The organism is Pseudomonas sp. TREG-RG-20F-10-E-6-01, from assembly GCF_022662455.1.
GTDB lineage: Bacteria > Pseudomonadota > Gammaproteobacteria > Pseudomonadales > Pseudomonadaceae > Aquipseudomonas.
In genome coordinates, this window is record NZ_JAKNQP010000001.1 from 56,200 (window position 1) to 284,373 (window position 228,174).

General features: G+C 60.6%; 209 protein-coding genes, 8 tRNA genes and 5 pseudogenes (1 of these 222 only partly in view). 92 read left to right on the forward strand and 130 right to left on the reverse strand.

What is annotated here, in order from left to right; translation table 11 throughout:
- The 3 genes in view from L8K08_RS00290 to L8K08_RS00300 are tightly spaced (each overlapping or abutting the next) and all read left to right on the forward strand, a layout consistent with a single transcriptional unit that may run on beyond the window.
- Positions 1–401, forward strand: partial view of an oligopeptide/dipeptide ABC transporter ATP-binding protein gene (locus L8K08_RS00290; RefSeq protein ID WP_242193624.1) — the 3' end only. 589 nt of this gene lie to the left of the window's left edge; 401 of the gene's 990 nt are visible here — the last part of the coding sequence; its start codon lies off the left edge, out of view; it ends in the stop codon at positions 399–401.
- Positions 398–1,822: a M20 family metallopeptidase gene (locus L8K08_RS00295; RefSeq protein WP_242193625.1), complete on the forward strand. Its 1,425-nt coding sequence runs from the start codon at positions 398–400 to the stop codon at positions 1,820–1,822. Before L8K08_RS00290 ends, L8K08_RS00295 begins: the two co-directional genes overlap by 4 nt.
- Positions 1,819–2,973, forward strand: a complete 1,155-nt coding sequence (locus tag L8K08_RS00300) for a M20 family metallopeptidase (RefSeq protein WP_242193626.1) — start codon at positions 1,819–1,821, stop codon at positions 2,971–2,973. Before L8K08_RS00295 ends, L8K08_RS00300 begins: the two co-directional genes overlap by 4 nt.
- A gap of 28 nt (positions 2,974–3,001) precedes the next feature.
- On the opposite strand, the gene L8K08_RS00305 is transcribed toward L8K08_RS00300, so the two are convergent.
- The 3 genes from L8K08_RS00305 to L8K08_RS00315 all read right to left on the reverse strand — a co-directional run bounded on the left by L8K08_RS00305 (position 3,002) and on the right by L8K08_RS00315 (position 5,108).
- Positions 3,002–3,442 (reverse strand): hypothetical protein, encoded by a 441-nt coding sequence (locus tag L8K08_RS00305; protein ID WP_242193627.1) that lies wholly within the window; start codon positions 3,440–3,442, stop codon positions 3,002–3,004.
- Between the two features lie 47 nt (positions 3,443–3,489).
- On the reverse strand, positions 3,490–3,954 hold the full coding sequence (locus L8K08_RS00310; protein WP_242193628.1) for a transketolase: 465 nt from the start codon (positions 3,952–3,954) through the stop codon (positions 3,490–3,492).
- A gap of 137 nt (positions 3,955–4,091) precedes the next feature.
- Positions 4,092–5,108: a 1-aminocyclopropane-1-carboxylate deaminase gene (locus L8K08_RS00315; protein ID WP_145166150.1), complete on the reverse strand. Its 1,017-nt coding sequence runs from the start codon at positions 5,106–5,108 to the stop codon at positions 4,092–4,094.
- A 201-nt stretch (positions 5,109–5,309) separates the two neighbouring features.
- On the opposite strand from L8K08_RS00315, the gene L8K08_RS00320 reads away from it, so the two are divergent.
- On the forward strand, positions 5,310–5,819 hold the full coding sequence (locus tag L8K08_RS00320; protein ID WP_242193629.1) for an Lrp/AsnC family transcriptional regulator: 510 nt from the start codon (positions 5,310–5,312) through the stop codon (positions 5,817–5,819).
- Between the two features lie 195 nt (positions 5,820–6,014).
- On the opposite strand, the gene L8K08_RS00325 is transcribed toward L8K08_RS00320, so the two are convergent.
- From L8K08_RS00325 to L8K08_RS00335, 3 genes are all read right to left on the reverse strand, one after another.
- On the reverse strand, positions 6,015–6,305 hold the full coding sequence (locus L8K08_RS00325; protein ID WP_242193631.1) for an Arm DNA-binding domain-containing protein: 291 nt from the start codon (positions 6,303–6,305) through the stop codon (positions 6,015–6,017).
- A gap of 246 nt (positions 6,306–6,551) precedes the next feature.
- Positions 6,552–6,628, reverse strand: a tRNA-Asp gene (locus L8K08_RS00330).
- 20 nt (positions 6,629–6,648) lie between these two features.
- A tRNA-Val gene (locus L8K08_RS00335) sits at positions 6,649–6,724 on the reverse strand.
- A gap of 139 nt (positions 6,725–6,863) precedes the next feature.
- Between L8K08_RS00335 and L8K08_RS00340 the strand changes: the two are divergent.
- Positions 6,864–7,182 (forward strand): annotated as a pseudogene (locus L8K08_RS00340) (TonB-dependent receptor); the annotation flags it as partial.
- Positions 7,183–7,334: 152 nt separating this feature from the next.
- On the opposite strand, the gene L8K08_RS00345 reads toward L8K08_RS00340, so the two are convergent.
- Both L8K08_RS00345 and L8K08_RS00350 read right to left on the reverse strand, forming a co-directional pair.
- Positions 7,335–7,411 (reverse strand) — tRNA-Asp (locus tag L8K08_RS00345).
- Between the two features lie 19 nt (positions 7,412–7,430).
- Positions 7,431–7,506: transfer RNA gene (locus L8K08_RS00350), tRNA-Val, on the reverse strand.
- A gap of 159 nt (positions 7,507–7,665) precedes the next feature.
- Between L8K08_RS00350 and rdgC the strand changes: the two genes are divergently transcribed.
- From rdgC to sugE, 3 genes are all read left to right on the forward strand, one after another.
- Complete coding sequence (gene rdgC, locus L8K08_RS00355) at positions 7,666–8,586, forward strand: recombination-associated protein RdgC (protein WP_119735561.1); 921 nt, start codon at positions 7,666–7,668, stop codon at positions 8,584–8,586.
- Positions 8,587–8,752: 166 nt separating this feature from the next.
- Positions 8,753–9,718, forward strand: a complete 966-nt coding sequence (locus L8K08_RS00360) for a bile acid:sodium symporter family protein (RefSeq protein ID WP_242193635.1) — start codon at positions 8,753–8,755, stop codon at positions 9,716–9,718.
- A gap of 106 nt (positions 9,719–9,824) precedes the next feature.
- Complete coding sequence (gene sugE / locus L8K08_RS00365) at positions 9,825–10,139, forward strand: quaternary ammonium compound efflux SMR transporter SugE (RefSeq protein ID WP_010166396.1); 315 nt, start codon at positions 9,825–9,827, stop codon at positions 10,137–10,139.
- Between the two features lie 117 nt (positions 10,140–10,256).
- Here sugE and L8K08_RS00370 read toward each other — a convergent pair whose 3' ends face one another.
- From L8K08_RS00370 to L8K08_RS00380, 3 genes are all read right to left on the reverse strand, one after another.
- Positions 10,257–12,131, reverse strand: a complete 1,875-nt coding sequence (locus L8K08_RS00370; protein ID WP_242193637.1) for an MFS transporter — start codon at positions 12,129–12,131, stop codon at positions 10,257–10,259.
- An 81-nt stretch (positions 12,132–12,212) separates the two neighbouring features.
- Positions 12,213–13,361 (reverse strand): TDT family transporter, encoded by a 1,149-nt coding sequence (locus tag L8K08_RS00375; RefSeq protein ID WP_242193639.1) that lies wholly within the window; start codon positions 13,359–13,361, stop codon positions 12,213–12,215.
- Positions 13,362–13,475: 114 nt separating this feature from the next.
- Positions 13,476–14,663: an MFS transporter gene (locus L8K08_RS00380; RefSeq protein WP_242193640.1), complete on the reverse strand. Its 1,188-nt coding sequence runs from the start codon at positions 14,661–14,663 to the stop codon at positions 13,476–13,478.
- Positions 14,664–14,754: 91 nt separating this feature from the next.
- On the opposite strand from L8K08_RS00380, the gene L8K08_RS00385 reads away from it, so the two are divergent.
- Entirely contained in the window at positions 14,755–15,300 is a 546-nt protein-coding gene (locus tag L8K08_RS00385; protein WP_242193642.1) for a TetR/AcrR family transcriptional regulator, read from the forward strand.
- Between the two features lie 393 nt (positions 15,301–15,693).
- Here L8K08_RS00385 and L8K08_RS00390 read toward each other — a convergent pair whose 3' ends face one another.
- The 4 genes from L8K08_RS00390 to L8K08_RS00405 all read right to left on the reverse strand — a co-directional run bounded on the left by L8K08_RS00390 (position 15,694) and on the right by L8K08_RS00405 (position 18,870).
- Positions 15,694–16,473, reverse strand: a complete 780-nt coding sequence (locus tag L8K08_RS00390) for an ABC transporter permease (protein WP_058420148.1) — start codon at positions 16,471–16,473, stop codon at positions 15,694–15,696.
- A complete protein-coding gene (locus tag L8K08_RS00395) occupies positions 16,470–17,402 on the reverse strand; it encodes an ABC transporter ATP-binding protein (RefSeq protein ID WP_145166060.1) in 933 nt (310 codons plus the stop codon). The genes L8K08_RS00390 and L8K08_RS00395 overlap by 4 nt, the downstream gene beginning before the upstream one ends.
- A 134-nt stretch (positions 17,403–17,536) precedes the next feature.
- Positions 17,537–18,154, reverse strand: a complete 618-nt coding sequence (locus L8K08_RS00400) for a glutathione S-transferase (RefSeq protein WP_145166061.1) — start codon at positions 18,152–18,154, stop codon at positions 17,537–17,539.
- 56 nt (positions 18,155–18,210) lie between these two features.
- Entirely contained in the window at positions 18,211–18,870 is a 660-nt protein-coding gene (locus L8K08_RS00405; RefSeq protein ID WP_119735554.1) for a transglutaminase family protein, read from the reverse strand.
- A gap of 191 nt (positions 18,871–19,061) precedes the next feature.
- On the opposite strand from L8K08_RS00405, the gene L8K08_RS00410 reads away from it, so the two are divergent.
- On the forward strand, positions 19,062–21,509 hold the full coding sequence (locus L8K08_RS00410) for an acyl-CoA dehydrogenase (RefSeq protein ID WP_145166062.1): 2,448 nt from the start codon (positions 19,062–19,064) through the stop codon (positions 21,507–21,509).
- Between the two features lie 75 nt (positions 21,510–21,584).
- A complete protein-coding gene (locus L8K08_RS00415; RefSeq protein ID WP_145166063.1) occupies positions 21,585–21,992 on the forward strand; it encodes a PA2817 family protein in 408 nt (135 codons plus the stop codon).
- Between the two features lie 129 nt (positions 21,993–22,121).
- Here the strand turns inward: L8K08_RS00415 and L8K08_RS00420 are convergent, their stop codons facing one another.
- The gene (locus L8K08_RS00420) at positions 22,122–23,054 is read right to left on the reverse strand and encodes a LysR family transcriptional regulator (RefSeq protein WP_242193644.1); all 933 of its coding nucleotides are present in this window, start codon (positions 23,052–23,054) and stop codon (positions 22,122–22,124) included.
- Between the two features lie 89 nt (positions 23,055–23,143).
- On the opposite strand from L8K08_RS00420, the gene L8K08_RS00425 reads away from it, so the two are divergent.
- Positions 23,144–23,770, forward strand: coding sequence for an alanyl-tRNA editing protein (locus tag L8K08_RS00425; protein WP_242193646.1), 627 nt, complete (start codon positions 23,144–23,146; stop codon positions 23,768–23,770).
- A gap of 201 nt (positions 23,771–23,971) precedes the next feature.
- On the opposite strand, the gene L8K08_RS00430 is transcribed toward L8K08_RS00425, so the two are convergent.
- Positions 23,972–25,546 carry an alkaline phosphatase D family protein gene (locus L8K08_RS00430; protein WP_242193648.1) on the reverse strand — a complete coding sequence of 525 codons (1,575 nt, stop codon included), beginning with the start codon at positions 25,544–25,546 and terminating at the stop codon, positions 23,972–23,974.
- On the reverse strand, positions 25,543–26,097 hold the full coding sequence (locus L8K08_RS00435) for a GNAT family protein (protein WP_242193650.1): 555 nt from the start codon (positions 26,095–26,097) through the stop codon (positions 25,543–25,545). The genes L8K08_RS00430 and L8K08_RS00435 overlap by 4 nt, the downstream gene beginning before the upstream one ends.
- Before the next feature lie 190 nt (positions 26,098–26,287).
- Between L8K08_RS00435 and L8K08_RS00440 the strand changes: the two genes are divergently transcribed.
- The 6 genes from L8K08_RS00440 to L8K08_RS00465 all read left to right on the forward strand — a co-directional run bounded on the left by L8K08_RS00440 (position 26,288) and on the right by L8K08_RS00465 (position 34,180).
- A complete protein-coding gene (locus L8K08_RS00440) occupies positions 26,288–26,695 on the forward strand; it encodes a biopolymer transporter ExbD (RefSeq protein WP_145166068.1) in 408 nt (135 codons plus the stop codon).
- Positions 26,696–26,697: 2 nt separating this feature from the next.
- On the forward strand, positions 26,698–27,432 hold the full coding sequence (locus L8K08_RS00445) for an energy transducer TonB (protein WP_119735549.1): 735 nt from the start codon (positions 26,698–26,700) through the stop codon (positions 27,430–27,432).
- A 24-nt stretch (positions 27,433–27,456) separates the two neighbouring features.
- Positions 27,457–29,742 (forward strand): TonB-dependent receptor, encoded by a 2,286-nt coding sequence (locus L8K08_RS00450; RefSeq protein WP_242193652.1) that lies wholly within the window; start codon positions 27,457–27,459, stop codon positions 29,740–29,742.
- 17 nt (positions 29,743–29,759) lie between these two features.
- Positions 29,760–30,407 (forward strand): MotA/TolQ/ExbB proton channel family protein, encoded by a 648-nt coding sequence (locus L8K08_RS00455; protein WP_145166071.1) that lies wholly within the window; start codon positions 29,760–29,762, stop codon positions 30,405–30,407.
- 54 nt (positions 30,408–30,461) lie between these two features.
- The gene (locus L8K08_RS00460; RefSeq protein ID WP_242193654.1) at positions 30,462–31,679 is read left to right on the forward strand and encodes a phospholipase D-like domain-containing protein; all 1,218 of its coding nucleotides are present in this window, start codon (positions 30,462–30,464) and stop codon (positions 31,677–31,679) included.
- 761 nt (positions 31,680–32,440) lie between these two features.
- Positions 32,441–34,180: a dipeptidase gene (locus L8K08_RS00465; RefSeq protein WP_242193656.1), complete on the forward strand. Its 1,740-nt coding sequence runs from the start codon at positions 32,441–32,443 to the stop codon at positions 34,178–34,180.
- Positions 34,181–34,252: 72 nt separating this feature from the next.
- On the opposite strand, the gene L8K08_RS00470 is transcribed toward L8K08_RS00465, so the two are convergent.
- The 3 genes from L8K08_RS00470 to L8K08_RS00480 all read right to left on the reverse strand — a co-directional run bounded on the left by L8K08_RS00470 (position 34,253) and on the right by L8K08_RS00480 (position 36,998).
- A complete protein-coding gene (locus tag L8K08_RS00470; protein WP_145166074.1) occupies positions 34,253–34,801 on the reverse strand; it encodes a hypothetical protein in 549 nt (182 codons plus the stop codon).
- Positions 34,802–34,821: 20 nt separating this feature from the next.
- Positions 34,822–35,076 (reverse strand): hypothetical protein, encoded by a 255-nt coding sequence (locus L8K08_RS00475; RefSeq protein ID WP_242193659.1) that lies wholly within the window; start codon positions 35,074–35,076, stop codon positions 34,822–34,824.
- A 260-nt stretch (positions 35,077–35,336) separates the two neighbouring features.
- The gene (locus L8K08_RS00480; protein ID WP_242193661.1) at positions 35,337–36,998 is read right to left on the reverse strand and encodes an NAD(P)H dependent flavin oxidoreductase family protein; all 1,662 of its coding nucleotides are present in this window, start codon (positions 36,996–36,998) and stop codon (positions 35,337–35,339) included.
- Positions 36,999–37,075: 77 nt separating this feature from the next.
- Between L8K08_RS00480 and L8K08_RS00485 the strand changes: the two genes are divergently transcribed.
- Positions 37,076–38,557, forward strand: a complete 1,482-nt coding sequence (locus L8K08_RS00485; RefSeq protein ID WP_242193663.1) for a PLP-dependent aminotransferase family protein — start codon at positions 37,076–37,078, stop codon at positions 38,555–38,557.
- 23 nt (positions 38,558–38,580) lie between these two features.
- Here the strand turns inward: L8K08_RS00485 and L8K08_RS00490 are convergent, their stop codons facing one another.
- The 3 genes from L8K08_RS00490 to L8K08_RS00500 form a co-directional block, all read right to left on the reverse strand.
- Positions 38,581–38,826: a hypothetical protein gene (locus tag L8K08_RS00490; RefSeq protein ID WP_145166078.1), complete on the reverse strand. Its 246-nt coding sequence runs from the start codon at positions 38,824–38,826 to the stop codon at positions 38,581–38,583.
- A gap of 65 nt (positions 38,827–38,891) precedes the next feature.
- Positions 38,892–39,104, reverse strand: a complete 213-nt coding sequence (locus L8K08_RS00495) for a hypothetical protein (protein WP_242193666.1) — start codon at positions 39,102–39,104, stop codon at positions 38,892–38,894.
- A 38-nt stretch (positions 39,105–39,142) separates the two neighbouring features.
- Positions 39,143–40,246: a polyamine ABC transporter substrate-binding protein gene (locus L8K08_RS00500; protein ID WP_242193668.1), complete on the reverse strand. Its 1,104-nt coding sequence runs from the start codon at positions 40,244–40,246 to the stop codon at positions 39,143–39,145.
- Positions 40,247–40,385: 139 nt separating this feature from the next.
- Here L8K08_RS00500 and L8K08_RS00505 point away from each other — a divergent pair, with 139 nt between their 5' ends.
- A complete protein-coding gene (locus tag L8K08_RS00505) occupies positions 40,386–41,177 on the forward strand; it encodes a helix-turn-helix transcriptional regulator (protein WP_242193670.1) in 792 nt (263 codons plus the stop codon).
- An 11-nt stretch (positions 41,178–41,188) separates the two neighbouring features.
- Here the strand turns inward: L8K08_RS00505 and gltS are convergent, their stop codons facing one another.
- The 5 genes from gltS to L8K08_RS00530 form a co-directional block, all read right to left on the reverse strand.
- The gene (gene gltS / locus L8K08_RS00510; protein ID WP_145166081.1) at positions 41,189–42,400 is read right to left on the reverse strand and encodes a sodium/glutamate symporter; all 1,212 of its coding nucleotides are present in this window, start codon (positions 42,398–42,400) and stop codon (positions 41,189–41,191) included.
- Positions 42,401–42,601: 201 nt separating this feature from the next.
- Positions 42,602–42,677: transfer RNA gene (locus L8K08_RS00515), tRNA-Gly, on the reverse strand.
- A 3-nt stretch (positions 42,678–42,680) separates the two neighbouring features.
- Positions 42,681–42,756, reverse strand: a tRNA-Glu gene (locus L8K08_RS00520).
- Between the two features lie 104 nt (positions 42,757–42,860).
- Positions 42,861–42,936 (reverse strand) — tRNA-Gly (locus L8K08_RS00525).
- A gap of 3 nt (positions 42,937–42,939) precedes the next feature.
- Positions 42,940–43,015, reverse strand: a tRNA-Glu gene (locus L8K08_RS00530).
- Positions 43,016–43,384: 369 nt separating this feature from the next.
- On the opposite strand from L8K08_RS00530, the gene L8K08_RS00535 reads away from it, so the two are divergent.
- Together L8K08_RS00535 and L8K08_RS00540 are read left to right on the forward strand one after the other, a co-directional pair.
- Positions 43,385–44,143, forward strand: coding sequence for a hypothetical protein (locus L8K08_RS00535; RefSeq protein WP_242193671.1), 759 nt, complete (start codon positions 43,385–43,387; stop codon positions 44,141–44,143).
- 114 nt (positions 44,144–44,257) lie between these two features.
- Positions 44,258–45,070: an alpha/beta fold hydrolase gene (locus L8K08_RS00540; RefSeq protein ID WP_242193673.1), complete on the forward strand. Its 813-nt coding sequence runs from the start codon at positions 44,258–44,260 to the stop codon at positions 45,068–45,070.
- A 39-nt stretch (positions 45,071–45,109) separates the two neighbouring features.
- On the opposite strand, the gene L8K08_RS00545 is transcribed toward L8K08_RS00540, so the two are convergent.
- The 3 genes from L8K08_RS00545 to L8K08_RS00555 form a co-directional block, all read right to left on the reverse strand.
- A complete protein-coding gene (locus tag L8K08_RS00545; RefSeq protein WP_242193675.1) occupies positions 45,110–47,077 on the reverse strand; it encodes a methyl-accepting chemotaxis protein in 1,968 nt (655 codons plus the stop codon).
- A gap of 114 nt (positions 47,078–47,191) precedes the next feature.
- A complete protein-coding gene (locus L8K08_RS00550) occupies positions 47,192–48,604 on the reverse strand; it encodes a PLP-dependent aminotransferase family protein (protein WP_242193677.1) in 1,413 nt (470 codons plus the stop codon).
- A 203-nt stretch (positions 48,605–48,807) separates the two neighbouring features.
- Positions 48,808–49,569 (reverse strand): SDR family oxidoreductase, encoded by a 762-nt coding sequence (locus L8K08_RS00555; protein WP_145164936.1) that lies wholly within the window; start codon positions 49,567–49,569, stop codon positions 48,808–48,810.
- Between the two features lie 228 nt (positions 49,570–49,797).
- Here L8K08_RS00555 and L8K08_RS00560 point away from each other — a divergent pair, with 228 nt between their 5' ends.
- On the forward strand, positions 49,798–50,805 hold the full coding sequence (locus tag L8K08_RS00560) for an NADP-dependent oxidoreductase (protein ID WP_242193679.1): 1,008 nt from the start codon (positions 49,798–49,800) through the stop codon (positions 50,803–50,805).
- 122 nt (positions 50,806–50,927) lie between these two features.
- On the opposite strand, the gene pyrF is transcribed toward L8K08_RS00560, so the two are convergent.
- Positions 50,928–51,626, reverse strand: coding sequence for an orotidine-5'-phosphate decarboxylase (pyrF, locus tag L8K08_RS00565; RefSeq protein ID WP_017734306.1), 699 nt, complete (start codon positions 51,624–51,626; stop codon positions 50,928–50,930).
- Positions 51,627–51,887: 261 nt separating this feature from the next.
- Between pyrF and L8K08_RS00570 the strand changes: the two genes are divergently transcribed.
- Both L8K08_RS00570 and L8K08_RS00575 read left to right on the forward strand, forming a co-directional pair.
- Positions 51,888–52,652, forward strand: a complete 765-nt coding sequence (locus L8K08_RS00570; RefSeq protein ID WP_242195020.1) for a response regulator — start codon at positions 51,888–51,890, stop codon at positions 52,650–52,652.
- Positions 52,652–53,686 (forward strand): HAMP domain-containing sensor histidine kinase, encoded by a 1,035-nt coding sequence (locus L8K08_RS00575; RefSeq protein ID WP_145164942.1) that lies wholly within the window; start codon positions 52,652–52,654, stop codon positions 53,684–53,686. The genes L8K08_RS00570 and L8K08_RS00575 overlap by 1 nt, the downstream gene beginning before the upstream one ends.
- Here L8K08_RS00575 and L8K08_RS00580 read toward each other — a convergent pair.
- The 9 genes from L8K08_RS00580 to L8K08_RS00620 form a co-directional block, all read right to left on the reverse strand.
- Complete coding sequence (locus L8K08_RS00580; RefSeq protein WP_145164944.1) at positions 53,683–54,744, reverse strand: AI-2E family transporter; 1,062 nt, start codon at positions 54,742–54,744, stop codon at positions 53,683–53,685. The two genes, L8K08_RS00575 and L8K08_RS00580, sit on opposite strands and share 4 nt — an antisense overlap.
- Before the next feature lie 73 nt (positions 54,745–54,817).
- Entirely contained in the window at positions 54,818–55,636 is an 819-nt protein-coding gene (locus L8K08_RS00585; RefSeq protein ID WP_242193681.1) for a DUF4892 domain-containing protein, read from the reverse strand.
- Positions 55,637–55,738: 102 nt separating this feature from the next.
- A complete protein-coding gene (locus L8K08_RS00590; RefSeq protein WP_242193682.1) occupies positions 55,739–56,593 on the reverse strand; it encodes an alpha/beta fold hydrolase in 855 nt (284 codons plus the stop codon).
- Positions 56,590–57,393, reverse strand: a complete 804-nt coding sequence (locus L8K08_RS00595; RefSeq protein ID WP_145164950.1) for an alpha/beta hydrolase — start codon at positions 57,391–57,393, stop codon at positions 56,590–56,592. Before L8K08_RS00595 ends, L8K08_RS00590 begins: the two co-directional genes overlap by 4 nt.
- A gap of 97 nt (positions 57,394–57,490) precedes the next feature.
- A complete protein-coding gene (locus L8K08_RS00600; protein WP_145164952.1) occupies positions 57,491–57,934 on the reverse strand; it encodes a hotdog fold thioesterase in 444 nt (147 codons plus the stop codon).
- 30 nt (positions 57,935–57,964) lie between these two features.
- Positions 57,965–59,614, reverse strand: coding sequence for an AMP-binding protein (locus tag L8K08_RS00605; protein ID WP_242193684.1), 1,650 nt, complete (start codon positions 59,612–59,614; stop codon positions 57,965–57,967).
- 828 nt (positions 59,615–60,442) lie between these two features.
- The gene (gene sixA / locus L8K08_RS00610) at positions 60,443–60,892 is read right to left on the reverse strand and encodes a phosphohistidine phosphatase SixA (RefSeq protein ID WP_242193686.1); all 450 of its coding nucleotides are present in this window, start codon (positions 60,890–60,892) and stop codon (positions 60,443–60,445) included.
- On the reverse strand, positions 60,889–61,236 hold the full coding sequence (locus tag L8K08_RS00615; RefSeq protein WP_119739584.1) for a DUF4389 domain-containing protein: 348 nt from the start codon (positions 61,234–61,236) through the stop codon (positions 60,889–60,891). Before L8K08_RS00615 ends, sixA begins: the two co-directional genes overlap by 4 nt.
- A 10-nt stretch (positions 61,237–61,246) precedes the next feature.
- Entirely contained in the window at positions 61,247–62,272 is a 1,026-nt protein-coding gene (locus tag L8K08_RS00620) for an NAD(P)H-dependent glycerol-3-phosphate dehydrogenase (RefSeq protein WP_145164958.1), read from the reverse strand.
- 195 nt (positions 62,273–62,467) lie between these two features.
- On the opposite strand from L8K08_RS00620, the gene L8K08_RS00625 reads away from it, so the two are divergent.
- The 5 genes from L8K08_RS00625 (at position 62,468) to fabB (ending at position 69,414) form a co-directional block, all read left to right on the forward strand.
- Positions 62,468–64,588 (forward strand): TonB-dependent receptor, encoded by a 2,121-nt coding sequence (locus tag L8K08_RS00625; protein WP_347340984.1) that lies wholly within the window; start codon positions 62,468–62,470, stop codon positions 64,586–64,588.
- A 1-nt stretch (position 64,589) separates the two neighbouring features.
- Positions 64,590–65,519: an ABC transporter substrate binding protein gene (locus tag L8K08_RS00630; RefSeq protein ID WP_242193688.1), complete on the forward strand. Its 930-nt coding sequence runs from the start codon at positions 64,590–64,592 to the stop codon at positions 65,517–65,519.
- On the forward strand, positions 65,516–67,417 hold the full coding sequence (locus L8K08_RS00635; protein WP_145164964.1) for an ATP-binding protein: 1,902 nt from the start codon (positions 65,516–65,518) through the stop codon (positions 67,415–67,417). The genes L8K08_RS00630 and L8K08_RS00635 overlap by 4 nt, the downstream gene beginning before the upstream one ends.
- 249 nt (positions 67,418–67,666) lie before the next feature.
- A complete protein-coding gene (fabA, locus tag L8K08_RS00640; protein WP_003210552.1) occupies positions 67,667–68,182 on the forward strand; it encodes a 3-hydroxyacyl-[acyl-carrier-protein] dehydratase FabA in 516 nt (171 codons plus the stop codon).
- 11 nt (positions 68,183–68,193) lie between these two features.
- A complete protein-coding gene (gene fabB / locus L8K08_RS00645; protein ID WP_106576728.1) occupies positions 68,194–69,414 on the forward strand; it encodes a beta-ketoacyl-ACP synthase I in 1,221 nt (406 codons plus the stop codon).
- A 177-nt stretch (positions 69,415–69,591) separates the two neighbouring features.
- Here the strand turns inward: fabB and L8K08_RS00650 are convergent, their stop codons facing one another.
- Both L8K08_RS00650 and L8K08_RS00655 read right to left on the reverse strand, forming a co-directional pair.
- Positions 69,592–71,217 (reverse strand): methyl-accepting chemotaxis protein, encoded by a 1,626-nt coding sequence (locus L8K08_RS00650; RefSeq protein WP_242193690.1) that lies wholly within the window; start codon positions 71,215–71,217, stop codon positions 69,592–69,594.
- A gap of 97 nt (positions 71,218–71,314) precedes the next feature.
- Positions 71,315–72,337 carry an amidohydrolase family protein gene (locus tag L8K08_RS00655; protein ID WP_242193693.1) on the reverse strand — a complete coding sequence of 341 codons (1,023 nt, stop codon included), beginning with the start codon at positions 72,335–72,337 and terminating at the stop codon, positions 71,315–71,317.
- A gap of 140 nt (positions 72,338–72,477) precedes the next feature.
- Between L8K08_RS00655 and L8K08_RS00660 the strand changes: the two genes are divergently transcribed.
- The gene (locus L8K08_RS00660; protein WP_145164970.1) at positions 72,478–72,894 is read left to right on the forward strand and encodes an OsmC family protein; all 417 of its coding nucleotides are present in this window, start codon (positions 72,478–72,480) and stop codon (positions 72,892–72,894) included.
- Positions 72,895–72,958: 64 nt separating this feature from the next.
- Entirely contained in the window at positions 72,959–73,825 is an 867-nt protein-coding gene (locus L8K08_RS00665) for a pirin family protein (protein WP_242193695.1), read from the forward strand.
- Positions 73,826–73,923: 98 nt separating this feature from the next.
- Here L8K08_RS00665 and L8K08_RS00670 read toward each other — a convergent pair whose 3' ends face one another.
- The 4 genes from L8K08_RS00670 to L8K08_RS00685 all read right to left on the reverse strand — a co-directional run bounded on the left by L8K08_RS00670 (position 73,924) and on the right by L8K08_RS00685 (position 77,637).
- Entirely contained in the window at positions 73,924–74,652 is a 729-nt protein-coding gene (locus L8K08_RS00670) for a dienelactone hydrolase family protein (protein WP_145164974.1), read from the reverse strand.
- 65 nt (positions 74,653–74,717) lie between these two features.
- Positions 74,718–76,622: a molecular chaperone HtpG gene (gene htpG / locus L8K08_RS00675; protein WP_242193697.1), complete on the reverse strand. Its 1,905-nt coding sequence runs from the start codon at positions 76,620–76,622 to the stop codon at positions 74,718–74,720.
- An 89-nt stretch (positions 76,623–76,711) separates the two neighbouring features.
- Positions 76,712–77,164, reverse strand: coding sequence for a PaaI family thioesterase (locus tag L8K08_RS00680; protein WP_106576734.1), 453 nt, complete (start codon positions 77,162–77,164; stop codon positions 76,712–76,714).
- Positions 77,161–77,637, reverse strand: coding sequence for a PaaI family thioesterase (locus tag L8K08_RS00685; protein ID WP_242193699.1), 477 nt, complete (start codon positions 77,635–77,637; stop codon positions 77,161–77,163). The genes L8K08_RS00680 and L8K08_RS00685 overlap by 4 nt, the downstream gene beginning before the upstream one ends.
- 158 nt (positions 77,638–77,795) lie before the next feature.
- Here L8K08_RS00685 and L8K08_RS00690 point away from each other — a divergent pair, with 158 nt between their 5' ends.
- On the forward strand, positions 77,796–78,053 hold the full coding sequence (locus tag L8K08_RS00690; protein ID WP_106576736.1) for a hypothetical protein: 258 nt from the start codon (positions 77,796–77,798) through the stop codon (positions 78,051–78,053).
- Positions 78,054–78,155: 102 nt separating this feature from the next.
- Here the strand turns inward: L8K08_RS00690 and L8K08_RS00695 are convergent, their stop codons facing one another.
- The 11 genes from L8K08_RS00695 to sdhC form a co-directional block, all read right to left on the reverse strand.
- A complete protein-coding gene (locus tag L8K08_RS00695; RefSeq protein WP_145164982.1) occupies positions 78,156–78,896 on the reverse strand; it encodes a DUF599 family protein in 741 nt (246 codons plus the stop codon).
- 215 nt (positions 78,897–79,111) lie between these two features.
- Positions 79,112–80,425, reverse strand: a complete 1,314-nt coding sequence (brnQ, locus tag L8K08_RS00700; RefSeq protein ID WP_106576738.1) for a branched-chain amino acid transport system II carrier protein — start codon at positions 80,423–80,425, stop codon at positions 79,112–79,114.
- Between the two features lie 418 nt (positions 80,426–80,843).
- Positions 80,844–81,725, reverse strand: a complete 882-nt coding sequence (gene sucD / locus L8K08_RS00705) for a succinate--CoA ligase subunit alpha (RefSeq protein WP_003172813.1) — start codon at positions 81,723–81,725, stop codon at positions 80,844–80,846.
- Positions 81,725–82,891: an ADP-forming succinate--CoA ligase subunit beta gene (gene sucC, locus L8K08_RS00710; RefSeq protein ID WP_003233235.1), complete on the reverse strand. Its 1,167-nt coding sequence runs from the start codon at positions 82,889–82,891 to the stop codon at positions 81,725–81,727. Before sucC ends, sucD begins: the two co-directional genes overlap by 1 nt.
- A 202-nt stretch (positions 82,892–83,093) precedes the next feature.
- Entirely contained in the window at positions 83,094–84,530 is a 1,437-nt protein-coding gene (gene lpdA, locus L8K08_RS00715; RefSeq protein WP_106576739.1) for a dihydrolipoyl dehydrogenase, read from the reverse strand.
- A gap of 99 nt (positions 84,531–84,629) precedes the next feature.
- Positions 84,630–85,862 (reverse strand): 2-oxoglutarate dehydrogenase complex dihydrolipoyllysine-residue succinyltransferase, encoded by a 1,233-nt coding sequence (gene odhB, locus L8K08_RS00720; RefSeq protein ID WP_106576740.1) that lies wholly within the window; start codon positions 85,860–85,862, stop codon positions 84,630–84,632.
- Between the two features lie 44 nt (positions 85,863–85,906).
- Positions 85,907–88,738: a 2-oxoglutarate dehydrogenase E1 component gene (locus tag L8K08_RS00725; RefSeq protein ID WP_145164989.1), complete on the reverse strand. Its 2,832-nt coding sequence runs from the start codon at positions 88,736–88,738 to the stop codon at positions 85,907–85,909.
- Positions 88,739–88,999: 261 nt separating this feature from the next.
- Positions 89,000–89,704 carry a succinate dehydrogenase iron-sulfur subunit gene (locus L8K08_RS00730; RefSeq protein ID WP_003172807.1) on the reverse strand — a complete coding sequence of 235 codons (705 nt, stop codon included), beginning with the start codon at positions 89,702–89,704 and terminating at the stop codon, positions 89,000–89,002.
- 11 nt (positions 89,705–89,715) lie between these two features.
- The gene (sdhA, locus tag L8K08_RS00735) at positions 89,716–91,488 is read right to left on the reverse strand and encodes a succinate dehydrogenase flavoprotein subunit (protein ID WP_145164991.1); all 1,773 of its coding nucleotides are present in this window, start codon (positions 91,486–91,488) and stop codon (positions 89,716–89,718) included.
- A gap of 3 nt (positions 91,489–91,491) precedes the next feature.
- Positions 91,492–91,860 (reverse strand): succinate dehydrogenase, hydrophobic membrane anchor protein, encoded by a 369-nt coding sequence (gene sdhD, locus L8K08_RS00740; RefSeq protein ID WP_003172805.1) that lies wholly within the window; start codon positions 91,858–91,860, stop codon positions 91,492–91,494.
- Positions 91,854–92,228, reverse strand: a complete 375-nt coding sequence (gene sdhC / locus L8K08_RS00745) for a succinate dehydrogenase, cytochrome b556 subunit (protein WP_106576743.1) — start codon at positions 92,226–92,228, stop codon at positions 91,854–91,856. The genes sdhD and sdhC overlap by 7 nt, the downstream gene beginning before the upstream one ends.
- A 365-nt stretch (positions 92,229–92,593) precedes the next feature.
- Here sdhC and gltA point away from each other — a divergent pair, with 365 nt between their 5' ends.
- Positions 92,594–93,883, forward strand: coding sequence for a citrate synthase (gene gltA, locus L8K08_RS00750; protein ID WP_078047629.1), 1,290 nt, complete (start codon positions 92,594–92,596; stop codon positions 93,881–93,883).
- A 219-nt stretch (positions 93,884–94,102) separates the two neighbouring features.
- Here gltA and L8K08_RS00755 read toward each other — a convergent pair whose 3' ends face one another.
- The 3 genes from L8K08_RS00755 to L8K08_RS00765 all read right to left on the reverse strand — a co-directional run bounded on the left by L8K08_RS00755 (position 94,103) and on the right by L8K08_RS00765 (position 97,207).
- Positions 94,103–95,761 carry a cation acetate symporter gene (locus L8K08_RS00755; protein WP_145164993.1) on the reverse strand — a complete coding sequence of 553 codons (1,659 nt, stop codon included), beginning with the start codon at positions 95,759–95,761 and terminating at the stop codon, positions 94,103–94,105.
- Complete coding sequence (locus L8K08_RS00760; RefSeq protein ID WP_242193701.1) at positions 95,758–96,069, reverse strand: DUF485 domain-containing protein; 312 nt, start codon at positions 96,067–96,069, stop codon at positions 95,758–95,760. Before L8K08_RS00760 ends, L8K08_RS00755 begins: the two co-directional genes overlap by 4 nt.
- Positions 96,070–96,355: 286 nt before the next feature.
- On the reverse strand, positions 96,356–97,207 hold the full coding sequence (locus L8K08_RS00765; RefSeq protein WP_145164995.1) for a glycine betaine ABC transporter substrate-binding protein: 852 nt from the start codon (positions 97,205–97,207) through the stop codon (positions 96,356–96,358).
- A gap of 331 nt (positions 97,208–97,538) precedes the next feature.
- Here L8K08_RS00765 and L8K08_RS00770 point away from each other — a divergent pair, with 331 nt between their 5' ends.
- Entirely contained in the window at positions 97,539–99,092 is a 1,554-nt protein-coding gene (locus tag L8K08_RS00770; RefSeq protein ID WP_242193703.1) for a glycosyl hydrolase family 17 protein, read from the forward strand.
- Between the two features lie 90 nt (positions 99,093–99,182).
- Here L8K08_RS00770 and L8K08_RS00775 read toward each other — a convergent pair whose 3' ends face one another.
- Positions 99,183–99,551 (reverse strand): hypothetical protein, encoded by a 369-nt coding sequence (locus tag L8K08_RS00775; RefSeq protein WP_106576748.1) that lies wholly within the window; start codon positions 99,549–99,551, stop codon positions 99,183–99,185.
- A gap of 235 nt (positions 99,552–99,786) precedes the next feature.
- Between L8K08_RS00775 and L8K08_RS00780 the strand changes: the two genes are divergently transcribed.
- Together L8K08_RS00780 and L8K08_RS00785 are read left to right on the forward strand one after the other, a co-directional pair.
- On the forward strand, positions 99,787–101,085 hold the full coding sequence (locus L8K08_RS00780; RefSeq protein WP_106576749.1) for a serine/threonine protein kinase: 1,299 nt from the start codon (positions 99,787–99,789) through the stop codon (positions 101,083–101,085).
- Positions 101,078–101,866, forward strand: coding sequence for a VacJ family lipoprotein (locus L8K08_RS00785; RefSeq protein WP_145164999.1), 789 nt, complete (start codon positions 101,078–101,080; stop codon positions 101,864–101,866). The genes L8K08_RS00780 and L8K08_RS00785 overlap by 8 nt, the downstream gene beginning before the upstream one ends.
- 64 nt (positions 101,867–101,930) lie before the next feature.
- Here the strand turns inward: L8K08_RS00785 and L8K08_RS00790 are convergent, their stop codons facing one another.
- The 6 genes from L8K08_RS00790 to L8K08_RS00815 all read right to left on the reverse strand — a co-directional run bounded on the left by L8K08_RS00790 (position 101,931) and on the right by L8K08_RS00815 (position 112,678).
- A complete protein-coding gene (locus L8K08_RS00790) occupies positions 101,931–102,302 on the reverse strand; it encodes a DUF805 domain-containing protein (protein WP_242193706.1) in 372 nt (123 codons plus the stop codon).
- A gap of 147 nt (positions 102,303–102,449) precedes the next feature.
- Positions 102,450–103,355 carry a DUF808 domain-containing protein gene (locus L8K08_RS00795; RefSeq protein ID WP_242193708.1) on the reverse strand — a complete coding sequence of 302 codons (906 nt, stop codon included), beginning with the start codon at positions 103,353–103,355 and terminating at the stop codon, positions 102,450–102,452.
- A gap of 580 nt (positions 103,356–103,935) precedes the next feature.
- Entirely contained in the window at positions 103,936–105,348 is a 1,413-nt protein-coding gene (locus tag L8K08_RS00800; RefSeq protein WP_242193710.1) for an efflux transporter outer membrane subunit, read from the reverse strand.
- Positions 105,345–108,470 carry an efflux RND transporter permease subunit gene (locus L8K08_RS00805; protein ID WP_242193712.1) on the reverse strand — a complete coding sequence of 1,042 codons (3,126 nt, stop codon included), beginning with the start codon at positions 108,468–108,470 and terminating at the stop codon, positions 105,345–105,347. The genes L8K08_RS00800 and L8K08_RS00805 overlap by 4 nt, the downstream gene beginning before the upstream one ends.
- 4 nt (positions 108,471–108,474) lie before the next feature.
- Complete coding sequence (locus L8K08_RS00810; RefSeq protein ID WP_145165011.1) at positions 108,475–111,537, reverse strand: efflux RND transporter permease subunit; 3,063 nt, start codon at positions 111,535–111,537, stop codon at positions 108,475–108,477.
- A gap of 13 nt (positions 111,538–111,550) precedes the next feature.
- On the reverse strand, positions 111,551–112,678 hold the full coding sequence (locus L8K08_RS00815; RefSeq protein ID WP_145165013.1) for an efflux RND transporter periplasmic adaptor subunit: 1,128 nt from the start codon (positions 112,676–112,678) through the stop codon (positions 111,551–111,553).
- A gap of 241 nt (positions 112,679–112,919) precedes the next feature.
- Here L8K08_RS00815 and L8K08_RS00820 point away from each other — a divergent pair, with 241 nt between their 5' ends.
- Both L8K08_RS00820 and L8K08_RS00825 read left to right on the forward strand, forming a co-directional pair.
- A complete protein-coding gene (locus L8K08_RS00820) occupies positions 112,920–113,525 on the forward strand; it encodes a TetR/AcrR family transcriptional regulator (protein ID WP_145165015.1) in 606 nt (201 codons plus the stop codon).
- A 210-nt stretch (positions 113,526–113,735) separates the two neighbouring features.
- Complete coding sequence (locus L8K08_RS00825; RefSeq protein WP_242193714.1) at positions 113,736–114,194, forward strand: transposase; 459 nt, start codon at positions 113,736–113,738, stop codon at positions 114,192–114,194.
- Between the two features lie 117 nt (positions 114,195–114,311).
- Here L8K08_RS00825 and L8K08_RS00830 read toward each other — a convergent pair whose 3' ends face one another.
- On the reverse strand, positions 114,312–114,752 hold the full coding sequence (locus L8K08_RS00830; RefSeq protein ID WP_106576758.1) for a heme-binding protein: 441 nt from the start codon (positions 114,750–114,752) through the stop codon (positions 114,312–114,314).
- A 256-nt stretch (positions 114,753–115,008) separates the two neighbouring features.
- Here L8K08_RS00830 and gcl point away from each other — a divergent pair, with 256 nt between their 5' ends.
- The 8 genes from gcl (at position 115,009) to L8K08_RS00870 (ending at position 124,476) form a co-directional block, all read left to right on the forward strand.
- Positions 115,009–116,784 (forward strand): glyoxylate carboligase, encoded by a 1,776-nt coding sequence (gene gcl, locus L8K08_RS00835; RefSeq protein ID WP_145165019.1) that lies wholly within the window; start codon positions 115,009–115,011, stop codon positions 116,782–116,784.
- Positions 116,785–116,794: 10 nt separating this feature from the next.
- Positions 116,795–117,577, forward strand: coding sequence for a hydroxypyruvate isomerase (gene hyi / locus L8K08_RS00840; RefSeq protein ID WP_242193717.1), 783 nt, complete (start codon positions 116,795–116,797; stop codon positions 117,575–117,577).
- Positions 117,578–117,751: 174 nt separating this feature from the next.
- Entirely contained in the window at positions 117,752–118,642 is an 891-nt protein-coding gene (locus L8K08_RS00845; protein ID WP_145165023.1) for a 2-hydroxy-3-oxopropionate reductase, read from the forward strand.
- 189 nt (positions 118,643–118,831) lie between these two features.
- Positions 118,832–120,112: a glycerate kinase gene (locus L8K08_RS00850; RefSeq protein WP_242193719.1), complete on the forward strand. Its 1,281-nt coding sequence runs from the start codon at positions 118,832–118,834 to the stop codon at positions 120,110–120,112.
- Positions 120,102–121,517: a pyruvate kinase gene (gene pyk / locus L8K08_RS00855; RefSeq protein ID WP_078741563.1), complete on the forward strand. Its 1,416-nt coding sequence runs from the start codon at positions 120,102–120,104 to the stop codon at positions 121,515–121,517. The genes L8K08_RS00850 and pyk overlap by 11 nt, the downstream gene beginning before the upstream one ends.
- A 120-nt stretch (positions 121,518–121,637) precedes the next feature.
- A complete protein-coding gene (locus L8K08_RS00860) occupies positions 121,638–122,510 on the forward strand; it encodes an urea transporter (RefSeq protein ID WP_242193721.1) in 873 nt (290 codons plus the stop codon).
- A gap of 31 nt (positions 122,511–122,541) precedes the next feature.
- The gene (locus tag L8K08_RS00865) at positions 122,542–123,366 is read left to right on the forward strand and encodes an ion transporter (protein ID WP_145165028.1); all 825 of its coding nucleotides are present in this window, start codon (positions 122,542–122,544) and stop codon (positions 123,364–123,366) included.
- Between the two features lie 105 nt (positions 123,367–123,471).
- Positions 123,472–124,476 (forward strand): sulfate ABC transporter substrate-binding protein, encoded by a 1,005-nt coding sequence (locus L8K08_RS00870; RefSeq protein ID WP_242193724.1) that lies wholly within the window; start codon positions 123,472–123,474, stop codon positions 124,474–124,476.
- A gap of 136 nt (positions 124,477–124,612) precedes the next feature.
- On the opposite strand, the gene L8K08_RS00875 is transcribed toward L8K08_RS00870, so the two are convergent.
- A complete protein-coding gene (locus L8K08_RS00875) occupies positions 124,613–125,227 on the reverse strand; it encodes a DUF5666 domain-containing protein (RefSeq protein WP_242193726.1) in 615 nt (204 codons plus the stop codon).
- Positions 125,228–125,405: 178 nt separating this feature from the next.
- Here L8K08_RS00875 and L8K08_RS00880 point away from each other — a divergent pair, with 178 nt between their 5' ends.
- Positions 125,406–126,602 (forward strand): MFS transporter, encoded by a 1,197-nt coding sequence (locus L8K08_RS00880; protein WP_242193729.1) that lies wholly within the window; start codon positions 125,406–125,408, stop codon positions 126,600–126,602.
- 6 nt (positions 126,603–126,608) lie between these two features.
- Here L8K08_RS00880 and L8K08_RS00885 read toward each other — a convergent pair whose 3' ends face one another.
- Both L8K08_RS00885 and L8K08_RS00890 read right to left on the reverse strand, forming a co-directional pair.
- Positions 126,609–127,013, reverse strand: a complete 405-nt coding sequence (locus L8K08_RS00885) for a type II toxin-antitoxin system HicB family antitoxin (RefSeq protein ID WP_159955072.1) — start codon at positions 127,011–127,013, stop codon at positions 126,609–126,611.
- 11 nt (positions 127,014–127,024) lie between these two features.
- Entirely contained in the window at positions 127,025–127,213 is a 189-nt protein-coding gene (locus L8K08_RS00890) for a type II toxin-antitoxin system HicA family toxin (protein WP_065901605.1), read from the reverse strand.
- 225 nt (positions 127,214–127,438) lie between these two features.
- On the opposite strand from L8K08_RS00890, the gene L8K08_RS00895 reads away from it, so the two are divergent.
- Together L8K08_RS00895 and L8K08_RS00900 are read left to right on the forward strand one after the other, a co-directional pair.
- Complete coding sequence (locus tag L8K08_RS00895) at positions 127,439–128,095, forward strand: peroxiredoxin-like family protein (RefSeq protein ID WP_145165039.1); 657 nt, start codon at positions 127,439–127,441, stop codon at positions 128,093–128,095.
- A gap of 14 nt (positions 128,096–128,109) precedes the next feature.
- Positions 128,110–129,024, forward strand: a complete 915-nt coding sequence (locus tag L8K08_RS00900) for a LysR family transcriptional regulator (RefSeq protein WP_242193730.1) — start codon at positions 128,110–128,112, stop codon at positions 129,022–129,024.
- Here L8K08_RS00900 and L8K08_RS00905 read toward each other — a convergent pair.
- Positions 128,981–131,020, reverse strand: a complete 2,040-nt coding sequence (locus L8K08_RS00905; protein ID WP_242193732.1) for a M10 family metallopeptidase C-terminal domain-containing protein — start codon at positions 131,018–131,020, stop codon at positions 128,981–128,983. The genes L8K08_RS00900 and L8K08_RS00905 overlap by 44 nt on opposite strands.
- A 327-nt stretch (positions 131,021–131,347) precedes the next feature.
- On the reverse strand, positions 131,348–132,463 hold the full coding sequence (locus L8K08_RS00910) for a cytochrome P450 (RefSeq protein ID WP_242193734.1): 1,116 nt from the start codon (positions 132,461–132,463) through the stop codon (positions 131,348–131,350).
- A gap of 75 nt (positions 132,464–132,538) precedes the next feature.
- Here L8K08_RS00910 and L8K08_RS00915 point away from each other — a divergent pair, with 75 nt between their 5' ends.
- Positions 132,539–133,234 (forward strand): winged helix-turn-helix domain-containing protein, encoded by a 696-nt coding sequence (locus tag L8K08_RS00915; RefSeq protein WP_242193736.1) that lies wholly within the window; start codon positions 132,539–132,541, stop codon positions 133,232–133,234.
- Positions 133,235–133,347: 113 nt separating this feature from the next.
- On the opposite strand, the gene phnP is transcribed toward L8K08_RS00915, so the two are convergent.
- The 3 genes and pseudogenes from phnP to L8K08_RS00930 all read right to left on the reverse strand — a co-directional run.
- Positions 133,348–134,097 carry a phosphonate metabolism protein PhnP gene (phnP, locus tag L8K08_RS00920; protein ID WP_242193738.1) on the reverse strand — a complete coding sequence of 250 codons (750 nt, stop codon included), beginning with the start codon at positions 134,095–134,097 and terminating at the stop codon, positions 133,348–133,350.
- A complete protein-coding gene (phnN, locus tag L8K08_RS00925) occupies positions 134,088–134,660 on the reverse strand; it encodes a phosphonate metabolism protein/1,5-bisphosphokinase (PRPP-forming) PhnN (RefSeq protein WP_242193740.1) in 573 nt (190 codons plus the stop codon). Before phnN ends, phnP begins: the two co-directional genes overlap by 10 nt.
- A pseudogene (locus L8K08_RS00930) lies at positions 134,660–135,026 on the reverse strand (alpha-D-ribose 1-methylphosphonate 5-triphosphate diphosphatase); the annotation flags it as partial. The gene phnN and the pseudogene L8K08_RS00930, both read right to left, overlap by 1 nt.
- Positions 135,027–135,410: 384 nt before the next feature.
- On the opposite strand from L8K08_RS00930, the gene L8K08_RS00935 reads away from it, so the two are divergent.
- Complete coding sequence (locus L8K08_RS00935) at positions 135,411–135,686, forward strand: DUF6124 family protein (RefSeq protein ID WP_242193742.1); 276 nt, start codon at positions 135,411–135,413, stop codon at positions 135,684–135,686.
- 341 nt (positions 135,687–136,027) lie between these two features.
- Here the strand turns inward: L8K08_RS00935 and L8K08_RS00940 are convergent, their stop codons facing one another.
- The 10 genes from L8K08_RS00940 to ccmA all read right to left on the reverse strand — a co-directional run bounded on the left by L8K08_RS00940 (position 136,028) and on the right by ccmA (position 143,381).
- A complete protein-coding gene (locus L8K08_RS00940) occupies positions 136,028–136,423 on the reverse strand; it encodes a hypothetical protein (protein WP_145165056.1) in 396 nt (131 codons plus the stop codon).
- 16 nt (positions 136,424–136,439) lie between these two features.
- Positions 136,440–137,630 carry a c-type cytochrome biogenesis protein CcmI gene (gene ccmI / locus L8K08_RS00945; protein WP_242193745.1) on the reverse strand — a complete coding sequence of 397 codons (1,191 nt, stop codon included), beginning with the start codon at positions 137,628–137,630 and terminating at the stop codon, positions 136,440–136,442.
- Positions 137,623–138,096, reverse strand: coding sequence for a cytochrome c-type biogenesis protein (locus L8K08_RS00950; protein ID WP_242193748.1), 474 nt, complete (start codon positions 138,094–138,096; stop codon positions 137,623–137,625). Before L8K08_RS00950 ends, ccmI begins: the two co-directional genes overlap by 8 nt.
- Positions 138,093–138,629: a DsbE family thiol:disulfide interchange protein gene (locus tag L8K08_RS00955; protein ID WP_242193749.1), complete on the reverse strand. Its 537-nt coding sequence runs from the start codon at positions 138,627–138,629 to the stop codon at positions 138,093–138,095. Before L8K08_RS00955 ends, L8K08_RS00950 begins: the two co-directional genes overlap by 4 nt.
- Positions 138,626–140,614, reverse strand: a complete 1,989-nt coding sequence (locus L8K08_RS00960) for a heme lyase CcmF/NrfE family subunit (RefSeq protein ID WP_145165063.1) — start codon at positions 140,612–140,614, stop codon at positions 138,626–138,628. Before L8K08_RS00960 ends, L8K08_RS00955 begins: the two co-directional genes overlap by 4 nt.
- A gap of 4 nt (positions 140,615–140,618) precedes the next feature.
- On the reverse strand, positions 140,619–141,074 hold the full coding sequence (ccmE, locus tag L8K08_RS00965) for a cytochrome c maturation protein CcmE (protein WP_106576791.1): 456 nt from the start codon (positions 141,072–141,074) through the stop codon (positions 140,619–140,621).
- Positions 141,071–141,247, reverse strand: a complete 177-nt coding sequence (gene ccmD, locus L8K08_RS00970; protein ID WP_106576792.1) for a heme exporter protein CcmD — start codon at positions 141,245–141,247, stop codon at positions 141,071–141,073. Before ccmD ends, ccmE begins: the two co-directional genes overlap by 4 nt.
- A complete protein-coding gene (locus tag L8K08_RS00975) occupies positions 141,244–141,999 on the reverse strand; it encodes a heme ABC transporter permease (protein ID WP_145165067.1) in 756 nt (251 codons plus the stop codon). Before L8K08_RS00975 ends, ccmD begins: the two co-directional genes overlap by 4 nt.
- An 81-nt stretch (positions 142,000–142,080) precedes the next feature.
- Positions 142,081–142,749: a heme exporter protein CcmB gene (gene ccmB / locus L8K08_RS00980; RefSeq protein ID WP_003189951.1), complete on the reverse strand. Its 669-nt coding sequence runs from the start codon at positions 142,747–142,749 to the stop codon at positions 142,081–142,083.
- Positions 142,746–143,381, reverse strand: a complete 636-nt coding sequence (gene ccmA, locus L8K08_RS00985; RefSeq protein WP_277933487.1) for a cytochrome c biogenesis heme-transporting ATPase CcmA — start codon at positions 143,379–143,381, stop codon at positions 142,746–142,748. The genes ccmB and ccmA overlap by 4 nt, the downstream gene beginning before the upstream one ends.
- A 200-nt stretch (positions 143,382–143,581) precedes the next feature.
- Here ccmA and L8K08_RS00990 point away from each other — a divergent pair, with 200 nt between their 5' ends.
- Positions 143,582–145,159 carry a flagellar hook-length control protein FliK gene (locus L8K08_RS00990; RefSeq protein ID WP_242193753.1) on the forward strand — a complete coding sequence of 526 codons (1,578 nt, stop codon included), beginning with the start codon at positions 143,582–143,584 and terminating at the stop codon, positions 145,157–145,159.
- Positions 145,156–145,485, forward strand: a complete 330-nt coding sequence (locus L8K08_RS00995; protein WP_242193754.1) for an EscU/YscU/HrcU family type III secretion system export apparatus switch protein — start codon at positions 145,156–145,158, stop codon at positions 145,483–145,485. Before L8K08_RS00990 ends, L8K08_RS00995 begins: the two co-directional genes overlap by 4 nt.
- Before the next feature lie 237 nt (positions 145,486–145,722).
- Here L8K08_RS00995 and glp read toward each other — a convergent pair whose 3' ends face one another.
- Positions 145,723–146,910 carry a gephyrin-like molybdotransferase Glp gene (glp, locus tag L8K08_RS01000; protein WP_242193757.1) on the reverse strand — a complete coding sequence of 396 codons (1,188 nt, stop codon included), beginning with the start codon at positions 146,908–146,910 and terminating at the stop codon, positions 145,723–145,725.
- A gap of 22 nt (positions 146,911–146,932) precedes the next feature.
- Positions 146,933–147,472: a molybdenum cofactor biosynthesis protein B gene (gene moaB, locus L8K08_RS01005; RefSeq protein ID WP_242193761.1), complete on the reverse strand. Its 540-nt coding sequence runs from the start codon at positions 147,470–147,472 to the stop codon at positions 146,933–146,935.
- A gap of 76 nt (positions 147,473–147,548) precedes the next feature.
- On the opposite strand from moaB, the gene mobA reads away from it, so the two are divergent.
- Together mobA and L8K08_RS01015 are read left to right on the forward strand one after the other, a co-directional pair.
- Positions 147,549–148,151 carry a molybdenum cofactor guanylyltransferase MobA gene (gene mobA / locus L8K08_RS01010; RefSeq protein WP_242193763.1) on the forward strand — a complete coding sequence of 201 codons (603 nt, stop codon included), beginning with the start codon at positions 147,549–147,551 and terminating at the stop codon, positions 148,149–148,151.
- A gap of 79 nt (positions 148,152–148,230) precedes the next feature.
- Positions 148,231–148,452: a YgdI/YgdR family lipoprotein gene (locus L8K08_RS01015; protein ID WP_065901933.1), complete on the forward strand. Its 222-nt coding sequence runs from the start codon at positions 148,231–148,233 to the stop codon at positions 148,450–148,452.
- A gap of 56 nt (positions 148,453–148,508) precedes the next feature.
- On the opposite strand, the gene L8K08_RS01020 is transcribed toward L8K08_RS01015, so the two are convergent.
- The 3 genes from L8K08_RS01020 to L8K08_RS01030 all read right to left on the reverse strand — a co-directional run bounded on the left by L8K08_RS01020 (position 148,509) and on the right by L8K08_RS01030 (position 150,118).
- Positions 148,509–149,399, reverse strand: a complete 891-nt coding sequence (locus L8K08_RS01020) for a pseudouridine synthase (RefSeq protein WP_242193766.1) — start codon at positions 149,397–149,399, stop codon at positions 148,509–148,511.
- Positions 149,400–149,471: 72 nt separating this feature from the next.
- Positions 149,472–149,807, reverse strand: coding sequence for a hypothetical protein (locus L8K08_RS01025; protein WP_017529348.1), 336 nt, complete (start codon positions 149,805–149,807; stop codon positions 149,472–149,474).
- Positions 149,808–149,881: 74 nt separating this feature from the next.
- A complete protein-coding gene (locus L8K08_RS01030) occupies positions 149,882–150,118 on the reverse strand; it encodes a glutaredoxin family protein (protein ID WP_145165084.1) in 237 nt (78 codons plus the stop codon).
- A gap of 343 nt (positions 150,119–150,461) precedes the next feature.
- On the opposite strand from L8K08_RS01030, the gene L8K08_RS01035 reads away from it, so the two are divergent.
- Entirely contained in the window at positions 150,462–152,180 is a 1,719-nt protein-coding gene (locus L8K08_RS01035; protein ID WP_242193769.1) for a monovalent cation:proton antiporter-2 (CPA2) family protein, read from the forward strand.
- Here the strand turns inward: L8K08_RS01035 and L8K08_RS01040 are convergent.
- A complete protein-coding gene (locus L8K08_RS01040; RefSeq protein WP_242193771.1) occupies positions 152,167–153,375 on the reverse strand; it encodes an ammonium transporter in 1,209 nt (402 codons plus the stop codon). The genes L8K08_RS01035 and L8K08_RS01040 overlap by 14 nt on opposite strands.
- A 361-nt stretch (positions 153,376–153,736) precedes the next feature.
- Here L8K08_RS01040 and L8K08_RS01045 point away from each other — a divergent pair, with 361 nt between their 5' ends.
- The 8 genes and pseudogenes from L8K08_RS01045 to L8K08_RS01080 all read left to right on the forward strand — a co-directional run bounded on the left by L8K08_RS01045 (position 153,737) and on the right by L8K08_RS01080 (position 162,526).
- The gene (locus L8K08_RS01045) at positions 153,737–154,051 is read left to right on the forward strand and encodes a YqjD family protein (protein WP_106576799.1); all 315 of its coding nucleotides are present in this window, start codon (positions 153,737–153,739) and stop codon (positions 154,049–154,051) included.
- A gap of 4 nt (positions 154,052–154,055) precedes the next feature.
- Positions 154,056–154,442 (forward strand): phage holin family protein, encoded by a 387-nt coding sequence (locus L8K08_RS01050; RefSeq protein WP_064451560.1) that lies wholly within the window; start codon positions 154,056–154,058, stop codon positions 154,440–154,442.
- Positions 154,439–154,774, forward strand: a complete 336-nt coding sequence (locus tag L8K08_RS01055; protein ID WP_145165090.1) for a hypothetical protein — start codon at positions 154,439–154,441, stop codon at positions 154,772–154,774. Before L8K08_RS01050 ends, L8K08_RS01055 begins: the two co-directional genes overlap by 4 nt.
- A 92-nt stretch (positions 154,775–154,866) precedes the next feature.
- Entirely contained in the window at positions 154,867–156,030 is a 1,164-nt protein-coding gene (locus L8K08_RS01060) for an EAL domain-containing protein (protein WP_242193774.1), read from the forward strand.
- Positions 156,031–156,101: 71 nt separating this feature from the next.
- Positions 156,102–157,433: a deoxyguanosinetriphosphate triphosphohydrolase gene (locus L8K08_RS01065; protein WP_106576802.1), complete on the forward strand. Its 1,332-nt coding sequence runs from the start codon at positions 156,102–156,104 to the stop codon at positions 157,431–157,433.
- Positions 157,434–157,605: 172 nt separating this feature from the next.
- Positions 157,606–158,001: a response regulator gene (locus L8K08_RS01070; RefSeq protein ID WP_242193776.1), complete on the forward strand. Its 396-nt coding sequence runs from the start codon at positions 157,606–157,608 to the stop codon at positions 157,999–158,001.
- 255 nt (positions 158,002–158,256) lie between these two features.
- Positions 158,257–158,879, forward strand: a pseudogene (locus tag L8K08_RS01075) (response regulator transcription factor).
- 8 nt (positions 158,880–158,887) lie between these two features.
- Entirely contained in the window at positions 158,888–162,526 is a 3,639-nt protein-coding gene (locus L8K08_RS01080; protein WP_242193778.1) for a transporter substrate-binding domain-containing protein, read from the forward strand.
- A 37-nt stretch (positions 162,527–162,563) separates the two neighbouring features.
- Here the strand turns inward: L8K08_RS01080 and L8K08_RS01085 are convergent, their stop codons facing one another.
- The gene (locus tag L8K08_RS01085) at positions 162,564–163,046 is read right to left on the reverse strand and encodes a GAF domain-containing protein (RefSeq protein ID WP_145165098.1); all 483 of its coding nucleotides are present in this window, start codon (positions 163,044–163,046) and stop codon (positions 162,564–162,566) included.
- A complete protein-coding gene (locus L8K08_RS01090) occupies positions 163,043–163,933 on the reverse strand; it encodes an ATP-binding protein (RefSeq protein WP_242193780.1) in 891 nt (296 codons plus the stop codon). The genes L8K08_RS01085 and L8K08_RS01090 overlap by 4 nt, the downstream gene beginning before the upstream one ends.
- Positions 163,934–164,105: 172 nt before the next feature.
- On the opposite strand from L8K08_RS01090, the gene L8K08_RS01095 reads away from it, so the two are divergent.
- Positions 164,106–166,415, forward strand: a complete 2,310-nt coding sequence (locus L8K08_RS01095) for a response regulator (protein WP_145165102.1) — start codon at positions 164,106–164,108, stop codon at positions 166,413–166,415.
- Here the strand turns inward: L8K08_RS01095 and L8K08_RS01100 are convergent.
- The 3 genes from L8K08_RS01100 to msrB all read right to left on the reverse strand — a co-directional run bounded on the left by L8K08_RS01100 (position 166,369) and on the right by msrB (position 167,971).
- The gene (locus L8K08_RS01100) at positions 166,369–166,860 is read right to left on the reverse strand and encodes a MarR family transcriptional regulator (RefSeq protein WP_242193782.1); all 492 of its coding nucleotides are present in this window, start codon (positions 166,858–166,860) and stop codon (positions 166,369–166,371) included. The genes L8K08_RS01095 and L8K08_RS01100 overlap by 47 nt on opposite strands.
- Entirely contained in the window at positions 166,857–167,342 is a 486-nt protein-coding gene (locus L8K08_RS01105) for a glutathione peroxidase (protein ID WP_176998239.1), read from the reverse strand. The genes L8K08_RS01100 and L8K08_RS01105 overlap by 4 nt, the downstream gene beginning before the upstream one ends.
- Positions 167,343–167,578: 236 nt before the next feature.
- Positions 167,579–167,971 carry a peptide-methionine (R)-S-oxide reductase MsrB gene (gene msrB, locus L8K08_RS01110; RefSeq protein WP_242193784.1) on the reverse strand — a complete coding sequence of 131 codons (393 nt, stop codon included), beginning with the start codon at positions 167,969–167,971 and terminating at the stop codon, positions 167,579–167,581.
- A 202-nt stretch (positions 167,972–168,173) separates the two neighbouring features.
- On the opposite strand from msrB, the gene L8K08_RS01115 reads away from it, so the two are divergent.
- Both L8K08_RS01115 and htpX read left to right on the forward strand, forming a co-directional pair.
- Complete coding sequence (locus L8K08_RS01115; protein WP_027607001.1) at positions 168,174–169,385, forward strand: pyridoxal phosphate-dependent aminotransferase; 1,212 nt, start codon at positions 168,174–168,176, stop codon at positions 169,383–169,385.
- A gap of 304 nt (positions 169,386–169,689) precedes the next feature.
- Positions 169,690–170,577 (forward strand): protease HtpX, encoded by an 888-nt coding sequence (gene htpX / locus L8K08_RS01120; RefSeq protein WP_106576811.1) that lies wholly within the window; start codon positions 169,690–169,692, stop codon positions 170,575–170,577.
- 171 nt (positions 170,578–170,748) lie between these two features.
- Here the strand turns inward: htpX and L8K08_RS01125 are convergent, their stop codons facing one another.
- Positions 170,749–171,405, reverse strand: coding sequence for a thiopurine S-methyltransferase (locus L8K08_RS01125; protein WP_242193786.1), 657 nt, complete (start codon positions 171,403–171,405; stop codon positions 170,749–170,751).
- Between the two features lie 104 nt (positions 171,406–171,509).
- On the opposite strand from L8K08_RS01125, the gene L8K08_RS01130 reads away from it, so the two are divergent.
- Complete coding sequence (locus tag L8K08_RS01130) at positions 171,510–172,277, forward strand: class III extradiol ring-cleavage dioxygenase (protein ID WP_145165115.1); 768 nt, start codon at positions 171,510–171,512, stop codon at positions 172,275–172,277.
- A 111-nt stretch (positions 172,278–172,388) separates the two neighbouring features.
- On the opposite strand, the gene L8K08_RS01135 is transcribed toward L8K08_RS01130, so the two are convergent.
- Positions 172,389–174,062 (reverse strand): DEAD/DEAH box helicase, encoded by a 1,674-nt coding sequence (locus tag L8K08_RS01135; RefSeq protein WP_065872724.1) that lies wholly within the window; start codon positions 174,060–174,062, stop codon positions 172,389–172,391.
- A 421-nt stretch (positions 174,063–174,483) separates the two neighbouring features.
- Here L8K08_RS01135 and L8K08_RS01140 point away from each other — a divergent pair, with 421 nt between their 5' ends.
- Positions 174,484–175,275: a crotonase/enoyl-CoA hydratase family protein gene (locus L8K08_RS01140; RefSeq protein ID WP_145165117.1), complete on the forward strand. Its 792-nt coding sequence runs from the start codon at positions 174,484–174,486 to the stop codon at positions 175,273–175,275.
- Between the two features lie 102 nt (positions 175,276–175,377).
- On the opposite strand, the gene L8K08_RS01145 is transcribed toward L8K08_RS01140, so the two are convergent.
- Entirely contained in the window at positions 175,378–176,133 is a 756-nt protein-coding gene (locus tag L8K08_RS01145; RefSeq protein ID WP_242193787.1) for a spermidine synthase, read from the reverse strand.
- A gap of 124 nt (positions 176,134–176,257) precedes the next feature.
- Here L8K08_RS01145 and L8K08_RS01150 point away from each other — a divergent pair, with 124 nt between their 5' ends.
- Positions 176,258–177,604 carry a 3-deoxy-7-phosphoheptulonate synthase class II gene (locus tag L8K08_RS01150; RefSeq protein ID WP_242193789.1) on the forward strand — a complete coding sequence of 449 codons (1,347 nt, stop codon included), beginning with the start codon at positions 176,258–176,260 and terminating at the stop codon, positions 177,602–177,604.
- A gap of 169 nt (positions 177,605–177,773) precedes the next feature.
- Here the strand turns inward: L8K08_RS01150 and L8K08_RS01155 are convergent, their stop codons facing one another.
- Both L8K08_RS01155 and L8K08_RS01160 read right to left on the reverse strand, forming a co-directional pair.
- Positions 177,774–178,991 (reverse strand): winged helix-turn-helix domain-containing protein, encoded by a 1,218-nt coding sequence (locus tag L8K08_RS01155; RefSeq protein WP_242193791.1) that lies wholly within the window; start codon positions 178,989–178,991, stop codon positions 177,774–177,776.
- A 45-nt stretch (positions 178,992–179,036) separates the two neighbouring features.
- Complete coding sequence (locus tag L8K08_RS01160) at positions 179,037–179,243, reverse strand: DUF1127 domain-containing protein (RefSeq protein ID WP_234452476.1); 207 nt, start codon at positions 179,241–179,243, stop codon at positions 179,037–179,039.
- 97 nt (positions 179,244–179,340) lie between these two features.
- Between L8K08_RS01160 and L8K08_RS01165 the strand changes: the two genes are divergently transcribed.
- Positions 179,341–180,195 carry a LysR family transcriptional regulator gene (locus tag L8K08_RS01165; RefSeq protein ID WP_242193793.1) on the forward strand — a complete coding sequence of 285 codons (855 nt, stop codon included), beginning with the start codon at positions 179,341–179,343 and terminating at the stop codon, positions 180,193–180,195.
- Here the strand turns inward: L8K08_RS01165 and L8K08_RS01170 are convergent.
- Positions 180,185–180,934, reverse strand: a complete 750-nt coding sequence (locus L8K08_RS01170; protein ID WP_106576820.1) for a sulfite exporter TauE/SafE family protein — start codon at positions 180,932–180,934, stop codon at positions 180,185–180,187. The genes L8K08_RS01165 and L8K08_RS01170 overlap by 11 nt on opposite strands.
- 108 nt (positions 180,935–181,042) lie before the next feature.
- Here L8K08_RS01170 and L8K08_RS01175 point away from each other — a divergent pair, with 108 nt between their 5' ends.
- The 3 genes from L8K08_RS01175 (at position 181,043) to L8K08_RS01185 (ending at position 183,201) form a co-directional block, all read left to right on the forward strand.
- Positions 181,043–181,993, forward strand: coding sequence for a LysR family transcriptional regulator (locus tag L8K08_RS01175; RefSeq protein WP_145165132.1), 951 nt, complete (start codon positions 181,043–181,045; stop codon positions 181,991–181,993).
- Positions 181,994–182,073: 80 nt separating this feature from the next.
- Positions 182,074–182,526, forward strand: a complete 453-nt coding sequence (locus L8K08_RS01180) for a MarR family transcriptional regulator (RefSeq protein ID WP_179606946.1) — start codon at positions 182,074–182,076, stop codon at positions 182,524–182,526.
- Between the two features lie 255 nt (positions 182,527–182,781).
- Positions 182,782–183,201: an organic hydroperoxide resistance protein gene (locus tag L8K08_RS01185; RefSeq protein ID WP_034126737.1), complete on the forward strand. Its 420-nt coding sequence runs from the start codon at positions 182,782–182,784 to the stop codon at positions 183,199–183,201.
- 266 nt (positions 183,202–183,467) lie between these two features.
- On the opposite strand, the gene L8K08_RS01190 is transcribed toward L8K08_RS01185, so the two are convergent.
- Positions 183,468–184,040: an elongation factor P gene (locus L8K08_RS01190; protein WP_003218698.1), complete on the reverse strand. Its 573-nt coding sequence runs from the start codon at positions 184,038–184,040 to the stop codon at positions 183,468–183,470.
- Positions 184,041–184,089: 49 nt separating this feature from the next.
- Positions 184,090–185,223 carry an elongation factor P maturation arginine rhamnosyltransferase EarP gene (gene earP / locus L8K08_RS01195; RefSeq protein WP_242193795.1) on the reverse strand — a complete coding sequence of 378 codons (1,134 nt, stop codon included), beginning with the start codon at positions 185,221–185,223 and terminating at the stop codon, positions 184,090–184,092.
- Positions 185,224–185,355: 132 nt separating this feature from the next.
- On the opposite strand from earP, the gene L8K08_RS01200 reads away from it, so the two are divergent.
- Together L8K08_RS01200 and L8K08_RS01205 are read left to right on the forward strand one after the other, a co-directional pair.
- Positions 185,356–185,727 carry a hypothetical protein gene (locus L8K08_RS01200; RefSeq protein ID WP_145163230.1) on the forward strand — a complete coding sequence of 124 codons (372 nt, stop codon included), beginning with the start codon at positions 185,356–185,358 and terminating at the stop codon, positions 185,725–185,727.
- Positions 185,728–185,732: 5 nt separating this feature from the next.
- Positions 185,733–186,215, forward strand: a complete 483-nt coding sequence (locus L8K08_RS01205) for a transcription elongation factor GreAB (protein ID WP_242193797.1) — start codon at positions 185,733–185,735, stop codon at positions 186,213–186,215.
- Positions 186,216–186,220: 5 nt separating this feature from the next.
- Here L8K08_RS01205 and cysB read toward each other — a convergent pair whose 3' ends face one another.
- The 5 genes from cysB to L8K08_RS01230 all read right to left on the reverse strand — a co-directional run bounded on the left by cysB (position 186,221) and on the right by L8K08_RS01230 (position 190,144).
- The gene (gene cysB / locus L8K08_RS01210; RefSeq protein WP_003189876.1) at positions 186,221–187,195 is read right to left on the reverse strand and encodes an HTH-type transcriptional regulator CysB; all 975 of its coding nucleotides are present in this window, start codon (positions 187,193–187,195) and stop codon (positions 186,221–186,223) included.
- Between the two features lie 103 nt (positions 187,196–187,298).
- Complete coding sequence (locus L8K08_RS01215; RefSeq protein ID WP_242193799.1) at positions 187,299–187,799, reverse strand: universal stress protein; 501 nt, start codon at positions 187,797–187,799, stop codon at positions 187,299–187,301.
- 66 nt (positions 187,800–187,865) lie between these two features.
- Entirely contained in the window at positions 187,866–188,783 is a 918-nt protein-coding gene (locus L8K08_RS01220; protein WP_145163225.1) for a 5'-nucleotidase, read from the reverse strand.
- A gap of 15 nt (positions 188,784–188,798) precedes the next feature.
- The gene (locus L8K08_RS01225) at positions 188,799–189,761 is read right to left on the reverse strand and encodes a putative 2-dehydropantoate 2-reductase (RefSeq protein ID WP_242193801.1); all 963 of its coding nucleotides are present in this window, start codon (positions 189,759–189,761) and stop codon (positions 188,799–188,801) included.
- Positions 189,758–190,144 carry a thioredoxin gene (locus L8K08_RS01230; protein ID WP_119739477.1) on the reverse strand — a complete coding sequence of 129 codons (387 nt, stop codon included), beginning with the start codon at positions 190,142–190,144 and terminating at the stop codon, positions 189,758–189,760. The genes L8K08_RS01225 and L8K08_RS01230 overlap by 4 nt, the downstream gene beginning before the upstream one ends.
- Between L8K08_RS01230 and L8K08_RS01235 the strand changes: the two genes are divergently transcribed.
- Together L8K08_RS01235 and L8K08_RS01240 are read left to right on the forward strand one after the other, a co-directional pair.
- A complete protein-coding gene (locus L8K08_RS01235; RefSeq protein WP_106576830.1) occupies positions 190,143–190,577 on the forward strand; it encodes a PilZ domain-containing protein in 435 nt (144 codons plus the stop codon). The genes L8K08_RS01230 and L8K08_RS01235 overlap by 2 nt on opposite strands.
- A 131-nt stretch (positions 190,578–190,708) precedes the next feature.
- Positions 190,709–191,785, forward strand: a complete 1,077-nt coding sequence (locus tag L8K08_RS01240) for a 3-deoxy-7-phosphoheptulonate synthase (RefSeq protein ID WP_145163221.1) — start codon at positions 190,709–190,711, stop codon at positions 191,783–191,785.
- Positions 191,786–191,851: 66 nt separating this feature from the next.
- On the opposite strand, the gene L8K08_RS01245 is transcribed toward L8K08_RS01240, so the two are convergent.
- Positions 191,852–192,133, reverse strand: coding sequence for a GNAT family N-acetyltransferase (locus L8K08_RS01245; RefSeq protein ID WP_003189869.1), 282 nt, complete (start codon positions 192,131–192,133; stop codon positions 191,852–191,854).
- Positions 192,134–192,745: 612 nt separating this feature from the next.
- Here L8K08_RS01245 and oprI point away from each other — a divergent pair.
- Positions 192,746–192,997, forward strand: coding sequence for an outer membrane lipoprotei OprI (oprI, locus tag L8K08_RS01250; protein ID WP_003172710.1), 252 nt, complete (start codon positions 192,746–192,748; stop codon positions 192,995–192,997).
- A 134-nt stretch (positions 192,998–193,131) separates the two neighbouring features.
- On the opposite strand, the gene L8K08_RS01255 is transcribed toward oprI, so the two are convergent.
- The 3 genes from L8K08_RS01255 to L8K08_RS01265 all read right to left on the reverse strand — a co-directional run bounded on the left by L8K08_RS01255 (position 193,132) and on the right by L8K08_RS01265 (position 195,156).
- Positions 193,132–194,103: a L,D-transpeptidase family protein gene (locus L8K08_RS01255; protein WP_145163219.1), complete on the reverse strand. Its 972-nt coding sequence runs from the start codon at positions 194,101–194,103 to the stop codon at positions 193,132–193,134.
- A 95-nt stretch (positions 194,104–194,198) separates the two neighbouring features.
- Positions 194,199–194,492, reverse strand: a complete 294-nt coding sequence (locus L8K08_RS01260) for a hypothetical protein (protein ID WP_016972348.1) — start codon at positions 194,490–194,492, stop codon at positions 194,199–194,201.
- Positions 194,493–194,550: 58 nt separating this feature from the next.
- Complete coding sequence (locus L8K08_RS01265; protein ID WP_178119709.1) at positions 194,551–195,156, reverse strand: arylesterase; 606 nt, start codon at positions 195,154–195,156, stop codon at positions 194,551–194,553.
- 10 nt (positions 195,157–195,166) lie between these two features.
- On the opposite strand from L8K08_RS01265, the gene L8K08_RS01270 reads away from it, so the two are divergent.
- Both L8K08_RS01270 and L8K08_RS01275 read left to right on the forward strand, forming a co-directional pair.
- The gene (locus L8K08_RS01270) at positions 195,167–195,850 is read left to right on the forward strand and encodes an ABC transporter ATP-binding protein (RefSeq protein ID WP_016972350.1); all 684 of its coding nucleotides are present in this window, start codon (positions 195,167–195,169) and stop codon (positions 195,848–195,850) included.
- Positions 195,850–198,360 (forward strand): ABC transporter permease, encoded by a 2,511-nt coding sequence (locus L8K08_RS01275; protein ID WP_242193803.1) that lies wholly within the window; start codon positions 195,850–195,852, stop codon positions 198,358–198,360. The genes L8K08_RS01270 and L8K08_RS01275 overlap by 1 nt, the downstream gene beginning before the upstream one ends.
- 45 nt (positions 198,361–198,405) lie before the next feature.
- Here the strand turns inward: L8K08_RS01275 and greB are convergent, their stop codons facing one another.
- Positions 198,406–198,879 carry a transcription elongation factor GreB gene (gene greB / locus L8K08_RS01280; protein WP_083360479.1) on the reverse strand — a complete coding sequence of 158 codons (474 nt, stop codon included), beginning with the start codon at positions 198,877–198,879 and terminating at the stop codon, positions 198,406–198,408.
- Between the two features lie 129 nt (positions 198,880–199,008).
- Positions 199,009–200,007 carry a hypothetical protein gene (locus tag L8K08_RS01285; RefSeq protein ID WP_242193805.1) on the reverse strand — a complete coding sequence of 333 codons (999 nt, stop codon included), beginning with the start codon at positions 200,005–200,007 and terminating at the stop codon, positions 199,009–199,011.
- 241 nt (positions 200,008–200,248) lie between these two features.
- On the opposite strand from L8K08_RS01285, the gene L8K08_RS01290 reads away from it, so the two are divergent.
- From L8K08_RS01290 to L8K08_RS01300, 3 genes are read left to right on the forward strand one after another with little or no spacing between them, the layout of a single operon-like run.
- Positions 200,249–201,175, forward strand: a complete 927-nt coding sequence (locus L8K08_RS01290; RefSeq protein ID WP_242193807.1) for an ABC transporter ATP-binding protein — start codon at positions 200,249–200,251, stop codon at positions 201,173–201,175.
- Positions 201,172–201,897 carry an ABC transporter permease gene (locus L8K08_RS01295; RefSeq protein WP_242193808.1) on the forward strand — a complete coding sequence of 242 codons (726 nt, stop codon included), beginning with the start codon at positions 201,172–201,174 and terminating at the stop codon, positions 201,895–201,897. The genes L8K08_RS01290 and L8K08_RS01295 overlap by 4 nt, the downstream gene beginning before the upstream one ends.
- 15 nt (positions 201,898–201,912) lie before the next feature.
- Positions 201,913–203,658, forward strand: coding sequence for a Gldg family protein (locus tag L8K08_RS01300; protein ID WP_242193810.1), 1,746 nt, complete (start codon positions 201,913–201,915; stop codon positions 203,656–203,658).
- 4 nt (positions 203,659–203,662) lie between these two features.
- Here L8K08_RS01300 and L8K08_RS01305 read toward each other — a convergent pair whose 3' ends face one another.
- The 3 genes from L8K08_RS01305 to L8K08_RS01315 all read right to left on the reverse strand — a co-directional run bounded on the left by L8K08_RS01305 (position 203,663) and on the right by L8K08_RS01315 (position 206,190).
- On the reverse strand, positions 203,663–203,971 hold the full coding sequence (locus L8K08_RS01305; protein WP_242193812.1) for a class I SAM-dependent methyltransferase: 309 nt from the start codon (positions 203,969–203,971) through the stop codon (positions 203,663–203,665).
- Between the two features lie 258 nt (positions 203,972–204,229).
- Positions 204,230–204,664, reverse strand: a complete 435-nt coding sequence (locus tag L8K08_RS01310; RefSeq protein WP_145163204.1) for a DoxX family protein — start codon at positions 204,662–204,664, stop codon at positions 204,230–204,232.
- Positions 204,665–204,768: 104 nt separating this feature from the next.
- Positions 204,769–206,190 (reverse strand): transglycosylase SLT domain-containing protein, encoded by a 1,422-nt coding sequence (locus tag L8K08_RS01315; RefSeq protein WP_242193814.1) that lies wholly within the window; start codon positions 206,188–206,190, stop codon positions 204,769–204,771.
- 235 nt (positions 206,191–206,425) lie between these two features.
- Here L8K08_RS01315 and L8K08_RS01320 point away from each other — a divergent pair, with 235 nt between their 5' ends.
- The 5 genes and pseudogenes from L8K08_RS01320 to L8K08_RS01340 all read left to right on the forward strand — a co-directional run.
- Entirely contained in the window at positions 206,426–207,232 is an 807-nt protein-coding gene (locus L8K08_RS01320) for a TatD family hydrolase (protein ID WP_242193816.1), read from the forward strand.
- 96 nt (positions 207,233–207,328) lie between these two features.
- Positions 207,329–208,810 (forward strand): methyl-accepting chemotaxis protein, encoded by a 1,482-nt coding sequence (locus tag L8K08_RS01325; protein ID WP_242193818.1) that lies wholly within the window; start codon positions 207,329–207,331, stop codon positions 208,808–208,810.
- Between the two features lie 234 nt (positions 208,811–209,044).
- Positions 209,045–213,726, forward strand: a pseudogene (locus L8K08_RS01330) (RHS repeat-associated core domain-containing protein).
- Complete coding sequence (locus L8K08_RS01335) at positions 213,723–214,130, forward strand: Imm50 family immunity protein (protein ID WP_242193820.1); 408 nt, start codon at positions 213,723–213,725, stop codon at positions 214,128–214,130. Before L8K08_RS01330 ends, L8K08_RS01335 begins: the two are co-directional and overlap by 4 nt.
- A gap of 664 nt (positions 214,131–214,794) precedes the next feature.
- A pseudogene (locus tag L8K08_RS01340) lies at positions 214,795–215,043 on the forward strand (terminase); the annotation flags it as partial.
- Positions 215,044–215,049: 6 nt separating this feature from the next.
- Here the strand turns inward: L8K08_RS01340 and L8K08_RS01345 are convergent.
- From L8K08_RS01345 to L8K08_RS01355, 3 genes are all read right to left on the reverse strand, one after another.
- A complete protein-coding gene (locus tag L8K08_RS01345; protein WP_145163196.1) occupies positions 215,050–215,847 on the reverse strand; it encodes an acyl-CoA thioesterase domain-containing protein in 798 nt (265 codons plus the stop codon).
- 89 nt (positions 215,848–215,936) lie between these two features.
- Positions 215,937–216,698, reverse strand: coding sequence for a CHAD domain-containing protein (locus L8K08_RS01350; RefSeq protein ID WP_242193821.1), 762 nt, complete (start codon positions 216,696–216,698; stop codon positions 215,937–215,939).
- Positions 216,699–216,741: 43 nt separating this feature from the next.
- A complete protein-coding gene (locus L8K08_RS01355; RefSeq protein WP_010176194.1) occupies positions 216,742–217,020 on the reverse strand; it encodes a hypothetical protein in 279 nt (92 codons plus the stop codon).
- Between the two features lie 215 nt (positions 217,021–217,235).
- Here L8K08_RS01355 and L8K08_RS01360 point away from each other — a divergent pair, with 215 nt between their 5' ends.
- Complete coding sequence (locus L8K08_RS01360) at positions 217,236–218,273, forward strand: patatin-like phospholipase family protein (protein WP_242193823.1); 1,038 nt, start codon at positions 217,236–217,238, stop codon at positions 218,271–218,273.
- Positions 218,274–218,395: 122 nt separating this feature from the next.
- Here the strand turns inward: L8K08_RS01360 and L8K08_RS01365 are convergent, their stop codons facing one another.
- The 6 genes from L8K08_RS01365 to kdpF form a co-directional block, all read right to left on the reverse strand.
- Positions 218,396–219,085 (reverse strand): response regulator, encoded by a 690-nt coding sequence (locus L8K08_RS01365; protein WP_242193825.1) that lies wholly within the window; start codon positions 219,083–219,085, stop codon positions 218,396–218,398.
- A gap of 37 nt (positions 219,086–219,122) precedes the next feature.
- Positions 219,123–221,774: a sensor histidine kinase KdpD gene (locus L8K08_RS01370; RefSeq protein ID WP_242193828.1), complete on the reverse strand. Its 2,652-nt coding sequence runs from the start codon at positions 221,772–221,774 to the stop codon at positions 219,123–219,125.
- 126 nt (positions 221,775–221,900) lie between these two features.
- Positions 221,901–222,446: a potassium-transporting ATPase subunit KdpC gene (gene kdpC, locus L8K08_RS01375; protein WP_242193831.1), complete on the reverse strand. Its 546-nt coding sequence runs from the start codon at positions 222,444–222,446 to the stop codon at positions 221,901–221,903.
- A gap of 64 nt (positions 222,447–222,510) precedes the next feature.
- On the reverse strand, positions 222,511–224,574 hold the full coding sequence (kdpB, locus tag L8K08_RS01380; RefSeq protein WP_242193833.1) for a potassium-transporting ATPase subunit KdpB: 2,064 nt from the start codon (positions 224,572–224,574) through the stop codon (positions 222,511–222,513).
- A gap of 8 nt (positions 224,575–224,582) precedes the next feature.
- Entirely contained in the window at positions 224,583–226,277 is a 1,695-nt protein-coding gene (gene kdpA, locus L8K08_RS01385; protein ID WP_145163185.1) for a potassium-transporting ATPase subunit KdpA, read from the reverse strand.
- A gap of 9 nt (positions 226,278–226,286) precedes the next feature.
- Positions 226,287–226,376 (reverse strand): K(+)-transporting ATPase subunit F, encoded by a 90-nt coding sequence (gene kdpF, locus L8K08_RS01390; protein WP_003218754.1) that lies wholly within the window; start codon positions 226,374–226,376, stop codon positions 226,287–226,289.
- 394 nt (positions 226,377–226,770) lie between these two features.
- On the opposite strand from kdpF, the gene eat reads away from it, so the two are divergent.
- A complete protein-coding gene (eat, locus tag L8K08_RS01395) occupies positions 226,771–228,135 on the forward strand; it encodes an ethanolamine permease (protein WP_145163183.1) in 1,365 nt (454 codons plus the stop codon).
- Positions 228,136–228,174 lie beyond the last annotated feature (39 nt).

Here is a 228,174-nt window from a genome sequence, read left to right on the forward strand (position 1 = left end):
ACCTCAAGCGCGAATTCGGCCTGACCTATCTGCTGATCAGCCATAACCTGGCGGTCATCGAACACCTCGCAGACCGGGTCGCAGTGATGTATCTGGGGCGCATCGTCGAAGAACGCACTCGCGAATCGTTGTTCGCCAACCCCGGCCACCCTTATACCCGCGCCTTGCTGGATTCGGTGCTCACGCCCGATCCGCGCCTGGGCATTCCTGAAATCGGCCTGCACGGCACCTTCCCCAACCCCATGTCACCGCCGTCCGGTTGCGCCTTTCATCCGCGCTGCCCGAGCTGCTTCACCCCCTGCACAACGGCCTATCCGGCCAATGGTCCGCTTATCGGCGGCAACGTGCGTTGCCACCTTCACGACAATTCTGCCCAAACACTGGAGCTTATCCACTCATGAGTCGTTCACTGGCCATCAGCAACACCACAGAGCAATTCGACAACGGCGATTTTTTTAAGCTGCTCGAACGTAGCGTCGCCTTGCACACCGAAAGCCAGGCAGCGGACAGCCAGCCCGAGCTGTATCGCTACCTCAATGATTTCATCACCCCGCATGTCGAGGCGATGGGCTTCAGCGTCATGGTCTATAACAACCCGGTGGCAGAACGCGGCCCCTTCCTGATCGCCACACGCATTGAACATCCAGAACTGCCGACCGTGCTCAGCTACGGCCACGGTGATGTGGTGCGCGGCTATGAAGCGCAATGGCGTGAAGGCTTGTCGCCGTGGCAAGTCACGGTCGAAGGCGATCGCTGGTACGGCCGCGGCACGGCGGATAACAAAGGCCAGCACCTGATCAACCTGACCGCGCTGGAGCAAACGCTCAAGGCTCGCGACGGCAAGCTGGGTTTCAATGTCAAGCTGCTGTTGGAAATGGGCGAAGAAGAAGGCTCGCCGGGCTTGAATGCGTTCTGTGCCGCACACAGTAAAGAGCTCGCGGCGGATGTTTTCATCGCCTCGGACGGCCCGCGCCTGGCGGCATCACGCCCGACGATTTTTCTCGGCTCACGCGGTGTATTCAACTTCGAGCTGGTGGTCAATTTGCGCGAAGGCGCTCATCACTCCGGCAACTGGGGCGGGTTGCTGGCCAACCCCGGCATTATTCTGGCCAATGCCATCGCGAGCATGGTCGATGAACACGGTCGGGTGAAAGTTGCGGGCCTGATGCCCGAGACACTGCCGGAGCCGGTGCGGCAGGCACTGGCCGATATTGACGTCGGTGGCGGACCGGGCGATCCGGAAATCGACGCCAACTGGGGTAACCCGCAGCTCTCGCTGAGCGAAAAGGTGTTCGGCTGGAACACCCTCGACGTCATCGCCTTCAAGACCGGCAACCCGGACGCCCCTGTGCATGCGATCCCTGGCAAGGCCAACGCCCACTGCCATATCCGCTTCGTGGTAAACAGCGACTACACGACCTTTATCCCGGCTGTACGTGCCCACCTGGATGCTCATGGTTTCAGCAATGTCGAGGTCAAGCAAAGCCGCATCGATGTGATGCATGCCACTCGGCTGGATCCGCAAAGCCCGTGGGTCAGTTGGGCGCTCAGCTCCCTGGCACAGACCACCGGCAAAAAGCCTGCGCTGCTGCCAAACCTCGGCGGCTCGCTGCCCAACGACGTGTTCGCGGACGTGCTCGGCCTGCCAACATTGTGGGTGCCGCACTCGTACCCTGCATGCTCGCAACATGCGCCGAACGAGCACTTGCTGGCACCGGTGGTCAAGGAAAGCCTGCAAATCATGGCCGGGCTGTTCTGGGACCTGGGCAACGACGCCGCACGCCTGACCCAGGAACATCAGTTACGGGAGCGGGCGCAATGAGCGCCTCTGCGCAACAGGCGCTGGACTGGCTGGCTGACCAGCGCCAAGCCATGGAAACGCTGCTGCAGCGCATCGTCGACACCGACTCCAACAGCTATGACAAGGCGGGCGTCGACGCTGTGGGCGCGCTGCTCGCGGCTGAACTGGAAGCCGACGGCATCCTGCTCAAGCGTATACCGGTCGATGGTTTTGGCGACGTGATGCTCGCCGAAGTGCCAGGCGAATCTGGAAAGCCGGTGTTGCTGCTGGGCCATCGCGACACGGTTTTCCCCAAAGGTACCACCACGACTCGCGGCTACAGCCGCGACACCCATTTCGCCTATGGCCCTGGTGTCGCCGATATGAAAGGTGGCCTGGTGCTCAATTGCTTCGCTCTCAAGGCACTCAAGCGCGCCGGTCGGTTGCCCTATCCGGTGCAGGTTCTGTACACCGGTGACGAAGAAATCGGCTCCGGCAGCGCCAGAACCCATATCGAAAAGGCCGCCCGAGCCGCCCGCGCCGTGCTCAATACCGAGCCCGGCCGGGCCAGCGGTAACGTGGTCAGCGCACGCAAGGGCGGTGCCACGCTGATCATCGAAGTCAGCGGCCGCGCGGCACATTCGGGGGTCAACCATGCCGACGGAGCCAGCGCGATCGAGGCCCTGGCGCGCAAGATCGTCAAGCTCCATGCCTTGACCGATTACCCGGCAGGCATCACCACGAACGTAGGCCTGATATCCGGTGGCACCTCCAGCAACACCGTCGCGCCTAGCGCCTGCGTCCGGCTGGACGTGCGCTTTATCGAACTCAAGCACTGGGACCAGATCTTCACCGCAATCCAGGCCATCGTCGCAGAAGAAGAACTGATCGGCACCAGCGCCATCCTCAAGGAAGCGACAACCTTTCTACCGATGGAAGCACATCACAGCGAACGCCTGCTGCACATCTACCAGCAAAAAGCGCTGGCGCTGGGTTTCAGCGTCGAAGGCGAGTTCACCGGCGGTTGCGCCGACTCCGGATTCACCGCCAGCCTGGGCATTCCAACCCTGTGTGGCCTGGGCCCAGTGGGTGGCAAGGTCCACACTGATCGTGAATACCTGGAACTGGACACGCTGGTGCCTCGCGCCCTGGCGTTGGTGGCGACCATTCTGGCTGTCGGCGACAGCGTTTGAGGTAATGGGTCTCTACGAATCGCCGGGGTCAGGGTATCAGACAGGCCCGTAGGCAACTTCTGCTGGTGTCGGGTATCACTTCAAGGAGGCGCGAATGGCTCACTCGGGCGAGGCTTTTAACCTGTTCTACTGCCGCAATGACGGAACGATCAGCCGCCTCGTCGGGTGCTATCGGGTAGATGCATGACTGACCAATGGAAAGGTCGTGCAATAAACCCTCATCAAGTTCACCGAGCACCACAAAACAGTAGTCACTCTTGGCCACTCGCACTTCGACGCGTTTGCCAGGCGCGGTGTTCACCGTATCGACATGGATCAGCGCAACATTGTCAAAACAGCTGAAACCCTGATGGATCAAATCAATATGGTCGCTATCAAGTCCGCACACGATGACCACGATACGCGTGCAACTTGAAGGCTCGCGCACCCACTTCATTGCGTGGCTACGACAATCGGCAGTTTGGCTCATATGCGTTGCCTTTCTTGTTGCAACAGGCGGGTTGACGAGGGCATTGGTTAAATCACGCCCCGCGCCTGCAGCAGGCTTTTCGCCAGGCTGCGGGCCGCCGATAACACCTCTTCAACCTGTTGATCCATCGCCGCCGTGGATGAGGCTATTTTTCCAAGTTCGACGACGCGCAGCGGGTGGCCGCAGACGGATCCCAGCCAGGTCAGGCCAGACACCATGCCAACTTCGACATCCAGTAAAAAGCTTCCGTGGGAGACGGAGCACAACAGTTGGCTGACGAAACACGCATCGCCCCCGGCAGAGTTCTCCGGGCTAGACCCGGCCCGTAACCAGTCGACCCTCAACGCCTCGGATTGCTTGATGGCTAGATAAGCCACCTGGTCCCAGTCATCTATCGCTACGTGCAGCTTGTCGATCATGTATTGGGGCAACGCGGCGCTGGTAACGATGACCACTCCGGCATCCGCCGAAGGTTGCTTGATCCAGACTGCAGATTGCGATATCGCATGCATGGCGGTACTCCCGGCGGTTTGGTAGGAGCCACTTGCTCCGGACGGCGATCTGACGATGAGGTCGTGACATTCAATATTGATGCCGACTGACCCACCGCTCCGTGAACAAGCTCGCTCCTACAGGTGATTGGCGTTAATCAGCCGTTGCGGAACAGGAAGCTATAGGCATTCAGCGCAGGCGCCCCACCCAGGTGCGCGTAAAGCACTTTCGAACCTTCGGGGAACTCGCCACGGCGGACCATTTCAATCATCCCGTGCATGGATTTGCCCTCGTACACCGGATCGGTCAGCACACCTTCCAGGCTCCCGCACAGGCGAATGGCTTCCAGCGTACCGTCGTTAGGCAAACCGTATTCCGGATAGGCGAAGCGTGTGTCGAGCACCACATCCTCTTCGGTGATCTCGCGGCCCAATTCCACCAGTTCTGCGGTGTGCCGGGCGATACGCAGGATCTGTGCCTTGGTTTTCTCTGGCTTGGCCGAGGCATCAATGCCGATAACGTTCTTCGAACGGCCGTCCGCGGCGAAACCGACGACCATACCGGCCTGGGTACTGCCGGTCACGGAGCAGACCACGATGTAGTCGAACTTGAACCCCAGTTGTTTTTCCTGCTCCCGTACCTCCTCGGCAAAGCCGACAAACCCAAGGCCGCCGTAGGGATGTTCGGAACACCCCGCAGGGATCGGAAAGGGTTTGCCGCCCCGCTCCACCACATCGTTCATGGCCTTCTCCCAGCTGGGCCGGATGCCAATGTCGAACCCGGCGGCGTCCAGTCGTACATCCGCACCCATGATGCGCGACATCTCGATATTGCCGACGCGGTCATACACCGCATCGGAGTAGTTCACCCAGTTTTCCTGGACCAGCACACACTTCATGCCCAGATGGGCAGCGACGGCGGCGACCTGACGGGTCTGGTTCGACTGTATCCCGCCGATGGACACCAGGGTGTCGCAGCCCTGTTCGAGTGCTTCGGGAATCAGGTATTCGAGCTTGCGCGTCTTGTTGCCGCCAAAGGCCAGGCCACTGTTGCAGTCTTCGCGTTTGGCATACAACTCGACCTTGCCGCCCAGGTGTTCGCTGAGGCGTTTCAAGGGCGTGATGGGAGAAGGACCGAAGGTCAGCGGATAACGTTTAAAACGATTCAGGTTCATGACTCTGCTCCTTGTTTATTGAGTATCCAAGCGCCAGACCGAAAGGCAAAAGAGGCTGCGTTCCAGGCTCTTTCAGAGGGGCTTCGATGAGTTCAATATTAAGAAGAGTTCGAAAAATATGTGTTGCAAATTTCTATTAGATAAAGAAACATAATTTTTCATAAGAAACACTAAACATACTTTAATTGCGTATAAATCCATATGAACGCAACAAATACTCAAGTGAAGCAGGGCAAAACAGTCCCGTTGCCGCAGCCGCTGGATCGAACCGACCGCGCCATTCTCAAGACCCTGCAGCGAGATGCTTCCATCTCCAACGTGGCGCTTGCAGAGAAGGTGAAATTGAGTGCACCGGCCTGCCTCAGGCGCGTCGAACGGCTCAAACAGGCCGGCCTGATCAAGGGCATCGTCGCCCTGCTGGACAATGATGCGCTGGATGCGGGGATGGTGGTCTTGATCGGCGTGGTACTGGACCGCTCCACACCGGAATCCTTCGCTGCATTCGAGGCGGCGGCACAAAAAGTGTCCGGCTGCATGGAGTGCCATGTGGTGACAGGGGAGTTCGACTACTTCATGTTGCTGCGCACCAAGGACAGCAACAGTTTCAACCGGCTCCATGCGGAGCAATTGCTTTACCTGCCCGGGGTTCGCCAGATTCGCTCGTTCATGGGGTTGCGCCAGGTCTTGTCGACAACCCATATCCCCCTTTGAGGTTCAAATTAGCCCGAGCACCCGTCGGTCAGCAATCCGGTGTCCCAGAAATATCAGCGCCCATCAAAGAGCGACGTGATGTCCGCATCCAATAGCAGGTCAGCTGTCGACCCTCGGCCAAAGAAGACACATAAAGAAGCCTTACTTTTCGTCAACTTTTTACTTCGGAACTCATGCCAGCGATAGGCAACCGCTTCAAACGTGTTGTTGGCGGCGTGAGGGGCTTTCTGCCGCTCGGCGCCGGGGATCGATATTGTTGGCCACCAGCGCATGTGCCGCCTCTCTCCGCTGACGAGCCTCCTTGAGACTGACGCCTGGATAGATGCCGAGGGAAATACGCAATTGCTTGTCATGCCAATAGAAACGGAAATGCCAGCGCTTCGAACCTGTCGGTGGCACTTGCATAGATAAGCCATCCCCATCGGTTAACGTATAAGGCTTGCTGGCGGGCTTGGCTTGCTTGATCGCTGTATCTGTCAGCGCCATCAGACACCTCCTTTTGCATCAAGGAGGGGAATACAACTCAGCGGTAGACGGACCAATACGAAAATTGATGCGCAAGGAATCTTAAAAGGCTGTGCCAGCGGTGTACTTAAATGTGTACTTAAATGTGTACTTAAAAACCGTGGCTGGAGATGGAATTCCAGCGGAATTCAGAAAACGAAAAAAGCGGCTCAAGGCCGCTATTTCCGTGGCTTCCAGGCGCTCAATGGGCCTTAGTGGAAGCAAATATGGCGCAGCGGACGGGACTCGAACCCGCGACCCCCGGCGTGACAGGCCGGTATTCTAACCGACTGAACTACCGCTGCGCGTAACACTTTGAAGCGAATGGTGGGTGATGACGGGATCGAACCGCCGACCCTCTGCTTGTAAGGCAGATGCTCTCCCAGCTGAGCTAATCACCCTTCACTTTCGGTGTGGGCGGCATCATACACCAAAAATTCGCAATGTCTTGATTTAAATGCACTTTATTTGAAATATTTTCTCAAGCGCAGCGCACGCCCCCGGAAAACCGGGCTTCTGGCCCGCAAACGCGAGCCTTGCGAGTTGGGCCCCAAGGCAGATTTCTTCGATGAGCGCCTGAACGCCAGCGCAGCCTATTTCGAAATCCACGAAAACAATCGCTCGGTGTCCGACGACGATTACAACAACCAGGCGCCGACCCCGACCCACTATGCCTTCAAAGGCACCAAGGCGGTGACCAAGGTTATGAACTGGAAATGGCCGGCGCGCTGGCGCCGGCTGGCAGCTGCAGGCCGGCTATACCCACAAGATCGTGCGTGATGACCAGGACGCAAAAATCCCCACCTACAAACTCAAGGCCAACCTGGACAAGTTGACCGTCAGCGGTGGCGTGCGCTGGGATTTCTAACCGGCCAATAAAAAACGCCGCCGATCATCGGAAATGATCGGCGGCGTTTTTTGAGGTTTCGCACACCCCAGACAGCAAAAAGCCCGCTCAATGAGCGGGCTTTCCGTGGTGACCTGGCGTTCAGCGTTCCAGGTTACCGAATATGGCGCAGCGGACGGGACTCGAACCCGCGACCCCCGGCGTGACAGGCCGGTATTCTAACCGACTGAACTACCGCTGCGCGTAACACTTGAAGCGAATGGTGGGTGATGACGGGATCGAACCGCCGACCCTCTGCTTGTAAGGCAGATGCTCTCCCAGCTGAGCTAATCACCCTTCGTTTCGGTGTGGCGCGCATTCTACGGAGCGACCCTAGGTCTGGCAAGCACTTTCTTAAATCTTTTTTTTCAGCCCTTCCAATGGCTTAGGCAGGGTTGGCCTCGAGCGCTATCAAGAGAATAATGCCCCCCTTTGTATAAAGGAGAGACTCACCCCATGTGGTTCAAGAACCTGCTTATCTATCGCCTGACCCAAGATCTGCCTGTTGATGCCGAGGCGTTGGAAGCGGCCATGGCCACCAAACTGGCGCGCCCTTGTGCAAGCCAGGAGTTGACCACTTACGGTTTCGTCGCCCCTTTTGGTAAAGGTGAAGACGCTCCCCTGGTTCACGTCAGCGGTGACTTCCTGCTGATCGCCGCGCGCAAGGAAGAACGCATCCTGCCGGGTAGCGTGGTGCGCGACGCAGTCAAAGAGAAAGTCGAAGAGATCGAAGCCGAGCAAATGCGCAAGGTCTACAAAAAGGAGCGCGACCAGATCAAGGATGAAATCATCCAGGCCTTCCTGCCGCGCGCCTTTATCCGTCGCTCGTCGACCTTCGCCGCCATCGCGCCGAAGCAAGGCCTGATCCTGGTCAACTCGGCGAGCCCCAAGCGCGCCGAAGACCTGCTGTCGACCCTGCGTGAAGTGATTGGCACCCTGCCCGTTCGCCCGCTCACGGTAAAAACCGCGCCAACCGCGATCATGACCGACTGGGTCACCACGCAGAAACCGGCCGATGACTTCTTCGTCCTCGACGAATGCGAACTGCGCGACACCCATGAAGACGGCGGCATTGTGCGCTGCAAGCGCCAGGACCTGACCGGTGAAGAAATCCAGCTGCACCTGACCACCGGCAAAGTCGTGACCCAACTGTCACTGGCCTGGCAGGACAAGTTGTCCTTCATGCTCGACGACAAGATGACCGTCAAGCGCCTGAAGTTCGAAGACCTGCTGCAAGACCAGGCCGAACAGGACGGCGGTGACGAAGCCCTGGGCCAATTGGACGCCAGCTTTACCCTGATGATGCTGACGTTCGGCGAATTTCTGCCGGCGCTGGTTGAGGCACTGGGCGGCGAAGAAACCCCACAAGGCATCTAAACGCAACACAGGCCTTATACGGGCACGGTCAATGTGGGAGCTGGCTCGCCTGCGATAGCATCACCTGGGTGTTACTGACAAACCGAGGTGCCTGCATCGCAGGCAAGCCAGCTCCCACATTTGATCGCGCTGCTCTCCCGAACACTCTAATAACAAGGACATCCCCATGCGCGCACTCGCCGCCTTGAGCCGCTTCGTCGGCAATACCTTCGCCTACTGGGTGTTGATTTTCGCGGTGCTCGCCTTCCTCGAGCCCGGCTGGTTCATTGGCCTGAAAGGCGCCATTGTGCCGCTGCTGGGCCTGGTGATGTTTGGCATGGGGCTGACCTTGAAACTTGAAGATTTCGCCGAGGTTGCCCGCCACCCGTGGCGTGTGGCCCTGGGCGTGGTCGCGCACTTTGTGATCATGCCGGGCGTGGCGTGGTTGCTGTGCCAGGCCTTTCACCTGCCGGCGGAAATTGCCGTCGGCGTGATCCTCGTCGGGTGCTGCCCAAGCGGCACCTCGTCCAACGTGATGACCTGGCTGGTCCGTGGTGACCTGGCGTTGTCGGTGGCGATTGCCGCCGTTACCACCCTTCTCGCCCCACTGCTCACGCCGGCGCTGATCTGGCTGCTGGCGTCGGCCTGGCTGCCGGTGTCGTTCATGGAGTTGTTCTGGTCGATCCTGCAGGTGGTGCTGCTGCCGATCGTGCTCGGCGTGGTCGCACAGCGTGTGCTCGGCGAGCGCGTGCGTCATGCGGTGGACGTGCTGCCATTGGTGTCGGTGGTGAGCATCGTGATCATCGTTGCGGCCGTGGTGGCGGCGAGTCAGGCCAAGATCGCTGAATCAGGCCTGTTGATCATGGCCGTGGTGATGCTGCACAACAGCTTCGGCTACTTGCTGGGTTACTTCACCGGCCGGTTGTTCAAACTGCCACTGGCCCAGCGCAAGTCGCTGGCACTGGAAGTCGGCATGCAGAACTCCGGGCTGGGCGCCGCGTTGGCCAGTGCGCATTTTTCGCCATTGGCGGCGGTACCCAGTGCGCTGTTCAGCGTCTGGCACAATATTTCCGGGGCGTTGCTGTCGACCTACTTCCGCCGCATGAGCGAAAAGGAAGACCGCCGCGTACTGGAAAACACGCCGCAAACTTGATCACCAGATCGATATTCGGCACTCTACCGAGCTTCGCGGGGACGACCCCGCGACGCTGTCGAGCGCTATTCCAGGGGACGACCCCACTTTTAGAAGAGAGGTCATCATGTCCTGGATCATCCTGTTTTTTGCCGGGCTGTTTGAAGTGGGCTGGGCGGTCGGTTTGAAGTACACCGATGGTTTCAGCAAGCCATTGCCCACCGCCCTGACGATTGCCGCCATGGCCATCAGCCTCGGCCTGCTGGGCCTTGCCATGAAAGAACTGCCGCTGGGCACCGCCTATGCCATCTGGACCGGTGTCGGCGCGGTGGGCACGGTGATCGCCGGGATCATCCTGTTTGGCGAGTCCATGGCGTTGTTCCGGTTGGCCAGTGTGGCGTTGATTATCTGCGGGCTGATTGGCCTTAAGATTAGCGCCTAATTCACTGTCGCTATCGCAGGCAAGCCAGCCCCCACATTAAACCGCGTTCGCTTGAACAACTCGGTCAACTGTGGGAGCGGGCTTGCTCGCGAAGAGGCCCGAACAGTCAGTAAAAAACTACCTGACAGTCCCGCGCAACACCCCCACCCGCTCCTGCAACTGCGCAGGCGTCGCGGCCTCGACCGTCACCGGCTCACCCGCCACCAGCACCACCCGCGACCAGATCCGGTGAAAGAACCCCTTGTTCGGATCGCGACTGAAAAAACTCCCCCACAAGCCCTGCAACGCCATGGGAATCACCGGCACCGGCGTCTCTTCCAGAATGCGCGTCACGCCCCCGCGGAACTCATTCATCTCACCGTCCCCGGTGAGCTTGCCTTCCGGAAAAATGCACACCAACTCGCCTTCCTTCAGGTAGTGGGCAATCCGCGCGAAGGCCTTTTCGTAGATATGGATATCCTCGTGACGCCCGGCAATCGGAATCGCCCCCGCAGTGCGAAAGATAAAATTGAGCACCGGCAAACGGTAGATCTTGTAGTACATGACAAAGCGAATCGGCCGACGCACTGCACCGCCGATCAACAGCGCATCGACAAACGACACGTGGTTGCACACCAGCAACGCCGCGCCCTCATCCGGAATCAGCTCGAGGTTGCGGTGCTCCACGCGGTACATGGAATGGCTGAGCAGCCAGATCATGAAACGCATGGTGAACTCGGGGACGATTCTGAAGATGTAGGTGTTGACCGCGATATTGAGCAGCGACACCACCAGGAACAACTCGGGGATCGACAGCTTGGCCACGCTCAACAGCAGGATCGACACGATGGCCGACACCACCATGAACAGCGCATTGAGAATGTTGTTGGCCGCGATCACCCGCGCACGCTCGTTTTCGGCGGTGCGCGACTGGATCAGCGCATACAGCGGCACGATATAAAAGCCGCCGAACACGCCCAGCCCGAGGATATCGAACAACACCCACCAGGCCTGGCCGTAGCCGAGTACGCCGAGCCAGTCATGTTCCTGAGCACTCTGCGGGAAGCCGCCGGAGTGCCACCACAGCAGCAGCCCGAACACTGTCAGGCCAAATGAGCCAAAGGGCACCAGGCCGATTTCCACCTTACGCCCGGAGAGCTTTTCACAGAGCATCGAGCCCAGAGCGATACCGACCGAGAACACCGTGAGGATCAAGGTCACCACAGTTTCGTCGCCGTACAACCACTCCTTGGCGTAGGCCGGGATTTGCGTCAGGTAGATCGCGCCGACAAACCAGAACCACGAGTTGCCGACAATCGAACGTGACACCGCCGGGGTCTGCCCCAGGCCCAGGCGCAAGGTGGCCCACGATTCGCTGAATATGTTCCAGTTCAGGCGCAGCCCTGGGGTAGACGCCGCCGCGCGCGGAATGCTGCGGCTGGCCAAGTAACCCAGCACTGCCACACCGACAATTGCCACGGCCACGACCGGTGCGTAATGGGTCGAAGACATCATGATCCCGGCGCCAATGGTGCCGGCCAGGATCGCCAGAAACGTGCCCATTTCCACCAGACCGTTACCGCCCACCAATTCATCGTCGTGCAGGGCCTGGGGCATGATCGAATACTTCACCGGCCCGAACAGCGCCGAGTGCGTGCCCATGGCAAACAGCGCCAGCAGCATCAGCTCCAGGTGATTGAACAGGAAACCGGTGGCGCCGACGCTCATGATCACGATCTCACCGATCTTGATCGCGCGGATCAATGCGTCCTTGTTGAATTTCTCGCCGAATTGCCCGGCCAGCGCCGAGAACAGGAAGAACGGCAGGATAAACAACAACGCGCACAGGTTGACCCAGATCGAGCGGTCACCGTCGATGGTGAGCTTGTAGAGAATGGCCAGGATCAGTGATTGCTTGAAGATGTTGTCGTTGAAGGCGCCCAGCAACTGGGTGATGAAAAACGGCAGGAAACGCCGTGTGCGCAGCAAGGTAAATTGTGAGGGGTGGCTCATCGTCCGTGTTCCTGCGTGGCCTGGTAGGCTTGATTGCCGATTTTTTATAAAAAGACAGGCCACGACTTTACCTAATCCCGCTTACTTATTCCCTAGTCCTGCAATGCATGGCGATACAAAAAGCTCACCTTTGTAGGCGCCCTGCACGGTGCGCGTGGCAACGATCAGCCACATCAGCGCCAACGCCACCACCAGCACGCACCCGAACACACTGAAGAACCCTAGGTGCAGCAGGCTCGCAAGCTTCAGTGTGGCCAAGGCATAAACCCCCAGCGGGAAGGTAAAACCCCACCAGCCCAAGTTGAACGGAATGCCGGCGCGCAGGTAACGCAGGGTGATCAACACGGCGATCAGCATCCACCACAGGCCAAAGCCCCACAGGGTAATGCCGGCCACCAGGCCGAGGCCGTTGGCCATCTCCCCGGCGCCTGGCAAACCGTTGGCCGCGAAGATCGCCGGTGCGTCGCCGCCCAGCAGCAACATGCCCAATGCACCGGTGCCGATAGGGCCGAGGGCCAGCCAGCTGGACGCGGCCATGTTGGCGTGAGGCAGTTTGTGCAAGGCCATGCGCAGCATCAGGATGGTCAGGATGCTGAAGGCTACCGGCAGGGAAAACGCCCACAGCACATAGCTGGTCACCAGCATCACCAGTTGCGAGTGAGCGTCGGCCAGGTGCGGCGCCAGCAGGCCACCGCTGGCGGCAGCGACTTCAGCGGCGACCACCGGCAACAGCCACACGGCGGTCATCTGATCGATGCTGTGCTGCTGACGCGTGAACATCATGAATGGGATCAGCACGCCGCAGGCCAGGGCCATCGCCACGTCCAGCCACCATAAGGCTTCGGCCAACGGCACCACATCGGCGCCCCAGCGCGGCAGCCCAAACAGCAGCAAGCCATTGATAATCGTCGCCAGGCCCATGGGGATGGTGCCAAAGAACATCGAGACGGTGGAGTGCCCGAAAATCCGCCGCGCCTCGTGGAAAAACATCAGCCAGCGGGCCGCGTACAACACGCTGAACAGCACGAACAGGCCGACGGTGAACATCCACAGCCCTTCGGCAATGGTGTGCAAGCCGGGCAAGTGGGTCGGCACTTGAGCCAGCGCAAGGGCCAGCACACCGGTGCCCATGGTGGCGGCAAACCAGTTGGGCGTGAACTGACGAATCACTTCCCGTGGACGGGCCAGGTGACTGAAGGGTTTGTAGGTGATGGCAGTTGAGCAGGTCATGTTGGCAATCCTCTTCCTCGCATGAGGTTGAGATCATCATAGAACCGGATTGAATATCTATATAACGGGTAATATCTCTATCTGTTATCTACTTTGCCAATATAGACACTCGAGCTAAACCGTTGCCTTGGCTCGCGCCGCCCCCTGGATCAGCAAGCCTGCCAGCGCGCCGAGCGCCAATACGATGAGCACTGCGCCATAACCATCGGTGGTGGCGATCAGGCCAAACACGCGGCTCAGGTTGCCCGCCAGCAGGGCCGGCACGCAGAACGCCAGGTAGCTCAGCACATAAAAAGCCGACATCAACCCGGCCCGCTCATGGGGCAACGCCAGGCTGACGATACTGCGCACACTGCCCATGAACCCGCCGCCGAAACCGAAGCCTGCAATCACACTGGCAACAAAGAACAGCCACAGGCTGGCGCTCTGCACCGCAACCAGCAACAACGCCACGCCCACCGCCAGCAGGACCGCGGAGAGACGCATGACCTTGTCTGCCGGGTGATCGCGCAGGCTGTAAATCATCACCGCACCGCTTAAGGTCACGACTGCAACTAGGCCGCCGCCGATCAAGTGCGAGGTCGAACCGGTCGCCGCCCGCACCAGCGAAGGCGCCAGGGATGAAAAGAACCCGCCCAGCGCCCACACCGCCACATTCAGCGGCATCGCCAGCCACAAGGCCCGACGCGCTTGCGCGGGGACATGCAGAGTGGGCGCCAGCGACCTCAAGGCACCCGGCAGGCGGCTGACGGTTTCCGGCAAGCGCCACACATAAAGCGCCTGCAGCACCATCAGGCCCAGCAGCGTGAAGTAGATCAATTGGGTCGGGCGTGGCGCGTATTCCACCAGCAAGCCACTGCCCAAGGCACCGCAGGCCATGCCCAACAGCGGCGCGAGGCTATTGAGCATCGGCCCGCGCAGGCGGTCGGTGTCCAACAGCGTCGCCGCCAGCACCGCGGTAGCCGTGCCCGTGGCGAAACCTTGCAGCGCCCGGGCGGCAATCAGGTAGGCGGTGCTGTCAGCATTGATAAACAGCAGCATCGCCACAATATTCAGCAACAGCGCGGCGAAAATCACCGGCTTGCGCCCCACGTGGTCCGACAGCGAACCGACGGTCAACAGCGCCGCCAGCAAGCTCACGGCGTATACCCCGAAGATCACCGTCAGCATTGCTGCGGAGAAATGCAGGTTGTCCTGATACACCTGATACAACGGCGTCGGCGCGCTGGACGCAGCCAGGAAGGTCAACATCGTGATGACCAGGAACGCCAGGCTGGAACGTTGAGAAATGACGCTAGACATGTGCACACTCCGCTAAAGCTAATATTTTGCTTTTGCAGAGTGTGCTACTCGCAAGCGCTTAAAGCAAATTCTTTGTGTTAAGGTTTTACGCATGGCGATTAAAGAAGGCCTTCGCCCGGGGGGCCGCAGTGCCCGGGTTCAAGAATCAGTGCATAACGCCGCGCGCGAATTGCTGGAAGCCCATGAGCGTTCCAGCGTTACCGTGCCGATGATCGCTGCGCGTGCGGGCGTCACGCCGTCGACCATCTACCGCCGCTGGGGCGACTTGTCTGCGCTGCTCGCCGACGTGGCGCTGGAACGCCTGCGCCCAGACAGTGAACCCGCCAACACCGGCAGCCTGCGCGGCGATTTGCGTGCGTGGGGCGAGCAATACCTGGACGAAATGAGTTCCGAGCTTGGGCGCAACATGATGCGCGACGTGCAGTGCAGCCATCCCCGGGACTACTGCAGCAACATCCTGATGGGCCAGATGCAGGTCATTCTCGACCGCTACCAGAGCACCCACGACGTACTGCCGAGCCTGGACCGGTTGCTCAACCTGATCGCCGCGCCCACGGTGTATCGCAGCCTGTTTGCCAGTGCGCCGCTGCCGGTTGAAGAACTGCATGAACTGATCGACCTGGCACTGAAAGGCTAAGGGCCCAGCGCCTGCAGAAAAGCAGCGCTTGGCAGTCTGACAGACCACCCGATCTTGAGAGCTAAACTCGATCAACTTGTGGGAGCGGGCTTGCTCGCGAAGGCGGTGGATCAGTCAACTCATGTGTAGCTGACACACCGCCTTCGCGGGCAAGCCCGCTCCCACATTTGGAGCTCTGTGCTTCAGATAGAAATGTGTTGCTGTGCTTTTGCCCTGCTTTTGCTTCTACCACTCAGGTCGGCTTTCAGGCCGCCGTGCTCTGCTTTTGATCTTGATCTGACAGGCCCCGTCAACCACGCTGGCCGAACGCAGGCAAGCCAGCCCCCACACGGTTTTCGTGCACTCCATAAAAAAGGCCTCATAAAGAGGCCTTTTTTTATTCCAACTGACTGCTTACGTTCGCATCCCGCGCCCGCTCACCAGCAACCGCGCGCAGCCGACATACAGCACCACGGTGGCCACCAGCATGAAGGTGATTGCCACGCTGATCTTGATATCCGACACGCCCAGGATGCCGTAGCGGAAGGCGTTGACCATGTGCAGCACCGGGTTGGCCAGCGACACAGTCTGCCAAAACGGCGGCAGCAAGGTGATGGAGTAGAACACCCCGCCCAGGTAGGTCAGTGGTGTCAGCACGAAGGTCGGGATGATCGAAATATCATCGAAGTTGCGCGCGAACACCGCGTTGATAAAGCCCAGCAGCGAAAAGATCGTCGCCGTCAGCACCACCACCAAAATGGTGACGCCCAGATGATGCACTTGCAGGTGAGTGAAGAACAGCGACAGCAAGGTCACGATCACGCCCACCATCAAGCCACGCAGCACACCGCCCAGGGTGTAGCCGATCAGGATGGTGTGTGGCGACACCGGCGACACCATCAATTCTTCGATGGAACGCTGGAACTTGCTGCCGAAAAAGCTGGAGACCACGTTGCCGTAGGAGTTGGTGATCACCGACATCATGATCAGGCCCGGCACGATGTATTCCATGTAAGTGAAGCCACCCATGTCGCCGATCTGGCGGCCGATCAGGTTACCGAAGATCACGAAGTACAGGACCATGGTGATCGCCGGCGGCAGCAGCGTTTGCGGCCAGATCCGGGTAAAGCGCTTCACTTCGCGGTAGACGATGGTCTGCAGCGCGACAAGGTTGGGTTGCAGTTCGGAACTCATACCGCCACCTTCGCCAGATTTTTCTCCACCAGGGACACGAACAACTCCTCAAGGCGATTGGTTTTATTACGCAGGCTCAGCACTTCGATATTCTGCGCGGCCAATTGGGTGAACAACGCCGTGATGCCCATGGCCTTGTCCACCTGGACTTCCAGGGTATGACCATCGACCAGTCGGCTTGGGTAGCCAAGCAGCTGCGGCGCCACCGACAGGTTGTTTTTCAGGTCGAGCAGGAAGGTTTCCACATGCAGCTGGCCCAGCAGGTTACGCATGCTGGTGTTCTCGACAATGGTGCCGTGGTCGATGATGCCGATGTTGCGGCACAGCTGCTCAGCCTCTTCCAGGTAATGGGTGGTGAGGATGATGGTGATGCCCTTCTCGTTCAGCTCGGTGAGGAAGGTCCACATCGAGCGACGCAACTCAATGTCCACACCTGCGGTGGGCTCGTCGAGGATCAGCAGGCGCGGTTCGTGCACCAGCGCACGGGCGATCATCAGGCGGCGCTTCATGCCGCCGGACAGCGAACGCGAAGGCACGTCGCGCTTGTCCCACAGGCCCAGCTGGGTCAGGTACTGCTCGGCGCGCTCCTTGGCGACTTTCGCCGGGATGCCGTAGTAGCCAGCCTGTGTCACGACGATGTCGAACGTCTTTTCGAACTGGTTGAAGTTGAATTCCTGGGGCACTACGCCGATGGAACGCTTGAGCGCCGCCGGGGATTTGTCCAGGTCATGACCAAAGATATTCACCGTGCCGCTGGTCTTGTTGACCAAGGTGGAGAGGATACCGATGGTGGTGGATTTGCCGGCGCCGTTAGGGCCGAGCAAAGCGAAGAAGTCACCTTCAGCAACATCCAGATCGATACCACTCAGGGCCTGGAAACCGTTGCCGTAGGTTTTGGTTAGCTGCCGGATGGACAGAGCGGAACTCATATCGGAATACGCACCAAAGAAGGGAATAGAAACAGTAGATGAGGGCGCAGCCCAGGTAGTTCAACGGCGGCGCATGACAGGCATGGTGCTTGCCCGCGCCGCACAAGTACAGTCACCCGTATTAATAGTGGGTATTAAGTCAACGCGGTCATCACCGCTTTACGGTACGCCGGCCGTTGCTGCAGACGGTGATACCAGGCCTCTAGATGGGGCATCGAAGGCCGTTCGATGGGCATTTCGAACCAGGCATAAATAAAGCTGCCGAGCGGGATATCGCCCATGCCAATGTCGTTGCCCGACAGGTAAGGCTGCTCTGCCAGGGCTTTATCCACGGTGCTCAATGCGTCGATACAGGCCTGGCGCCCGGCATTGATGCTGTCCCAGTTCTGTTTTTCCGGCGGGGTGCGCAGGATGCCCCAGAACACCGCCTTGAACGGTTCGGCGAGGGTCGAGGTGGTCCAGTCCATCCACTTCTCGGCATTGGCCCGGGCTTGCAGGTCGCTTGGGTACCAGCTCGACGCCTGCCTGGCGCAGAGATAACGCACGATGGTGTTGGACTCCCACAGCACAAAGTCGCCATCTTCGATCATCGGCACCCGGCCATTGGGGTTCAGCGCGCGGTATTGCGGTGTATCGACCACACCAAATGCCCCGCCCGCATCAATTGCTTCATAGTCCAGGCCGAGTTCCTCGGCGCACCACAGTGCTTTCCTGACGTTTGATGAATTTTTACGACCCCAGATTTTCAGCATGACCGCGCCTTATCGTTGATGAACATGGCTTGATGAACGCAGCAGCATACGCCGGTTCAGGCGCGGCTTAAATCGCTCTGCATGTCCCCCAGCAGGGTCGGCATGTCCTCGGCAAACAGGTGCGGGTAACACTGCTGAATATGCGCGAAGAAAAACCCCTCCGGCACGTCGGAAAACTGCCCGTGGTCCCGCACGTACTCCATCGAGCGCCGGCCCTGGCGGTTGAAGGCGTGAAACACGCTGTCGTTGATCCCATCGAATTCCAGCGGCGGTACATCAAACACCTCGCACAGCTGCTGGTTGAACGCCGGCGTGGCCTTGACCCAACGGCCACGCAGGTACAACTCGGTGTAGCCGTGCATGGCGAACACATCGCTTTTGAGCAGGGCGATCAGGCGCGGTGTCGAGAGGTGATTGCGCACGTCCGCCAGGCCGATGCGTGCCGGGATGCCGCAGTGGCGGGCACAGGCGGCCAGCAGGGTGGCCTTGGGCACGCAATAGCTCTCACCGGCGGCGAGGGCAAAGCTGGCGCTCAAGGTGCCTGGGTCGCGGCTGAAGGTGTAAGGGTTGTAGCGAATCGCCTCACGCACGGCGTAATAAAGACTGACTGCCTGGTCACGTAAATCCGCGCTCGGGCCGCGATGTTTTTCGGCGAACTCCACCACCGCAGGGTGGTCACTATCGATGAAGCGGCTGGGACTCAGGTACGTATCCATGCGCGTTATCTCCGAAGGAAGCCTTGAGTCTAACGACTGGTCTGGCGCAGAGATAACGACGATTCGGCCAAATGTCGGCGCCTGGCGGTCGGTGCTTCGCGTACAACTCGTTACACCCTGATCACCGCGCTTTTTCGGATGCCGACTAAGCTCCATGGTGGTTTCGCCCCTGGTTTCACGGAGGATTGAATATGCTGTTGTTGTGGATACTGGTTCTGGTGGTCGGCATTGCCTACTTGGCACACCGCCGCACCGCGCCCCTGCCCGCCCTGGGCGTGGTCGCCGTTTACCTGCTGGCGATGGGCGCCTGGAGCCACGCACCGGGTTGGCTGCTGCTGATCTTCTGGGTATTGATCGCCGCCGTGGCCCTGCCCTTGCTGCTGCCCGACCTGCGTCGTCAATACTTCACCAAGCCGCTGTTCAGCTGGTTCCAGAAAGTCCTGCCGCCGATGTCCGAGACTGAGCGCGACGCGATTGATGCCGGCACCGTGTGGTGGGATGGCGAACTGTTCAGCGGCCGCCCCGATTGGGACAAGTTGCTGGCCTACCCCAAGGCGCAACTGACCGAAGAAGAACAGGCCTTCATCGACGGCCCCACCGAAGAACTCTGCGCGATGGTCAGCGACTGGGAAATCGGCCAGGCCATGGACCTGCCGCCCGCCGCCTGGGAGCACATCAAGACCCACGGCTTCTTCGCCCTGATCATTCCCAAGGAATACGGCGGCAAGGGCTTCTCGGCCTATGCCCACTCGCAGGTCGCGATGAAACTCGCCACCCGCAGCGGCGACCTGGCATCCACCGTGATGGTGCCCAACTCCCTTGGCCCGGCCGAGCTGCTGCTGCATTACGGCACCGACGAGCAACGCAACCACTACCTGCCGCGCCTGGCGCGTGGCGATGACATCCCATGCTTTGCGCTGACGGGCCCACTGGCCGGCTCCGACGCCGGCGCCATGCCCGACACCGGCGTGATCTGCAAAGGTGAATGGGAAGGCAAGGAAACCCTTGGCCTGCGCCTGAACTGGGAAAAACGCTACATCACTCTCGGCCCGGTCGCGACCCTGCTGGGGCTGGCGTTCAAGGCGCATGACCCGGACCACCTGCTGGGCGATAAAGAAGACTTGGGCATCAGCCTGGCGCTGATCCCGACCGACACCCCCGGCGTCGAAATCGGCCGTCGTCACTTGCCGCTGGGCGCTGCGTTCATGAACGGCCCCAACTCCGGCAAAGACGTGTTCATCCCCCTGGAATTCCTCATCGGCGGCCAGGAAATGCTCGGCAAGGGCTGGATGATGCTGATGAACTGCCTGTCGGTGGGCCGTTCGATCTCCCTGCCTGCGGTCGGTACCGGTGCAGCCAAGTTCACCAGCCTGGTAACGGGCCAATACGCCCAAGTGCGTGAGCAGTTCAACGTGCCGCTGTCGGCGTTCGAAGGTATCCAGGAAGCCCTGGCGCGCATCGGCGGCAACGCCTGGCTGATGGACAGCGCACGCATGCTTACCGCCAATGCAGTCGACCTGGGGGAGAAACCCTCGGTGCTGTCGGCCATTCTCAAGTACCACCTCACCGAGCGCGGCCGCGAATGCATCAGCCACGCCATGGACGTGCACGGCGGCAAGGGCATCATCATGGGCCCGAACAACTACCTGGGCCGTAACTGGCAAGGCGCACCGATCTTCATCACCGTGGAAGGCGCGAATATTCTTTCGCGCAACCTGATGATCTTTGGCCAGGGCGCGATTCGCTGCCATCCGTTCGTGCTCAAGGAAATGGCCCTGGCCGGCCGCGAAGACCGCGATCAGGCATTGAAGGAATTCGACGGCCTGCTGATGCAACACATCGGCTTTGCCGTGAGCAATGCCGCCAGTACGCTGGTGCTGAACCTGGGCGTAGGTCACTTCGAGAAAGCGCCGGGCAACCGCCTGAGCCAGGGTTACTTCCGCGCACTGAACCGTCAGGCTGCTGCGTTCGCCCTGCTCGCTGACTTGAGCATGATGCTGCTGGGCGGCGAGTTGAAACGTCGCGAACGCCTGTCGGCACGCCTGGGCGATGTGCTGAGCCACATGTACCTGGCGTCGGCGGCGCTCAAGCGTTACCACGACCTGGATTCGCCGGACCATCTGGAACCGCTGTTCGCCTGGGCCATGGAAGAAAGCCTTGGCGAGTCGGAGCGTGCGCTGGATGAGCTGCTGAGCAACTTCCCTAACAGGGTGCTCGGTTGCCTGCTGCGGGTCATCGTGTTCCCGTTCGGGCGCCGCCACACCGGACCGTCCGATGCACTGGACGCCGAGGTGGCCGCGGTGATTGGGCGTGCCAAAGGCGACCCGACCCTCGAAGAGTTGCTGGCGGGCTGCTACCGCCCGCAATCGGCAGAAGACCCGGTCGGCGCCCTGCAACACGCCTACGACCTGCTCGGTGCCAGCCACCCGCTGCAGAAAAAACTCCACGCGGCGCTCAAAAGTGGTCAGGTCAAACCCACCGCTGGCGAACACGTCATCGACGCCGCCCTGCACGCCGGCGTGCTGCAACCGGGCGAAGCGCAAACCCTGCGCGACGCCGAAGCTGCACGGCGCAAGGTGATCGACGTGGATGATTTCAGCAAGGAAGAGCTGACCCAGGCTGAGGGTAAAGTCCGCTGATACCAGCGGTCATATAAAAACGGGCGCTTGAGCTATATACTCTCGCGCCCGTTTTTGCTTTAGAGGACTTATCTCGTGTCCAACGTCGTTGCCGATCATCTCGTCTTGCTCGACCACTTGCGCAGCATCCTGGTTGCCGTCGGCGAAGCCGAACAGGTGCCCGAGGAAAGCCACACCCTGTTTCTGGAGCGCTTCGACGAATTGCGCGCCCTGCTGCCGATCGACCCGATCGAGAGCCAGTACCTGGGCCAGGACCTGATGAGCCAAGTCATCCTGCGCTACCCGCAAATCGCCCACCTGGTGCCACGCGACCTGCTGTGGTTTTTTGGCGGTGATTGCCTGCACTTCATGCCGGATGAAGAACTGGACCTGTACCAGGCCCTGGAAGAGCGTCGCTTCGAGGCCGAACAGAACGACGAACCGTTCGACTGGAACCAGGAAAAGCAGCTGCTGGCCATGCCGCACGACCAGAGCAAGCACTGATCTGCAGGCCACAACCGAACTAAATGTGGGAGCGGGCTTGCTCGCGAATACGGCGGATCAATCAACATTTTTGGCGACTGACACACCGCATTCGCGAGCAAGCCCGCTCCCACCTTTTAACCGCGTTCCCTACCTTCGACGCAGTGTCGGTTCGCGTGCCATACACTCGACCAGATAATCGATAAACACCCGCAACTTCGGCGGCAGATACCGCGTCGGCGAATGCAGCAACCACGCCTCGCCATGATAAGAGGCAATAAAATCCCACGCCGGCAACACCTGCACCAAACGCCCCTCCTCCAACGCATGCCGCGCAGTGAAGTACGGCAAGCTGCCAATGCCCACATGCTGCAACACCGCATCCAGCCGGACCCCGGTGTGATTCGCCGCATACCGTCCGCGCACGCCGACCGTCACCGCTTTGCCGCCCTGGCGGAATTTCCAGCGCGAATCGCCCGGGGTTTCGCCCAGGTAAATGCAACTGTGTTCGAGCAAATCATGCGGATGGCCCGGCGTGCCGTGCTCGGCCAGGTACTCCGGCGTCGCGCACAGCAAATGTTCGATGGGCAACAATTGTCGGCCGACCAACCCGGGCGGTGGGCTGTCGGTGATGCGGATACTCAGGTCGACGTTGTCATCGATCAGGTCCACATGCCGGTCCTCAAGAATCAGCTGCACATCCACTTTGGGATAGCGGCGCAAGAACTCCGGCATATGCGGATGCACCGCGAACCGCCCGACCGCCTTGGGTACGCTGACCCGCACCAGCCCTTCGGCTTCATGGGTAAACTGGCCGCTGATTTCCATCACCGAACGCGCTGCGTTGACCATTTCCTGGCAACGCTTGAACACCTCTTCGCCCCCCTCGCTCAGGCGCAATTTGCGTGTAGTGCGTTGCAGCAACCGCGTGGCCAGGGCCTGTTCGAGGCGCGAAATACTGCGGCTCACCGCCGAGGGTGAAACGCTCAGTTGCCGCGCGGCTTCAGAGAAGCTGCCGGTTTCCACGACTTTGACGAAAATCGCCATTTCACCCAGCAGAGGCAGAGGAGGATTGATGCTCATGACGCACAGGTCCATTGATAATTGAGCGGATTATCACCCATCTACGCACTATTTATACTGCCCGTAGAACCCTGATGCGGATGTAGATGATGACCGAGCGCCTGTTTTTTACCCATGACCACCTGACCGCCGAGCTTGAAGTGCTGGCCTGTACGCCGCACGAGGACCAGTTTGCCGTCACGCTGCAGTCAACCCTCTTCCACCCGCAGGGCGGCGGGCAACCGTTCGACACCGGTTGGCTCGGCGACAGCCAGGTGGTGCGCGTCACCCAGGAAGCCGATCGCGTCGTGCACTATGTTGACCGCCCTGTGGCGCCCGGCCCGATCACCGCACGGGTCGATGAACAGCGCCGCGCCCTGTACACGCGCCTGCATTCGGCCGGGCATCTGATCGGCAATGCCGGGGAAAGCTTGGGCTGGATGCCGATCAAAGCCCATCACTGGCCGGGCGAATGCAAAATCACCTTTATCCGCGGGCAAGCGGCGCAAGCCATCGATGCCGAGGCGATTCAAACGCAGATCAACCAATGGATCGCCGAGGACCACGCGCGCCAGATGACGCTGGAAGATGGCACCCGCAAAGTCGGCTTCGGCAAATTGCCCGCTTATGCGTGTGGCGGCACCCATGTGCAAGCCTTGAGCGAACTGGGCCACGTCACGATCCTGGCCCTGTCGGAGAAAAAGGGCGCGCTGTCGGTGCGTTACAGCCTCGACTAAGATTCCAGCGACAAGGCCTCCTGTGGCGAGCGGGCTTGCCCCGCGTTGGGGCGCGAAGCGGCCCCAATACAGTCACCGCATTTTTTCAGAAAGAGGTAATTGTCAGGTTTTGGGGGCTGCTTCGCAGCCCAACGCGGGGCAAGCCCGCTCGCCACAGCAAGCCCGCTCGCCACACCCAACCTGCACACACCCCACTGTGCATCAAACCGCAATCGCCCCCGCCCTCCCCGGCTCCACCACAAATGACTTGAGCGTCGACACCGTCGCCGCCGGGTCACGTGGGTCAGTGATCACCCGGAAGTTCGTCAGCATCTTCGACGCCTCAAGCTTCACCGACACGTACCCACGCTGGCGACTGTCGAAAAACTTCACGTGCGGATTGAGCGGCAAGATCTGGCTGAAGGCGTCAAAGGGCGGGCCATCGGAGGTGACCGAGCTGCCAACGAACTCGGTGGCAACGATAGGCGAGTCCGGATTGTTACCATCGGCATGCAGGTCAGTGGTCCAGAACGAATGGATATCACCGCCCCAGAACACCGGGTTCTTGACCTGATTGCGCGTGATGGACGCCAGCATGCGTGAGCGGTTGGCCATGTAGCCGTCCCAGCCATCGGTCCAATGCCCGACCTGATGGCTGGTCAGGTCACGCTGGATCAGCGGCGCCACCAGCAAGTCCTGGGCGATGACATTCCACTGCGCTTTCGACTGGGCAAACCCCTGGTCGAGCCAGGCTTCCTGTTGCCAGCCAAGCATCGTGCGGCCGGGGTCGCGCAGGTCCTTGCAGGTGTTGGCGGCGATATGCCCCTGGTGACTGCCGTTAGCCTGAATACACGGCTGCTCGGAGCGGTATTGGCGGCCATCAAGCACATGAAAACGCGCCAGCCGACCATAATCGAGGCGCCGGTAAATGCGCATGTCCGGCCCTTTCGGCACACTGCTGACACGCAGTGGCATATGTTCGTAAAACGCCTGGTACGCCACCGCCCGTTGCCTTAAAAACTGCTCAACCGGAATCTTCGGGTCCTGGGACCAGCGGTTGGCGTAGTCATTCTGCACCTCATGGTCGTCCCACGTGGCCACGCTGGGTGCTGCCGCGTGCAAAGCCTGCAGGTCCGGGTCGGTTTTATACAGCGCGTAGCGGTTGCGGTAGTCACACAGGCTCACGGCATTGCCGCTGCCGTGCGGGCGGATGATCTTGCCTGAGTCCGCTGCGTACGAGCTGTCGTAGATGTAATCGCCGAGAAAAAACACCAGATCGGGTTGCTCCGCCGCCAGGTGACGGTAGGCACTGAAGTAGCCACGCTCCCAGTGCGAGCAGGAGACAAACCCCACGCTCGCCGCCGCCATGGCGTGCAGCGGCGGCGCGGTACGTGCCTGGCCCACCGGGCTCTGTGCGCCGAGGCCGTCGAACTGATACCAATACGGCCTGCCCGCTTCCAACCCGGCAACCTCGACATGCACCGAATGGGCAAACCGCTCAGTCGCCATGACATCGCCTTGCTTGACGATACGCGTCATCGCCGCATCACTGGCCACGCGCCAACGCACCGGCACGGCGCGGCTCAACCCGCCGCGCCCGTCCGCAGCATTGAACAACGGCGCCAGGCGCGTCCAGATCACAAAGCCATCCGGCAACGGGTCGCCGGAGGCCACGCCGAGGGTGAACGGGTAATCAACCCCGGCGCTGCGCGCAAACGGGCTTAAGATCGAAAACGCGGTGGCAACCGCCAGCCCGGCGAGTAGCCGGCGCCGATCATGATCCACTGCGCCACTCACAACGCTCGCTCCCAGTCGCCGCGCACGCTGGCGAATGTCAGCAAATCCTCGTACACACCGTTCTTGAAAAACGCTTCGCGCAGACAGCCTTCATAGTGCAGGCCAATTTTCTGCATGACCCGCGCCGATTCCTGGTTGCGACCAAAACACCGGCTGCCGACGCGCTGCAACCCCAGTTCGGTGAAGCCGAAGTCCATCACTGCACGCGCCGCTTCTGCGGCGTAGCCCGCGTTGCGACGATGGGCCGCCACCCAGTAGCCAAGGTGACCATAGTGATGACGGGCGTTGATCCGCAGGCTGACCATGCCGATCAATTCACCGGTTTCGCGCAGGTGCATGCCCAGGCCCAGCAGTCCGCCCGCACGGTATTTTTCCTGCATCTGCGCGATAAACGTCTGCGCGACTTCCAAGGTGTAGGGCGACGGAATGTTCGCGGTGTTGTCGGCAATGGTGGGCTCGTTGACGAGGCTGAAAAGTATCTCGGCCTGGCTCATTTCCAGCGCCTGCAATAGAAGTCGTGGTGTGGATATTTGAGGCAGTGCAGTCGGCATACGGGGCAGCCCTCGAGGTAAATTCTTTCAGAATGTACGCCCTTCGTGTCAGTTTCATTACGTCATGAAACCGCAAGGCAAAACGCCTGAAAGACTCGTCCTAGAGCCTTCAAAACGTCAATTAAAGTTAACCATTCGGTCATTTTTGGTTGTTAGCGTGTCGCCCCTAATTCAATGACGGGGCAACAGAATGAGAACCTGGGATGAACCCAAGAAACGCAAGGCGCACATCGAGCTGATCCCGATGATCGACGTGATGATGTTCCTCCTGGTGTTTTTCGTACTGGTGAGTTTGAACGTGATTCCGGCACTCGGCATGAAGACTCAATTGCCCAGCGCCAGCAGCTCGCAGCAACTCAAGCCGCAGAACAAATTCATCCTCACCCTGGGCCTGCAAGGCCAGCTGCAACTCGATGGCAAGGACCTCACGGTCGACGCCCTGGTCCCTGCGCTGAAAGCCGCTGAAAAGCCGGATACCAAGTCGACCATCATCGTCAACAGCGACAAAGGCGTGGAAGTTGCGCGCCTGGTGGAAGTCATGGACACCCTGCGCCTGGGTGGCTTTACCTCCGTGTCCATCGCCACGCGTAAGTCCTGATCATGTATGCCCTGTTTCGTGCGCGTCGGCTGCTGGGCAGTGTCCCGGCCCTGATCGCCCTGGTGCTGATTGCACTGGGTATCCAGTCCCAACCCCTGAAAATCCAGCCGCAGTATGACGAGTCGGCGGTTGAACTTGCCCTGGTCGAGCCCGAGCCCGAAGTGGTGCCCGAGCCCGTGGTGGAGCAGGAGCCACCGCCGCCGGTGATTGAGGATGAAGAGGCCGAACCGGCCCCGCCGCCACCACCGCCCAAACCCTTGCCAAAACCTGAACCCAAACCCAAGCCGGTGCCCAAACCCAAGCCGGTGGTCGCCGCCAAACCGACGCCAACGCCAGCGCCAGTGGCGCCGGTTGCTGCCAAGCCGGTACAGGCCGCCGTTGCGCCGACACCTGCGCCACCTGCCCCGCCGGCGCCACCCAAAGTAGATGGCCAGGCACTGGAAGGCGGCTACCTCAAAGGCCTGCGCAACGAGTTGGACACGTACAAGCAATACCCCACCGGGCGCCAGGCGTCTCTCGAACGCCCCAGTGGCGAGGTGGTGGTCTGGTTGATGGTGGACCGACAAGGCCGCGTGCTCGATGCCGGAATCCAGACCCCGGCGCCGAGCATGCTGCTCAACCGAGCCGCTACCAATAGCCTGCGTCGCATCAAGCAGGTCAAGCCGTTCCCCGAACAAGCCTTCGGTGGACGTAACGAGCAACGCTTCACCGCCACCTTCAACTACAGCGTGCAATAAGCACCCGACACCAGGACGACAGTGATGAGGTTCACCCGTATTCATCTGGCACTCGTTGCCGCGACTAGCATGAGCCACGCAGTGGTCATGGCCGATACCAATGACAGTGACGTCGGCACGATTGGAATACAGGGGGGCAAGGCAACCGCGGGGGGCGGTTACATGGTCCAGGAAGAGAGCGCCAAGGGCCGCTCGACCATCACCAAGGAAGCGCTGGACAAGCAAACCGCCACCGGCAACGCCATCGACAAGCTCAAGTACACGCCGGGCCTGAACATTTCCAGCGAGGACAACACCGGTCTGTCGGGCTTTCGCTTCACCATGCGCGGCATGAACTCCGACCAGGTCGGTATGTCGGTCGATGGCATGCCGATCAACGACTCCGGCAACTACGCGCTGTATTCCAACCTGCTGGGCGATCCGGAAAACATCGACCAGATCTTCGTCACCCAGGGCTCGTCGGAAGCGGATGGCCCGCATATCGGTTCCAGCGGCGGCAACATCGGCATTGTGACCATCCGCCCGACCAAGGAAACCGGGGCCTTCGTCAAACAAGTGGTGGGCAGCAATGCCACGCGCAAGACCTTTGCGCGCCTCAACACCGGTGAGGTCAACGGCCTGAGTAACTGGCTGTCGGCCTCGCACACCGAAGGCCAGATGTGGCGTGGCTCGGGCGCGGTGCGTGCGGACAAGGTGGAGTGGAACAGCTTTTTCGACGCCGGCAACGGCAACACCGCCAACCTGATCCTCAAGTACCACGAGCAGGACAACAACAGTTACAGCCAGCTGACCAAGGCGCAGTTCCAGCAGTTCGGCCGCAAATATGACCCGTACCCGGCCAAGCCGGCGCTGGGCGCCAACGGCAAGATCAGCAGCTACTACGACCTGGCGCAGAACCCGTTCCAGACCTTTACCGCCGTGCTCAACACCCAGTACAAGCTGAGCGACAACCTGGCGCTGTCGGTGATCCCGTATTACTACTACGGCAACGGCAGCGGCGTGGGCTCCCCCGCTTATGCGCTCAACAGCGGCTCGAACAAGGGCGGCGTTTTCGACCTCGGCAACCTGCCAACGCAGGCCCAGTACAACGCCGACGGTTCGTCCACCACGGGCGTTTACTACCGCCCTTCGCGCACACAGACCTGGCGCCCTGGCATCACCACCAAACTCAACTGGGACCTGGGTGATCACAGCCTGCAATTCGGCTACTGGTACGAACGCGCGCGCCAAAGCCAGACCCAGCCGTTCATTGCCCTCAAAAACAGCGGCAAGCCCAGCGACACCTGGCCGGATGGCGACTCGGTGGTCGATGCCAACGGCAATACCGTACAGGGCCGCGATCGCTACACCGTGACGCCGGCGCAAAAAGTCTGGGCCCAGGACACCTGGTACATCAATTCGGACTGGACCCTGATCGCCGGCCTTGCCTACATGAACGTCGAGCGCGAAGGCACCAACCACGGCAGCCTCACCGAGCAACCGGGCAAAGCTGACCAGACCTACAACAAATTGCTGCCCAATGCCGGCCTGAAATACCAGCTCGACGAGCGTGATCAGTTGTTCTACAGCCTGTCACGCAACATGCGCATTCCGCAGAACTACGTGCTGTACGACAAAGGCGTCGGCTCGCTGGACTCCAAGCCGGAACTGAGCTGGAACCAGGAACTGGGCTGGCGCTACACCGGCGAAGACATGACCCTCGCTGCCACCTTGTTCTACATGCAGTTCAAGAACCGCCAGCTCACGTCCCTGGACAGCAATGGGGACTCGGCCGACATCAACGCCGGCACCGTGATCAACAAAGGCCTGGAACTGGAGTGGAGCGGCAAGCTGGCGCACAACTTCAATTACTACACCTCCTACACCTACACCAGCTCCAAGCAGCAGGACGACCTGACCGTCTTCAGCGCCGGCAAACCGATTGTGCTGCCCACCAGCGGCAAGCAGTTCGCCAACGTGCCGACCAATATGCTGGCGGCCAACGTCGGCTATGACGACGGGCGCTTCTACGGCACCTTCGGCGGCAAGTTCACCAGCAAACTTTATGGCGACCTGACCAACGACGAAGCCATCTCTGCGCGCACCATTTTCAACCTCGGCGCCGGTATCTACCTGCCCGTGGACAAGAAAGTCGTCAAGGACGCGACCCTGCGCCTGAACGTCGACAACCTGTTCGACAAGAAGTACCTGGACGGCGTGTACACCACCAAAACCAACGCGGCGAGCTACAGCGGTTTCCGCGATGGCGACCCGGCCTACATCGTTGGCCTGGACCGTACCGTCACTGTTTCCCTGGAAGCGAATTTCTAACTGCGAGGCTATAGATCATGGACATGAACCTGCTTCACGACATCACCTTTTATGTGATGTACGCCGCCATGGCGATTGCGATTTTCATCACCATCGAACGCGGCATTTACTTCGCCTACGTGCGCCGCCAGGCGCGGGCCTTGACCGAGGTGCTGGGCGCCAATGTGCACAGCGAGCGCGACTTGCCGCAAAGCCTGACCCGTCGCGACAGCCTGCCACTGAACATGGTGCTGCCGGTGCTGGCGCAAAAGGCTTCTCAGGGTTCGCGCAAGGATCTGGACGACGAAATCGAAACCCAGTACCTGAAGACCCGCGCGCCGCTGTCGCGCAGCCTGTGGATCATCGAGACCATCACCACCGCCGCGCCGCTGCTCGGCCTGTTGGGCACCATCCTGGGCATCATCGACACCTTCAAGGCGCTGGCCAGTGCCGGCGTATCCGACCCAGGCCAGATCTCCGGTGGCATCGGGACGGCGTTGTTCGCCACCGGCTTGGGTATCGCCATCGCGCTGTTCTGCGTGGTGTTCCACAACTTCTTCCAGGACAGCCTGGAGCGCATCAACGACCAGCTGAAAATCCTGCTGATCCGCGCCGCCACCGGTGCCCGCGTACACAATGAAGTGCCGCACCTGGTGCCCACGCCACTGCACAGCCGCACGGCGTGACCATTGGGCGGGCGCGCAATGCGCCCGCCATTCTTTTTGTCCGGTGAGACGTGTATGTCCCTATCGATAAAGTTGCGTATCGCAGGCCTCGCTGGCTTGCTCCTCAGTCCGCTGGCCCAGGCGGACTTTTCAATTCCGGGCTTTGAGCTGGTGCACACCGTGCCGGTGGATACCACGCTGGGCACGGCCGATTTGCGCCAGCCGGGGCCGGTGTGGATCGCGTTGTTTGATGGCGCAAAAAACAGCATTGATATCGGCCAGTTCTACTTCGCCGACCATCCCGGCTCGGTGATGGACAAGGTCATTGAACACCTGGAAGCTGCCGGCAAACGTGGTGTGAAGATTCGCTTTTTGCTTGAGGAAAAAGGCATTCGGCTGTCGGAGGCTTCTACCCTGGAGCGCTTGCGCGCGATTCCCAACCTGACCTTTCGCGTGCTCTCGTACGGGCAACTGAGCGGCGGGATTATCCACGCCAAGTACATGGTGGTGGACGGCAAGCAGGCGTTTATCGGCAGCCAGAATTTCGACTGGCGTTCGCTGGAACATATCCATGAAACCGGCTTGCGCATCAGTGATGCCACCGTGGTCAGCCAGGTGCAGGCGATCTTCAATCAGGACTGGCAGGCCCAGGCCGCGCTTGCAGATAAGCAAGCCGTGCCGCTGCCGGCTGCGGGCCAGGAGCCGGCACGCACCGGCAACTATCTGGTGGCCAGCCCGCAACGCTACAACCCGCCCGGCGTAGGCGATTCACAGCTGGAACTGCCGCGCCTGTTGAGCGAGGCCAAGAAAGAAGTGCGCGTGCAACTGCTCGACTACGCGCCGCTGTCCTACGGGCCGGACCGAACCCGCCCCTACTACGCGGTGATCGACAACGCCGTGCGCGCCGCCGCCGCGCGTGGGGTGTCGATCAAGCTGATGGTGTCCAACTGGAACACCGACTCGCTGGAACTGCCCTACCTCAAAAGCCTGGCCGTGCTGCCCAACGTAGAGGTCAAAATCGTCACCCTGCCGCAGGCCAAGCAAGGGTTTATCCCTTACGCGCGAGTGATCCACAGCAAGACCATGGAAATTGACGGGCAAGTAGCATGGATCGGCACCAGCAACTGGCTGGGCGGGTATCTGGATAACTCGCGCAACCTGGAAGTGGTGATGCATGACGCGTCGATGGCCAAGCGGGTGGGCGAGCTGCATGCGCAATTGTGGGATGGGCCGTATGCCAAGGCACTGGACGTAGCGGCGCAGTACCCGGACCCGCATCCTGGCAAGCCTTGAGCTGAACTCGGTTTTTCCTACGCAAAAAAACAATGTGGGAGCGGGCTTGCCCGCGATAGCGGAGTGTCAGTTAACGCAGGCGCTGGCAGACACACCGCCTTCGCGGGCAAGCCCGCTCCCACATTTGAATTTTGGTGGTTCAAATTGGAAGTGTTGATGCATGGGCAATTGTGGGATGGCCCGTATGCCAAGCCACTGGACGTAGCGGCGCAGTACCCGAACCCGCATCCTGGCAAGCCTTGAGCTGAACTCGGTTTTTCCTACGCAAAAAAACAATGTGGGAGCGGGCTTGCCCGCGATAGCGGCGTGTCAGTCAACGTCGGCGCTGGCTGACACACCGCCTTCGCGGGCAAGCCCGCTCCCACATTTGAATTTTGGTGGATCAAATTGGAAGTGTTGATGCATGCGCAATTGTGGGATGGCCCGTATGCCAAGCCACTGGCTGTAGCGGCGCAGTATCCGGACCCGCATCCTGGCAAGCCGTGAGCTGAACTCGATTCTTCGTACGAAAAAAAACAATGTGGGAGCTGGCTTGCCCGCGATAGCGGCGTGTCAGTTAACGCAGGCGCTGGCTGACACACCGCCTTCGCGGGCAAGCCCGCTCCCACATTTGATGCTTGGTGGCTCAACTACCGAGGTAGGACATTTCCCTGATCCGGGTCTCCCCTACCACTCCTTGGTGATGGTAGTGTGTGAAATTGTTTCTGACATTTCGATCAGAAATTTCCCCACTCCTCTTTTGCAAAGGAATGCCTCTAGTCATGCACTTCCCACTGAAAAAACTGGTGGCTGCCACCCTGTTCGCGGCCAGCTTCTCGGCCATTGCCACACCCGCATTCGCCAACATCAGCGCTGAACAAAGCGCGACCATTATCAAACATTTCAGCGAAACCCCAGCCACCGATTTCCGTGGTTTCCTCGGCACCCTGGCCAAGAGCGACCTGGCGAAAACCGATGATGTCGGCCCGGCCATCGACGCCTTCCTGGCCAACAAAACCCTGACCGCCGACCAGCAGAACGAAATCAACCGCCTGCTGGGTATTTACACCCGCGTTAAATACGGCAAAGCCGCGCTCGAAACCCTGCGCGAGTTGGTCGAAATTCCGACCTTCAACGTCGACGGCCTGCCGCAGTACAAGAACCCGGAATTCCTCAAGATCGCCGACAAGATCCAGAGCCTGGCCAAAGCCTTCAACCTGAACTTCCGCAACATCGACAACCGCGTGTACGAAATTTCGCTGGAAGGCAGCGGCGATGAAGTCGTCGGCATTCACGCCCACGCCGACGTGGTGCCGGTGACCCCGGAAAACTGGGTGCTCAAGGACGGTACCAAGCTCGACCCGTTCAAGGTCACGCTGATTGGCGATCGCATGTATGGTCGCGGCACCGAGGATGACAAAAACGGCATCGTGGTCGCCCTGTACGCCATGAAGGTGATCAAGGAAGAGAAGCTGCCGCTGGCACGCAACTTCAAGCTGTTGGTGGACACCACTGAAGAAACCATGGGCGACGCCATCCCCTATTACTTCGAACATAACCCGGTGCCGCAATACAACCTGGCGCTGGATGGCGGCTACCCGGTCGTGATTGCCGAGAAAGGCTACGGCACCGTCATGGCGAGCTTCCCGGTGCGCAAAGGCACTGGCAAAGGCGCGGAAATTATCTCAATGACCGGCGGCATGGCCACCAACCAGATTCCGTCGGCCTCGGTCGCCACCCTGCTCAGCGATAAGCCTGCTGAACTGGCCGCCAGCCTGCAGAAAGCCGGTGCTGACTACGTCAAGCAAAATGGCGGCAATTTCGACGTAACGGCCAAGGTGGTCGGCAAAGAGGTCAAGTTGACGCTCACCGGTGTGTCGGCGCACTCCTCCGAGCCGGAAGCGGGCGTCAACCCGGTCGCACGCATGCTGGAGCTGATCCACAGCATTGACGGCAAGATCGCGCTGAAGCACAACCACATCACCGATGCTGCACACTATGCGGCTGACAACTGGGGCCTGGATTACCTGGGCGGCAAGTTGGGTGTGGGCTTCTCCGATGCGTTCATGGGGCCACTGACCACCTCGCTGACGTTTGTCGGCCAGGATGACAAAGCCTTCAAGCTGGCGGTGAACCTGCGCATCCCCAAAGGCAAATCGCCGGAGGTGCTCAAAACTGAAATCGAAGAGAAAATCAGCGCCTGGGACAAGCACACCAACGTGGCGATGAACGTCACTTACTCGGTGGCCGAGCCGATGTACCGCAACCCTGAAGGTGAGTGGGTCAAAGCCCTGCTGGCCGTGGCCAGCGAAAACCTCGGCATGGAGCACACGTTCGGCACGTCGGCCGGTGCGACCTCCGTGCATGAGCTACCCAATGGCGTGCAATTCGGCCTGGCGAAGCCGGACGTGAAGTACACCGGGCACACCGACGGTGAGTTCAAGACCGTCGAGCAGTTCTTGCTGGACCTGCAGATCGTCACGGAAATGATGGGCCGTGTGGGGCAACTGCCGAAGCTCTGATAAGCCAAGGTAAACACCACAACGCCGATCAAGATTGATCGGCGTTGTGGTTAAACAGGCCTGGCTTGCGGCCTAAAACATATCCATCGCATTGCACAGCTTGGCCTTCTCTACCGGCACGTTCTCCGGTTTCCCCGTCGGGTTCAGGCGCTGCAACGCAATCAGGCACTGGCCACCGTCCAGCAGGATCAGTTCGTAATCTTGCCCGGCCTTGGGGGTGAAGTGAAAGCTCTGCCTGCAGCTATAGGCATTGCCGCCAGACACATAGCCCTCACTCTGGAAGTTCATGGCAAAAGGCTTGTTCGCCGGCACCTTCAGTTCGCTACGCGCCGAGCCTTGCGCCTCCACCCGGCGGTTGCTCTCGGGCATGCCCAGGCTGTGGCCATTATTCTGACCCGCAAAGCCGGATTCGGACACGGCCATCACCCCGGCGCCAGGCACACGCCAGTCGATGCAATCACGGCCCGGCACACCACGCGCCATGCCATTGGTGATCACGCGCAAGCGTGCGGTATCCCCTGCTGTGGGTTCAACATAGGGCGTGTTGTAAGCACGGATATTGGAAATATTGCCGCAGCCACTCACGGCCACGGCCAGGCCGGCTATCAGAAACGCTCTCATGGAAATCCTTTTTTTGAGGCCTAACGGCAGTGATAAGGGCTTTCGCTGCGCAGTTCTTCGCCGGTCCGGGCATCGCGAATGATCACCGTCGCCCCCGGCGCATTAAGGCAGAACGCATTGCGTATGGGGTAAATGTTATGGCCCTCGGCGGTGAACGTGCCGAGCTTGGTTAACGGGGCGCCGGAGGCGTCCTGAGCCGTCACGGTGTATTCACCCGACATGGTCAGACAGCCGGTCAGTAACAGCAGCAAGGTGGCGCAGATTGCATATTTCACAGGTGATGTCCCTATCGTGTTGAGTACAACGTGCCAAAACGGGCCAGAGACTCCCTTGGCCGGAAAAACACTTCCATTTCGCGTCTTTGTGAAATTTTCCTGCCGGCGCATCAAGCACCAGAACGGCACTTGAGCAGCAAGAATCGCCTTGATGGCCAATGGCTGTATGAGCGGACAACGCTCACAAAGTTCATGCAAAACAGGGAAATGGCCTACCAGGCTTCGCAACCCGCGGCCATGGCGGGCTGCGCTGTAGCCCTTCAAGCCTCAAGCATAAGGATATCTTCAAAGAACCCGCCGACCGGCTCGGTGGGGTGGCAGAGCTGGATCTCCAGCACCCACACCATTTCACTCGGCGTGATCTCAAGCGCGGCCAATTCCTGGTTGCCGAACAAGGCGTGGGGGAAATCCGCAATACGGTGGCCGGCCAGGTTGCGCGACAACCGCCAGCCCTTGAAAACGGCCCGCTCCTCGGCAAAGTCATAGAGTTCACAGCCGGTCAGGCCGCGTATCCAGGCCTCGCGGGTTTCATCGAACACTTCATGCAAGACCTTGAAGCAATCGCGGTGCAGCGCTGACTCGCCGAAGACGAAGGTGTCGCCATAGTCGCCCTCATAGCCGTCCCACACCGGGCCGAGGTCGACCACCACGATATCGGTGGCACGCAGCGTGCGCAGTGGGTCAATGCCTTCCCTGGGCGGGCGAACCGTGTCGTCGCCAAAACGGATGTACGTCGGGTGCCAGGTGTGGGAGGCGCCCATGGCCTGCAATTGCTCGGCGGCCATGTCGAGGGCCTCCCCGGTGGTCATGCCGACTTTGAGCTGGCTGGCAATCGCTGCCAGGGCGCGGATGGTTTTTTCACGGGCGGCGAGCATGCCGTCCAGCGAGTACCGAGGGCCGACTTTTTCCCAGGTTTCATTCAGTCCATTGAGCAGCGTGTCGGCGCTCGACTGGCCACTGGGCACAAACGCTTCGGCGACAAAACGATGGCTCGGCAAACCCGCTTCCAGGCAATCGGCACGCGCCTGGCTGATCATGCCGCCGTTGCCACAGGCATACACCTGAGCCGCCTCCCAACGATGCCCATGGCTGAGCGCCACTTCCTGCACTCTGCCCTGCGCTGCCAATACCGGGTGCCAGTGAAAACGCGGATGGTCGATGACCGCCTGATCCAGAAATGCGCGGTCGTAAAAGTCTGTCGCCTGCGCGCCGCCCCAGTAAAACGTCACCTCCACATCCTGCTTCAACGCGCTCAGCAGGATCGGCTTGATACCCGCGTAGCCGGTGCCTGTGGCGAACAGCACCACAGGCGAATCGTCATCGTCCTGCCAGGTGCAGGCGCCAAAAGGCCCCTCCAGCGCCAACAGATCGCCAGCCTCAAGGCTGTCCAGAAGGGTCTCGGAAAAAAGCCCGCCGCGCACCCGGCGAATCTGAAACACCAGGCGCCCATCGCCGTCGGCCGGCAGGTTGGCGATCGAGAAACAGCGCGAGTCGCCATCGACCAGGCGGAACTTGAGGTACTGGCCCGGCCGCACGGCCAACGGCCTGTCCGGCATCACCACCAACTCAATGATGTCGGGGCTCAGGGCACGCTTGCTCAGCACCGTCGCCTCGACCACCAGCGCAGGTGTGTCCAGCGACCAACCGGGAATCTCCAGGCGCATGTCGGCGCAGGCGTGGCTTTGGCACAAGAGCATTTCATTCGCTGCCAGCGGGTAGCACGGCGCGGGTGCGCCCGGCGCCAGCTGCTTGGCGCGGTAGTGGCCTTGCGTGACCACCACCTTGCACGAACCACAGGCGCCGCGCCGACACGAGAACGGCACAGACAAGCCGCTGGCGAGCATCGCGTCGAGCAACAGTTCGTCACCGGCTTCAAAGGTTTTCCCCGAGGGGGCGAGTTCGATGACATGGCGTGTGTTCATAAGCACCTCGGGGTCAGTGAGGCTTGATTGTTGCGCTAGACTAGGCCCATTAAAACCTCCAGTTTTGGATACTTCACATGGTCCAGATGCGTAAATGGCGCCCGCTGCTCAAGCTCGACGAGCGCACGCCCCAGGCGTCCTATCGCAAGATTGCCGAAGGCCTGGTGCAGGCCATCCTCGAAGGACGGCTGCCGCCTGGCACGCTGCTGCCGGGCACACGGGAAATGGCGCAGATACTCGACGTCAACCGCAAGACGGTGATCCTGGCTTACGAGGAAGCGTCAACCAAAGGCTGGCTGATCAGCGAGCCGCGCCGGGGCACGTTCGTCAATGCGCAATTGGCGCCAACGCCCGCGTCCAGCCGCGCGCAGCACTCCTTTGCGCCACCACTGCTGGCGCAGCCAGTGGTGCCGTATTTCGAGCAGAATGCCCAAGTCATCGCGCTGCAGCATCGGCATGACGCACTGTTTTTCGATAACGGTGCCTGCGACCACCGCTTGCTGCCCCAGGCCGTTTTACACCGCTATTACCGCAATGCCCTGCGCAGCAGTTTTGCGTCCAACTCGGTGCGCTACGGCAGCGAGGGCACCGGCTATGAATTGCGTTGCGCGCTGGCAGAGATGCTGCGCAACAATCGCGGGCTAACAGTCAGCGCCGAGAATATCTGCCTCACGCCCGGCACACAGGTGTCGCTGTACCTGACGGCCAGCCTGCTGATCAAACCCGGTGATGTGGTGCTGGTGGAACGCCTGAGTTACCCGCCAGCGTGGGAAATTTTCCGCAAGCTCGGCGCGCACTTGATCACCGTCGATATGGACGATGAAGGCTGTCGCACGGACCACATCGAGCGGTTATGCCACGCACATGATGTAAGGATGATTTACCTCACGCCGCACCACCAGTTTCCCACCACGGTGAGCCTGCATGCGGCCCGTCGGCAACACCTGCTGGCGTTGGCGGCGCAGCACAATTTCTGCGTGATCGAAGAAGACTACGACCACGAATATCACTTCAACGGGCGGCCCTATTTGCCGCTGGCCAGTGATGGCGCGCAACGCCATGTGATCTACATCGGCTCGTTATCCAAGGCGTTGGGGTCGACGTTTCGCTGCAGTTATGTGGTGGCTCCGGCCAGCGTGATTGAGGTGCTGCAGAACAGCGCAGCACTGGTGGTAGGCGACACCGACGCAGTTGCACAAAAAATGCTCGCGGACCTGATCAATCAGGGGGAATTGAAGAAGCACCTGCGCCGTGTTTCGAAAGAATACGTGGCGCGTCGAGAGGTGCTGCACAGCTGTTTGCACAGCGCATTCGGCGATCGAATCCAGGTGCGAGAGCCAGAAGGCGGCCTGGCCCTCTGGGTTCGCTTCCAGGATGAAACCGACGTCGATCAGTTGCTCGCCGCAGCCCGGGGCCAGGGCGTGGTGGTGCGCAGTGCGCGTCAGTTTTCACCGCTGAATGTGCCGGAAAATGCCCTGCGCCTGGGGTTCGCCTCGCTTGATCGGGATGAGATCCGGGAAGCCACGCTGCGGTTGGCGCGGGTGATGAGCAGGCGTTGATCACACGCATGCATCAACACCACCTAGAGCGCGCCATGGCCGCTGTTTTGAAGCCGGGCAAGGTCGGGAAACTCGAGCAACAGCGCCCGATTGCCGCGACCGATATGCTCCATCACCGCCAGCGTGATGAACTCGCGCACCATCCCGCTCGAGACGTAATACATCGCCCAGGCTTGCTCGGGCGTGCAATGGCCGATCTGTTCTTCGATGTCTTTGTAGGCCTGGTATTCGTCCGGCTTCAAAACGTATGGGTCAGCCGCTTGGCGCATGATTTTTCTCCTCCCTGAAAACGCTGCGACAGCCCCTTGGTCTGCCGACGGATAACGCTGGGACGTTATGGCCCCATGCATACGCCGGCGCTGATCGACTTTCGTCGAGCGACTCCCCCATCATGTTTATGGAGCAATGCCTCGATGCGGTTCAGCAGTTGTTCTTGATTACCCAGTGACGTAAGGCCGTGGGTGCTTTGCGCCTCATAGGCCTCAACCATCTTTATCAGCGTCACTAATTGATAAGTGTCGGCTTTGGTTTTTTTGCAAATAGCCATGTAAGCCCTCCGCCAATAAAGATGAATACCCAGCGGGTTTACGTACCGCTCTTGACCTTGGTCCATACGCGCGTGCGGATTCGTTCCAACTTCAACGGTAGTGGTTCAAGCGGAACAAGGGTGGCAACCGTATGCTTGTCAGGATAAATCCACGGGTTGTCGCGCAGCTTCTGCTCGACGAACTCAGTGGCGTCCTTGTTAGCGTTCGGGTAAAGCGTGTGGTTCGAGCTCTTGGCAATCACTTGCGGTTCAAGCATGTAATTGATGAACGCCAGACCTTCCTTGGCATGGGGCGCATCTTTGAGCAGCACAAAGTTTTCCGACCACACCAACCCACCCTCACGCGGCAGGCTGTAGGCAATTTTGCGCCCGGTGTTGTTTTTCTCATTGATGGCCTGCGCCGTCAGCGCCCCGCTCGCCCAGCTCACGACCACACAAATATTGCCATCGGCAAAGTCGGCGTCGGTTCTGGATGAGTCGAAGTAGAGGATATAGGGACGGATTTTCAACAGTAGCGCCTGGGCTTTCTGGTAATCCTCAGGGTTCTGGCTGTTGCTCGGCAGGCCGAGGTAATTCAACGCGATCGAAATGACCTCGCTGGGCGAGTCGAGCATCGCCACGCCGCAGGACTTGAGCTTGCTGATGTTTTCTTCTTTAAAGATCAAGTCCCAGCTGTCCACCGGGGCGTTATCACCCAACGCGGCTTTGACTTTATCAACGTCATAGCCAATCCCGGTGGTGCCCCACAGGTAAGGCACGGCGTAGCGGTTGCCCGGATCATTCACCGAAAGCAGCGCCAACATCTCTGGGTCGATGTGGGAGAAGTTGCTCAGTTGGTTGCGGTCCAGCGGTGCAAGCACGCCCGCCTTGATCAGGCCGGGCAGGACATTGGAAGTGGCGACAACCACGTCATAGCCCGTGCGGCCGGCCATGACTTTGCTCTGCATGATCTCGGCGCTGTCGAAGGCATCCACGTGCATGCGCGCGCCGGTTTTTTGCTCGAATTCCTTGGGCGTCTCTGGCGCGATCAACCCGAACCAGTTGTACAGATTCACCTGAGGTTGCGCCGCCGCTGCGGGCGCGCTGATACCCACACAGACAAGCGAGGCCAAAAAAATGGCTCGCAAATGTGATTGACTCATATAACTATCCTTGTCAAAAACGACAGGCCTTCATGGCCTGCATCCGCTGGGAGGTGAATATACTCGGCGTCGTTGAATAGTAAATACCTACAAGTACTTAGCTCGCGCCTATGAACGCCTAACCCTAAAGGGGTAGAACATGTCACTCGACCTTCATAACCTGGCCTGGCACCGATCGGCCGGCAAGCTGATCATGGAGCTCAATCGCCCGGCTTTCTGGAGCTCGCTGGTTCGCGTGTTGAATGAATATGTGCAGATCGACAACTGGGTTGTCCTGGTTTTCAGCGACCAACAAGTCAACGTCATCAGCTTTACTGAAGTGGCCGATGCCGAGGAGGTGGATGCCCTGACTCAGCGCTACCTCAAAGGGCTGTACCTGTTGGACCCGTTCTACATTGCCAACCGGGAAAACCCGCAGAGTGGCTTTTTTCACCTGTCAGACATAGCGCCGGAGCACTTTCTAACCACTGAGTATTACCATCAGTATTTCGCCCAGTACGTCTCGGTGGATGAGGTGCAGTACAACGTTCAGCTCGATGAGGACAGGACGCTGTGTATTTCATTTGGCAGTAACGTGCGCTACAGCCCGGAACAGATCACCACACTGGATATCATCAAGCCTTGGGTTTTGGCATTGATGCACCAGCGTATGTGCTTTGAGATCGACGTTGAAAAAAACCTCAATGAGACACCGCCCTGGTCGCAGGCAATTGTTCAACTGGGCAGCCAGATCACAACGCGTGAAAAGGACGTGCTCAAGTTGCTGTTGAGCGGGTTCTCCAACAAAGAAATCGCCGGCAAACTGTTCCTGTCGACAGAAACGGTGAAAGTGCACCGGCGCAACATTTACACCAAGCTGAACATCAAGTCCCAGTCCGAACTCTTTGCGCGTTTCTTCATGCCAAAACAGGACGTCTACGCGGTGAACTGAAGGCGCGGCCCTCAGCCCGCCGTGCCGAGAAACGGCAGCGCGAGGAACAGCTTGATCACCACCGCATTGGTGATGTCGATGAAAAACGCCCCCACCATCGGCACCACCAGAAAGGCAATCTGCGAGGGGCCGAAGCGTTGTGTCACCGCCTGCATATTGGCAATGGCGGTGGGTGTCGCGCCCAATCCGAAACCGCAATGCCCGGCCGCCAGCACCGCCGCATCGTAGTTGCTGCCCATCACCCGAAACGTTACGAAAATCGCGAACAGGGCCATCAACAGCGCCTGTGCCGCCAGCAGGATGACGATCGGCAACGCCAGCGCCGCCAGGTCCCAGAGCTTGAGCGACATCAAGGCAATCGCGAGAAACAACGACAGGCTGACATTACCCAGCAGCGACACTTCGCGCTCAAACACCTGATGCCAACCCAGCGCCGACAAGCCATTGCGCAGCACCACGCCGACAAACAGCACGCAGACAAAGGTGGGCAACTCGAAGGCGGTGCCTTGGATGACACCACTCAGGCACGTGCCAACCTGCAGGCTGATCGCCAACAGGGCCAGGGTTTCGATAAAGGAAAACGAGGTGATCATGCGTTCCTGATCGGGGCGCTCAAAGCCTTTGGGCCGCCGCGGCTGCGAGTGTTCAACGCCAGGCACCTGGACGCGCTTGATCAACAGACGCGCGACCGGGCCACCAATCAAGCCCCCGAGCACCAAACCAAAGGTCGCCGAAGCAATCGCCAGTTCAGACGCGGAGGCCACACCGTACTTCTCACTGAACACCGCGCCCCATGCGGCGCCCGTGCCGTGCCCACCCGACAGGGTGATGGAGCCCGCCAGCAAGCCCATCAATGGATCAAGCCCCAGCGCCTTGGCCAACGCGATGCCCATGGCGTTTTGCACCACCAACAGGGCCGTCACGACCAGCAGGAAAATACCCAGCACGCGCCCGCCTCGCTTCAGGCTGGCGAAATCTGCGTTCAGGCCAATCGTGGCGAAAAACGCCAGCATCAATGGAGTTTGTAAGGATGTGTCGAAGCGAACTTCGACATCCGCCAGCGCACGCAACGCCAGCAGCAGAGCGGCAACCAACAGGCCGCCGGCTACCGGCTCCGGAATGCTGTAGGCGCGTAGAAAGCCGATCCGGGCCACCAGCCAACGGCCCAATAAAAGCACCAGGGAGGCAGCGACCAGGGTTGAATAGAAATCGAGCTGAAGCATCTGGACAGTCCTTTGAAGTAAACAAGGAAAATGGGCTGGCCAGAGTAGAGACAGCGGAACAGGTACACAGCTACCCGACATTGATTACAGACTATTCCTACGCACATCAGCACATGGCCTACACGCGTGGTGTGTTTTGCAGGCAAAAAAGCGACACGAACAAAAACGCCGATCATCACTGATCGGCGTTTTCGTTAAATATGGAGCGGGAAACGAGACTCGAACTCGCGACCCCGACCTTGGCAAGGTCGTGCTCTACCAACTGAGCTATTCCCGCAAATGGCGTCCCCTAGGGGACTCGAACCCCTGTTACCGCCGTGAAAGGGCGGTGTCCTAGGCCACTAGACGAAGGGGACACGCTACTGAAACACATGGTGTGTATTTCAGTGCCCAGAGATTAAATCCGAAGATTATGCCCTGGTTTCACTCAGTGTCGCCCGAAGGCCACACTGCTTAAATTTGGAGCGGGAAACGAGACTCGAACTCGCGACCCCGACCTTGGCAAGGTCGTGCTCTACCAACTGAGCTATTCCCGCATATGGCGTCCCCTAGGGGACTCGAACCCCTGTTACCGCCGTGAAAGGGCGGTGTCCTAGGCCACTAGACGAAGGGGACACACGTACAACATTCACTCCCTACCGCGTTTCGCTGTGTGCTTTACGCTGTAAGTGGCGCGCATTCTATGGATGGATTGAAAGGTCGTCAACCCCCAAGGATAAATTTATTTAAATCAATGACTTCGCCCTGCTTTCCAGGCCTTTGCGGGCATTGTGCCCGTCCGGGCTTTGACGCCTATATTCTGGCGCCCGACAAGGCGCTATAGTTCGCCCAGGCAAATGATGGCAATGTGCATCCACGCAGGGAACGCTACCTATATAGAAGAAACTACCTGGGCAACTGGTCGAACAATCCTATCCGTCGGATGGTCCAGTCACTACACTCCACAGCAAACCCTATAAAGAGGTCACACCGGTGACACCACTCATGATCACCCTGCTGGTAATAGCCGGGATCGTAATACTGATCGCCATTGGCTACATGAACCACGTGGTGGAAAACAACAAACTGGAAAAGCAGCGCACCGAAATCGAGCTTAACGATCGGCTGCGTCGTTGCGGTGAGATCACCGAGACGTTCCCCGGCCAGTTGATGACCCCGAAACTCAAACTGTTGCTGACTCGCCTGGAACTCAACGTCACCCAGCGCCTGTTGAACCTCAGAAAGTCCAGCGCGCCGCTCAAGGCGCGGATCGCTGAGCTGAACGCGCTGATCGGCCAAGGCGAATCGATCCCGGTGGCCAACCCGCCCGCGCCGATCCAGACCGAAGCCAAGGCCAAGGACGTGCGTTTCCTGCTCGAGGCGCTGCACGGTCAAGTGACCCGTGCCGCCCAGGACGGTTTTCTGCCGACCAACGAAGCCAAGCACTGGATCAAGGAAATTCGCCATATCCTGGTGTTGCTGCACATTGAGTTCTTCAACAACCTGGGCCAGCACGCCCTGCAGCAAGGCCAGCCTGGCCAGGCACGCCTGGCGTTCGAGCGTGGCGTGCAGTACTTGCGCAAACAGCCGGAGCCGGTGCTCTACAGTGCACAACTGCAATTGCTGGAATCGCAACTGGCCCGCGCCAACTCCACGGTGCTGACCAACAGCAAGCCGGCCGAAGACGAAGTCAACGAACTGACCGAAGGCCTGAAAGTCGTCGACGCCGACGCCGAATGGAAGAAGAAAGTCATCTACGACTGATCGCCTGCCCATGTGGCGACCTCGGGTCGCCACATGCCATCACTTTGCATCTATCCGCCCGCCCCCGACTAGCGTAAAAAAGTGCCCCTCACTCCGTGAAGTTAGAGGCCCGCTATGCCTGTTGCCGTGATTGATGGACAACCGCTGCACTATGTCGACCAGGGCACCGGCCCGGTCGTCCTGCTGGGTTCAAGTTACCTGTGGGACCGCGACATGTGGGCCCCGCAAATTGAAGCCTTGTCGCAACAGTATCGCGTGATCGTGCCGGAACTGTGGGGCCACGGTGAGTCCGGCCCGCTGCCGACGCAAACCCGCTCCCTCGACGACCTCGCGCGCCAGGCCCTGGCGCTGCTGGATCAGCTGGATATCGCGCAAATCAATCTGGTCGGCCTGTCGGTCGGCGGCATGTGGGGCGCGCGCCTGGCGTTGCTGGCACCGGCGCGCTTCAACAGCGTGGTGCTGATGGACACCTACCTGGGCGCCGAGCCCGACGCCACGCGCCAGTATTACTTCTCGCTGTTCAAGATGATCGAAGACGCCGGCGCCATCCCCGAGCCGTTGCTGGATGTGGTTGCACCGATTTTCTTCCGCCCTGGCATCGACCGCGAGTCGGCCCTGTACCAGGATTTTCGCAAGGCGTTGCAGGCCTTACCCAAAGAGCGCCTGCTGAACAGCATCGTGCCACTGGGCCGCCTGATCTTCAGCCGCGAGAACATTCTGGACCAGTTGCCCCGCCTGGACTCGGACACCACGCTGGTGATGTGCGGCGAGCAGGACAAACCGCGGCCGCCCACCGAATCACAGGAAATGGCTGAACTGATTGGCTGCAGCCTCACGCTGATTCCCGACGCGGGGCATATCTCGGCCCGGGAAAACCCGGACTTCGTCAATGAAGCGCTGCTGACCTTCCTCGCCAACCACGCCTGATCGGCGCCCTCCCCTTTGATCGCGGCTCACCCGCTGCGATCAAAGGCGGAAGTGCCCCACCATGCCCTTGAGCTCCGCCCCCAACTGCGCCAGCTGGATACTCGACGCGGCATTGCCCTGCATGCTCAACGCCGACTGATCGGCGCTCGCACGAATGCTGGTCACGCTGCGATTGATCTCTTCGGCCACCGAGCTCTGCTCCTCGGCCGCCGCGGCAATCTGCTGATTCATTTGCTGGATCAATGACACCGCCGCAGCAATGCTGCCCAGCGCGCTCTCCGTTTCCAGCGCATCGCTGACCGCCAACTTCACCAGCTCGCCGCTCTGCTGGATCTGCTGCACCGACGACTGCGCCGCGCTGCGCAACGTACTGACCAGACGCTCGATTTCCTCGGTCGATTGCTGCGTACGCTTGGCCAACGCCCGCACTTCATCGGCCACCACTGCAAACCCTCGGCCCTGCTCGCCGGCGCGGGCGGCTTCGATGGCGGCGTTAAGGGCCAGCAGATTGGTTTGCTCGGCCACACTTTTGATCACGCCCAGTACCGTGCCGATATTCTGGATTTCCGCGCTCAGGCTTTCGATACTCGCGCTGGCACTGGTGCTGGAGGACGCGAGCAATTCAATCCGTTGCAGGCTCTGGCGCAACACTTGCTGACCGCTGTCGACCTTGTCATCGGCGGTCTGCGCGGCTTGCGCGGCCTCTTCGGCGTTACGCGCCACGTCGTGCACCGTGGCGGTCATCTGGTTCATTGCCGTGGCAACCTGTTCGGTCTCTTCCTTCTGGCTGCTGACCTCAACATTGGTCTGCTCAGTGACGCTGGACAGTGAATGCGCCGAACTGGCCAATTGTTCGATGCCCGCTTGCAGCCCGCTGACCATCTGGCTCAGGCCGCTGCCCATCTGCTGCATCGCCTGCATCAACTGGCCGATTTCATCGCGGCGGCTGACTTCCATCCGCCCGCTCAGGTCGCCGGACGCAATCTGCTGGGCCACGGCGATCACCGTGCGCAGCGGCGCCACGATCAACCGGGTAATCACCCACGCCGCGATCAAGCCCACCAGCAGCGCCAGGGCTGAGGAGCCGATGATCAACAACGCGCTTTTCTTCAATTGCGCCTGCATGGACTGGTCTTCGGCGTCGTACGCCTGGTTGACCCGGCTGACCACTTGGTCGGCGCGGTCATGCAACTGCTTGTAGACGACTTTTTCCTGGGCCAGCAGCCCGGTGTACTCGCCGAGTTTTTCGCTGAATGCCGAGATATGCCCGGAGACTTCATTGAGCACGGTCTGGTAACCCGCATCCTTGACCGAGGTTTTCAACTGCTCGACTTGCGCCAAAGCCTGGTCAGCCTGTTCGATCTTGCCTTGCTCGGCGTTGTCGGCATCGGCCTTGCGGCTCTGATCCAGGCGCACGCGCGCTTCATTCATGGCTTGCAACATCAGCCGCGAGACCTGGCTAACCTGACCGGCCTGCTCGATAAACTCGGCGCCGTCCTTGCCCTGGCTTTCCTTGAGGCCATAGGCGCCATCGTCGGCCAGGCCGGCCTGCAGCACATCGAGGTTATTGGCCACACTGGACACCGACCAACTGGCCATTTCCAGCGCCAGGTCCTTGGTCTGGGTCAGTTCGACAAACTCGTCGAATGCCTTGCGATACGCCGCCAACGCCTGCTCGACATCGCCCATCACTGGCACATTCGTGGCTGACCGAGCCTTGAGGCTGGCGGCCATCGCCGCCAGTGCATCGACACTTTCATGCAGGGCATCGACAGACTTGGGGTCGGCGTGCAGCGCATAGTCCTGCTCGATCAGGCGCACTTTGAGCAAGCCGCTGTTGAGCGATGACATGGCCTTGAGGCCTTCAAAACGCTGGCCAACGGTTTGCAGGGACCACACGCCAATGGCCGCCACCAGCGCCGTCAACAGCAGCACCAAAGCGAAACCCAAGCCCAGTTTCTTCGCCATACCGAGGTTGGCGAAACGTCGTTGCACGCCTGAAATCATTGCACTTGAATCCTCTTGCAATGGCAGATGCCATCGAGCCCGGTTTCCATGCAGCGAGATTCGCAACGACGAGCCAGCGGCACAAGACGTTGGCGCCACAATAATGGCAAAAAGCTACATGCCCGTCGTTTTCAGAATGGTCGAGGTCGATCTGGCAGGCCCCATGGCACGGAACAACGCCAGCGCCCGCTGGTCAGCAGCATAGGCCACGTTGATGCGCAGCCAGTCGCTGTGTTCGCCTTTGGGATTGAACAGCGCCCCTGGCGACAACAACACACCGAGCCGTCGGGCGCAGGCCAGCAAGCGTGAATGATCGCCCCTGCCGGGCCGGGCCCACACAAACAGGCCCCCGGCGGGCACGGCGAACACCTCCCACTCCTCGTCCTCCAGCACCTGCAGGGTCGCGGCCATTTGTGTGTTCAAGCGCTTGCGCAGGCGCTGCACCCACTTCCGGTAGGTGCCATTGGCCAGCAGCGTGGCCAGCACCGCCTCGGCAAACCGCGACGTGCCGATGCCTGTCAGCGTTTTGAGCGTCACCATTGGCGCAATAATCGCTGCGCTGGCGCTCAGATACCCCACGCGCAGGGCACTGCTGAGGGTCTTGGAGAAACTCGAGATATAAATCACCCGACCGTCATGGGGCAGCGCCGACAGCCGTGTGCAACTGGCGTGCTGCAAGTCGCCGTAGACGTCCTCTTCGACAATCAGGAAGTCTTCGCTGCTCGCCAATTGCAGCAGGCGCTCGGCCACGACGCGGCACAGGCTGGTACCGGTCGGGTTGTGATACAGGCAGTTGATGAACAGGCACTTGGGGCGATGGCTTTTCAGCAACGTCTCCAACACCGGGATATCCGGGCCGCCCAGCGTGCGCGGGACGTGCAGCAGCGTGACGCCGTGGCGCTCCAACTGACGGTAGAGGTTGGCATACCCGGGCGTCTCGACCACCACCGTATCGCCGGCCTTGAGCAACGTCCGTATGAGCAGGTCCTGTGCATGGCTGGCGCCATGGGTGGTGAGTATACAGTCGAGACTGCTGGGCACTTTCATCTGCGTCAGGCGCTTGAGCAGTTGCTCACGCAGTGCCGGCAACCCCAGCGGCGTGCTGTAGTTGAACAGCCCGGCGGTGTCGGTGCGGCTGACCTCGCGTATGGCGTAACAAATGTCATCGCTTTCGCGCCAGGCGTCCGGCAGCCAGCCGCAACCCAGTTTCAACTCGCCCAACGGGCCATCGACATAGGCGCCCCAGCCCAGCTCGGCGCCTTCATACCAGTGGCTTTCAAGGGAAACCGGCGGCTGGGCCACTACAAACCCCGAGCCCTGTTTTGCCACCAACACCCCCTGCGCCACCATTCGCTCAAAGGCTTCGATGACGCTGGATTGACTGAGCAGGTTGTCGAGGGCCAATTGCCGGATGGATGGCAAGCGGGTGCCGGGGCTTGCCCCGCTCGTGCGAATCCATTGCGCCACCGCGCTGACGATTTGCTGCACCACCGGTACAAGGGCCTGTCGATCGATGCCTAAATCCATGAGCCACTCACTTCAACTGTCTGTTATTCAACCCCAAACAGTTAAGCACAGAAGCCGGGTTCGACCTGTCGCCGAAATTTATTAAAGTATTGATTTTATTGGATTATTTACCTACTGATACACATTCTGACGAGGCCTTGTGCCAGCCCTGGAAACGCCCCACAGCGCCCCTGGCCTTTTCGAATAGGCAGTGGCGCCGAGTCCTAGATGGCCGTCGCGCCACCGTCCACCGCCAACGCCTGGCCCGTGGTGAACGCGGCACCGTCGCTGCACAGGTACAGCACCGCACTGGCGATTTCCTCGACTTTGCCGATGCGCCCGACCGGGTGCATGGCGGCGGCAAACTCAGCCTTGCGCGGGTCGGCTTCATAGGCACGCCGGAACATGTCGGTGTCGATCACCGCAGGGCACACCGCATTCACGCGGATTTTCTTTTTCGCGTATTCGATGGCCGCCGATTTGGTCAGGCCGATCACGGCATGTTTGGACGCCGCATAAATGCTCATCTTCGGCGCTGCCCCCAACCCCGCCACCGAAGCGGTGTTGACGATCGCTCCGCCGCCTTGGGCCAGCAGCAGCGGCAATTGGTGTTTCATGCACAGCCACACGCCCTTGACGTTAACGCCCATGATCGCGTCGAACTCATCCAGGCTGCCGTCGGCCAGCTTGCCCTTCTCGATCTCGATCCCGGCATTGTTGAAGGCGTAGTCCAGCCGACCATAGGCGGCGACAGTCTGCGCCATCAACTGCTGCACATCGGCTTCCAGCGTGACGTTGCAGCGCACAAACAACGCCTCGCCGCCCGCCTGTTGAATCAGCGCAACGGTGCTCTCGCCGCCCGCCACGTCCAGGTCGGCAACCACCACTTTCAAGCCTTCGGCGGCAAATGCCAGCGCGGTGGCGCGGCCAATACCGGCGGCGGCGCCGGTGACCAGGGCGACCTGGCCGGAAAACGTCATGCTCATGGGGATGTCCTGTGGGGAAAATAGCCGTGGGCCGAGTCTAGCCAACCGCAGGACGGGCGCGTCAGCACTATCAGAAGGCCGGTTGGCTGTGTATGAATCGCAGTGATAAGGCCACCAGCCTCACTATCAACCAGGCCTATCGGCGGGCATTCGCGCCTCTCGCGCAACCTTGCTCTCAGGCCGTTAGAGGTCTATCACTTGGGGTTCATTTCTAAAGAGTCCTTTGCCATGACTGCCCAGACCAACCGCCAGTTCCTGCTCGCCAAACGCCCGGTCGGCGCGGCGACACGGGAGACCTTCACCTATCAGGAAGTGCCGGTGGGCACGCCAGGGGATGGGCAAGTGCTGGTGCACAACGAATACCTGTCCCTGGACCCGGCCATGCGTGGCTGGATGAACGAGGGCAAGTCCTACATTCCGCCCGTCGGCATTGGTGAAGTGATGCGCGCGCTGGGCGTGGGCAAGGTGATTGCGTCGAACAACCCGAAATTTGCAGTCGGTGACTACGTCAATGGCGCGCTGGGCGTGCAGGATTACTTCCTCGGCGAACCGCGCGGCTTCTACAAGGTGGACCCCAAACTCGCGCCGCTGCCGCGCTACCTGTCCGCCCTCGGCATGACGGGCATGACCGCCTACTTCGCCCTGCTCGATACGGGCGCGCCCAAGGCCGGCGAAACCGTGGTGATCTCCGGCGCCGCCGGGGCGGTGGGCAGCATTGCCGGGCAAATCGCCAAGATCAAAGGCTGCCGCGTGGTCGGCATCGCCGGCGGCGCCGACAAGTGCAAATTCCTCATGGATGAATTGGGCTTCGACGCAGCCATCGACTACAAAAGCGAAGACGTGCCAGCCGCCCTCAAGCGCGAATGCCCTAAAGGCGTGGACGTGTATTTCGATAACGTCGGCGGCGACATCCTCGACGCCGTACTCAGCCGCCTCGCGTTAAAGGCGCGGGTGGTGATTTGCGGTGCCATCAGCCAGTACAACAATAAAGAAGCCGTGAAAGGCCCGGCCAACTACTTATCGTTGCTGGTCAACCGTGCGCGGATGGAAGGCTTTGTGGTGATGGACCATGCGGCAAACTTTGCCGCAGCCGGGCAGGAGATGGCCGGCTGGATGGCGCAGGGCAAGCTCAAGAGCAAGGAGGATATTGTCGAGGGGCTGGAGACGTTCCCAGAAACACTGATGAAGCTGTTCAACGGCGAGAACTTCGGGAAGTTGGTGCTGAAAGTCAGCTGACCACTGTGGATCGAAATGTGGGAGCGGGCTTGCTCGCGAATACGGTGTATCAGACACACATCCGGTGACTGACACTCCGCTTTCGCGAGCAAGCCCGCTCCTACATTTTAGCTCAGCGATATTCAGGCGATTTCGGCGACAACTGCCGCCAAGGCTTTCGCCGGGTCCGCCGCCTGGCTGATCGGGCGACCGATTACCAGGTAGTCCGAACCCGCATCCAGTGCCTGGCGCGGCGTCAGAATGCGCCGCTGGTCATCCTGGGCACTGCCCGCCGGGCGAATGCCTGGAGTGACCAGTTGCAGCGACGGGTGAGCGGTCTTCAGGGCCTGGGCTTCCAGCGCCGAGCACACCAGACCATCAAGACCTGCCTTCTGCGCCAGCGCCGCCAAGCGCAATACCTGCTCCTGAGGCTCGATATCCAGGCCGATGCCGGCCAGGTCCTCGCGCTCCATGCTGGTCAGCACGGTCACACCAATGAGCAGCGGTTTCGGGCCGCTGCGCTGTTCCAGCACTTCACGGCAGGCCGTCATCATGCGCAGGCCGCCGGAGCAGTGCACATTGACCATCCACACGCCCATTTCAGCCGCGGCCTTGACTGCCATGGCGGTGGTGTTGGGGATGTCATGGAATTTCAGGTCGAGGAACACTTCGAAGCCTTTGTCACGCAGGGTGCCGACAATTTCGGCGGCGCAACTGGTGAACAATTCCTTGCCGACCTTGACCCGGCAAAGCTTGGGGTCCAACTGGTCAGCCAGCTTCAGTGCGGCGTCACGAGTGGGGTAATCCAGGGCGACGATGATAGGAGTCTGGCAGACGGACATTGGAATGGGCTCTCAGGCAAGTCGAAATCGGCGCGGATTGTAGCGCAAGCGGCGCCGTTGCGGGATCCGATGATCGGTAAAATACTGATCGAGCGCCCATAACTCGGCATTTAGCGCAATTGTGTCAAGACTGATACATTCACGACATGCCCTCAACACGCACCACGTCTAGCCTCGCGCACATGACCGCCCGTCCAGCACTTCCAGCCATGGAGCTGGGCGCCTATGCTGACAGCAACAACCCAGGCAGATGATCGCACTATGCATATCCCTACCGTCTCTGTAAACGAAGAGCAAAAAGGCGCGGTGATCGCCGAAGACAAGCGCTGGAACACCCGTGCGCTGATCGTCGATGACGATCTACCGATTCGTGAACTGCTGATCGACTACCTGGCGCGCTTCAATATTCTCGCCGTCGGCGTCACCGACGGCACCGCCATGCGCACGGCCATGCAAGCTGAAACCTTTGATGTGGTGGTGCTCGACCTGATGCTGCCGGGCGAAGACGGCCTGTCACTGTGCCGTTGGCTGCGCACCGAATCGGACATCCCGATCCTGATGCTCACCGCGCGCTGCGAACCCACCGACCGCATTATCGGCCTGGAACTGGGCGCCGATGACTACATGTCCAAGCCCTTCGAACCGCGCGAGCTGGTGGCACGCATCCAGACCATCCTGCGCCGAGTACGCGATGACCGTACCGAGCAGCGCGCCAATATCCGTTTCGACAACTGGCGCCTCAACAGCGTACTGCGCCAGCTGGTGGCCGACGACGGCCTTGTGGTGCCGCTGTCCAACGCCGAGTTTCGTCTGCTGTGGGTGTTTATCGAACGCCCGCGCCGCGTGCTGAGCCGTGAACAATTGCTCGATGCCGCGCGCGGCCGTTCCATCGAGGCGTTTGATCGCAGCATCGACTTGCTGGTCTCGCGCCTGCGCCAGAAGCTGGGCGATGACCCCAAGGCACCGCAGTTGATCAAGACTGTCCGCGGCGAAGGCTACCTGTTTGACGCGCGGGATATCGGCTGATGCGCGCCACCTTCAATACGCTGTTCGGCAGGCTGTTCGGCGTATTGCTGGTGGCCATTGTGCTGGCCCACGTGCTGGCGTTCTTTTGGTTTCACCACTATGGCTCGCCACCGCCGCCGCCTCAGGAAACCTTTGTCGAGCAGCCGGATGGAACGATGAAGCCGCTGCCCAAGCACCATCGCCCCTGGTTCGGTGGCCCGATGGTGCCACTGACGTTTCAGTTTATCTCGCTGATCATTGCCGCCTGGTATGGCGCCAAACTGCTGAGCCGGCCGATCCAGCGCTTGAGCGCAGCCGCCGAACGCTTGAGCCTCGACCTCGACAGCCCACCCCTCAATGAGTCCGGGCCTCGCGAGGCGCGCCAGGCTGCATCGACCTTCAACCTGATGCAAAAACGCATTCGCGAGCAAGTCAGCCAACGTGCACGTATGCTCGGCGCCGTTTCTCACGACCTGCGCACCCCGCTGTCACGCCTCAAGCTGCGTCTGGAGCAGATCGAAGACACCAAGCTGCAAGGTCAGATGCGCCAGGACCTGGACGACATGATCGACATGCTCGACTCCACCCTGAGCTACTTGCACGAACAGCGCACCAGCGAAACCCGGCACTGGCTCGACGTGCAGGCGCTGGTCGAATCCCTCAGCGAAAACGCCCAGGACCAGGGCTCTGATGTGCAGTTCGCGGGCAATTGCGCGCCCTTGCAGGTGCAGCCGATGGCACTGCGCTCGTGCCTCAACAACCTGATCGACAATGCACTGCGTTATGCCGGTACGGCGCGGGTGGAACTGAGCGACAGCCGCGAAGCCTTGGTCATCCGTGTGATCGACCACGGGCCGGGGATTGCGGCGGATAAACGTGAGGCCGTATTCGAACCGTTCTTTCGCCTGGAAGGCTCACGCAACCGCAACTCCGGCGGCGTCGGCCTGGGCATGACGATTTCCAAGGAAGCGGTGGAACGCCTCGGCGGCAGCCTGAGCCTGGAGGAAACCCCAGGCGGCGGCCTGACCGCCGTGATGCGGTTGCCGAGGGCTTAAAGGGGTTTGTCTTCGCGACGCACTTGCGCCTGGGTCGCGCTCCAATCCGTCAGCAGGCTGTAGGCCACCGCCAGCAAGGTCGGGCCGATAAACAGACCGATAAAGCCAAAGGCGATCAACCCGCCAAACACGCCCAGCAGCACAATCACCAGCGGCAGGTTGCCGCCGCGGCTGATCAGGTACGGCTTGAGCACGTTGTCGACGCCGCTGATGATGAACGTGCCCCACACACCGAGAAACACCGCATAGGTGTAATCGCCCTTCCAGGCCAGCCAGGCCGTGGCCGGGATCCACACCAGCGGCGGCCCCATGGGGATCAGGCTGAGCAGGAAGGTGACGATGCCCAGCACCAACGCGCCCGGCACGCCCGCGATCAGGAAGCCGATCAGCGCCAGCAACGCCTGAGCGGCGGCGGTACCAATCACGCCGTTGACCACGCGTTGCACAGTGCCGGCCACCAACTCGATGTAGTAACCGGCACGGTCGCCGATCAAGCGTTCCAGCAGGCGATGCACGAACGTCGCCAGGCGCGGCCCGTCGCGGTAGAAGAAAAACACGAACACCAGGCTCAGGGTCAGTTCGAGGATACCGCCGCCGATCTGCGCGCTACGCGCCAGCAACCAGTTGCCGACCTGGCCCAGGTACGGCTTGATGCTGACCATCAACGCCGCGCCCTGCTGGTCGATGCTGTCCCAGGTGGCCACCAGGCGCTCACCGACCAATGGAATCGAACCCAGCCACGTCGGCGCGGCCGGCAGACCGTCAACCTGGATATCCTTGATCAGGCCCACGGCGTCGCGTACATGGTCGGCCAGGTTGAACCCCAGCCACACCAGTGGCACCGCCACCAGCAGCATCCAGCCCAGGGTCAGAATGCCCGCCGCCAGGGATTCCCGGCCGCCCAGCCAGCGGGTCAGCAAACGCATCAGCGGCCAGCTGGCAAACGCCAGCACCGCGCCCCAGAACAGCGCCGACCAGAACGGCGCCATCACCCAGAAGCTGGCACCAAACAACACCAGCAGCAGGATTTGCACCAGTAGGCGATCGTTATTGAGCATCGGGTATCTCGAGAATAAGGCTGTAGGAAGAGAGCTTAGGCGAACGGCGCGGGTCCGTTCGCCCTGTTGCGGGTCAGCGTATCAGATGCAGGTGCAAACCCTTAGCGTCACCGCTGCCGGTTTCCATGCGCGCGGCGCGCACGCCGCTGTCGATCAGGCCCTGGCGCCAGGCTTCGGCGGTCGGCCCGGTCAAGCTGACGCGCAAGGTGGCGTCGAGGTTCAAGCCACGGGAAATCAGGGTCAGCCAGGTGGCGTCGGGTTCGGCGCCCAACGCCGGGAAGTCCAGTTCGCCGGTGCTTTTCAACTCACGCAGCAAGGTGGCCGAGGTGGGCAGCAAGTCCCCCAGCGGCGCGCTGGCGTCGAGCTGTTCAACATGCAGATAGGCGCGACGGTTGCCGCGCGTGATGCCGTACAGCGCTACCAGGGAATTGTCCTGCGGCGCCGCCAGACGCAGCAGCAGGTATTCCTGCTGCCCATCGGCGCCGACCAGTTTGGCGTTGCCGAACACTTCGTTGGCCCACAGGCTGCTTTCGCCGCAATCGCGAGCCTGGCACCAGAACAACAGCTGCGCGCCCTTGGCCTGCAACGCTTCGCGCGTCGCGGTAAACGCGGCACTGGAAGTGTGCTCGGCGGGCAGCTCATAGGTGATGGCGGTGGTCTGGCCACGCGCAGTGGCTTGGCCTTCGTAACGCAGTTGGCCGCTGATCTTGCGGATCGCGCCCATCGGGTAGATGCGTTCCTTTTCTTCAGCGGGGCGGTAATCGACGATTTGCGCATCGGTCTGACGGGCCACGGCAGGTAAATCCTGGCTTCCCGGCAGGTCGGCGGCGAACACCAAGGGGCTGAAACAGCACAGCCCGAGGGCACGGATACATCCTTTGCGCAGGCTCATCGGATCGGTGAGCCCTGGCCATTAGAGGTCGCAGCAGTGTTCATAGCGTTCATGGTTGACTCCCTTTCAATCCGCCCAGCCTCGGCAGTTGCCCGCGTCAAGTCAAGGCGCGTGGAAGAACCGATTGAAACAGTCTGCAACAAGCAACGCGCCGGGCTCATCATTAAGGTGTAAATGATGGCCGCCGGGCAGCGTGTTCACCGTAAAAGGTAGCTGAGAAAGCAATTCTGGATGTTTCGCCAGCATGCCGTCAGCCGCGACCACCAGCTGTGTAGGGCAACCCACGCGCCGCACGAAAGCCATCGCCTGCTCATCGGTCAGGCGCATCGGCGAGGCGAGCGTCAGGCGGCTGTCCGTACGCCAGGTGTAACCGCCCGGCACCGGCATCAAACCGCGCTGGGCCAACAGCTCGGCGGCTTCGCGACTGACCGCCACCACGCCTTTCATGCGTGCTTCCACGGCGCGATCCAGCGAGGTGTAGACCGGTTTGCGCTTGTCCTGCAGGTTCAGTTGCGCCTGCAGCGCCATGCCCAGCCGCTCGGCGGCGCTCTCGCCCGCGGCGGTGGGCGGGACCACGCCGTCGATCAAGCCCAGGTGCGTGACTCGCTCCGGCAAGGCGCCGGCCAACACCAGTGAGACGATGGCGCCGAGGGAGTGGCCAAGTAATGCAAAACGTTTCCAGCCCAGCTGGTCGGCAACTTGCAACACATCAAAGACGTAATCCCACAGGGCATAACCGGCGCCAGCAGGACGGTGCGCCGAATGCCCATGACCGGCCATGTCCAACGCGACGATACGCAAACCGTGCAGCTTCGGCGCCAGCCGCGCAAAGCTGTTGGCGTTGTCGAGCCAGCCATGCAGGGCGATCACCGGCAAACCGTCTTCGGGACCAAACAGATGCGCCGCCAACTCGATATGCGGCAGGCTCAGGCGGACTTCTTCGACGGGCGTGCTCATGCGCAACTGCGCTCGCGGGCTGCCCAGCGGGAAAACAGGTTCTTGATCAAGGTCGCGGTGTCCTGCGGGCGTTCGAGGGGAAACATATGGCCGCCGGGCATGGTGAGCATTTCGCCCATCGGCAGGCGGTCGACGCCGCTGGCATGGTGACGCATCACCACGCGGCTTTGACGGCCGCGCACCACCGCCAACGGCACCTTCAACTGACGAACCTGGCCAGGGCTGGTGTGAGGCACGCCGCGGTAGATGCTGATTTCAGTGGCCGGATCAAAGCGCAGACGCAGGCGATCGCCCACCTGTTGCAAGCCGTGTTGCAGGTACGCGTCAAAGCATTCCGGATCGAACCCGCGAAACAGCGTCTTGCCGGCAAAGTAGCTGCGCGCGGCCTCCAGATCGGCAAATTCTTCACGGCGGCCCAGCGTACGCCCGGCCGGGGTCAGACGGTCGATAAAGCCGAAACGCTTGGCGGCACGGATCACCCAGCGGTCAGCGCGGGTCAGCACCGGCGAATCGAGCATCACCACGCCGCGGTACAGCTGCGGACAGCGCATGGCCGCGTGCAAATGCAACACACCGCCCAGGGAATGGCCCACACCCCACACCGGTTCCGGCTGCAACTGCAGATGGTGGATCAATTCGTCCACCAGGTTCTGCCAGTTGTCGTCCACCGGAAACCTGGGGTCGTGACCGTGCTGTGGCAGGTGAGCCACGGCATATTCCGGGGCCAGGGCGGCAAACAACTTGCCGTAAGTGGCCGAAGGGAAGCCATTGGCGTGGGCAAAAAACACGTGCTGCGACATACCGGATCCATCTGCAAAAACAGAAGTTGATTGTCACCATGCCCGGCCGTTACAGCAATGACTGTAACCGCCAGGAATGATGACACTCACGCCACGCCTATCGCGCCGGCGGGTTCTCGCCCAGCGGTACCACGGCCATGGTCAGGCGCGACACGCAGCTGGATTTGCCCTCATCGCTGGTCAAGCGAATGTCCCACACTTGAGTGGTACGGCCGATATGGATCGCCCGCGCCACCGCCGTGACCCGCCCGCTGCGCACACCGCGCAGGTGGTTGGCATTGACCTCCAGGCCCACGCAATAAAACTTGCTGGCATCGATGCACAGGTAAGCCGCCATGGAACCGACGCTTTCAGCCAGCACCACCGACGCACCGCCGTGCAGCAGGCCGTAGGGTTGATGGGTGCGATGGTCGACCACCATGCTGGCGGTCAGGGACTCGTCGTCGAAGCTTTCGAAGCGGATGTCCAGCAGCTCACCAATGGTGTTTTTCTGGCTCGCGTTGAGTTGCTCGATATTCGGTTGGGTGCGCCACAAACTCATGAAGGTGTCCTTATTGGTTTTATTACGACCCTAATCCTGCCACACAATGGCTTCGTTGCGCGCGCTCCAAACTGCAAGCTCGGCACCGTAGGTCGACTCGATCACCGTGCGTTTGATTTTCAGGGTCGGCGTGAGAAAGCCGTTTTCCACCGCCCAACTGTCTTTCACCACCACCAGCTGGCGCAAGCGTTCGTGTTTATCCAGTGCCTGGTTGACCTGTTCCAGCCAGCGTTCGAGGCTGCTGCCCAAGGCGTTTCGGTCCTGAGGCCCGGCGGACAACACGCACAGGCCGATCGGCGCAGTCAGGCCATCGCCCACCACGCACACTTGCTCAATGCGTGCATGTTCGGCCAGGCGGTTTTCAATCGGTGCCGGGGCCACGTGTTTGCCCTTGCTGGTCTTGAAGATTTCCTTGAGCCGCCCGGTCAGGCGCAGGCGGCCGTCGGCGTCCTGTTCGCCTTTGTCGCCGGTACGCAGAAAGCCATCATCGGTCAGGGTGTCGGCGGTTTTCTGCGGGTCCTTGAAGTAGCCGAGCATGGTCGCGCCGCTGCGCACCTGCACTTCGCCCGACGTGTCGATGCGCACTTCCACGCCAGGGCACGGTAGGCCGATCCAGCCGAGCGTCTGCTGGCCGGGGCGACACACATGGGAATAGCCGCAGCTTTCGGTCATGCCATACACCTCCAGCACATCCAGCCCCAGGCGCTGATACCAACGCAGCAACGCTTCGGGCACGGGCGCCGCCCCGGACAACGCAATGCGCAGGGCATCCAGGCCCAACCCCACAAGGACCTTATGGCCGACGCGCTTGCCGATAAATGGCAGGCGCAGCAGGCGGTCGAGGCGCTTTTGCGGGATCTTGCTGTAGACGCCCATCTGGAACTTGGTCCAGATCCTCGGCACGCCGAACAGCGCCGTTGGCCGGGCCCGACGCAGATCCGCCAGAAAGGTATCGAGGCTCTCGGCGAAATACACGGTTTGCCCGGTGTAGATCGAGGCCAATTCCACGAACATGCGCTCGGCCACATGGCACAGCGGCAGGTAGGACAGCAACCGGTCGCCCTCCCCCAGGCCGAACAACTCGGTGCCACGGGTGGCGGCAAAACCCAAGGCGCCAAAGGTTTGCATCACGCCCTTGGGCAAGCCAGTAGTGCCGGAGGTGTAGACGATGGTGGCCAGGCTTGAGGTGCCAGGTTCAGGGTTGTCCTGGATCGGCGAGCAGGCTTGCAGGTCGGCCCAGCGGTAATCGAAGTCGCCGGCCGGGCACAGGGGCAGGCTGATGGTCGGCAGCCCGGCGGAGATACCCGGCGCCATCGCAGGCCAGTCATCCAGCTTGCCGATCAATACCAGCGCCGCCTCGGAATGGGTCAGCACATGGGCGACGGAGTCGGCGGTGAGGTTGGGGTACAGCGGCACCGAGACGTGCCCGGCCATCCAGATCGCGAGGTCGGCGATGATCCAGTGTGCGCAGTTTTTTGAGATCAGCGCGATGTGCGAGCCTTGCGGCAGCTCGCGGGCACGCAGCCAATGCGCGGCGCAACGGGCCTGGTGACCGACCTCGCCCCAGGTGAGGGTCTGCACCTCGCCAGCGCCGATGGGTTGCACCAGAAAGGTTTTGCGCGGGTGTCGCGCTTCACGTTCGAAGAAGACCTGCAACGGCAAACGAAAAGCGACGGGCATGGGACGCGCTCCTTTGTGATCCGGCCATAGCCAACCAAGCACTTGCTTGGTTGACTGTATAGCACACACTGGGGGGTGATTTATCCTTGGAGCCTTTGGGGGTTACGCATGTTTTTTTTGGGGTTGTTACGGGTTGCTGGGGGTATATCCGTTATTTAGGTGATGGCGGATATGGGTTCCGCCCTTACGGCGGGTCACTTTTGAAAAGAGCCCAAAAGTAACCAAAAGGCTCTTGCCCCACCACTCGGCACCTCGCTTAGGCTCGGTGTGCCCTCACGCAGGCTTTGGAGCGTGGTTTAACGGGGCGCCTAAGATCAAAATCAAAAGCAAAAGCACGGCGGCCTGGTAGCCGACCTGAGTGGTTAGATCAAAAGCGGAGGCGAGGCGGTCTGACAGCCGACCTGATCTTGGAAGCTGAACTCAATCAAATGTGGGAGCTGGCTTGCCTGCGATGGCATCTACTGGGTGTCACTGATACACCGATGTGCCTGCATCGCAGGCAAGCCAGCTCCTACAGAAAGGCAAAGCCGTGCGGTACCGGCAGATGCACTCGGTCAACTTGTGGGAGCGGGCTTGCTCGCGAAGGCGGTGGATCAGTCAGCTTATGTGTCACTGACACGCCGCCTTCGCGAGCAAGCCCGCTCCCACATTTGGATCTCAGCATCAGATACACGCTGGCCGAGCCCAGGCGAGGTGCCCAGGGGAGGGGCACAGACCTTTTGGTTACTTTTGGCTGGGCCGGCATTCCGGGCGTTTGCCAAAAGTGACCCGCAGTAAGAGCGGAACCCTACGAAGCCGTTACCGCAGCAACGGACATGCACCTCGACCCTACGGGTTCTTCACACCAACCAGACTCATCAACCCCGCCAACGGAAAATCCCCCTCAAGCTCCGCAAGGCTGGCAGTGTGCATCGGTTGCGGCTGACGCAGATGACCATGCTGCAAAAAGCTGATCAAGCTGCCCACCAACGGCTGATGGCTGACCAGCAGCACGTTGTCATCGGTGTCGAGCTTTTCCAAGACCTGCAACGGACTGCTGTCAGGCGTCAACCACGGCACGGTACGAATCTGCGGCTCAAACCCCAAGGCGTCACGCACCAAGTGGGCAGTTTGCTGCGCACGCACATACGGACTCGCGAGGATGGCGCTGATCGGCTGGCCGATCAGGTGCGCGGCACTGCGCAACACTTCGCCGCGGCCATGCTCAGTGAGGTTGCGCTCGGCGTCGGTGCGCGCATGCCCCTGGGCTTCACCGTGACGCAAAATCCACAGCTTCACAGTTTTGGCTCTTCATCACGCACCGGGTGCGGCGCCGGCGGCACGCTGTGGGCGGCTTCACCCTCGGGTGCTCGCGGGGTTGGCCAATCGGCGAAGGGCCAGGGTTTCTGCTCGGTGTGGAAGCTGCCGAAACGGCCGATCTGCGCGAGGAACTGGCTGAGGCTGTCGCCAAAATTCATCAGGCCCAGGTTCGGCGCGCCGTAGACCAGGCGATACACCAACTGCACCACCACCAGCGCGCCCAGCAGGAACTGCGCGACTTGCCACACCAGGGCAAACACCAGCATCCACAGGATACGCAGGAGAATGGACTCGTATTTCGGGGCCGCTTTGGGATCGTTCATGGCGCGTTCCTCAGTTGAAACCACTGGTGGAAATAAAGTCGACATCGGTCTTGGGCTCGGCGCGCATCAGCAACTCGATGACTTGGTTCAAGGTGCGCCCTTCAAACAGGATCGCGTGCAGCCCGGCGACCAGCGGCATGTACACGCCGACCTCCTGAGCCTTGGCCTTCAGCACTTTAAGCGTGTTGACGCCTTCGGCCACTTCGCCCAGGCGCGTGACTGCGTCTTCCAGGCTCAAGCCCTGGCCCAAGGCGAAACCGACCTGGTAGTTGCGGCTTTTCGGCGACGAGCAGGTCACGATCAAATCACCCACGCCCGCCAGGCCCAGGAAAGTCATCGGGTTGGCGCCCTGGTTCACCGCAAAGCGGGTCATCTCTGCCAGTGCGCGAGTGATCAGCATGCTCTTGGTGTTCTCGCCCATGCCCAGGGCCACGGCCATGCCGGCGATGATCGCGTAAACGTTTTTCAGCGCCCCGCCCAGTTCGACACCAAAGCGGTCGCCGCTGGCATAGACGCGGAAGGTGCGGCCATGCAACACCGCCTGGACGCGTTCACATAACGCTTCATCTTCACTGGCGACCACGGTGGCCGTCAGCGCGTGCTCGGCGACTTCCCGCGCCAGGTTCGGCCCGGACAGCACGCCAATGCGCGCCTGAGGGGCGATCTCTTCGAGGATTTCGCTCATCAGCTTGAAGGTGTGCGCCTCGATGCCCTTGGTCAGGCTGACCAGCAGCTTGCCCGCCAGGCGTTCGGCGTGAGGCGCCAGCACTGAGCGCAAGGCGCTCGAAGGCAGTGCGACAAAGCACAGGTCACATTCAGCCAGCGTGGCCAGCAGATCGGTCACCGGTTCGACCGCCGCATGAATCTTGATGCCTTTAAGGTAACGGGGGTTTTCCCGATGAACGCGGATGGCCTCGGCCTGCTCGGGATCGCGCATCCATTGGCGCACCGCGTGGCCGTTCTCGGCCAGCAGGTTTGCCACGGCGGTACCAAAACTTCCGCCTCCCAGGACCGCAATAGGGCGCTGTTCAGTCATATGCAATCCGTTAATCCATACCAGTGGCGATGGCGGCATTATACGGGGCGACCCGCTTGCGGCCAGCCCCCGTATCAATTCCCGCGCTTGTCGGAAAATGCCACCGTTGGGTGAAGTAATTGCGCGGCCCACGACTGGCAAATGGCCCCACCTCAGTTAACATGGGCGGCTATCCGTAATTATCAAGGCCGTGCTGTGTATCTGGGCCCTCCTCCTCGCTCATCTCTATGGTTGATGCTGTTGTGCAGTGTGCCTGCCGTGGCGGATGACCTGTTTCTGGACAGTCAGCCGCTGCCACAGGTGCTGACGGCCACGCGTCTCAAGCAATCGGCCGCCGCCGTGCCCGGCAGCATGACCGTGATCGACAGCGAGCTGATCAAGGCCAGCGGCGCGCGGGACATCGCCGAGTTGCTGCGGCTGGTGCCGGGGATGATGGTCGGCTACACCACCGGCAACCAGGCGGCGGTGAACTACCACGGCACCAGCGCCAGCGATGCGCGGCGCATGCAGGTGTTGATCGATGGGCGCTCGGTGTACCGCGCGGGCCTGGCCACGGTGGACTGGAGCGATATTCCGGTGGCGATGGAAGACATCGAGCGTATCGAGGTGTTTCGCGGCCCCAACACAGTCAGCTATGGCGCCAATGCGCTGATGGCGGTGGTCAATATCCTCACGCGCTCGCCGTCCAACAGCCACGGTTCGCGGGTCAAAGTGATCCGTGGCGAACGTGGGATCAACGACTTCTATGCCAGCCAGGGTATGGGCTGGGAAACCGGTGACTTGCGCCTGTCGATGTCCGGGCAACAGGACGATGGTTTTGACAGCGACGCCGTCGGCGCCGACCGCCGTGACAGCCGCCGCCTCAGCCGTTTCAGCCTGGCGGTGAGCCAGACCCTGAACGCGCAGCAGAGCCTCGATTTGCAACTCGACGCCAAGGAAGGCAGCAACCAGCGCCCTTACACCTACACCCCGGTATTCGCCGGGATTACCGAAGGTGGCACCAATTCCGACGTGACGGCCAAGGACTATGCCGGCTCCGTGCGCTGGAACGTCGAGTTCAACCCCGAACACAGCCTGTATATCCAGGGCTCAGCCCAGCAATGGGACCGCCAGCAGGTCTGGAAAGCCTGTGACGCCAAGGTGTCGTTCAGCCCGGAACTGACCCAACTGTGGCAGCTCAACCCCAACTACGCCGAGCAGTTGGCCCGCCACATGGACATCTACAGCAAGGGCACGGCCCCGTCCGGCACCGCCGCCGAACAAGCACTCGGCAACCAGGTGCTGGACCAGTGGCGCCAGGGTGCCAGCCAGAGCGTGTGCGGCAATATCGACCAAAGCACCCGCGAAAGCCGCTATGACATTGAGCTTCAGGACACCCTGAGCCTGTCCGACAGCCTGCGCCTGGTCAGCGGCATGAACTACCGCTACGACCGCGCCGATTCCGACACTTACTTCAACGGCACCCTCGACGACACCACCTGGCGCCTGTTCGGCCACCTGGAATGGCGCGCCAGCGAACACTGGCTGCTGCAAGGTGGCGCGATGTACGAAGACACCCACTTGAGCGGCAACTCGCTGACGCCGCGGGTGGCGGTCAATTACCTGATCAACCCGCGCCACGGCCTGCGCGCGGTGTATTCCGAGGCGATTCGCTCGCCGGACATGTTCGAGAACAACGTCAACTGGAGCTATCGCGTCACCAATCTCAGCTCCCCGGCCTATGGGCAAAACTCCGGGCAATATTTTGTGGTAACTCGCGGCCCCGGCAACCTCGATAAAGAGTTGATGCGCTCGCGCGAGCTGGGCTACAACGGCTTCTTTGCCGACCTTGGGCTGAATGTCGACGTGAAACTGTTCTACGACGAAATCACCGACATGATCAGCTCGCCACTGCGCAACAACCAATACATTGCCAGCAACGCCAACAGCGCACGGTTTACCGGCGCCGAGTCGCAGTTCGACTGGCGCATGAGCAACGCCGACCGCCTGCGGCTGACCTATGCTTACGTCGACGCCGCTTCAAGCAACCCGCTGGACAAGGCACAAACCGCACGCAACAGCGGCTCGGCCGGCTGGCTGCGTGAATGGGGCCAGGGCTGGTCCAGTGCGTTGTTCTACTATGGCGACGACGCGCTCAACAGGTATCGCTTCGAACGGGTCGACCTGCGGGTGGCCAAGCGCATTGCCTTGGGCAACGCCAATGTGGAGCTGGCCGGCATGTTGCAACAACGCCTCGATAACCAACCCACCACCTGGGCCGACAACAATTACGACAGTCGCCACGTGCTCTACTTCAGCGCGGAGTTAGAGTTCTGACATGGGTGATCAGTCACGGATGATCCTGCGGTTTTTACCCCGGCTCTGGCGGCGAGGCGTGCTGTTGGCGTGCCTGCTGCTGAGTGCGCCGGTGTGGAGCGCCGACATCCTGCTGACCGCCGCCGAAGACGGTGCCGGCGTCCAGGCCTTCGCCCAGGCCCTTGCCCAGCGCCGCCCCGACGACCATGTGACCTTCACCCCGCTCAAAGACTTGCCGGCGCCGAGCCAGTTGCCGGCCAGCACCCGCCTGATCCTGTTGGACCTGCCCGGTCTTGACTGGCGCCTGCAGGATGCCCAGGGCCCGCCGACCCTGGTGCTGCGCATCAGCCGCCTGCAAGCTCGCCAGCGGCTGGGCAGCACACATCCGGCCAGAATCAGCCTGTTGTGGAGCGACCCGCCGCTGGAACGCCAGTTGAGGCTGATCGCCAGCATCCTGCCCCAATACCGACGCATCGGCGTGCTTTACGGCATCGACAGTGAATTCCTGCTGCAGGAGCTGCGTCAGTATGCGGCGCCCATGGGGCTGGAAATTGTGCCGCAGCGCTGGGACAACATTAATGACAGTCGCCCCTTGCTGAACCTGTTCAAGAACAGTGATGTGTTGCTCGGCCTTGACGACCCGCAGTTGTACAACCCCAAGACCGTGAAGAACCTGTTGCTCAGCAGCTATGCCCAGCAACTGCCGTTGGTGGGCCCCAATGCCGGGTTCGTCAAGGCCGGCAGCCTGGCCAGCACCTACAGCGACCAGGCTGACTGGCTCGACGTGCTCGACCGACTGCTGAACCACCCGCCGGCCAGTTGGCCACGCACGTTGTACCCGGAACACTTCAAAGTCGTGGGCAACCCGCAAGTCGCGCGCTCACTGGGCATCGAACAGGTTGACGAAGTCGCCGTCGCCGCCGGACTGGCCGAAGGAGAAAAACGCCCATGACCTTGCGTCGTCGTTGGGACATCAATACCCGCACCCAGCTCATCACCTTGGGCCCGGCACTGTTGCTGACCCTGCTGCTGATCAGCTTCTTTACCTTCGTGCGTATTCAGGATTTGCGCCAGGAGCTGGACCACACCGGCCAGCTGATCGCCAACCAACTGGCCCCCGCCACCGAATACGGCGTGATTTCCGGCAACATCGATGTGCTCGACAGCTTGCTGCGCGCGACACTGGCCACGCCGCACGTGCGCTTCCTGGAGATTCAGGACAGCACCGAGAAAATCCTCTTGTACGTCGAACAGCCGTCGGAGAAGCACGACCATTCGCTGTCGGTGAAAGTGTTCCAGGCACCGATCCGTCTGCAACATATCCAGCTGGGTAATGACTTTTTCCAGGACAACCTCAACGAACCCAAGGCGCCGCGGGCGGATTACCTGGGCCGGGTGATCGTCGGCATGTCCAACGACGCGTTCAGCCAGCGCCAACAGGAGATTCTGTTCAAGGCCGGGATTCTCGCCCTGTTCGCCCTGCTGTTTACCTTCCTGCTCGCACGGCGCCTGGCCGCCAGCCTGTCGCAGCCGATCAGCGCCATGGGCCACGCGGTCAAAGCGATCCAGCAAGGCGACTACAAGACGCCGCTGCCGATCGTCGACGACTCGGAACTCGGAGACCTGTCGCGCCATATCAACAACCTCGCCGAGGGCCTCAACCAGGCCAGCCGCGAGCAGCACCAGGCCATGGCCCAGTTGATCCAGACCCGCGAAGAAGCCGAGCGCGCGAACAATGCCAAGTCGGACTTCCTGGCGATGATGAGCCACGAGTTGCGCACGCCCATGAACGGCGTGCTGGGCATGTTGCAATTGCTGGAAACCACCGAGATGACCGAGGAGCAGACCGAGTACGCGGCGCTGGCCTCCGAGTCCACCGAACACTTGCTCAAGGTGATCAACGACATCCTCGACTTCTCGCGCATCGAGCGCGCCGCGCTGGAGCTGGAGCATATCCCGTTCAATCTGGCGGACCTGATCAGCAGCTGCGCCCAGGCCTTCCAGCACAGCGCCCAGCAACGCGGCCTGGCGCTGGCGTTGCCGATTCCGGCGGGCATGGAGTCCTTGCGAGTGCAGGGCGATCCGACGCGGATCCGGCAGATCCTGGTGAACCTGATCGGTAACGCGCTGAAGTTCACCGAGCATGGCACGGTCACCGTCGAGCCTCACTGGCAAACCCTCGACCATGAATTGGTGTGGTTCACCTGCACCGTGCGCGACAGCGGCATCGGCATTTCCGCCGAGCGTCTTGAACTGATGTTCGATGCGTTCCAGCAGGCCGACAGTTCCATTTCAAGACGTTACGGCGGCACCGGGCTGGGCCTGCCGATCGCCCGCACCCTCGCCGAACGCATGGGCGGCACGCTGCGCGCCCAGAGCGAAGAAGGCCGCGGCTCGGTGTTTACCCTGGAAATTCCGCTGGCCATCGACCAGCAAAGCCTGCCGACCATTGACCTGCACGCCGAAGGCAAAACCAGCGCCGGTAACGGCCGCCACGTGTTGCTGGTGGAAGACAACCCGGTCAACCGCACCGTGGTTGAAGCCATGTTGCGCAGCCTGGGCTTTGAAGTGAGCCTGGCCACCGACGGCGCCGAGGCGATCCGCAGTGCCGAAAGCCTGATATTCACCGCCATTCTGATGGATTGCCGCTTGCCGCTGATCGACGGCTATGAAGCCACCCGCCAGATCCGCCAACTGCCCGGCTGCGCCAATCTGCCGATTATCGCGCTCACCGCCAACGCGTTGCAGGGCGATCGCGAGGCCTGTTTGGCAGCCGGAATGAACGATTACCTGGCCAAGCCGTTCAAACGCACGGATTTGCAGCAAATACTGCAACGTTGGGTGCAATAGCGCTGCGCCATCAGCCAACTGCGACTGGCGTGAAACACGAAAGTGCGGCAGTCTTAGGCACCCGAACGGGCCTATAAACAGGCTCGGTTTAAAATTTCAGTGAACAAGTGTACATTCAGTGCCTTGACGCTGTGACTTTCACTACAACGCAATAGTCTATGTGTAGGCTGCCGACATGAGGCATGAACGCTTCATTCGGTTCGGGAAGATTTGCCCTACCCTGCCGCATGGGATTATTGAGGAGCTCGCATGACCAAACAAAACGCCTTTACTCGGGAAGACCTGCTGCGCTGCAGTCGCGGTGAGCTGTTCGGCCCAGGTAACGCGCAACTGCCCGCCCCGAACATGCTGATGGTGGATCGCATCACCCATATCAGCGAAGAGGGTGGCAAGTACGGCAAAGGTGAATTGGTCGCCGAGCTGGATATCACCCCTGACCTGTGGTTCTTTGCCTGCCATTTCGAAGGCGACCCTGTCATGCCAGGTTGCCTGGGCCTCGACGCCATGTGGCAACTGGTCGGCTTCTACCTGGGCTGGCAAGGCCTGCCGGGCCGCGGCCGGGCACTGGGTTCGGGCGAAGTGAAGTTCTTCGGCCAGGTCCTGCCGACCGCCAAGAAAGTCACCTACAACATTCAAATCAAGCGCGTCCTCAAGGGCAAGCTGAACCTCGCAATCGCCGATGGTTCGGTCACTGTCGACGGTCGCGAGATCTATACTGCCGAAGGCCTTCGGGTCGGCGTATTCACTTCCACTGACAACTTTTAAGGGTTATCCGCATGCGCCGCGTCGTTATCACTGGTCTGGGCATTGTTTCTTGCCTGGGCAATGACAAAGAGACCGTCACCGCTAACCTGCGTGCAAGTCGCCCTGGCATCCGCTTCAACCCGGAATATGCCGAAATGGGTCTGCGTAGCCAGGTTTCCGGCTCCATCGACCTGCCCCTCGAAGAACTGATCGATCGCAAGATCTATCGCTTCGTCGGCCACGCTGCCGCCTACGCCTACCTGGCCATGAAAGACGCCATCGCCGATTCCGGCCTGAGCGAAGACCAGGTATCGAACGTACGCACCGGCCTGATCGCCGGCTCCGGCGGCGCATCGACCCTCAACCAGATGGAAGCGCTGGACATCCTGCGCGAAAAAGGCGTGAAACGCGTTGGCCCGTACCGTGTAACGCGGACCATGGGCAGCACCGTTTCGGCCTGCCTGGCCACGCCGTTCCAGATCAAGGGCGTGAACTACTCGATCTCCTCCGCGTGCGCCACCAGTGCTCACTGCATCGGCACTGCGGTCGAGCAGATCCAGCTGGGCAAGCAAGACATCGTTTTCGCCGGCGGCGGTGAAGAAGAGCATTGGAGCCAGTCGTTCCTGTTCGACGCCATGGGCGCGCTGTCCACCCAGTACAACGAAACCCCGGAAAAGGCCTCCCGCGCCTACGACGCCAAGCGTGACGGTTTCGTCATCGCCGGCGGTGGCGGCATGGTCGTGGTCGAGGAGCTGGAACACGCTCTGGCCCGCGGTGCGAAGATCTACGCGGAAATCGTCGGTTACGGCGCCACGTCCGACGGCTACGACATGGTTGCGCCAAGCGGCGAAGGCGCTATCCGTTGCATGCAGATGGCCATGTCCACCGTGGATACCCCAATCGACTACCTGAACACCCACGGCACTTCGACCCCGGTCGGCGACGCCAAGGAAATGGAAGGCGTGCGTGCGGTATTCGGCGACAAGGCTCCGGCCATCAGCTCCACCAAGAGCCTGTCCGGTCACTCCCTGGGCGCCGCTGGCGTTCACGAAGCGATCTACTGCCTGCTGATGATGGAAGGCAACTTCATGGCCGGTTCGGCCAACATCGAAGAGATCGACCCGGTCGTCGCCGATATGCCGATCCTGACCAAGACCGTCGAGAACGCAAAAATCGACACCGTGATGAGCAACAGCTTCGGCTTCGGTGGCACTAACGCCACCCTGGTGCTGAAACGCTGGCAGGGTAAGTAAGACCTGTAGGCTGATCATGTGAAAAAGCCCCGACTGGTTCGGGGCTTTTTTATGCGTGGCTGGATTTGAGACCGAGTCGCCGCATCGCAGGCAAGCCAGCTCCCACATTTGACTGTGGTCACACATCAAAGTGTGGGAGCTGGCTTGCCTGCGATAGCGTCAACTCGGTTTACGGCCCTACACCGAAAACCGCGCCACCATCGTATTCAGATCCACCGCCAACCGCGACAACTCCTGGCTCGCCGCACTGGTCTGATTCGCCCCGGTCGACGTCTGATGCGCCAAATCGCGAATATTCATCAAGTTGCGATCCACCTCGCGCGCCACCGCGGCCTGCTGCTCCGACGCGCTGGCAATCACCAGGTTACGCTCGTTGATCAGCGTAAACGCCGACGCAATCTCTTCCAGCGCCGTGCCCGCCGACTTGGCGATGCCCAACGTGGACCGTGCCCGCGTATTGCTCTGCTGCATCGAACTCACGGCCTGATCGGTGCCCTGTTGAATTGCGCTGATCATCTGCTCGATTTCCTGGGTCGACTGTTGCGTGCGGTGGGCCAAGGCCCGCACTTCATCGGCGACCACCGCAAACCCACGCCCGGCGTCCCCGGCGCGGGCCGCTTCAATCGCCGCATTCAAGGCCAGCAAATTTGTCTGCTCGGCAATTGAGCGAATCACATCCAGCACTTTGCTGATGCCATACACCTTTTGCGCCAGCTCCTCGACCTGGGTCGCATTGGCGGTCACATCCGTGGCCAGGGCCTCAATCGACTCGACCGTCTGATGCACCTGTTCACGCCCGTGCTGGGCAATGCGGTCGGACTCACGCGAGGCTTGTGACGTCGCCACGGCGTTGCTCGCCACCTCCTCCACCGCCGCCGTCATCTGGTTAACCGCCGTCGCCGCCTGTTCGATTTCCTGATTCTGCTGGTGCAAGCCGCGAGTAGCGTCTTCGGTGACGCAACTGAGCTCTTCGGACGCCGAGGCCAATTGGTTGGACGATTCGGCAATGCGCCGAATGGTGTCGCGCAGGTTCTCCTGCATGCCTTTGAGCGCCTGCTGCAAACGCGCCGGCTCGTCGCTGCCCGTCACGCTGATCTCACCCGTCAAGTCGCCACTGGCCACGCCCTGAGCGATTTTCAACGACTGTGCCAGCGGCAGCACGATACTGCGAGTCAGCCACACCGCCAGCCCGATGGTGATCAGCGCGGTGACCACGATCATGCCGACCACCCAAGTGCGAGATTGGGCAAACACTCGTTGCGCCAGGCTCGCAGCCTGATTGGCACTGGCCTTGTTCAAGGCCACCAGGTCGTGCAGCGTCCCGGCCATCTCATCGGCAAGTTGATTCATCTCGCCGTTGACCACCTTGATTGCGTCTTCCAACCGATTGGCCTTGGAGAACGTCATGACCTGCTCCTGGCGCTGCAGGTATTGCTGCTCCCCGGCTTTGAAGCGATCAAACAGCGTGCGCTCTTCGGGCAACACAATCAGCGCTTCATAGAGGGTTTGCGCATGGTGCAGGCCACTTTTGAGCTCGGTGAGCTTCTGCTCGTTCTGCGCCAGCGCCTGTGGGTCACGATTGACCAGCAAGCGCAGGGTCAGCGCACGAACCCGCAACAGGTCCTGGCTCATCTCCCCCACCGCCATCACGCTGGGCAACCAGTTGTTTTCGACCTGATCCGACTGCTGGCGCATATTGGCCATCTGCAACAGGGCAAAGCCGCCCAAGGCGAACACCATCAATGCCAGCACGCCAAAGCCCAAACCGGCGCGGGGGGCGATATTCAGACTACGCATACTCATTGCCTGGATTCCTTCCAAATGCGCTGCATCCACCTGCAGCGGGTCTCCTGAAAGGTATCGGCCCGTGTTCAAGATTGCGTAAGACGAAAAGGCGATATCAATGTGCTTGCTCATCGCGAGCTGATTTCGGCAGAACTGCCAGGAAGTTGTCTCGCGCTACCTTGCGGGCTACCTCCTCGGGCAGAGCGTCGAGAAAGGGTGCAAAGCGATGCATTTCCTTACCGAGCTTGCTGAAGCGCCCTACAACATCCGAACCCAGCATAAAACGCTCCGGGAAGCGCTCTACCAGCTCTACCCACTCGGGCCGAGGCTTGCCCGCCTCATCGAGCAAGTACGGCGTGAGCATGCTCCAGGACAGGTCAATGTAGAGATTGGGATACGCCTCAAGCAGGCGGTTCAAGGTCGGCAGAAGAAAGTCCATCTGCACCTGATGACGGTGAATCTCTTTGCTGGTGCCGGCATGGGCCCAGATAAAGCGGGTGTGCGGGTGGTTGCGCAGCGATTCTTCCACCTCCGGCAGGTACAGCGGGTTGCGCTCGCGCTTGGAGGTGATGTTGGCGTGCAGCATCACCGGCAGATCGTTTTCGGCGGCGAGGTGATAGATGCGCCTCATGGCTTCGTTATTGGCGCGCGGGGTGTCGCCGGCGGTCAAGGCCGTGAGGTCATCATGGCGCGTGAACACCTCACCGATGCCCTGCCAAAGCCCGGGGTTGAGATCCAGCATGCGCTGGATATGGGCCGCGGAGTTTTTATCGTTAGGGTTGAAGCCGGATAAAAACGGGTGAAAGTGCCGACGCTGCTCAGGTGTGAGTTTGTTCACCGCAGCCGCAACGATCACGTCAGTGGCGCTGTACCAATAGGCATCGGCATCGTCCCCGGCGTAGTAGCGCGGGCGCTTGGGTTCGTCTTCGTGCCATTTTTTAGCGATGGGAATACCGGAAATCATCACGTGTTCGATGTGGGCGTCGGCCATCGCCTTGAGCAATGTATCCATGCCCGCCGTTTCCTGGAAAAAATCCACGTAGTGCAGGTGCGCGTCGCTGTAGGCATAGTCGCGCGCCTGCACCGCAACGCTGGCGGCGGCGAACAGCAGGGCGAGACTCAGGCGGGTCAGGGGCACGGTAGAACCTCGGTATCGGCTAATACGGGTAGACCTTGTGCACAGCGCCACGGTTCATCGGCCAAAAACGCGGAACACCTAAGTGCCAGCATGTTCTATAACTGCATGACCTTCATCCTGCCAACCTTGTGAGGTTCACCATGCCTGTTACCGTCAACACACTGAACCACGACAATTTTCGCCACAGTGTGAACATCAATAACCACGAACTGTTCACCGACCTGCCCAAGAGCCTGGGCGGCGACGACTCGGCGCCCTCCCCCCACGACTATTTCGATGCTGCCCTGGCCTCGTGCAAGGCCTTGACCGTCAAGCTGTACGCCCAGAAGAAAGACATCCCGCTGACCGGCGTGACCGTGGAAGTCACCCACGACAGCACCGAGGAGCAAAAAGGCAAATACAAGCTCAACGTCAAGCTGACCCTCAAAGGCGTGCTCACCGACGCACAGCGCGATGAGCTGCACCACGTCGCCGATCGCTGCCCGGTACACAAACTGATGACCACCGCCGACGTCACCATCGAGACCACATTGTCCGAAGGCGCTTTCAGCCAATAGCGCCAACCTCCCGTCGAGCGGGTTATGCTCTTGGTCATCCAACCCGCTCAGACAGGGACGCACCATGCCCATCCTCACCGTGATCCGCCCGCGCGCCGAAGAGGTCGAGGGCCAGCCGATCCTGCGCCCGCTGCCGTCGCGCGAATGCCGCAGCGTCGGGCCTTTCGTGTTTTTCGATCACATGCTGCTCACGCGCTATGCGCCGGGTACCGGCATGAACATCCGCCAGCACCCGCATATCGGGTTGTCCACGCTGACGTATTTGTTTGAGGGCGCGCTGCAGCACAAGGACAGCCTCGGCTCGGACCAGGTGGTGCAGGCCGGCGACGTCAGCTGGATGACCGCCGGCAGCGCGATTGCCCACGTCGAGCGCACGCCCGAGGCACTCAAGGCCGACGGTTTCAGCCTGCATGGGCTGCAAGTGTGGCTGGCCTCCCCCAAGGACCACGAAACCGGACCCGGGCATTACAGCCATCACGCGGCGGCGAGCTTACCGGTCAGTGACAACCTGGGCGTGCAGGTTCGCCTGATCGCAGGCGCCGGCTTCTGCCTTAAATCGCCGGTGCCGGTGCTCTCGCCCACCGTGTATGCCGAGGTGCAGATGCAGACGGCCACGACGCTGCTGATCCCGGATGAATACGAGGAACGGGCGGTGTATGTGCTGGAGGGTGAAGCGCAGTTGGACGGCGAGGCCTTGGCGGTGCATAGCCTGGTTGTGCTGCCTGCCGGGCAGGAAATGACGCTGTTCGCTGAAAGTGATTGCCACCTGGTGGTGGTTGGCGGCGCGCCGCTGGACGGGCCACGGCGGATCAACTGGAATTTTGTCGCGAGCGACCCGGCGATGATCGAACAGGCGCGGAAACGATGGGCGGCCGGGGATTGGCCGACGGTGCCGGGGGAAACTGAAAGAATTGAGTTGCCTGGGAGATAGCCACCGGGGGCAAGCCCCCTCCCACACTTGAACTGTGAATACATTCAAAATGTGGGAGGGGGCTTGCCCCCGATGAGGCCCTAACAGGCGCCGAAGATTCAGCCCTTGAACACTTCATCCAGCAAGTTATGCATCGACTGGAACGCCCGCGCAGCGGTCTTCGCGTCATACATCATCTTGCCCGGCACATTGGCGTGCGGGTCGGTGAAGGAATGCACGGCGCCGCCGTAGCTCAGCAGTTGCCAATCCACACCGGCCGCGTTCATTTCATCTTCAAACGCTGGCAGTTGCTCTTTCGGCACCAGGGGATCGGACGCACCGTGCAGCACCAACACCGCGCCTTTGATGTTCTTCGCATCCGCCGGGTTCGGCGTGTCGAGGGTGCCGTGGAACGACACGGCGGCCTTCAACGGGGCGCCGGTACGCGCCAGCTCCAGGGAGCAGCAACCGCCGAAGCAGAAACCAAAGGTCGCGAGCCTGGAGGTATCCACCGCCGCCTCGCTCTGGCCTTGCAGTTGCTCGAAGGCCGCCTGCATGCGCTTGTTCAGCAGCGGGCGATCATTTTTCAACGGCATCATGGCCGCGCCGGCTTCATCGCCATTGGAGGGGCGCACGGTTTGGCCGTACAGGTCGGCGATCAGCACCACGTAGCCCTTGGCAGCCACGCTCTTGGCGATCTCTTCAGCACCGGCACTCACACCCATCCAGTTCGGCGCCATCAGCAGACCCGGCAGCGGGCCCTTATGGCTGGCATCGAACGCCAGGCGGCTTTCATAAGACTGGCCATCAATCTGATAGACCACGGAACGCACAGTGACTTGGCTCATCATTTACTCCAGTTGAGATGCGTAGAACGAAAAAACCCGCCGAAGCGGGTTTTTTTACAACGGTGTTAAACCGACAGTTCAACCAACAGCTTGTTCAGTCGGCGCACGTAGGCGGCCGGGTCTTTCAGGCTGTCACCAGCGGCGAGCGCCGCCTGGTCGAAGAGGATGTGCGACAGGTCGCCAAAACGCTCTTCGCTTTGCTCGCCATCGAGTTTCTCGATCAGCGGGTGAGCCGGGTTGAATTCGAAGATCGGCTTGGAATCCGGAACCTTCTGACCGCTGGCTTCAAGGATCTGACGCATCTGCATGCCCAGGTCCTGCTCGCCGATGGCCAGAATCGCCGGAGAGTCGGTCAGACGGTGGGAAACCCGCACTTCGCTGACAGCATCGCCCAAGGCGGTCTTGATTCGTTCAACCAGGCCTTCTTTGGCCTTGGCGACTTCTTCGGCTTCTTTTTTCTCTTCTTCGGAGTCCAGGTTACCCAGGTCCAGGTCACCACGGGCCACGTCGACGAAGGTTTTGCCGTCGAACTCGCTGAGGTAGCTCATCAGCCACTCATCGATACGGTCGGTCAACAGCAGTACTTCGATGCCTTTCTTGCGGAAGACTTCCAGGTGCGGGCTGTTTTTGACCTGTGCGTAGGTTTCACCGGTCAGGTAGTAGATCTTGTCCTGACCTTCCTTGGCGCGCGCCAGGTACTCGGCCAGCGACACAACCTGCTCACCGTCATCACCCAGGGTGGACGCAAAACGCAGCAGGCCGGCGATTTTTTCCTTGTTGGCAAAATCTTCCGCCGGGCCTTCTTTCATGACCTGGCCGAAGTTTTTCCAGAAGCTCTTGTATTGCTCAGGCTCGTTCTTCGCCAGTTTCTCCAGCATGTCGAGCACGCGCTTGGTCAGCGCCGACTTCATGGAGTCGATGATCGGGTCTTTCTGCAGGATTTCGCGCGACACGTTCAACGACAGGTCGTTGGAGTCGACCACACCTTTGATGAAGCGCAGGTACAACGGCAGGAAGGATTCCGCCTGGTCCATCACGAACACGCGCTGCACGTACAGCTTCAGGCCTTTTGGCGCTTCACGCTGGTACAGGTCGAACGGAGCACGGGCCGGCACGTAAAGCAGCGAGCTGTATTCCAGCTTGCCTTCGACCTTGTTGTGGCTCCAGCTCAGCGGGTTTTCGTAGTCGTGAGCGATGTGCTTGTAGAACTCCTGGTATTCCTCGTCCTTCACCTCAGTGCGAGGACGGGTCCACAGGGCGCTGGCACGGTTGACCACTTCCCATTCCTGGGCAGGTTTCTCTTCGCCCTCGACAGCCGCCTGTTCTTTAGGCAGTTCGATCGGCAAAGCAATATGGTCGGAGTACTTCTTGATGATGTTGCGCAGACGGTAACCGTCGGCGAATTCATCTTCACCGGATTTGAGGTGCAGCACGATGCGCGTGCCACGGTCAGCCTTGTCGATGGTGGCGATTTCGAACTCGCCCTCACCTTTGGAGGACCAGTGCACGCCTTCGCTGGCGTCGAGGCCGGCGCGACGGCTGAACACTTCAACCTTGTCGGCGACGATGAAGGCCGAGTAGAAGCCCACACCGAACTGACCGATCAGGTGCGAATCTTTTTTCTGGTCGCCCGACAGGTTTTTCATGAAATCGGCGGTGCCGGATTTGGCGATGGTGCCCAAATGGGTGATCGCGTCTTCGCGGCTCATGCCGATGCCGTTGTCTTCGAGGGTGACGGTCTTGGCGTCTTTGTCGAAGCTCACACGGATTTTCAGTTCGGCGCCACCTTCCAGCAACTCAGGCTTGGACAGGGCTTCGAAACGTAATTTGTCGACAGCGTCTGAGGCGTTCGAGATCAATTCGCGAAGGAAGATTTCCTTGTTGGAATACAGCGAATGGATCATGAGGTGCAGCAGCTGCTTCACCTCGGTCTGGAAGCCCAGGGTTTCCTTTTGAGTTTCCACACTCATGGTCATCAAACTCCAATTGGATGGCAGTGGCCGCGCCCTTGAGGGTTGGCGGCGGGTTGTCATCAAAGTTGGGGGCTAAGACCAGGATTTCAAGGGCGCGCCGATTCCTCAATCTTGAAATGTGCGCGGGCGGTGGCAATCGGTTCGGCCGGGGTACTTTGCCAGGCGGTGATCGCCACATTGGCAACTCGGCGGCCCTGGCGCCATACCTGGCATTTGGCGTAAGTGTCGCGAAACTGGCCGGCACGCAGGTAATCGAGGGAAAAGTCGATGATTTTCGGAATGCCGGGCGAGCCGGTAAACACCAGCAGGTGCAACGCCGCCGACAACTCCATGAACCCGGCAATCACGCCACCGTGCAGCGCCGGCAATATCGGGTTACCAATGTTGTCCTTGTTGGCCGGCATACGAAACAGCAATTCATCTCCCAGCCGCGTGCACTCAATGCCGATCAGCTTGGCGTAGGGAATCAGGTCGAGCAGCGCCTCATAGTTACCGCGCTCATGGGCCTGTTCGAGGCGGGTTTTGAATCGGTGTGTCATGCCCGCTCTCCCTTGATGGTGCTGCCCAGCCCTTGGGTGCCCTTGAGGCGCTTGCCCATGCGCATGAATGTGCCCACCACGTGGGCGATCGGCTGTTGCGGGTCATGCTGATAAGCAAAACCACGGGTGAAGATCACGTCGGTGGTCACCCGGTAACAGTGCGCAAAGCCATAAACAGGTTTGTGCGGTTCGGCGGGGTGCATGTAGTCAACGCGCAGGTCCAGGGTTGGGCACACCTCGAACTCGGGCAATACACACAGGGTTGCCATGCCGCAGGCCGTGTCCATCAAGGAGGTCAATGCGCCGCCGTGAATCACGCCGGTCTGGGGATCACCGACGATATGCGGGCCGTAAGGCAGGCACAGCGTCATGCCTTCGTCGCTGGCAGCATGGACGGTGATGCCCAGCACCTGGCAATGGCGCAGCGCCGAAACAAAGCGCGTGGCACGGGCTAACAGGGGATTTTCGGTCATGTGGTCTAGACTCTTATTAGTGTTGATCCGCGGAGTATGTCGTGCGGTTGAAAGTTCCTTGATCGCCGGTGTTTATATATCTGGGGAATAAAAGGAACTAATGCTGACCCCCCAGGCTCGAAAGGCCAGTAGATATCTTCAATAAGGAGAAACACCCCATGCGCAAGACTTTAGCTATTTCCATGATGCTCGCCGCTGCCCTCGGCCTCGCTGCCTGCGATAAAAAATCCGAAGACAAAGCCCAAGATGCACAGTCGCATTCTGAGCAAGCTCAGAAGGACATGGCGAAAGCACAGGATAAAGTGAACGACGCTGCAAAAGAAAACGCCGATGCTGCCAAAGCTCAGGCTGATGCAAACGCTGAAAAAGCGAAAGAAGACGGTACCGCTACTCCAGTAGCACCTGCCAAGCCTTAATAGCCTGGCAATTGCTGCGAAAGAAAGCCCGCTTACATAGCGGGCTTTTCTTTGTCTGCTGTTTAGCCGTGGGTTAAAAGTTGGACTAACCGGACGCCCTAGTTAAGACACTGCGTCTTTAGCCACTTCGGATGCCGGCGTATCAGTCGGGGTATAGACCATCACCTGCAGTACGTCGGAATGAAACTCCCGACGGTACAACACCACCACGACCCCGCCGCTCATCAACATGAACAACCAGGGGCTGACAAACCAGGCGAGCATGGTCATGCCGAAATAATAAGCGCGCAGGCCAAAGTTGAATTGGTTGGCGGCCATCGAGATCACCCTGGCTGCTCGCAGCGCAAACGCTTTGCGCTCCTGCTCCGACACATGCCGCTCACCGATCATCGGCGCCGACCCCACCAGCACCGCGGCAAAGTTGTATTGGCGCATGCACCAACTGAAGGTGAAAAACGCGTAGACGAACACCAGCGCCAGGCACAGCAGCTTGATTTCCGACATGCCCTGGGACGCCTGCTGCACCATGGGGATGTCCGCCAGCAACGACACCGCCCGCTCGGACGCACCGAGCACGGTAAGAATGCCGGCGAGGATGATCAACGTGCTGGAGGCGAAGAACGAAGCGTTGCGCTCCAGGTTGCCGATCACGCTGGCGTCGGCGATGCGGTTGTCGCGCAGCAACATGCGGCGCATCCAGTCCTCGCGATACAAATGCAGCACGCTGGCCAGGCAGGCGGTGTCGCGGGCTTTCCAAGTGGCGTATCGGGTGTAACCCCCCCAGCACAGTACGAACCAGAGGGCGGCAAGCAGGTGGACCTGATTGGTTTCGATGAACGACATGCGGGGCCTTATGCACAATGGATGGAGACGAACGCGGTTCAAAATGTGGGAGCTGGCTTGCCTGCGATAGCGCTGGATCGGGCGATACAGCAATCGCAGGCAACCAGCTCCCACATCGACCGCGTTTCAACTTTAGAGGGTAGTCGTCTCACAGGCATAAAAAATGCCCCGTATCGATTGATACGGGGCATTTCGATGCCGCGTGAAACCGCTCGTTACGCGATGGCTTCGCTACGCTTGCCGAGCATGCGATCAACCACAAATGCAACGACCAGCGTCATCACCGACGGCACCAGCCATGCCAGGCCTTGCTCGCTCAGCGGCAGGTGCGCCAGCTGGGCAGGCAACCAATCGGCCAGGCCCGCGCCCTTGAGCGCATCGATGCAACCAAAGATGAACGACACCAGCATCACCGGGCCAACGATACGGCCCTGCTCCAGCCAGAAGTCTTTGCAGAAGCTCAGGGCCACCAGCACGATGCACGGCGGGTAGATCGCGGTAAGCACCGGAATCGAGAAAGCGATCAGCTTGGTCAGGCCCAGGTTGGACACAAACAGCGAGAACAGCGCCAGGATCACGACCAGCGTCTTGTAGGACAGCGGCAGGATTTTGCTGAAGTACTCGGCGCACGCGCAGGTCAGGCCCACAGCGGTGACCAGGCATGCCAGGGAGATCAACACGGCGAGGAAGCCGCTGCCCAGGGAGCCGAACGTGTGTTGCACGTAAGCGTGCAGCACGGCCGCACCGTTGCTCGCACCGGCCGCCACGGCGTGGCTGCCCGAACCCAGGCGGAACAGGCTGACGTACACCAGCGCCAGGCCCACGCCGGCAATTAACCCGGCAATGATTGCGTAGCGGGTGATCAGCTGTGGCGATTCGACGCCACGGGAACGGATGGCATTGACGATGACGATCCCGAACACCAGCGCGCCCAGGGTATCCATGGTCAGGTAACCATTGATGAAGCCTTGGGAGAACGGTGCGGCCACGTATTCCGGTGTCGCCACGCCCACATCACCGGCCGGCAGGGCAAATGCAGCGATGCCCAGAATGGCCAGGGCGATGATTTTCAGTGGCGCCAGGAAGCGACCGACAGTGTCCAGCAGGCGGCCCGGGTACAGGGACACGAAGAACACCACGAGGAAATACACCGAGCTGTAGAGGAACAGCGCCAGCGGGCTTTCGCCGGTCAGCGGCGCCAGGCCCACTTCAAAGGAAACGGTCGCGGTACGCGGGGTGGCGAACAGCGGCCCTACCGCCAGGTACGCCGCCGCCGCGAGCAGGCCGCCGGCGATCTTGCCGATCGGGCTGCTCAACGCGTCCATACCGCCGCCAACCTTGGCCAGGGCGATGACGGTAACCACCGGCAGACCGACCGCGGTGATCAGGAAGCCCAACGCTGCCATCCAGACGTGAGGCCCGGACTGCAAACCAACGATAGGCGGGAAGATGATATTGCCGGCGCCCACGAACAGGGCAAAAGTCATAAAGCCTAACGCCAGGATATCCTGGCTTTTCAACACTTTCATTTCAGGAAATACCACACTACTGAATCGGAATTTAGAGAGGGATTCCCTGTGGATGAGGGAACTGCTGCCGGTCCTTATGGGGACCGACCGGTCTGGCGCGCGGCTTCCTTTTGGGATGCGGACGCATAAAGAGGCGGCTAGAGTACAGAATTGGGCTGACAAACGCACTGTTGCGGGGCGAACTGTCCGATAAGCGATATCCAAATGTCGCGTTTTCATACTTAACGTTGTTAATACAGAACAATGTGGGAGCGGGCTTGCTCGCGAATGCGGTCTGTCAGTACCAAATTTACCGACTGATCCTGCGCATTCGCGAGCAAGCCCGCTCCCACATTTTGATCTTCAACAATCTCCAGAACGCACAAAGGCCACCCGAAGGTGGCCTTTGTGTGGGTGAAGCGTCAGCTAAGCGCGAGGCTTACTTGACAGCCCAACCCGTCAGCTCAGCCAGGGCTTTGCCGATGTCTGCCAGCGAACGCACGGTTTTAACGCCTGCGTCTTGCAGTGCAGCGAATTTCTCGTCTGCAGTGCCTTTGCCGCCAGAGATGATTGCGCCAGCATGGCCCATGCGCTTGCCCGCAGGGGCAGTCACACCAGCGATGTAGGAAACAACCGGCTTGGTCACGTGTGCCTTGATGTAGGCAGCCGCTTCTTCTTCAGCCGAACCGCCGATCTCACCGATCATCACGATCGCTTCGGTCTTCGGGTCTTCCTGGAACAGTTTCAGGATGTCGATGAAGTTCGAGCCTGGGATCGGGTCACCGCCGATGCCGACGCAAGTCGACTGACCGAAACCGGCGTCAGTGGTTTGCTTCACAGCTTCGTAGGTCAGGGTGCCGGAACGCGAAACGATACCGACTTTGCCTGGCAAGTGAATGTGACCTGGCATGATGCCGATCTTGCATTCGCCTGGAGTGATCACGCCTGGGCAGTTAGGGCCGATCAGGACTACGCCCAGCTCGTCGCACTTAACTTTAGCGTCCAGCATGTCCAGGGTAGGAATGCCTTCGGTGATGCACACGATCAGCTTGATGCCGCCGAATGCTGCTTCCAGGATGGAATCCTTGCAGAAAGGTGCTGGAACGTAGATCACGCTGGCGGTGGCGCCAGTGGCAGCTACAGCGTCTTTCACGGTGTTGAACACTGGCAGACCCAGGTGCTCGGTGCCGCCTTTGCCCGGAGTTACGCCGCCAACCATCTTGGTGCCGTACTCGATGGCTTGCTGGGTGTGGAAACTACCTTGCGAACCGGTAATACCCTGGCAGATAACTTTGGTGTCTTTATTGATCAGGACGCTCATTATTTGCCCTCCGCAGCTTTGACAACTTGTTGAGCAGCGTCGGTCAGGCTGGTAGCCGCGATGATGTTCAAACCGCTTTCTGCCAGTACTTTAGCGCCCAGTTCAGCGTTGTTGCCTTCAAGGCGAACAACAACCGGGATTTTAACGCCGACTTCTTTCACTGCACCGATAATGCCTTCGGCAATCATGTCGCAACGAACGATGCCGCCGAAGATGTTGACCAATACTGCAGCGACGTTGGAGTCGGACAGGATGATCTTGAACGCTTCGGTCACGCGTTCTTTGGTAGCACCGCCGCCCACATCGAGGAAGTTGGCTGGCTTGCCGCCATGCAGGTTGACGATGTCCATGGTACCCATGGCCAGGCCAGCACCGTTGACCATGCAACCGATGTTACCTTCCAGCGCTACGTAGTTCAGTTCGAACTTGGCAGCGTGCGCTTCGCGCGGATCGTCTTGCGACGGATCGTGGAAAGTCTTCAGCTTAGGCTGACGGTACATGGCGTTGGCGTCGATGTTGATCTTGGCGTCGAGGCAGTGCAGATCGCCGTCAGCCTTGATCACCAGCGGGTTCACTTCCAGCAGGGCCAGATCGTGATCCTGGAACAGTTTGGCCAGACCTACGAAGATCTTGGCGAACTGGGCGACTTGCTTGCCTTCCAGGCCCAGCTGGAAAGCCAGCTCACGACCCTGGAATGGCTGAGCGCCAACCAGTGGATCGATAGTGGCTTTCAGAATTTTTTCTGGGGTTTCGTGAGCAATCTTCTCGATGTCCACGCCACCTTCGGTGGAAGCCATGAACACAATGCGACGGCTCGAACGGTCAACGACAGCGCCCAGGTACAGCTCTTTAGCGATATCAGTGCACGATTCAACCAGGATCTTGGTGACTGGTTGGCCATTGGCATCAGTCTGGTAAGTCACCAGACGCTTGCCCAGCCACTGCTGTGCGAAGGCCTTGGCGTCTTCTTTGCTGCGAACCAGCTTAACGCCGCCCGCTTTACCGCGACCACCAGCGTGGACCTGGGCTTTGACAACCCACTCGGTACCACCGATTTTGTCGCAAGCTTCTGCTGCTGCTTCCGGGGTGTCTACTGCGTAACCCTTGGATACTGGCAGGCCGTATTCAGCGAACAGCTGCTTACCCTGATACTCGTGAAGATTCATGCTTTTTACCGTCTTCGTTAGGTACTGCGCATTCGGCGCTGCGCTCATTATGAGTGCCGCGCCACCTGTGACTGCTGCTTGCACAACTTGCAGGGCTTAACGCCCGTAAAGCTGCGCAAGACTGCGTCCAGCGGATATTCCGCGGTGAGTCTTGCGCGCAAGGCTCACGACGGGCAACCGCCGTGGTTTCTTATTATCTCGCTTAGCGTTTCTTCTTGTTGGCGATGTGGATGGCGCCGCCATTCACAGCCAACGCGGCTTCATGCAACGCTTCGGACAGGGTCGGATGGGAGAAGACCATCATGCCCAGGTCCTCGGCGCTGGTGCCGAATTCCATACCGATCGCGCCTTGCTGAACCAGTTCTGCAGCGCTTGGGCCAATCACGTGGACGCCCAATACGCGGTCAGTCTTGGCATCAGCGATGACTTTGACAAAACCACCGGTGTCGTTGGCTGCCATGGCACGGCCAGAAGCGGCAAACGGGAAGGTGCCGACGTTAACTTCAACGCCTTCAGCTTTCAACTGCTGTTCGTTCTTGCCGACCCATGCAATTTCCGGGTGGGTGTAGATAACGGACGGGATCAGGTCGTAGTTCATCTGGGTTTTGTGACCCTTGATGCGCTCGACAACCATGATGCCTTCTTCGGAAGCCTTGTGCGCCAGCATCATGCCGCGCACCACGTCGCCGATGGCGTACACGCCAGGCACGGTGGTAGCGCAGTGATCGTCAACGTGGATGAAACCACGCTCGTCGATGTTCACGCCGCTGTCGGAAGCCAGCAGGTCGGTGGTCACTGGACGGCGACCCACGGCTACGATCAGCTTGTCGAAGGTGATGGTCTGCTCGCCTTCTTTATCGGTGTAGGTCACCACGACTTCTTCGCCGTTGACCTTGGAACCGGTAACACGGGCGCCCAGCTTGATGTCCAGACCTTGTTTGGTCAGGGTTTTCAGCGCTTCTTTGGACACCGCGGTGTCGGCAGCCAGCAGGAACGTGTCCAGAGCTTCCAGAACGGTCACTTCCGAACCCAGGCGGGACCATACCGAACCCAGCTCCAGACCGATGACGCCAGCGCCGATCACGCCCAGACGCTTAGGCACGGTTTGGAATTCCAGGGCGCCGGTCGAATCAACGATCACGTTCTGGTCAACGGGAGCCGGTGGAATGTCGATTGGACGCGAGCCTGGAGCCAGGATCACGTTCTCGGCTTCGATGACTTCTACCGAACCGTCCGGCTTGGTGATTTCAACTTTCTTGCCGGCCAGCAGTTTGCCGTGACCTTGCAGGGAAGTAACGCCGTTGGCCTTGAACAGGGTGGCAACGCCGGAAGTCAGGCCTTTAACGATGTTGGCTTTACGGCCGACCATTGCTGGCACGTCCATGGTCACGCCAGCATGGTTGATGCCGTGGATCGCGAAACCGCTTTGGGCTTCGTGGAATTTCCAGGAGCTGTCCAGCAGCGCCTTGGAAGGAATGCAACCTACGTTCAGGCAAGTACCGCCCAGCGCCAGTTTGCCTTCCTTGTCGGTGTATTTTTCGATGCAAGCAGTCGAGAGGCCCAGTTGTGCGGCCTTGATAGCGGCAACGTAGCCGCCAGGACCTGCACCAATCACTACAACGTCAAATTTCTGCGACATGAAAATAGTTCCTCTATTCAGCGACAAGCTTCAAGCGACAAGCCGCAAGCCAAGCTGCTTTTTCCTACAGCTTGTAGCTCGCAACTTGCCGCTGCGTCTTTAGATGTCCAGCAGCAGACGAGCCGGGTCTTCCAGCAGGTTCTTGATGGTCACCAGGAAAGTCACGGCTTCTTTACCATCGATCAGGCGGTGATCGTAAGACAGTGCCAGGTACATCATTGGGCGGATCACGACTTGGCCGTTGATGGCCATCGGACGCTGGATGATGTTGTGCATGCCCAGGATCGCAGCTTGTGGCGGGTTGACGATCGGGGTCGACATCATCGAACCGAAGGTACCACCGTTGGTGATGGTGAAGGTACCACCGGTCATCTCGTCGATGGTCAGCTTGCCGTCACGGGCTTTCTTGCCGAAGCCGGCGATGCCGCCTTCGATTTCAGCCAGGCTCATCAGTTCGGCGTTACGCAGAACCGGTACCACCAGGCCACGGTCGCTGGACACGGCAACGCCGATGTCTGCATAGCCGTGGTAAACGATGTCGCTGCCGTCGATGGAAGCGTTGACTGCCGGGAAGCGTTTCAGCGCTTCGGTGGCCGCTTTCACGAAGAACGACATGAAGCCCAGGCGCACGCCATTGTGGGACTTCTCGAACAGGTCCTTGTACTTCGAACGCAGGGCCATGACTTCGGTCATGTCGACTTCGTTGAAAGTAGTCAGCATCGCCATGTTCGACTGTGCTTCGACCAGGCGCTTGGCCACGGTGGCACGTACGCGAGTCATCGGTACGCGCTTCTCGGTGCGGTCGCCAGCGGCGAACACAGGCGCAGCGGCAGCCGGTGCAGCAGCCTTGGCAGGTGCGGCAGCTGGAGCGTTTTTCTTGGCTTCAACTGCAGCTACAACGTCTTCCTTGGTGACACGGCCGTCTTTGCCGGTGCCTTTGATGGACGCCAGGTTGATGCCGTTTTCTTCGGCCAGCTGACGCGCAGCCGGTGCAGCGATTGGATCTTCGCCAGCAGCAGCCGGTGCAGCTGGAGCCGAAGCAGCCGGTGCAGCAGCGGCGGCCGGGGCAGCGGCTGGAGCAGGAGCAGCAGCGCCGCCCTCTTCGATCGAGCCCAGGATCTGGTTCGACAGAACGGTAGCGCCTTCTTCGGCAACGATTGCGCCCAGTACGCCGTCAGCCTCAGCCAACACTTCCAGAACGACTTTGTCGGTCTCGATGTCGACGATCAGGTCGTCACGCTTTACGGCGTCGCCTGGTTTCTTGTGCCAGGTGGCAACGGTGCCATCGGCAACCGATTCCGGGAATGACGGGGCTTTGATTTCGATAGCCATTATCTGTGGGTCCTTAAAATTCGGTTTCAGTCAGCGCGAAGGCGTTAAACAGTGAAAGCATCTTGCAGCAGTTTTTCCTGCTGCTCGGCGTGCATCGACGCATAACCACACGCAGGTGCAGCAGAAGCATCACGACCGGCATACTCAAGGCCAAGGCCTGTTTTGTGGTTACCGATGCTGCGACGCAAGTGATGCTGACTGCTGTACCACGCGCCCTGGTTCATCGGTTCTTCCTGACACCACACCACGTTGGTGAGGTTGGTGTAAGGCGCGATGGCCTCCATCAGGTCGTCTTCCGGGAACGGGTAAAGCTGCTCGATCCGCACGATGGCGATGTCTTCGCGGCCTTCGGCACGGCGTTTTTCCAGCAAGTCGTAGTAAACCTTGCCGCTGCACAGGATCAGGCGAGTGACCTTGGCGGCGTCCAGGGTGTCGATTTCTGGAATCACGGTCTGGAACGAACCGTCGGCCAGATCTTCCAGGGTCGAGATGGCCAATTTGTGACGCAACAGCGATTTCGGGGTCAGCACTACCAGCGGCTTGCGCAGCGGGCGGATCACCTGGCGACGCAGCAAATGGTAGATCTGGGCCGGAGTAGTCGGCACGCACACCTGGATGTTGTGCTCGGCGCACAGCTGCAGGTAACGCTCCAGACGGGCCGAAGAGTGCTCCGGACCCTGACCTTCATAACCGTGTGGCAGCAGCATGGTCAGACCGCACAGACGGCCCCACTTGTGCTCGCCACTGGTGATGAACTGGTCGATAACCACCTGGGCACCGTTGGCGAAGTCGCCGAACTGGGCTTCCCAGATCACCAGCGCGTTTGGCGTGGTGGTCGAGTAACCGTATTCAAACGCCAGTACGGCTTCTTCGGACAGGAACGAATCGTACAGGTCGAAACGTGGCTGGCCTTCGTACAGGTTCTGCAACGGGATGTAGGTGCCCGCGTCTTTCTGGTTGTGCAATACCGCATGGCGGTGCGAGAACGTACCGCGGCCAATGTCCTGGCCGGTCATGCGGATCGGGTGACCTTCGAACGCCAGGGTCGCGTACGCCATGGTTTCAGCGTAACCCCAGTTGATCGGCAGGCCGCCGGCTTGCATCTTCTGACGGTCTTCGTAGATCTTCGCAACCTGGCGCTGCACCACGAAGCCATCTGGAATTTCCAGCAGCTTGGCGGACAGTTCCTGCAGGGTTTTCAGATCGAACGAGGTGTCGTGACGCGCAGTCCAGGCGTGGCCCAGGTACGGACGCCAGTCCACGAACAGCTCTTTGTTCGGCTCTTTAACCAGGCTTTTTACTACGTGCAGACCGTTGTCCAGCGCGTTGCGGTATTCATCGATCTTCGCCTGAACACGCGCATCGTCAACCACGCCGGCCTTGATCAGGCTGTCGGCGTACAGCTCACGGGTGGTGCGCTGCTTGGTGATTTGCTGGTACATCAACGGCTGGGTGCCGCTAGGCTCATCCGCTTCGTTGTGACCGCGACGACGGTAGCAGACCAGGTCGATCACCACGTCACGCTTGAACTGCATGCGGTAGTCGATGGCCAGTTGGGTCACGAACAGCACGGCTTCCGGATCATCACCATTAACATGGAGGATCGGCGCCTGGATCATCTTGGCAACGTCGGTGGCGTACTCGGTAGAGCGCGCGTCCAGCGGGTTGCTGATGGTGAAACCCACCTGGTTGTTGATGACGATGTGAACCGTACCGCCGGTCTTGAAGCCGCGCGTCTGCGACATCTGGAAGGTTTCCAGAACCACGCCTTGACCGGCGAATGCCGCGTCACCGTGGATGGAAATCGGCAGAACCTTTTCACCGGTGGAATCGTTGCGACGATCCTGGCGAGCACGTACCGAACCCTCGACCACTGGAGAAACGATTTCCAGGTGGGATGGGTTGAAGGCCATGGCCAGGTGAACTTCACCGCCAGTGGTCATCACGTTGGACGAGAAGCCCTGGTGGTATTTCACGTCACCGGAACCCAGCTCGACCTTCTTCTTGCCTTCGAACTCGTCGAACAGCTCGCGCGGGTTCTTGCCGAAGGTGTTGACCAACACGTTCAGGCGACCACGGTGAGCCATGCCGATCACGATTTCCTTGGTGCCGTAGGAACCGGAACGCTGGATCAGCTCGTCGAGCATTGGAATCAGGCTCTCGCCGCCTTCCAGGCCGAAACGTTTGGTGCCCGGGTATTTGGTACCCAGGTATTTCTCGAGACCTTCGGCTGCGGTCACGCGCTCCAGCAAGTGGCTGCGTACGTCGGCAGACAAAACCGGACGGCCACGCACACCTTCCAGACGATGCTGGAACCAGTGGCGCTGCTCGGAATCGGTGATGTGCGTAAATTCAGCGCCGATGGTGCGGCAATATGTCTGCTGCAACGCTTCGTGAATTTCGCGTAGGCTCGCTTCCTCTTTGCCGATGAACAGGTCGCCGGCACGGAAGGTCGTATCAAGATCGGCATTGGTCAAGCCGTAATGATTGATCGACAGGTCAGCAGGTGCAGGACGCTTCCAGAGCCCCAGCGGGTCAAGCTGGGCCGCCTGGTGGCCACGCATCCGGTAAGCCTGGATCAGTCGCAGTACTTCAACTTGCTTCTTCTCGTGCTCGCTGCTCACGCTCCCGGCGGAAACCGGCTGAGCGCGGCGCTGGTTCTTTGCCAGCAGCACAAACTGATCGCGAATTGTTGCGTGCGATACATCGGTGGCAGCGTTGCCGTCTGAAGACAACGTCTGAAATTTGGTGCGCCATTCTTCTGGCACAGCGTTAGGGTCGTGCAGGTAGAGCTCATAAAGCTCTTCCACATAGGCAGCGTTACCACCTGAAAGATAGCCGCTGTTCCACATGCGCTGCATCACGCTTTCTTGCATGCTTGGTCACCCTCGATTTGGGGACACCACCGGCGAAAACACCGAGTTTGCTTGCAAAAGGCCAAGTGCAGCGACCAAAACAAGCCACTTAGGATCACGCTGATAGTTCGGGTACCAACCCGAATGCCCCTGCTTGTCTCATTTCTTCAAAATAAGAGCCGCGGCTTTGTAAGTCGCTGCTCAAGTTAAAACTACGGCGCCGGTTGAAGCCTGCGCCGTAGCATTTACGGGCACAACGGTCCTGCTTTATTACAACATCGGTTACACGCCGCTTTGCAGCAGCATGTTACGGATGTGACCAATGGCCTTAGTCGGGTTCAGGCCTTTGGGACATACGTTGACGCAGTTCATGATCCCGCGGCAGCGGAATACGCTGAACGGGTCATCCAGTGAAGCCAGACGCTCGGACGTCTTGGTGTCACGGCTGTCTGCCAGGAAGCGATACGCTTGCAGCAGTGCAGCTGGACCCAGGAACTTGTCCGGGTTCCACCAGAAGGACGGGCACGAAGTCGAGCAGCAAGCGCACAGGATGCACTCGTACAGACCGTCGAGCTTTTCACGCTCTTCCGGGGACTGCAGACGCTCGATGGCCGGAGCCGGCGTGTCGTTCTGCAGGAACGGCTTAACTTTCTCGTATTGCTTGTAGAAGATGCTCATATCGACGACCAGGTCACGGATAACCGGCAGACCTGGCAGAGGACGAACGATCAGCTTGTTGCCTTTAACCACGGCAGACAGCGGCGTGATGCACGCCAGGCCGTTTTTGCCGTTGATGTTCATGCCGTCGGAACCGCACACACCTTCACGGCAAGAGCGACGATAGGAGAAACCCTCGTCCTGCTCTTTGATCAGGGCCAGCACGTCCAGCACCATCAGGTCTTTACCACCGGTATCAACCTGGAATTCCTGCATGAACGGCGCAGCGTCCTGATCAGGGTTGTAGCGATAAACACTGACTTTCAACATGGCAGCCACCCTTAGTAAGTCCGAATCTTCGGTTCAAACGTCGGAACCGTCTTCGGCGAGAAGTTCACGGCACGCTTGGTCACGCGCTTGTCACCCGGGAAGTACAGGGTGTGGCACAACCAGTTCTCGTCGTCGCGGTCTTCAAAGTCTTCACGAGCGTGAGCACCACGGGATTCTTTACGAACCTCGGCGGCGATCGCAGTCGCTTCAGCCACTTCCAACAGGTTTTGCAGCTCAAGGGCTTCGATACGAGCGGTGTTGAACGCCTGGCTCTTATCGTTGATCTTGACGTTGGCGATGCGCTTGCGCAGATCGGCCAGCTGGGCAATACCCTTCTGCATGTATTCGCCGGTACGGAATACACCGAAGTAGTTTTGCATGCAGTTTTGCAGCTCGCGACGCAGGGTTGCCACGTCTTCGCCATCGGTACGCTCGTTCAGAGCGTTCAGGCGCGCCAGAGCAGTTTCGATGTTGGCGTCGGTCGCGTCATCGTATTCGATGCCGTCGGACAGTGCCTTCTCGAGGTGCAGGCCGGCAGCGCGACCGAATACCACCAGGTCGAGCAGCGAGTTGCCGCCCAGGCGGTTGGCGCCGTGAACCGATACGCACGCCACTTCGCCTACCGCGAACAGGCCGTGAATGATCTCGTCCACGCCGTCGGCGTTCTGAGTGATCGCCTGACCATGAATGTTGGTCGGCACGCCGCCCATCATGTAGTGGCAAGTCGGAACAACCGGAACCGGAGCAACCACCGGGTCAACGTGAGCAAAGGTCTTGGACAGCTCACAGATACCCGGCAGGCGGCTGTGCAGTACTTCTTCGCCCAGGTGATCGAGCTTGAGCAGTACGTGATCGCCATTAGGGCCACAGCCGTTACCGGCAATGATTTCCTTGACCATCGAACGGGCTACAACGTCACGACCGGCAAGGTCTTTCGCGTTCGGAGCATAACGCTCCATGAAGCGCTCGCCGTTCTTGTTGATCAGGTAGCCGCCTTCACCACGGCAACCTTCGGTTACCAGTACGCCGGCGCCGGCAATGCCGGTTGGGTGGAACTGCCACATTTCGATGTCTTGCACCGGTACGCCTGCACGCAGTGCCATGCCGACGCCGTCACCGGTGTTGATCAGGGCATTGGTGGTCGATGCGTAGATACGGCCTGCACCGCCAGTCGCCAGAACGGTAGCCTTGGCGCGGATGTAGGAGGTTTCACCGGTTTCGATGCAGATGGCGATCACGCCGACGAATGCGCCGTCAGCGTTTTTCACCAGGTCAACCGCGTAGTATTCGTTCAGGAACGTGGTGCCGGCTTTCAGGTTGCCCTGATACAGGGTGTGCAGCAGCGCGTGACCGGTACGGTCGGAAGCGGCGCACGTACGGGCAGCCTGGCCGCCTTTACCGTAATCCTTCGACTGGCCGCCGAATGGACGCTGGTAGATACGACCCTGCTCGGTACGCGAGAACGGCAGACCCATGTGGTCCAGCTCGAACACGGCGGCCGGGCCTTCCTGACACATGTATTCGATAGCGTCCTGGTCACCGATGTAGTCGGAACCCTTGACGGTGTCGTACATGTGCCAGCGCCAGTCATCGTTCGGGTCGGCGGACGCGATGGCGCAGGTGATGCCACCCTGGGCCGATACGGTGTGGGAACGCGTTGGGAACACTTTGGTGATCACGGCAGTCTTGTGACCGCCCTGGGCCAGCTGCAGCGCTGCGCGCATGCCAGCACCGCCGCCACCAATAATGATGGCGTCGAAGGAAATAGTTGGAATGTTAGCCATGAATCAGATACCCCAAAGAATCTGCACACCCCAGACGAAGTAAGCGAACATCGCGACGCCGCATACTGCCTGGAAGAGGAAACGGACTGCAGTCGCGGACTTGCCCAGCGCCATTGGCGTCAGGTAGTCAGTCGCGATGGTCCACATGCCGACCCAGGCGTGAGCGCCCAGAGCTACAAGTGCCAGCAGACTGAAGATTCGCATCGCATTGTGGGAAAACAGGCCGTGCCATTGCTCATAGCCGATGCCCGGGTTTGCGACGAGGTATCCGATCAGGAAAATGAAATAAGCCGCGAGAACGACCGCAGACACACGCTGTGCCATCCAGTCATAGAGGCCCGAACGCGAAAGGTTCGTAACGCTGGTTACCATATCCAAACTCCTGCCAGAACGATCAGCACCACGGAAATGGCGATGATGATTTTCGAGCCCAGGCGGCCGCCTTCCAGCGTCTCACCGATGCCCATATCCATGATCAAGTGGCGCACGCCGGCTACCAGATGATAAAGCAGAGCGGACAGGAGGCCCCATGCTACGAACTTGGCCAGCGGGCTGGTCAAGCATGCCTTCACCTCGGCAAAACCTTCCTCGGAACCCAGGGATTTGCTCAATGCATAAAGCATGATGCCCAAGCCCAGGAACAGGATGATGCCGGAAACACGGTGCAGGAACGACGTAACGCCGGTGATGGGGAGTTTGATGGTCCTTAGGTCTAGGTTTACAGGTCGTTGGCTATTCACGGCTTTTTTTCACACTGAAGAGCCCCTAACAATCAGGGCAAAGTTGTTGGGGAGTGCGACTGGTCAGGTAAGCACCACCCAGGGAGTGCGACCCCCAATGAAAGCAAGCCCAAAAGCCCTTGGCGGTCGGTGGCCGAGTATAGACAGTTAGGTTACTAATGACAACGCGCGCTCCTCACCCTAATAGCTGATTGCGCTGGCGGGATAAAAGGCGTAAATGGCAGTCAATTTCGACGAAAAAGTACGGTTAAAGCCTTCTGGAGCAAGACTTTAGGCAAATTGACATCTGAATTTATCTCACTATAGTGGTGCGGGCCCTGCGTGGGGGGTCTGTCTGATGATTTGAAGCATAAATAGGAGGCCACATGGCTGACAAAAAAGCGCAGTTGATCATCGAGGGCGCAGCCCCCGTCGAGCTGCCCATTTTAACCGGCACCGTTGGTCCCGATGTTATCGACGTACGGGGCCTGACGGCCACGGGCCGTTTCACTTTCGACCCAGGCTTCATGTCGACCGCCTCTTGCGAGTCGAAGATCACCTATATCGACGGCGACAATGGCATTCTGCTGCACCGGGGCTACCCGATCGAGCAGCTGGCCGAGCAATCGGACTACCTCGAAACCTGCTACCTGCTGCTAAATGGCGAATTGCCAACAGCCGAGCAAAAAGCCCAGTTCGTCAGCACCGTGAAGAACCACACCATGGTTCACGAGCAGTTGAAGACCTTCTTTAACGGCTTCCGTCGCGACGCCCACCCGATGGCCGTGATGTGCGGCGTGGTTGGCGCCCTGTCGGCCTTCTATCACGACTCCCTGGACATCAATAACCCGCAGCATCGCGAAATCTCCGCGATCCGCCTGGTTGCCAAGATGCCAACCCTGGCCGCAATGGTTTACAAGTACTCCATGGGGCAACCCATGATGTACCCGCGCAACGACCTGACGTACGCGGAAAACTTCCTGCACATGATGTTCAACACCCCGTGCGAGATCAAACCGATCAGCCCGACGCTCGCCAAGGCCATGGACCGGATCTTCATCCTCCACGCCGACCACGAGCAGAACGCCTCCACCTCGACCGTACGCCTGGCAGGCTCCTCGGGTGCCAACCCGTTCGCCTGTATCGCCGCCGGTATCGCCGCACTCTGGGGCCCTGCCCACGGCGGTGCGAACGAAGCCGTATTGACCATGCTCGATGAAATCGGCGATGTCTCGAACATCGACAAGTTCATCGCCAAGGCCAAGGACAAGAACGATCCGTTCAAGCTGATGGGCTTCGGTCACCGCGTCTACAAGAACCGTGACCCGCGCGCCACCGTGATGAAGCAGACCTGCGACGAAGTGTTGAAGGAACTGGGCATCAAGAACGATCCGCAACTCGAACTGGCCATGCGCCTGGAAGAGATCGCGCTGACCGATCCGTACTTCATCGAGCGCTCGCTGTACCCGAACGTCGACTTCTACTCGGGGATCATCCTCAAGGCGATCGGCATTCCCACCAGCATGTTCACCGTGATCTTCGCCCTGGCGCGGACCGTGGGCTGGATCTCCCACTGGAAAGAAATGCTCTCCAGCCCGTACAAGATTGGCCGCCCGCGCCAGCTGTACACCGGCTACGAGTCGCGTGACATCACCAAGCTGGAAGACCGCAAGTAAGCCAACCGCTTAGTTGCACCGAATAAGGCCTCCTCTGGAGGCCTTATTTGTTTCTGCCGAACGCGCGCCAACACCGATCACTCCCACCCCCCTCACCCGCTGAAAACCACTTTTATTGATGCAGGATTTAAGAAACAGTTTTGTTGTATCCGTGACCAATAAATGCAAAAAAAAGCCCCGATCTTGCGACCGGGGCTTTTTTTGTAACCGTTACGACACTTAGTGGTTAACCGCCCCACTCGCCCCCAGGCCCGTTTGTGAACGCACAAACTGCGGGAAGTACAGCGCACGCTCTTTCTCTGCCGCCGCCGACTTGTCGGTGATGGAGAAGAACCAGATGCCGATGAACGCAATGATCATCGAGAACAGCGCCGGGTATTCGTACGGAAAGATGGCTTTCTCGTGGTGCAGGATCGACACCCAGATGGTCGGTCCGAGGATCATCAGGCCAACGGCACTGATCAAGCCCAGCCAGCCGCCAATCATCGCGCCGCGGGTGGTGAGGTTTTTCCAGTACATGGAAAGCAGCAGCACCGGGAAGTTACAGCTGGCGGCAATGGAGAACGCCAGGCCGACCATGAACGCAATGTTCTGGCTTTCGAACAGGATACCCAAGCCGATTGCCAGCACCGCCAGGGCGATGGTGGTGATCTTCGACACGCGAATCTCATCCTTCTCGTTGGCCTTGCCTTTCTTGATCACGCTGGCATACAGGTCATGGGACACCGCCGAAGCACCCGCCAAGGTCAGGCCGGCAACCACTGCCAGAATGGTGGCAAACGCCACGGCCGAGATGAAGCCCAGGAAAATACTGCCGCCCACCGCGTTGGCCAGGTGCACCGCCGCCATGTTGTTGCCGCCGAGCAAGGCGCCTGCCGCATCCTTGAACGCCGGGTTGGTGCTGACCAGCAGGATCGCGCCAAAGCCGATGATAAAGGTCAGGATGTAGAAGTAACCGATGAAACCGGTGGCATACAGCACGCTCTTACGCGCTTCCTTGGCGTCGCTTACGGTGAAGAAGCGCATCAGGATGTGCGGCAGGCCAGCAGTACCGAACATCAGCGCCAGCCCCAGGGAGAACGCCGAGATCGGGTCTTTCACCAGGCCGCCCGGGCTCATGATCGCTTCACCTTTAGGGTGAACCTTGATCGCCTCGGCAAACAGCGTGTTGAAGTCGAAGTTGACGTGCTTCATCACCATCAGCGCCATGAACGAGGCACCGGACAGCAACAGCACAGCCTTGATGATCTGTACCCAGGTGGTCGCCAGCATGCCGCCGAACAACACATACAGGCACATCAGGATACCCACCAGAATCACCGCAACGTGGTAATCCAGGCCGAACAGCAGTTGGATCAGCTTGCCCGCGCCGACCATCTGCGCGATCAGGTAGAACGCCACCACCACCAGCGAACCACAGGCCGACAGGCTGCGGATCTGGGTTTGCCCGAGGCGATAGGACGCCACGTCGGCAAAGGTGTACTTGCCCAGGTTACGCAGGCGCTCGGCGATCAGGAACAGAATGATCGGCCAGCCCACCAGGAAGCCGATCGAATAGATCAGGCCGTCATAACCGGAGGTGAACACCAGCGCGGAAATGCCCAGGAAGGACGCCGCCGACATATAGTCGCCAGCAATCGCCAGGCCGTTCTGGAAGCCGGTAATCTTGCCGCCGGCCGCATAGTAATCAGCCGCCGATTTGTTGCGCTTGGACGCCCAGTAGGTGATGCACAGGGTTGCACCGACAAACGCCACGAACATCAGGATCGCGGCGATATTCAGCGGTTGCTTGTGCACTTCACCGGTCAAGGCATCCGCCGCCCAAACGGCGGGCGCGAAGATCGAAGCGCCACATACAGCCAATAGACGCCGGATCATTGCGCAGCCTCCTTGAGAATCGCATTGTTCAGGTCGTCGAATTCGCCGTTGGCGCGTCGTACGTAGACGCCGGTAAGAATGAAGGCCGACACAATCAGCCCGACCCCGATCGGGATTCCCCAGGTAATCGAGGAACCGGGGCTGAGCTTGGCCCCCAGCACTTGTGGCCCGTAGGCAATCAACAGGATGAAAGCGGAGTAAAGCCCTAGCATGATCGCCGAGAGAATCCAGGCGAACCTTTCCCTTTTTCTCACCAGCTCCTTGAAACGCGGGCTGTTTTGAATCGAGAGGTAAATGCTGTCGTTCATTGTTTTTATCCTCGCAGCACAGCTTTTTATTATTTTGGAACATATCCACTGTATGCGGCTGCGGAACAGGTTCCAGACGACCTTAGTAGTAGAACGAGATAGCAACTTCGCAAGTTTTTAAGCCAACAAATAAACAACAGCCTGAATGCAGGCAAAAAAATGTGGGAGCGGGCTTGCTCGCGAAAGCGGTGCATCAGTCAATACATGGGCTGACTGACACACCGCCTTCGCGGGCAAGCCCGCTCCCACATTAGGGTTGTGGCGGGGCTTCTAAAGAGTTAGTGCTTTATTTGGCAGTCCACTCGGCCACACGCTCAGGGTGTTTGGCGACCCAATCCTTGGCCGCGGCATCAGGCTTGGCGCCTTCCTGGATTGCGAGCATGACTTCGCCGATTTCGTCCTTGGAGGCCCACTGGAATTTCTTCAAAAAGGCCGCGACTTCCGGCGCTTTCTTCTCCAGGCCCTTGCTGCCGATGCTGTTGACGGTTTCAGCAGCCCCATAAATTCCTTTTGGATCGTCCAGGAAACGCAGTTTCCACTTGGCGAACATCCAGTGTGGCACCCAACCGGTGACCGCAATGGACTCCTGTTTGTCTTCGGCACGGGTCAGTTCGGCAATCATCGCGGCGCCCGAGCTGGCTTGCAGCTTGTAGTCCAGGCCATAGGCCTTGATCGCTTCGTCGGTCTTGAGCATCACGCCTGAACCGGCGTCGATGCCGACAATCTTGTTCTTGAAGGTGGTGTCGGTCTTGAGGTCTTCAATCGATTTGGCCTTGACGTACTCCGGCACGATCAGGCCAATTTTTGCATCCTTGAAGTTGGGGCCGTAGTCGACCACCTTGTCCTTGTTCTTGGCCCAGTACTCACCGTGGGTCACGGGCAGCCAGGCGGAGAGCATGGCGTCGAGCTTGCCGGTGGCCACGCCCTGCCACATGATCCCGGTAGCGACGGCCTGCAGTTTCACGTCATAACCGAGCTTTTCCTTGATCACTTCTGCCGCCACGTGGGTGGTGGCAACGCTGTCAGACCAGCCATCTACGTAACCGATGCTCAGGGTTTTGCTGTCGGCGCTGGCCAGTGTGGAGCTCATCGCAACTACCAGAGTGGCAGCTGCGCCCAAGAGTCGTCGCATCTTCATAGTACTTCCCCGAAAGTGCTGCGCCCGGCGGATGCCGAGCGACGTCAACCTGTTGTTATGTGGTGCACCGCGCCCCCTTCACGCGCATCGATCCGGCGGCCCAGACATCAGTGGAGTGCTGACACTTCGATCATCAACCTGCCGGGACCTTGGACCTGCTCTGACTGCGACCTCAGGTAAGCAAGAAACGACATCACATCGCCAGCAGGACGATTTGTAGGACATCGCAGCAAAATCCCGCCCGAACTTTGCATGTCTAAATTATGCGGCCCCACTGGGAAGGGCTAAATCCGGGTAAGATGCGCGCCTTTGCTCCCCAGATAAGCCGACCATGCCCGCGACTGCCCGCTTCCCTGCCCTGCCCTATATTTTCGCCCTGATCCTCGGCGTACTTGCCCTTGTCGGCTATTGGTACGGCCTCGGCCGGCCCGTGGTGTTGCCGGACGTGGCCAGCGCCAGCCACAAAATGCAATGTGCCTCGTACACGCCGTTCGACAAGGACCAGTCGCCGTTCGACCAGCCCTTCAAGCTGCGCCCCGAGCGCATGGACGCCGACCTGGCCCTGCTGGCCACCCGCTTTGAATGCATTCGCACCTACTCCATGACCGGCCTGGAAGCCTTGCCGGACCTGGCACGCAAACATGGGTTGAAGTTGATGGCCGGCGCCTGGGTCAGCAGTGACCCGGTTGCCACCGAAAAAGAAGTCGCCGAGTTGATCGCTGCGGCCAACGCCAACCCTGACGTGGTCACCTCGGTGATCGTCGGCAACGAAGCGCTGCTGCGCAAGGAAGTCACCGCCAAGCAGTTGGTGACGCTGATCCACAAGGTCAAAAGCCAGATCAAGCAGCCGGTGACTTATGCCGACGTGTGGGAGTTCTGGCTCAAGCACCCGGAAATCGCTCCGGCGGTGGACTTCCTGACCATTCACCTGCTGCCGTACTGGGAAGATGACCCGTCGGGCATCGACCAGGCGCTCAAGCACGTGGGTGATGTACGTCAGACTTTCGGCAACACGTTCGCGCCCAAGGATGTGCTGATCGGCGAGACCGGCTGGCCCAGCGAAGGCCGCCAACGCGAAACCGCCGTGCCGAGCCGGGTCAATGAGGCCAAGTTCATGCGCGGCTTTGTGGCCATGGCCGAGGCCAATGGCTGGCATTACAACCTGATCGAAGCCTTTGACCAGCCATGGAAACGCGCCAGCGAAGGCGCGGTCGGGGGTTACTGGGGGCTGTTTGATGCTGATCGCCAGGACAAGGGCATCCTCGCCGGGCCGGTCAGCAATGTGCCGTACTGGCCGCTGTGGCTGAGCGTGGGTGGGATTATCCTGCTGGGCACCTTGGTACTTGGCGGGCGCGTTCGCAGCACGCGCGCAGCACTCATGCTGCCATTGCTCGGTGCCGTAGCGGCCTGTTCCATCGGCACCTGGGCCGAGCTGAACCGCGTTACCGCGCGCTTCAACGATGAATGGGTGTGGGCAGGCTTGCTGGTGGTGTTGAACCTGCTGGTGCTGGCCCACGCCGCCCTGGCCCTGAGCGCGCGCGACGGTTGGCGTGAGCGGGCATTCAACTGGCTGGAGCAACGCGCGGGCTGGCTGGTGGCAATTGCCGGGTTCGCCGGTGCGGTAATGATGCTCGCGCTGGTGTTTGACCCGCGTTATCGCAGCTTCCCGAGTGCGGCGCTGGTGTTGCCGGCGCTGGTTTACCTGGTTCGCCCGGTAACCGGCCCGCGTCGGGAGATTGCGCTGCTGGCCTTCATCATCGGCGCAGGCATTGCGCCACAGCTGTATCGCGAAGGGTTGCAGAACCAGCAGGCGTGGGGTTGGGCAATCGTGAGTGTGCTGATGGTTGTAGCCTTGTGGCGTTGCTTGCGCGTGCGCAAGGCCTAAGAGCGCCATCGCAGGCAAGCCCGCTCCCACATTAAGGCCGGATTCACGCGGTCAAAATGTGGGAGCGGGCTTGCTCGCGAAGAGACCCTGTCAGGCAGCCCGCGGCTTCCTGACCAACCGCAGCCCTGCAATCACCACCGCAAACACCGCAAACGTGGTGTTGTACAACGCCAGCGCCGGCAAGCCGAACACCATCCCCAACACGGCCAGGCCCCATCCGGCACGGCCCGGCACAAAAAATCCCAGCACCGATGTAACCAACGCCGCCCAGCCCAAGACCTTGAAGTGAATCATCAACCCCAGGTTTGAACGCAACTGGCATTCCCAGCGGCTGGCCTCATCGGCGCAGATGCCAACCCACTGGCCATCCTCCATAAAACCGTAACGTGCGCCATAACTGGCGGCCAGCCATAAAGGCAAGGCAATAAGCAGCAGGATCAGCGGCAAACGACGGGACATGGGGCACTCCGATAGACAAAAACGGCGCTCAGCTTAATCCCACGGCGGCCGTTAGCAAGCGGTGTGCACAGATAAGTATTCATCCATGCCTCGCAAAGTGTATCTTCTGGCTACTATTACCCCGATTCCGTGGCTTTTTTCCGACTTTTAGTGCCGAGAGCTGGCACTTCGGTGGCAACGCGGTGGTCATAGCCTGCGAACTTCATTCAGCACGTTTCCTCTTAGGGATTAAGTCATGCTCCGTTCCTTGCGCTGTGCTGCCTTGCTGGGCAGCCTATTTTTGAGTGCGTCAGCACTGGCCGTCGACATCGACCAAGCCAGCTATGGCTACCCTTTGACCAACCCGTTCGAAGCGACCATTGCGACCACCCCGCCTGACCTTCGGCCTAAATTGCCGACCGACGACGAGATCAACCAGTCCGACTACACGCTGAACATGCGCCCCGAGCGCGAGTTCAGCCTGCCGGACAACTTCTGGGCGGTGAAGAAACTCACCTATCGCATCGCCAAACAAGACCACGCCGCGCCGCTGATCTTCCTGATCGCAGGCACCGGCGCGCGGTTTGACAGCAGCATCAACGAATACCTGAAAAAACTCTATTACCAGGCCGGCTACCACGTGGTGCAGCTGTCGTCGCCAACCAGCTTCGATTTCATCAGCGCCGCCTCGCGCTTCGCCACCCCGGGGATCACCCAGGAAGACGCCGAGGACATGTACCGCGTGATGCAAGCCGTGCGCGCGCAGAACGCCTCGCTGCCGGTGACCGACTTCTACCTCACCGGCTACAGCCTCGGCGCCCTGGATGCGGCATTTGTCAGCAAGCTCGACGAGACCCGTCGCAGCTTCAACTTCAAAAAGGTGCTGCTGCTCAACCCGCCGGTCAACCTCTACACCTCGATCACCAACCTCGACAAGCTGGTACAGACCGAGGTCAAAGGCATCAACAACACCACCACCTTCTATGAGCTGGTGCTGAGCAAGCTGACCCGCTACTTCCAGCAAAAGGGCTACATCGACCTCAATGACGCCTTGCTCTACGACTTCCAGAACTCCAAGCAGCACCTGACCAACGAACAAATGGCGATGCTGATCGGCACCTCGTTCCGCTTCTCGGCGGCCGACATTGCCTTTACCTCGGACCTGATCAACCGCCGCGGTCTGATCATTCCGCCTAAGTACCCGATCACCGAAGGCACCAGCCTCACGCCGTTCCTCAAGCGTGCGCTGCAATGCGACTTCGACTGCTACCTCACCGAACAAGTGATCCCCATGTGGCGCGCGCGTTCCGACGGCGGCAGCCTGCTGCAACTGGTTGACCAGGTGAGCCTGTACGCGCTCAAGGACTACCTGCACAGCAGCCCGAAAATCGCGGTGATGCACAACGCCGACGACGTGATCCTCGGCCCTGGCGACCTCGGTTTCCTGCGTAAAACCTTCGGCGATCGCTTGACCGTCTACCCGCTGGGCGGCCACTGCGGCAACCTTAATTACCGCGTCAACGCCGACGCCATGCTGGAGTTCTTCCGTGGCTAAATATCTTCTGCTGCTCGCCGCCCTGATGTGCGCGGGCGTCGCCAATGCCGACAACAGCAAGGCGCATGAACCGGTCAAGGTCGACGCCGATGGCTTCAAGGAGCCGCTGACCAAGCTCAAGTTCAACCCGGGCCTGGACCAGCGCGAGTTCGAGCGTTCATCGCTGACCGCGCTCAACGTGTACGACCCGCTGGAGTCGTGGAACCGCCGCGTGTACCACTTCAACTATCGCTTCGACCAGTGGGTGTTCCTGCCGGTGGTTGACGGCTACCGCTATGTCACCCCGAGCTTCCTGCGCACCGGCGTGAGCAACTTCTTCAACAACCTGGGCGATGTGCCCAACCTGTTGAACAGCCTGCTGCAGCTCAAGGGCCATCGCTCCCTGGAAACCACCGGGCGCCTGCTGCTCAACACCACCATTGGCGTCGCCGGCCTGTGGGACCCAGCCACCGCCATGGGCCTGCCGCGTCAGAGCGAAGACTTCGGTCAAACCTTGGGCTTCTACGGCGTGCCTGGCGGCGCCTACCTGGTGCTGCCGATCTTCGGCCCGTCGAACCTGCGCGATACCACCGGCCTGATCGTCGACTATGGCGCGGAAACCGAGATCAACTTCCTCAACGTGTCCAAGGTCAGCGAAAACCACCCGGAAATCTGGGCCCTGCGCGCCGTCGACAAGCGCTACCAGACCAGCTTCCGCTACGGTCAGATGAACTCGCCGTTCGAGTATGAAAAGGTGCGTTACATCTACACCGAATCGCGCAAGTTGCAGATTGCCGAGTAAACGCCCTGCAGATACAAAAAAGCCACTCACCTAAATGAGTGGCTTTTTTGTTTGTGCTCCAACATCACGCAGCAGTACGTGACGTATCCACAGAGCGATTGGCAGATTGTTCTTTAGCGCCCGGCCATAACCCAAAACCAACCCAGAAGAGCGACCCGACAAAAGGCAACAACGTCCAGAACGAGTTGACCTGGCTGATGCCGTTATCGGTGAGCCTTCGGCATAACAGAGTGACCCTGGCAGGCAGCGTCAGCAGCAAATAACCCAAGCCAATACCCAAGGTAGTTTTTATCCAATCTTCAAAAAACCACCAGCAAATAGCTATGTATGCCCCTTCAATTACCTTATCAACCAACTGAAAATACCAGAAAGCTCTCCTGCTCGACCGCCCCTCGAATACAAATGATTTCTTCAGTGCGTCCAGATACCAATTCATTTAAAACTCCCTGATTAACAGACTCTGTAAAACGCCTGGATAGGCCAAACAGAGCCGCAGATCTTAGGAAGGATTGAATTGGTCCTCTGTAGGGAAAAGCCTAAAGCGCTGCGACTAGACTGACTCACACGCCCTGGCAAACACGTGTCAATGTCTTACTGCGTGCCAAATTTTCTCGAAGATTTGAACCACCACCAACGCTACCGCCCCCGCAATAATCCCGGCCACCGCATTGAGCAGCGTCGGCATCAGCCACGCCAGGCCACCGGTGCTCTGGCTCACCGTCTCAATCCAGTGATGCACCACCGGGACGCCGTGGGTGAGAATCCCGCCACCGACCATGAACATCGCCGCCGTGCCGATCACCGACAGGCTTTTCATCATGTAAGGCGCGGCACGCAAAATCGCCCCGCCGATGCTGCGCGCGGCCTGGCCGGGCTTTTGGGTCAGCCACAGACCGAGGTCATCAAGCTTGACGATACCGGCGACCAGGCCGTAAACGCCGATGGTCATGACAATGGCGATGCCCGACAGCACGATCACTTGCTGCATCAGCGGCGCATCGGCGACCGTGCCGAGGGTGATGGCGATGATTTCCGCCGACAGAATGAAGTCGGTACGGATCGCGCCCTTGATCTTGTCCTTCTCAAACGCAACCAAGTCAGTCGCCGGGTCCGCCACCGCTTCGACCAAGTGCGCCTGTTCCTCAGTGCGCTTGTGTATGAAGCTATGCGCGAGCTTTTCAAAGCCCTCGAAACACAGATAAGCCCCGCCCAGCATCAACAACGGCGTGACCGCCCACGGCGCAAACGCGCTGATTAGCAGCGCCGCAGGCACCAGAATCAACTTATTGAGAAACGAGCCCTTGGCCACCGCCCACACCACCGGGATCTCCCGCTCGGCCCGCACCCCGGAGACCTGCTGGGCATTCAACGCCAAGTCATCGCCGAGCACCCCGGCAGTCTTCTTGGCGGCCATTTTGGTCATCAACGCCACATCGTCGAGGACGGCGGCGATGTCGTCGATCAGTACCAGTAAGCTGCTTCCTGCCATGACACGGTCATCCTGTAAGTAAAGTGCCGCGAATATAACGCGGCGACCGTGAGGGAATATAGGTTTCCGCTGCGTGAAGGATTGCTGTTGATCTGGCTGTTGATCTGGCTTTTGCTTTTGCTCTGCTTTTGCTTTTGCTTTTGATCTGAGTCGCCCCGTCAACCACGCTGGCCGAACGCAGGCTTGAATCCGTGGGTAACCCGGCAGGACGCCGGGTTAGCCGCGCTGGGCCATGGATGGCCCATCGCGGCGGCCCACGGATTCAAGCCTTCGTTCGGGCACACCGAAGCGTGAGCGAGGTGCCGAGTGGTGAGGCGAGGACTTTTTGCTTACTTTTTGCTGGGCCGGCATTCCGGTCCTTCAAAAAGTGAGCCGCTGTAAGAGCGGAACCCTAAGTGGCCGTTACCGAAGGAATGGATATGTACTCCGACTAGATATCCCAGCCAACCGGCAGACCGCCTTCGCGAGCAAGCCCGCTCCCACAATTGGAATGTGCCAGGTCAGCAAGATACTGGGCAGCTCGGAGGTCGCTATCGCAGGCAAGCCAGCTCCCACAGTTTGATTGCGGTGAATCAACTCATCAGGGCGCCTGCCAACCACCGCCCAGGCTCTGGATCAGCGCCACACTGCCCTGGCTCAACTGGCCCTGCGTATCACGCAAATTCTGCTCCGCCTGCAGCAACACCAGTTGCTGAGTCAACACCGTCTCCCGACTGACAGTGCCTGCACGCAACTGCGCTTGCTGACTGCCGAACAACTGCTGATTGCGCTGGTACACCTGCTGGAAGGCATCCGCCTGAGTTTGCAGATGATTGATCGCCGACAAATTGTCCTCGACATTCTGCAAGGCACTCAACACCGTGCCCCGGTAATTCGCTGCAATCTGGTCATAACTCGCCTCAGCCTGCTTGACCGCCGCCTCCCGCGCGCCGCCATCAAAAATCGTCTCCGCCAACGCCGGGCCCAACGTCCAGATGCGATTGGGCAGGGAGAACAACCCACCCAAGGCACTGCCGCGATACCCCAGCTGAGCAGTCAGGTCCAGCGTGGGAAAGAACGCCGCCTCAGCCACGCCGATTTTGGCATTCGCCGCCGCCGCCGAGCGCTCGGCCGCAACCACATCAGGCCGGCGTTGCAACAAAGTCGAGGCCAAGGTCAACGGTGGCCGTGGCACCACGAATGCAAAATCAGTCCGTGGCGCAAGGTTGAACTCACTCGGCGCCACGCCCATCAGCACCGCCAAGGCATGCTCGTACTGCTCGCGATCACGCAGCGAGGTCTGCAAGTCGGCTATCGAGGTGGTCAATTGATCCTGAGCCACCAGCAACTGGTCATTGGTCGCCACGCCCTGCGTGAACTGCGCCTGGATCATGTCGAGCAATTGCTGATTGATGGTCTGCTGCTGTTGCAACAGGCGCACATCGATATTCATCTGCCGCAACGCCAGGTAATTGCTCGCCACGCTGGAACTGATCGACAACCGCACTCCGGCCAGCAGCGCATCCGATTGCTGAGCTGTGGCCTGGCTCGATTCGATGCCCCGGCGCACTTCCCCCCACAAATCCGGCTCCCAGCTTGCGGTCAATGTGGCGCTGACACTGTTCTTCACCCCGGTCGATGCCGTGGTGGTGGTGGACGTGCTGCCGTCACCGCCCTCGCCGCGCGACCCGGACAAGCCCACGCCCACCGTCGGCCACAACCCGGCGCGGCTCGACGCCACCTGCGCCTGGGCCAACCGATACGCCGCCTCAGCCGCAATGATCGACTGGTTGGCCTTGGCCGAACGCGCCACCAAGTCATTGAGCACCGGGTCCTGATAGGCCAGCCACCACTGGCTGTCCAACGCCCCTTGGGGGTTGGAGACCGCGCGCTGCCACTGCGCGCCCTCCTTGAACGACTGCGGCAGTTCCATCGCCGGCTTCTGGTAGTCCGGCCCGACCATGCAGCCCCCCAGCACCAGGCTGGCCAACAGCACGCTATATCTGAGTTTCATGACCTTGCTTCCTTGTGCCGCCCCAGGCGCTGAGACGCCCGGTCGAGCCAGAGGTAAATCACCGGAGTGGTGTAGAGCGTCAGCACCTGGCTGAACAACAGCCCACCAATAATCGAAATCCCCAACGGCCGGCGCAGTTCCGAGCCATAACCTGAGCCGAGCACCAGCGGCAGCGCGCCGAGAATCGCCGCCAGCGTTGTCATCATGATCGGCCGGAAGCGGATCAGGCAGGCGCGCCGGATCGCTTCCTTGGCCGTGAGGCCGAACTCCCGCCGTTCGGTGATCGCGAAGTCGATCATCATGATTGCGTTCTTCTTCACGATGCCGATCAACAGGATCACGCCCACCAGCGCGATGATCGACAACTCGGTGCCGGTCAGCAGCAAGGCGATCAACGCGCCGACGCCCGCCGAGGGCAAGGTGGAAAGGATAGTCAGCGGGTGCATCAGGTTTTCATACAGAATGCCCAGCACGATGTACACCGAGAGCAATGCGGCGACGATCAGCAGCGGCTCGCTGGCCACCGACGACTGGAACACCTGGGCCGTGCCGGCAAACTGGCCGGTGACGCTGGCCGGCATGCGCAACTGTTTCACCGCGTCCTCCACCAGCGCGGTGGCCTGGCCGATCGAGGTGCCGGGGGCGAGGTTGAACGAGACGGTCACGGCCGGAAAAGTGCCTTGGTGGCTGATCGAAATCGCCGTGCGCGAGATGCTGTTATCGGCCAGCGCAGACAGCGGCACCAACGTCGTGGGCGTGGTCAGGTTCGGCGCGATGGTGGTGCCTTTGGCCGCCACTGCGGTGTTGCCGGCGGGCACGTAAATCCCCTTGAGCGCTTGAGGGTCAGTCCAGTACTGCGGGGCGATTTCCATCACCACGTGGTACTGGTTGGCGGCGCGGTAAAGGGTCGAGACCTGACGCTGGCCGAACGCGTCGTACAGCGTCTGGTCCACCGCCGACATGCCCACGCCGAGCCGCGCGGCGGTGTCGCGGTTGATGCTCACATTGGCCAATAGACTGTTGTCTTGCTGGTCGGTGTTCAAGTCGGTGAGTTGCGGCAACGTGTGCAGCACTTCCACCACCTTGGGCACCCATTCATCCAGGGATTGCTGGTCGTCGGCAGTCAGCGTGTATTGGTACTGCGCGCCGCTTTGTCGGCCGCCCACGGTGATGTCCTGGGCGGCCTGCAAAAACAGCTTGGTGCCAGGCAGATCGCCGAGGCTGCGGCGGATCTGGCCGATCACATCGACAGCACTGTCCTTGCGCTGATCAATCGGCTTGAGCAGCACAAACAGCTGCGCACTGTTGACCGCCCCGCCGCCACCGCCACCGCCGCCGACAAACCCGGCAGCAGTTTCCACATTGGGGTTTTGCATGACCTTGTGGTTGATCTGGGTGAAGTCCTTTTGCATCGCCCCGTAGGAAATACTCTGCGCCGCGATGATGCTGCCCTGCAGGCGGCCGGTGTCTTCCTGGGGAAAGAAGCCCTTGGGCACCAGCACGTACAGCACGCCCGCGAGCACGATCACCAGCACCGTCACCACGCCCATCAGGATCGAGTGCTCGATCACCCAGCCCAGCGTGCGGTCGTAGAAGCGGTGAAAGCGTGAGTCCGGGTGCTCATTGCCTTCGCGGATTTCCTTGGGTGCGCGCAGCAGCACGCTGGCGAGCATCGGCGTCACCGTCAGCGAAATCACCATCGAGATGACGATGGCCACCGACAGCGACACCGAGAACTCGCGAAACAGCCGCCCGACAATCCCGCCCATCAGCAGCAACGGAATAAACACCGCCACCAGCGACACGCTGATGGTCAGCACCGTAAAGCCGACTTCCTGCGCCCCGGCCAGTGCGGCTTCGACCCGCGTCTTGCCGCGCTCCAGGTGACGCATGATGTTTTCCACCACCACGATCGCATCGTCGACCACAAAGCCGGTGGAAATGGTCAGCGCCATCAACGACAGGTTATTCAGGCTGTAGCCGAGGAAGTACATCGCGCCAAAGGTGCCAAGCAACGACAACGGCACCACCACAGCCGGCACCAGAGTGCTGCGCCAGTCGCGGAAGAAGCCGAAGGTCACCAGCGTCACCAGCAGGATCGAGGCCAGCAAGGTCACTTCCACGTCATGCAACGACGCGCGAATGGTGGTGGTGCGGTCCATCAGCAGGTTGAGCTTGATCGACGCCGGGATCGAGCTTTGCAAAAACGGCAGCGAGGCTTTCACCGCGTCCACCGTGTCGATCACGTTGGCGCCCGGTTGCTTGAACACCACCAGCAGCACCGCCGGCTTGCCGTTGGACAGGCCGAAGTTGCGCAGGTCCTGCACGTCTTCGCGCACATAACCGAGGTCGGCAATGTGGATCAGGTCGCCGTTTTTGGCCTTGACCACCAGCGGCCCGTAATCGTTGCTGTCGAGCAACTGGTCATTAGCGCCAATGCCATACGAGCGATCGCCCACCGCCACATTGCCCTTGGGCAAGTTGGCGTTGGAGGCGCCGATGACCTGGCGCACCTGCTCCAGGCTCACGCCGTACTGGTTGAGCCGGTCCGGGTTCAGCTCAATGCGCACCGCCGGCAATGCGCCGCCGCCCACCGTGACGTCGCCGACGCCAGTGGTCTGCAACAGGCGTTGTTCGAGCACCGTCGAGGCCGCATCGTACATCTGCCCCGGCGTGGCGCTGTCGGAGGTCAGGCTGATGATCAGGATCGGCGAATCGGCCGGGTTGACCTTGCGGTAGGTCGGGTTGCCGGACAAGTCGCTGGGCAAGTTGCTGCGCGCGGCGTTGATCGCCGCCTGCACGTCCCGCGCGGCGCCGTCGATGTCGCGGCTCAGATCAAACTGCATAGTGATGCGCGTCGAGCCGAGGCTGCTGGCGGAGGTCATTTGCGTGACCCCGGCGATCTGCCCGAACTGGCGCTCCAGCGGCGTGGCCACGGAGCTGGCGACGGTGGTCGGGTCGGCGCCAGGTAATGAGGCGCTGACGCTGATGGTGGGGAAATCCACTTCCGGCAACGGCGCCACCGGCAACAGGTTGAACGCCAGTACACCAAACAACGCCAGCCCGGCCGCCAGCAGCGTGGTGGCAATCGGGCGATGGATAAACGGCGCGCTGAGGTTCATCGCATCATTCCAGCGCCACCGGGCGACGGCTGAAACGCTGCCCAAGGCCGTGCATGGCGAGGAAGATCACCGGCGTGGAAAACAGCGTGAGCAACTGGCTGAGCAACAGCCCGCCGATAATCGCGATGCCCAGCGGGTGGCGCAGCTCCGAGCCGATGCCGGTGCCCAGCGCCAACGGCACCGCGCCGAACAGCGAGGCCATGCTGGTCATCAGGATCGGCCGAAAGCGCAGCTCCGCCGCCTGGCGAATCGCTTCCACCGGGCTCAAGCCGCCCTCGCGCAGAAGCTCCAGCGCGAAGTCGACCATCATGATGCCGTTTTTCATGACGATGCCGATCAGCAACACAATGCCGATCAGGCCGATGATGTCGAACTGCGTGCCCGTCACCAGCAACGCCAGCAACGCGCCGAGGGCCGCCGACAACAGGGTCGACAGGATGGTCACCGGGTGCACGAAGCTCTCGTACAGAATGCCCAGCATCAGGTACACCACCACGATGGCCGCCAACACCAGAAACACCTGGTTGGACAGCGATGCCTGGAACGTCGCCGCCGCACCTTCAAGATTGGCTTGCACCGACAATGGCAGGCCAACCTTGGCTTCAATGTCCTGCAGCCGCGTCACCGCCGCGCCCAGCGTCTGGCCGGGCGCGAGGTTGAACGACACATCCGCATAGGGAAACTGCCCCAGGCGGTTGATGGTGACCGGCGAGCGCACCACCTCCAGGGTCGCCATGCTCGACAGCGGCGCCACGCCACCGCCGGGAATGTCCACGTACAAACCGGTGAGCAAGTCCGGCAAATTGCGCGGCGGGTGGTCGGTGGCGATCACCACGTGGTACTGGTTGAGCTGGGTGTAAATGGTTGAGACCTGGCGCTGGCCAAACGCGTCGTAGAGCACATCGTCGATGGCCTGCGGGGTAATCCCCAGGCGCGAGGCGGTGGCGCGGTCGAAGGTCAGCTTGATCTGGTTGCCAAACTGCATGGCCTGGCTTTGCACGTCGGTGAACATCGGGTCTTGCTTGATCGCGGCCAGCAACTTGGTGGTCCACTGCTCCAGCTCATCCGGGTCGGTGGCTTGCAGGCCCAGGCGGTAACTGGTGGTGGACACCGTGGCGTCCAGGGTCAGGTCCTGCACCGAGTGCAGGTACAGGCGGATGCCGGCGTCGTCGGCATTCGCATCGGCCAGGCGGCGGATCACTTCGGTGGCGCTGTCTCGCTCGCCACGCGGTTTGAGGTTGATCAGCAAGTTGCCCTGGTTGATGGTCGGGTTGGTCTGGTCGATACCAACGAACGACGACAGGCTTTGCACCGCCGGGTCCTTGAGGATACGTGCGGCCAGGCGTTGCTGTTCAACCTGCATCTGCTGGAACGAGATGGTCGGCGAGGCCTGGGAAATGCCCTGGATCAGGCCGGTGTCCTGATCGGGAAAAAAGCCCTTGGGCATGATCACCAAGGTGAACAGGGTCAGCGCGGCGGTGAGCACCACCGAGATCAGGGTCAAGGTGCGGTGCGCCAACACCCAATCCAGGCCGCGTACGTAGTGGTTGTTGATGCGGTCGAAGAAGTCCGGGCGGCGCTCTTCATGCTTGGACTTGAGCATGCGCGCGCACATCATTGGCGTCAGCGTCAGTGAAATCACCGCCGAAATCACGATGGTCACCGCCACGGTCATGGCGAATTCGCGGAACAACCGCCCGACCACATCGCCCATGAACAGCAGCGGGATCATCACCGCAATCAGCGCGATGGACAGCGAGATAATGGTAAAACCGATCTGCTCCGCGCCCTTGAGCGCCGCTTGCAACGGCGTGTCGCCGGCCTCCAGGTAGCGCGTGATGTTTTCGATCATGACGATGGCGTCATCGACCACAAAACCGATGGCGATAGTCAATGCCATCAACGTCAGGTTGTTCAGGGAAAAGCCCAGCGCGTAGGCCACCGCCAGGGTACCGATCAGCGTCAGCGGGATGGTCACGGCCGGAATGATCGTGGCCGGGATATTGCGCAGGAAGATGAAGATCACGATCACCACCAGCAAAATCGCGAGCCCCAGCTCGTACTGCACATCGGTGACCGAAGCGCGGATGGTCTGGGTGCGGTCGGTGAGCACCGCGACCTTCAAGGTGCCCGGCAGGCTGGCGCGTAATTTGGGCAGCAATTGCTGCACGCGGTCGACCACTTCGATCACGTTGGCGCCGGGCTGGCGCTGGATATTCAGCACGATAGACGGCGTGTCATTGGTCCACGCCGCCTGGCGGGGGTTTTCCGCGCCCTGGGTGGAACTGGCGATCTGCGACAGGCGAATCGGCGCGCCATTTTTGTAGGCAATCACCAGGTCGCGGTATTCCTCGGCCGACTGCAGTTGGTCGTTGGCGCCAATGGAATAGGCCTGGAACTTGCCATCGATATTGCCCTTGGCCTGGTTGACGTTGGCCGTACCGAGCGAGGTGCGCAGGTCATCCAGGGACAGGCCGAGGCTGTTCAGCGCCGAGGTGTTGGCCTCGACCCGCACCGCCGGGCGCTGGCCGCCACTGATGGTGACCAGGCCGACGCCGGTGATCTGCGAGATTTTCTGTGCCAGGCGCGTGTCGGCCAGGTCTTCGACCTTGGTCAGCGGCAACACGTCGGAGGTCAACGACAGGGTCAGCACCGGCGCATCCGCCGGGTTGACCTTGCTGTACACCGGCGGGTACGGCAGGTTGGCCGGCAGGAAGGTGCCCGCCGCGTTGATCGCCGCCTGCACTTCCTGTTCGGCCACGTCCAGCGACAGCGACAAATCGAATTGCAGGGTCACCACCGAGGCGCCGTCCGAGCTGGTCGAGTTCATCGACTTGAGCCCCGGCATTTCGCCGAGCTGGCGCTCCAGCGGCGCGGTAATCGACGAGCTGACCACGTCCGGGCTGGCACCGGGGTATTGGGTGAACACCTGGATGGTCGGGTAATCCACCTCCGGCAGCGCCGACACCGACAGCAAGTGGTAACCCAACAGGCCGAGCAGCAACACCGCGACCATCATCAGCGTGGTGGCCACCGGGCGTTCGATAAAGGGCCGCGAAATATTCATGCTCGGCGGCTCCTCACTGGGCGACGACCTTCACCGCCGAGCCGTCGTCGAGCTTGTCGGCGCCTTCGGTGATCACCTGCTCACCGGCCTTGACGCCATTGTCGAGCACCGCCGAGACATCGCCGGTGGACGGGCCGGTCTTGATCGTGCGCAGGCTGGCCTTGTTGCCGTTGACCACAAACACGAAGTCGCCCTTGCTGCCGTGCTGGATCGCACGGGTCGGGACCACGGCGATCTGGCTCAAGGTGTCGGCCTTGAGCCGGGCGTTGACAAACTGATTGGGAAACAGCGCATTGCCCGAGTCATCGAACTGCGCCTTGACCTTGATCGTGCCGGTGCTGGTGTCCACCTGGTTATCCAGCGCCAGCAGGCTGCCGGTGGCGAGCAACGATTGCTTGTTGCGGTCGTAGGCCAGCACCGTGACGCTGCCGCGCGCCAGAGCCTGGTTGATGGCGCCCAGGTCATCTTCGGGCACGGCGAACACCACGGTGGCCGGGTTCATCTGGGTGATGACCACGATGCCGGTAGTGCTGGCGGTGGTCACGTAGTTGCCGGGATCGACCAGGCGCAGACCGACCACGCCATCCACCGGCGAGGTGATGGTGCAGTAGCTCAATTGCACGTCGAGGTTTTGTACGTTGCCTTGGTCGGCGGCCACAGTGCCTTGTTGTTGCTGCACCAGCGAGGCCTGGGTATCGAGGGTTTGCTGGCTGGTGGAGCCGGCTTTGACCAGGTCGCGGTAACGGGCCAGGTCGCGCTGGGCATTGCTCAACACCGCCTGGTCATGCGCCAGGGTGCCCTTGGCCACGGCCAGTTGAGCCTTGAGCGCGCGGTCGTCGATACGGGCGATGACCTGGCCTTTGCTGACGTGCTGGCCTTCCTTGAATTCCACGCTGCTGAGGATGCCATCGACCTGGGTCACCACCGTGACACTGCGGGTGGGTGTGACGGTGCCGAGGGCGTCGATGTACACCGGCACATCCTGCAAGGCCACCGGCACTGCTGCTACCGGTTCGCCGGGGGACACGGGCTTGCCTTTATGGGCGCCGCCAAACAAATGCATGCCCAGGCCAATCAACAGCGCCACCACCAATAACGCGCCAACCACCCAGGCGAACGTACGTCGTCTGCTTTTCTCCACGGTTTCTCACTCGAACGCCGACTACAGGACTGAACGCCGGCCCAGATAGCCGCGTCCTTGCTCTGAACTCTAGCAGCGCGGCCAGCCTGTGCCTGTACTACCGTGAATACGTTCAGCATCAAGACAGATAAAGTCAGCTGCAACGCCCGCCGTACAAGGGCTGCGCCGGCATTCTTGAGCGCTGCGTCAAGCCGGTGCTACCATGCTCGACCGCCTGTCCTGGCAAGGAAAATCCTGGTTTATGAGCACCATTCGCGAGCGCAATAAAGAAATGATCCTGCGGGCGGCCAGCGAGGAGTTTGCCGACAAGGGCTTCGCCGCGACCAAAACCAGCGACATCGCCGCCAAGGCCGGGCTGCCCAAGCCCAACGTCTATTACTACTTCAAGTCCAAGGACAACCTCTACCGCGAGGTGCTCGAAAGCATTATCGAGCCGATCCTGGCGGCGTCCACGCCGTTCAATCCAGACGGCGAGCCCGCGGTGGTGCTGAGCAATTACATCCGCTCCAAGATCCGCATCTCCCGCGACCTGCCGTTCGCCTCCAAGGTATTCGCCAGCGAAATCATGCACGGCGCACCGCACCTGAGCAGCCAGCAGGTCGAGCAACTGAACGCCCAGGCCAAGCACAACATCGACTGCATCCAGAGCTGGGTGGATCGCGGCCTGATCGCCGCCATTGACCCCCATCACCTGATGTTCAGCATCTGGGCGGCGACGCAGACCTATGCCGACTTTGATTGGCAGATATCGGCCGTGACCGGCAAGGCCAAGCTGGATGAGGCCGATTATGAAGCGGCGGCGCAGACGATTATTCGATTGGTGCTTAAGGGGTGTGAGCCGGACTGAGGGACCGCGGCGCCTGTGCCATTCGCGAGCAAGCCCGCTCCCACACGGGTTTTGCGCTAGACACACAGTGTATGAACGCCGCAGAGCCTATGTGGGAGCGGGCTTGCTCGCGAAAGCGCCCTCCCAGACACATCCTGCCAACAGCCTGTCGATCAGCATCCATCACCAGGATCTAGCCTCTCAGAACACCATCTGAAGAGAGGCCATGGAATGCCTGATCACGCGACCTCACACCGCCTGCGCATCGGCCGGTTCAGCGAATCAAATCGCACCTACCTGATCACCACCAACACCCACGAACGCATACCGATATTCAGCGACTTTCACCTAGGTCGCCTGGTGGTTTGGCAGTTCAGATTGGCCCAGTACCAAGGGCTGGCTAACTCCCTGGCCTGGGTGGTGATGCCTGACCACTTTCACTGGCTGATCGAACTGAAGAAAGGCTCGCTGGGGGACCTGCTGTGCCAGGTGAAATCCAAAAGCACTCGGACTGTGAACGGTGCCACGGGCCGCAAGGGGCGACTGTGGCAGACCAGCTTTCATGATCGTGCGCTGCGCAAGGAAGACGACCTGGTGAAAATGGCCAGGTATGTTGTCGCCAACCCTCTGCGGGCCGGTTTGGTGAAACGGATTGGCGACTATCCGCTGTGGGATGCGGTTTGGGTATAGAGCCGGGATCGAGTCGCCGCCATCGCGGGCAAGCCCGCTCCCACATTTGATCTGTGAACACGGTCAAAACTGTGGGAGCGGGCTTGCTCGCGAAGGGGCCAGCCCAGTCACCTCAAATCAAGCAGACACCCCCGCATCCGCCAACAACCCCACGCCCTCAATCGCCGTAATCGCGCACTGCTCATCAATATCCGACGTATCCCCACTGATCCCGATCGCCCCCAGCACCGCCCCTGCCTGATCCCGAATCAACACGCCGCCCGGCGCCGGCACCACGCTGCCCTGCCCGAGGCTGTTCAACGCCGCGATAAATGCCGGGCGCTGCTGCGCATCCAACGCCAGCAAACGCGAGCCCTTGCCCAGTGCAATCGCGCCCCAGGCCTTGCCGATGGCGATTTGCGGGCGCAGCAGGCTGGCGCCGTCTTCGCGTTGCAGGGTGACCAAGTGGCCGCCGCTGTCGAGCACCGCAATGGTCAGCGGCGCGGCGCAAATGGTGCGGCCTGCGGTGAGGGCCTGGCTGGCCAGTTGGGTGGCGAGTTTCAAGGTTAAAGCGCTCATAGGTGCCGTCCTTCTTTTGTTATTGGGAAAAGGTTGAAATCTGTTTCATGAGAAGCTCGATCAAACAAATAGAACACAATGAAATTATTTTTTGTATACAATATTTGCGCACAAAGGCTCCATACGTCGAAAAAAGCGATCCAGACCCGCGTAAAGGCCAGTTTATAAAATGCATTGACCTGCCCCGCTCGCCGTGAATACACTTCGATCAGAAACCACTTGTATACAATTACAAAACGCAAGAGGCACCAAAACCATGAGCAAAATGAGAGCAATCGAAGCCGCCGTCCTGGTGATGCGCCGTGAAGGCGTAGACACCGCCTTCGGCATTCCAGGCGCCGCCATCAACCCGCTGTATTCGGCCTTGCAGAAGGTCGGTGGCATCGATCACGTCCTTGCTCGCCACGTTGAAGGCGCCTCGCACATGGCCGAGGGCTACACCCGCACCAAGGCCGGCAATATCGGCGTGTGCATCGGTACCTCGGGCCCGGCGGGCACCGACATGGTCACCGGCCTGTACAGCGCCTCGGCCGACTCGATCCCGATTCTGTGCATCACCGGCCAAGCCCCGCGTGCACGCATGCACAAAGAGGATTTCCAGGCCGTCGACATCACCAGCATCGTCAAGCCGGTGACCAAGTGGGCAACCACCGTCCTGGAACCCGGCCAGGTGCCTTACGCGTTCCAGAAAGCCTTCTATGAAATGCGCTCCGGCCGCCCAGGCCCGGTGCTGATTGACCTGCCATTCGACGTGCAGATGGCCGAGATCGAGTTCGACATCGACGCCTACCAGCCGCTGCCCCTGGCCAAACCATTGGCCACGCGCATCCAGGTCGAAAAAGCCTTGGCGCTGCTGGACCAGGCCGAACGCCCATTGCTGGTCAGCGGTGGCGGCGTGATCAACGCCGACGCCAGCGAATTGCTGGTGGAGTTCGCCGAATTGACCGGTATTCCAGTAATCCCAACCTTGATGGGCTGGGGCACGATCCCGGACGATCACCCGCAGATGGTCGGCATGGTCGGCCTGCAAACCTCGCACCGTTATGGCAACGCGACAATGCTCAAATCGGACGTGGTGCTGGGCATCGGCAACCGCTGGGCCAACCGCCACACCGGTTCGGTGGAGGTGTACACCGAGGGGCGCAAATTCATCCACGTCGACATCGAGCCGACGCAGATTGGCCGCGTGTTCACCCCGGACCTGGGCATCGTTTCCGATGCCGGCTCCGCCCTGACGATGTTCATTGAAGTGGCCCGCGAGTGGAAAGCCGCCGGCAAACTCAAGGACCGCAGCGCCTGGCTGCACGACTGCCAGGAGCGCAAGGCCACCCTGCACCGCAAGACCCACTTCGACAACGTGCCGGTCAAGCCGCAACGCGTGTACGAAGAGATGAACCAGGTGTTCGGCAAAGACACCTGCTACGTCAGCACCATCGGCCTGTCGCAGATTGCCGGCGCGCAATTCCTGCACGTCTACAAGCCTCGTCACTGGATCAACTGCGGCCAGGCCGGTCCCTTGGGCTGGACCATTCCGGCCGCGCTCGGTGTGGTCAAGGCTGACCCGAGCCGCAAAGTGGTGGCGCTGTCGGGCGACTATGACTTCCAGTTCATGATCGAAGAACTGGCCGTGGGCGCGCAGTTCAAGCTGCCGTACATCCACGTGGTGGTGAACAACTCCTACCTGGGGTTGATTCGCCAGGCCCAGCGCGGGTTTGAAATGGACTACTGCGTGCAGTTGTCCTTCGACAACCTCAATGCCCCGGAACTCAATGGTTATGGCGTCGATCACGTGGCCGTCGCCGAAGGTCTGGGGTGCAAGGCGCTGCGTGTGTTCGAACCGGGCCAGATCGCCCCAGCGCTGCGCAAGGCCAAGGAAATGATCGAAGAATTCAAGGTTCCGGTGATTGTTGAGATTATTCTGGAGCGCGTGACCAATATTTCCATGGGCACCGAGATCAACGCCGTCAACGAATTCGAAGATCTGGCCCTGGTCGGCAACGATGCACCGACTGCCATTTCCCTGCTCGATTAAGGAGAACCCTATGCCGCGTTTTGCCGCCAACCTGTCCATGCTGTTTACCGAGCAGGATTTTCTCGCCCGCTTCAAAGCGGCTGCCGATGCCGGCTTCCAGGGGGTCGAGTACCTGTTCCCGTACGAGTTCAGCTCCGCCGAGATCAAGGCGCAACTGGACGCCAACGGCCTGACCCAAGTGCTGTTCAACTTGCCGGCCGGGGACTGGGCCAAGGGCGAGCGCGGCGTGGCGTGCCACCCGGACCGGGTCGAGGAATTCCGCGCCGGGGTCAAGCTGGCCATCGCCTACGCCCAGGTGCTGGGCAATACCCAGATCAACTGCCTGGCCGGCATCCGGCCGCAAGGCGTTGACGACCAAACCGTGGAAAAAACCTTTGTCGCCAACCTCAAGTACGCCGCCGACAAGCTGCAAGCCGCGGGCATCAAGCTGGTCATGGAGATGATCAACACCCGTGACATCCCGGGCTTCTACCTCAACAACACCGCGCAGGCCCTGTCGATTCGCGAGCAGGTGGGCAGCGCCAACCTGTTCCTGCAATACGACATCTATCACATGCAAATCATGGAAGGTGACCTGGCCCGGACCATGGCCGCGCACCTGGGTGAGATCAACCACATCCAGCTGGCGGACAACCCGGGGCGCAACGAGCCGGGAACCGGGGAGATCAACTATCGCTTCCTGTTCGAGCATCTGGATCGCATTGGTTATGCGGGTTGGGTCGGCTGTGAGTACAAGCCGTTGACCACCACTGAGGCGGGATTGGGTTGGCTCAAAACCCACAACGCCATCTAACAGACACACCACAGAACAAGGTGGGAGCTGGCTTGCCTGCGATGGCGGTGTATCAGCCAACTATTTATCAACTGACAGGCCGCTATCGCCGGCAAGCCAGCTCCCACAGTAGATCTTCGGTGTTTGGCAGGCCCGAGACAGGCCTGCCCATCTAATAAAAAGAGGATTTTGATCATGGCTAAAATCGGATTTATCGGCACCGGCATCATGGGCGAACCCATGGCTGCGAACCTGCAGAAAGCAGGTCACCAACTGTTCCTCTCCGAACACCACGGCAAGGCTCCGCAAGCCCTGATCGACGCCGGCGCCGTGGCCCTGGCCAACCCCCAGCAAGTGGCGCAGGAAGCCGAGTTCATTATCGTCATGGTGCCCGACACCCCGCAGGTCGATGACGTGCTGTTCCGCAAGGATGGCGTTGCGGCCGGCCTGTCGCCGAACAAAGTAGTGATCGACATGAGTTCGATCTCCCCCACCGCCACCAAGGCGTTCGCGGCGAAGATCAACGAAACCGGCGCGCAGTACCTCGACGCGCCGGTGTCCGGTGGCGAAGTTGGCGCCAAGGCCGGCACCTTGAGCATCATGGTCGGTGGCGAGCCGCAGACCTTCGAACGCGCTTTGCCACTGTTCCAGAGCATGGGCAAGAACATCACCCTGGTTGGCGGCAACGGCGATGGCCAGACCGCCAAGGTCGCCAACCAGATCATCGTCGCGCTGAATATCCAGGCGGTGGCCGAAGCGCTGCTGTTCGCCTCGAAAAACGGCGCCGACCCGGCCAAGGTGCGTGAAGCGCTGATGGGCGGCTTTGCTTCCTCGAAGATTCTGGAAGTGCATGGCGAGCGCATGATCAAGGGCACCTTCGATCCGGGTTTCCGCATCAACCTGCACCAGAAGGATTTGAACCTGGCACTGGCCGGTGCCAAGGAGCTGGGCATCAACCTGCCGAACACCGCCGGTACGCAGCAGGTGTTCAGTACGTGCACGGCGATTGGCGGCGGCAATTGGGACCACTCGGCGCTGATCAAGGGCCTGGAGCATATGGCGAATTTTTCGATTCGCGATAAGTAAGAAACACCGTTCCCCCTTTGAAATGCGGTCGAATGTGGGAGCGGGCTTGCTCGCGAAAGCGGTAGGTCAGTCAGCATGGATGTTGAATGAAAGACCGCATTCGCGAGCAAGCCCGCTCCCACAGTTGATCGCATTCCAAGTCTGAAATTGATGCATATCTAATAACAAAAAATCCCCGGGAGCCCGCTTATGTCGGTCGATCCGCAACACCTGCTTCGCGAGCTGTTTGCCACAGCCATCGACGCCGCCCACCCCCGGCAAGTGCTTGAACCTTATCTGCCCGCCGACCGCAGCGGCCGTGTGATCGTGATCGGCGCCGGCAAAGCCGCGGCGGCCATGGCACTCGTGGTCGAGGAATGCTGGCAAGGCGACGTCTCGGGCCTGGTGGTCACCCGCTACGGCCACGGGGCGCCGTGCAAAAAAATCGAAGTGGTCGAAGCCGCACACCCGGTGCCCGATGCCGCCGGCCTGGCGGTGGCCAAGCGCGTACTGGCACTGATCGGCAACCTCACCGAAGACGACCGCGTGATCTTCCTGCTCTCCGGTGGCGGTTCTGCCTTGCTGGCCCTGCCCGCCGACGGCATCACCCTGGCCGACAAGCAGACCATCAACAAGGCCCTGCTCAAATCCGGCGCGACCATTGGCGAGATGAATTGCGTGCGCAAGCACCTCTCGGCGATCAAGGGCGGGCGCCTGGCCAAGGCCGCTTGGCCGGCGACGGTCTACACCTACGCGATCTCCGACGTGCCGGGCGATCAGGCCACCGTCATCGCGTCCGGCCCCACCGTCGGCGACCCAAGCACCTCGCAGCAAGCCCTGGCAATCCTCAAGCGTTACAGCATCGACGCGCCCGCCTCGGTGCGCAGCTGGCTGCAGAACCCGGCGTCGGAAACCGTCAAGCCCGGCGACCCGGTGCTCGCGCGCAGCCACTTCCAACTGATCGCCCGCCCGCAGCAGTCGCTGGAAGCCGTGGCGGTGAAAGTGCGCCAGGCCGGTTTCAGCCCGTTGATCCTCGGCGACCTCGAAGGCGAAGCGCGGGACGTGGCCAAGGTTCACGCCGGTATCGCCCGACAAATCGTGCAGCACGGCCAGCCGCTGGCGGCACCGTGCGTGATCCTCTCCGGCGGTGAAACCACCGTCACCGTGCGCGGCGATGGCCGTGGTGGGCGCAATGCCGAGTTCCTGCTCAGCCTCACCGACAGCCTCAAGGGCCTGCCCGGCGTGTACGCCCTGGCCGGCGACACCGACGGCATCGACGGTTCGGAAGACAACGCCGGCGCGATCATGACCCCTACCAGCTACGCCCGCGCCGAAGCCCTGGGCCTGTCGGCCAGCGACGAGCTGGACAACAACAATGGCTACGGCTATTTCGCCGCCCTCGACGGTTTGATCATCACCGAGCCGACCCGCACCAATGTCAATGACTTGCGCGCCATCCTGATTCTTGAGACTGCCAAACATGACGCCTGACAAGAAGGTCAAAATCCTCGCCACCCTCGGCCCGGCCACCGACGGCATCGATGACATCCGCGAGCTGGTGGAGGCCGGGGTGAATATCTTTCGCCTCAACTTCAGCCATGGCGACCACGCCGATCATGCCCAACGCTACCAGTGGATCCGCCAGGTGGAGCGCCAGCTCAATTACCCGCTGGGCATCCTGATGGACCTGCAAGGGCCGAAGCTGCGCGTCGGCACGTTTGCCGAGGGCAAGGTGCAACTGGTGCGCGGCCAGGCGTTGCGCCTGGACCTGGACCCAACGCCGGGCGATCAGTGCCGGGTCAACCTGCCCCACCCGGAAATCATCGCGGCGCTGGAGCCGGGCATGGACCTGCTGCTCGATGACGGCAAGTTGCGCCTGCGCGTGATCACCAAGCATGCCAATGCCATCGACACCACCGTGCTCAATGGCGGCGAACTGTCGGACCGCAAAGGCGTAAATGTGCCACAAGCCTTGCTGGAACTCAGCCCACTGACCGCCAAGGACCGCCGCGACCTGAGCTTTGGTCTGGAACTGGGCGTGGACTGGGTGGCGCTGTCATTCGTGCAGCGCCCGGAAGACATCCGCGAGGCCCGCGAGTTGATCGGCGACAAGGCGTTTTTGATGGCCAAGATCGAGAAGCCCTCAGCCGTGCAACGCCTGCAGGAAATCGCTGAGCTGAGTGACGCAATCATGGTGGCCAGAGGCGACCTGGGTGTGGAAGTGCCCGCCGAGAGCGTGCCGCAGATCCAGAAAGACATCATCAGCACCTGCCGCCAGCTGGGCAAACCGGTGGTGGTGGCCACGCAGATGCTCGAATCCATGCGCTTCTCGCCGGCGCCGACCCGCGCCGAAGTGACGGATGTGGCCAACGCGGTGGCCGAAGGCGCAGACGCGGTGATGCTGTCGGCGGAAACCGCTTCGGGTGAATACCCGCTGGAAGCCGTGCAGATGATGAGCAAGATCATCCGCCAAGTGGAAAACGGCCCGGACTACCAGACGCAGCTGGACGTCAGCCGGCCCAAGGCGGACGCCACGGTGTCGGACGCGATCAGCTGCGCGATCCGGCGTATCAGCAGCATTCTGCCGGTGGCGGTGCTGGTCAACTACAGCGAGTCCGGCAGCTCCAGCCTGCGCGCGGCGCGGGAGCGGCCGGTGGCGCCGATCCTCAACCTTACGCCGAACCTGTCCACGGCGCGGCGCTTGAGCGTGGCGTGGGGCGTGCATTCGGTGGTCAACGATCGACTGCGCCAGGTGGATGAGGTGTGTTCCACCGCGCTGGAGATTGCTCAGGCGCAAGGCATGGCGCAGCGCGGGGATACCTTGGTGATTACGGCGGGGGTGCCGTTCGGGCAGCCGGGGTCGACCAACTCGTTGCGCATCGAGACGTTGATTTAGCGTCTGTAAGTGCCTCATCGCGGGCAAGCCCGCTCCCACATTTTGATCTGTAATGCATTCAAATGTGGGAACTGGCTTGCCTGCGATTGGGGACGACTCGGCCTCACTGACTAAACCACCATGCACAACCCAATCTGCCCCGACTGGGCCGAAGCCCTGCTCAATGGCTTCAGCCAGATCTTCCTGCAACGCCAGCCACTGTGTGGCTTGCTGTGCCTGCTGGCCATCCTGATCGGCGCCCCGGCCTTATTCGGCGGCGCATTATTGGGTGGCGTCGCCGGTTTGCTCACGGCCCAGCGCCGGGGTTATCCCAAGGCCGAACGCCAAGCGGGCCTTTACAGCTACAACGGCGTGCTGCTGGGCTTGCTGATCAGCCAGCACTTCGCCTGGTCGGCCTTGTTGCCGCCGCTGATCCTGGCGTGCGGCGGCCTGAGTGCGATGCTCACGCGGCAATGGTTGAAACACGCCCCTGCGCCAGGTGACTTGCCCGCCTACACCGCGCCCTTTGTCGGCCTCGGCTGGTTGCTGATCGGCGCAGTGCCTGACAGCACATTCACGCTGACCGACCCCGACACCCTGGACGTGCTCACCGTGCCCTTCACCGGGCTCGCACAAATCATGTTGCTGGACCAGCCGTTGGCGGGCGCTCTGATTGCGCTTGGCCTGTTGCTGGCCAACCGCCGCGCCGCGCTGTGGGCACTCACGGGCGCCGCTACCGGCATGTTGATTGCCCTGTGGCTGGACGAACCCGCCAGCGCCCTCCTCGGCCTGCACAGCTATAACCCGGCGCTGGCCGCGCTGGCGTTAAGCCAGTCGCGCCGCCGCCCCTGGCAGCCGCTGCTCGGCATCCTTCTGGCGGTCATGCTCACGCCCGGTTTCGCCGCCCTGCACCTGCCCGCATTGACGGCGCCGTTTATCCTCGCCTGCTGGCTGGTACACGCCAGCCAGCGGATGTTCAAAGCCCGCGTGGACAGCCCGTTCGAATCCCCCTAGGCTTGCCCGATATTCGATTCGGGCGGGATTTATGCACAGCAACAACGACTGGCGTCAGCGCCTCTATGTAATGGTGTTCCAAAGCGACACCGTGGCCGGCCGGCGCTTCGACAGCACCCTGCTGCTGATCATCCTTGCCAGCCTTGTGATCGTGATCCTCGACAGTATCCAGACCGTCCACGACAACTACGCCGACGTGCTGGCCTATATCGAGTGGGGCTTTACCATCATCTTCGCCATCGAATACAGCCTGCGGCTGTATTGCTCGCCCAAGCCGTTGCGTTATGCGTTCAGTTTTTATGGGCTGGTGGATTTACTCGCCATCGTGCCCGGCATCCTCGCGCTGTATTACAGCGACGCGCAGTACCTGTTGATCATCCGCATCATCCGGATGCTGCGGATTTTCCGCGTGCTCAAGCTCAGCCCGTACCTCAAGCAAGCCAACTACTTAATGGCGGCGCTGCGTGGCAGCAAGCAGAAGATCGTGGTGTTTCTGGTCAGCGTGTGCACCCTGGTGACCGTATTCGGCACCTTGATGTACGTGATCGAAGGCCCGGAACACGGGTTTACCAGTATTCCCAAAGGCATCTACTGGGCGATCGTGACGCTGACCACCGTGGGCTTTGGCGACATCGTGCCGAAGACCCCGCTGGGCCAGGTCATTTCGTCGCTGGTGATGATCACCGGTTATTCGATCATCGCCGTGCCCACCGGGATTTTTACCGCCGAGTTGGCCAGTGCCATGCGCGGTGAACAACTGCAGCACGATTGCCCGGTGTGCAAGAAAGACAACCACGAGCCCAACGCAGCGTTTTGCTCGCGCTGTGGCAGCAACCTGTTTCGTAAAGTGGAATAAGCAAAGTTCGTTTTAATCTTTAAACGTCTATACGGGCGCGGCTATAGTCGGTGGCAAAATGCCCCCACTCAATCGACAACCTTCTCGAACAACAAGGAATGAGCAGTGAAAAAACTCGTTAGCGCCTCCTTACTGGCCGCCGGCCTAGCCCTGGCGGGCGCCGTCCAGGCTGCCCCCGTCACACTGCTCAACGTCTCCTATGACGTGATGCGCGACTTCTACAAGGACTATAACGCCGCCTTCCAAAAGCACTGGGAAGCCGAGCACCCGAACGACAAGCTGACCTTGCAGATGTCCTTCGGCGGCTCCAGCAAACAGGCGCGCTCGGTGATCGACGGCCTGCCGGCTGACGTGATCACCATGAACATGGCCACCGACATCAATGCCCTGGCGGACAACGGCAAGCTGGTGCCGGACAACTGGGTCACCCGCCTGCCGAACAACAGCGCGCCGTTCACCTCCGCCACCGTGTTTATCGTGCGCAAGGGCAACCCCAAGGCCCTCAAAGACTGGCCAGACCTGCTCAAAGATGGCATGCAAGTGATCGTGCCCAACCCGAAAACCTCGGGCAACGGCCGCTACACCTACCTGTCGGCCTGGGGTTATGTGCTCAAGAACGGCGGCGATGAAGACAAGGCGAAGAAGTTCGTTGGCGAACTGTTCAAGCACGCGCCAGTGCTGGACACCGGCGGCCGTGCAGCCACCACCACGTTCATGACCAACCAGATTGGCGACGTGCTGGTGACCTTTGAAAACGAGGCAGAAATGATCGCGCGTGAATTTGGCCGTGATCAGTTCGAAGTGATCTACCCAAGCGTCTCTGCCGAGGCGGAACCACCGGTGTCGGTGGTCGACAAAGTCGTCGAGAAGAAAGGCACCCGCGTGGCGGCCGAAGATTACTTGAAGTACCTGTGGTCGCCTGAAGGTCAGGAAATCGCAGCCAACAACTACCTGCGTCCCCGCGACCCGACGGTGTTGGCCAAGTACACCGACCGCTTCCCGAAAGTCGACTTCCTGTCGGTGGAGAAGACCTTTGGAGACTGGCGCACCGTGCAGAAAACCCACTTCAATGATGGCGGGATTTTTGATCAGATCTACAGCGGTCAGTAAACCGCTTTAACTGAAGAAATGCAGTCAAGTGTGGGAGCTGGCTTGCCTGCGATAGCATCACCTCGCAATGCCTGAAACACCGAGGTGCTTGCATCGCAGGCAAGCCAGCGCCCACATCTGGTTGAGTGTTTGGCGGTTACATCGGCGGTGTCACGCCGTCCTTACCGGCCGAAATCGCTTGGGCAGTAATCGTCCCATCCGCCGCCTGCGATGCAAACATCACCACCTTCACGCCGGGCTTCAACAAACTGCGATCCCCTGGCTCCAGGTTGACGATCGGCACATCATCCGGCACTACAATCTTCTGCTCGCCGCCTTTGTACTTCACGGTCAAGGTGCGCCCGTTGCTGACCACCAGGTCGCCAACGGTACCGTTGGTCATGCTGCTGCCTTCTTTCAAGTCGAACGCACGGTGCCCATCGCCCGTGCCGGCCATGGCCGGTGGAAACACGTGAACTTCCAGGGCAGTCAGGGTGCCGTCGGCATTCGGCATGGCGGCCGACCCGATGTAGCTGCCGGGCTTGATTTCATCAATTTTGGCTAGGGTAACGGCGCGGACCTGGGTGTCTTTGGTCAGGTGCACGGTGACGTCTTCACCGCTGTTGACCTTGACGTGCATTGCGTCGCCATCGATTGCCGTAATAGCGCCGCGCACACCGACCCGCGGCGCGTCGGCGGCATTGGCCAACCCGATGGCCATGGCGGCGGCCAGGGTTGAAGCCAGGATCATCTTGTTCAGCGAAATTTTCATGAAAGTGGATTTCCTGTTTCGGCAGTTGTGACTGAATGTATCATTGCCGTTCGGCTCAACAGTTAACGATTCAGTCATTAATTTGCGGCATGAGTGTTATCACCCATAGCGCCCTACTCCGGCCGTGCGGTTGTCTTTACTCTCGCACGCCATCTTCCTTCGCTTTAACGAGAACACCATGAACGCTACCCCACACGCTTCAAGCACCATGACCCGAGGCATGGTGATGCTGTTTGCGTTCTGTTGCGGCGCCATTGTTGCCAACATCTACTACGCCCAACCGATCATCGAACTGATTGCACCCGACATTGGCCTGACTCCGGCGATGGCCAGCCTGATCGTGTCGCTGACACAAATCGGCTACGCCTTGGGCCTGTTCTTCCTGGTACCGCTGGGTGACTTGCTGGAAAACCGCAAGCTGATGATCGCCACCACCGTGTTGGCCATCGCCAGCCTACTGGGTGCCGCCTTTACCGAGCAGCCGAATTTGTTCCTGCTTGTGTCGTTGTTGATTGGATTCAGTTCCGTCTCGGTGCAGATCCTGATCCCGCTGGCGGCGCACCTGGCGCCCGCCGAATCCCGTGGCCGCGTGGTTGGCAGCATCATGGGTGGCCTGTTGCTCGGCATTCTGCTGGCACGGCCGGTGTCCAGCGTGGTGGCCGACCACTTCGGCTGGCGCGCGATGTTCATGGCCGCCGCGGCCTTGATGGCCTTCATCAGCGTGGTCTTGCTGATGACCATCCCCAAGCGCCAGCCCGACCACAGCGCCAGCTACGGCCAACTGCTGCGCTCACTCGGTACGCTGCTGCGCAAGCAACCGGTATTGCGCCAGCGGGCGTTCTACCAAGGCTGCATGTTTGCCACCTTCAGCCTGTTCTGGACCGCCGCGCCGCTTGAGCTGGCACGCAATCATGGCCTGAGCCAAAGCGAGATCGCGCTGTTCGCCCTGGTCGGTGCACTGGGCGCGATCGCCGCCCCAATCGCCGGCCGCCTGGCCGACGCCGGCCACACGCACCGCGCTTCACTGCTGGCGATGCTGTTTGCCGCCTTGAGCTTTTTGCCGGCCTTCGTGCATCCGCTGTACAGCGTGATCGGCCTGGCCGTCACCGGTGTGGTGCTGGACTTCTGCGTGCAGATGAACATGGTCCTCGGCCAACGCGCCATCTACGCCCTAGACGCCAACAGCCGCAGCCGCTTGAACGCGCTGTACATGACCAGCATCTTCATCGGCGGCGCCTTCGGCTCGGCGATTGCCAGCAGCGTGTATGAACACGGCGGCTGGCTGGGCGTGATGCTGGTGGGCAGTGCGTTCCCACTGGTGGCGTTATTGCGGTTCCTGAGTGCTTCGCGCACGGTGGCCGTTGCCACAGCCTGATCGCGACTAGGAGCGCACCAACTTCTCCAAGGCCGCATCCGCCAGAAATGACGAGCGGCTTTTGACCTTGTGCTCGCGCACATAGCGGTCGATTCGCTGGATGACATAACCGGGCAAGGTCACATTGACCTTCTCGGTCTTGCCCAGATAGGGCGAGATGTCCAACTCCAACATCCCCCAGCCCATCCCGGCGTAGTCTTCGTTCGCGTGGTGGTTGGCCACCGAGGTGGGCATCGGAATCGGCCCGCCTTCGGCGGCGATCTCTTGCAGCATGATGTGCGCGACTTCCACGGCGGCGTTGTAGGCCTCTTCGAAGCTGTCCCCGGCGGTGACCGCGCCTGGAATATCGGGGATCTGAATACCGGTGGCGGTAAAGTCATCGCCCCATTCGATACACATTGGGTATTGCATGAGTGCTCTCCTTAAAACTGAAACAGCCCGGCGCGTTTCCTGATGCTTCTGACGGTGCCCAGGGGCAAGTCTTTCTTGGGGTGCGGCACCGGGATCGTGTACGGGTTATAGCGGTGAGTGAAAATATGATGACTGCCCGTAACCCGATCCAGCACCCAACCCGCCTCTTGCAGCTCCTTGATCAATAACCTGCTTTGCACCTCAGCCTCCTTGGCTTGGCTTGATAAAAGTAACCCTAGAGTTATATTTACTCAAGCACAGATTGCTTCAACAGGAGTGACGGCTGTATGTCTAAATATTGGAAATAAACGGCGTTTATTCCAGCAGGGCATAATTCATATGCGCCTTACCCTGCTTCTTCGCCCTCTCTGCTGCGCCCATTATCCCTCCAGCCAACTCGGCTCATCTCCTGAGGGAATATCACCATGACACTTCAAGCCACACTTGATGCCTTCCGTGCTGACTTCAAAGCCGGCAAGCCTCCCTACAACGCGCCAGCGCATATCCATCCGATCATGGAACGCGCCACAGCCGAGCTGATCGCGTCCGGCGCCGCACAGCGTGCGTTGAAGGTGGGTGACAAGGCGCCGTTGTTCAGTCTCAAGGATGCCAACGGTGCGTTGGTGTCCTCAGCCGATCTGTTGGCCAACGGCCCCTTGGTGCTGACGTTCTACCGCGGCGTGTGGTGCCCGTATTGCAATATGGAGCTGCAAGCGCTGCAAACCTTTTTGCCGACGTTGAAAGGCCACGGCGCGAGCCTGCTGGCCCTGTCGCCACAGACTGCCGCCAACAGCCGTAAATCCGAACGCATCACCGAGTTGGGTTTCCCGATCCTCAGCGATACCCACAACGACGTTGCCGATGCATTCGGTCTGCGCTTTCAGCTGCCGGACTACCTGATCGAGCTCTACAAGGCCCTGGGCAACAACTTGCCGCTGATCAATGACGACCCAGCCTGGACCCTGCCGATGCCAGCGCGCTACGTGATCGGCCAGGACAGCGTGATTCGTTACGCCGAGGTCAACCCGGATTACACTCAACGCCCAGAACCGTCGGCGATGCTCGACGCCCTCACCCAATAACCCAAGGACACCCGATGGACCGCCTCACCGCCATGGAAACCTTCGTGAACGTGGTCGAAACCGGCTCGTTCTCAGCTGCCGCCAAACGCTTGGGGATAGGCCAGCCCGCTGTCTCCAAAAGCATCGCGCAATTGGAAGCGCGCCTGGCGGTGCGGTTGGTGTTGCGCTCCACGCGCGGCCTGACACCGACCGAGGCGGGCCTGGCGTTTTTCGAAAAGGCCAAGCGCGCCATCGACGAAGCCAACGAGGCCGATGACGCCGCACGCGGTGCAGGCGCCGGACTGTCGGGCAACTTGCGCATCAGCGCTGCAACCACCTTCGCGCGGTTGCACATCATTCCTCACCTGGGCCCGTTCCTGGCGCAATACCCCGCCTTGAACGTCGAAGTGGTGCTCAACGACCACAGCCTCAACCTGGTGGAAGAAGGCATCGACGTCGCCCTGCGTATGGGCAACTTGAGCGACTCGGGCCTTACCGCACGCAAGATCGGCCAATCCCCGCGGCAAATCCTCGCCACCCCGGCCTACTTCGAACGCTGTGGCGAGCCGGCCACCCCGGCGGATTTGCTGCAACACCAGGCAATTATCTACAGCCTGGGCGGCGGCTCAAACTGGACGTTCAGCCAGGGCGACAGTCACTACCCGGTCGTCGCCCGCGGCCGCATCCGCGTCACCGCCGCAGAGGGCGTGCGCGCCGCGGTGCTGAACCATTTGGGCCTGACCATGGCATCGACCTGGATGTTTGCCCCGGAACTGGCCAGTGGTGAGGTCAAGCCCGTGCTGACCGACTGGCAACTGCCGCCGATTGATTTATGGGCGGTGTTCCCCACCGGCAGGATGGCGAGTGCCAAGACACGCGCGTTTGTGGAGTACGTGCAAACCCTGATCAGCGCCGAGGCGCAGTCAGGCCAAGTACATCCTGGGGCTTGATCAAACGCGGGCTCTTAATCAGGAAGTCAGACTGGCGGTCGCCCAATAGGTCGATGCCGACAAAGTAGCGGCCGCTCTGTGGGTGGTATTTGACCACGGTGTCGCCAACGCGCCCCGTGTAGTCTTGCACCAGGCGCAAGGGGGTCGCGTACTGCTTGGCCAGTGCCCTCAGATCGATAGTGTCCTCGCCACTGGCGAAATCCATGAGCACATCGGCATCGTGACAGGTCGAGTCATTGGCCTGGTCATATTTGAACGTGTTTCTACCGCCCACGCCCCAGAGCACATCGCCGCCAGCACCGCCAGTGAGGACGTTGTCCACCGCGTTGCCGATGAGCGTGTCCTGGCCGGAGCCGCCAATCGCATTCTCCACGACAACGCCTCTGCCGATGGCGACGTTGTTGCGCAGACCGCCCACACTGGAGGCGGAGTTATGGCGCAAATCGATGGTTTGGTGATGCTCGAAACCGGAAAAATCCAGGGTATCGTTGCCGCCCGCGTCCTGTACCAGGAAGCGCGGCGCGCCGCTGCCGGCATGCAGGCTGCTTGCGCGATCACCGCTGTTGGCGTTGAAGCCATAAACCGTATCGTGCGCCTTGAGGCCAGATACAAACCCCGACGTGGAGCTGCGTTGGCGTTTGAGGCCCGTCAGCCCACGCACGGCGCCGGCACCCGTGACAATGTCACTGGCGCGAATCCTCCCTGCACTTTTGAGAAACAAATCGGCTTTGCCCTGGCCCTTCAGGTCAAGGCTCAAGCTGCCAGCGCCACTGCTCTGGTCATGGCTGAGGACGATCTCGCCGGCTCGTCCAGTGAACTGCTCAACCACGTAAAAATGCCCGATGGAGGTATTTTTCAACAGGCCGGAAAAATCGATTTTGTCGGTACCGCTGGTGAAATCCAGAATCTCGTCTGGCTGACCCAGGGTAGAGTCGCTCGCCCTGTCGTACACAAAGACATCCGCGCCGCCACCGCCGCGCAACCTGTCCGCACCCGCTCCACCGCGGAGCCTGTTGCCCACCTCGTTTCCGTTGATTTGGTCGTCGCCCGAACCGCCGACAGCGTTTTCCAGCGTAACGCCCTTGGCGATGGATACATTGCCCTTCAGGCCGCCCACACTGGAAAAGGACTCAGCGTGCAGGTTGATGGTCTGATCCTGGGAAAACCCGGAAACGTCCAGCGTGTCATGGCCGCCCCCATCCCAAATGCAAAAGATCGGCGCATCGTTCCCGGACTCAAGGCTCAAGTGATCACGGCCCGTGTTGGAGTTGAACCCGTAGGTCGTATCGGTCGATCGCGTATTGAAATTGGCGCCGTAGAGTTTTTGTATCGCGGCAATGTCATCTTTCATGGGCACACACGGATGGCGCCGTTGGAAGTCATGGCCCGGCTGATTGGTTTCATCCCAATAACTCATTACGCTGCACGCCTTGGTGTCTTGCTCGTAGGGGGTCTGGGCATAGTTGTGCACTTGCTTGCCATATTCGCCAGGGTGACCAAGGCCCAGGGCGTGACCCAACTCATGAACTGCGGTAAATAAAAAGTAATCGCCGTGCGCGGGGACTTCGCGAGCACCCTGCGTTCCAATGGTGGCGTTCATGTCACCGTAATACTGATTGGGTAACTGTGACACGCCACCACTGGTATGAGGATCGGCTGCAATAGTTATTGAGCCATCCACGCAGGTTGAATTCTCTTTGAATATGACAGTAGTCACGTCTTGCCACATTTGAAGTGCCTGGCGAATGGACACTTTTTGTTGTGCAGAGAACTTTTCGTCAAGGGTAAAAGACAACTCGATTTTACCATCGCCATCGCGATCGTAATGGCGATAGCCTCGTCGCAGAATCTGTTTGGCAGCCTCATCCGTGCCGAAAGCGGGTTTCTGGGCCGCTGCCGTGGCAACGTGCGCAGGGTGTGTGAAAGCAGGTGCACTGGACGCAGCTAATGGAGGGTGATGTGGATGATGACCAACAAATGAAGTGGCAACGCGCATATAACATCCTTTGAAAACGTTAAGTCGACCCGAAACAGGGCCCAAGACGCGGCAACTTACTTAACCGCCAAACTAACCTCCCACATCAAAAAACCGAGCGCCAGCCCTGATAATGTTTCACGCCCAAACATATAACAACTGGATACATAAACTTAACATCCACACACAAGAATGTTCATTTACGCGCACTGCACAATCAAACCCTCGCCCGAAAACAAGCACTTTAAAACACCATAAAACATATAAAGTTTAGAATTACCTCGCGCTTTAAACTCAGCATGGAAACAAACCCCTACACACCTAATAGTCTGGAAGTGGCTCGCGTTACTAATGTATCCCTGCAGATTCAAACCGCGGGATGCGCCCATTCAGCGACGGCCAGTAACCGCACTGGCGAGCATCGGCCCAGGCGCTCGGCTGGCGCAATAATTCGCGCAGCGCTTGCGACGCGATGTTCAACGCGAGCGCTTGGCCCGGGCATTGGTGCCTGCCAACGCCAAAGCTGAACGAGCGTCGATGGGGTCGCTCAAGCAGAATGCTGTCCGGGTCATGGTTCGCTTCGGGGTCCCGGTTCGCGGCGGCCAGCAGCACGAGAACGGTATCGCCCGTCTCTAGAAGGCTACTGCCAATCGAGCAGGGCCCGGCCGCAAATCGCCGCGTGTTCTGCACCGGCGAGTCATAGCGGGCCACCTCCTCCACCAGCGCTGGCACCAGGGCCGGCACGCGCTGGATGTGCGCCAGCAGGTCAGGCCGCCGGGCGAGTGTGACCAGCGTATTGCCAATCAGACCGGCACTCGCTTCACACGTCTGGGAGAGCAAGCCGATCAGGTTAGACGTCAGTGCATCCGGGTCACCCCACTCGCCGTGGAGAAGCTGCTTGAGCAACCCGGTCTGCTCGAGCACCGCACTGAACATCTGCCCCAGTTGCACAGCGCCAGCATCGGCGGCGCGCAAGTGAGCCTGGCTGCTCAGCGGCGAAAGACACGCGACAAAATCCCGGGTCAGCGCGGCGACCCGGTGCAACCGCTCGCCAGGCACACCCAGCAGCGAGCCGACCACAGCGACCGGCAACGTGAACATCCACTCATAGAGGCTATGCAAGCGCCTGCTGACTTGCCCCACCACCCTGGCGATATGCCCTGCGTCCAACCTGGCCAGAGCAGGTTCGACCACCGCCCTGAGGCACTGGTGGGCCGCGCCCTCGTTCATGCGCATCAACTTGGCGAACACCTGCCCCGCCGCACCGTCAGCGATCGCCGCAGGCACCGGCTCGTGTGAGGGGCGTACCCGGCAGTCAGGGTGCGTCAGCACGGCCTCGACAGTCCTGGCGCTGCTGGCGATCCACAGTCCCAGTTCAGCATCGAACGACAGCCCATCGTTACGCCGAAGGGCCGCGTAATAGGCGTAAGGGTCGGCATGGGTAGCGGCTTGCAGCGGTGTCATCGGGCACGTCCTGTTTGCAAAAGAAGCGTTACTATCTGCCCTCTCACACGGCAACGATTCGCTCAGGAACGAAATATGCGCGCTCAGGACGAGGACACGGCGCTTTCACACGTGGCGGGGGCGATTGCGGAGCCCGCGCGCACCAAAATGCTCTGTTCGCTGATGGATGGCCACGCACGTACCAGCACCGAGATGGCGGCGATTGCCCAGGTCAGCGCCTCGACCGCCAGTGCCCATTTGGCCAGGCTCAAGAACGATGGCCTGCTTACGCTGCACACCCAGGGACGGCATCGCTATTACAGCCTGGCTGGGCCGCACGTGGCCCAGGCCATCGAGGGCCTGATGGTGATCAGCCGCAACACCAACAAGGGTTTCGTCCCGACCACGCCCACGCGTTTGCAGTTTGCGCGCACCTGCTACGACCACATGGCCGGTACCCTGGCGGTGCACCTGCACGACCATTTCATCGCATCCGGCTGGTTGGTCGGCGACGGCGCTTACCAACTCAGCGCGGCGGGTGAACAAGCCATGACCGAATTGGGCATCGATGTGCCCGCACTGCGCACGCAGCGCCGACGCTTCGCCTGTTCGTGCCTGGACTGGAGCATGCGCCGCCCGCACCTGGCCGGTGCTTTGGGCGCGGCATTGCTGCAAAGCGTTATCCGCCGTGAATGGGTGACCCAGGACCTGGACAGTCGCGCGTTGGGGTTAACGGCCAAAGGACGCAGGGAGCTGGCAAGCCGATTTGGAATGGAAACGTGCAAACAATAAAGATCACACTGTGGGAGCGGGCTTGCTCGCGAATGCGCTGGGTCAGTGAAGAATCCCTCAACTGACACACCGCATTCGCGAGCAAGCCCGCTCCCACACGGGTCATGCCGTGCTCAAAGAACTCGGCCATCCCACGCCACTGTCACATGCCTGGGCAACTCGCGCCGATGTTCCAGCAACCACACATCCAGCGTATGCCCCACGTGCGTCAGCACGCCCAATTGCGCACCTGATTCCTCAATGCTGCGCAATGCCAGCGTCACGTCGTTGTGATTGCGCGGTGCCTGCGGCTGCGGTGGCATGGAGCAATCGAGCACCAACACCTCCAGCGGCGCGCGTTGCAGCCAGGCCAGGGTGGCAGGCGGCAGGCCGACCGTGTCGGTAAGGTAGGCGATGCGCCGACCTTCGCCTTCCAGCAGATAACCGAAGGTGGGTTTGGAGTGCTGCAACGGCAGCGCCGTCACGCGCAACTCGCCAAATTCGCGGGTTTCGAATGCGCCAAACGGCTGGCTGAAATCCAGGATCCCCGGGTGTTTGTAAAGGTCGGACAACCCCTGCGGATCCGCCGGGCCATGCACCGGAATCACCAGCCCCTGGCCCCAACGCAAATGCAGCAAACCTTGCGCATGGTCAGCGTGGTAGTGCGTCTGGAAAATCCCGTTGAAACTGCGCGGCGGGAAGCGTTCGGTCAGGTCCGGCAAACCGCTGTCGATCAACCAGCGCTGGTCGCCGCATTCGATCAACGCGCTGCACGGTCGGCGGCGTAACCCTTCATCGCTGCGCGCCAGGGCGCAGGCGGCGCATTCGCAGCCGTACACCGGAACTTGCCGCGCGTCACCGGTGCCAAGCAAGGTCAGGCGCATGCCGAGTGCCCGTGATCCAGGCAGCACAGCAAGCGCTCAACGGTATGCACCAGCGGGCCGGAGTTATCCAGCACCAGCAGCCCCGCACCATTGCCGGCGATCAGGTCTGCGGTGAACCGCGCATTGCGTGCCAGGCGCTCCTCGATATCGGCGAGCGACTCACGCCCCCGCGCGATCAGGCGCTGACGCAACACGGTTTGGTCGACCGTCAGCAACAGCACCAGCAACGAGGGATACCGTTCGCGGGTTTGCGCCAGGTGCGCGCGGGAACCATTGACCAGCACGTCTTCCCCCGCCGCCAGCCAATCGTCGATCACACGCGGGATGCCGTACGACAACCCATTGGCGTGCCAGCTGAGGGCAAACGCACCCTCGGCCTGCATTGCGGCGAACTGCTGCGGGCTCACACCTTGAGCCGCCTCGCCCACGGCTTCGGCCGAACGGGTGATCACCCGCCGCACAATGCGGCAGCCGCGCTCGGCCAAGCGCGGGCGGGCGGCATCCAGCAGGCTGTCCTTGCCCGAACCCGAGGGCCCGATGAGATAGATCAACCTGCCTGCCATCAAAACACCCTCTTCGCTTGTCGCCACACTTGTTGCACCACGGGCAGCCCTTCACGGCGTTTGGCCTGGACCAGGTCGGCGCGCAGGCCCACCGCAATTTCACCGCGATCGGTCAGGCCTGCCGCGCGCGCGCGCCAGGCTGATCATCTTGACCGCGCGGGCCAGGCCGGCGGCGGCCACATTACCCGAGTGTGACCCGCCGCGCACCACGTTCGGCGCGCCCATCAACACTTTCATGTTCAGCGCCTGGCAGCCCTGGGCTGCTTCAAGCGTAGTGGGGAATTCGGCGATGGTCATGCCGTAGCGCGCGGACTCTTCAACATGCGCCAACGTTGCGTCGTCATGGTTGGCCACCGACAACCCACGAATTCAGGCAGAACGCGCCGTTAGGTTTTGGGGCCGCTTCGCAGCCCAACGCAGGGCAAGCCTGCTCGCCACAAGGGTTCGCCTCTATATAATCATTCGACCTTTAGGACCTGCCCTACACAGTTTTCGGGTTGCGTCCGAGTAACCTCGCCGCTAACCTTCGCGGGTCGCTGCAAAATCAGCGAACGGGTGTGGTAGCCCGGTTCTTTCATAGATCCCCAAAAACGCTCCAGGGCGTTTTTTTGTGCGGGCTGCTTTGTGGCGGCTGTGCACGGGAGGCTTCGGCCTGCCGGGTTTCTATGACCGGTCTACCACCCCGTGTACAGTCGCCTCCTTACATCGTGTGGTAGCGAGATGGAGGTGCTCATTCATAGGAGCTTCCCCATGAAAAAAGTCACGCCTAACCCCCCGCCATCCCATTCGGATGACACCCCACAACTCCCGCCCAACCTCATCTTCACCGTCCGCCCCGGCCTCAGCACCGAAGTTGCCTTGAGCAATGCCAGTGAGATGCTCGAATCGGCGACCGTGTGTGCGTACGACTGTGCCGAGCACTTGGAGGGCACAGGCCGCAAGCAGGTGCTGGCGGTGGTGCAGATGATTGAGATTGCGCAGTTGTTGGTGGATCAAGCGCTGAATCGGGAGTGTCCCGTAGCTTGATAGCGCGGTGATTGCTGTGGGAGCTGGCTTGCCTGCGATGGCGGTGGGTCAGTTGGGGGATTTATGGCTGACACACTGCTATCGCAGGCAAGCCAGCTCCCACACTGAGTGTGGTGTACATCAGGGGACTTCTCGCACGATGGCGAAACAGGCCTAGAACTCAGATCAGGTAGAGTTCAAAACTGTGGGAGCGGGCTTGCTCGCGAAGGCGGAGTGTCAGCCAGCCTATCAATCACTGACCCACCGCCTTCGCGAGCAAACCCGCTCCCACATTTGGTCTCCAGTGGATGCAAGACTGCATTTAGCGCGTATGAAAAAGGCGACCCGAAGGTCGCCTTTTTTCATTGCGCGTATTGCTTGCTCAGCCCCGGCGGTACGCCGTGCACATCGGTTTCTTCCCACGGCCCGTTCGGGCTGATGGAGCGGCTCCAGCCGTTGCTCCAGCGGTAGTAGGTGCGCTGGCGGTAGAAGGTGTCGGGCTGTTCTTCCAGCACATACACCTGCATCTTGCCGTCCCAGTGGCTGGCGGCGCCCGGGGGCGGGGCGAAGGTTGGCGATTTGCTTGGCAGCGGTTTCGGCGGCGGGGTCACCGGGCCGGACGGTTGGGTGCTCGGCTGGGTCGAAGGGCCCGACGGCGGGATGGTCGGGCCGGTGGGTGCCGGAGGTGGCCGGTGGACCGCACAAGCGCTCAGGCCGAGTACCAGGCTGAGCAAGGTGATGCGTGCAAATGCGGGCATAGGCGTTTTCCTCGATTTACTTGTCCGGACTGTCGATGGTCAGCTGCTGCAGCGCAGTGGCAGTGCTGGCCAAGGGTTGGCTGCGGCCGATCCACTCGCCAGCGGTCGGAAGACCGGCCCGGGATATGCGCGCAACCAGTTGGACTTCGGGGAAGTTCGACAGTTTCAACTGCGGCATCATCGCGTCCGCATCGCCCAGTTCGACGGTGACTGGCAGTTCGGCGACGGTCACGCGCTTGACCGCCAGCGGTGCAGGCGGGCCGGAGACGGCGCGGGCAAAGATGAACACGCTGTCGGTGGGCAGGGCTTTGGCCTTCACCTCGGCGGACAAATCCACACGGACTTTGAGAACAGCCTTGGGTGCTTGAGCGACAGTACCACCGCTCTCCCTGAGCTTTTCCGCCGCTCGGTCGATACCACCTTGCAGCGCGACCCGGGAATTGTCTTGCGGTGGCAGCTGCGCCAACAGACGGTTCCAGTAGTCGATGGCGTCCTGATAACGCTGGCCTTCAAAGGCGGCAATACCCAACAGGCCAAGGCTGGTGACTTCCTTGGGGTCCAGCTTCAAGGCTTCATCGGTCAGCGCCTGCACCTTGGGCGACCACTGCTTGTTGTCGGCAAAGTACTGCGCCTGCGCCCACTGGCCGAGCAGTTCCGGCTGGCGGCCGGCCAAAGCCACGGTGCGCTCGAAGACGTTGGCCGCATCGGCGGAACGGTCCTGGGCCATGTAGGCGCGACCGAGGAAGTACAAGCCTTCCGGCGAATCCGGCTGGGCAGCGGCGGCGCGTTCCAGGCGCTGGGTCATGTCTTGCATCGACACCGGCGGCTGGGAGAATTCGCGGGTCAGCTCGACCTTGTCACTCGCCCCGTAATGCAGGTACAGCGCAACGCCCAGGACCGGCACCAGAAACGCCGCCAAAAACGGCAACGGTTTGCCCAGGCGCGATTCGCGAGGTTTTTCCACGCCTTCGGTATCGGCCAGCAGCTCACGGGCCGCTTCAGCGCGGCCGGTGTCGAGTTGCGCGGCATTCAGCACGCCTTCGTCCTGCTGCACTTGCAGCTCGGCGACGCGTTCCTGGTAAAGCGCCACGTTGAGCGCGGTGCGGTCCTCTTCACGCTGGGCGCGGCGGCCGCGCAACACAGGGATCAACAGGAAACTCAGGGCAATAAGGAGCAGCAACCCTGCTGCGAGCCAAAAATCAATCATCAGTCTTGGTGTCCAGCAATTGGTCGAGGCGTTTGCGCTCTTCAGGGGATAACGCGTCGGAGCCATCGGTAGGCGCGGCGCGGCGGCGGCGGACGATCACGGCCATGACCACCACACCGGCCAGCAACAGCCCGGCTGGGCCGAACCAGAGCAGCGCGGTCTTGCCGGTGAGGGCCGGTTTGTAGCGCACGAAATCACCGTAGCGGTCGACCATGAAGTCGATGATCTGCTGGTTGTCCTTGCCCTCCCCCAGCATGCGGAAAATCTCTTTGCGCAGGTCGGCGGCAATCGGCGCGTTGGAATCGGCGATGTCCTGGTTCTGGCACTTGGGGCAACGCAGTTCCTTGGTCAGTTCGCGAAAACGCTCACGGTCACCGTCCTTGGCGAATTCGTAGGTGTCGATGGCGGCATGGGCCACGCCGGCCAACCCCAGCGCCAACACGGCAGCGGCTAACAGACACTTCATGGCTTGGCCTCATCGACCAGCGCCTGGTACTTGGCGGCCAGTTGCTCGCGCCAGACCACTTCATCGATCACGCCGACATACTTGTCACGAATCACGCCTTTGGCATCGATAAAGAAGGTTTCCGGGGCGCCGTACACGCCGAGGTTCAAACCGAGGTTGCCGTCTTCATCGCGGATATCCATCAGGTACGGGTTGTGGAACTCCGCCAGCCACTTCAAGGCCGCCGCATTGTCGTCCTTGTAGTTGATGCCGTAGATCACCACGCCCTTCTCGGCGAGTTTGTTCAACACCGGGTGTTCGACGCGGCAGGAGATGCACCAGGTGCCCCACACGTTGACCAGCGCCGGTTTGCCCAGCAGATCAGCCTGGGTCAGGGTTTTGTCACCCTGCACCGTCGGCAGGCTGAACGCCGGGAATGGCTTGCCGATCATCGCCGAAGGCAGCTCGGACGGGTCCAGGTACAAGCCGCGATACAAAAACACCGCCACCACCAGAAAGGCCGCCAGTGGTAACACCATCAACCAACGCTTCATGCCGGCGCTCCTTGCAGGCCGAGGGCTTCACGCACGCGGCTTTTTACTTTGACCCGATAACGCCGGTCCAGCGCAGCCAGCAAACCGCCAAAGCCAGTGAGCAACCCGCCGAACCAGATCCAGCGCACAAACGGTTTGACGTGCACGCGCACCGCCCAGGCGCCGTCGCCCAGGGGTTCACCGAGCGCCACATACAGGTCGCGGGTGAAACCGGCGTCGATGCCCGCTTCGGTCATCATCGAGCTTTGCACGGTGTACAGGCGTTTTTCCGGGTGCAGCACGGCCACTTCCTTGCCGTTGCGCACCACGCGGATGGTGCCTTTGTCCGACGTGAAGTTCGGGCCTTCAAAGTGCTTGGCGCCCTCAAAGATGAAGTGGTAACCGGCCAGGTCCATGGACTCACCCGGTGCCAGGCGCAGGTCGCGCTCGGCGCTGTTTTGGCTGGAGAGCACCACGCCGAGGGCGCACACCGCGATGCCGAGGTGCGCCACCTGCATGCCCCAATAGCTGCGGGTCAATGTCGGCAAGCCTTTGATCAGGCCTTTGTGGCGGGTTTTGTCGACAATGTCGCGCACGCCGGCCAGCAATACCCAGGCGGCGAGCAGGAAGGTCGCGAGCACCGCCCAGTTGAAGTCGCCATAGGCAAAGCCTGCGATCACCGCCAAGGCCACACTGCCCAGCAGCACCGGCATCAGCATGCCCGCCAGCCATTTCACCGGGGTGTCTTTCCAGCGCACCAATACACCGACTGCCATCACCACCATCAGCAGGCCCATCAGCGGGATAAACAACGCGTTGAAGTACGGCGGGCCGACCGACAGCTTGGCGCCGCTCAGCGCGTCCAGCACCAGCGGGTACAAGGTACCGAGCAGGATCATCGACGCGGCCACCACCAGCACCAGGTTATTGCCCAGCAACAGGGTTTCACGCGACCACAGGTTGAAGCCGACCTGGCTCTTGACCACCGGCGCGCGCAACGCAAACAGGGTGAGCGAGCCACCGACCACAAACAGCAGGAAGATCAGGATGAACACGCCGCGCGCCGGGTCGGACGCAAACGCATGCACCGACGTCAGCACGCCCGAACGCACCAGGAACGTGCCAAGCAAACTGAGGGAAAACGCGGCGATGGCCAGCAACACGGTCCAGCTCTTGAACACGCCGCGTTTTTCGGTGACGGCCAGCGAGTGAATCAACGCGGTGCCCACCAGCCACGGCATAAACGAGGCGTTTTCGACCGGGTCCCAGAACCACCAGCCGCCCCAGCCGAGTTCGTAATAGGCCCACCACGAGCCCAAGGTGATGCCGATCCCGAGAAAGGCCCAGGCGACGATGGTCCACGGCCGCGACCAGCGCGCCCAGGCGGCATCGAGACGCCCGCCGAGCAAGGCGGCGATAGCGAAAGCAAAGGCCACCGAGAAACCCACGTAACCCATGTAGAGCATCGGCGGGTGCACGATCAGGCCGATGTCTTGCAACAAGGGGTTGAGGTCATGCCCGTCCACCGGGATCTGCGGCAGGATGCGGCTGAACGGGTTGGAGGTCATGATCAGGAACAGCAGGAAGCCAATGCTGATCATGCCCATCACCGCCAGCACCCGCGCCAGCATGACTTGCGGCAGTTGGCGCGAGAACACCGACACAGCGAAGGTCCAGCCGCCGAGGATCAAGGCCCACAACAGCAACGAGCCTTCGTGGGCGCCCCACACGGCGCTGAATTTGTAGTACCAGGGCAGCGCGCTGTTGGAGTTGTTGGCGACGTAGGCGACAGAAAAGTCATCAGTCATGAAGGCGTAGGTCAGGCAACCAAACGCGAACAGCAAAAAGGCAAACTGGCCCCAGGCGGCCGGCTGGGCCAGGCTCATCCACAGGCGGTCGCCGCGCCAGGCGCCAAGCAAGGGCACCACGGCCTGGACGACGGCAAAGCACAAGGCGAGGATCATCGCCAACTGGCCCAGCTCGGGAATAAACAGTGCGGACGTCATCAACTTAGCCCTCCTTTGCCGGGGTTGGAGCGGGTTGGCCGCTGTCTTTCAGGGCCTTGGTGACTTCCGGCGGCATGTATTTCTCATCGTGCTTGGCCAGCACTTCATCGGCGACCACCACGCCGTCGGCATTGAGCTTGCCAAGGGCGACGATGCCCTGGCCTTCGCGGAACAGGTCCGGGAGGATGCCGCGATAGGTAATGGTCACGGCCTTGTTGAAGTCGGTGACCACGAAGGTGACGTCGAGGGAATCGCCGGAACGCTTGAGCGAGCCCTTCTCCACCATGCCGCCCGCGCGAATGCGCGTGTCTACCGGCGCTTCGCCGTTGGCGATCTGGGTCGGGGTGTAGAACAGGTTGATGTTCTCCCGCAGGGCGCTCATCGCCAGGCCCACGGCAACACTCACACCGACCAGGATGGCCAGGATGATCAACAGACGCTTTCTACGCAGCGGATTCACTTATCGGTCTCCCGGCGCAAACGACGCGCCTCTTGTTGCAGGTAACGCTTGCGGGCCAGGATCGGCGCGGCGACGTTGAGGGCCAGCACCGCCAGGCAGATGCCATAGGCCGTCCAGACATACAGGCCGTGGTGGCCCATGGCGAGAAAATCACTGAAAGAGTTGAAACTCATCCCCGCGCCCCCAGGCTGTTTTGCACTTCGGCCTTGACCCAGCTGGTGCGGGCCTCACGCTTGAGCACTTCCAGACGCATGCGCATCAGCAGCACGGCGCCGAAGAAGCAATAAAACCCCAGCACCATCAGCAGCAGCGGCGCCCACATTTCCACGGGCATCGCCGGTTTTTCGGTAAGGGTGAACGTGGCGCCCTGGTGCAGGGTGTTCCACCACTGCACCGAGTATTTGATGATCGGGATGTTGATCACGCCGACAATCGCCAGCACCGCGCAGGCCTTCGCGGCGCTGTCGCGGTTGCTGATGGCATTGCCCAGGGCGATCAGGCCGAAGTACAGAAACAGCAGGATCAGCATCGAGGTCAGGCGCGCGTCCCACACCCACCATGAACCCCAGGTCGGCTTGCCCCAGATGGCGCCGGTGACCAGCGCCACGGCGGTCATCCACGCACCGATGGGCGCGGCGCATTGCAGGGCGACGTCGGCCAGTTTCATCTTCCACACCAGCCCGACCACGCCGCACACGGCCAGCATCACGTAGCAGGACTGCGCCAGCATCGCGGCGGGCACGTGGATATAGATGATGCGAAAGCTGTTGCCTTGCTGGTAGTCCGGCGGGGCGAAGGCCAGGCCCCAGACCAGGCCGATGCCGATCAGCAACACGGCGGCAATGCTCAACCACGGCAGCAGCTTGGCGCTGATGCCGTAAAACCATTTGGGCGAGCCGAGCTTGTGAAACCAGGTCCAGTTCATTGCTGTTTCCATCACGGTGGTTTCTCGTCTTGGCGAGAAACTCAGGGTCTTTACTGGTTAATAACGCTTAACCAGACCTCATTATTCGCCGACGCTGATCTTCAGGCCAGCCGCTATAGCAAAGGGTGTCAGGGTTACCGCCAGGGCGGTCAGGCTGCCAAGCCACAGGAGGTAACCGGTCGCCGGCATGCCCATGAGTGCGGCCTGCAAGGCGCCGCTGCCCAGGATCAACACCGGGATATACAAAGGCAGAATCAGCAGGGCCAGCAACAGACCGCCCCGCTTCAAACCGACGGTCAACGCTGCGCCCACCGCCCCCAACAGGCTGAGCACCGGCGTACCGAGCAACAAGGACAGCAACAATACCGGCAGGCATTCGACGGGCAAGCCCAACATCATCGCCAGCAACGGTGAGAGCAAGACTAGCGCCAAGCCGGAAAAAGCCCAGTGTGCCAGTACCTTGGCCAGAACCAGAAGTGGCAGCGGGTGCGACGAAAGGACCCACTGTTCGAGGGAACCGTCTTCGAAATCGCTGCGAAACAACCCGTCCAGCGAGAGCAGCACCGATAAAAGCGCCGCTACCCACACTAACCCTGGGGACAAGGTTTGCAACAGTTTAGTCTCGGGACCGACCGCCAACGGGAACAAGGCGATGACGATGGCAAAGAACACCAACGGATTGGCCAATTCAGCCGGGCGACGGCACAACAGCCGTGCCTCACGGGCGACCAGCAGCGCGAACACACTCATAGCGACCACCGGCCCAAATCCAGCTCACGGTAACCGGCGGGCATGCGCGTCAGCGTGTGGTGAGTGGTAAGCACCACTGAACCGCCCTGCTCGCAGTGCCGGGCCAGGTGTTCTTCGAGCTGGGCGACGCCTTGTTTGTCGAGGGCAGTGAACGGTTCGTCGAGAATCCACAGCGGCGGGCCCGGCAGGTACAAACGCGCCAGGGCGACGCGGCGCTGCTGGCCGGCGGACAGGGTATGGCAGGGAACATCTTCAAAGCCTTTGAGGCCGACGGCCGCCAGGGCTTGCCAAATGGCATCACGGGAGGCCGGGTGATGCAGGGCGCTGAGCCAGCTGAGGTTCTCTTCCGGCGTGAGCACGTCCTTGATGCCGGCGGCGTGGCCGATCCAGATCAGGTTGCGGGCCAGTTCGCTGCGTTGTTCGTTGAGCGGCTGGCCGTTGAGCCGCACACCCCCTGCCGTCGGCTGCATCAGGCCGGCCAGCAGGCGCAACAAACTGGTCTTGCCGCTGCCGTTGGGGCCGCTGATTTGCACCATGTCGCCGCCCGTCAGACGCAGTTCGAGGTGTTCGAACAGCATCCGCAGGTCGCGTTCACAGGCGAGCGCTACGGCTTCAAGAAGAGGGCTGGTCAAGAGATCGCGGGCCTTTACGGTTCAAGTCGGCGGTGCAGCGGCCGTTATAGAGAGATGCACAATAACGGCTTTGGCGACCGATTTTAGAGAGCTGGATCAAATAGTTGTGAGGTTTTTACCGCTCTCTTTGCTGACGGGCGGCATTATACATGTGATGCCCTACTCTAAAGAGGGCAATTTCCCCAGAGACGATGCGCACGATGACCGGTGAGATCAACCTTCCTACGCTGCCTCCTGCCCCGGCGCCCGGGCCCGCCCCGCTGCCGCCGACCGGCGAGCTGCTCAAACTGCTGGAGCCGCAGGCCGGACTGATCGACCCTGGGAAAACCGCCAACGCCGAGGTGATCGCGCTTAAACAAGGCGGCGATGCGTTTCAGCTGCTGCTCAAATTGACCCTTGAAGGCGGCCGCCAGACCCTGGTGCAAGCCAGCAGCGCCCAGCCTCTGCCGTTGGGCAGCAATGTAGCGGTGAGCCAGACGCCAGCCGGCAACCTGACGCTCTCGTTGCAGCAGGCCTTGAGCGCCAACGTGGCCGCCCTCACGCGTATCGACACCACGCAAATGCCGGTGGGCACGCTGTTGCAAGCCAAGGTGCTGACCACCCAGATGTTGCCGCAAGGCACCACGCAACCGGCGATCTACCGCTCGCTGGTGACGGTGCTCAACAACGCCCTCGCCGGCACCACGCTGACGCTGGAAAGCCCGCAGCCACTGCGGGTGGGCAGCTTGCTCAGCGCCGTGGTGCAAAATGCGCAGACCTTGAACTTCGTGCCGTTGAGCGGGCTCAAGGATCAATTGGCCGTGGCCCAACAGCTTTCTACTCAGCAAAGTCGCCAAGGCTCGCTGGACGTGGTTTTCACCGCCCTGCAAAACCTGCCCACCGACGACAGCACGTCCACCGACCTGCGCGCCACGGCGGCGCGGTTGCTGGCGGCGTTGCCCGACCTGGCACAAGTGAGCAACCCCAAGGTGTTGGCGCAGCTGGTACAGAACAGCGGCGCGTTTCTTGAAGCCAAGTTGCTCGCCGGGCAAAACCCGCAAATCCCGCCGCTGGACATGAAAGGCGCGTTGCTGCGCCTGGTCGCCGACTTGCTGCCGGCGCTGCCCAGTGCCACCAATCTCAACGCCATCCTCGCCGCCAATACCCTGGCCCAGGTATTGCCCAATTTTGTGCGTAACCCGCTGAATACGCTCGGCCAGATCGGCGCGCGCCAGACGCCCGCCGGGTTTCCGCTGCCGGATCGGCTGATGCAGCGCCTGGAAGGCGAAAGTGACCTGGAAAACCTGCTGCGCCTGGCCGCCGGTGCGATTTCGCGCCTGCAGAGCCATCAGCTGTCGAGCCTGGAGCAAACCGGCACCACCGCCGATGGCCGCTTGCAAACCACCTGGCAACTGGAAATCCCCATGCGCACCTTGCAGGACATCGTGCCGTTGCAGGTCAAGTTCCAGCGCGAGGAACCCACGCCGGACAAGGATCAGCCCGAACGCAAAGACAAGAAAGACCCCAAGCAGATGCTCTGGCGCGTCGAGTTGGCGTTCGACATGGAGCCGCTGGGGCCATTGCAGGTTCAGGCGCAACTGACCCAGGGCAAACTGTCCAGCCAGCTGTGGGCAACCCGGCCCTTTACCGCCAGTTTGATCGAAAGCCATTTGGGCCATTTGCGCGAGCGCCTGGTGACCTCGGGCCTCAACGTCGGCGACCTGGATTGCCACCTCGGCACCCCGCCGCGCGGCCCAAGAACCGGCCTGGAACAACGCTGGGTGGATGAAACCGCATGAAAAATCCAGCCCCACCACGCCAGGCGATTGCCCTCAAGTACGACGGCCAGCAAGCGCCGACCCTGACGGCCAAGGGCGACGATGCCTTGGCCGAAGCCATTTTGAAGCTGGCGCGGGAAAATGAAGTGCCGATCTATGAGAACGCCGAGCTGGTCAAGCTGCTGGCGCGCATGGAGCTGGGCGACAGCATTCCGGAAGAGTTGTACCGCACGGTGGCGGAGATCATTGCGTTTGCGTGGACGCTGAAGGGCAAGTTTCCGGCGGGGTACGACCCGAACGCCGAGCCGGTGGAAAGGGATGTGACTGAGCGCGGGGATGATTACTAGACGCAGACCTCATGCCCCTTGCGGTAAGCGGACATGTCGTGGCGAGCGGGCTAGTTGTGGCGAGCGGGCTTGCCCCGCGTTGGGCTGCGCAGCAGCCCCAAACCCCGACGATTACATCTTTCTGAAAAACCGTGCCGGCTGTATCAGGGCCGCTTCGCGCCCCAACGCGGGGCAAGCCCGCTCGCCACAACGAACCCGCTCGCCACAGGGAGCCTTCCCACATTTAGATCGCTACTGTCAGTTCAGCACTTCGCTCAGCGGAATGAAATTGACGTTGTCGCCGATAGCCAGCGTGGTGCCTTCCAGCACTTCCACAAACCCTTCTGCCCACGCGGCGCTGCGCAGCACGCCGGAGCTTTGGTTGCGGTAGATGATCGCCCTGCCCTGCTCGATCCGCCCGCGCAGGTATTCGCGGCGGTTGCCCGGCTTGGGCCAGGCGAAACCCACCGGCACTTCGAAACGCAACGGCTCCACCTCTTGCACGCCTTGGCGGCGCAGCAGATAGGGCCGCGCCAGCAACGCAAAGGTCACCAGGGTCGACGCCGGGTTGCCGGGCAGGCCGATCACCGGCACACCGCGAAAATGCCCGAAGGTCAGCGGTTTGCCCGGTTTGATCGCCAGCTTCCACAGGGCCAACTCGCCCTCTTCACGCAGGGCGATGCCGAGAAAGTCAGCCTCGCCCACCGACACTCCACCGGTCGACAGAATCAGGTCGACACTGCCCAGGTCCGCCAGGCGTTTGCGGGTTTTTTCCAGGTCATCCGGCAGAATCCCGGCGTCGATCACCTCGCAGCCCATGCGCGCCAGCCAACTGCACAGCACGCGTCGGTTGCTGTTGTAGATCTGCCCCGGGCCGAGCGGCAAACCGGGCTCGATCAACTCGTCGCCGGTGGACAACACGGCCACGCGCACGCGGCGCACCACGTTCAAGCGGTCGTGCCCCAGGGAGGCGGCCAGGCCCAGCTCGATCGGGCCCAGGCGAGTGCCGGCGCTCAACACCAACTCACCGACGGTGGTTTCCTGGCCTTGCGGGCGGATGTTCTGGCCCACCTGCAAGGGTTCGCTGAAACTCACGCGCTCATCAGCGTGGACCACGGCATTTTCCTGCATCTCTACACAATCGGCGCCTTCGGGCACTGACGCACCGGTAAAGATGCGCGCGCAAGTGCCGGCGGCCAGCGGCTGCGGCGCCTGGCCGGCGAAGATGCGCTGGCTGACGGGCAAGGGCTCGCCGGTCCAGTCCGCCTGGCGCAGGGCGTAACCGTCCATGGCGCTGTTGGGCCAGGGCGGCAAGTCGAGGGTAGAGATCAGGTCTTGCGCGAGCACGCGGCCATCGCAGTCGGCCAGCGGCACCACATGCGGCTCACGGATCGGCGCGGCTTCGGCCATGTCCAGCAGTTGGCGCAGCGCGTCTTCCACTGGCATCAGGGCGCCAGTTTTGCCGGGCTTATCCACGGGATTCGCAGGGTTCGGCCTGCTTCAAGTGAGGAACGAAGTTGCACGGGCGATGACGGTTGTCCAGTTGCTCGGCGAGGATGCCGTCCCAGCCGGTACGCACCGCGTTGGTCGAACCCGGCAGGCAGCACACCAGCGTGCCATTGGCCAGCCCGGCCAGCGCGCGCGATTGCACGGTGGAGGTGCCGATATCGGCCACGGAGATCTGGCGGAACAGCTCGCCAAAGCCGTCGACCTGTTTATCCAACAGGCAGCTCACCGCTTCGGGCGTGCTGTCGCGGCCGGTGAAGCCGGTGCCGCCGGTGATCAGCACCACTTGCACCACGTCTTCGGCGATCCAGTGGGCGACTTTCGCGCGGATTTTGTAGAGGTCGTCCTTGAGCAGCGCGCGCTCGGCCAGGTTGTGGCCGGCGGCGGTCAGGCGGTCGACGAAGACCTGGCCTGAAGTGTCGGTGTCCAGAGTGCGGGTGTCGCTGACAGTCAGTACAGCAATATTCAGGGGTACGAAGGGCGCATCAGCCTTGGCTTTCATGGCTCGGTCCGGTTGTCGAAGGAACAGCCCGATGTTATATCACAGGGCCCTATTTACCTGCCGCAGCGGAACCGCCATGTCTCTCGATTCTTCGCCCCTGCCCTGTTCGATTCTGCTGCTGGCCGGTGGCCGCGGCCAGCGCATGGGTGGTCAGGACAAGGGCCTGCTGCCCTGGCATGGCCAGCCTTTGATTGCCCACCTGCAGCGCCTGACCCGGGCGCTGACGGATGACCTGATTATCTCGTGCAATCGCAACCATGACCTGTATGCGCCCTACGCCGACCAGTTGGTGAGCGACGACAGCCCGGACTTTCCCGGCCCGCTGGCAGGCATCCGCGCCGGGCTGGCCGCCGCGCGCCATGCACAGCTGCTGATTCTGCCCTGCGACGTGCCAAACATCGACGCGGCGCTGCTCGCCGACCTGCGTGAAACTGCACGCCGCACACCGCTGGTGCCGGTGATGGTGCGTCAGGGCGAATTCTGGGAACCCTTGATCTGCATCATCCCGACCCACCTGCAAACCGAGGTAGAACGGGCCTGGGACGCCGGTGAACGCAGCCCGCGCAAGATTCTGCTGCAACTGGGCGGCGTGGGCCTGGAGTGCCCGGCGAATGACCCGCGCCTGGCCAACCTGAATACACCTGAACTGTTGCACGCAGCCTTCGGCGTGTCAGAATGAACCTCGCACAAGGAACTTTGTCGACGCGACGCGCGTCACAAGGTCAGCAATTTAAAAGCATTCTCTCGGAGACACACTCATGACTCAACGGACCATCGCCGCTCTCATGCTTGCACTGGGCCTCGCTACTCTCGCCGGTTGCGCCTCGCCTACAGTGATCACCCTGAATGACGGTCGCGAAATCCAGGCCGTCGACACCCCTAAATTCGATAAGGCTTCGGGCTTCTACGAGTTCGAACAACTTGACGGCAAGCAGACCCGCATCAACAAGGATCAGGTTCGCACCGTTAAAGACCTGTAAGTCTTAACGCTGGACCCACAAGGCCCGCCTCGCGCGGGCCTTGTCGTTTGCGGGGTTTACCAGTCGAGGGTGATCCGGCTGCGGAAATCGCGTTGCTCACCGGTGACCGGGTCGATAAACCGCACGCCCTGGGCCAGCAGCTTGAGCGGGTTGGCGTAGTCGTCCTCGACGTCCTTGATGACGTCGGGGTAGAACGGGTCATTGCAGATACTCGCCCCCAGCGCGGTCATGTGAACGCGCAGCTGGTGCTTCTTGCCGGTTACGGGGAACAGGCCGTAGCGCCACAGGTTGGCGTTTTTCTCACGGACTTCCACCGCCGTCTCGGTATTGCTGACGCCGGGACCTTCCTGCATGCGAAAGAACGGTTCGCCCTCCACCAGACGGCTTTTGTGAACCATGGGGAAGGTCAAATCAGGCAACGCTGGAGCGATGGCTTCGTAGAATTTGTCGATGCGCCGTGTTGGAAACAGCTGTTGATAAGCTGAACGGCTGTGCGGGTTGGCCGAGAACAGCACCAGCCCTGCGGTGTGCCGGTCGATGCGGTGCAAGGGCACCAGAGCAGGGTTATCCAGGCGCCGGATCAAGCGGCGCAACAGGGTCTGTTCAACGTACTCGCCCGCCGGGGTCACCGGGAGAAAATGCGGTTTGTCGGCGACCACCAGGTGCTCGTCGGCATACAGGATGGTTTCCTCAACCGGAATGACCTTCTCATTCGGCACTTCACGGAAGTAGTAAATGCACAGGCCTTGCTTGTAGGCCAAATCCATTCTGATCGGCGTGCCGTTGATGTCGAGTACGCGGCCACGGGCGATGCGATCCAGCCAGTGCTCGCGGCCAATTGCAGGGAAATGCTCGCACAGACACTCCAGCACCGTCGCCCAATTGCCAGGTGGCAAATACAACGTACTGGCTTGGTGTTGCGACGCGGAAAAACCGGAAGATGACATGACAATGCTCGAAGCCTGGAAAATCAGGCGGGCATTATCCCGCATGGAGCGCGATGGAGCCTAGGGCGGATCTCAGGCCTTGGCCAATTGCGCGCGCAGGATCGGCGAAGCGCTGGCCGCCTCGGTGAACTCCTTGAGCCAACGCAGTACGTCCACCGCTTCCCAGCGACCCGGATCATAAAGCGCGTACAACAACCCTTGGTAACCCACCACATCCAACTGCTTGTGATAACCGGCGCGCTGGAACAACGCTTCGATTTCAGCAAAGCAGGTATTGAAGTGCACTTTGTTAAACGGCGTCTTGCCTTCCGTGACCAGGCCGTCGAGGCGCAGCTCGTTCACCGCGTCGCGCACGACGTCGGCGGACATGCGATTGACGCTGCTTTTCAGTTGTTCAACATTCACCACGGGCGTTCCCTCTATTCAATCGCTGTACAAACATACAGTAACGTAATATTTGGAAACTCGCCATCGGAGAAAGCCTAGGACAGGAAGGCAACAACCTGTCCGGTGTCGAATGGCCAGTCCAGCTCTGCCCCGGTATCCACCCGGCGAAGCACCGGAATCCGCAGGCTGTAGGCGTCGGTCAGGTCATCGGGGTCGGTGATGTCCACCAGTTCCACCAGCAACCCGTGTTCGACGAGCGGCATGATTTCGACTTCGGCAATCTCACAAAGATGGCAACCCAGGGTGCCGAATAACTGGCATTCAGGAAGCATGGCGAATGGGCCTGATCAGGAAACAGGCAATCATTCTAAGCCTGCCAAATACCGGTGGCGAGCGGGGCGATCCGGGTTGATTGGCGAAAGGGCTCAGGCGGCGGGTGTGTTTGTTCGGGATGGACGTGGCTGGCGGGTTTCAGGGCGCTTCGCACCCCAACGCGGGGCAAGCCCGCTCGCCACAGCAAGCCCGCTCGCCACGACAGGCACGCTTGCCACAGCAGGCCCGCTTGCTACAACTCGCCTGCTGGGCATTGAAAGCCTGACCCAGATCACCATGGCCTATAACTGATTCAGCGATTCTCGCGCCTTTTTGTCCGCTCAACCTGCAAGGAAGCTGCCCGTGTTTGCCAATTTGCTGATTATCCTGGCCTCATCCCTGGTGGTGATAGCGCTGTTTCGACGCCTGCAATTGCCGCCCGTGCTGGGTTACCTGTGCGTCGGCCTGGCGGTGGGGCCCACCGCTCTGGACTGGGTGAATGACAGCGAAGAGTTGCCCGACCTTGCCGAACTGGGGGTGGTGTTCCTGCTGTTTTCTTTGGGATTGGAGTTTTCCCTGACCAAGATGCTTGCCCTGCGCCGTGTGGTGTTTGGCTTGGGCAGTTTGCAGGTGCTGGGGTGCGCAGCCTTGCTGGGAGGCCTGTTGATGGGCTTCGGTCTGTCGCCAAGCGTCGCGCTGTTGCTCGGCGCGGGGCTGGCATTGTCCTCCACCGCGATTGTCAGCAAGGAGCTGAGCAGCCTTGGGGAAATCTTCAGCAGCCACGGCCAGAATGCGATTGGCGTGTTGCTGTTCCAGGATGTGGTGGCGGTAATGCTGCTCACGTTGGTGCCGGTGTTTGCCGGCAGCAGCGAACACGCCTGGTATTGGGCGCTGCCGCTGACGCTGGGCAAAACCGTGCTGTTGTTCGTCGGCCTGCTGTTTGCCAGTCGCTGGTTGCTGCCCCGCCTGTTCCACGAAGTTGCCGCGTCCCATTCGGCTGAGCTGTTTGTGCTGTTGGCGCTGGTGATCGTCTTGCTCACCGCCTGGCTCACGCATTTGCTCGGCCTGTCCCCTGCCCTCGGGGCTTTTCTGGCGGGCATGTTGTTGGGCGAAAGCCATTACCGGCATCAGATTGAAGCGGACATACGGCCATTTCGCGACATTCTGCTCGGGCTGTTTTTCGTCAGCATCGGCATGCTTATCGACCTGCAACTGTTTGTCAGCCACAGCCTGCTGATCCTCGGCCTGACCCTCGCGCTGATGCTGATCAAGGGCTGCGTGGTGGCAGCCCTGGTCAAGCTGCGCGGCAGCGACAGTGAAACCGCGTGGCGAAGCGGCCTTGCCCTGGCGCAAGGCGGCGAATTCTGCTTCGCGTTGATGGCGCAGATGCAACAGAGCCGGCTGATCCCGGACGAGTTCAACGGTTTGCTGCTGGCCGCCACCTTCTGCTCGATGCTGCTGACTCCGTTGTTGCTGCGCGCCGCACCGGGCATCGCCCTGCGCCTGCACCGCAAGCCCAACCAACAGGTGCAACTGGAGGAAATCACCGCGCTCAATGCCGATTTACGTGGCTACGCGGTGATTTGCGGGTATGGCCGCGTCGGGCAATCCATCGGGCGCTTTCTGCGTCGGGAACATCAGGCATTCATCGCCCTGGATGACGACCCCGAGCGCGTGACGCAGGCCGCCACCGAAGACAGCAGCGTGCATTACGGCGACTGCCGCCGTGGGGCGTTGCTCAGTGCGGTCGGCCTGGAGCGCGCGCGGCTGGTGGTGATTGCCGTGGACAACAGCGATGTGGCCCTCACGGTCCTGAAAGAGGCCAGAAGGATCAACCCGCACGTCCCCGTGCTGGTGCGCACACGCGATGACAGCCAACTGGCCGAGTTGAAAGCGGCGGGCGCCAGCGAAGTGGTGCCCGAGCTACTGGAATCGAGCCTGATGCTCGCCTCCCACGCCTTGATCCTGCTGGGCCTGCCGGACCACCAGGTGCAGGCGCGGGTGGATGAGGTGCGCCAGAACCGTTATCGCCTATTGCACGGCTTTGATGCGCAGACCGAAAAACCGCTCAGTCCTGACTGACCGCTCCAATCTTGTGGATCGACAGGTCTGCGCCGTAGTACTCCTGCTCCTGGCTCAGGCGTAGCCCGTGTACACGCTTGATCACGCCGTACACCAACAGCCCGCCGACCAGCGCCACCGCCACGCCCAATGCCGTGCCGATCAACTGGCTGATCAGGCTCACGCCGCCCAGGCCGCCAAGGGCCGTCTGGCCAAAGATGCCGCACGCAATGCCGCCCCATACGCCGCACAAGCCGTGCAGCGGCCATACACCCAGCACGTCGTCGATCTTCCAGCGATCCTGCGCCGCGATGAAGAACCACACAAACAAACCACCTGCCACCGCACCCGTGACCAGCGCGCCCACCGGGTGCATCAGGTCGGAACCGGCGCAGATCGCCACCAGCCCGGCCAACGGGCCGTTATGCAGGAAGCCTGGGTCATTGCGGCCGATCACCAACGCGGCAACGGTGCCGCCGACCATGGCCATCAACGAGTTCACGGCGACCAGGCCGCTGACGCCATTGAGGGTCTGCGCGCTCATCACGTTGAAGCCGAACCAGCCGACAATCAGGATCCACGAGCCCAGCGCCAGGAACGGAATGCTCGACGGCGCAAAGGCCACCAAGCGCCCTTCGCGGTATCGACCATTGCGCGGTCCCAGCAGCAGCACCGCCGCCAGCGCCAGCCAGCCGCCCATGGCATGCACCACCACGGAACCGGCGAAATCATGGAAGCTGGCACCAAAGGTTGCGAGCAGCCAGGCTTGCAGGCCGAAGTTGCCGTTCCACACCATGCCTTCGAAAAAAGGGTAGATAAACGCCACGATCAGCGCGGTGGCACACAGCTGCGGAGCGAACTTGGCGCGCTCGGCAATACCCCCGGAAATAATCGCCGGAATCGCCGCTGCAAACGTCAGCAGAAAGAAAAACTTCACCAGGCCGTAGCCATGATCGGCGCTGATCACCGCCGCCGGTTGCATGAAGCTCACGCCGTAGGAGATCCAATAGCCTATAAAGAAATAGGCCAGGGTCGAGATGGCGAAATCGCTGAGGATCTTCGACAGGGCATTCACCTGGTTTTTCTGGCGCACGGTGCCGACTTCCAGGAACGCGAAGCCGGCGTGCATGGCCAAAACCATGACCGCACCGATCAGGATGAACAGGGTGTTGGAGCTGTGAACAAGTGTGTCCACTGCACTTTGCAAATTTTCCATGGAGGTTGGCAGGCCTGCATTAAAGGCAAAAAGCACCAAAGCGGTTCAAGCCAGGGTGTCGCGCACTAAATTGGCGCCACCAGCCCCACCTCTGTGCAGAAGGTGTGAACCGCTTTAGCGCAGCGATCAACACAAAAGGCCGTTGCCGACAGGGTTTTTCCGCGGGTTTTATTTATTTAGGGTAAGGTTTTTCAAGGCATTAGCCTCGGGTCGCCCGGATTCAGCGCATACCCTGGGGCAGGCGCACCAAGGCAAAGCAAAAGCTGTACCAGACAATTGCAGTGAACCTTCACCGTTAGCGGTGACTCGAAAACAAACGTAATGCACCAGACGCACAGATCAGCCAATCACGGAGATAACCATGGCCCGAAGAACTGCAAAGACTGCTCAAGAAATACTGATGGCGGATTTTCAAACCCTGGTCAGTGACACTGAAAGGTTGCTGGACGACACCGCTGTATTGGCTGGCGACCAGGCCGACGAGCTGCGCACCAAGATCCACGACAGCCTGCTCAAGGCCCGTGAAACCCTGCAACTGACCGAAGATTCCCTGCGTGAACGCGGCCAGGCGGCTGTCACCGCCACCGAAGATTACGTGCAAGCCAATCCTTGGCAGTCAGTCGGCATTGCCGCCGGCGTTGGCTTTCTGATCGGTCTGCTGGCTACAAGGCGCTAATACCATGTCTATCGGCGAATCCGGCTCGTCCACGAGCTCAAGCTCCACTTCCCGACGCCTGGGCGCGGCCGTTCTGGGCTTGCTGCACAGCCACGTCGAATTGTTTGGCATCGAGTTGCAGGAGCAGAAATCCCGCACGGTCAGCTTGCTGCTGTTTGCAGGCCTGGCGCTGGTATTTGCCCTGCTGTTACTGGTGGGGTTATCGGCGCTGGTGATGATTCTGGTCTGGGACACCTACCGTCTTACCGGGATTATCAGCCTCTGCGTGTTCTACAGCCTGGCCGCAGCGTTTTGCGGAGTGCGCTTGAAAGCGGCGATATTCGATGAATCCACGCCCTTCCACGCCACCCTCGAAGAGCTGGCCAATGATCGGGAGCGCCTGCTGCCATGAGCATGACTGAAATCCCGCAAAACACCTCCCGTCGGGAAATGCGCAAGGCGTTGATCCGCCTGCGCATGGAAATGCACCGTCAGGAAATCCGCCATGAATCCCATCAACTGATGGTCCCGCTGAACAAAGTGCGTGACCTGCGCCATAACTGGCAGGACAGCCTGGGCATCAAGCACGCGCCGCTGTGGGGCGTGGCCGCAGTGACGCTGATGGGCTTTTTTACCGGTAAGGGCGCCAAGGGCGGCAGTATCAGCAGCGTGACGCGCCTGGTGCGGCTGGGGGCCGGTTTGATCCCGTTGATCAAATTGGCCATGGCAGGGCGCAAGGGTTAAGCGCGACTGGCTGCATTCTTGCAAACAGAATTGGCCCGGCCTTCGTTACTGAGGGCCGGGCCTTTTTTCGCCAGCTCTCTTAAGGAGGCCCCGTGATCGACGGGCAACCGCTCGCCTGCTTCCAGCCATTTATCGACACTGCCACCGGGCGCATCGCCGGCGTCGAGGCACTCGGCCGTCTGCGCCAGGCTGACGGGCGCTTGCTGTCAGTCGGCCCGCTGTTTGCCGACCCGCGCACACCGGGCGTGGCCTTGCGCTGCCTCGACCGGCAGATCCGCGACAATGCCTTGAGCCGCCTGCATGAAGCGCCTGCAGACTGGTTTTTGAGCCTGAACATCTCGCCCCGCTGGATCAACCGTCTGCGCCCCGGCCAAGCCTTGCCCAGCCTGAAGCAGGTGCATGCGCATGGCGTCGATCCGCAGCGCATTGTGTTCGAGATCACCGAACTGGGCGGAGACATCCAGCGTCTGGCCGAGGTGGTGGCGCGCTATCGTGAGGTCGGTGCACGCATTGCCATCGATGACTTCGGTGCCGGCTACTCCCAGCTTGACCGCGTACTCGCGCTGCAGCCGGATATCCTCAAGCTGGACATGCGCCTGTTCCAGGAAGCCGCCAAGGGCGGACCGAGCAGTGAGATCGTGCGTGCGCTGGCGCAAATGGCCGAGAAGACTGGCTGCTGGATCATCGCCGAGGGCGTGGAAACCGAGGCGCAGCTGAGCTTCGCCCTGGAATGCGGCGCGCGGTATGTGCAGGGTTACCTGTTTGCCCAGGCGCAACTCGACTGGTTTGCCACCGATGCCTTCGTGCCGCAGTTTGCCCGCCTGCGTACGGTTTACGTGCAGCAGAAACTGGCTGAACGCGGCCGCATCATGCAGTTGCGCCTGCAACTGGCCGAACTGATGAAGATCCTGCAGAACTGGGCTCAGGGCCAGGCACCGCTGGACCAGTTACCTCAATTGCCGGATTTCCCCTGGCTGCTGCGCTTCTATCAGTGCGACCGGCATGGCACCCAGCTGACGCCCAACTTCGAATGGCGCCAGGACGCCTGGCAGGCCGACAGCCGCTACCTGGGGCACAACTGGTCGTGGCGCCCCTACTTCTATCACCTGCTGGCCGAAGGCTGGGAGGAGCGGCGTCTGACCCTCTCTTCGACTTACCGCGACGCCACCACCAATCAGTATTGCCTGACCGCCGGACAATTCTTCGATAACGGTCAGCGTTTGCTGTTAATCGATATAGACGCGGTCGGCTTGTAGATTTTCGCTTGCCCCGGTGCAGCTGAACCGGGAAGCTGGGAGGGTCATTCACCGCACGGAGAGTACCCGCCTTGGATTGGCCCACCCTGCTTACCCGCGAACGTCTTGGAAAGCCTCTGCACAGCCCGGAAGAACTCGGCCGCAGCCCGTTTCACAAAGACCATGACCGTATTATTTTCTCCGGCGCCTTCCGCCGCCTGGGCCGCAAGACCCAAGTGCACCCGGTGTCCAGCAACGATCATATTCATACGCGCCTGACCCACTCGCTGGAAGTCAGTTGCGTCGGCCGTTCGCTCGGCATGCGCGTGGGCGAAACCCTGCGCAGCGCCCTGCCCGACTGGTGCGACCCCAGCGATCTGGGCATGGTCGTGCAATCGGCTTGCCTGGCCCATGACATCGGCAACCCGCCGTTCGGGCATTCCGGCGAAGATGCCATCCGCCACTGGTTTCAACAGGCGGCCGGGCGCGGCTGGCTGGACGACATGAGCAGTGCCGAGCGCAATGATTTCCTCAATTTCGAAGGCAACGCCCAGGGTTTTCGGGTGCTGACCCAGCTTGAGTACCACCAGTTCGACGGCGGCACTCGCCTGACCTATGCCACCCTGGGCACCTACCTGAAATACCCCTGGACCGCCCGCCACGCCGATTCGCTGGGCTACAAGAAGCATAAGTTCGGCTGTTACCAGAGCGAGCTGCCGATCCTTGAGCAGATCGCCCACAGGCTTGGCCTGCCGCAACTGGAAGAACAACGCTGGGCCCGTCACCCGCTGGTGTACCTGATGGAGGCGGCCGACGATATCTGCTACGCCTTGATCGACCTCGAGGACGGCCTGGAAATGGAGTTGCTCGAATACGCCGAGGTCGAGTCGCTGTTGCTCGACCTGGTCGGTGACGACCTGCCCCAGACTTACCGGCAACTGGGCGCACAGGACTCGCGCCGGCGCAAGCTGGCGATTTTGCGCGGCAAGGCCATCGAACACCTGACCAATGCCGCCGCCCGGGCTTTCGTGGAACAGCAGGATGCGTTGCTCGCCGGCACACTGCCTGGCGATCTGGTGGAGCACATGCATGGCCCCGCCAAGCGTTGCGTGCTGGATGCCAAGGACATGGCCCGCAAGAAAATCTTCCAGGACAAGCGCAAGACCCTGCATGAAATCGGCGCCTACACCACCCTGGAAATCCTCTTGAATGCGTTTTGCGGTGCCGCGCTGGAGCAGCATGGCGGGCGCACGCCGTCGTTCAAGAACCGGCGCATCCTCGATCTGCTCGGCAACAGCGCACCGGACCCGGCGTGGCCGTTGCACGCCTCGTTCATGCGCATGATCGACTTTATTGCCGGCATGACCGACAGCTACGCCACCGAGATGGCGCGGGAGATGACCGGGCGTTCAAGCCCACAATGACGCTTGCGATCACGCCGCCTGTTCCCCGAACAGAATCTGCCTACGACGGGAACAGAGCTGCCTGATCGAATTCGTACACTCATTCAAGGAATAATCACGCCCGCTTCTGGCGGACCTGGCGAGCAATTCCTACGCGCCACCCCATCGACGCTTGACTGACCCGTGTGCCCCTATGCCCAGACACCCTCTTCGAATCCTATTGGTGGAGGATCACCCCTTTCAGCTTCTGGCCACTCAGTGCCTGCTTAACACCTTCGGCTTCGACCACCTGACGCTGGCAGAAAATGCCGAACAGGCGATCCGCGCGATGTCTGAATCCAAAAGGCCGTTTGACCTGATGCTGTGCGACCAATGCCTGCCTGATTTACTCGGCCTGGAGCTGGTAGAAATCGCCAGTCGCCAACACTTTATAACCGGCGCCATTCTGCTGAGCGGGCTGCCTTCCTCGGAACTCTTCAACCTGACCACCCAAGCCCTGCAGCGTGGTTTGCCGCTGCTTGGTTATTTATCCAAACCGCTGAATAAAGACGAACTTGCAACGTTGATTGCGCCCCTGATCCGATTGTAAATGTAGGACTTTAAACTTCGTCCACCTACGAAAATATACCTGAGCCAATCGCTGATTCGCTGGCACTGCCAATGACCGCACCGATTTAAAACTTGCTTACATCCAGCGTCACAAAGCCTTAACAACTGGTAGGTAACTACCTTTTTTCATGTAGGAATTCTCCTGTTTTATACCTGTTCCCACCATGGTTCATGCTCCTCCCTCTTCTTCTGAGCTAATGTGCCCGCTTTATTTGCACTTGCATGGAATGTGATTATGAACACGGTTTTTATCATTGATGACCACCCCGTTATCAGGCTGGCGATCCGCATGTTGCTGGAACATGAGGGTTATAAAGTCGTCGGTGAAACGGACAACGGTTGTGATGCGATACAAATGGTTCGCGAATGCCTGCCGGACTTGATCATTCTGGATATCAGCATTCCCAAACTTGACGGCCTCGAAGTGCTGTGCCGGTTCAACGCCATGAACACATCGATGAAAACCCTGATTCTGACCGCTCAGAGCCCGACGCTGTTTGCCACCCGCTGCATGCGCTCGGGCGCGGATGGCTATGTGTGCAAGGAAGGCGACCTCAGCGAACTGCTGAGTGCCATCCGCGCCGTGCTGTCGGGGTATAACTATTTTCCCAGCCAGGCCCTCAATGGTAATGCAGACGGCACAGACACGCTGGAACTTGAACTGTTTAAAACAGTGAACGACCGGGAACTGATGGTATTACAACTTTTCGCACAAGGTCGCACCAATAAGGAAATCGCCAAAGGGATGTTTCTAAGTAACAAAACAGTAAGCACTTACAAAAAAGGCTGATGCAAAAACTTAAAGCCAAGTCCTTGGTAGAACTTATCGAGATGGCAAAACGAAACGCGCTAGTGTGAGAAAGCGGATGCCCAGCCGTATAAAGGACTATTTGATTATATTAATCGCCGGTGTGTGTTTCAGCACGACGGTGCCTGCGGACCCCGCTCCCGGCCCGGAACACTTCACGCTGTTGAGCCGTGCAAGTGCGGTACAACTGGATGTTCAACTGGACAAGGCCCAGCGCCAGTGGTTACAGAACAAACGCGAGCTGGTGCTCGGCACTTCGGCACCGGACTACCCGCCCTTCGACCTGACCTCCAGCGGCCGCGACTACGAGGGCCTGACCGCCGATTACGCAGGGCTGTTGGCCCAAGCCCTGGCATTGCCCGTGAAAGTGGTGCGCTACCCCACCCGAGAAGCATCGATCCACGCGCTTGAAACAGGCGAAATCGACCTGTTGGGCTCCTCCAACGGCTTTGAAGCCGCCAACCCGAATCTCATCCTGTCGCAGCCATACGCGGTGGACCAACCTGTACTCGTGACCCGTGAGGGGGAAAACTACAATCTGGGCAATGGGCTGGCCGGACTGCGCTTGAGCCTGGTCTACCACTACCTGCCGTTGAATGAAGTGCAGAAGCTGTACCCAAAGGCCAACATCCGCGCCTATCCCTCGTACCAAAACGCCTTGAATGCGGTGGCGTTCGACCAGGCCGACGTGTTTTTGGGCGATACCATTTCCACCCATTACATGATCAACAAGGGCTACCTGAAAAACATCCGCATGGCCAACTTCGGCAAGCATGAAGCCTATGGCTTCAGCTTTGCGCTGCGCCAGGAACAACGCACTTTGCTGAGCATCGTCGATTCGGTGCTGGCCGCCATCCCCATCAATGAACGCGACAGCATCGCCAAGCGCTGGAGCGCCGGCAGCGATATCTTGCTGACCGACAAGAAGCTGCAGCTGACCCAGCGCGAAGAGCGTTGGCTCAAAGACCATCCGGTGGTAACAGTCGTCGTCAATGAGACCTTCGCGCCGCTGACGTTTTTCGACGCCGAAGGCAATTTTCGCGGCATCACCGCAGACTTGCTGGAACTGATACGCCTGCGCACCGGGTTACGTTTCAAGATCCTGCGCAGTCGCGAAGTCAACGCGATGATCGAACAGGTCACCACCGGGAAAGCCGATATCATCGGGGCCATTGTCCCCAGCGTTGAACGGGAGGCTTCGCTGAGTTTCAGTCGCCCTTACCTGGAAAACTCCTACGTCCTGCTCACCCGCAAAGAGCCCGGCGCACCCTCAAACCTGGAGCAGATGGCAGGTAAGCGCCTGGCTATCACCGTGGGCAACCCACTGGAAAAAATCCTCACGCAGGACTTCCCGCAGATTCGCCTGGTGGAGGTCGGCGACACTTTCAAAGCATCCGAAATGCTGGCCCAAGGCAATGTGGAAGGTGCCGTCAACTCGCTGGTGATCGCCAACTACTTCCTGTCCTCGCAGGTTTTCCAGGACAAACTGCAGATCAGCACCAGTATCGGCACCCTTCCCGCCACGTTCGCCCTGGCGACGCCACGCCGCGCCGTCGAACTGAGCTCAATCCTGGACAAGGCCCTGCTGAGCATTGCTCCGGACGAAATGGGCGTGATCAACAGTCGCTGGCGCGGCTATACCGCCGCCTCCGACAGTTACTGGCGCAACTACCACCAGTTGATCGCGCAAATCATCGTCGGCACCGGGCTGTTGCTGCTGATTTCACTGACCTGGAACGCCCACATGCGCCGCCAGATCAAGCATCGAAAAATGGCCGAGCGCGCCCTCAACGATCAGTTCGAGTTCATGCGCGCATTGGTCAACGAAACCCCGCACCCGATCTATGTGCGTGATCGAAACGGCCTGTTGCAAACCTGTAATGACAGTTACCTGCAGGTCTTCGGCGTCAAGCGTGAAGACGTGATCGGCAAGAGCGTGATCCAGATGGACATGGCCCGGGAATCGGAAGCGGCGCAATACCACGCGGACTACCAGCAAGTCGTGGCGCAAGGCAACACGCTGATTCTCGACCGCACCCTGCACCTGCATGGAAAAAAACTGACGATCTATCACTGGATTCTTCCCTACCGTGACTCCGTTGGTGAAGTCCAGGGCATCATTGGGGGCTGGATCGACATCAGTGAGCGGCGCCAGCTGTTCGACGAGTTGCGCGCCGCCAAGGAACGCGCCGATGAAGCGAACCGGGCCAAAAGTACTTTCCTCGCCACCATGAGTCATGAAATCCGCACGCCGATGAACGCCGTGATTGGCATGCTGGAGTTGACCCTCAAGCGGGCTGACCAGGGCCATCTCGACCGCCCGGCCATTGAAGTGGCCTACAACTCGGCCAAAGACCTGCTGGAATTGATCGGCGATATTCTGGACATCGCGCGCATCGAGTCCGGCCGTTTGAGCCTGGCGCCGGAACGTGTGAACCTGCGCGAAGTCATCGAGTCGGTGGTGCGCGTGTTCGATGGCCTGGCACGGCAGAAAACCCTCAGCCTGCTGCTGGAGTTCAAGCCCGAGCTGGATGACACCGAGGTGCTGATCGACCCGTTACGCTTCAAACAGGTGCTGTCCAACCTGGTGAGCAATGCGATCAAGTTCACCGAGCGCGGGCGAGTGCACATCAAAGTGGACGTGCAACCCACCGATCAACCGCAGCAGGTCGAGATGAAACTGGTGGTCGAGGACACCGGCATTGGTATCAGTCGCGACGACCAGCTGCGCCTGTTCGAGCCGTTTGCCCAGGCCGATAACTCCGGGCACCTGGCCAGGAGCGGCGCCGGCCTGGGGCTGGTGATCTGCCGAAGCCTGTGCGCAATGATGGGAGGGCAACTGAGCCTGAGCAGTGTGCCGATGGTGGGCACCCAAGTGCATGTCAACTTGAAAATGCCCCGCCTGCAGCCGGTCCAGCCCGTGGGTGAACTCAAACCCGCGCCCCCGGCGCTTGCGCCGGTGCTCAACGTACTGGTGGTGGATGACCATCCCGCGAACCGCCTGCTGATGTGTCAGCAACTGGGTTATCTGGGCCATCAGTTCACCGCAGCCCAGCACGGTGCCGCCGGCTTCAAGGCATGGCGTCAGGAACGCTTCGACCTGGTCATCGCAGACTGCAACATGCCGATCATGAACGGCTACGAATTGACCCGCTCGATCCGTGAGTATGAACAGCGCGAACAACTGCCGGCCTGCGTCGTGCTGGGCTTCACCGCCAATGCCCAGCCGGAAGAGAAACTGCGTTGCGCGCAAGCGGGCATGAACGACTGCCTGTTCAAGCCAATCAGCCTGACGGTGCTGGAGCGGCAACTGGCGCAGATCGGCCAGCCACTCGGCGGTGTGAGGCTCGACCTCAGCAGCCTGGAGGCGCTGACGGGCGGCGACCCACAGCTGAGTCGCCGCCTGCTTGAAGAATTGCTCAACAGCAGCCGTCATGACCGTCAGGAACTGACCGCCATGTTGGCGCAACAGGCATCGCCCCAGGCCATCATTGACCAGGCCCACAAGATCAAGGGAGCTGCGCGCATCGTGCAGGCCGCTGCGCTGGCCGGCGAATGTGAAGCGCTGGAGCACGCGTGCGCCCAGGGTGAGGATCGGCCGAAGATCGAAACCGGCATCAAGAGCCTGGAAAAATGCATGCTTGAATTGGAGAGGATGCTGCAGATGCGCCTTAATGAACTGGACGTCTTGCAATAGGCAGGGCGAGTGTTTGCACTCCCCCTGCCGCCACCGGTCAGCAGTCGGTCAGACGCAGGAAAATCGCTGCCAGCTGTTCGATGCCCGCCTGGTCCTGCGCGGTAAAGCGCGCCAGCGACGGGCTGTCCAGATCAAGGACGCCAATCAGTTGGCCGTCCTTGATCAGCGGCACCACCAGTTCGCTGTTCGAAGCGCTGTCACAGGCGATATGCCCAGGGAACGCGTGAACGTCCTCCACCCGCTGGGTTTGCCGCGATGCCGCCGCCGCGCCGCACACGCCACGACCGAACGGAATGCGCACGCAGGCAATCTGGCCCTGGAACGGGCCAAGCACCAGCTCTTCGTCACGGTTGAGGTAGAAGCCGGCCCAGTTAAGGTCATCCAGCTGGTTGAACAGAAACGCAGAGAACTGCGCGCTGTTGGCGATGAAGTCGCGTTCATCGGCCAGCAGCGATTCCAGTTGCGCACACAGCATTGCATAGCCATCCAGGCCCGTGCCGGCCTGTTGCAAATCGATCATGGTTGACGCTCCAACAACTTGAGACCCACCCAGTAACGGGCGAATTGATACGCGCACCGGCCATTGCGGTTGCCGCGCCCGGTGGCCCAACGTACGGCCAAAATATCCAGCGCTTCATCGCGCTGCCATTGCAAACCGGCCTTGCTGGCCAGTTCGCCAATCCAGTGCTCAACCACGTTCAGGAAATGTTCCTGAGAGAACGGGTAGAACGACAACCACAGGCCGAACCGGTCGGACAGGGCGATTTTGTCTTCGACGGCCTCGCTGGGGTGCAGCTCACCGTCCATGCGTTTCCAGTTGTCATTGTCGCTCTGGTTTTCCGGCACCAGGTGACGGCGGTTGGAGGTGGCATACAACAGCACGTTTTCTGGCGCCTGCTCCAGCGAGCCGTCCAGCACACTCTTGAGCACGCGGTAGTCGCCCTCGCCGGCCTCGAACGACAAGTCATCGCAGAACAGGATGAACCGCTGCGGCAGCTTGAGCAGTTGCTCGACCACGCGCGGCAAGTCGGCCAGGTGATCGCGCTCGATTTCAATCAGGCGCAAGCCGGCCTTGGCGTGCTGGGCGAGCAAGGCGCGCACCATGGACGATTTGCCCGTGCCGCGCGAACCCCACAGCAGCGCGTGGTTGGCGGGCAGGCCATCGAGAAATTGTTGGGTGTTGCGGGCCAGTTGTTCGCGTTGCTTGTCCACACCGATCAGGTCGCTGAGGCGCATGTCCAGGCTGACTTCCAGGGGCAGCAAAAAGCCACTGCGGCCTTCGCGCTGCCAGCGGGCGGCGAGGCACTGGTCCCAGTCGATGGCTTGGCGGGGCGCCGGCAACAACGGTTCCAGGCGTGCAAGTACCGCGTCGGCACGCTCAAGAAAGGCATTCAATCGATTATCCACGACTATTCCTCTGGCAAGTTCTTGCAAAAGATGGCGTATTGGCAACCCTGCGGCAGACCGCGACAGGGCTGCACCTGTAAAAAAATCAATGATTATGCCGAGCAAGCCAAAGCCGGTGGATGTTCAGCTATGCTTGCCGGGCGAAGGGAAACGTGAAGTGGTTCAACACCCGATGGATATCAAGTTCGCCCACCGCTTGTCTTATAAACAAGCTCGATTGACTGTGCTGGTCGGTTTCGTCTTGGGAACCTTGCTCAGTCTGATCCAAATCGGCATTGATTATGCCAGCGAAGACGCATCCATCAACCGTGAAATCCGCTCGCTGATCGAAATCAGCCATAACCCCGCCTCCCGTATCGCCTACAACATCGACGCCGAACTCGCCCAGGAACTGACGCTGGGCCTGCTGCACTCCCCGGCGATCACCCGTGCGCAATTGGTCGACAACAATGGCGTGGTCCTGGCCGACGTTGATCGCCCGCGCAAGGAAAGCACGTACCGGCCCATCAGCGATTTTCTGTTTGGCGCCAACCGCCAGTTTGAGGATCGGTTGTTCCTCAGCCACATGCCTAATGATTCTTTGGGCGTGTTGCGCCTGGACGTCGACACTTACGCCTTCGGCAGCCGTTTCCTGCACCGCGCCGAGATCACACTGCTTAACGGCTTTGCCCGCAGCCTGCTGCTGACCGGCATCCTGTTGGGCCTGTTTTACGTGATGCTGACCCAGCCGCTGGTGCGCATCATCCGCGCGCTGAGCACCAGCAAGCAGGCGCACCTGGATTGCCCGCCAGGGCACGAAAACGACGAAATCGGCGTGCTGGTCAGTGTCGCCAACCAGCAATTCGAAAACATGGAGACCGAAATCCAGCAGCGCCGCCACGCCGAGGACCGACTCACCGAGTACCTGGGCCAACTGGAAGATATCGTCTCCGCACGCACGCTGGAGCTCAAGGCCAGCAACCAACGCCTGAGCCAGTCCAATGATGAGTTGGAGGCTGCGAAGATGACGGCGCTGGGCATGGCCCAGGCACGGGCGGCGTTCCTGGCCAACATGAGCCACGAGATTCGCACGCCGCTCAATGGCCTGCTGGGCATGATCGCCCTCTCGCTGGACAGCCCGTTGAATGCCGAGCAGCGCCAGCAACTGTCGATTGCCCATGACTCCGGCAAAGTGCTGGTGGAATTGCTCAACGATATCCTCGACCTGTCCAAGTTTGATGCAGGCCAGCTGGAGCTGGAGCGTATCCCGTTCGATCTGAGCTCGCTGGTGGAAGACACCGCCAACCTGCTGTCGCAGAACGCAGCACCGAGCGTTGAACTGACGTGCTTGATCGACCCGCTGTTTCCCGCCCAAGTGATTGGCGACCCGACACGCGTGCGGCAAATCGTCAGCAACTTGCTCTCCAACGCCTTGAAGTTCACGCGCTTTGGCCGAGTCGACGTGCGCCTGAGCGCCAGCGAGGGCCGGGTGAAGATTGAAGTGTGTGATACCGGAATCGGCATCGCTCAGGATGCGCAGGTAAAAATATTCCAGCCGTTCACCCAGGCCGGCGCAGGCATCACCCGCCAGTTTGGTGGCACGGGGCTGGGGCTGGCGTTGACGCACAATCTGTGTGAAGCGATGAAGGGCCGGCTGAGTATCAGCTCGGAAGTCGGGTTTGGCAGCCAGTTCTGCGCCGACCTGCCACTGCCCACGCATTTGCCCGCGACGCGTTACGCGCCACTGGCAGGCGAAGTCATTGCCATCACCAACGCCGGCAGCGGCCTGACGGAATTGCTCACCACCCTGTTGCCTCACTGGGGGCTGGCGCCGCGCGTTTATTCTCAAGACGACGACCTGAGCGGGCAAAATCCCGACCTGTTGATCACCGATTGCCCGGAGTGCCTGTTCCGCCTGCGCCCAGCCATCAAGGCGCCCATTCTGCTGGTCACCGCCTACGGCAACTTTATGCCCAGTGAGGAAGTGGCAGCCCTGGCGCCGCTGCAGCAACAGGCGCGCCCTTTGAGCCGCAACGCGCTGTATCAGATCCTGCAACGCAATTTGCGCAGCGACGCGCCATTGATCCTCGACCCGATCCAGATGGAAGCCGCGCCGTTTACGCACCGGGCGCGCATCCTGTTGGTGGAGGACAATCCGGTCAATCAACTGGTGGCCAAGGGCATGCTCAGCAAGCTCGGCTGCGAAGTGGTGGTGGCCGCACACGGTGGCGAAGCGCTCAAGTTCCTTGAAGAGCAGCGCTTTGACATGGTGCTGATGGACTGCAACATGCCGGTAATGGATGGCTACGAAGCCAGCCGGCAGATTCGCCGCAGCGGGCGCTGGCCCGACTTGCCCATTGTCGCCTTGACGGCCAACGCCCTCTCGGAGGAGCGCGAGCGTTGCCGGGCCGCGGGCATGGATGACTACCTGGCCAAACCGTTCCGCCGCGAAGAACTCAAGGCTCTGCTGGACCTGTGGGTGCCGCAGACGACAACCCTTTGATCTGCGCCAGCAACTGGTCCAGGCCTTCGCGCAAGGCATCGGCCTGGTTCAGGTCGATGCCGCTGTCACACAGCAAGCGGGTTTTCAGGCGGTGAGTCTGGTGGCGTAACTGCACACCGGCCTGAGTCAGACCCAGGTGCACTTCCCGCTCATCCCGTGCGCTGCGTTGGCGGCTCACCAGATCGAGTTGCTCAAGACGCTTGAGCAGCGGCGTCAATGTGCCCGAATCGAGCATCAGCCGCTCGCCCAAGGCCTTGACGGTCGGCTGCGGGGCCGTTGCCTCGTGCCACTCCCACAGCACCAGCATGACCACGTACTGCGGGTAGGTCAGGCCCAGCCGGTCAAGCATTGGCTTATAAGCACGCGTCACCGCCCGTGAGGCAGCGTAGAGCTTGAAACACAGCTGGTCGTCCAGTGCCAGGGACACGGCGGATACATCGATCATTTGAGCAGGGCTTCAATCTCTTGGGTCAGGTCCTGAGGCTTGGTGGTCGGGGCAAAACGCTTGACCACCTGACCGTCACGACCGATCAGGAACTTGGTGAAGTTCCACTTGATGCCCTTGGAACCCAGCAAGCCCGGCGCTTGTTTTTTAAGCTGCACGAACAGCGGATGGGCCTCGCTGCCGTTGACGTCGATCTTCTTGAACAGCGGGAAACTGACACCGAAATTCAACTCGCAGAACTCGGAAATCGCGCCTTCGTTGCCGGGCTCCTGCTTGCCGAATTGATTGCAGGGGAACCCCAACACCACCAGGCCCTGGTCCTTGTACTGCTGCCAGAGTTGTTCAAGCCCTTTGTACTGCGGGGTGAAGCCACATTTGCTGGCGGTGTTGACCACCAAAATGGCCTTGCCGGCGAAGTCGGCCAAGGTCTTTTGCTCACCTTTGATGGTGGTGCACGGGATGCTCAGCAGGTTGTTGCTCATGGCAGTGCCTCAAACAGGGGAAAGACCTGAAACGATAGTAGGCAATTCAATTGTGTGCAATTTAATTGACCGCATTGATGAGGCTCTATTTGCTCACATCAATTCCTTCATTCACGTCCGATACAAAAGTGGGAGCGGGCTTGCTCGCGAATGCAGTGGGTCAGCTACCAATAAGCTGGCTGACACACCGCATTCGCGAGCAAGCCCGCTCCCACACTTGGAAGGTGCTGCCTGCCCTAGCGCGGGACGAGGTCCAGGCACACCGAGTTGATGCAGTAGCGCAAACCAGTCGGCGGCGGACCATCCGGGAACACATGCCCCAGGTGCGCATCGCACTTGGCGCAGGTGACTTCGGTGCGGATCATGCCGTGGCTGACATCGCGGATCTCGATCATCGCGCTGTCGGCGATCGGCGCGTAGAAGCTCGGCCAGCCGCAGCCGGAGTCGAACTTGGTTTTGGAATCGAACAGCGGCTCCTTACAACAGATGCAGTGATACACACCGTCGGTTTTGGTTTCGTTGTATTTGCCGCTGAACGGGCGCTCGGTGCCCTTGAGACGACACACCTGATACTGCGCGGGGTCGAGCATGTCCCGCCACTCATCCAGGGTTTTCTGCAACTTATCCATCAATCCACCTCGGCAACTGAAAAAGCCTGATCTGTATCTTTTCCACGGAACAGGCGGCACGTATGATTGCGCCTCTTAAAAACGCCAGTCTGGCACCCGCGCTACCGGCATTCAAACGTATTTATGGGTGCGGGCCTCGCAGGATTCGCAGTACGGTAGTGTCCACGCCGTCTGGATCGTTCATTTTCAGGATCACATCGCCATGCAGGTCAGCAAATCGAACAAGCTCGCCAACGTCTGCTACGACATTCGCGGCCCAGTGCTCAAGCACGCCAAACGCCTGGAAGAGGAAGGCCATCGCATCCTCAAGCTGAACATTGGCAACCCGGCGCCGTTTGGTTTCGAAGCGCCGGACGAAATCCTCCAGGACGTGATCCGCAACCTGCCGACCGCCCAGGGCTACAGCGACTCCAAGGGCCTGTTCAGCGCGCGTAAAGCCGTGATGCAGTACTACCAGCAGAAGCAGGTGGAAGGTGTCGGCATCGAAGACATCTACCTGGGCAACGGCGTGTCCGAGCTGATCGTGATGTCCATGCAGGCCTTGCTCAACAACGGCGACGAAGTGCTGGTGCCGGCGCCCGACTACCCGCTGTGGACCGCTGCCGTGACCCTGGCTGGCGGCCACCCGGTGCACTACCTGTGCGATGAAGGCGCCGACTGGTTCCCGGACCTGGCCGACATCAAGGCCAAGATCACGCCGAACACCAAGGCCCTGGTGATCATCAACCCGAACAACCCGACCGGCGCCGTGTACTCCAGGGAAGTGTTGCTGGGCATGCTCGAGCTGGCACGCCAGCACAACCTGGTGGTGTTCTCCGACGAGATCTACGACAAGATCCTTTACGACGACGCCGTGCACATCTGCACCGGCTCCCTGGCGCCGGACCTGCTGTGCCTGACCTTCAACGGCCTGTCCAAATCCTACCGCGTGGCGGGTTTCCGCTCCGGCTGGATCGCCATCTCCGGGCCCAAGCACAACGCCCAGAGCTACATCGAAGGCATCGACATGCTGGCCAATATGCGCTTGTGTGCCAACGTGCCGAGCCAGCATGCAATCCAGACCGCCCTCGGCGGCTACCAGAGCATCAACGACCTGGTACTGCCTCAGGGCCGCCTGCTGGAGCAGCGCAACCGTACCTGGGAGTTGCTCAACGCGATCCCCGGCGTGAGCTGCGTGAAACCCATGGGCGCGCTGTATGCGTTCCCACGGATCGACCCGAAAGTCTGCCCGATCCTCAACGACGAGAAATTCGTGCTCGACCTGCTGCTGTCGGAAAAGCTGTTGGTGGTGCAGGGAACGGCGTTCAACTGGCCGTGGCCGGATCACTTCCGCGTGGTGACATTGCCGCGCGTGGATGACCTGGACATGGCCATTGGTCGCATCGGCAACTTCCTCAAGTCCTATCGCCAATAACGCACACGCCGCCGTACGACCGACATTCGGTCGTACGGCGAGTATCTGGCAACACTTCTCTACCCGCCGTCCCCTCCTCCCTGCCGCTGCACGCCACGGACCGGTCAGCCTCCTATAAATGCAGGGCGCGAAGGCTTGAATGGGGTGATCGCGGCTGGCTTTTCGGCTCGGAAAATCCTTTCAAGGCTCTACATTCAGGCTGTAGGACACAGTTTGAAATAGTCGCTCGGTTGAATCGCCCCAGGCCGCACCTTATATACCCCGCAGTACGCGACATATTAAGCATGAGGAGAATTCTACAACCATGATGCGCATCCTGCTGTTCTTGGCCACTAACCTGGCGGTCGTGCTGATTGCCAGCATCACCCTGAGCCTGTTCGGCTTCAACGGGTTCATGGCGGCCAACGGGGTTGATCTGAACCTCAATCAGCTGCTGGTCTTCTGTGCAGTCTTTGGTTTTGCCGGCTCGATCTTCTCGCTGTTCATCTCCAAGTGGATGGCGAAGATGAGCACCAGCACCCAGGTCATCACCCAGCCACGCACCCGCCATGAGCAATGGTTGCTGCAGACCGTTGAGCAGTTGTCCCGCGAGGCTGGCATCAAGATGCCTGAGGTCGGGATTTTCCCGGCGTATGAGGCCAACGCCTTTGCCACCGGCTGGAACAAGAACGACGCCCTTGTTGCGGTGAGCCAGGGCATGCTCGAACGCTTCTCCTACGACGAAGTGAAAGCGGTACTGGCCCACGAGATCGGCCACGTGGCCAACGGCGACATGGTCACCCTGGCGCTGGTACAAGGCGTGGTGAACACCTTCGTGATGTTCTTTGCACGGATCATCGGCAACTTCGTCGACAAGGTGATCTTCAAGAACGAAGAAGGCCGCGGCATTGCCTACTTCGTGGCGACCATCTTTGCCGAGGTGGTGCTGGGCTTCCTGGCCAGCGCGATCACCATGTGGTTCTCGCGCAAACGCGAGTTCCGCGCGGACGAAGCCGGTGCCCGCCTGGCCGGTACCGGGGCGATGATTGCGGCACTGCAACACTTGCGCTCCGAACAGGGCCTGCCCGTGCACATGCCGGACAGCCTGACCGCGTTTGGTATCAACGGTGGCATCAAGCAAGGTTTTGCACGCATGTTCATGAGCCACCCGCCGCTGGAAGAGCGGATCGACGCACTGCGTCGCCGGGGCTGATAGCTGCGCGGTAACACAAAAAGGGGCGATCTGATCGCCCCTTTTTTGTGAGTGCCTGAATCGCCACCGCGGGCAAGCCCGACTCCCACAAGGATCTGCTCAGGTTCACATACACGGTGAGCGACGCGGTCAATGTGGGAGCCGGGCTTGCCCGCGATGGCGATAGCAGGGTCAGTACCTTGTCAGTTGGTACACGCGCTCTTCCAGCCGCGTGACACCGTCTTGCACAAACTTCCAACTCTCACCCAGGATGTCTTGCTCTTCCACCACCTGCACAGCCCAGTGCGAGCCCAGCAACACCTTCACCTCATCATCGGTTACCGCAAACGGCGGGCCAGCCTTTTGTGTCTGATCGTAGTCGAGGGTGATCAGCAAACCCTGACAGCCCGGGCGCAACAAGGCATTCAGATGCTCGGCGTACTGCGCCCGCATCAACGGCGGCAACGCGATCAATGCCGCGCGATCGTAAAGCGCGGAGCAATCGGCCAGCGCTTCGGCGTCCAAGGCAAAGAAATCGCCGCACCACACCTCGATCTGATCCGCCTGGTACACCTTGAACACGCCATGCTGGCTGATCTTGGGCATCAGCCCTTGCTCACTGAAGAACGCCTCCACCGCCTGCTCGGACAACTCCACACCCAGCACGCGGTACCCCAAGCTTGCCAGCCACATCAGATCCAGGCTTTTGCCGCACAGCGGCACCAACACCTTTGCCCCTTCAGCCAAGGCCAGTTTTGGCCAGTGGCGTAGCAGGTAGGGGTTGACCTCGGGCAGATGAAAACCGATCTGGTTGCGTGCCCAACGCTCTTGCCAAAACTTAGGCTCCATGGAATCACCCTGAAAATTCGATCAAAAGGCGCTAAAACTTATATTAGATTTAGATCAATGATCTGATTGAAGATGGGCCCATGTTAACGCTCAGGACCCTACTTATGTTCCCCAGCCTGTTTATCTCCCACGGTTCGCCCATGCTCGCCCTGCAACCCGGTGCCAGCGGCCCGGCACTCAAGCGCCTGGCGGCCGAGTTGCCACGGCCCAAGGCCATTGTGGTGGTCTCGGCGCACTGGGAAAGCCAGGGCCTGCTGGTTACCGGCAGCGCCGCACCCGAGACCTGGCACGATTTCGGCGGCTTCCCACGGGATTTGTTCGCCGTGCAGTACCCCGCACCCGGTGACCCGCAGTTGGCAGCCCAGATAGTCGAACTGCTCAAGGCTGATGGCCTTGAGGCGCGCGTCGATGACCAGCGCCCGTTCGACCATGGCACCTGGGTGCCCCTGTCACTGATGTACCCGGCCGCCGATATCCCGGTGGTGCAGGTGTCGCTTCCAAGCCGTATGGGCCCTGCCCTGCAAACCCGCGTCGGGCATGCGCTGGCCAGTCTGCGTGAGCACGGCGTGCTGTTGATCGGTTCGGGCAGCATCACCCACAACCTGGGCGAACTGGACTGGCATGCCGGACCTGAGAGCATTGAGCCTTGGGCGCGCGATTTCCGCGACTGGGTAGTGGACAAACTCGCCGCCAACGACGAGGCGGCCTTGCACGATTATCGCCGCCAGGCGCCGCATGCCGTGCGCAGCCATCCGAGTGACGAGCACCTGTTGCCGCTGTATTTTGCGCGGGGCGCGGGTGGCGCATTCAGCGTGGCGCATCAGGGGTTCACCATGGGTGCGCTCGGGATGGACATCTACCGCTTCGGCTAACGCAGATCTAAATGTGGGATTGAGTGCTAATCCAAACCTGAAATCCAGGCAAAAAAAATCCCCGAACCAGTCGGGGATTTTTTATGTGCGATCAATCAGCCCAAGGGCGGATCAATCTTCGCGGTAGCGACGCAGCTTCAGCTGCTTACCGGCAACGCGAGTGTCTTTAAGCTTGGTCAGCAGTTTTTCCAGACCGTCTTCCGGCAGCTCCACCAGGGAGAAGCTGTCACGAACCTGGATACGACCGATCGCTTCACGTGCCAGGCCACCCTCGTTGAGGATAGCGCCCAGCAGGTTCTTGGCCGCGATGCCATCACGCGCGCCCAGCGCGGTACGGCAACGAGCACGGCCTTCAGCCAATGGAACCGGAGCACGACGCTCACGATCACCACGGTCTGGACGGTCGCCAGTACGCTCTGGACGATCACCGCGCGGAGCGTTGTTCGGCACCAGTGGACGTTCTTTCTCGATCGCAGCCAGGGTCAGCGCTTGACCGTTGGTAGCCTTGCGCAGCAGGGCTGCAGCCAGGGCACGCGGGGTGCAACCGATATCGGCAGTCAGGCGGTCCAGCAGTTCGCCGTGGGTCGATTCAGCGTCAGCCACCAGCGGCGACAGGCTGTTGGTCAGTTTCTTGATGCGAGCATCGAGAACGGCCTGGGCATCCGGCAGGCGGACTTCGGCAACTTTCTGACCGGTTACACGCTCGATCACTTGCAGCATGCGGCGCTCACGCGGAGTCACCAGCAGCAGTGCACGACCTTCGCGACCGGCACGGCCGGTACGGCCGATACGGTGAACGTAAGACTCTGGGTCGTACGGCATGTCAACGTTGAACACGTGGGTGATACGTGGAACGTCGAGACCACGGGCAGCAACGTCGGTCGCCACAACGATGTCCAGACGGCCATCCTTGAGGGAGTCGATCACGCGCTCACGTTGGTTCTGGGCAATGTCACCGTTCAGCGCAGCGGCTTTGTAGCCTTTGGCTTCCAGGGCACTGGCCAGGTCCAGGGTCGCTTGCTTGGTGCGCACGAACATGATCAGGGCGTCGAAGTCTTCGACTTCCAGCAGGCTTAATACAGCCGAGGTCTTCTGGTCAGCGTGAACCAACAGGTGAGCCTGTTCGATCGCGGTAACGGTCTGAGTCTTGGTCTGGATCTTCACGTGTTGCGGATCGCGCAGGTGGCGTTCGGCAATGGCACGGATCGACTGTGGCAGGGTGGCCGAGAACAATACGGTCTGACGGGTCGGTGGCAGCGCCTTGAAGATGACTTCCAGGTCATCCATGAAGCCCAGCTTCAACATTTCGTCAGCTTCGTCCAGAACCAGGTGGTTCACGGTCGACAGGACTTTTTCGTCACGACGCAGGTGGTCGCACAGACGGCCCGGAGTGGCGACAACGATCTGTGCACCGTTACGGATTGCTTTAAGTTGTGGGCCCATAGGCGCGCCGCCGTAAACGGCCACAACGGTTACGCCTGGCATTTGCTTGGCGTAGGTTTCAAAAGCGGTTGCTACTTGCAGCGCCAACTCACGGGTTGGCGCCAGGATCAGGGCTTGCGGCTCGCGCTTGGCAGGATCGATGCAGTGCAGGATTGGCAGGGCGAACGCGGCGGTTTTACCGGTACCGGTTTGCGCTTGGCCAATCATGTCTTGGCCGGCCATGATGATCGGAATCGATTGCTGCTGAATAGCCGAAGGTTCTTCGTAGCCGGTCGCGATGACGGCTGCAAGAATGTTCGGGTTAAGATTAAAAGCGGCGAAGCCGCCGGTTTCCTGGGTCATGGGTCTGCCTCTAAGTGCATCCGCAAAGACCCATGCTCCAAAGCTGCGCATGCCGTGTTGAGACTCAAGAGTCGCCCTGGCTGCTTTGTCGGCGGGGATTTGCGAAAACGAATGAATGAAAAAGATTCGTCAAGGAAGAGTCCGCTGTGCGGACGTGCAGCCGAAGCTGACTTCGGGGAATTGCGCTACCTAAACGCGGCCCGGTTAAAGGCCGGCGCGCACTATACCGGAAATAGCTGAAAAAGGGAGCTTTTTTTATCGCAAAGCGCCGATAAACCGCGCTGCATCAAAGCCTTTGCGGATAGCCGCGCCAGGGTCTATTTTTCAAAGGCCCGGCCCTGTTGGTCATAACGCTTAAACGGTTCACCTGCCCATCAAGACCTTTGGTCTGAAACCCACCCAAGCCCTGAGGGCACACCCGATGAATCAAGCCAGCAGCAGTCGCGTCAGCCGTGAGTTACAGGGCCATGTCCTGCTGTTGGGTCTGGACCGAGTGGCCAAGCGCAATGCCTTTGACCTGGATCTGCTCAATGAGCTGAGCCTGGCCTATGGCGAATTTGATCGAAACGACGAGGCCCGGGTGGCCGTGGTGTTTGCCCACGGCGACCACTTCACCGCCGGGCTGGACCTGGCCAATGTCAGCGGCGTGATGTCCGGAGGCTGGCAACCGCCACTGGGCGGCTGCGATCCATGGGGGGTGTTCGCCGGGCCGAGGGTCAATAAACCGGTGATCGTCGCGGCCCAGGGCTACTGCCTGACCATCGGCATCGAGTTGATGCTGGCAGCCGATATCAATATTTGCGCGAGCAACACGCGCTTTGCGCAAATGGAAGTAAAGCGTGGGATCTTTCCGTTTGGCGGCGCGACCTTACGTTTTCATCAGGTGGCCGGCTGGGGCAACGCCATGCGCTGGTTGCTCACCGGCGATGAATTTGATGCACACGAGGCGCTCAGGCTGGGCTTGGTGCAAGAAGTGATGGCCAGCGAAGATTTGCTGCCGCGCGCCATTGAGCTAGCCAGCCGTATTGCCCGCCAGGCGCCGCTGGGTGTGCAAGCGACGCTGATGTCGGCGCGCCAGGCACGGATGGAAGGCGAAACCGTTGCCGCCGCCGGGTTGCAGGTGGTGGTGGAGAAGCTGCTCAACAGTGAAGATGCCAAAGAGGGTGTGCGGGCGATGGTTGAGAAGCGGCCGGGGGTGTTCAAGGGGATTTGAGTAGAACAGTGTCGGCCTCATCGCGGGCAAGCCCGCTCCCACATTTGATCGCCTATCCCCTGTGGGAGCCGGGCTTGCCCGCGATGGCGCCAGTACCGGCAACTAAGTCGCCGGCCGAATCGCCTTGATCAACGCCTGCAACGAGTACCCCAACCGCGGCGCCAAAGCGTCGGCACGCGCCGTTAGCGCACCCAGGTCCAGTGCCTGATCCAGCTCCGAAGGCACCAGCAAAATCACATTGCCCTCCTTCACCGGCAGCTCCCAGTAATGCCGGTGATACAACCCGCGCAGCAACGCCGCACCCAGTGGCTTGCCATCATCGGTTGCCCACTGGTTGATCACCAGCCAGCCGCCAGGGTTGAGTTTCTTCTGGCAGTTTTCCAGGAAGGTCCAGGCCAGGTGCCCCACGCCCGGGCCGACGTCGGTATACAGGTCGACGAAAATCAGGTCGGCCGATTCGGCGGTGTCGAGCAACTGCAGCGCGTCGCCAATACGGATGTACAGGCGCGGATCGTCATCCAGCCCCAGGTACTCAATGGCCAGGCGCGGCACGTCCGGGCGCAGCTCAATGGCTTCGACGTCTTCCAGCGGCAGAAACTTGAGGCACGCCTGGGTCAGCGTGCCGGCGCCCAGCCCGAGGAACAGCGCACTCTCCGGTTGCTCGTGGCACAACGCGCCAATCAGCATCGCGCGGGTGTAGTCGTACTCCAGCCAACTCGGGTCGGCGGTGAATACGCAGCTTTGCTCGATGGCGTCGCCAAACTCGAGAAAGCGGTAATCGGCCACTTCAAGCACGCGGATCATGCCGAAATCATCATGGACTTCGGCCAGCAGGCGCTCGACACGCTCCTCGGTCATCACTACTCCTAAAGGGTTTACCGCACGGCAAAGGCGCGATTGTCGGCCAACCGGCGGCAACAGGTCACGCACTAATTGCTGATAACATTGGCGCCCCACCGTCAATCAACCAATCGAGTTCACGATGAGCCAACCCTGGAGCCCCGACAGCTGGCGCGCCCTGCCGATCCAGCAACAACCCCAGTACCCGGACGCTGCACACTTGCTGCAAGTGGAGCAGAACCTGGCCAGCTACCCGCCACTGGTGTTTGCCGGGGAAGCCCGCGAGTTGCGCCGTCAGTTCGCCGAAGTGACCCAGGGCCGCGCGTTCCTGCTGCAGGGCGGTGACTGCGCCGAAAGCTTTGCCGAGTTCTCCGCGGCAAAAATCCGCGACACCTTCAAGGTGCTGCTGCAGATGGCAATCGTGATGACCTTCGCCGCCGGCTGCCCGGTGGTCAAAGTCGGGCGCATGGCCGGCCAGTTCGCCAAGCCGCGCTCGGCCAACGATGAAACCATCGACGGCGTCACCCTGCCCGCCTACCGTGGCGACATCGTCAACGGCATCGGTTTCGACGAGAAAAGCCGCGTACCGGACCCGGATCGCCTGCTGCAGTCTTACCACCAGTCCACCGCCACGCTGAATTTGCTGCGCGCGTTTGCCCAAGGCGGATTTGCCGACCTGCATCAAGTGCACAAGTGGAACCTGGACTTCATTGCCAACTCCGCACTGGCCGAAAAATACAGCCAGCTGGCCGACCGTATCGACGAAACCCTGGCCTTCATGCGCGCCTGCGGCATGGACAGCTCGCCGCAACTGCGCGAAACCAGCTTCTTCACCGCCCACGAAGCGCTGCTGCTCAACTACGAGCAAGCCTTCGTGCGCCGCGACAGCCTGACCAACGATTACTACGACTGCTCGGCCCATATGCTCTGGATCGGCGACCGCACCCGTCAGCTGGGCGGCGCCCACGTCGAATTCCTGCGCGGGGTGAACAACCCGATCGGCGTCAAGGTCGGCCCGAGCATGAACCCCGACGATTTGATCCGCTTGATCGACATTCTCAACCCGGACAACGACCCCGGCCGCCTCAACCTGATCGCGCGCATGGGCGCCGGCAAGGTGGGCGACCACCTGCCCAACCTGATCCGCGCCGTGCAGCGCGAGGGCAAGCAGGTGCTGTGGAGCTCGGACCCGATGCATGGCAACACCATCAAGGCCAGCAGCGGCTACAAGACCCGCGACTTTGCGCAGATTCTTGGCGAGGTGAAAGAGTTCTTCCAGGTGCATCAAGCCGAAGGCTCGTATGCCGGCGGGATTCACATCGAAATGACCGGACAGAACGTGACCGAATGCATCGGCGGCGCGCGACCGATCACCGAAGATGGCCTGTCGGACCGCTATCACACCCACTGCGACCCACGGATGAATGCCGATCAGTCGCTGGAATTGGCGTTTTTGATTGCCGAGACCTTGAAGCAAGTCAAACGCTGAGATTTGGGTGAGCGGGCTTCCTGTGGCGAGCGGGCTTGCCCCGCGTTGGGTGGCGCAGCCGCCCCACTACAACCACTGCGGTGTGTCTGGAAGAATGAGGTGGATGGTTTTGGGGGGCTTCGCCACCCAACGCGGGGCAAGCCCGCTCGCCACAAAAACCAGCTGCAACTCAGGTTTGCAGCATTGCGACTCTTAACCGAGCAGCACTCGGCCGCTGGCAATTGAGCTGGACCTGTTCCAGCCCCAACCAATCAGCCATCTGCCGCAGGTTCAAGGCCAGCGCCTGCATCCCCTCCTCGTCCAGCCCCGGCTCTTCTTCGTGCACCGCATGCACCGCCAGCCGCCCATGGGCGCGTTCGGCGCGCAGGTCGACACGCGCGGCGATCCGCTCATTGTGCAAAAACGGCAGCACGTAATAGCCGTACACCCGCTTGTCTTGCGGGGTGTAGATCTCCAGCCGGTAGCGAAAATCAAACAATCGCTCGGTGCGGCTGCGTTCCCAGATCAGTGAGTCGAACGGCGACAACAAGGCACTGGCCGGCACTTTGCGCGGTACCTTCGGTTCCGGCAGGCAGTACGCCGGTTGCTTCCAGCCCTGCACCTGACACACCCGCAGTTGCCCATCCTCGACCAGCTCGGCCAAGCGGTCACGACTGTCGGCAGGGTCCAGGCGGAAATAATCGCGCAGATCCTTTTCGGTACCGACGCCCAAGGCAGTCGCACTGTGCAGCAACAAACCGCGCTGGGCCTCGGCCTCGTTCACGGTGGCCAGAAGGAGGTCGGCGGGGATGACGCGCTCGGGCAAATCATAGAGCCGCTCAAACCCGCGCCGCCCCGCCACCGTGACCAATCCCGCAGCAAACAGCCATTCCAGTGCGTGCTTTTCATCACTCCAATCCCACCACGGGCCGGCGCGCTCCTCACGGGTCGACAAGCTGCCAGCACCCACCGCGCCCTGTTGCTCGACGGTCTGCAGCACGCGCTGGATAGTGGCCTGCTGTTCACGCCCGAAACGCGCCATCTGCGCGTAAATCCCCTGCCCCTGCTTGGCCCGCTCCATGCGCCAGCGCATCAACGGGTACAGCGCCATGGGCAGCAACGAGGCCTCATGGCCCCAATACTCAAAGAGCGAGCGCCGCCGCCCCCGGCTCCAGGCAGCTTGTTCGAGGATCAGCGGGGAGTACTGGCCAAGGCGGGAAAACAGCGGCAAGTAATGCGAGCGCACCACGGCGTTGACCGAATCGATCTGCAGCACACCCAAGCGCTCGATCAAACGATTGAGGTGCGTGGCCTTGATCAGTGCCGGCGCCTGGCGCCCGGAAAACCCCTGGGCCGCCAGCGCCATGCGTCGAGCGTGCTTGAGTGAAAAAGACAGGTCGGCGGGCATGAGTCTCTCCGTATGGGCTCGCCGACAACCCTACTGCATTCCAGGTTACTTTCGCAGCGGGTCTTGCCAGAAATGCAGGTGACTGTCCTGCTCCACATCGCCCCGATTAAGCCCGATGTCCTTGAGCGCATCGTCGCTCAAACTCGCCAGCGCCTGGCGCTCATGGTGCAGCGCCTGCCACCGGGCAACCCGCTGGAAAAATCCGGAAAACGGACGTTTCGTCATCAACACAAAACCTTTCTGACCTTTCATCTTCTCGCCCTCCAATGGGGATGACGAGAGTGTGTGCCTGGCACTATGATCAATCCAACGAATGTTTCTTATGTAATACATCTCGGAGATTGATCAATTGTCCGGCTACCCAAGCATCGACACTGAAGTGCTGCGCACCTTCGTCGCCATCGCCGATCAGGGCGGCTTTACCCGCGCCGGTGAACTGGTCAACCGCACACAGTCGGCGGTGAGCATGCAAATGAAGCGCCTCGAAGAAGACGTGCTGCAGCGCAAGCTGTTCGAGCGCGACGGTCGTCAAGTGCGGCTGACGGCCGAAGGCCAGGTATTGCTGGGTTATGCGCGGCGCATCCTGAAACTGCACAGTGAGGTGTTCAACACCCTGCGCGAACCTCACATGGTCGGGCTGGTGCGCATCGGCACGCCGGATGATTACGTGATGCGTTTCCTGCCGGGGATTCTCAAACGGTTTTCCAAGGCCTACCCGCTGATCCAGATCGAAATGCACTGCGAGTCGTCGGCGGTGTTGATGCAGCGGCGCGACCTGGCGCTGACCGTGATCAGCCGCGAGCCCGGCAATGAAATCGGCGAATTGCTGCGCAGTGAGCGCATGGTCTGGGTGGCGGCGCCGTGCTTCTGCGTGGATGAGCACGAGACCTTGCCCCTGGCTATTTCCGGCGTCGACAGCTTTTGCACCCAATGGACCCGCAGCGCGCTGGATGCTGCCGGCATCGATTATCGCCTGGCGTACCACAGCTCCAACGTCGCGGCGATTCAAGCCGTGGTCGGCTCGGGGCTGGCGGTGATGGTCAGCATGGAAGGCCTGGTGACCGACGACTTACGGATCCTGGGCAGCGATGAAGGCTTTCCGCCTCTGCCGTCGATGAGCCTGCGCCTGCTACGCAACCCGGCGATGGCCTCGCCCATCACCGAATGCCTGGCCGAATACATCCTCGAAGGCTTCAGACTTTAAACGTCAGCATCACCGCGCACACCGCCAGAAAGCCGCAGAACAGGCCGCGCAATACCCGTTCCGGCAGCGCGTGGGCAACTTTTACCCCCCAACTGATACTGAGCAGGCCACCGACCGCCAATGGCACGCCGATCATCCAATCCACCTCCTGGTGCCAGGCGTAGGTGACCAGGGTCACGCTGGTACTGGGCAGCGCCAACGCCAGCGACAGGCCTTGAGCGACCACTTGGGTGGTACCGAAAAGACTGGTCAGCACCGGCGTCGCCACCACTGCGCCACCCACGCCAAACAAGCCGCCCATGGAACCCGAGGCAGCGCCGAGCACGCCGAGCCAAGGCCAGGAATAACGCATCTGCGCAGTCGGCGGCGCATTGCGAGTGAACATGCGCAGCAAGTTGTAAGCGGAGAGCGTCAGCAGGAATGCAATAAAACCGATGCGCATCGCGCCGGCGTCCAGGCCCACCGCCCAGATCGAGCCCAGCCAGGCAAAGCAGAAACCCATGACACCCAACGGCAACGCGTGGCGCAATTCGATACGGTTACGCTGGTGATAACGCCAAAGCGCCAGCATCACATTGGGCACCACCATCACCAGCGCGGTGCCTTGGGCGAGCTGTTGATCCAGCCCAAACAACACGCCCAACACCGGGATGGCAATCAGCCCGCCGCCAATGCCGAACAGGCCGCCGACCGTGCCCAGGGCTGCGCCCAATACCAGGTACATCGCTAAATCCAACACCGCGCATCACTCCAAAAGCCCAGGCGAAGCATGCTACGCAGTCGCCTGTGGCGTGGAAACGCACAGCAACGCACAATGGCTGTGCCGAACTCGCATAAGCGCCTCCTCATGAACCCCAATACCTTGACCGACCAACTGAGCCTGTTTCTTGATGTGCTGGAAACCGGCAGTTTTTCCGCCGCCGCCCGCCGCCATCCGCTGACCCCTTCGGCAGTGGCTCGGCGCATTGACAGCCTGGAAAGCTCGGTCGGCAGCCGCTTGTTTCAGCGCAGCACCCATGCCGTGGTGCCAACACCGGCAGGCCTGGCGTTTGCCGAACGGGCGCGACGGATTGTCAGCGAGTTGCAACTGGCCCGGGCCGAGGCGGTATCGTTGAGCCACGCGCCGGAGGGCCTGATCCGCGTGGACGCGCCGGCAGCCTTCGGCCGACGGCACTTGGCGCCGGTGATTGCCGACTTTCTGAACGTGTATCCGGGGCTGGATGTGCACCTGCATTTGATCGACAGCTTTGTCGACATGCAGGGCGCCCACTTGGGCAAGGTCGACCTGGTGCTGCGCGCCGGGCACATCGTCGACACCCGCTTGATCGCCACGCCATTGGCCAGCATCGTGCGCATCGCCTGCGCCAGCCCCGCTTACCTCAAAAGCCGTGGCACGCCGACCCATCCTCGGGACCTGAGCGAGCATGATGGCCTCGACTGGGACGGCCTGGCGCCGATGTTCGCCTGGCGCTTCGAGCTGGACGGGCGCCGCGCCACCTATCGCCCGCAACGCATTCGCCTGAGTGCCAATAATGCCGAAGCACTGCTGTGCGGCGCGCTCGCTGGGCTGGGCATCGCGCACTTGCCGACGTGGCTGGCCAGTGAATACCTGGTGCGTGGTGAGTTATTACCGCTGTTTTGCGAAAACGGCCTGCCCAGCCCGGAAACCACCGGCATTTACGCGCTGCGTCTGGAACAGCAGGCCAATGCACGCAGCCGCCTGCTGCTGGAATACCTCAAGTCCCGCTTCAGCCCAGTACCGCCCTGGGATCTGGCATTACAAAGCGGCCTGGTCTGACCCAATAGCCAGAATTATCTGGCGCATTAAAGGTTTGATCGCTAGATTCCAGCCCATATACGCTTTTTCGAGGCACTGTCATGCGCAAAAATCCCGACCCTTGCGAATCCCTCATGCTGGATAACCAGCTGTGTTTCGCCCTGCACTCCACTTCGTTGCTGATGACCAAGGTCTACAAGCCACTGCTGCAAGCCCTCGGCCTGACCTATCCGCAGTACCTGGCGATGATGGTGCTGTGGGAAGAGGATGGTTTGACCGTCGGCGAAATCAGCACTCGCCTGCTGACCGATCCGGGTTCGCTGACGCCGCTGCTCAAGCGGTTGGAGGCCGAAGGCCTGCTCAGCCGGACCCGCAGCCGCGAAGATGAACGTGTGGTGGTGGTGGAATTGACCCAGGCCGGCCGTGCGTTGCAGGAAAAGGCCATGGGGATTCCGCAGTGCATCCTCGGCGCCAGCGGGTTACAGCTGGAGCAGTTGCGCAAGTTGCAAAGTGATTTGATTGCCTTGCGGGGAAATCTGCAAGACGCCATTTAAAGGCATTCACGCAGTAAAAAGGTGGGAGCTGGCTTGCCTGCGATCGCGGTACATCAGTCATGAATGCATTGGCTGACACTGCGCAATCGCAGGCAAGCCAGCTCCCACATTTGTTTGGGTATGTGCCAGAAAATAACGTCCGGAAAAGATTTCTGTAAATTTATCTTGCGCGCTAAACATTAGCGCTATACATTCGCCCTCACCAACTACTTAGCGCGCAAACATTTAGCGCTAAAAACCCAAGAGGACGACACCATGCAAACGCTCTATACCGCAGTAGCCACCGCCACTGGCGGCCGTGATGGTCGTGCTGTTTCCAGCGACAACATCCTCGACGTCAAACTCTCCACCCCCAAAGAGCTGGGCGGCGCCGGCGGCCAAGCCACCAACCCTGAGCAACTGTTCGCGGCCGGCTACTCGGCCTGCTTCATCGGCGCACTGAAGTTCGTCGCCAGCCAGACCAAACGCAAAATCCCGGATGACGCTTCGATCACTGCCCACGTCGGCATCGGTCAAATCCCCGGCGGTTTCGGCCTGGACATCGACTTGCACGTGAGCCTGCCGGGCCTGGCGCAGGATGATGCGCAAAGCCTGGTCGACGCGGCTCACCAAGTCTGCCCGTACTCCAACGCCACCCGTGGCAACGTCGATGTGCGCCTGCACGTGACTGTCTGATGCCCTTTGCCGCCACTGGAGAAGGCCATGAACATAATGGGTAAAGCCCTCGGCACCCTGCTCGCGCTGTCGATCAACACCGCGTTCGCCGCAAGCGCATTACCCGGTGGCGATCAACCAGGCCTAAGGCGCGACCCAAGGTGCCGGAAGTCCGTTCAGCCTTGCAGCAGACCTCGCAAGCGCTCAAGCAACACCTGAACTAAACAGGCGCCCATGAAAAAGCCCGACTCAAGGTCGGGCTTTTTTTCGTATCGGCGGGGCCAGAATTACTTCTTGGCGCGACCTTTGTACGAACCACCTTCACGGGTGTCGATCTCGATCAGGTCGTCGATTTCGATGAAATCAGCCACTTGCAGCTCGGTACCGTTAGCCAGTTTGGCAGGCTTCATGACCTTGCCCGAAGTGTCGCCGCGAGCGGAACCTTCGGTGTAGGCAACTTTACGCACGATAGTGGTAGGCAGCTCTACGGAAACCAGGCGGTCTTCGAAGAAGATCGCTTCGCAGACGTCTTCCATGCCTTCTTCAACGAACGGCAGAACAGCTTCGATATCTTCAGCGTTCAGCTCGTACATGGTGTAGTCGGTGGTGTCCATGAACGTGTAGGTGTCGCCGCTGATGAAGGACAGGGTCGCTTCTTTGCGGTCGAGGATCACGTCGTCCAGTTTGTCGTCGGCGCTGTAAACGATCTCGGTCTTGTAACCGGTCAGCAGGTTCTTCAGCTTGGTCTTCATGATTGCGCTGTTACGACCAGACTTGGTGAACTCAGCTTTCTGAACCAGCCAAGGGTCGTTTTCGAGACGGATCACTGTACCGGGTTTCAGTTCTTTACCAGTTTTCATTGCGTATATCCGAAATTTGGATGGGATTTACAAAAATCAAGGTCGCGTATCATATCCAACTTTCATAAAACTGTACCAGCGCCGTCGCAAGATCAGCCTGCAAGCCTTGTTCCAGACACCACGCCTGGGCGTTCTGACACACCTCTGGCCAGTGCTCCAGCAGCATTTTCCACGGTTGTGCCATATCGCCATCAGCGTTCCAGGCTTGCCAAAGGGCAACCACCGCTGCCTTGGCGGCGGGCGATAAGGCGCCGGTGTACAGCTGCAGGAAGGCATCAAGCTTGTCCAGATGGATGTCTTCGTCCTGGCGATAGATGTGCCACAGCATCGGCCGACCGGCCCATTGGGCGCGTACGAACGAGTCTTCGCCGCGCACGGCGTTGAAGTCGCAGCACCACAGCAGGCGGTCATATTGCTCCTGGCGTACGAACGGCAATACCTGCACCGTCAGGGCATCGCGCTGATGCACCGCCCCCACCGCAAGCCCTTCCACGCCGAGCCAGCGCTGCACATCGCCAAGGATGCGGCCTTCCGGCACCAACAGATGAGTGGCACGCCCGTCCGTCGCCAGCACGTCCAGCCAACCGGCGAGCCCGGCGTTTTCGTAGGCAAACAGCGACATCAAACGCGCGCCATCTGCCGGAAATACGCCCAGCGCTTGCAGGAATTGTCGCTGTGCGGCGCGATCCTCTTGAAAAGCCTGACGCTGCTCCAGCAAGCCGCCTTCGCGTAAAAGCCCGCCAGTGCCCGGCCGAAAGCCAGGAAAGAAGAAATACTTCTGTACGCCCTTGAACTTCACCGACGGCAGGCGATGGCAACCCACCACCCAGTCTTCAGCGCTGAGGTAGTCCAGGTTCATCCACAACGGCGTGCGGTCGCGCGCGGCCATGGCTTCCATGTACTCAGGTGGCAACTGGCAGGCAAAGGCTGCGATCACGACATCGGCGCAAGGCGAGTCGCGCCATTGTGCCGGCCAATGGCACACCTCTACGCCCTCCAGCCATTGCTGGTTCAGTTGCACATCAATCTCTGGGCACATGCGTTCAAAAGCACGCAAGTCATCGACCCACAAGCGCACGTCGCAGGCGTGCTCCACCACCAATTGCCGGGCCAGGCGCCAGGTCACGCCGATGTCGCCGTAGTTGTCGACGACGCTGCAAAAAATATCCCAGCGGGCTTTCATTCCGGGCTCCAACACTCAAAGGCTCGATTGTCCGCATAAATGCGCCGATGCAGAAGGCTTGATCGCGATTATTCTGCACAGTGGCTGTGCGACAATCGCCGCCACGCCGCAAATGCCCGCCAGGAGGCCACTATGTCTGATCGTTCGTTGTCGCTGTTCAAGCTCAGTATCGCAGTGGCGTTCGGCCTGTGGCTGGGGTTTATCGCCATTGTGCTGACCACCTGGCTGGCGTCGCGCTACGTGTTCCCGCAAAGCCTGGCGCCGGTGGCGCAGGCCGTCCAGCAACTGGGCAAGCCCGCCAGCGTTGTTGCGCCAGAGCCGCCGAACCGTATGTTCGAGCAGTACCAGGAAAACCTTCGCAAGCAGGAACAACAGCAAACCCTGGACCAGGCGCGCAACAACGCGCGCAACCTGTCCAACCCCAAATGCCAGTTCTGGCTGCAACAGGACCAGAACGCGCCCAATGAAAAGAGCAAGGCGAATGTCCTGCAATTCTGCGATTGATGCCCATGAATAAGCACGCCGTCCTCCAGTTGATCCTGGAAAAACTCACCGTCGACCTCGACATTGCCCAGCGCGCCGCGCAGACCGCCTACGAGACCGCGACCCACGAAGAGAATATCGCCGAGAACAAATACGACACGCTGGGGCTGGAAGCGTCTTACCTCGCGGTCGGGCAAGCCAAGCGCGTCGAAGAAATCAAGCAGTCGCTGGCGCTGTGCCAGAACCTGCAGTTGCGTGCTTACGACGATCAGCGCGGCATAGAAGTCGGCGCGCTACTGGGTTTGGAAGACGAGAACGGTCGCCAGCAGTGGCTGTTCCTGGCGCCGGATGCGGCGGGCTTGAAGGTTGACGTAGTGGGGCAACCGGTGACCGTCATCACCCCGCGCTCGCCGCTGGGCAAAAGCCTGCTGGGCAAGTTCGAGGGTGATGAGGTGGAGATTCTGGTGGCGGGCGCCCGGCAACACTTCACGGTTACCGAGGCCCGATAAGCCACTCAGTGGACGGGCAGTTCTACGCCGTCAAACAGCTCTTCCAGTTCTTGCTTGTTGTGGCACTGGATCGCCTTGGCCATGACTTCGCGGGTCAGGTGCGGCGCGAATTTCTCGATGAAGTCGCACATGAAGCCACGCAGGAACGTGCCACGACGGAAACCGATCTTGGTCACGCTGGACTCGAACAGCTCGCTGGCGTCGAGCACCACCAGGTCTTTGTCGAGGTTGGTATCGACCGCCATCTTGGCCACGATACCCACGCCCAGGCCCAGTCGGACGTAAGTCTTGATCACGTCGGCGTCGGCTGCGGTAAACACCACTTTCGGCGTAAGGCCGCGATGGCTGAAGGCTTCGTCGAGCTTGGAGCGGCCGGTGAAACCGAACACGTAAGTCACGATCGGGTATTCGGCCAGGGCTTCGAGGGTCAACTTCGGCAGCTTGGCCAACGGGTGACCCTGGGGCACGACCACGCAACGGTTCCAGCGGTAGCACGGCATCATCACCAGGTCGCCGAACAGCTCGAGGGCTTCGGTGGCGATGGCGAAATCGACGGTGCCGTCAGCGGCCATCTCGGCGATCTGCATCGGCGATCCCTGGTGCATGTGCAGGGCGACGTCCGGGTATTGCTTGATGAAATCGCGGATCACCGGCGGCAAGGCATAACGCGCCTGGGTGTGCGTGGTGGCGATCGACAGGGTGCCTTTTTTCTCGTTGGAGAATTCCTGGGCAATCTGCTTGATGCTTTCGACTTTGCGCAGGATCTCGCCGGCGGTGGTGATGATGCGCTCGCCGGCCGGGGTGACGCGGGTCAAGTGCTTGCCGCTGCGCGCGAACACTTCGACGCCCAGCTCGTCTTCGAGCAGGCGGATCTGCTTGCTGATACCGGGTTGCGAGGTGTAAAGGCTTTGAGCGGTAGCGGAAACGTTGAGGTCGTGGTGCGCCACTTCCCAGATGTAGCGCAGTTGTTGAAGCTTCATATGTGTCCCTCAAAGCAGATAGACGCCACGGGTATCAGCGACGGTATATAACTATATTAAAGGTTAGACGGATAAATCTAGAACTTTTTATCGTTTTTACCGATCAGGCATCGTCACTGCGCCGGCGCTGCAGCGAGGGCACCATATAGACCGGCACCGTCGCCAACTGCAGCACCCTTGCGGCCGTGCGCCCCAGCGGCGTGGCAGCGGCCGTTGCGTGGCTGTGACTTCCTACGATCAACAAGTCGACGGAAAGTTTTCGCAGCTGGTCGAGAATCACCTCGCACGGGTCGCCCTGGATCACGCGCACCGAGCGAATCAATTTCAGGTCCTGCTCCCCTTCCCCCAGCTCCTCGCGAAAACTGTCCAGCACCCGCTGCTCGATGGTTGCCATCACCGTGGTCAGCCCCTGGCTCTGCCATTCGTTCAGGGCTTTCTCATCAAGGTAGCTTTGCAACACCGATTCGGCGAACAGCCCGAGCGGCTCGACCACATGAATCACATACAAATCCGCCTTGAACGTTCGGGCCAGTGCCAGCGCATGCTGCATGACATAGGGCGCATACAGACCGAGGTCCGTGGCGTACAGCATCGAACGAATCATAGAACCTCCTGGACGGCCAGGATGGCGGGGATTGAATGAGCTTAGCAGCGCCTGCGGGACTGGGGCTCAGCTCTCGGTGTGGATTTTCAACTCATTGCTGATGCCGTGGGGCACATGCCCGGTGGCCACCACCTCCCTGGCCTTCTCGCAATGACCGGCCTGGTCATCGAAAAACACATCGGCGGCGAACGCCTCCAGGAACGCGGATTTCTCCAGACCACCGAGGAACAACGACTCGTCCAGACGGATATCCCATTCGCGCAGGGTGCGAATCACCCGCTCGTGGGAAGGCGCCGAACGCGCGGTGACCAACGCTGTGCGAATCGGGCACGCCTCGTCTGCGAACTCGCTCTGCAACACGTTAAGCGCCGCTAGGAACCCCTTGAACGGACCACCGTGCAACGGCTGGCGCGCCGACTCGCGCTCGTTGGCCAGAAACGCCTCCAGCCCGCCTGATTGATAGACACGCTCGGACTCATCGGAAAACAGCACCGCATCGCCGTCGAACGCAATCCGCAATTCTTCACTCGAGGCCCGATGCGGGCCGCCCGACAGAATCGTCGCCGCGGCAAACCCGGCATCCAGTGCACTGCGCACATCTTCGGCATGGGTCGACAGAAACAGATGGCAGCCAAATGCGGCCAGGTAAGGATAGGGACTGCGCCCGCCGACGAACGCGGCGCGGGAAATATCCAGGCCGTAATGCTGGATCGAATTGAACACGCGCAAGCCGGTGTCGGCACTGTTGCGCGACACCAGCACCACTTCGACGCGGGCCCGGCCCAAGCTGGCGTTAAGGCTCAAGAGCTTCTTGACCAAAGGAAAGGCATCGCCAGGCTCGAGGGTTTCTTCCTCGTGCTCGATCTGGTACTTGCGGTAAGCCTCTACCCCTTCGGCCAGGTAGACCTTGTGACTGTCACTCAGGTCGAACAGTGCACGCGATGAAATCGCCAGCACCAGTTTGTCGCCCAATCCCTTCGCCATGGTGTTTCCCCCGAATCAGCGGTTGTGCCGATCAATAAAACTCAAGGCCTGGTAAAGCGCCTGCATGCGTGGCAATTCGCAACCCGCCGCTTTTGCGGCGGCCAATGGCCGGGCGTAGATCGCCGCCAGTTCCAACGGACGTTTGTGCACATGGTCGTGATACATGCTGGGCAGGTAGTCGTCCATGGTTTCGGTCATGGCGAACATCTGCTCGGCGTAACTGGCAGGGATTTCATGGCCGCAGGCGTGCGCGCCTTTGACCACTTCAGCCATCAATGCCTGGATCAACTCGCGGCTCGATTCATCAGCCATCAACGCGGTGGTGCCAGTGCCCAGCAACACGGAGAGGCCGTTATACGGCACATTCCACACCAGCTTGTGCCAGCGAGCCTGGTGTACATTGGCCATGGCCTGGGACTCGATACCGGCCTGGTGAAACAGCGCGGCGCCCTCTTCGACAATCGCCTGCTGGCGCGATTCATCGTTGGCCGCTGTGCCGCTGTGGTAACCAAGATTGACCCGGCCCAAGGCCTGATGCTCGACGACGCCCGGCGCAGAGCGGTGCACGCCGATGTAGCACAGGCCACCCAGCAAGTGCAGCGACGGCGGCAGGTGTTCGCGCAGGCTGTCCTCGACGTCGAGGCCGTTTTGCAACAGCACCACCTTGGCGTCCGGCGCGGCGACCTGGGCGATGGTCGGCGCGAGGTCCACGTTACCGGTGGATTTGGTGCCCACCAGCAGCCAGTCGCACGCCGGCATGTCCGCAGCGCGGGCGTAGGCCTGCACCGGGTGCAGGTGCAACTTGCCATGCAGCGTACTGTTGAGGTGCAGGCCGTGCTCGCTGACCGCCGCGTATTCGCTGCGCAACAGGAAGTGCACGTCGAACCCGGCACGCGCCAGCATCACGCCGTAGAACCCACCGATAGCACCGGTGCCGATAATGCCAATGCGTGGCGACGGGGATGCAACTGCGGTCATGGCAAATCCTCTGGTGTGCGGGTAAGTGCTTGATTCACTGCCTCGGTGAGGTCGGCAAGTGCAAGACGGGTGTGCAACTGCCCAAGAAATTGACCCTCGCACACGAGGAACAACGCGGGCAAATGAAAGATCTGGTAGCGCTCGACCGCACCGCCGTTGTGCCCGGCATCCACCCAGCACACGCGGTCGACCGGCAAACGCCAGCCGGGCAGCTGCTGGCGTGCCCAGCGGCAACTGGAACAACCGACACTGGTAAACACCACCAGCGAAATACCTGGCAATCCCAGCAGCTGCTGGTCAATATCCAGGTCGGTCAATTCCAGTTCCTTCACTATACTGCTGCCACCGCCGTCAACTGGACGGTGCTCGGAGTCCGTGTACATGGGTCGTTTTTTACCTCACCCTGATGATGTCGCTGTCGAGTTAATCCAACGCCCCGCTCCTGCCATTCCCCGCCAACGCCTGCACACTATCGGCCTGGGCGGCGTCGCCTGCAATTGCCCGCGTGCCTGGCGCCAGGGCACGGCGGTTGATCTGCGCATCCCCTCCCTGGGCGCCAGCGCCCGTTATCCGGGCTATGTAGCCTGGTGTCGCAAGCTTGAAAAAGGCTATCGCATCGGCATCTCTTTTACCGATGAACACGCCTTGTTCGGTGCGCGAATGGGCGAGCAAGTGTGCCAGATCGAACGCTACTGCCGCTTGCACGAAGACGCCGAGCCGACGCCTGCGCAACTCGAAGCCATGGCTCGCGAGTGGGTCTCGCGCCATGCCGGTGAGTTCTCCCGCGAGACTTTTGTGGCGCCGGCGCTGGATTAAAGCCGGTTTTGCCCATTGTCGCGGGCCCGTGTTACGCGCTAAGGTTCCTCCCCCCTGCATTCAAATCATGCTGTGCTCCGCCGCACGGGGATGGCTGGCGGCCGGCACCCGTGACCCTGACGAGTAACACGATGGCTGATTTACCGATCAATGACCTTAACGTCGAATCCAACGAGACCCTGATCACGCCCGATCAGCTCAAGCGCGAAATCCCTTTGAGCGACGCTGCCCTGCAGACCGTCACCAAGGGCCGCGAAGTCATCCGTGACATTCTCGACGGCACCGACCACCGCCTCTTTGTGGTGATCGGCCCTTGCTCGATCCACGACCTCAAGGCTGCCCACGAATACGCCGAGCGCCTCAAAGTGCTGGCGGCTGAAGTGTCCGACACCTTGTACCTGGTGATGCGCGTCTACTTCGAGAAACCGCGCACTACCGTCGGCTGGAAAGGTTTGATCAACGACCCGTACCTGGACGACTCGTTCAAGATTCAGGACGGCTTGCACATCGGTCGTCAATTGCTGCTGGACCTGGCCGAAATGGGCCTGCCCACCGCCACCGAAGCCCTCGACCCGATCTCCCCGCAGTACCTGCAGGACCTGATCAGCTGGTCGGCCATCGGCGCGCGCACCACCGAATCCCAGACTCACCGCGAAATGGCGTCCGGCCTGTCTTCGGCCGTGGGTTTCAAAAACGGCACCGATGGCGGCCTGACCGTCGCGATCAACGCGCTGCAATCGGTGTCCAGCCCGCACCGCTTCCTGGGGATCAACCAGGAAGGTGGCGTGTCCATCGTCACCACCAAGGGCAACGCCTATGGTCACGTGGTCTTGCGCGGCGGCAACGGCAAACCCAACTATGATTCGGTCAGCGTTGCGCTGTGCGAGCAGGCGCTGAACAAGGCCAACATCAAGCCGAACATCATGGTCGACTGCAGCCACGCCAACTCCAACAAGGACCCGGCCCTGCAGCCACTGGTGATGGAAAACGTCGCCAACCAGATCCTCGAAGGCAACCAGTCGATTATCGGCCTGATGGTCGAGAGCCATCTGAACTGGGGTTGCCAGGCCATTCCAAAAGACCTGGCCGACTTGCAGTACGGCGTGTCGATCACCGATGCGTGCATCGACTGGTCCGCCACCGAAACCACCCTGCGCAGCATGCACGCCAAGCTCAAGGACGTATTGCCGAAACGCAAACGCACTTGAACCGCTGAATCGCGCACACAAAAACGCCGGGCTTAGCCCGGCGTTTTTCGTGGTGCGGTCGCTCAGTTACAGCTTCGCGGCATGGCGCTGGTGGCGCTCCATGTAGCGCTCTACATAAGAGCACGAGGGGATCACCGTGTAGCCGGCCTCTTCGGCGAACTTCAACGCTTCTTCGGTCAACGCCGCAGCAATGCCACGGCCCCGCAACGCGTTGGGCACGAAGGTGCGATAGATATCCAGGGTCTGTTTACCGAGGTCCATATAGGTCAGATAGGCACGATGACCGTCCACATTGGTCTCGAACTGATGACCTGCCTGGTCATGGTGGATGGACAACGCCTCGCTCATCACTACTCCTCGCGGGTCTTGGATTTTGACCCCTACCTTACCGATGTTTTTCCGGCGAAGGAACATCTACGCCACCCCGTGCCGGTTTCGACAACGAGAAAACCTATAGCGCTCACAACCAGCACGTAGGGAATAGTAGTCACCAATGCTGCAATAGCTCAAGGCGCACTCGTCATCCCTTGCCGCTGGCGGTTACAGAAAGGGCCTCGATCAATCAGTGATCGATAGCCTGAACATTGCCGGCAGTTGAATCTTGAGACGAACTGCCGCTCTTAAAGTCACCTCTACATACGCAAAAGATGCGCGAGGCGGTAACGGCCCACTGAAAAAAAGTGTCAACGTCGATATATAAATCTTTACCTGTTTACCGGACCCGGCACATGCGGGCCGGACCTCTCAGCCTGGATCGAGTTCCCAGGGAAATGAAAAAACCTGGAGGGTTTTTATACAAACCCCCTAAAGATTAGCCAAAACAGATTCGGCGCAAGAATTTTTTTTGCTTCTTGCGCTACGTCAGTTTACTTACTACAAGTAATGAGTAGTATGTACGCCGGCTATCCGCTCACTCTGAGAAAGTAGCCATTTAATAGAAAGTCCTTGAAGGGGAACACGATGAACAACGTTCTGAAATTCTCTGCTCTGGCTCTGGCCGCAGTTCTGGCTACCGGTTGCAGCAGCGTCTCCAAAGAAACCGAAGCTCGTCTGACTGCAACTGAAGACGCAGCAGCTCGCTCCCAGGCTCGTGCAGACGAAGCCTACCGTAAAGCTGATGAAGCTCTGGCTGCTGCTCAAAAAGCACAACAGACTGCTGACGAAGCTAACGAGCGCGCTCTGCGCATGCTTGAAAAAGCAAGCCGCAAGTAATAATCCTTCGGGGTTGTTATCAAGCCGATCCATTCTTGGGTCGGCTTTTTATTGCCCGGGATTCGGCCCTGAAGCCCGCGCAATAAAAAGCCCGCCACAGCGCAAGGCTGAGGCGGGCCAGGGATCGAGCAGGCTTACTGCTGCAGATCGACCGGCGTGCTGGACGCCACCGGCGCAGTGGCGCCTGGTACACCAATCTCCGTTGGCAGACCGTCTTCGGCCGCCACCACATCGCGCACCTGATCCCAGTTCACCCGCAGGTTATTGGCCAGGTCTTCGCGCTTGAGCAGGGCATTGATGACCGCCGTGTGCTTGTCGACCACGGACGGCGTGCCGTCATCGTTCAGCGGTGTATGCGCCTCAAGGTAGACCTTGCCGCCACTGCTGCCGAACTTGTAGGCATCATTGATGATGCGCACCGATGTGCCGACCGGCACCATGTCGGCCATCTCCAGCACATTGTTGTTGAACATGCGGAAGCAGCCGTGGCTTGTACGCGTGCCGATACCAAACTTCATGTTGGAGCCGTGAATCAAATAACCCGGCGTGCCCAGGGTGAACTTGAACGGGCCCAGTGGGTTGTCCGGACCGGCAGGCACCACGTTAGGCAGCGGGTCACCATTGGCAGCGTGCTCGGCCTTGATCGACGCGGGCGGCGTCCAGGTCGGGTTGGGGATCTTGCCGGTGATGGTGGTGTGCGCGACCGGCGAACCCCAGCCTTCACGGCCGATGCCCAAGGGGAACGTGTAAACCACATTCTGGCCCTTGGGGTAATAGTAAAGCCGGTATTCCGCCAGGTTGATCACAATGCCTTCGCGAGGACCCGGCGGCAGGATGAAGCGCGTCGGCAGCACGATCTCGGTACCGGCCCCCGGCAACCAGGCGTCGACGCCAGGGTTGGCCGCGACCATTTCCGAATAACCCAGGTCGTAGGTGGTGCCAAGGTCGGCGAAGGTGTCTTCGTACTTGGCCTTGATCACCTGAACCTGACCGACAATGTCTTCACCGGGCGGCGGCAAGGGCAACTGCAGCGCTGATGCCGAACCGGCTGCACAGAGCGCAGCGAGGGACAGGCAGCAGGAAACGACGGAAAGGCGCGACAACATCCGGAAAATCCTTCGCAGAACGACGGGTAGGAAAAAACTGATTGTACACGGGTGTCAGAGGGGAAGGCAGAGGGCCTGCGACCGTGCGCAAGTCTTTACAGCTCGAAACGCAGCTCCGGCCAGATCGGCGGTGTGCCACGCTTCTGCGATTCGAGGATGGCTCGGCACAGGGGGCACAGTCGCTGGTCTTGAAAGATCGAGCGGTCGACAGATGACCAACGCGGTTGTGCGGGCAATAAAGTCCCGCAAAGCGTGCGATCGATCGAGCCGCCCAACTCCAATTGACGCGCGACCAGATGCACCCGAACTTCCTGGCAGGCGAACAGGTCCAGCTGCTCGTCAGGCTCGATCAGTTGGTAATTGAACAGGGACCAGGCAGGGCGCGACATCGGGGGCTCCAGATCGGGGGGGCGCCACCTTAGCCGAAAGCCTGCCGGTATAAAAGCGTCATAGCAGCGGTTTTAGCGTTGGCCAGACATTTTCCAGCAACTTGCCCTGGGCACCGACCGCCGGGTGCAGCTGATCGGCCTGCATCAACTCCGGATGGCCGCCCACACCTTCAAGGAAAAACGGCACCAGCGGGATACTTTTTTCCTTGGCCAAGGCGCCATACACTTCGGCAAACGCCGTGGTGTATTTGGGACCGTAGTTGGGCGGCAGCTGCATGCCCAGCAGCAGCACCTTGGCGCCGCCGGCCTTGGACTGGTCAATCATCGACGCAAGATTTTGTTTCAATTGCGCTGGCGGCTGACCGCGCAGGCCGTCGTTACCGCCCAGCTCGAGAATCACCAGGTCCGGCTTATGCTCTGCAAGCGCCGCCGGCAGCCGCGCGAGGCCACCTGCGCTGGTGTCGCCGCTGATGGACGCATTGACCACTTTGTCGTCAAAACCTTCCTGCTTGAGCCGCTGCTGCAGCAAGGCCACCCACCCTTTGCTGGTATCCAGGCCGAAACCGGCACTGATACTATCGCCAACGATCAGGACTGTACCCGCCGCTGCGTTCTGGGCCATGCACATCAAGGCCAGGCCAGCACTCAAAAACCACATTCGCATCGGATTCTCCATGGGCGCAAGCATTCTCACCGCGCGAAACCTTAGCAAAGTGGTTCCCAGCGCGGAAGGTGAACTGACTATCCTGCACGAACTTAGCCTGGAACTGAACAAGGGCGATAGCCTGGCTATCGTCGGCAGCTCCGGCTCCGGCAAATCCACCCTCCTGGGCCTGTTGGCCGGCCTCGATCTGCCCAGCAGTGGCGAAGTCACACTGGCAGGCCAAGCCTTGAGCACTCTGGATGAAGACCAACGCGCACGCATCCGCGCCGAGCACGTCGGCTTCGTCTTCCAGTCATTCCAGCTGCTCGACAGTCTCAATGCCCTGGAAAACGTCATGCTGCCGCTGGAGCTGGACGGCCGCAAGGACGCTCGCGAGCGCGCCAAACACCTGCTTGAGCGCGTCGGCCTGGGCCAGCGGCTGACCCACTCGCCACGCCAGCTTTCCGGCGGTGAGCAACAACGGGTTGCCATCGCCCGAGCCTTCGCCGCCGAACCGGATGTGCTGTTTGCCGACGAACCCACCGGCAACCTCGACAGCCACACCGGCGAACGCATCAGCGACCTGCTGTTCGAACTTAATAAAGAAAGCGGCACGACCCTGGTACTCGTCACCCACGACGAGCGCCTGGCCCACCGTTGCCGACGCCTGATCCGCCTTGAAGCCGGCCTGATGGTCGCGCCCCTGGAGCCTTGATGGCCCGTTTGCCGCTGTTGCGCCTGTTCAGCCTTGCCATGCGTCAATTGCTGCGCGATGCCCGCGCCGGCGAGTTGCGCGTATTGTTCTTCGCGCTGGTGGTGGCCGTGGCGGCCAGCACTGCCATCGGTTACTTCGGTGCGCGTCTCAATGGCGCCATGCTGTTGCGTGCCACCGAGTTCCTCGGCGCCGACCTGGTGCTTGAAGGCAGCTCGCCAGCCCGTCCCGAACAAATCAAGTCCGGGACTGAACTGGGCCTGGATCATGCCCGCATCGTTGAGTTTTCCAGCGTCATCGCCACGGATAATGGCATTCAGCTTTCCAGCATCAAGGCGGTCAACGAGCAGTACCCGCTGCGTGGCGAGCTCAAAAGTGCGGCAGAACCGTTCGGCACTGAAACTCCTGGCGGTGGACCCAAGCCCGGTGAGGCCTGGGTGGAAGCAAGGCTGCTGACGGCGCTGGACCTGAAAGTCGGCGACAGCATCGATGTCGGCATGAAGACCCTGCGACTGACGCGCGTACTGACGTACGAGCCAGACCGCGCCGGTAACTTCTACAGCCTTACACCCCGCGTCATGATCAACCTTGCCGACCTCGATGCCACCGGCGTGGTGCAGCCCGGCAGCCGCGTGAGTTACCGTGAACTGTGGCGCGCGCCTCAAGGCAGCACGGCACTGCAAACCTATCGCGACCTGGTCAAGCCGGGCCTCGCCGCCAACCAGCGCCTGCAGGATTCGCGAGACGGCAACCAGCAGATCGGCGGCGCGCTGGGCAAGGCCGAGCGCTACCTGAACATGGCTAGCCTGGTGGCGGTCTTGCTGGCCGGCGTGGCGGTGGCATTGTCGGCCAATCGCTTCGCCAGCCGGCGTTTCGATGCCAGCGCACTGTTGCGCTGCCTTGGGCTGTCGCGCCGCGAAGCAATGTTGCTGTTCACCCTGCAACTGAGCGTGCTGGGCGTGGCGGCAAGCCTGGCCGGCGCCCTGCTTGGCTGGCTGGCGCAGTTTGGTCTGTTCTATTTCCTGCACGACCTGCTGCCGGCGGACGTGCCGCCCGGCGGGCTGCTGCCGGCGGTCGCAGGCATCGGCACCGGGCTGGTCGCCCTCGCCGGTTTCGCCTTGCCGCCGCTGGCGGCGCTGGGGCGTGTACCACCGCTGCGGGTATTGCGCCGTGACCTGCTGCCGATCCCGTCCAGTACCTGGATGGTGTATGGCGCGGCGCTGTTGGCGCTCGGCCTGATTATGTGGCGCCTTAGCCTCGACCTGGTGCTGACCTTCGCCTTGCTGGGCGGCGGTGTAGTGGCTGCGCTGATCCTCGGCGGCTTGCTGCTGCTGTTGCTGCAAAGCTTGCGGCGCTTGTTGGCCCGCGCCACGCTGCCCTGGCGTCTGGGCCTGGGACAGTTGCTGCGTCATCCGTTGGCGGCGGCCGGGCAGTCGCTGGCGTTTGGCCTTATCCTGCTGTCCATGGGCTTGATCGCCCTGCTGCGTGGCGAGTTACTGGACACCTGGCAAAACCAGCTGCCCAAGGATGCGCCCAACTATTTCGCCCTGAACATCCTGCCGGCCGACAAGGACGCCTTCAGCGCCCGACTCCTGGAGGTACAGGCGCAATCGGCGCCGTTGTACCCCGTGGTGCCGGGCCGACTGATCAGCATCAATGGCGAAGCGGTGCAGGAAATTGTCAGCAAAGACTCGAGCGGCGACCGAGCGGTGCAGCGTGACTTGAGCCTGACCTGGGCCGCCGACCTGCCACCGGGCAATGTGCTGACAGCCGGCTCCTGGTGGTCTCAGCAACCAGGCGATGAAGTCCCCGGGGTTTCGGTGGAAGCCAAGGTCGCTGCAAGCCTGAAGCTCAAACTCAACGATCATCTGATCTTTACCGTCGGCGGAGAAAATCGTGAAGCGCGCGTCACCAGCCTGCGGACCATCAACTGGGATAACTTCCAGCCCAACTTCTTCATGATCTTCCAACCGGGCACCTTGAAGGACCTGCCCGCGACCTACTTGACCAGCTTCTACCTGGCGCCAGGCCATGATCAGCAGATCGTTGACCTGTCCCGGGCGTTCCCGGCCGTCACCATCCTGCAGGTCGAGGCCTTGCTGGAGCAGTTGCGCAGCATCCTCGCCCAAGTGACCCTGGCGGTGGAATACGTACTGTTGTTTGTACTGGCGGCCGGCATGGCGGTGCTGTTTTCCGGCTTGCAGGCCACCCTGGATGAGCGCATTCGCCAGGGGGCGCTGCTGCGTGCACTGGGTGCAGAGCGCAAGTTGCTGGTCAAGGCGCGCCGCATCGAGTTCGGCTTGCTCGGCGCAGTCAGCGGCCTGCTGGCAGCGCTGGGTACGGAATTGGTGACATGGGTGTTGTACCGCTACGCGTTCGACCTGGCCTGGCACCCTCACCCGTGGCTGTTGCTGCTGCCGGTGATCGGTGCCGTGCTGATCGGCGGTGCCGGCGTATTCGGCACGCGCCGTGCGTTAAATGCCAGCCCACTGACGGTATTGCGCGAAGGTTGAAACATTGATGGCCCGTACGCTATTCGGAGTACGGGCCAGCAGCGTTTATTTCACATACTCGATACCGGTAATCCACCAGCACACCTCGCCGGTCGGGGTTTGCACGATGGCCTCATCGTCGACCTCCTTACGGAGCAACGCCCGGGCCATCGGTGAGTCGATGGAGATGTAGTCCATGCGCTCATAAATCTCGTCATAGCCAACGATACGAAAACGCTTGGTCTCGCCCTGCTCGTTTTCGATATCAACCCAGGCGCCGAAGAATACCTTGCCTTCCTGCTCAGGCATGTATTCCACCACGCGCATATCTTCCAGCCGCTTGCGCAAGTAACGCACCCGCCGGTCAATTTCGCGCAGCAGCTTCTTGTTGTACTGGTAGTCCGCGTTTTCGCTGCGATCCCCCAGAGACGCTGCCCAGGTCACTTTACGCGTGGTGTCCGGACGTTTTTCACGCCACAGATAATCCAGCTCTTTTTTTAGCGCCTCATGACCTTCTTTGGTAATCAGCTTGGTACTCAAACGCTTGCATCCCCAGACAATGTCCAATGGTGCCGAAACGCCACAGCATCATGCCTTGGCGTCGACTGGCGGGGGTGATGATAAATGAACTATGAAAAGTAGCCAGATCGGCAAGCACATTGCTTCACTCTAGCCTTCCAGGGTTTGATCCAACTCAAGCAGCACACCCTGCAAACGTTGTCGCATACCCGACACCTGCGACATCGCCAGCGCCAGCTTCTGGGCTTTTTGGCTGACGTATGCTTGCTGCTCCTGCAATTGCGTCGCGTGCTGCTCCAACTGACGATCCTTTTCATCCAGTTCGCCCTGTTTTTGTTGCAGTCGGGCCTGCCACTGCTCAAGCACTTTTTCTCGCTCAATGACCGCGTTTTTTTGTTGCGTCAGGTCCTGGGCGACCTTGGCAAGATTGGTCAGCGTACTGTCCAGTTCAGGCATCAATGCATGTTCCATTTCAACGGGGCGCTGCAATGGCGCGGGTTCACTGGGTGTCAATTGAGCCGGCTGTGCAACTGGCTCTGCCAGCGCTTCCTTCTGTGCAGTTGCGACGGGAATATCCAACGCCTCAGCAACCACAGGCTCAAGCACCGGCGGCTCGACGGGCATGGGTGGGTTTGAAGTTCTGGCGGGCGGGATCATTTGTGATGAGAAGCGAATGGACGGCACGATCAAGGAAGCACTTTCGATCGCAGGCAAGACAGGCGCAGACATGCCCAGGGTAATCACCTTCATTACCAATGCCTTCTTGATGATCATCGAATGATGATCCTCGGGCCTGGCGGGCGGTAATTTGCAGCCTTTCAAATCAATAAAATGGAATGCAATCGAACTGTCGTTCACTGCGCTGGCCTTAGTGCCGGAGGCTGCCGCGGCCATCAGGATTTGCTTGAAGACTTGCATGGCCACTTGCAGGTCTTCTTTGGACTCGATACTGCCCAGAAAATGCCGATCAAGTTTTTTACGCAACGCAGCGATGTAAACCCTGGAGTTGCCCGGCTCAGTCTCTTCATCAAGGCTATAGACGAGAAAGTTGCAGTCGATCTGGGCAACAGCAAACCCGCAGAGCAGCGCACCGTTAACCGGGGCGTCCTGGCCACTGCGTTCAAGAACAAGAGTACGTAGAAGCATCATGATAATCAGGTCTCGTTACAAAAGAGCAAACCTTACATAAACGCCAGATAAAAAATCCGACCGTTAACCATTCTCGAAACAGCGCAATTGTTTCAGTAAGTTATCCGGCTTGACGTAGGAGTTTTCTTATAACTTCGCCCGCGCGTTCCCAAGCGTATTGATTAACCGTAACCTTTTTAAAGTTCATCCATCCACAACACGCACGTTCTCCTTCGCTCAGCCAAACTTAATCGGTAAAAACATGCTCGAGATAAGCAGCCTGACTAAGCACTTGGGCAAAAGTAATGTAATCAACAATTTCTCATTGTTTGCTCAGCGCCAGGAGTGTATCGGTCTGTTCGGGGAAGACGGCGCCGGCAAAACAACCTTGCTGAACTTGATCTCCGGTATCGCTAACCCCTCCTCCGGGTCCATCACCGTCCATGGGTTCAACACCCAGACCCATCCACTTCAAGCACGCAAAGTTCTCGGCTATCAACTCCAGGCCGGGCTCAGCCATCAGACGATGTCCGTTAAAGGCTTTCTCAATTTCATTGCCGACGTGCGAGGGTTCAGCGGGGCTGAAAAACGCAGCAGGGTGGATCGAGCGGCCATGCGCCTGGAGTTGTCGCGTGTGCTCAACGTTCCTATCAGTGCGCTTTGCGTAGGTTTGAAGCGCAAGGTAGCCATCGCCCAAGCCATCCTGCATTCACCCAGCCTGCTTCTGCTGGATGAACCGAGCGAAGGACTGGCGCCGAATCAACGGCTCAAATTCAGAACACTGGTCCAGTCCCTGACCGAAGAAATGGCGGTGATTATCGCCTCGCGTCATTGCGACGAACTGGCCAGCCTTTGCACGCGGGCGCTGGTCATCGCGCGCGGCCAGTTGGTGGCTGACACGCCGCTGTCCGAGTTTCAGCGCAAATCCCGACACTACCGGGCAGTCACCCTGGCCGCAGAAACCCCTCTGGATTTACTCGCACTGGCCGTCTTACCCGGCGTCGCAGGCATAGAGGAAGACCGGCATACACCCGGCACCGTGACCGTTCTGGCCCTGCCCGGGCACAGCATCTATCCCCCTATCAACGCACTGATCGCCAACCGCGGCTGGAACATAACGTCATTGAAACTGGAAACAGGGCGCCTGAACGAAGTCGTTCGCCATTTGAGTCATGAGGTATCTCTGTGAAACTGCTGCCGGTGATTTTCAAGCGTCAACTCGTCAGCTATGCCCGTACGCCAGGCACGTACTTGAGTGTTGCTGCGTTTGTGCTGCTGTGCGCGGCACTGGGGCTGAATACGAGCCCGTGGCTCGAAGAAGGCGGTGCTGACTTACAAGTGTTTTTCCAGCTACACCCTTGGCTCTACCTGCTGCTGATTCCAACCTTGTCAACTCAGCTGTGGTCGGACGAACATCACCCTGGCATGCGCGACATGATGAAAACGCTGCCCATCACGACCATCGAGCGCGTGCTGGGAAAATTTCTGGCCGCATGGGTCGTGTGTGGCATTGCCTTGGCCCTGACCTTTCCTCTGGTGGTTGTCGCCAACTACCTGGGCGCCGCGGACAACGCCGTTATCACGTCACAATTTCTGGCAAGCGGGTTGCTCGCGGGAAGTTATCTATCGGTGGGATGCTTTATCTGCGCGCTGACCCACCGGCGCATCGTCATTTTCCTACTGACGCTCGGTTTGCTGCTTACCGTCAGCATGCTTTCTTCAGCACTGGATGCCCTTGAGCACCAGGCGCCTATTTGGGTGGTAGACAGTTTGATCGCGCTTGACCCGATCTTACGCTTTGGCGCTCTCGACAACGGCAAACTGACACTCCATGACAGCCTGTACTTCGTCAGCGTGATCCTTGCCTTTCTTGCGGCAACAGCAGTCACACTCAATTACAAAGCCCGTTGAGAAGGAAAGCACCGCATGCGATCCGCTATTCGCACGGGTATGACACTTACGGTCATATCATTACTCTTTTTGGCCTTTAATCTGGTCTGGGTAAACAACCTTCCCGATATCCGTTGGGACTTTTCACAACACAAAATCCATACGTTGTCGCCGCAGGCACGGCATCTGCTCGCCTCACTTGAGGCCCCCGTGGATTTGTATTACTTCAACTCACGCCATGACCCGCGAAAAAGCCAGGCGTTGAAACGCTATGGCGAGCGTGTGGAAGACTTGCTTGAAGAGTTCGAAAAAGCCGCCAAGGGCAGGATTAACTTGCACGTTATTGATCCGGCGCCTTATTCAGAAGAGGCCTATAAAGCGGGCCTGTTCGGGCTGGACGACACCCACGGGTTTCTCGGTCTGATAGGCGTGCGTGCAGGCCAGGCCGCACAACGTATCGACGCATTCAGCCTGGATGACGAGCCGGTGCTCGAGTATGAAATAAGCCACTTGATCTACACACTGGGGCACCCAGCGCCACCCACTGTTGGCGTGCTGACAGGGCTGGCGTTGAACGAGTCCGCCGGGCAGTTACTGACGAAAATGCGTCAGCACTTCACCCTCGAAAGCCTGGCATCGAACATTCCACAGGTGCCTGAATCGATCGGGACACTGATGGTCGTCCACCCGCGTGCACTGCCCGAGCGAACCCTGTACGCGATCGAACAGTTTGTACTCAGGGGCGGAAAGTTGATGATCTTTCTCGACCCTTTGAGCGAGAGCGCGGCAGACGCCGCGCCGGCAAACTCCACGCTGGACGGCCTGCTTGCCGCGTGGGGCGTACAGATGCCGGCGGACAAGCTGCTGGTGGATAATCTCTATGCCTCGTCCGCGTCTTCCGGCGCTGGCGAGCCGACCGTCTTCCATCCGGCCAGATTGAGCCTGCCACGCCAGGCGATGACGGCGGACGACGTCAGCGCGTGGAAACTGAATACGGTGATTGTCTCGAGCAGTGGCGCACTTTCTCGCCTCAGGAAAAGCCGCACGCTGCTCACCCCGCTGCTGCAAAGCTCCACGCAGTCTGCGCTATTGGACGCCGCGCGCTTTGCATCAGCCAGCGCACTCGACTCACAAATCGATCAACCGTCTGCTGTCGGCCAACGCCAGGTGATAGCGGCTCGCCTCAGCGGCCCCGCCTATTCGGCATTTCCAGACGGTGTCGACGGGCAGCCCGCTGGTTTGCAAAAGGCTGCAGACATTCAGGTGGTGGTGGTCGCCGACACTGATTTACTCATGGACTCTGTCATCAGCTCAGCCGCCAACGGCAACGTTACGTTTGTCTTGAATACCCTGGATAACCTGGCGGCTCCTGATGTTCTCGCGAGCATTCGGCCCCGTGCAATGGCCAACCAATCACCCAACCCGCTTTCAGACAGGCGCGAAGCCGCTGCACAGGCCTACGCCCAAAAGGCAGGGGAACTTGAACGACGGCTTGAGCGAACCGAGCACGAATGGCAACGCTTGAAACCGCCGGACACCGGCTTCGGCACCCAAGCGGTGAATACCAATACCCAGTTGCAAGCACTGAACAAGGAACGCCTGCGACTGCCCATGGAGTTACAGGCGCTCAAGGTCGAGGCTTACGCATCGGTGCATCAACTGGAGCTAACCCTGAAACTGCTGCTAATCGGCGCCGTACCGCTGCTGGTGTGCTTTATCGCGTGGACAGTATCGCTTTACAACCGGCGACGTCGATCAGCCCTGACCGCCAACCTGCTTTAAGCACTCAACGACGAGCGATCAGTCCCTGGCGGGCAATGCGCGTCAGCTGACGGATGACTTCATCGGCATCAGCGGCGCTGGGCGCCTGAATCACTGCAAGGTCGAAACTGTTGGCGGCAAAGCGGGCCAGGGAGTCGCCATCTTCCACAAACTGGATCAGGAACGCCGAAGTTCGCCCGGTGCGACGCGGCCAGCCATCGAGGTAACGCAGCAGCGTGGGCTGGTGCTTGCCACCCAGGAGGATTTTCGGATTGCGTTGCGTCAGGTCCGCGGTGATCGGGGCCAGGCGTATGAGGGGGCGAAGTGCATTCATCGTGTCGTGTCTCTGCCTCAAAAGTCTGCGGGCAGGTGAGAGGCAACACCGAACCAGCGCTTTAGCGGTATTTCGAAGCCTGCCTCTGGATGAGCGCATGCTTCTGTCGGGCTGTATCGAGCCCAGTGGCGCCCCGCAATTAGCTGTTTAAATCGGCGCATGAGCAGCATCCTAGAGAAGCCGGTGGGGCAGTGTCAAGAATCCCGAGCAACGAAAAAGCCCGCACAGGGCGGGCTTTTTCCGGGTTTTAACTGGGTATCAGCGGGCGATGGCGCGGTCGGCAGACAATTTGCCCGCCCCTTCCAGCAGCACCGCCAAAGAGCCGCCGAGCAAGGCGAGGGCAAATTCATAACCGTTGTTGGCCATGAACAGCCCGTTGTGAATGTGCACCGAGAAGATTGCCACCAGCGACAGGAAGGTCAGGCCCAAGGCCGCCGGGCGCGCCAGCAAACCGATGATCAACGCCAGGCCGGCGAAGAATTCCGTGCCGCCCGACAACACCGCCATCAAGGTGCCCGGAGTCAGCCCAAGGCTTTCCATATACTGCGCAGTGCCCGCCAGGCCGTAGCCACCAAACCAGCCAAAGAGTTTTTGCGAACCATGGGCAGCGAAGATGATGCCGACAAAAATTCGCAGGATGGTCAGGCCATAACCAGCGCGGGTAGACAGGATACGGTTGATCAGTGGGCTCATGGTACTAATCCTTTTCCAGGTAGAGGGTGGGTTGGCCGCTATATTAATCGGATAAGGCAATGATAAAAGCGCAAAAATCGCTTAATAACCATCTATAAATCCGATTATTTACGCGAGGCAAGTTTTGGCGTTGACGGTTCCAGAGACTCCCGCTCCCGATCAAACGCCAAGTAGTACTTGTTCACGCTATTAACATAGCTGACGCCAGCCATGCCCACTTGCTCCATGGCAATACGCTCGACCTGGAAGAACCATTGGTTGGGGTTCAGACCGCGGCGCCGAGCCTCGGCCCGCATGCCTTGCACCCGCTCCGGCCCCATGTTGTAAGCCGCCAGCACGAAGGCCATACGCTCGCGCTCGTTAAGCTTGGGGCTGGCAAAAAACTTGCGACGGATCATCGCCAGATACCGGGCACCCGCTTGCACATTACTGTCCAGACTCTCGATATTGTTGACGCCCACTCGCTGCGCCGCCGAAGGCGTGATCTGCATCAGCCCGGTCGGGCCGCCACTGTTGCGCGCGCCGGGGTCCAGCGCCGACTCCTTGAACGCCAGCGCCGCCAGGTTCAGCCAGTCCATGCCCTGCTCTCGCGCATGCTTTTGCAGCACCGGGCGCAGTTTCTCCAGGCGCTGACGGTCGGCGCGGGCCAATGGGTTGCGCACCTGATAAAGGCGTCGGTAGATACGCTGGAATGCCACGTCCTGGTCGGCCGGGGTTCGGTAGGTCTTGAGGAAACGGTCAATACTGGCCCGCAGCATTGAGGCATCCTGGCGCACAAACCAGTACTCATCGCCCGGCTCGCTGATTGCCACTTGCCGATCAAAGCGCAGCTTGGGCAGGATTTTCGACCAGCGTTCGGCAATGGGTTTCTCGACGATGGTGAGGTGGAAGATCCCGGCCTGGACCATCTCCAATACATCTTCCACCGCCAAGGTCGGATCGACCCATTCCACCTTCACCGGCGGTCGCTTGTGCAGGGCCAGTTGCTGGTTGACCTGATTGATCGCATCCGCCGCTGCACTGCCGGTAGTCAGGGCCAGCGTGCGCCCGGACAACTGCTCCAGCTTGGTAAAGCGTCGCTCGCCCTTCACGCCAACCAGCCACAACGGTACATCACTGGCAATCGGGTCGCTGGTGCTGATCTTGTGCGCAGCCTTCACATCAAGCAATTCACCGGGAGCCACCAGGTCGCCTTCACCACGGGCCAACGAGCCGAGCAGTTGGTCCTTGGCTTTCGGGATAATTTTGAGAGTGATTTCTTCCCCGTCACGGGCGTGGCCGTTCAGGTATTGCTCGAAGGCGCGCAGGCGATGGTACTCAACACCGATGGCCTGGCCCTGAACCTCACCGGAACTGTTACGGCTCTGGTTGACCAGCACACGCAGCGTGCGACTGGAGCGAATCTGCGCCAGGTCGCGTACCTTGCCGGGCTTGGTCACTTCCAGCGGCCCATCCAGACGTGCGACCGCCGCCATGGGCAGCAGTAACGTCAGGCACAACACAAGCAACGCCGAGGGTCGGATCATCCGCTCTCCGGAAAGAATACTGGCCAGCACCCTGCGAAAGGCGAAGGGCTGGAGGTCAGAAACAGAGCGCTTTATGCGCTGGCAAGGCGCGCAACGGTGGCATGGAGGAAGGCGTACGACCGACCACAATGTCACTTGCGACGTTCAAAGACAGCTATAACTTGTTGTAGTTCTTCGTTTTTCTTATAAATCTACAGCTCTGATATGCTTTCCGGCCGCAGGCGGAGATAGCACCATGCAACTCATTGATATCGGCGTCAACCTGACCAACCCCAGTTTCGACGAGAGGCACCAGGCCGTTCTCGACCGTGCCTATGCCGCCGGCGTGCAGCAATTGGTGCTCACCGGCACCAGTGTCGAAGGCAGCGAGCAGGCTTTGGAGCTTTGCATAAAACTCGATGACAGCGGCCAGCGCCTGTTCAGCACCGCCGGCATTCATCCCCACTCCGCCAGCGATTGGAACGGCGACAGCGCGCGGCAATTGCGGGGTTTGCTCAGCGAAAGCCGCGTGCGTGCAGTGGGCGAATGCGGGTTGGATTTCAACCGCGATTTTTCCCCGCGCCCACAACAGGAAAAAGTCCTCGAAGAACACCTGGCACTCGCCGTCGAGCTGAAACTGCCAGTGTTTCTCCACGAGCGCGACGCCAACCAGCGCTTGCTAGAGATCCTCAAGGATTACCGCGACCACCTGAGCGCCGCCGTGGTGCATTGCTTCACCGGCGAACAATCGGCGCTGTTCAGCTACCTCGACCTCGACTTGCATATCGGCATCACCGGCTGGATCTGCGACGAGCGCCGTGGGACGCACCTGCACCCGCTGGTCAGGGAAATCCCACGTGGCCGTCTGATGCTGGAAAGCGACGCGCCCTACCTGCTGCCGCGCACGCTGCGGTCCAAGCCGAAAAACGGCCGCAATGAACCGGCCTACTTGCCGCAAGTACTGCGCGAAGTCGCCCTGCACCGCAACGAAACCCTGGAAGACGTGGCCGCACACAGCACCGCCTGTTCGCGGGCGTTTTTTGGTTTGCCTCAAGTGGATTAATGCGGCGCATTGACCCATGTCAAAACCGGCTTCCTGAGTAGCGGCACAATAATGGCACCTTGCCAATGCTGTTTCCGCTATCAGAGAAAACCTTCCATGGGTGCCTGGCTTAGCAATATCTCGCTGAAATACAAATTCTGGGCCGTCAACGCGGTCGCCTTCATCACCACCTTGTTGCTCGTGCTCTACGCCGTGCAACTCGAGCAACAGGCGCGCAGCGATGCCGCCCAGGCTTCGGCACAGGCGCAGGCGCGGTTGCTGAGTGCCTGGCCCGCCGACAAGCCATTGCCCAAGGGCGAGCATTGGCTGACGTTTACCCGTGGACAAGTCCCACAGCTGGCCGATCAGGATCTGTCAGCCCTGGGCAACGCCAGCGGTTGGGTCGAGCTCAATCACATGCCGTTGTTCGGTGAAAACCCGCTGATCGGTGCCGACGTGATCGCGCGCGCCGACGGCCAGCAGATCGCCGTGCTGGCCTACGGACGCAGCCTGAGCCAAGTGTTCGGCGAACGCTTCGCCAACTACGCGGTGGCGGTGTTGATCCTGATGCTGGCGATGCTCGGTGCCTCGCAACTGCTGATCCGCTTTCTGCTCAGCCAACTCAACACCCTCAAGGACGTGATGCTGCACGTCGAAAAAACCGGCGACCTGTCGGCCCGCGTACCCCTGGCCTGCAAGGACGAAGTCGGCCAGATGGCCAGCGCCTTCAACGCCATGCAAGCCGGCTACCAGCGGGTGGTCAGCACCGTGGCACACACCGCGCAGCAATTGGACGATGGCGCCGCGCGCCTGGCCAGCAGCATGAACGAGGTGCAACACGGCATGCTCGGCCAGCAAAGCGAAACCGATCAGGCCGCTACCGCGATCAATGAGATGACCGCCACCGTCTACCACATCGCCCAGCACGCCGGCGCCACTCGCGACCTGTCCCAAACCGCCGACACCCTCGCCGGCAGCGGCCAGGAAGTGGTCAGCCGGGTGCAGCGTTCGATTGCCGGGCTTTCCACCGGCGTGCAACAGACTGCCGAGATGATTCAGAAGCTCGCCGAGGACAGCCAGAAAATCAACGGCGTGGTCGGCGTGATCCACAGCATCGCCGAACAGACCAACCTGCTCGCCCTCAACGCCGCCATCGAGGCCGCCCGCGCCGGCGAAATGGGCCGTGGTTTCGCCGTAGTCGCCGACGAAGTGCGCAACCTGGCCAAACGCGTGCAAAGCTCCACCGACGAAATCACCCACATGGTCTCGGCGCTGCAGGCCGGCACCCGCGACGCGGTGGACTTCATGCAGGAAAGCTCGTTCAAGGCCGACGACTGCGTACAGCAAGCCCAGGAAGCCGGCGCGGCCCTCGCCGAAATCACCGGCGCCGTGGCGCAGATGCGCGAAAGCAATACCCAGATCGCCGTGGCGGCCGAACAGCAAAGCCATGTCGCCGAAGAGATGAACCGCGCCGTGGTGAGCATTCGTGATGTGACCGAAAACACGGTGCAGCAGACCGTGGATTCAGCGACCACCAGCAATGAGCTGGCGACGTTGGCCGGGGAGTTGAGCAAAGCGATTGGGCAGTTGAAGCTATAGGACTTTTTAACCTGTAATCCGACTCCTACGATCGCCCTCGCGTTTACCCGAAATGTTGCCGAAACCTCCTAGCCTCCCCGGCGAATAGCGCCGACATATTTACCTGACGAACCTCTTCAAAGTCTCTCGCCTGACTATTCAGTGCGAGGGACCGCCGATGTATTTCTCAATGACTACCTGGGCTGAAAGGGCTGCCTTTTGAACCCGGCTATTGGCCGGCTGGCCTTGAGGCCCATGGACGTCAAAGCGCCGGATGTTGAAGGCGTCTTACGTGATTTCCGGGGCTGCCTGAACACCTTTGATGAATGGGCGTCCAGCTTCTGGAGCTTTTCGGCGCTGGATGTCGAGCAGGTGTTTAAAGTCGGGGAGGAAGTGGCGCTGGTCGCCCCCATCAACCGCTCGATCATTCCCAGCAGCACCGTCGCCACCTGCCAGGCCAACGGCACGTTGACCCTGGTGCACATGTTCCAGAGTACTCAGTTCGTGCCCATGGCAACACGCCCGTGGTGTTGCAACGCATCGACCCCAACGGTGGCCCCCTGGGCGAGCCGATCCACAAGACCATCGGCCCCAGCGGCATTCTCGAAATCACCGCGTGTGATCGCAACCAGCAGTACCGAATCAATTTCTATCCCAACGTTTCCAAGGATCACGTCAAGGCGCTGTATGCGTCTTATCAGTCGGTGATCGGAGAACTGGACGTGCGTCTGCGCGACGAGTGGAACGGCACGTTTCAGGCGCAGTGGAAAACCTATACGGACGCTACTCCGCTGGACCGGCGTCGGCTGCTGGAGGCAGCCTTTCTCAATGGCATGGGCAAAGCGCTTTACAGCCTGTGGGACAACATAACGCAGCTGTACGACATGTTGGCGGACATCAAGCCTAACAGCGAAAAGTTGCTGCACTACATCTCCCAAACCGAACTCGATGAGCTGCTGAAGCTCGGCAACGACGCGATCGCCATCGGCCTGCTGGTGCTCAGCGATGAGCCGCTGTTGTTCATTTATGTGTCGGCGATGGTCAGCTGGATGCGCATGCTGCCACCGCAAGAAATGAATGAGCTGATGGGGCAAATCACTGGCGAGGTGTTGATCAACCTGCTGCTGATCTGGGCGACGGCGGGTATGGGCGTGGCGGTGCGTCTGGGTACGCAGGTGCTGGGGCACATGAAGTCTGGACGCGGGCGGGATCTGCTGGAGTTGCTGGCTAAAAAGCTGGTGATGCCCCGGTTGGAGTCGCATGCCGAGGTGGTTAAGACGTTGCTGTTGAGTAGTGCGGCGACGCCGATCAAGACGGTGCCGGTTGCGCCGTTAAAGGCTGGGGATCAGTTGGTATCCAACCCGGTGCCTGCGGTTCGCAGCAAGACGCAGCGGACGGCGTTGGTGCGCCAGGAACATGTGGATGATGTGCCGGCCGCTGCGAAGAACCCGCAGGGAGATGCAGCGGCGCCTGCGGACAAGACCGCCACCAATGGCTGCCCGGTGTCGATGGTGACCGGGGAAGAATTGCTGACGCTTACCGATGGCGCGCTGGACGGGATTGTGCCGTTTGAGTGGGCGCGGCTGTACCGCACCAGTGCGGTGGAAGTGGATTGTGGGTTGGGGTTTGGTTGGAGTCATTCGCTGGCGCAGCGGTTGGTGGTTTCAGGTGATTCGGTGGTTTGGACGGATCATGAGAATCGCAGTACTGAGTTTCCGTTGCCTTCCGTTTCTCGGCCGGCGATCACCAACAGCCTGGCCGAAGCGGCGATCTACTTGGGTGCCCTGCCTGATGAGCTGGTGTTGGCTCAGGCATCACGTTTTTATCACTTTCGCGACGGTCAGCTGACAGCAATCAGTGATGCGTATGACAACCGGCTGCGCATCTCTCGTGATCGTTTGGGGCGGATTGAGCGGCTGGATAACGGTGTCGGCCGTTGTTTGTTTTTGCGTTACGAACTGGGCCGAATTGTGGCGGTGGACTATCAAGTTCATCGCGCCAAAGGCCGTGAGCCGTATGTTTGGGTGACGGAGCAGAACGTCGTTTCCTACGTCTATGACGAGGCGGGACGACTGGTATCGGCGACCAATGCTGTCGGTGAAAGCGAGGTTTATCGGTACGACGATCAGCACGTCATTCTTGAGCGGCAGCTGGCCGGTGGGGCGAGTTTCTTTTGGGCGTGGGAACGGTCTGGCAAGGCCGCGCGATGTGTTCGGCACTGGGCTAGTTTTTCGCAGATGGACACGCGGTATGCGTGGGAGGACGGCGGTCGGGTCACGGTTCATAACGCTGATGGAAGCCAGGAAGTTTACGTCCATGACCAGCGCGCGCGGCTGGTGCAGCGGATTGATCCCGATGGCGCTGAGCACTTCAAATCCTACGATGACAAAGGCCGCCTGACGGTTGAGCAGGACCCGCTGGGGGCGGTGACGGCGTATCAGTATGACGACGCCGGACGTTTGGTGGCGTTGTTTCCTGGGGAGGATGAGCCGACTTCCTACGAGCATGACAACGGGTTCGTACGGGTCGTACGGCGGGGTGAAGCGGTTTGGAAGTATGAGCGCAATGACCAAGGCGACGTTACGCGTCAGACAGATCCTGACGGCCACGTTACGGACTACACCTACAACAAGCACGGGCAGTTGATTGGGGTTTGGTATCCGGATAACGGTTGTCATCGGCTGGTTTGGAATGAGCGTGGGCAGCATGTCGAAGAGCAACTGCCGAATGGCGGGGTTAAGCGTTATCGCTATGACGACTTAGGGCGGCAAGTTGCGCGTGAGGATGAGCATGGCGCGCTGACGCAGTATCAGTGGGACGGTGTGGGTCGGTTGGTTCGTGTCGTACTTCCAGGCGGTGCCACGCGGGAATTCAGCCACAACCCGTACGGAAAAATCACCTCTGAACGTAATGAACTGGGCCACGTCACCCGCTACGAATACGCCGACGGCCTGCACCTGATCAGCCGTCGCATAAATGCTGATGGTACCCAGGTCAACTACCGCTACGACAACGTGCGGTTACTGCTGACCGAGATCGAAAACGAAGTCGGCGAGACCTACCGACTTGATTACCACCCAAACGGGCTGATCCAGCAGGAAATCGGCTTTGACGGTCAGCGCACGACTTACGTGTATGACCTCAGCGGCAACTTACTGGAGAAAACCGAACACGGCGATGACGGCAGTCAGCTAGTCACCCGCTACGAGCGAGACTTTTCCGGCCGCCTCGTACGAAAAACTCTTCCAGACGGTGGAGTGGTCGATTACGCCTACGACCGCCAGGGCAACCTCCTCAGCGTCGACGACGGCCACTGGGCGTTAGCCTACGAATACGACAGCCAAAACCGCCTCACCGCCGACCACCAAGGCTGGGGCACCCTGCGCTACGGCTACGACGCCTGCGGCCAACTGAAAAACCTGCGGCTGCCGGATAACAACCGCCTCACCTTCAACCACGACAAAAGCGGCCACCTCGCCACCGTCGAGCTGAACGGCAAAACCCTCACCTCTCACCTGTTCAAAACCGGAAAAGAACGCCAACGCCAACAAGGTCAGCTCCTCAGCCACTACAACTATGACGACCAAAACCGTCTACACGCCCACGCGGTGACGCAAGAGGAACACAAGCTCTACCGCCGCCACTACGACTACGACAAATCCGGCAACCTCACCCGCCTGCTCGATACGCGCAAAGGTGAACACCACTACCACTACGCCCCCCTCGCCCGTCTGACCCGGGCCGATCACTCGCAAGACGTGCAAGAGCGCTTTGGCCACGACCCGGCGGGCAACCTGCTGATGCAGGACCGCCCCGGTCCGGACATCGTGGCGGGGAATCGGTTGGTGATTCAGGGCGATCATCATTATGACTATGACGCGTTCGGCAATCTGATCCGCCAAAGACTCAGTAAGGGTCATCAACTCGTTACCGAGTACCGCTACGATTGCCAGCATCGGCTTATCGGCATCACCCAGCCGAACGGGCAAACGGCCAGCTATCGCTATGACCCGTTTGGTCGACGGATCAGCAAAACCGTCGACGACATCACCACCGAGTTTTTTTGGCAAGGCGACAAGCTGGTTGCGGAGCATCACGCGGACAGGCATCGCAGTTATATCTACGAGCCTGACAGTTTCCGTCCGCTGGTCCTGCTGGAGGGCTTTGGTCCAAAAAATACCCAGCCGTTCCACTACCAACTCGACCACCTCGGCACCCCGCAGGAACTCACAGCCCCCGACGGCGAAATCGTCTGGTCCGCGCATTACCGCGCCTACGGTGAAATAGCCCGTCTAGATGTCGGGAAAATAGACAACCCGCTGCGCTTCCAAGGCCAATACTTCGACCCGGAAAGCGGACTGCACTACAACCGACATCGCTACTACAATCCAGATATTGGTCGTTACCTGACGCCGGACCCGGTAAAGCTGGCGGGTGGAATCAACGCGTACCAGTACGTGCCTAACCCTACAGGGTGGGTAGATCCGTTAGGGCTGACTGCCAATTGTCCACCCAAAGGAACGAGGCAGCCACGCTGTAAAACACCGGACGAACCGGACACTCCCGAAGTTTCTCGCAAAGGAGCATTCAGGCAAGCTAAAAGAGATGCAAATATACCAATGGTGCAGCGCCCTGACGTCTTCGTAGACCCAGAAACAGGAAGAGAAAAACAATACAAGATAGAAAGAATGACAGACCTGAACGATAAAAATATATTGAATAACAACGGCTTACCGATTGACACAAGGGTCTATCAATTTACAAAATCTGACGGCTCAAAAGTGCTTATACAAGACCACTCAGCAGGGCACAATTTTGGCAGAGCAGATGGAATAGGAGACCATTCCGCACACTTCAACTTACGACCAATTGATAAACCCCGAAAAGGCAGCATACCCGGGGCAAAGGAACACTATCCATTTAGGAAGCAAAAATGAAATATTGGAATGAATTAGACGGAAGTATATTTTTCGGAAAGATTTTTAGCCAACCGATAGCAATTGACAGGATTGCTCTTTTCTCCATGAGGATTGATAACGACCAACCCTGTGTCGGCCTAGGGTTTGACATACCAGAATTTCCGGACCAGTTGCCGGAAAAGTGGAAGAACAAAGGCTATAACACCTGCAGGACAGGATTAACTTGTCATAACATTAAAGAATTAAAAGTACAAAACATACCCGCCCACGAGGTATTCAAGGTGGAAATAAAAAAACACAATGACCACTTCGAGTTTCGCGCAACCAGCGAAAATGCCTCAATAGAATTCAAAGCCAGATTCATTTCACTTAGCGACCCTAATTTATATATAAACGGCCCAGATGATTACTATTTTAAATAACTAAAAAACCATGGAACCAAAACTAAAACTTATATCTTTACCCATTTCAGGCTGGGAAACCAGGGCACTCATCTCCATTTAAGTACCATTGGAAAGACGCGCGCAGGAAAACTACCGGGTGCGAATGACCACCCTAATTCTGAGATTGGAAAATAAAGTTTGGAATCATTTCGATAGAAGTGTTTTTAACAAGGTATTCTCCATACCGATTGCAACAAAAGAGATAGTCTTATTCTCTATAGATAGAGATAAAGATAGACCTCATATAACTCTAGCGTTGATATAGCTGAAATCCAGACAGACCAACCGAAAAATGGAACCTCGAAGGTTTCAACACGTGTCGCATTGATCTTAGCTATGGGGGACTTAGTGACATCACCATAAAGGATATCCCCCACATTCGACACGTTGAAAATAACAATATGAAAGTATGAGGTTTTTTCGCGTGAACGCTGAGTCTGAGGAGTCGTTAATTGAATTCAAGCCGTGATATCCGTCTCTCTGCGGGGCCTCCGTCTACATAAATTCCCCTGATTCCGCCTGTTATTAAAGGGTGACACCAACATCAAAGCTATGAGGCCGATAGCCAGCCCCAATTCGCCACCCCGCCCTCCCCTACATAAACTCTGTCCAAGCTACTTCAACGGACAGAGGATTCATCATCATGGGCAAACGTCACCCCAACTTTCCCGCCTGGCAATGGCGCACTCACCCACAAACCCATCAGCACCCGACCAACCTGGGGCTGCAGTTAATTGCGGTGCCGCTGCTGATCATCGGTTTTCTGCTGATGGCATTCGGCGTGTTCAGCCTGAGCCTGGCCAGTTTTGCCGTCGGCGTGATCGGCGTGTTGGCAGGCGTGGCGCTTCAGCGCCACGGTCGCAAACTGGAAGCGCAAGGCAGCCAGCGGTTCTGAGGTTCAGGCGAAGACCACCACGGTCTGGCGGCTGATGGCGATCAACTCGCCGGCCGGGCTCCAGAGCGCGGCCGCGGCATGGCCGTAGCCGTCGCGGGCGTGTTCGATGTTGACGTAGTACTGGCACCAGTCGAGGGTGGTCAGGTCTTGCAGCGGCTGGATAAATTCAATGGTCCAGGTCAGCGTGCTGCCCGGCGCCGGTTGGGTCAGGTGCGGAAGCAAGGCCGGGGGCCAGGCATCGACCAATGCGAGGATATGCGCCTCGGTCAACGGCTCCTCCTTCACGTCCCCGCGCAGGCGCACCCAACCGCCCATGTCGCGCGATTTATTGCCGGTGAACGGCAACCCACCGACGCTCCAGCGCATCGCCAAGTGGCGCATGAACTCCGGTGTCACGCCCTTGATGTAGGGCAGTTCCTGGCATTCATCCCAGTGCTTGAACCTAGGCGGCGCCTCGCTTGCGACTTCAATCACTGACTCACGCGGCGCGCCAAAGCTGGCCTGCACCAGCGTCGCCACTTCACCGTTTTGCACCACGCGGCCAAGCAACTGGCTGACGGCCTTGCCTTCGCGCAACACTTCGACTTGATAACTGGCCGGCACATCCGGCGCAACGGGGCCGACAAAGGTGATGGCCAAAGATCGCAGGGGTCGATCTGCCGGCACTTGGGCGCGCAGGGCTTCGTACTGCAACGCGGCAACCAGGCCACCAAAGGTCGCGCGGCCCTGAGCCCATTCGGCGGGGATGGTCACGTCCAACGGGTTGTTACGGGCTGCGTCGAGCAAATCACTAAAGCGCATGGCGACCTCACATCAAGAAAACCGATGAGGGATCTTAACCATCGAGCCGGTGAGGTACAGCGCCCATTCCGGCCAAAAACCGGACCGGCCTAGAAACAATCCGCGCTGAGTTTGTCCAGCACCCGATCCGCCTGGCCTTCTGCCTTGCTCATGGTGCGATGCCACACCGACACGCACGGTTGCAAATCCGCTTGGTGCCCGGCCTGCGCCAGCCACTGCCAGCAGTCGTGCCAATCGCCCAGAGCGCCTTGGGCTTGTTTGAGGCGCGACATGGCTTTGGCAGGCAGTTTGTCCAGTTCGGGGTAGGCCTCGGCGGCGTAGCGCACACGCTTGATCAGCAACCGCAGGCGATGGCGATCATGGGTTGGGTCTTTGAGGGCATCACCGAGTTTGTGCCATTGCTTGCCCAAGCGCTTCTCGATGCGCGGGCGTAGGCCCTTGAGCAGTTTCTGATGCTGCGAAGCCCGGATAAAGCGTGGGAACGCATCGAGAATTTGCAACAGGTGCGCCACTTCCGGGCTCTGCGCCACCTGGCGATAGGCGTCGGGTTGCAGGCGCAGGCGCCGTTCAGCGGCCTGGTGATAGCCGTGCTGATGCAGATACGCCGCCAGGACCTCACGGTCGCGTAGCGGCGTAGTCATTTGGCCGACTGTGCTGGCGGCCAATTCGAGTTGTTCGACTCCCGGCAATCCGCGCAACGGGCGCAACAAACTGCGCAGGCGCCGCACGGTGGTGCGCAGGTCATGCAGGGCTTCATCGTCGGTGACGGCGGCGAGGCGAGCCTGGCAGCTCAGTAACCCTACTTCCAGGCCAATGACCTGAGCGACTAACTGATCGACCAAAGCTGACATGCCTTCCTCCCTTGACGATGAAAATCCTGTTTGGCGCTAGAAATTAACGTCCGGCGCGCGACTCACGAATATAGAACCGCGCCTTTTCGGCCTTGTTGGAGCAGCCTTCAAACGCTTCGAATTGCTGCTGGGTCTTGGCGCCAGTCAACAAGGACAATGCCTTGGAGTAGCTCACGGTGCCGGCAAAACCTTCAGCCTTGGCCAGGTCCAGCTCGTGCCACGCGGCATCCAGTTGCGTGCCACAGCTGTCGCGGTATGCGGTTTTCCCGGCACAGCCGGCCAGGGCCAACACAATCACAGGCACACACATCCAGGCTTTCATCGATGACACCTCAAATAAAGAAAAACAGTCGTAGGGTGTAGACGTTGCCTACAAGGAAAAGTGCCTTGTTCGCAGCCTGAAATCAGAGCGCCTATCGTCAGAGCATACCCGAGCACTGCGCTGATCCTGGAAAAATATTACAGCCCCCGGCGAAGATTGAAGCTTGCCCCTCAATGGGTGCATTGTGGGCACCTGCTTTGTGAAGGACATGGACCATGAAGAAACGTGTTGCCTTGGTGCTGGGCTCCGGTGGAGCCCGCGGTTATGCCCATATCGGCGTGATCGAGGAGATCGAACGGCGCGGCTACGACATTGCCTGTATCGCCGGTTGCTCCATGGGCGCCGTGGTGGGTGGGATCTATGCGGCGGGCAAGCTTGACGAGTACCGCAACTGGATCGAAAGCCTCGACTACCTCGATGTACTGCGCCTGGTCGACGTAAGCTTTCGCCTGGGTGCGATTCGTGGCGAAAAAGTCTTCGGCCAGATCCGCAAGATCGTCGGCGAGATCAACATCGAAGAACTGCGCATCCCCTACACCGCCGTCGCGACCGACCTGACCAACCAGCAGGAAATCTGGTTTCAGGAAGGTTGCCTGCACCAGGCCATGCGCGCCTCCGCGGCGATTCCAAGCCTGTTCACGCCCGTGATGCAGGGCAACCGTATGCTGGTGGACGGCGGCCTGCTCAACCCGCTGCCGATCGTGCCGGTGGTGTCGAGCCACTGCGACTTGATCATCGCGGTCAACCTCAACGCCACCAACCAAAAACATTACCAACTGCCCGTGATCCAGCGTCCGCCAGCGTTCAAGAGTCGCTTCAACAGCTTGGCCAAGTCGTTGGGTTCACACCTGCCGTTTCGCCGCAAACAAGCTGAACAGTTAATGAAGCTTGAGCAGGAGGCTTTGCACGCTCAGACAGCTGAGATCAACCCATGGCTGGAATCGGCCGAACCAGAAGCCCAGCAACCCGCGGCGGCGCCGGAGAAAGCCGGGGCGCCAAAGTCGGCGACCGGTTCGTTCATCATCGACAACGTCGGCCCGGCGTCCCTGCTGGACCTGATCAACCAGAGTTTCGAGGTGATGCAGACATCGCTGGCGCAGTACAAGATCGCCGGTTACCCGCCGGATGTGCTGATCAACGTGCCAAAGCGCGTGTGCCGGTTTTTCGAGTTTTACAAAGCGCCGGAGTTGATCGCTTTGGGGCGGGAAATTGCCAGGGATACGTTGGACAAATATGAGAGTGAGCAGGGTTGAAATGTGTGCTGTGGCTGATGGCCCTATCGCGGGCAAGCCCGCTCCCACATTCTGATCTGTGAACACATTCAATGGTGGGAGCTGGCTTGCCTGCGATGAGGCCTGCGCGGGCGCCGCCAAACTCAGGCATTCAACAATCGATACCCCACCCCCGCCTCGGTCACGATAAACCTCGGCTGAGTCGGGTCATCCGCCAACTTCTGCCGCAAATGCCCCACCACAATGCGCAGGTAGTGACTGTCTTCAGTGTGGGTCGGCCCCCAGATATCCTTGAGCAGTTGTTGCTGGGTGATTACCCGCCCCGGATGCCGCGCCAGTTGCGCCAGTACCGCGTACTCCTTGCGGGTCAGCGCCACCTCGGCACCGTCCAGCAGCACGCGGCGATAGGCCAGGTCCACCGTCAGCGGGCCAAAACTCAAGGCCGCTTCCTGAGCCTCCCCCGCCGGGGCCTGGCGCAGTAATGCGCGCACGCGGGCGAGAAATTCCTGGATGCCAAAAGGCTTGGTCACGTAATCATTCGCGCCGCCATCCAGGGCCTCGACCTTCTGCACTTCACTGGCGCGCACCGACAGCACCAGCACCGGCACCGTCGACCACTCGCGAAACTCGCGCAGCACGTGTTGGCCGTCCATGTCGGGCAGGCCGAGGTCGAGCACCAGCAAATCCGGTTTGCTCAATGCCGCTTGGGCCAGGCCCTCGTTACCGGTGCCGGCCTCGATCACCTTGTAGCCCTGGGAGGCCAGGCTGATGCGCAGGAATTTGCGAATCTGCGGTTCGTCATCAATGACTAAAATCGTCGCGGTCTGGCTCATGGTGTCCAATCAAAATCCGTGGAAAAAAGAGGGTAGCTCAAGCCTCGCGTTCCAGGCCAGGCTGAGTCGGCAACGGCAGGAACAAGGTGATGCACGTGCCCCGCCCTTCAATGCCCTCGGCGACGCTGATACGCCCACCGTGTGCGCCAACCATGCCCTGGCAAATCGCCAGGCCCAGGCCCGTGCCCTGCCCGCCGCGATCACCGCGGGCGGCGGTGTAGAACATATCGAAAATCTTCGCGCGCTCGTCTCCGGGAATCCCCGGCCCTTCATCGGCCACCGCAAAAAACAATTGGTCATCCGCCACGCCCGCGCTCACCTCCAAACGGCCTTGGGCGGGTGAGAAACGCGCGGCGTTTTCCAGCACGTTGACCAGCGCCTGTTCGATCAAGGCGGCGTGCACATACAGCAACGGCAACTCGGCCGGCACGTCAGTCTTGACCTGCAGCGGCGCCAGCACCGCGCGCAAACGGCCAAGGGCGCTGCCGACGATATCGCCGGGCGAAACCCAATCACGCGCCAGTTTCAGCGCACCGTGGCCCAGGCGCGTCATGTCCAGCAAGTTCTGGATATAGCGGTCCAGGCGCTCGGCTTCATCGCGGGTGCCCTCGAGCAATTCGCGGCGATCCTCCAGAGGAATCGCCTCGCCGAGCGCCAACAGGCTGTCGATGCTGCCGCGCATCGACGTCAACGGCGTACGCAAGTCGTGGGACACAGAGGCAAGCAAGGCGCTGCGCAGTTGCTCGGTTTCGCCATGCAAGCGCGCGGATTCAAGTTCCTGCGCCAATTGCGCCCGAGCCAAGGCCTGTGCCAGCGGCTGGCTCAATGCGGTGAGCAGGCGACGACGCTGCCCGCTCAGTTCCAGGCCCGGTTTGGGGCTCACGCCAAGCAAACCCAGCGGCCCCTCCTCGCCCGACAGCGGCCACCACCACCAACGCCCGAACGGCAACGTGCCGGTGCCCATGCCGGCCGGTTGATCGTGCTGCCAGGCCCAATCGGCGGCGGCGCGTTCGGCTTCTGTGAGGTTCAGCGGGGAACCGGTCTCGACCTGCCAATCGCCATGCGCGTCCCGATTGACCAGGCAAAGCTCCAGATCGCTCCAGCCTTCCAGATGATGGGCCGCCGCACTGATTACCGCCTGGCGATCGGTGGCGGCGGTGAGTTTGCGCGACAGGTCGAGCAGTTCGCTGGTCTCTTCCTGAGTATCGCGCAAGGCCTGCAGCTGCCGACGCTGGCGCGCGGCCAGGTTGCCGGTCAACGCCGCCATCAGCAGAAAGAACAGCAGCGTCAACACGTCCTCTTCGCGCTGGATGGCGAAGGAGAAATTCGGCGGAATAAACAGAAAATCGTAGGTCAGAAACGACAGCGCCGCACACACCAGCGACGGCCCCAGGCTGCTGCGCACGCCCACCAGCAATACCGCCGCGAGAAACACCAGCGAGATATTCGGCAGCGGCAACACGCTGGCCACCGCCCAGGCCAGCGCCGCCGCCACGATCGTCGCGACGACTGCCAGGCCATAATCGAACCACACCAACCCGCGCACATCCGGCAGTCGCGGCGGTGCGGGCATGTCGTCGCTGTCGAGGACGTTGATTTCCAGACCGCGCGCATTGCGCAGCAAGCGCGCCGCCAGCCCACCGCCGAACAACCGACGCCGCCAACGCATGCGCGACTGCCCGACCAGCAGCAGGCTCGCGCGGCGTTCGGCAGCATGCTGGATCAGCGTCTTCGCCACCTCGCCCGCGCGCAGCAACACCACTTCGCCGCCAAGGCGCTCGGCCAGTTGCTGGGCGTTTTGCAGGCGCAGGCGCGCTTGCTCATCGCGCGCACGGCCGTTGTCGATATGCACCAGGCTCCAGGGCAAATGTCGGCGTTGAGCGACGCGGCTGGCATGACGCACCAGGCGTTCGGCCTGCGCATCGCCATCCACGCCCACCAGCAAGCGGCCGCGCACCGCCGGCGCAGCCTGGCCCAGTTGCCGATAGCCCTGGGCCAGGTCGTCATCGACGTGAGCGGCGGCGGTCTGCATCGCCAGTTCGCGCAGGGCCATCAGGTTGGTCTGGGTGAAAAACGCGTCGATGGCCGCACGGGCCTGCTCCGGCACGTACACCTTGCCGTCGCGCAGACGCTCCAGCAGCTCGCGCGATGGCAGGTCGATCAGCAGCAACTCGTCTGCCTCTTGCAGCACCCAGTCCGGCAGGGTTTCGCGCACTTGCACGCCGGTGACCCCGCGCACTTGATCGTTGAGGCTTTCCAGGTGCTGGACGTTGACCGTAGTGAACACATTGATGCCGGCGGCGAGCAGTTCCTGAATGTCCTGCCAGCGTTTTTCATGCCGGCTGCCGGGGGCGTTGCTGTGGGCCAGTTCGTCGACCAGCACCAGCTTGGGCTTGGCGGCGAGCAGGCCGTCCAGGTCCATTTCTTCGAGCATCACGCCGCGGTATTCGGTGCGCACCAACGGTTGCTGCGGCAAGCCGCTGAGCAAGGCCTCGGTCTCGGCGCGGCCGTGGGTTTCGACCACCCCGGCGATCAGCCGCACGCCCTGGCGCAGCTGGGTGTGGGCGGCCTGGAGCATGGCGTAGGTCTTGCCCACGCCCGGCGCGGCGCCGAGAAAGACTTTGAGCCGGCCACGGCCGTCCCGGGGCAGATCGGCTAACAGGGCGTCGGCGCGGCCGGAGTCGCTCATGCGTTGCGGTTCCTTCAGGTGTTTATTTGGAGTCCTTCAGGCCGCCATCGCGGGCAAGCTCGCTTCCACAGTTGGAGTGCATTCCCCTGTGGGAGCCGGGCTTGCCCGCGATGGCGGCACCACGACTTACAACTTTTCCAGCGCCATGTTCAGCGCCAACACGTTCACCACCGGCGGGCCCACCAGCGGGCTTTCGATGTGCTCATCCAGCAAGCGCTGCAGGGTTGCCACCGGCACATTTCGTGCGGCTGCCACCCGCGCCAGTTGATAGGCAATCGCCGGTGGAGGCAAGTGTGGATCAAGACCGCTGCCAGAGGTAGTCAGCGAGGCCAACGGCACCGGCCCCTGGCCTGGCACCAGTTGTTTATTGGCATCATCGAAAACCCGCGTGGCCAACGCCGGGTTGCTTGGGCCCAGGTTACTCGCGCTGCTGGAAACCGTCGCAAATGCGCCGGCCGACGGGCGCGGATGGAACCACTGATCGCCGGTAAAATCCTGGGCGATCAGGCTGGAACCGCGCACTCTGCCGTCGGCATCGTGCACCAGACTGCCGTTGGCCTGGTCAGGAAAAGCGACTTGCGCGACACCGGTCACCACCAATGGGTAAGCGACGCCGGTGATCAGGGTCATGAGTACCAGCAGGCTCAAGGCCGGGCGGATCATGGTGGACATTTCAGATTCCTCACGAGAGTCATTGCAGCCTGTGGGCGCCGACGTGGCGCCCCCAGGAATCGGGTCAAACCAGGTGCAGCGCGGTCAGCAGCATGTCGATCGCCTTGATGCCCACGAACGGCACCACAATCCCGCCCAGCCCGTAGATCAGCAGGTTGCGACGCAGCAACGCCGCCGCGCTCGCCGCCTGCACGCGCACACCGCGCAGCGCCAGCGGGATCAGCACCACAATGATCAACGCGTTAAACACAATGGCCGAGAGAATCGCGCTCTGCGGGCTCTGCAAGTGCATCACGTTGAGCACGCCCAATTGCGGGTAGATCGAGGCGAACAGTGCCGGCAGGATTGCGAAGTACTTGGCCACGTCGTTGGCGATGGAAAACGTGGTCAGCGCGCCGCGGGTCACCAGCAACTCCTTGCCGATCTGCACCACGTCCAGCAGCTTGGTCGGGTCGCTGTCGAGGTCGACCATGTTGGCCGCTTCGCGAGCCGCCTGGGTACCGTCATTCATCGCCATGCCGACGTCGGCCTGGGCCAGTGCCGGGGCGTCGTTGGCACCGTCGCCACACATGGCAACCAGACGACCGTCATTCTGTTCGTGGCGAATGCGCGCGAGTTTTTTCTCCGGCGTGGCTTCGGCCAGCACATCGTCCACGCCGGCTTCGGCAGCAATCGCCGCAGCGGTCAGCGGGTTATCGCCCGTCACCATCACGGTGCGAATCCCCAGTTTGCGCAGCTCGGCAAAACGTTCGCGGATGCCAGGCTTGACCACGTCCTTGAGGTGGATCGCACCGAGCAATTTGCCGTCGGCGCACACCAGCAAGGGTGTGCCGCCGCTCTGGGCGATCTTGTCGATTTCCCGCGACAGTGCCGGTTGCAGGTCGCGACGTTGTTGGCCGATAAACGCCAGCAGCGAATCCACCGCGCCCTTGCGGAACACACGGCCTTCGTAATCGACACCGGACAAACGCGTTTCCGCACTGAAGGGCACCGAGGTCAGTTGGTCCAGGGTCGGCTCAGCCTGCGGGTGCAAGGCGCGCAGGTATTCGACGATGGATTTGCCCTCTGCGGTGTCGTCTGCCAGCGATGCGAGCAGCACACCCTCGGCCAAATCCCGGCCACTGACGCCAGGCGCGGCGATCACCGCCGCGCAGCGACGGTTACCAAAGGTAATGGTGCCGGTTTTATCCAGCAGCAACACATGCACGTCACCCGCCGCTTCCACCGCGCGCCCGGATTTGGCGATCACATTGAGGCGCACCAGACGGTCCATGCCGGCGATACCGATGGCCGACAACAAGCCGCCGATGGTCGTAGGAATCAGCGTCACCAACAGTGCGACCAGGAACACCAGCGGCAAGCTGCCATTGGCGAAGTGCGCGAACGGCTGCAGGGTGACCACCACCAGCAGGAAGATCAGGGTCAGGCCGATCAGCAGGATATCCAGCGCGACTTCGTTGGGGGTTTTCTGGCGTTTGGCGCCTTCCACCAGGGCGATCATGCGGTCCAGCGTGGACTCGCCCGGGTTGACGGTGATGCGGATCAGCAACCAGTCCGACACCAGCCGCGTGTTGCCGGTGACGGCCGAACGGTCGCCGCCGGACTCGCGGATCACTGGCGCGGATTCGCCGGTGATCGCCGCTTCATTGACCGCCGCGATGCCTTCGATGACCTCGCCGTCACCGGGGATCATTTCTCCGGCGGCGACGCGCACGACGTCGCCTTTGCGCAGGCTGGTGGCCGGCACGACCTTGAAGCTGCCGTCAGCCTCCTTGCGGCGTGCGCTGAGGCCTTCACTGCCAGCCTTGAGGCTGTCGGCGCGGGCCTTGCCGCGACCTTCGGCCAAGGCTTCGGCGAAGTTGGCGAACAGCACGGTGAACCACAGCCACACGGCGATCTGCACGGCGACGAACGTCGGCACGGCGGTGTCGGGCACGAAGCACAACACGGTGGTGAGGATGGCGGTCAGTTCGACCACCAGCATCACCGGCGAACGTTGCAGCTGGCGCGGGTCCAGCTTGACGAACGCCTGGCCCAGCGCCGGGCGCCATAGCGCAGAGATGGCGGTTTTTGGCGACTCCTGAGTTGTCACAGGGGCGGCGTTTTTTGCAGGCATATTCATTTTCATATCCCCTCTTAGAAGCCCATGCTCAGGTGTTCAGCGATTGGGCCCAGTGCCAGTGTCGGCAGGAAAGTCAGGCCGCCCACCAGCAAAATGGTCACGGTCAACAGGGTCACGAACAGCGGGCCATGCGTGGGGAAGCTGTTCTGGCCAATCGGAGCGGTCTTTTTCATTGCCAGGCTGCCAGCCAGAGCCAGTACCGGGAGGATGTAGCCGAAGCGGCCGATCAACATGCCCAGGCCCAACATCAGGTTGTGGAACGCGGTGTTGCCACTGAAGCCGCCGAACGCCGAACCGTTGTTGGCACTGGCCGAGGTGTAGGCGTACAACAACTGGCTGAAACCGTGCGGCCCAGGGTTGCTGATGGCACCTGCCGGGCCTGGCAGGCTGGCGGCAATGGCGCCCAGTACCAGCGTGCCCACCGGCATCACCAGCAAGGTCACCACCAGCAATTGCACTTCCTTGGCCTGAAGCTTCTTGCCCAGGTATTCCGGGGTGCGGCCGATCATCAAGCCGGCGAGGAACACCGCGATCAACACGTTGAGCAACATGCCGTACATACCGGCGCCGACGCCGCCGAAGATCACTTCACCGACCATCATGTTGACCAGCGCCACCATGCCGCTCAGCGGGTTGAGGCTGTCGTGCATGCCGTTGACCGAACCGTTGGACGCCGCCGTGGTGGTGACCGACCACAACACCGTGCCGGTGGTGCCGAAGCGCGCTTCTTTGCCTTCCAGCGGTGCGGTTTGCTCAACGGCCGGGTTGTTCAGGGTCGGGTTGGGTTGGTACTCGGCCCACAGCGACGTCGCGCCGCCGATCAGGAACAGCGCCAGCATGCAGCCGAGAATCGCGCGGCTCTGACGCAGGTCTTTCACGTAGTGACCGAAGGTGAACACCAACGCCACCGGGATCAGGATGATTGCCGACAGCTCGAACAGGTTGGCCCAGGCCGTGGGGTCCTCAAACGGGTGCGCCGAGTTGACGCCAAAGAAGCCGCCACCATTGGTGCCCAGTTGCTTGATCGCAATCTGGCTGGCTGCCGGGCCGAGTGGGATCACCTGGTCCACGCCCTGCATCGTCACGGCATTCACGTAGTGCGCGAAGGTTTGCGGCACGCCCTGCCACACCAGGAACAGCGCGAACACCAGGCACAATGGCAGCAAGCCGTAGAGGGTAGCGCGGGTCATATCGACCCAGAAGTTGCCCAGGGTCTTGGTGGACTTACGCCCGATACCACGGCACAGCGCGACCAGCACAGCCAGGCCGGTGGCGGCGCTGACGAAGTTCTGCACGGTGAGGCCGATCATCTGGCTGAGGTAGCTCAGGGAGGCTTCACCGCTGTAGTTCTGCCAGTTGGTGTTGGTCATGAAACTGACCGCGGTGTTGAAGGCCAGCGTCCATTCCTGACCTGGCAATTTCTGCGGGTTGAGTGGCAGATACTCCTGAAACAACAGCACAGCGAACAGCAACACGAAACCGGCCAGATTGAACGCCAATAGCGCCAGCGTGTACTTCTGCCAGCTCTGTTCCTGGTGTTCGTCCACGCCAGACAGGCGATAACACGCGCGCTCAACCGGGCCGAGCACCGGCGTGAGCCAGGTGCGCTGGCCTTCCATCACCTTGTAATAGAACCTTCCCAGGAACGGTGCCGGCACCAGCACCACGGCAAAGAAGGCGATGATCAGCCAATAGTCATAACTGTGCATAGCCTGCTCCTAGTTCCGATCCGCGCGTAACAGCGCAACCAGCAGATAAATGAACAGCGCCACGGCCAATAGCAGTGACACCCCGTCCAGAACGCTCATGGAAGTCTCTCCGTTTTGCGGCGATTGCCGCGTGTGAGGCAATTGTCCGCAGGAGTGGCGTAAAGGAACGAGAGCGACGCTGGGGGCCGGGCGTAAAGACGGCGTAAAGAGTGGATTTATGCGGGGCTTACAGAGGTCGGTGGTGGCTGTTGGGGCCGTCATCGCGGGCAAGCCCGGCTCCCACAGGAAACCGCAATCCCCTGTGGGAGCCGGGCTTGCCCGCGATGACGGCAGCTCAAACGCCCCTGCACTCAACTGGTGCAATGACACAAGATTTCAAACGCCAAACCGTCTCCTCGACGACAGTTCGGCGTCTTTACGACAATGAATGGCGCACTGGCATGGCCGCTGCAACACCCTGAAATATTCCAAACCGTTCAGGGAGCGCAACACGATGAACACACAACTCAAACCCACCTTGGGCACCCTGCATCTGTGGGGCATTGCCGTCGGCTTGGTGATTTCCGGCGAGTACTTCGGCTGGAGCTACGGCTGGGGCGTCGCAGGCACGCTGGGCTTTCTGGTGACCTCGCTGATGGTCGCCGCCATGTACACCTGCTTTATATTCAGCTTCACCGAACTGACGACGGCGATTCCTCACGCGGGTGGCCCATTTGCCTACAGCCGTCGCGCCTTTGGTGAGAAAGGCGGCCTGATCGCCGGCCTGGCAACATTGATCGAATTTGTCTTTGCCCCGCCTGCGATAGCCTTGGCCATCGGCGCTTATCTGAATGTGCAGTTTCCGGCACTCGACCCCAAACACGCGGCCGTCGGTGCCTATATCGTCTTCATGGGCCTGAATATTCTCGGGGTGAAACTCGCGGCCACCTTCGAGCTGGTGGTGTGCGTGCTCGCCGTCGCCGAACTGTTGGTGTTCATGGGCGTGGTAGCGCCGGCGTTCAGCTTCAGCAACTTCGCCCTCAATGGCTGGGCCGGGTCCGACACCTTCGGCGCGCCGGCGATAGCCGGGATGTTTGCGGCCATTCCTTTCGCCATCTGGTTCTTCCTTGCCATCGAAGGTGCAGCGATGGCTGCCGAGGAAGCGAAGGATCCCAAGCGCACCATCCCAAAAGCCTACATCAGCGGGATCCTGACGCTGGTGGTGCTGGCCATGGGCGTGATGTTCTTTGCCGGCGGCGTGGGCGACTGGCGCACGCTGTCGAATATCAATGACCCGTTGCCGCAAGCGATGAAAACCGTGGTGGGCGACAGCTCCGGCTGGCTGCACATGTTGGTGTGGATCGGTCTGTTCGGCCTGGTGGCGAGTTTTCACGGCATCATCCTCGGCTACTCGCGCCAGTTCTTCGCCCTCGCGCGCGCCGGCTACCTGCCCTCTTTCCTCGCCAAACTGTCGCGTTTTCAGACACCACACCGGGCAATCATTGCCGGCGGTGTGGTCGGCATCGCCGCCATCTACAGCGACGGCCTGATCAACCTGGGCGGCATGACGCTGACCGCCGCGATGATCACCATGGCGGTGTTCGGTGCCATCGTGATGTACATCATGAGCATGCTCAGCCTGTTCAAACTGCGCAAGACCGAGCCGCTGCTGGAGCGCACCTTCCGTGCGCCGGGCTATCCGATCGTGCCCGGCATAGCGCTGGTGCTGGCGGTGGTCTGCCTGGTGGCCATGGCCTGGTTCAACGCGCTGATCGGGCTGATTTTCCTGGGCTTCATGGTGGTGGGGTTTGTGTACTTCCAACTGACCGCGCAGGACCGCGCCGACGCACCGGCCGATGCGATGTTGACGGGGCTGTGAGGCTACTGGGGCAGAACGGGCCTACAATGAACTACTAAG

Bases quoted from the DNA above. Each gene is read 5' to 3' on its own strand.
- L8K08_RS00315 (WP_145166150.1), bottom strand. From the start codon at position 5,108: ATGAACCTGAATCGTTTTAAACGTTATCCGCTGACCTTCGGTCCTTCT.
- L8K08_RS00495 (WP_242193666.1), bottom strand. From the start codon at position 39,104: ATGGCTATTTGCAAAAAAACCAAAGCCGACACTTATCAATTAGTGACG.
- L8K08_RS01145 (WP_242193787.1), bottom strand. From the start codon at position 176,133: ATGACCGAGGAGCGTGTCGAGCGCCTGCTGGCCGAAGTCCATGATGAT.
- L8K08_RS00570 (WP_242195020.1), top strand. From the start codon at position 51,888: ATGCATATCCCTACCGTCTCTGTAAACGAAGAGCAAAAAGGCGCGGTG.
- L8K08_RS01215 (WP_242193799.1), bottom strand. From the start codon at position 187,799: ATGATTCGTTCGATGCTGTACGCCACGGACCTCGGTCTGTATGCGCCC.
- L8K08_RS01205 (WP_242193797.1), top strand. From the start codon at position 185,733: ATGAATAAGCACGCCGTCCTCCAGTTGATCCTGGAAAAACTCACCGTC.
- L8K08_RS01130 (WP_145165115.1), top strand. From the start codon at position 171,510: ATGTTCCCCAGCCTGTTTATCTCCCACGGTTCGCCCATGCTCGCCCTG.
- L8K08_RS01140 (WP_145165117.1), top strand. From the start codon at position 174,484: ATGAATCAAGCCAGCAGCAGTCGCGTCAGCCGTGAGTTACAGGGCCAT.
- L8K08_RS00820 (WP_145165015.1), top strand. From the start codon at position 112,920: ATGAGCACCATTCGCGAGCGCAATAAAGAAATGATCCTGCGGGCGGCC.
- L8K08_RS01125 (WP_242193786.1), bottom strand. From the start codon at position 171,405: ATGGAGCCTAAGTTTTGGCAAGAGCGTTGGGCACGCAACCAGATCGGT.
- rdgC (WP_119735561.1), top strand. From the start codon at position 7,666: ATGTGGTTCAAGAACCTGCTTATCTATCGCCTGACCCAAGATCTGCCT.
- L8K08_RS00605 (WP_242193684.1), bottom strand. From the start codon at position 59,614: ATGCCCGTCGCTTTTCGTTTGCCGTTGCAGGTCTTCTTCGAACGTGAA.
- odhB (WP_106576740.1), bottom strand. From the start codon at position 85,862: ATGGCTATCGAAATCAAAGCCCCGTCATTCCCGGAATCGGTTGCCGAT.
- L8K08_RS00915 (WP_242193736.1), top strand. From the start codon at position 132,539: ATGCGCGCTCAGGACGAGGACACGGCGCTTTCACACGTGGCGGGGGCG.
- L8K08_RS00480 (WP_242193661.1), bottom strand. From the start codon at position 36,998: ATGAACACACGCCATGTCATCGAACTCGCCCCCTCGGGGAAAACCTTT.
- gltA (WP_078047629.1), top strand. From the start codon at position 92,594: ATGGCTGACAAAAAAGCGCAGTTGATCATCGAGGGCGCAGCCCCCGTC.
- L8K08_RS00880 (WP_242193729.1), top strand. From the start codon at position 125,406: ATGAACGCTACCCCACACGCTTCAAGCACCATGACCCGAGGCATGGTG.
- L8K08_RS00850 (WP_242193719.1), top strand. From the start codon at position 118,832: ATGTCGGTCGATCCGCAACACCTGCTTCGCGAGCTGTTTGCCACAGCC.
- L8K08_RS00990 (WP_242193753.1), top strand. From the start codon at position 143,582: ATGACCGGTGAGATCAACCTTCCTACGCTGCCTCCTGCCCCGGCGCCC.
- L8K08_RS00560 (WP_242193679.1), top strand. From the start codon at position 49,798: ATGACTGCCCAGACCAACCGCCAGTTCCTGCTCGCCAAACGCCCGGTC.
- L8K08_RS00535 (WP_242193671.1), top strand. From the start codon at position 43,385: ATGATCACCCTGCTGGTAATAGCCGGGATCGTAATACTGATCGCCATT.
- L8K08_RS01300 (WP_242193810.1), top strand. From the start codon at position 201,913: ATGCGATCCGCTATTCGCACGGGTATGACACTTACGGTCATATCATTA.
- L8K08_RS01320 (WP_242193816.1), top strand. From the start codon at position 206,426: ATGCAACTCATTGATATCGGCGTCAACCTGACCAACCCCAGTTTCGAC.
- L8K08_RS00975 (WP_145165067.1), bottom strand. From the start codon at position 141,999: ATGAACTGGACCTGGTTTCACAAGCTCGGCTCGCCCAAATGGTTTTAC.
- L8K08_RS00590 (WP_242193682.1), bottom strand. From the start codon at position 56,593: ATGAGCACGCCCGTCGAAGAAGTCCGCCTGAGCCTGCCGCATATCGAG.
- glp (WP_242193757.1), bottom strand. From the start codon at position 146,910: ATGCCAGTGGAAGACGCGCTGCGCCAACTGCTGGACATGGCCGAAGCC.
- ccmD (WP_106576792.1), bottom strand. From the start codon at position 141,247: ATGAGTTTCAACTCTTTCAGTGATTTTCTCGCCATGGGCCACCACGGC.
- phnN (WP_242193740.1), bottom strand. From the start codon at position 134,660: ATGGCAGGCAGGTTGATCTATCTCATCGGGCCCTCGGGTTCGGGCAAG.
- L8K08_RS00420 (WP_242193644.1), bottom strand. From the start codon at position 23,054: ATGAGCATCAATCCTCCTCTGCCTCTGCTGGGTGAAATGGCGATTTTC.
- L8K08_RS01190 (WP_003218698.1), bottom strand. From the start codon at position 184,040: ATGAAAACTGGTAAAGAACTGAAACCCGGTACAGTGATCCGTCTCGAA.
- L8K08_RS00960 (WP_145165063.1), bottom strand. From the start codon at position 140,614: ATGACGTCCGCACTGTTTATTCCCGAGCTGGGCCAGTTGGCGATGATC.
- L8K08_RS00450 (WP_242193652.1), top strand. From the start codon at position 27,457: ATGAGGTTCACCCGTATTCATCTGGCACTCGTTGCCGCGACTAGCATG.
- L8K08_RS01200 (WP_145163230.1), top strand. From the start codon at position 185,356: ATGTCTGATCGTTCGTTGTCGCTGTTCAAGCTCAGTATCGCAGTGGCG.
- L8K08_RS00950 (WP_242193748.1), bottom strand. From the start codon at position 138,096: ATGAAGTGTCTGTTAGCCGCTGCCGTGTTGGCGCTGGGGTTGGCCGGC.
- L8K08_RS00865 (WP_145165028.1), top strand. From the start codon at position 122,542: ATGCACAGCAACAACGACTGGCGTCAGCGCCTCTATGTAATGGTGTTC.
- kdpB (WP_242193833.1), bottom strand. From the start codon at position 224,574: ATGAAAATGAATATGCCTGCAAAAAACGCCGCCCCTGTGACAACTCAG.
- L8K08_RS01050 (WP_064451560.1), top strand. From the start codon at position 154,056: ATGTCTATCGGCGAATCCGGCTCGTCCACGAGCTCAAGCTCCACTTCC.
- L8K08_RS00540 (WP_242193673.1), top strand. From the start codon at position 44,258: ATGCCTGTTGCCGTGATTGATGGACAACCGCTGCACTATGTCGACCAG.
- L8K08_RS01220 (WP_145163225.1), bottom strand. From the start codon at position 188,783: ATGGCGAAGGGATTGGGCGACAAACTGGTGCTGGCGATTTCATCGCGT.
- L8K08_RS00800 (WP_242193710.1), bottom strand. From the start codon at position 105,348: ATGAAACTCAGATATAGCGTGCTGTTGGCCAGCCTGGTGCTGGGGGGC.
- L8K08_RS00410 (WP_145166062.1), top strand. From the start codon at position 19,062: ATGCTGTTGTTGTGGATACTGGTTCTGGTGGTCGGCATTGCCTACTTG.
- L8K08_RS00455 (WP_145166071.1), top strand. From the start codon at position 29,760: ATGGACATGAACCTGCTTCACGACATCACCTTTTATGTGATGTACGCC.
- L8K08_RS01135 (WP_065872724.1), bottom strand. From the start codon at position 174,062: ATGACCCAGGAAACCGGCGGCTTCGCCGCTTTTAATCTTAACCCGAAC.
- L8K08_RS01160 (WP_234452476.1), bottom strand. From the start codon at position 179,243: ATGAAAGGTCAGAAAGGTTTTGTGTTGATGACGAAACGTCCGTTTTCC.
- L8K08_RS00395 (WP_145166060.1), bottom strand. From the start codon at position 17,402: ATGAGTTCCGCTCTGTCCATCCGGCAGCTAACCAAAACCTACGGCAAC.
- L8K08_RS01155 (WP_242193791.1), bottom strand. From the start codon at position 178,991: ATGCCCGCCGACCTGTCTTTTTCACTCAAGCACGCTCGACGCATGGCG.
- L8K08_RS01350 (WP_242193821.1), bottom strand. From the start codon at position 216,698: ATGTCAGCTTTGGTCGATCAGTTAGTCGCTCAGGTCATTGGCCTGGAA.
- L8K08_RS01040 (WP_242193771.1), bottom strand. From the start codon at position 153,375: ATGGAAAATTTGCAAAGTGCAGTGGACACACTTGTTCACAGCTCCAAC.
- hyi (WP_242193717.1), top strand. From the start codon at position 116,795: ATGCCGCGTTTTGCCGCCAACCTGTCCATGCTGTTTACCGAGCAGGAT.
- L8K08_RS00600 (WP_145164952.1), bottom strand. From the start codon at position 57,934: ATGAGTTTGTGGCGCACCCAACCGAATATCGAGCAACTCAACGCGAGC.
- L8K08_RS01020 (WP_242193766.1), bottom strand. From the start codon at position 149,399: ATGTCATCTTCCGGTTTTTCCGCGTCGCAACACCAAGCCAGTACGTTG.
- L8K08_RS00325 (WP_242193631.1), bottom strand. From the start codon at position 6,305: ATGGCGCTGACAGATACAGCGATCAAGCAAGCCAAGCCCGCCAGCAAG.
- L8K08_RS00825 (WP_242193714.1), top strand. From the start codon at position 113,736: ATGCCTGATCACGCGACCTCACACCGCCTGCGCATCGGCCGGTTCAGC.
- L8K08_RS00670 (WP_145164974.1), bottom strand. From the start codon at position 74,652: ATGAGCCAAGTCACTGTGCGTTCCGTGGTCTATCAGATTGATGGCCAG.
- L8K08_RS01260 (WP_016972348.1), bottom strand. From the start codon at position 194,492: ATGTCGCGCCCTGCCTGGTCCCTGTTCAATTACCAACTGATCGAGCCT.
- L8K08_RS00955 (WP_242193749.1), bottom strand. From the start codon at position 138,629: ATGAAGCGTTGGTTGATGGTGTTACCACTGGCGGCCTTTCTGGTGGTG.
- cysB (WP_003189876.1), bottom strand. From the start codon at position 187,195: ATGAAGCTTCAACAACTGCGCTACATCTGGGAAGTGGCGCACCACGAC.
- L8K08_RS00680 (WP_106576734.1), bottom strand. From the start codon at position 77,164: ATGACACACCGATTCAAAACCCGCCTCGAACAGGCCCATGAGCGCGGT.
- L8K08_RS01015 (WP_065901933.1), top strand. From the start codon at position 148,231: ATGACTCAACGGACCATCGCCGCTCTCATGCTTGCACTGGGCCTCGCT.
- moaB (WP_242193761.1), bottom strand. From the start codon at position 147,472: ATGAAAGCCAAGGCTGATGCGCCCTTCGTACCCCTGAATATTGCTGTA.
- L8K08_RS00760 (WP_242193701.1), bottom strand. From the start codon at position 96,069: ATGAACGACAGCATTTACCTCTCGATTCAAAACAGCCCGCGTTTCAAG.
- brnQ (WP_106576738.1), bottom strand. From the start codon at position 80,425: ATGAAAGTGTTGAAAAGCCAGGATATCCTGGCGTTAGGCTTTATGACT.
- pyk (WP_078741563.1), top strand. From the start codon at position 120,102: ATGACGCCTGACAAGAAGGTCAAAATCCTCGCCACCCTCGGCCCGGCC.
- L8K08_RS00545 (WP_242193675.1), bottom strand. From the start codon at position 47,077: ATGATTTCAGGCGTGCAACGACGTTTCGCCAACCTCGGTATGGCGAAG.
- L8K08_RS00485 (WP_242193663.1), top strand. From the start codon at position 37,076: ATGGTCCAGATGCGTAAATGGCGCCCGCTGCTCAAGCTCGACGAGCGC.
- L8K08_RS00470 (WP_145166074.1), bottom strand. From the start codon at position 34,801: ATGAGAGCGTTTCTGATAGCCGGCCTGGCCGTGGCCGTGAGTGGCTGC.
- L8K08_RS00460 (WP_242193654.1), top strand. From the start codon at position 30,462: ATGTCCCTATCGATAAAGTTGCGTATCGCAGGCCTCGCTGGCTTGCTC.
- fabB (WP_106576728.1), top strand. From the start codon at position 68,194: ATGCGCCGCGTCGTTATCACTGGTCTGGGCATTGTTTCTTGCCTGGGC.
- L8K08_RS01360 (WP_242193823.1), top strand. From the start codon at position 217,236: ATGAAGAAACGTGTTGCCTTGGTGCTGGGCTCCGGTGGAGCCCGCGGT.
- L8K08_RS00500 (WP_242193668.1), bottom strand. From the start codon at position 40,246: ATGAGTCAATCACATTTGCGAGCCATTTTTTTGGCCTCGCTTGTCTGT.
- L8K08_RS00425 (WP_242193646.1), top strand. From the start codon at position 23,144: ATGACCGAGCGCCTGTTTTTTACCCATGACCACCTGACCGCCGAGCTT.
- L8K08_RS00505 (WP_242193670.1), top strand. From the start codon at position 40,386: ATGTCACTCGACCTTCATAACCTGGCCTGGCACCGATCGGCCGGCAAG.
- L8K08_RS01285 (WP_242193805.1), bottom strand. From the start codon at position 200,007: ATGATGCTTCTACGTACTCTTGTTCTTGAACGCAGTGGCCAGGACGCC.
- L8K08_RS01265 (WP_178119709.1), bottom strand. From the start codon at position 195,156: ATGCGAATGTGGTTTTTGAGTGCTGGCCTGGCCTTGATGTGCATGGCC.
- L8K08_RS01275 (WP_242193803.1), top strand. From the start codon at position 195,850: ATGGCCCGTTTGCCGCTGTTGCGCCTGTTCAGCCTTGCCATGCGTCAA.
- L8K08_RS00690 (WP_106576736.1), top strand. From the start codon at position 77,796: ATGCGCAAGACTTTAGCTATTTCCATGATGCTCGCCGCTGCCCTCGGC.
- L8K08_RS01180 (WP_179606946.1), top strand. From the start codon at position 182,074: ATGCGCAAAAATCCCGACCCTTGCGAATCCCTCATGCTGGATAACCAG.
- L8K08_RS00300 (WP_242193626.1), top strand. From the start codon at position 1,819: ATGAGCGCCTCTGCGCAACAGGCGCTGGACTGGCTGGCTGACCAGCGC.
- L8K08_RS00995 (WP_242193754.1), top strand. From the start codon at position 145,156: ATGAAAAATCCAGCCCCACCACGCCAGGCGATTGCCCTCAAGTACGAC.
- L8K08_RS00405 (WP_119735554.1), bottom strand. From the start codon at position 18,870: ATGGATACGTACCTGAGTCCCAGCCGCTTCATCGATAGTGACCACCCT.
- L8K08_RS01100 (WP_242193782.1), bottom strand. From the start codon at position 166,860: ATGATCGATGTATCCGCCGTGTCCCTGGCACTGGACGACCAGCTGTGT.
- L8K08_RS01325 (WP_242193818.1), top strand. From the start codon at position 207,329: ATGGGTGCCTGGCTTAGCAATATCTCGCTGAAATACAAATTCTGGGCC.
- L8K08_RS01085 (WP_145165098.1), bottom strand. From the start codon at position 163,046: ATGATCGATTTGCAACAGGCCGGCACGGGCCTGGATGGCTATGCAATG.
- L8K08_RS00635 (WP_145164964.1), top strand. From the start codon at position 65,516: ATGACCTTGCGTCGTCGTTGGGACATCAATACCCGCACCCAGCTCATC.
- sdhA (WP_145164991.1), bottom strand. From the start codon at position 91,488: ATGGCTAACATTCCAACTATTTCCTTCGACGCCATCATTATTGGTGGC.
- L8K08_RS00375 (WP_242193639.1), bottom strand. From the start codon at position 13,361: ATGACCTGCTCAACTGCCATCACCTACAAACCCTTCAGTCACCTGGCC.
- L8K08_RS01095 (WP_145165102.1), top strand. From the start codon at position 164,106: ATGGATATCAAGTTCGCCCACCGCTTGTCTTATAAACAAGCTCGATTG.
- L8K08_RS00580 (WP_145164944.1), bottom strand. From the start codon at position 54,744: ATGCTCAATAACGATCGCCTACTGGTGCAAATCCTGCTGCTGGTGTTG.
- L8K08_RS00795 (WP_242193708.1), bottom strand. From the start codon at position 103,355: ATGGCAGGAAGCAGCTTACTGGTACTGATCGACGACATCGCCGCCGTC.
- L8K08_RS00940 (WP_145165056.1), bottom strand. From the start codon at position 136,423: ATGCCCGCATTTGCACGCATCACCTTGCTCAGCCTGGTACTCGGCCTG.
- L8K08_RS01235 (WP_106576830.1), top strand. From the start codon at position 190,143: ATGGGTCGTTTTTTACCTCACCCTGATGATGTCGCTGTCGAGTTAATC.
- earP (WP_242193795.1), bottom strand. From the start codon at position 185,223: ATGAAAGCCCGCTGGGATATTTTTTGCAGCGTCGTCGACAACTACGGC.
- L8K08_RS00905 (WP_242193732.1), bottom strand. From the start codon at position 131,020: ATGCGCGTTGCCACTTCATTTGTTGGTCATCATCCACATCACCCTCCA.
- L8K08_RS00755 (WP_145164993.1), bottom strand. From the start codon at position 95,761: ATGATCCGGCGTCTATTGGCTGTATGTGGCGCTTCGATCTTCGCGCCC.
- L8K08_RS00445 (WP_119735549.1), top strand. From the start codon at position 26,698: ATGTATGCCCTGTTTCGTGCGCGTCGGCTGCTGGGCAGTGTCCCGGCC.
- L8K08_RS01240 (WP_145163221.1), top strand. From the start codon at position 190,709: ATGGCTGATTTACCGATCAATGACCTTAACGTCGAATCCAACGAGACC.
- L8K08_RS00685 (WP_242193699.1), bottom strand. From the start codon at position 77,637: ATGACCGAAAATCCCCTGTTAGCCCGTGCCACGCGCTTTGTTTCGGCG.
- L8K08_RS00725 (WP_145164989.1), bottom strand. From the start codon at position 88,738: ATGCAAGAAAGCGTGATGCAGCGCATGTGGAACAGCGGCTATCTTTCA.
- L8K08_RS00440 (WP_145166068.1), top strand. From the start codon at position 26,288: ATGAGAACCTGGGATGAACCCAAGAAACGCAAGGCGCACATCGAGCTG.
- L8K08_RS00730 (WP_003172807.1), bottom strand. From the start codon at position 89,704: ATGTTGAAAGTCAGTGTTTATCGCTACAACCCTGATCAGGACGCTGCG.
- gcl (WP_145165019.1), top strand. From the start codon at position 115,009: ATGAGCAAAATGAGAGCAATCGAAGCCGCCGTCCTGGTGATGCGCCGT.
- L8K08_RS00400 (WP_145166061.1), bottom strand. From the start codon at position 18,154: ATGCTGAAAATCTGGGGTCGTAAAAATTCATCAAACGTCAGGAAAGCA.
- sugE (WP_010166396.1), top strand. From the start codon at position 9,825: ATGTCCTGGATCATCCTGTTTTTTGCCGGGCTGTTTGAAGTGGGCTGG.
- L8K08_RS00860 (WP_242193721.1), top strand. From the start codon at position 121,638: ATGCACAACCCAATCTGCCCCGACTGGGCCGAAGCCCTGCTCAATGGC.
- L8K08_RS00935 (WP_242193742.1), top strand. From the start codon at position 135,411: ATGAAAAAAGTCACGCCTAACCCCCCGCCATCCCATTCGGATGACACC.
- L8K08_RS00775 (WP_106576748.1), bottom strand. From the start codon at position 99,551: ATGTCCCGTCGTTTGCCGCTGATCCTGCTGCTTATTGCCTTGCCTTTA.
- L8K08_RS00320 (WP_242193629.1), top strand. From the start codon at position 5,310: ATGAACGCAACAAATACTCAAGTGAAGCAGGGCAAAACAGTCCCGTTG.
- L8K08_RS00660 (WP_145164970.1), top strand. From the start codon at position 72,478: ATGCCTGTTACCGTCAACACACTGAACCACGACAATTTTCGCCACAGT.
- L8K08_RS01270 (WP_016972350.1), top strand. From the start codon at position 195,167: ATGGGCGCAAGCATTCTCACCGCGCGAAACCTTAGCAAAGTGGTTCCC.
- L8K08_RS01370 (WP_242193828.1), bottom strand. From the start codon at position 221,774: ATGAGCGACTCCGGCCGCGCCGACGCCCTGTTAGCCGATCTGCCCCGG.
- L8K08_RS00575 (WP_145164942.1), top strand. From the start codon at position 52,652: ATGCGCGCCACCTTCAATACGCTGTTCGGCAGGCTGTTCGGCGTATTG.
- L8K08_RS01030 (WP_145165084.1), bottom strand. From the start codon at position 150,118: ATGCTTCCTGAATGCCAGTTATTCGGCACCCTGGGTTGCCATCTTTGT.
- L8K08_RS01185 (WP_034126737.1), top strand. From the start codon at position 182,782: ATGCAAACGCTCTATACCGCAGTAGCCACCGCCACTGGCGGCCGTGAT.
- L8K08_RS00310 (WP_242193628.1), bottom strand. From the start codon at position 3,954: ATGCATGCGATATCGCAATCTGCAGTCTGGATCAAGCAACCTTCGGCG.
- L8K08_RS00465 (WP_242193656.1), top strand. From the start codon at position 32,441: ATGCACTTCCCACTGAAAAAACTGGTGGCTGCCACCCTGTTCGCGGCC.
- L8K08_RS00665 (WP_242193695.1), top strand. From the start codon at position 72,959: ATGCCCATCCTCACCGTGATCCGCCCGCGCGCCGAAGAGGTCGAGGGC.
- sucC (WP_003233235.1), bottom strand. From the start codon at position 82,891: ATGAATCTTCACGAGTATCAGGGTAAGCAGCTGTTCGCTGAATACGGC.
- L8K08_RS01070 (WP_242193776.1), top strand. From the start codon at position 157,606: ATGCCCAGACACCCTCTTCGAATCCTATTGGTGGAGGATCACCCCTTT.
- L8K08_RS00370 (WP_242193637.1), bottom strand. From the start codon at position 12,131: ATGAGCCACCCCTCACAATTTACCTTGCTGCGCACACGGCGTTTCCTG.
- L8K08_RS00845 (WP_145165023.1), top strand. From the start codon at position 117,752: ATGGCTAAAATCGGATTTATCGGCACCGGCATCATGGGCGAACCCATG.
- L8K08_RS00595 (WP_145164950.1), bottom strand. From the start codon at position 57,393: ATGTCGCAGCACGTGTTTTTTGCCCACGCCAATGGCTTCCCTTCGGCC.
- L8K08_RS00790 (WP_242193706.1), bottom strand. From the start codon at position 102,302: ATGAATTGGTATCTGGACGCACTGAAGAAATCATTTGTATTCGAGGGG.
- L8K08_RS00390 (WP_058420148.1), bottom strand. From the start codon at position 16,473: ATGAGTTCCGAACTGCAACCCAACCTTGTCGCGCTGCAGACCATCGTC.
- L8K08_RS00695 (WP_145164982.1), bottom strand. From the start codon at position 78,896: ATGTCGTTCATCGAAACCAATCAGGTCCACCTGCTTGCCGCCCTCTGG.
- L8K08_RS00900 (WP_242193730.1), top strand. From the start codon at position 128,110: ATGGACCGCCTCACCGCCATGGAAACCTTCGTGAACGTGGTCGAAACC.
- ccmB (WP_003189951.1), bottom strand. From the start codon at position 142,749: ATGAGTGTGTTCGCGCTGCTGGTCGCCCGTGAGGCACGGCTGTTGTGC.
- L8K08_RS00765 (WP_145164995.1), bottom strand. From the start codon at position 97,207: ATGAAGATGCGACGACTCTTGGGCGCAGCTGCCACTCTGGTAGTTGCG.
- L8K08_RS00360 (WP_242193635.1), top strand. From the start codon at position 8,753: ATGCGCGCACTCGCCGCCTTGAGCCGCTTCGTCGGCAATACCTTCGCC.
- L8K08_RS01345 (WP_145163196.1), bottom strand. From the start codon at position 215,847: ATGCGCTTTAGTGATTTGCTCGACGCAGCCCGTAACAACCCGTTGGAC.
- L8K08_RS01175 (WP_145165132.1), top strand. From the start codon at position 181,043: ATGAACCCCAATACCTTGACCGACCAACTGAGCCTGTTTCTTGATGTG.
- L8K08_RS00875 (WP_242193726.1), bottom strand. From the start codon at position 125,227: ATGAAAATTTCGCTGAACAAGATGATCCTGGCTTCAACCCTGGCCGCC.
- L8K08_RS00490 (WP_145166078.1), bottom strand. From the start codon at position 38,826: ATGCGCCAAGCGGCTGACCCATACGTTTTGAAGCCGGACGAATACCAG.
- L8K08_RS01305 (WP_242193812.1), bottom strand. From the start codon at position 203,971: ATGAATGCACTTCGCCCCCTCATACGCCTGGCCCCGATCACCGCGGAC.
- L8K08_RS01055 (WP_145165090.1), top strand. From the start codon at position 154,439: ATGAGCATGACTGAAATCCCGCAAAACACCTCCCGTCGGGAAATGCGC.
- L8K08_RS01045 (WP_106576799.1), top strand. From the start codon at position 153,737: ATGGCCCGAAGAACTGCAAAGACTGCTCAAGAAATACTGATGGCGGAT.
- kdpF (WP_003218754.1), bottom strand. From the start codon at position 226,376: ATGAGCGTTCTGGACGGGGTGTCACTGCTATTGGCCGTGGCGCTGTTC.
- L8K08_RS00385 (WP_242193642.1), top strand. From the start codon at position 14,755: ATGGCGATTAAAGAAGGCCTTCGCCCGGGGGGCCGCAGTGCCCGGGTT.
- mobA (WP_242193763.1), top strand. From the start codon at position 147,549: ATGTCTCTCGATTCTTCGCCCCTGCCCTGTTCGATTCTGCTGCTGGCC.
- L8K08_RS00380 (WP_242193640.1), bottom strand. From the start codon at position 14,663: ATGTCTAGCGTCATTTCTCAACGTTCCAGCCTGGCGTTCCTGGTCATC.
- L8K08_RS01335 (WP_242193820.1), top strand. From the start codon at position 213,723: ATGAAATATTGGAATGAATTAGACGGAAGTATATTTTTCGGAAAGATT.
- phnP (WP_242193738.1), bottom strand. From the start codon at position 134,097: ATGCGCCTGACCTTGCTTGGCACCGGTGACGCGCGGCAAGTTCCGGTG.
- sucD (WP_003172813.1), bottom strand. From the start codon at position 81,725: ATGAGCGTCCTGATCAATAAAGACACCAAAGTTATCTGCCAGGGTATT.
- L8K08_RS00435 (WP_242193650.1), bottom strand. From the start codon at position 26,097: ATGCCGACTGCACTGCCTCAAATATCCACACCACGACTTCTATTGCAG.
- L8K08_RS01080 (WP_242193778.1), top strand. From the start codon at position 158,888: ATGCCCAGCCGTATAAAGGACTATTTGATTATATTAATCGCCGGTGTG.
- L8K08_RS00910 (WP_242193734.1), bottom strand. From the start codon at position 132,463: ATGACACCGCTGCAAGCCGCTACCCATGCCGACCCTTACGCCTATTAC.
- L8K08_RS00620 (WP_145164958.1), bottom strand. From the start codon at position 62,272: ATGACTGAACAGCGCCCTATTGCGGTCCTGGGAGGCGGAAGTTTTGGT.
- L8K08_RS00550 (WP_242193677.1), bottom strand. From the start codon at position 48,604: ATGGATTTAGGCATCGATCGACAGGCCCTTGTACCGGTGGTGCAGCAA.
- L8K08_RS01245 (WP_003189869.1), bottom strand. From the start codon at position 192,133: ATGAGCGAGGCGTTGTCCATCCACCATGACCAGGCAGGTCATCAGTTC.
- L8K08_RS00805 (WP_242193712.1), bottom strand. From the start codon at position 108,470: ATGAACCTCAGCGCGCCGTTTATCCATCGCCCGATTGCCACCACGCTG.
- L8K08_RS01230 (WP_119739477.1), bottom strand. From the start codon at position 190,144: ATGTACACGGACTCCGAGCACCGTCCAGTTGACGGCGGTGGCAGCAGT.
- ccmI (WP_242193745.1), bottom strand. From the start codon at position 137,630: ATGATTGATTTTTGGCTCGCAGCAGGGTTGCTGCTCCTTATTGCCCTG.
- L8K08_RS01225 (WP_242193801.1), bottom strand. From the start codon at position 189,761: ATGACCGCAGTTGCATCCCCGTCGCCACGCATTGGCATTATCGGCACC.
- L8K08_RS00830 (WP_106576758.1), bottom strand. From the start codon at position 114,752: ATGAGCGCTTTAACCTTGAAACTCGCCACCCAACTGGCCAGCCAGGCC.
- eat (WP_145163183.1), top strand. From the start codon at position 226,771: ATGAACACACAACTCAAACCCACCTTGGGCACCCTGCATCTGTGGGGC.
- L8K08_RS01290 (WP_242193807.1), top strand. From the start codon at position 200,249: ATGCTCGAGATAAGCAGCCTGACTAAGCACTTGGGCAAAAGTAATGTA.
- L8K08_RS01105 (WP_176998239.1), bottom strand. From the start codon at position 167,342: ATGAGCAACAACCTGCTGAGCATCCCGTGCACCACCATCAAAGGTGAG.
- L8K08_RS01255 (WP_145163219.1), bottom strand. From the start codon at position 194,103: ATGTTGTCGCGCCTTTCCGTCGTTTCCTGCTGCCTGTCCCTCGCTGCG.
- kdpA (WP_145163185.1), bottom strand. From the start codon at position 226,277: ATGCACAGTTATGACTATTGGCTGATCATCGCCTTCTTTGCCGTGGTG.
- L8K08_RS00650 (WP_242193690.1), bottom strand. From the start codon at position 71,217: ATGAGTATGCGTAGTCTGAATATCGCCCCCCGCGCCGGTTTGGGCTTT.
- kdpC (WP_242193831.1), bottom strand. From the start codon at position 222,446: ATGTCCACCATGATCCGCCCGGCCTTGAGCCTGCTGGTACTCATGACC.
- L8K08_RS01365 (WP_242193825.1), bottom strand. From the start codon at position 219,085: ATGAGCCAGACCGCGACGATTTTAGTCATTGATGACGAACCGCAGATT.
- L8K08_RS00810 (WP_145165011.1), bottom strand. From the start codon at position 111,537: ATGAATATTTCGCGGCCCTTTATCGAACGCCCGGTGGCCACCACGCTG.
- msrB (WP_242193784.1), bottom strand. From the start codon at position 167,971: ATGGATAAGTTGCAGAAAACCCTGGATGAGTGGCGGGACATGCTCGAC.
- L8K08_RS01310 (WP_145163204.1), bottom strand. From the start codon at position 204,664: ATGAGCCCACTGATCAACCGTATCCTGTCTACCCGCGCTGGTTATGGC.
- gltS (WP_145166081.1), bottom strand. From the start codon at position 42,400: ATGCTTCAGCTCGATTTCTATTCAACCCTGGTCGCTGCCTCCCTGGTG.
- L8K08_RS00295 (WP_242193625.1), top strand. From the start codon at position 398: ATGAGTCGTTCACTGGCCATCAGCAACACCACAGAGCAATTCGACAAC.
- sdhD (WP_003172805.1), bottom strand. From the start codon at position 91,860: ATGGTAACCAGCGTTACGAACCTTTCGCGTTCGGGCCTCTATGACTGG.
- lpdA (WP_106576739.1), bottom strand. From the start codon at position 84,530: ATGTCGCAGAAATTTGACGTTGTAGTGATTGGTGCAGGTCCTGGCGGC.
- L8K08_RS00885 (WP_159955072.1), bottom strand. From the start codon at position 127,013: ATGCAATACCCAATGTGTATCGAATGGGGCGATGACTTTACCGCCACC.
- L8K08_RS00770 (WP_242193703.1), top strand. From the start codon at position 97,539: ATGCCCGCGACTGCCCGCTTCCCTGCCCTGCCCTATATTTTCGCCCTG.
- L8K08_RS00305 (WP_242193627.1), bottom strand. From the start codon at position 3,442: ATGAGCCAAACTGCCGATTGTCGTAGCCACGCAATGAAGTGGGTGCGC.
- fabA (WP_003210552.1), top strand. From the start codon at position 67,667: ATGACCAAACAAAACGCCTTTACTCGGGAAGACCTGCTGCGCTGCAGT.
- L8K08_RS00895 (WP_145165039.1), top strand. From the start codon at position 127,439: ATGACACTTCAAGCCACACTTGATGCCTTCCGTGCTGACTTCAAAGCC.
- L8K08_RS01315 (WP_242193814.1), bottom strand. From the start codon at position 206,190: ATGATCCGACCCTCGGCGTTGCTTGTGTTGTGCCTGACGTTACTGCTG.
- L8K08_RS01150 (WP_242193789.1), top strand. From the start codon at position 176,258: ATGAGCCAACCCTGGAGCCCCGACAGCTGGCGCGCCCTGCCGATCCAG.
- pyrF (WP_017734306.1), bottom strand. From the start codon at position 51,626: ATGTCCGTCTGCCAGACTCCTATCATCGTCGCCCTGGATTACCCCACT.
- L8K08_RS00615 (WP_119739584.1), bottom strand. From the start codon at position 61,236: ATGAACGATCCCAAAGCGGCCCCGAAATACGAGTCCATTCTCCTGCGT.
- L8K08_RS00780 (WP_106576749.1), top strand. From the start codon at position 99,787: ATGCTCCGTTCCTTGCGCTGTGCTGCCTTGCTGGGCAGCCTATTTTTG.
- htpX (WP_106576811.1), top strand. From the start codon at position 169,690: ATGATGCGCATCCTGCTGTTCTTGGCCACTAACCTGGCGGTCGTGCTG.
- L8K08_RS01355 (WP_010176194.1), bottom strand. From the start codon at position 217,020: ATGAAAGCCTGGATGTGTGTGCCTGTGATTGTGTTGGCCCTGGCCGGC.
- L8K08_RS00555 (WP_145164936.1), bottom strand. From the start codon at position 49,569: ATGAGCATGACGTTTTCCGGCCAGGTCGCCCTGGTCACCGGCGCCGCC.
- L8K08_RS00630 (WP_242193688.1), top strand. From the start codon at position 64,590: ATGGGTGATCAGTCACGGATGATCCTGCGGTTTTTACCCCGGCTCTGG.
- htpG (WP_242193697.1), bottom strand. From the start codon at position 76,622: ATGAGTGTGGAAACTCAAAAGGAAACCCTGGGCTTCCAGACCGAGGTG.
- L8K08_RS01115 (WP_027607001.1), top strand. From the start codon at position 168,174: ATGCAGGTCAGCAAATCGAACAAGCTCGCCAACGTCTGCTACGACATT.
- L8K08_RS00585 (WP_242193681.1), bottom strand. From the start codon at position 55,636: ATGAGCCTGCGCAAAGGATGTATCCGTGCCCTCGGGCTGTGCTGTTTC.
- oprI (WP_003172710.1), top strand. From the start codon at position 192,746: ATGAACAACGTTCTGAAATTCTCTGCTCTGGCTCTGGCCGCAGTTCTG.